Here is a 181,436-nt window from a genome sequence, read left to right on the forward strand (position 1 = left end):
CTGCCCAAGCACTTGCGCGGGTCGTTGACCTGGGACCAAGGAGCGGAGATGGCGTTGCACAAGTCGTCCGCGATGGCCACCGACATGGACGTGTACTTCTGTGACCCGCACAGTCCTTGGCAGCGCGGAAGCAACGAGAACACCAACGGGCTCCTGCGCCAGTACTTCCCCAAAGGCACCGATCTGAGCCTCCACAGCCCCGAAGACCTCGAGCTCGTCGCGCAACGGTTGAATGGCCGACCACGCAAAACGCTCGACTGGGCGAACCCAGCCGAGCGTTTGCGTGATCTACTACCGGCCTAGACCATCAGGTGTTGCGAGGACCGCAAGAATCCACCAGATCGCGGGGCCCTCTCGTCGTGCGGGAGTGGCCGTGCGTGGAACGACGGAGGGCCTCACGCGGTGCGTGCGGCCCTCCTGGATGCGGCTCGGCGGCTCACTTGAAGTAGCTGACGTAGTAGACGCCGCGGTTCTGGTGCCAGGAGCCGTCGAGCTTCTCCTTGCGGATGCCCAGGCTCGGGTTCACGGCATGGACCATGTAGCCGTCGCCCACGTACATGGCGACGTGGCCGCCGGAGTTGGAGACGATCAGGTCGCCGGGCTGCAGCGTGGCGCGGGAGACACGGCGAGGGGCCTGCTGGCCCTGGGCGCCGGCCGTACGCGGGGCGTTCGTGACACCGCCGGCCTTCATCGCGGCCAGCGTGAGGCCGGAGCAGTCGAAGCCACGGGGGCCGTTGCCGCCCCACACGTAGGGGCCGCCCACCTTGCTGTTGGCGAAGACGACGGCCTTCGCGCGGCTGCTCGAGACCGGAGGCGTCGTGGGCTTGACGGTCGGCTTCGTCGTGGGACGGGATCCGGCCGGAGCCTTCAGCGCCGCCCAGGTCTTCGGGCCGACGAATCCGTCGACGACCAAACCCTTATCGCCTTGGAACTTGCGGACGGCCTTGTTCGTGGCCGGGCCGAAGTAGCCGTCCTCGACGAGCACTTTCTGGCCGGCGTGAGCATTGATCAGGCACTGGACCGCCTTGACGTTGGACGAGTACCGTCCCTGGTTGAACTTCTGCGACAGCGTGGCTGTCGACGAGACGGTGCAGCCGTTGAACGTCGAGGCGGCGTTCGACACGCCGATACCGACTCCGGTCAACGCGACGGCGGTGGCGGCGACGGCACCGGCGACCTTGAGGCGCAGGGACGACATTGGTGGCTCCTAGTGCTCTTGAGCCGCGGCACCGCGCCGCGGACACCGTCAACGTAGGCCCGCACCAGGCGCCTCGACGACCTCGCCGGGGGTGGAATCTTCCTTCTCGGGAGGCCGGAAATTTCCATCCCGCTAGGGCTTTCACCGGTCGGTCAGTTGGCCCTAGCGTCGAGGTCCTCACCCACCGGGACCCAGAGGAGCCACCGTGAAGACCAAGATCGCCGCTCTCGTCCTGGCCGGAGCCACCGCCGTCACCGGCCTCGGCCTGACCACCATCCAGCAGTCCGACGCCGCCGTCGTGCAGGGCTGCACCGTCAACCAGACGCCCACCATCAGCAAGGGTCGCAACAACAACCCGCGTGAGGCCGTGAAGGCCGCCCAGTGCCTGCTCAACGCGAAGGCGTCCGCCAAGCTCGTCGTCGACGGCTCGTTCGGGACCAAGACCGACTCCGCAGTCCGCGCCTTCCAGCGCTCCAAAGGCCTCGTCGCCGATGGCATCGTCGGACCCAAGACGTGGGCTGCGCTGAAGGCGAACCCCACGACCCCGACCACTCCACCCGGCGACGTCTCCGCCGAGCGTCAGGCCGTCCTGCGCCGTGCGGCCACGTGGCTGACCGCCAAGAACGGCAAGCCGGTTCCCTATAGCCAGTCGCGCTACCACCAGGGTTACCGCACCGACTGTTCGGGGTTCGCCTCGATGGCGCTTCAGCTGGGCAAGCCGGGCTTGAACACCGTCGGTCTCGCGTCGTCCAGCGTCACCCACCGCATCAACATGTTGGACCTCAGGCCGGGCGACTTGGTGATCGACGCCAAGGGCTCGAACGTCACCCGCCACGTGGTGATCTTCGAGAAGTGGACCGACTCGAGCAAGACGGCCTACTGGGCGTACGAGCAGGCCGGCGACGGCGGCACGAAGCACCGCGTCCGCACCTACGGACTGAAGGCCGACGAATACGACGCGTACCGCCCGAACAAGCTGAAGGGCTGAGCCCGGGAATGCAGTAGGGGGCGGGACACCACAAGGTGTCCCGCCCCCTCAGGCATGTTCGAGGTCTGCGCGGAGATCAGGCGTAGCGCACGACCTTGTTGACCGGCATGGAGCCCACCGGAACGACCGAGACGGGCTTGCCCGGACGCGAGGAGTGGACGATCTTGCCGTCGCCGATGTAGAGGCCGACGTGCGAGGCGCCGGAGTAATAGACGACGATGTCGCCGGGCTGGGCCTGCGCCAGCGAGACCGTGCGGCCGCCCGAGGCCTGGGCCTGCGACGTGCGCGGGATCGAGATGCCGGCGGCGCGGTAGGCGGCCATGGTCAGGCCGGAGCAGTCGTAGGACGACGGACCGGTGGCCCCGTAGCCGTAGGGCTTGCCCTGCTGGGCGAGGGCGAACGAGACGGCCTTGCCTGCGACGCCGGACGCGGGGGCCGCTGCGGGAGCAGCGGCCGGGGCGGCAGCGCCACGGGAGGCGTTGGCCTTGCCGCCCTGGAGCGCGGTCCAGGTCAGGGTGGCGGCGGTGCCCGTCGCGGGCACGCCGTTGGCCTTCTGATAGCGGATGAGCGCCGAGCGCGTCATCGTCCCGAAGTAGCCGGTGGCCGGGACGGAGTAACCGGCCTTGGTCAGCGAACGCTGAAGGCGCTTGACGTCGCCGCTCCGCTTGCCCATCTTCAGGGTGGGCTGCGAGCCGGCCGCGCACTTGGCGACGGTCGAGCAGCTGGGCGCGGCCTCAGCGGTGCCAGCAGTGGCAACGGCGAAGGAGCCGGCCAGCGCCACGGTTGCGGCGGCGGCTGCGGAGTTCTTGAAGATCTTGCGCATGTCTGGGAATCCCCTTGGTTGACTCGTGGACCCCCGGACGGGGATCTCGTAGCTTTCGGACTTGCAGCCGGCTTCTCGCGACCGGCGACGGTGACGTTACGTCGCTGTGATCTGTTAAGTCAACTCTCAGGTTTCATATTCTTCTCACAGGTTGCCGTCCGGTAGGGCTGTCACCCCGGGGCGGCGTGAGAGGGGATGAGAGAGTCGTCTCGGGTCCAGCGCGGGACCACCTCGCATGCGGACCGAGTTCGCGTGCGGACGATTTGGTGCGCATGCGGTGGTCGCGTACAGTTGTCCGAGCCGAAGACCGCTGGTGGTCGGGAAACCGACCTCAAATCTCGTGCGAGAGCCCGCGCAGGTGTTGCGAAGTGACAGAGCGATGCTCTGCTGCCCCGTGCCTCCTGTGTGGTTTGTCGCAGGGAACGGCACCGGGGCTTTTCTGTTTCCCCTGCCCGACGGTCAGAGGTGAGCCACCCGCTCGGGTGGCGTACCAGGAGAAGTTGGGAAGGAGACCCGCATGGCGAGGCCGGACAAGGCAGCTGCGGTCGCCGAGCTGAAGGAGAAGTTCTCCAGCTCGCAGGCCGCCGTTCTGACCGAGTACCGCGGCCTTACCGTGGCTCAGCTCAAGGAATTGCGCCGGAGCCTCGGTCAGGACGCCACGTATGCCGTGACGAAGAACACTCTGACCCTGATCGCTGCGAAGGAGGCCGGGATCGATGGGCTGGACGACCAGCTCACCGGGCCGACCGCCATCGCATTCATCGACGGCGATGTCGCCGCCGTTGCGAAGGGTCTGAAGAACTTCAGCAAGGACAACCCGCTTCTGGTCATCAAGGGTGGCGTCATGGAGGGCAACGTCCTCGACGCCGAAGGGGTCAAGGCTCTGGCCGACCTCGAGTCCCGTGAGGTGCTACTGGCCAAGCTGGCCGGCGGCATGAAGGCGAACCTCAACAAGGCCGCCTACGTCTTCGCTGCTCCGGCCTCCAAGCTCGCGCGTGCCCTCGGCGCGCTCGAGAAGGCCGCGCAGGAGGATCCCTCGAAGATCGGTGGCGCTGGCGCCGCCTCCCAGAAGCAGGACGACAACACCGAGGCAGCGCCCGCTGCGGAGGACAACACCGAATCCGCAGCCGACGCGGCTGACGAGAAGTAAGAAAGGACGCCCAACATGGCGAAGCTCAGCAACGACGAGCTCCTTGAGGCCTTCAAGGAGATGACCCTGATCGAGCTCTCCGAGTTCGTGAAGCTGTTCGAGGAGACCTTCGACGTCACCGCCGCCGCCCCGGTCGCCGTGGCCGCCGCTGGCGCCCCGGCCGCTGCCGCTGGTGGCGACGACGCCGCTGCCGACGCCGGCTCGGACGAGGTCGACGTCATCCTCGAGTCCGCTGGTGACAAGAAGATCCAGGTCATCAAGGAGGTCCGTGGCCTCACGTCCCTCGGCCTGAAGGAAGCCAAGGAGCTCGTCGAGTCTGCTCCGAAGGCCATCCTCGAGAAGGTCAAGAAGGAAGACGCCGAGAAGGCCAAGGAGGCCCTCGAGGGCGCCGGCGCCACCGTTACCCTCAAGTGATCTGCGCGGCCGCGGCCGCATGAATCACCTCGCGAAGGCGGGTCCCCACACGGGGCCCGCCTTCGTCATTTCCGTGCCGGTTCGGGCGGTGAACAACCCTCGTGGCGGGTCGGGACATGTGCGTCGCGTACCCACGGCTCGGTCGATCAGACCGCCGGGTTCAGCGCCAGCCGGCGTACCCTCCGGGCAGTTCTACGTCGTCGGCGTACGGCGTGCGGGTGAAGCAGAAGCTCGCGATGTCGAGGTGGCTGATCGACCCGTCCGCGCGACGCACGACCTGTAGCGGCTCGCCGCGGTAGTAGCCGTCGAGGCCGACCCAGGAATCCGGACCCGTGCGCCGAAACGAGGCGCCCCGGCCCTGGCCGGGCTCGCCGAGCACGAACAGCTCGCCCTCCATGCGCCCGGACGAGACGCTTGGTCCCCAGTGCCAGGGCCCGGTCAACTCGAGGTCGTCGACCGACCCCGCGGCCGACCACGGCGTGGGCGCCACCGGCTCGGCGTCGAGCCGGTCGAGCACCTGGTCGACCAAGGGCTGCAGCACCGCGCTGGTGGAGTTGGTCAGCACGACGACGCCGTCACCGGTCCCGAGGTCGGTACGCAGGCCAGCGATGAAACCGGGCATCGACCCACCGTGCCCGGCGCTGCGGCGTCCCGCGTCGTTGAACAACTGCCAGCCGAGCCCGTGGGCCGCGGTCCACGGCTGGCCGGGCACGTCGGTCACCGCGAGCGGCTCCAGCATCTCGGCGAGCGTGCCTGCGGCCAGGAGGCCGCCCGTGTCGCCCCCGAGGAAGGCGGCCCACCGGGCGAGGTCGGAGACGGTGGTCCACAGCTGGCCGGCTGGCGCCATGGCACCCGCGTCGTGCTCCGGCTCGGCGAGCAGCACGTCGGCGAAGGGATGGACGGCCAGGCCGTGCGCGGCGCCCGCCTGCGGTCGCTCAGTCGTGCAGGTCATCCCCAGCGGCGTCAGGAGCTCGTCGAGGACCACGTCGAACCAACGCGCGTCGTGGACCTGCTCCAGGAGCCGCCCCAGCGCGGCGTACGCCACGTTGGAGTAGTGGTGGCCGCGCCCGGCGCGCAGGCGCGGTGTGACCTCGGTGGCGAGGGTCTCCCAGTCGACGCCCGGGGAGCGCTCCCACCAGGGAGCCGGCGTCTCGGCGCGCACGCCGCCGTTGTGGCTGAGCAGCTGGGCCACTGTCACGTCGCCGATGCCGGTCCCGGTCACGTGGTCGCCGAAGCGGTCGGAGAGGTCGAGGCGTCCGACGTCGCGAAGCCGCATGACACACACGGCGATGAAGGACTTGGTGATCGAGCCCATCCGGTACTGGGTCGTGGGGCCCGCCGGCGGCCCGTACGCGCGCCCGTCGACCGTGCCGACCGATCCCTGCCACGCGAGCAGACCGCCGCGTACGACGCCCGCCGAGACCGACGGGAGGCGTAGGTCGGCCTGGGTCCGGGCCAGGTCGAGGTCGAGCAGGTGACGGGTCTGGGTGGTCAGCACCCGCAGCACGTTAGTGGGTGAGGTGGCGTCGTGCGGGGTCGGAGCCGAGCGGGAACGCGTCGAGCCGGGTGAGGTCCTGGTCCGGGTCATGCGCCGTGGGGCACCTCGATCCCGTACGCGCGGGCGGCCTCGGGGTCGTCGACGTCGGCGGCGATGCGCTCCTCCATGTCGACCAGACACACATCCAGGCCGTCGACGAGCCGGCGTACGGACACGTCGCGGGTCTCGCCGAGACGCTCGATGGCGGCGACCAGCGACTCGCGCCGATACAGGGCGAGCAGGTTCTGGCGTACGCCCTCGTCGTCGAGCGCCGCGTACGCATCGTGGCTACCGGCATCGTCGGCCGCCTCGAGGAGGCGAGCCACGGCGGTGGGGGCCTCAGGGTAGTCGACGGCCAGCAGGAGGACCCAGGGCGCCGGGTCACCGAGGGAGGCGAGGTCCTCGAGGCCGCGGTCGATGCCGGCGACGGGGCCGCCGAAGGGCGGGTCCTCCAGGACGCGGCGCAGGTCGGCCGGGGCATCGGGCGCGACGACAACCGTGTGGGTCGCACGGGCGCAGGCGTCCACCGCCCGCTCCAGGAGCGTCTTGGCACCGTACGCCAGGGTCGCCTTGTCGGCGCCCATCCGTCGGGACCGTCCGCCGGCGAGGATTACTGCGTCGAATTGGGTGATCGGCACGCAGCGACGATAGCGTCCGACGGTCGCCCGCGTCCCCGATCGGACGAGCGATTTGACCGTTCCACCGTCGCGGTGAACTGCACGGGCTCTTGCTCGTCGTAGGTCTAGATCCATCGCAAGTGCTGGCGTCAGAGCGGCTTCACCCTGTTCCTGTTGGGCATCTCCCTGACGGTCCGGCGTTTCGCCACGCGCCCGGGCGCCCGTCGGCACGTGCCCGCGGGGGATTGGAGCCGTGGCGCGCCGGGCCGCGTACTTGCTGTTGGTCCCGGCCTAGGTATTCTTCTCGCGAGTGGTTGACGTCTGCGGGTCCGGTGCCCCGACTTGACCGCTCGGCTCTGCCATGCGCCCGGCGACTTTACAAGTGGTGCCCATCCGAGTATTGTGGGTGTTTGCCCACGCTCATTGTCGACCCTTCGCCCAGCATTGCTTGACAGGGGTCGTTCAGCATGCACAGAACGCCTGCGAGTTCTCGGAAGGACCAAACTGTTGGCCGCCTCGCGCAATGCCTCTAACCTCATCTCCCCTGCGGGTCGTATCTCGTTCGCGAAGATCCACGAGCCCATGGAGGTCCCCGACCTCCTCGATCTCCAGGTCGACTCGTTCGACTGGCTGATCGGCAACCAGACCTGGCAGGACCGCGTCGCTGCCGCGCTCGACGAGGGCCGCACGGACGTGAACACCAAGTCGGGTCTCGAGGAGATCTTCGAGGAGATCTCCCCGATCGAGGACTTCTCCGAGACGATGTCGCTGTCGTTCCGCGACCACCGCTTCGAGGATCCGAAGTTCAGCGTCGACGAGTGCAAGGACCGCGACGTGACATACGCGGCCCCCCTGTTCGTCACCGCCGAGTTCATGAACAACGACACCGGTGAGATCAAGTCCCAGACGGTCTTCATGGGTGACTTCCCCCTGATGACCGACAAGGGCACCTTCGTCATCAACGGCACCGAGCGCGTCGTCGTCTCCCAGCTGGTCCGCTCCCCGGGCGTCTACTTCGAGCAGACGCCCGACAAGACGTCCGACAAGGACATCTTCACCTGCAAGATCATCCCCTCCCGCGGTGCGTGGCTCGAGTTTGAGGTCGACAAGCGCGACATCGTCGGCGTTCGCCTCGACCGCAAGCGCAAGCAGAACGTCACCGTGCTGCTCAAGGCGCTGGGCTGGACCGACGAGCAGATCCTCGAGGAGTTCGGCGACTACGAGTCGATGCGCCTGACGCTCGAGAAGGACTCGACGACCGGCCAGGATGACGCCCTGCTCGACATCTACCGCAAGCTCCGCCCGGGCGAGCCGCCGACGCGTGAGGCCGCCCAGCAGCTGCTGGAGAACTACTACTTCAACCCCAAGCGCTACGACCTGGCCAAGGTCGGTCGCTACAAGATCAACAAGAAGTTGGGCCTGACCGAGGCGTTCGACCAGCAGGTGCTGACCGTCGACGACATCGTCGCCGCGATCCGCTTCGTCGTCGCCCTCCACGAGGGCAAGGAGACGCTGCCCAACCCGTCCGGCGGCGACGACATCATCGTCGAAGAGGACGACATCGACCACTTCGGCAACCGTCGCCTGCGTACTGTCGGTGAGCTCATCCAGAACCAGCTGCGCACCGGCCTGGGCCGCATGGAGCGCGTCGTTCGCGACCGCATGACGACTCAGGACATCGAGGCGATCACGCCCCAGACGCTGATCAACATCCGCCCGGTCGTCGCGGCGCTCAAGGAGTTCTTCGGAACCTCCCAGCTGTCGCAGTTCATGGACCAGAACAACCCGCTGGCGGGCCTGACCCACAAGCGCCGCCTGTCGGCGCTGGGCCCCGGCGGTCTGTCCCGTGACCGCGCCGGCATGGAGGTCCGTGACGTCCACCCGTCACACTACGGCCGCATGTGCCCCATCGAGACCCCTGAAGGCCCGAACATCGGCCTGATCGGCTCGCTGGCTTCGTTCGCCCGCGTCAACGCGTTCGGCTTCATCGAGACGCCCTACCGCCGCGTCGTCGACGGTGTCGTGACCGATCAGATCGACTACCTCACGGCCGACGAGGAGGACCGCTACGTGGTCGCCCAGGCCAACGCCATCCTGAACGAGGACGGTTCGTTCGCCGAGGAGCGCGTCCTGGTCCGCAAGCGTCACGGCGACGTCGACACGATCCCGCGCTCCGAGGTGCAATACATGGACGTCTCGCCGCGCCAGATGGTGTCGGTCGCGACGGCCCTGATCCCGTTCCTCGAGCACGACGATGCGTCGCGAGCACTCATGGGCGCGAACATGCAGCGCCAGGCCGTGCCGCTCATCCGCTCCGACCGACCGTTCGTCGGCACCGGCATGGAATACCGCGCTGCCGTAGACGGTGGCGAGGTCACCGTCGCCCAGAAGGGCGGCGTCGTGTCGTCCGTCTCGGCCGACCTCATTGAGATCGCCTGCGACGACGCGACCTACCAGACCTACCGCCTGCAGAAGTTCAAGCGCTCCAACGCCGGCACCTGCATCAACCAGCGCCCGCTGGTCGCCGCCGGTGACCGCGTGGAGCCGGGCACCCCGCTGGCCGACGGTCCCGCGACCGACAACGGCGAGATGGCCCTGGGCCGCAACCTGCTCGTCGCGTTCATGCCGTGGGAGGGCCACAACTACGAGGACGCGATCATCCTGTCGCAGCGCCTCGTCCAGGACGACGTCCTCACCTCGATCCACATCGAGGAGCACGAGGTCGACGCCCGTGACACCAAGCTGGGCGCCGAGGAGATCACCCGCGACATCCCCAACGTGTCCGAGGAGATGCTGGCCAACCTCGACGAGCGCGGCATCATCCGCATCGGCGCCGAGGTCGGGACGGGCGACATCCTGGTCGGCAAGGTCACGCCCAAGGGCGAGACCGAGCTCACCCCCGAGGAGCGCCTGCTGCGCGCGATCTTCGGCGAGAAGGCCCGCGAGGTCCGCGACACCTCGATGAAGGTGCCCCACGGCGAGTCCGGCACGGTCATCGGCGTACGCGTCTTCGACCGCGAGGAGGGCGACGAGCTCGCCCCCGGTGTCAACCAGTTGGTCCGCGTCTACGTGGCCCAGAAGCGCAAGATCTCCGACGGCGACAAGTTGGCCGGCCGCCACGGCAACAAGGGCGTCATCTCGAAGATCCTGCCGGTGGAGGACATGCCGTTCCTCGAGGACGGCACGCCGGTCGACGTCGTGCTTAACCCGCTCGGCGTGCCCTCGCGCATGAACATCGGCCAAGTCATGGAGCTCCACCTCGGGTGGATCGCCAAGACCGGTTGGGACGTCACCGAGGTCGACGAGCCCTGGGCCCACCGTCTCGTCGAGAACGGTCTGGGTATGGTCGAGGCCGACCAGCGTCTCGCGACGCCGGTGTTCGACGGCGCGACCGAGACCGAGCTCGGCGGCCTGCTCGAGCACGGCCTGCCGACCCGCGACGGCATGAAGCTCGTCGACGGCTCCGGCAAGGCGCGCCTGTTCGACGGCCGTTCCGGTGAGCCGTACCCCGAGCCGATCGGTGTGGGCTACATGTACATCCTCAAGCTCCACCACCTGGTCGACGACAAGATCCACGCCCGCTCGACCGGCCCGTACTCCATGATCACCCAGCAGCCGCTCGGAGGTAAGGCACAGTTCGGCGGCCAGCGCTTCGGCGAGATGGAGGTGTGGGCCCTCGAGGCCTACGGCGCCGCCTGGGCGCTCCAGGAACTGCTGACGATCAAGTCCGACGACGTCCAGGGCCGCGTGAAGGTCTACGAGGCCATCGTCAAGGGCGAGAACATCCCCGAGCCGGGCATCCCGGAGTCGTTCAAGGTTCTCGTCAAGGAGATGAAGTCGCTCTGCCTGAACGTCGAGGTGCTGTCGTCCGACGGCACGATCGTCGAGCTGCGCGAGAGCGACGAGGACAACTTCCGCGCGTCGGAGGAATTCGGCATCGACCTCTCCCGCCGTCCGGGCGAGGGCTTCGCCGGAGTCGAAGAAGTCTGAGCAGGTGCGCCGGGCGTACGCCACACGCGTACGCCGGGTGCCGCTCGGTCCTCACCACACCCTGAACTCACTGGCTGACGCCTGAAGGAAAGAGAAACCAACGTGCTCGACGTGAACTTCTTCGACGAACTGCGCATCGGACTTGCGACCGCGGACGAGATCCGCGAGTGGTCCCACGGCGAGGTCAAGAAGCCCGAGACGATCAACTACCGCACGCTCAAGCCGGAGCGTGACGGCCTGTTCTGCGAGAAGATCTTCGGCCCCACCCGCGACTGGGAGTGCTACTGCGGCAAATACAAGCGCGTGCGCTTCAAGGGCATCATCTGCGAGCGCTGTGGCGTCGAGGTGACCCGCTCCGGCGTCCGTCGCGAGCGCATGGGCCACATCGAGCTCGCCGCCCCCGTGACGCACATCTGGTACTTCAAGGGCGTCCCGTCGCGCCTGGGCTACCTGCTCGACATCGCCCCGAAGGACCTCGAGAAGGTCATCTACTTCGCGGCCTACATGATCACCTCGGTCGACGAGGAGGCTCGTCACCGCGATCTGCCGTCGCTGGAGGCCAAGGTCGAGGCCGAGCGTCAGCAGCGAGAGAAGCAGCGCGACGCCGACGTCGAGAACCGCGCCAAGAAGATGGAGGAGGACCTGGCCGCCCTCGAGGCCGAGGGTGCCAAGGCCGACGCCAAGAACAAGGTCAAGACCGCCGGCGAGAAGGAGCTCAAGCAGCTCCGCGACCGCGCCCAGCGAGAGCTCGACCGTCTCGACGCCGTCTGGTCGCGGTTCAAGTCGCTCAAGGTCCAGGACCTCGAGGGCGACGAGATCCTCTACCGCGCCATGAAGGAGCGCTTCGGGAAGTACTTCGAGGGCTCCATGGGCGCCGCGGCGATCCAGAAGCGCCTCGAGACGTTCGACCTGAAGGCCGAGGCCGAGTCGCTGCGCGACACGATCCGGAACGGCAAGGGCCAGCGCAAGACTCGAGCGCTCAAGCGCCTCAAGGTCGTCTCGGCGTTCCTGGCGACCAACAACTCGCCGGCCGGTATGGTCCTCGACTGCGTCCCCGTGATCCCGCCGGACCTGCGTCCGATGGTCCAGCTCGACGGTGGCCGCTTCGCGACCTCCGACCTCAACGACCTGTACCGCCGCGTCATCAACCGCAACAACCGCCTCAAGCGCCTGCTCGACCTCGGGGCCCCCGAGATCATCGTGAACAACGAGAAGCGCATGCTGCAGGAGGCCGTCGACTCGCTGTTCGACAACGGTCGTCGCGGTCGTCCCGTCACGGGCCCTGGCAACCGCCCTCTCAAGTCGATCTCCGACATGCTCAAGGGCAAGCAGGGCCGCTTCCGCCAGAACCTGCTCGGCAAGCGCGTCGACTACTCGGGCCGTTCGGTCATCGTCGTCGGCCCCCAGCTGAAGCTCCACCAGTGCGGCCTGCCGAAGGCCATGGCGCTCGAGCTGTTCAAGCCGTTCGTGATGAAGCGTCTCGACGACCTGAACCACGCCCAGAACATCAAGTCGGCCAAGCGCATGGTCGAGCGTCAGCGCCCGGTCGTGTGGGACGTCCTCGAAGAGGTCATCTCCGAGCACCCGGTGCTGCTCAACCGCGCACCCACGCTGCACCGCCTCGGCATCCAGGCCTTCGAGCCGCAGCTGATCGAGGGCAAGGCCATCCAGATCCACCCGCTCGTCTGCACGGCGTTCAACGCCGACTTCGACGGTGACCAGATGGCCGTCCACCTGCCGCTGTCCGCCGAGGCCCAGGCCGAGGCGCGCATCCTCATGCTGTCGACGAACAACATCCTCAAGCCGGCCGACGGTCGCCCCGTCACCATGCCGACCCAGGACATGATCATCGGCCACTACTTCCTGACCCAGCAGCGCGACGACCTGCCCGGTGCCGGTCGTGCGTTCGCCTCGATCGCCGAGGCGACCATGGCGTTCGACCGCAAGGAGCTCGGCATCGGTGCGCCGATCAGGCTCCGCCTGCGTGACATCGTTCCGCCGTCGGGTCATGAGCCGCGCGCCGACGGAACGATCATGCTCGAGACCACGCTCGGTCGGGCGCTGTTCAACGAGGCACTGCCCGCCGACTACCCGTTCGTCAACAACGAGGTCGGCAAGAAGCAGCTCGGTGTCATCATCAACGACCTCGCCGAGCGCTACCCGAAGGTCGAGGTGGCCCAGGCGCTCGACAACCTGAAGGAGCTCGGCTTCCGCTGGGCCACCCGTTCGGGCGTCACGGTCTCGCTGTCCGACGTCATGACGCCGTCCGACAAGCCCCAGATCCTCGAGGCGTACGAGACCCGTTCGGCCAAGATCGACAAGCAGTACGAGCGCGGCCTCATCACCGAGGACGAGCGTCGTCAGGAGCTGATCGAGATCTGGACCGACGCGACCGCGGTGCTCACCGACGCGATGGAGAAGAACTTCACGCGCACCAACCCCATCTTCATGATGGTCAACTCGGGTGCGCGAGGAAACATGACCCAGATGCGTCAGATCGCCGCCATGCGTGGCCTCGTGGCCAACCCGAAGGGCGAGATCATCCCGCGTCCGATCAAGTCCAACTTCCGTGAGGGCCTGACCGTTCTCGAGTACTTCATCTCGACCCACGGTGGCCGAAAGGGCCAGGCCGACACCGCTCTGCGCACGGCCGACTCGGGTTACCTGACCCGTCGTCTCGTCGACGTGTCGCAGGACGTCATCATCCGCGAGGAGGACTGCGGCACCGAGCGTGGCCTGAACAAGACCATCGCCGTTGACGTGAACGGCAAGCTCGTCGCCGACGAGAACGTCGAGACCGCGGTCTACGCGCGCACCCTGGCCACCGACATCACCGACGACAAGGGCGAGGTCCTCATCCCCGCCGGTGTTGACCTCGGTGACGTCAACATCGCGATGCTCATCAACTCGGGCATCACGAAGGTCAAGGTTCGCTCCGTCCTCACCTGCGAGGCCATGACCGGCACCTGCGCCATGTGCTACGGCCGCTCGCTGGCCACCGGCAAGCTCGTCGATGTCGGCGAGGCCGTCGGCATCGTCGCCGCCCAGTCGATTGGTGAGCCCGGCACCCAGCTCACGATGCGTACCTTCCACACCGGTGGTGTGGCCGGTGACGACATCACGCAGGGTCTTCCGCGTGTGGTCGAGCTCTTCGAGGCTCGCCAGCCCAAGGGCAAGGCCCCGATCGCCGAGGTCGCCGGCCGCATCCGCATCGACGAGGGCGAGCGCTCGCGCAAGGTCTTCCTGGTGCCCGACGACGGCTCCGAGGAGATGGAGGTCGTCATCGGCCGCCGTGCGCGCCTCGAGGTCGAGGACGGCGAGTCGGTCGGCGTGGGCCAGCAGCTCACCGCCGGTACGCCCGACCCGCAGGACGTGCTCCGCATCCTGGGTGTCCGCAAGGTGCAGGAGCACCTCGTGGCGGAGGTCCAGAAGGTGTACCGCACGCAGGGTGCCGCGATCCACGAGAAGCACATCGAGATCATCATCCGCCAGATGCTGCGCCGCATCACTGTCATCGAGTCCGGTGACACCACGATGCTGCCCGGCGACTGGGCCGACCGCACCGCGTACGAGGCGGAGAATCGCCGCGTCGTCGCCGAGGGTGGCCAGCCCGCCTCCGGCCGTCCGGTGTTGATGGGCATCACGAAGGCCTCGCTGGCCACCGAGTCGTGGCTCTCGGCCGCCTCCTTCCAGGAGACGACCAAGGTCCTCACCGATGCCGCGATCCACGGCAAGTCCGACTCGCTGGTCGGTCTGAAGGAGAACGTCATCCTCGGCAAGCTGATCCCCGCCGGCACCGGCCTCGACCGCTACCGCAACGTGCGCGTCGAGCCGACGGCGGACGCCAAGGCGGCGGCGTACTCGATGACCTACGACCCGTACGACTACGACTTCGGTCAGGGTTCGGGTGCGGCGGTCCCGCTCGAGGACTTCGACCTAGGCGACTTCCGGTAGTCCCATCCCGCGCGCAGGGTGCTGAGCTCCCTGCCGTCAGCGCAGGCGATGCAGCCCCGCGGCAGCCAGGACCCCTGGTCCTGCACCTGTCGCGGGGCTTCTCCGTTCCCTCCTGGCCCACACCAGGCCGAAAACTTCAAGACAGGCTGGCGACCGCCTGTCTTGGAGTGCCGTGGAGTTCCCGGCCGTTGAGGTGGTGGGGACAGGTTCGCCGAATCTCTTTCCACCGGGGCTACTGGCGAGTAATATGTCGGCCACATCACCGTCGAAAGGCCCGTCCATGCCCCGAATGATCTTCGAAGAAGAGCACGAAGACTTCCGCTCGTCCGTACGCGAGTTCGTCGACCGCAGCCTGATGCCGCGCGCCGACGAGATGATCGCGGCCCACGAGGTGCCGCGCGACCTGTGGCTCAAGGCCGGCGAGCAGGGCTTCTTCGGTCTGTGCATCCCCGAGGAGTACGGCGGCGCGGGCATCGACGACTACCGCTTCAACGCCGCGGCCGCCGAGGAGTTCGCCCGCTGTAGCGCCGCGATCAACTCGTGCTTCGGCATCCACTCCGACATCACCGCCCCCTACCTCGTCCACCTGGGCACCGAGGAGCAGAAGAAGAAGTGGCTCCCGGGCGTCGCGTCGGGTGAGAAGATCCTCGCCATCGGCATGACCGAGCCCTCGGGCGGCTCCGACCTCGCGGCGCTCAAGACGACCGCCACGAAGGACGGCGACGGCTGGCTCCTCAACGGCTCCAAGACCTTCATCACCAACGGTCACCAGTGCGACCTCGCGGTGGTGGCGGCGCGGACCGATCCCGAGAAGGGCGCCAAGGGCATCTCCCTGTTCGTCGTCGAGACCGGCATGGAGGGCTACTCGAAGGGCTCGAAGCTCGACAAGGTCGGCCAGGTCGAGTCGGCCACGACCGAGCTGTTCTTCGACAACGTGCGCCTGACCGAGGAGCACCTCCTCGGCCCGCTGAACATGGGCTTCATCGAGATGATGAAGCACCTGCCGCAGGAGCGCATCGGCTCCGCCGTCGCCAACACCGCCCACGCCGGCTGGATCCTGGCCGAGACGATCGAGTACGCCAAGGAGCGCAAGGCCTTCGGCATGGCCATCGGCTCGATGCAGCACAACAAGTTCAAGATCGCCGAGCTGCAGACGCGCCTCGAGGTGACCCAGGCGTACGTCGACCAGTGCGTCATGGCCCACGCGCAGGGCAAGCTGTCGACCGCCGACGCGTCCAAGGCCAAGTGGTGGTCGTCGCAGGTCCAGGGCGACATCCTCGACGAGTGCGTCCAGCTGCACGGCGGCTACGGCTTCATGAATGAGTACCGCGTAGCCCGTGCCTGGCGCGACGCCCGCGTGACGCGTATCTGGGCCGGCTCGAACGAGATCATGAAGGAGCTCATCGGCCGGAGCCTCGGGCTGTGACGGTGAAGAAGCAGAAGGAGAGCCTCCACGTCCCCCCGCAGGTCCTCAAGTGGGGCCTGCGGGCGTGGCCGCCCTTCCTCGGCGCGGGCGTGTGGGTGAAGGAGATCTCGCCGGACTGGTCGTACGCCCGCGTCGAGCTCGCCCACAACCCGCTGGTCGCCAACGCCAACCGCACCGCGTTCGGCGGCTCGCTGCAGTCGATGACCGACCCGTTCTTCTGCCTGCTTCTCATGGGCCGGCTGGGGCGCGACTACAACGTGTGGGACACCTCGGCGGAGATCCGCTTCGTCAAGCCGGGGCGTACGCGCATGCACGCCCACATCGTTGTGCCCGATGCCGTCGTGGAGAAGGTCCGACAGGAGACGGCCGACGGCTCGAAGTCGCTGACGTGGTTCGACGTGGACATCCTCGACGCCCACGACGAGCCCGTCGCCCACGTGCGCCGCGAGGTCTACGTGCGGCGCAAGAAGGGCCGCTGAGTCAGTCGGTGGGGTCGTGCTGGCGCGCGGGCGGCGGAGGCGCGAGCAGGGGAGCGGCCAGCACCAGCCCGCCGAGGGTGCCTGCGACGCGCTGCACGCCACGTGCGGCCTGGCTGGAGATGGCCGGCGCCGAGGTGATCACGATCGAACCACCGCCCGCCAGCAGCGGCATCCAGATCTCCAACGCGTGCCGCGAGTGGACCTCGTCCCCCTTGGACTCGATCGCGTCCAGCTCGCGGCCGGTAGCCCGACTCCAGCTCCTCTGCTTCGTAGTCGTGACCGGAGGACTTGGTGGCGGCGTCGCGTACAGGGCCCAGGCCACCAGTTCACCCAGCGCGGGCGAGAGGACCCAGACGGCGAGCACGCCGAAGGCGAGGTGCCAGGTGGTGTCAGGCCCAAGGATCCCGGTGCGCTTCGGCGTGAGCCCGGGCGGCGCTGTCACGCTTGTCCGAGATTTGGTTGTGTACGACCATGAGAGTCCAGCCCCTCCGACGAAAGGGCCCCTAGACATGTCCCGCATCCTGATGATCCTCACCTCGCACGACCAGCTGGGCGACACCGGCCGCAAGACCGGGTTCTGGCTCGAGGAGTTCGCCTCGCCCTACTACGTCTTCACCGACGCCGGCCACGAGGTCACCCTCGCCTCGCCCCGCGGCGGCCAGCCGCCCATCGACCCGACGAGCTCGCAGCCGGAGATGCAGACCGAGGCCACCCGCCGGTTCGACCAGGACGAGGAGGCCAAGGCCGCCCTGGCCGACACCACGCCCCTGGCGCAGGTGGACGTGGACGGGTTCGACGCCGTCTTCTACCCGGGCGGTCACGGCCCGCTGTGGGATCTGGTGGCCGACGCCGACTCCACGCGGATCATCCTCGACAGCGACGCGGCCGGGCGCCCGCTCGGCCTCGTCTGCCACGCGCCCGGGATCCTGCACCCGATCACCGCCGCCGACGGCACCCCGTTCGTGCGCGGCCGTCAGGTCGCCGGGTTCACCAACGGTGAGGAGGACGCCGCCCAGCTGACGGACGTCGTCCCGTTCCTCGTCGAGGACTCGCTCGTCGCCGCCGGCGCGGACTACCGCAAGGGCCCGGACGGGGAGAGCTTCGTGGTCACGGACGGCACTCTGGTGACCGGCCAGAACCCGGCCTCCTCCGCCGACGCCGCCCATCGCGTCCTCGACCTGCTCGCGCGCTGATCCCTGCCGAGCCCGCCGCCCCGACCCCGAGGAGACCATCATGAGCACACCCACCCGCACGCGCGCGATCCACCTCGCCTCCCGCCCCCACGGCGCCCCGACGCCGGAGAACTTCCGCCTCACGGAGGTCGAGCTTTCCGAGCTCGCCGAGGGCCAGGTCCTCGTGCGCAACACCGTGATGTCCGTGGACCCGTACATGCGCGGCCGCATGAACGACGTCGAGTCCTACGTGCCCCCGTTCCAGCTCGACGCCCCCCTCGACGGCGGCGCGGTGGGCACCGTGATCGCATCGCGCCACGCGGACGTGCCGGAGGGCACGTCCGTGCTCCACGGCCTCGGCTGGCGCGAGCACGCCGTCCTCGACGGCGACACCGTCCAGGCCGTGGACACGTCCCAGTTCTCGGACAGCACCTATCTGGGCGTGCTGGGCATGACGGGCCTGACCGCCTACACCGGCCTCGTGCACGTGGCCGAGATGCAGGAGGGCGACGCCGTGTTCATCTCGGGCGCCGCGGGAGCCGTCGGCTCGGTCGCCGGCCAGATCGCCCGCCTGCTGGGCGCCTCGCGCGTGATCGGCTCGGCGGGCACGCAGGAGAAGGTGGCGCGGGTGAAGGAGCTGGGCTTCGACGCCGCGTTTGACTACCACGACGGCTCGCCCACCGATCTGCTGGCCGAGGCGGCGCCGGAGGGCATCGACGTCTACTTCGACAACGTGGGCGGCGACCACCTCGAGGCCGCCATCGCCGCGATGCGGGTCGACGGCCGCGTGGCGATGTGCGGCGCGATCGCCCAATACAACTCGACGCAGCCGCCGGCCGCCCCGCGCAACCTCGCCCTGGCAATCGGCAAGCGCCTGACCCTGCGCGGCTTCGTCCTGCAGAAGTACGCGGCGCAGGTCCGCCCCGAGTTCCTCGGGCGCGTGGCCCCTTGGGTCGCCGCCGGGAAGATCCAGTGGGACGAGACCGTCCGGGAGGGTCTGGAGAACGCACCCCAGGCGTTCATCGACCTGCTCGAGGGCGCCAACACAGGGAAGATGATCGTCCGACTGTGACGAGCGACGGCGCACTCGGGGGCGGCATGGCCACCTTCCGGCATCAGGGCCTGACCTTCGACGTCCGCGACGGCGGACCGGCCGAGGGGAAGGTGGTCCTGCTGCTGCACGGCTTCCCGCAGGACGCCACGTCCTGGAGGTACGTCGAGCCGCTGCTGCACGCGGCGGGGCTGCGCACCCTCGCACCGGACCAGCGCGGCTACTCCCCGGCGGCCGCTCCGCGGGCGACGGCGGCCTACCGCCTCCCGGCGCTCGTGGGGGACGCCGTCGCGCTGGCGGACGCGGCGGGGGCGCGGCGCGTCCACGTCGTCGGCCATGACTGGGGCGGCGCCGTCGCCTGGGCGCTGGCCACCGCCCGCCCCGAGCGCGTCGCGTCCTTGACCGTCCTGTCCACGCCGCACCCGGCCGCCCTGGCCCGCGCCCTCCGTGGCCCGGACCAACTGCGCCGCAGCTGGTACATCGCCGCCTTCCAGGCGCCGGCCCTCCCCGAACGAATCCTCTCGCGAAGGCTGGGCTCCCTGCTGCAGCGGGGGCAGGTCCCCGGGGCGGAGCACTACGCCCGCCGGTTCTCCACCCCGCAGAGCCTGCGTGGCCCGGTGAACTGGTATCGCGCGAACCCGGATCTGGTGACCACCACGCGCAGCGCACCCGTGTCGGTCCCCACCACGTACCTGTGGGGCACCCGGGACGCAGCTCTGGGGCCGCGGGCCGCCGAGCTCACGGCGGGGCAGGTGGCGGGGGAGTACCGGTTCGTGGCGCTCGACGCGGACCATTGGCTGCCCGAGCGTGAGGCTGACGCCGTCGCCCGGGCGATCTTGGACCGAGTGCTCTGACCCGCGCTCAGCGCGCGAGCCGCTCGCGGCGTCTCAGCGCGGTGAGCATCACGTGGTAGTGCGGGGTAGGTGATGCCGAGGCGGGACGGTCGGCGCGGCATCCATGGAAGGGATTCCAGTGGCCGCTGGAGCGCGACTTGGTTGCGCGCGACCTGACCTGGTGGCAGGCTGGAACCGACTCTTCCCGCACGGGTCGGGCGGATGAAAGGACCTCTCATGGAGACCATCTACACCGCCGAGGCGCTCAGCACCGGCGCCGGCCGCAACGGCCATGTCCGCACCACCGATGGGCGGGTCGACCTCGACCTCGCCGTGCCCACCGAGATGGGGGGCTCCGGCCAGGGCGCCAACCCCGAGCAGCTGTTCGCCGCCGGCTACGCCGCGTGCTTCCACTCGGCCCTCCAGATGGTCGCCCGCGACTCCCGTGCCGACATCACCGACTCCTCCGTCGGCGCGCGCGTGGGCATGGGGCGCCAGGGAGAGGGCTTCGGCCTGGAGGTCACCCTCGAGGTCGTGTTGCCCCACGTCCCCGCGGACCAGGCCCGCGCCCTCATGGAGCAGGCGCATCAGGTGTGCCCCTATTCGAACGCCACCCGGGGCAATATCGACGTCGTCCTTGAGCTCGGGGAGTCATGATGACGAAGCGCCGGCAGTCCGTCCCCCTCTCCCAGACCGCCGCCCGCCTCGGTCTGGGCGGGTTCATGACCGCCGCGGGGCTGTCCCATCTCACCGTGGCGCGCCGTGAGTTCCGCGCTCAGGTGCCCTCGTGGGTCCCGCTCCCGGCGGACCTCGTGGTGCTCGGATCCGGCGTGGCCGAGATCGGCCTCGGGGTCGCTCTGCTGGCGCTCCCCAGGCAGCGCCACCTGACCGGCACCGCCCTGGCGGCGTTCTACACCGCGATCTACCCCGGGAACATCGGGCAGTACGCCGAGCGTAAGGATGGCTTCGGGCTGGACACGGACGGCCGTCGTCTGGCGCGGCTGTTCGGCCAGCCCGCCCTCATCGCGGCCGCCCTGTGGGCCGCGGGAATCCCCGAGCGAGAGCAGGGCGGGCACCGCTGAAGCCGGTGTGACGTCACCCGGCCGCGAGTCGCGGCCCGTTCCGCAGGGCCTCCACGACCAGCCGCAGGCGATCGGGAGGCGACCTCACCCAGAGCGCGGCGGGTGGAACGCGGGTCGTGGCGCCCATACAGGCCAGCGCCGCACGTCCGGCGACGCGATGGGGCCCGCGTGGGCTACACCTGGGTCGCATCGGTGAACGTGGGCGGCGTCGACAGGGCCCTCCTCGGGCTTCGGCTTCGGGATTCGCCGTCAGGTTACTCCTGTTCGTCGACGAGTCGACCCAGCAGCCGGGCCAGCTCGGTCCGCTCTGTCGCGTTGAGGCGCGCGAAGTATGCCTCCATGGCGGCCTCGCGCTCGCCCTCGATCTCGCCGAGGACGCGACGCCCCTCGGCGGTCGCGTCGACGAGAGTGGCGCGCCGGTCCTCGGGGTGGGGTCGGCGCTCGACGAGGCCGCGGGTGACCAGCCCGTCGATCACGTCGGTCGCCGAGCGGGGCGCGATGCGCAGGCGCTCGGCGACGTCGGAGGGGCGGGCCGAGTCGAGCTCGACGACGGTGCGCAGCGCGCGCAGCTGGTGGGGGTTGAGCCCGTGCGGCTCGGCGGTGGCGCGCGTCATTCGGCGCAGCGTGCTCGAGAGGCGGCGTACGAGGTCGCCGAGGTCGTCCATGGAATGGATCGTACAGATGCTCTGTTAGCCTCATTGTGAGGCTGCCTCAATAAGCGCGACCTCGAGAAAGGAGCTCCCATGAGTGAGTTCATGACGATGGCGGGTGGCGGCGGCGCCCGAGGTCCCCAGAGGGTCGACCCGGCAGACCGCGCCCAGCTCGCCGAGTCCCCCGTACGCGCAGGGCGCATCCTCCGCCTGTTCAACGGCCACTGGCTGGCCGTCACCGTGGTCATGGTGCTGATCGTCGTCTCGTCGGTCGTCTCTTTGGCCCAGCCGTTCTTGGTGCGTGCCGTCATCGACGACGCGCTGCCCCACCAGAACACCCGCCTGCTGCTGTGGTGCGTCGCCGGCATGATCGGCATCGCCGTCGCCACTTCGGTGCTCGGCGTGCTCCAGACCTGGCTGTCGACCTCCATCGGCCAGCAGGTCATGCACCGCCTGCGTACGCAGGTCTTCGACCACCTCCAGAAGCAGTCAATGGCGTTCTTCACTCGCGAGCGCACCGGCGAGGTCCAGTCGCGCCTGACCAACGACATCGCCGGCATGCAGAACGTCGTCACCTCGACGGCGACCTCGATCGCCTCCAACCTGACCACCGCCGTCGGCACCGCGATCGCCATGGCCGCGCTGAGTTGGCGGCTGTCGCTGCTGTCGCTCGTCGTGCTGCCGCCGGCCATCTGGATCACCCGCCGAGTCGCCCTGATGCGCCGCGACAAGAGCTCTGCGTTGGCCCGCCTCCGCTCCACGCTGCAGTCGCAGATCGAGGAGCGCCTGTCGGTCTCCGGTGCGCTGCTGGTCAAGACGCTCGGTGCGTCCGAGCGGGTCTCCGACGACTTCGAGAAGGCCTCGGCCGATATCGCCCGCCTCGAGGTCGCCTCCCAGCTGGCCGGCCGCTGGCGCATGGCCACGATGACCATCATCTTCGCGACCATCCCCGCGCTGATCTACCTCGCCGCGGGCTTCCCCGCCACCTCCGGCGGCATGACCATCGGCACCTTGGTGGCCTTCAGCGCCTTGCAGGCCTCGATCTTCCGGCCGGTCCTCGGCCTACTGTCGGTCGGTGTGCAGTGGATCAGCTCGATGGCGGTCTTCAGTCGCATCTTCGGCTACCTCGACCTGCCGATCGACGTCCCCGCCCCCGCCTTCCCTGTGGCGGTCGACCACGACGCCGTACGCGGCCGAGTGGCCTTCGAGGGCGTCTCGTTCGCCTACCCGGGCTCCGACACCCAGGTCCTCACCGGCATCGACCTCGAGGTCCCGGCGGGCACTTCGCTCGCGCTCGTCGGAGAGACCGGATCGGGCAAGACGACACTCGCGTCGCTGGTGTCGCGTCTCTACGACCCGGCCGTCGGCCGCGTGACCATCGACGGCATGGACCTGCGCGACCTCGCGCCGACCGACCTCGCCCGCATCGTCGGTGTCGTCTCGCAGGACCCCTACCTCGTCCACGCCTCCATCCGCGACAACCTGCTGCTGGCCAGGCCCGACGCGACCGAGGAAGACCTGTGGCGCGCGCTCGACGCCGCCCAGATCGACGAGCTCGTCGCCTCGCTGCCCGCCGGCCTCGACACGGTCGTCGGCTCGCGCGGCCACCGGTTCTCCGGCGGCGAGAAGCAGCGCCTGGCCATCGCCCGCACGCTGCTGCGTGACCCGCGCGTACTTGTCATGGACGAGGCCACAAGCGCGCTCGACAACGACACCGAGCGCGAGCTCCAGGACGCGCTCGACCGGCTCGTCGTGGGCCGCACGACCATCACCATCGCCCACCGGCTGTCGACCATCGAGGACGCTGACAACATCGTTGTGCTCGATCACGGCCACATCGCCGAGCAGGGCACCCACGACGCGCTCATGGCCCGCGGCGGCCGGTACGCCGGGCTCGCCGGCCGCCTCGAGCAGCCTGTGGGCTGGGCCTAGGCACCCGTGAACCCGTGCTGGCGCCACGCCTCGTAGACGGCGATCGACGCGGCGTTGGCGAGGTTCAGCGACCGACGCCCGGCGAGCATCGGGATGCGCACGCGGGCGGTGAGGCGCGGATCGGACATGACCTCCTCGGTCAGGCCCGTCGGCTCGGGGCCGAACAGCAGCACGTCGCCCGGCTCGTACGCGATGTCGGTGTGCGCCAGCTCCGCGTGCGCGGTGAAGGCGAACACGCGCGCGGGCAGCAGCTCCGCGTACGCGTCCTCCAGCGACTCGTGCGCGGTGAAGCTGGCCAGCTCGTGGTAGTCGAGGCCCGCCCGCTTCAGCCGTGCATCGGTCAGCTCGAAGCCCAGTGGACCCGCCAGGTGCAAAGGAGCGCCGGTGACGGCAGCGAGCCGGATGGCGTTGCCGGAGTTCTGGGGGATGCGCGGCTCGTGGAACAGGATGCGGACGGGACAGGCCATGGGGGCGATTCTCCCACCCTCACGCAGGCGCGTGCTCCCGCGCGCTCACGTACGCCCGCGGCGTCCCGTCGACCGGGTCGACGAACTCGAGCCGACGCGCGATGAGCTCCAGCGGCGTCGAGAAGTCGTCGACGTCGTCGGGCAGCACGTCCGGGTAGAGCGGGTCGCCGACGATCCCGATGCCGAGCGCCGACAGGTGCAGCCGCAACTGGTGGGTCTTCCCGGTGTGCGGTGCCAGCCGGTAGTGCGCGTGGTCGCCGCGGCGCTCGACGAGCTCGATCAGCGTCTCGGAGTTCGGCGGCAGTTCCTCGACCTCGTACGCCCTCAGCTCGCCGCGCTTCTTCACGATGTGTGACCGTCGCACGTGCGGCAGCTCGAGGTCGTCGCGGAACCCGGCAAGCGCCGAATACTCCTTGTTGACGAGCCGGTTCTCGAACAGCCCCTGGTACGCCGACCGCCACGCCGGCCCCGTCGTGAGCAGCAGCACCCCGGCGGTCAGCCGGTCGAGCCGGTGCGCCGGCACCAGGTTGGGCAGGTCGAGGGCGGCGCGGAGGCGTACGACGACAGTCTCGGTGATGTGGCGCCCCCGCGGGATGGTCGCCATGAAGTGGGGCTTGTCGACGACGACGATCCGCTCGTCGCGGTACAGCACCGGCACGTCGAACGGCACCGGCGGCTCCTCGCGCAGGACGCGGTGGAACCAGACGAAGGTGTGCGGTCGGTACGCGGCGTCCGGCTCCCATGGGATGCCCTGCGCGTCGACGAACTCGCCTGCGGCGAGCATGCGGTCGATCTCGGTCGGGGGCACCGGGCGGATGCGGTCGACGAGGAAGTCGCGCATCGTCGCCCATGCCCTCGGTTCGGCGCCTCGATCGGGCGTACGCACCCATGCGGCGTCCAGGCCGTGACGCCGGGGCAGGGGAGAGCGAGGGGGCACCGGCCCACCGTACGCGGGTCAGACCCGCGCGCGCTCGAGGTTGTCGAGGATGTCGGCAACGGTCTCGTCGGGGGTCTGGGCCGACGAGTCGAGCCAGTAGCCCACGCGTGCGGTCTCGGAACGCAGGGCGTGGTCCATCGCGCCGGGTGAGAAGTAGACGTAACCGGCCTTCTGGCGCTGCTCCTCGCGCCACTCCAGCGCCGACAAGCTGGGCGACAGCACGACCAGGAACCGTTCGGGGTTCTTGATGCGGTCGATGAAGCGCGGCAGCTCGGCCCCGACGATCACGTCCTGGACGATGGAGTCGAAGCCGGCAGCCGCGTAGGTGTCGGCGGCCTGGGCGGCGAGGTCGTAGCGGAGGTGGAGCTGGGCGACGGCCTCAGGGGTCGGGTGGGGGGTCCATTCGGCGCGTCCGTTGACGACCATCCGTCGGAATGCGGCACCGCGCACGTGCACGGAACGGTCCAGCTGGTGGGCGAGCAATTCGGCGACGGTGGACTTGCCGGCGGCCATGGCGCCGGTGATCACGATGACGCGTCCGGGCTTGGTGATGTCATCGGGCTCGGGGGAGGGGTCCACGGTGGACATTCTGGTAGACCGTGATGAACTGGGGGTTAACCCCCTCATCTCCCGCCTCGTCCGACGAAACGAAAGGCCCCACTATGAAGATCGCCGTCGCCGCCGACCACGCCGGTTTCAACCTCAAGATCGAGATCTCCGCCTACCTCGCCGAGCTCGGCCACGAGGTGGTCGATGCGGGCACGAACGCCCCCGAGCGCACCGACTACCCGATCTGGGGCTCGCGCGCGGCACGTCTGGTCGTCTCGGGCGAATGCGAGCGCGCCATCATCATGTGCGGCTCCGGCATCGGCATCTCGATCGCGGCGAACAAGGTCCACGGGGCCCGGTGCGTCGTGTGTACCGAGCCCTACTCCGCCGAGATGGCCCGCCGCCACAACAATGCCAACATGCTCGCCATGGGTGAGCGCTTCGTGGGCGTCGACATGGCCAAGGCCATCGTCGACGCGTTCCTCGGCGCCGAGTTCGAGGGCGGCCGTCACGAGGGCCGCGTCGACCTGTTCGCGAAGATCGAGCAGGGCGAGGAGATCTGACGCGGTCCCCCTGTGGCCCACGGGCTTCAGGGGAGCGTCACGTGGCGCTCTGAGAGCTCGTCGACGCTGTTGACGCCCAGCAGCTGCATGGTGCGTACCGTCTCGGCCCGCAGAATGTCCAGGGCCCGGCGTACGCCCAGGTGGCCGCCGGCCATGAGGCCGTAGAGGTACGCGCGCCCGATCCATGCCGCGTCGGCGCCGAGGGCGATGGCCGCGACGACGTCCGTGCCGGACATGATGCCGCCGTCGATGAAGATCTCGGCGTCGGCGTACTTCTGGCGCACCTCGGGCAGCAGGCGCAGCGGCGGGCGCCCGCGGCCGATCTGGCGGCCACCGTGGTTGGACACGATGATCGCGTCGGCGCCGGCGTCGAACGCGCGGCCGGCGTCCTCGACGCACTGGATGCCCTTGACGACCATCTTCCCCGGCCATACCGAGCGCAGCCAGGCGACGTCTTCCCAGGTCACGCTCGGGTCGAACATGGCGTTGATCATGTCGGCGACGGTGCCCTCCCAGCTGCCGAGGGACGCGAATTCCAGCGGCGGGGTGGTCAGCAGGTTGGCCCACCAGGACGGATACATGGCCATGTCGGCGAACGTCTTGAGCGTGAGCCGCGGTGGGATGGTCAGTCCGTTGTGGACGTCGCGCAGGCGGTTGCCGGCCACGGCGGTGTCGACGGTGATCACCAGCGCGCCGTAGCCGGCGGCCTTCGCCCGCTCGACCAGCTCGGTGCTCGCGGCGCGGTCGTTCCACACGTAGAGCTGGAACCAGTGGGGGGTGTCGGGGCACAGCGCCGCCACGTCCTCCAGGGGAGTGGTGCCCATGGTCGACAGCGTGTAGGGCAACCGGGCACGGTTGGCTTCGAAGGCGACGCCGACCTCGCCCTCGTGGTGCATCATCCGCGTGAAGCCCGTGGGACCGAGGACGAGCGGCAGCGAGGACGGCTCGCCGAGGATGGTGGTCGACGGGTCGGCGGCGGCGATGTCGCGCAGCACCTCGCCGTGCAGCTCGATCGAGCCCCACAGGTCGCGCGAGCGCGTCAGCGACGACTCGTCGTCGGCGGCCCCGTCGGTATAGTCGAACACCGAGCGGGGCGTACGCCGCTTCGCCATCAGGCGCAGGTCGGCCACGGTGGCCGCGCGTCGGAGCCGGTTCTCGGTGCCGAGCGCGGGCGGCGCGAACCCTAGCAGGGGAGCGACGTCGCGCCAGCGGGGGAGCTGCCTGCGGACGCCGGGATAGGTTGGTTCCTCCTGTCGGGAGGTCATGGGGCGAGACTACTCTGCGGTCACGGCGTGGCGGCTTGCGCCAGCGGTGAAAAGCGCGTTTTGACCGATGCCGTCACCACCGGTAGCCTTGTCCCTTGTGTTCGGCCTGTCCGAGCCTTCGTACGCGCCCAGCGTGCCGTGAGGATCCCTCCCGCGGCTTGAGGGAGCGGACAGAACTTCTGCAGAGTCTTCCTGCCTGAGCGTGTCCTCGGCGGCGGGCCTGCAGCCCATAGCAGTTGATCCAGATGCCGCCCCGGCTCGCCGGGGCATCAACGGAAAGAGATACCAGCCGGTGCCCACTATCCAGCAGCTGGTCCGCAAGGGCCGGACCGACAAGGTCAGCAAGAACAAGACGCCCGCGCTCAAGGGCTCGCCCCAGCGTCGTGGTGTCTGCACGCGTGTCTACACGACCACCCCGAAGAAGCCGAACTCGGCGCTCCGCAAGGTCGCTCGCGTGAAGCTGTCGTCGGGCATCGAGGTCACCGCCTACATCCCGGGCGTCGGTCACAACCTGCAGGAGCACTCGATGGTCCTCGTCCGCGGTGGCCGCGTGAAGGACCTCCCGGGCGTCCGCTACAAGATCATCCGCGGCTCGCTCGACACCCAGGGTGTCAAGAACCGCAAGCAGGCTCGCAGCCGCTACGGCGCGAAGAAGGAGAAGTAATGCCTCGCAAGGGTCCCGCGCCGAAGCGCCCCATGCCCGCAGACCCGGTCTACGGCTCGCCGCTGGTCTCCCAGCTCGTGTCGAAGATCCTGCTCGACGGCAAGAAGACCGTCGCCCAGAACATCGTCTATACCGCCCTCGAGGGCACGCGCGCCAAGACCGGCGTCGATCCGGTGCAGACCCTCAAGCGCGCGCTCGACAACGTCAAGCCGTCACTCGAGGTCAAGTCCCGTCGTGTCGGTGGCGCCACCTACCAGGTGCCGGTCGAGGTCAAGCCGGGTCGTCAGATCACGCTGGCCATGCGCTGGCTGGTCATGTTCTCGCGCCAGCGTCGTGAGAAGACGATGGCCGAGCGCCTCATGAACGAGATCCTTGACGCCTCCAACGGCCTGGGCGCCGCTGTGAAGCGCCGCGAGGACACCCACAAGATGGCCGAGGCCAACAAGGCTTTCGCCCACTACCGCTGGTGATCCTTCCCACCATCTCCTGACCAAGGGGCCCGGTCCCGCCGATTCGTGCGGACCGGGCCTTTCGGCCATACTTGGCCGAGAACTCCGCAATCACACAGATAAGAGGAACCCTTCCGTGGCTGTCGACATCGAGACCGACCTGGGCAAGGTCCGCAACATTGGCATCATGGCCCACATTGACGCGGGCAAGACCACCACCACCGAGCGCATCCTGTTCTACACCGGCATCAATTACAAGATCGGTGACACCCATGAGGGCACGGCCACCATGGACTGGATGGAGCAGGAGCAGGAGCGCGGCATCACGATCACGTCGGCTGCGACGACCTGCCACTGGAAGGATCACCAGATCAACATCATCGACACCCCCGGGCACGTCGACTTCACCGTCGAGGTGGAGCGTTCGCTCCGCGTGCTCGACGGTGCTGTCGCGGTGTTCGACGGTGTCGCCGGTGTCGAGCCCCAGTCGATGACGGTGTGGCGCCAGGCCGACAAGTACCACGTGCCGCGCATCTGCTTCATCAACAAGCTCGACCGCACGGGTGCCTCGTTCGACCACTGCGTCAACACGATCGTCGAGCGTCTGAAGGCCACGCCGTTGGTCATGCAGCTGCCGATCGGAGCCGAGTCCGACTTCATCGGCGTCGTCGACCTCGTCGCGATGCGCGCGCTTGTGTGGCGCGGCGAGACGAAGCTCGGTGAGGACTACGAGGTCGAGGAGATCCCGGCCGACATGAAGGACGAGGCCGAGGCTGCCCACGCCAAGCTCATCGAGCAGCTGGCCGACTTCGACGACGAACTGGCCATGAAGTTCCTCGAGGGTGAGGAGATCAGCGCCGAGGAGATCCAGCACGCCGTGCGTGCCGCCATCCTCTCGACGAAGGTCACCGCCGTCTTCTGTGGCACCGCCTTCAAGAACAAGGGTGTCCAGCCGCTGCTCGACGCGGTCATCGCCTATCTCCCGGCGCCGATCGACGTCCCCGCCATCGAGGGCTTCAAGCCGGGTCACCCCGACGAGAAGATCGAGAAGCACGCCGACGCTTCCGAGCCGCTGGCTGCCCTCGCCTTCAAGATCGCCGCCGATCCCCACCTGGGCAAGCTGACCTATGTGCGTGTCTACTCCGGCGTCCTCGAGGCGGGCACCTCGGTGCTCAACTCGGTGACCGGCAAGAAGGAGCGCATCGGCAAGGTCTACCAGATGCACGCCAACAAGCGTGAGGAGATCAACTCGGTGGGTGCCGGCCAGATCGTGGCGGTCATGGGTCTGAAGCAGACGACCACCGGCGAGACCCTGTGTGACCCGAGCTCGCCCGTCGTGCTCGAGTCGATGGACTTCCCCGCCCCGGTCATCGAGCAGGCCATCGAGCCGAAGACGAAGTCCGACCAGGAGAAGCTGTCGACGGCCATCCAGCGCCTCGCCGAGGAGGACCCGACCTTCCGCGTCCACACCGACGAGGAGACCGGTCAGACGATCATCGCCGGCATGGGCGAGCTCCACCTCGAGGTTCTCATCGACCGCATGAAGCGCGAGTTCAAGGTCGAAGCCAACATCGGCAAGCCCCAGGTCGCCTACCGCGAGACTCTCCGCCGTCCGGTGGAGAAGGTGGAATACACCCACAAGAAGCAGTCGGGTGGTTCGGGCCAGTTCGCGAAGGTCATCATCAACCTGGAGCCCCAGGAGCCGGGCTCGGGTTACGAGTTCGTCAACGCCGTCACCGGTGGTCGCGTGCCCAAGGAATACATCCCGGCCGTCGATCAGGGCATCCAGGAGGCCATGACGACCGGTGTGCTCGCCGGCTACGCCGTCGAGGACATCAAGGTCACCCTGACCGACGGCGCCTACCACGACGTCGACTCCTCGGAGCTCGCGTTCAAGATCGCCGGCCTGAACGTGTTCAAGGAGGCCGCGCGCAAGGCCGACCCGGCTCTCCTCGAGCCGATGATGAAGGTCGAGGTCACCACGCCGAACGACTTCCTCGGCACCGTGATCGGCGACATCAACTCGCGTCGTGGCCAGATGCAGGGCACGCGTGAGGAGCATGGCAACCAAGTCGTCGAGGCGCTCGTCCCGCTGTCGGAGATGTTCGGCTACGTGGGTGACCTGCGTTCGAAGACGTCGGGCCAGGCCTCCTACTCGATGGAGTTCGACTCCTACGCCGAGTGCCCCAAGACGGTCTCCGACGAGATCATCCAGAAGGCCCGCGGCGAGTGATCCCGCTCGGCTGAGCCCCAGATGGCCGGCCCCCGCGTTCGCGGGGGTCGGCCATTTGACTATGCGGCCCCGGTGCACAAGACTTGGTCGGGTCGCCCTCAGGTGCGCTGCTGCAGTGTGCTCAGGGGCCCCGACCGGTCCGATTCGGACCACCTAACCAGACGAATGTCGCGCAAACCCGCGGGGCATTAACCCAAGAAGGAGCCCAAGTGGCAAAGGCCAAGTTCGAGCGGACCAAGCCGCACGCCAACATCGGCACCATCGGGCACATCGACCACGGCAAGACCACTCTGACCGCGGCGATCTCGAAGGTGCTCCACGACAAGTTCCCGGATCTCAACGAGGCCACGCCTTTCGACAAGGTCGACAAGGCCCCCGAGGAGCGCCAGCGCGGCATCACCATCTCGATCTCGCACATCGAGTACCAGACGGAGAAGCGTCACTACGCTCACGTCGACTGCCCGGGTCACGCAGACTACGTCAAGAACATGATCACCGGTGCGGCCCAGATGGACGGCGCCATCCTCGTGGTCGCCGCCACCGACGGCCCCATGCCGCAGACCCGCGAGCACGTGCTGCTCGCCCGCCAGGTCGGCGTGCCCTCGATCGTCGTCGCGCTGAACAAGTGCGACATGGTCGACGACGAGGAGCTCATCGAGCTGGTCGAGATGGAGGTCCGCGAGCTCCTGTCCGACAACGAGTTCGACGGCGACGACTGCCCCGTCGTCCGCGTTGCCGCCTTCCCCGCCCTGCAGGGCGAGGAGAAGTGGGCCGACTCCATCATGGAGCTCATGGACGCAGTTGACGAGTACATCCCGCAGCCGGAGCGCGAGACGGACAAGCCGTTCCTCATGCCCGTCGAGGACGTCTTCACGATCACCGGTCGTGGCACCGTCATCACCGGCCGCATCGAGCGCGGTGTCGTCAAGGTCAACGAGACCGTCGACATCATCGGCATCCGCGAGGAGAAGCAGACGACGACCGTCACCGGCGTCGAGATGTTCCGCAAGCTCCTCGACGAGGGCCAGGCTGGCGAGAACGTCGGTCTGCTCCTCCGCGGCACCAAGAAGGAGGACGTCGAGCGTGGCATGTGTGTCATCAAGCCGGGTTCGACCACGCCGCACACCGAGTTCGAGGCTCGCGTCTACATCCTGAACAAGGACGAGGGCGGCCGTCACAAGCCGTTCTTCTCGAACTACTCGCCGCAGTTCTACTTCCGCACCACCGACGTCACCGGCACCATCGTCCTCCCCGAGGGCACCGAGATGGTCATGCCCGGCGACAACACCGACATGACGGTCAAGCTGATCCAGCCGATCGCCATGGAGGAGGAGCTGAAGTTCGCCATCCGTGAGGGTGGCCGCACGGTCGGCGCCGGTCGCGTCACCAAGATCCTCAAGTGATCTGACGCTACACAGCCCTGGAAGGCCCCGCACCTCGGTGCGGGGCCCTTCTTCTGTCCTGCCCCGCTGCTCTCCGAGCGGCGCCAGCGAGACGAGGAAGGGCGCGAGACGAGGAGCCCTTGCTTCCGTGCCCACCTGCGCTCCCGCGTACGCACTCCGCTCCCTGCGTGGGGGGAGCACAGCGCGCCACGGGGAGCGCGGTCGCAGTGTGTGTCGTGGCGCTCCCTCACGTGCACCGTGCTCCTTGCACGGACAGAGCGGGGGTGCCTCTCGGGCAGCGCAGCGGCGACGCTCAGCGGGTGCAGGCCTCCGGGAGCTCGTCCACCGGGGCGACGACGACGTCGTCGAGCTTCCAGTCGACGGCGCGTACGACTGATCCCGCCTCGTCGAGCTGGGCGAGGGTGACCTCGCCGCCGCGGGGGACGACGAACACCTCGGTGTGGAAGACGTGCCCCTCGTCGCGCATGCGCAGGCCGACGTCGGCGACCCAGCCCAGACCGCGGACGGCGTCGAGGACGTCCTGGATCACCGGATGGGGCTTGGAGTCGTCGTAGGTGAGGGCCCGGCCGTCGGTGAGACCGTGGATGGCCGCGCGCAGGTTCTGCAGGCCGTCCTTGACCACCGAGCTGCCGATCAGGACGGCCACCACGGAGTCGGCCCACCACAGGCCCAGGCCGATGCCGAGGACGCCGAGGATGGCTCCGGAGGCGGTCAGCCAGTCGTCGGAGTTCATGGCCGAGTCGGCGTACAGCACCTTGTCGTGCAGCTTCTCGGCGAGCTTCTTCTTCATCCGTCCGATGATCACGTTCGGTACGCCGGTGTAGACGAGCACAACGATCATGGGCCAGCCCTGCCACACCGTGTGCCCGAACAGGTTCATCGTGCCGATGGTGGGGTGCTCGGCGCTGATCAGGGTCATCGCGGAGTCGCCGACGACGAACAGGCCCATCGTGAGCAGCGCGACCGACGAGGCGAGATGGGCGGTGCCGATGGCACGGTGGTAGCCGTAGGGGTTGGCCGTGTTGGGGCGGCGCCGGATGAAGTGGGCCGCGACGAGGAACGACAGCGGGGGCAGGATCGACAGCAGGTCCTCGATCCAGGCGGCCTTCATCGCCTGGGAGCTGCCCATGACGAGGACCACGAGGACGACGGCGCTGACGACGTAGAACAGCGAGACGACCTGCAGGCGCTTGGCCTTCTTCAGCGCCTCGGCCTGCTCGTCGGGGAGCGAGGTGTTGCCCCAGGTGGTGGTCATCGTGTCTTCCCCATCTCCTGGTCGAGGTGGCGCTCGAGCTCGCTGAGCAGGTGGTTCTCGCCGAGCGGGACCGCCATGATGTGCTTCTTCTTCTTGCCCTGCTCGTCCTTGGCCTTGGTGTAGGAACGCGTCTTGGCCACCTTCGACTTCGTCCAAGGGTTGTCGTCGGTGATCCCGCCGACCATGACGTCGATCTGCTGCTCCTCCAGCTTGGTGACCAGGGGCTCCTCGCCGGCGACGACGACCTCGACGCGTGCGCCCTGCTTCTCGGCGAAACGGCGCACGAGGTCGACCTCGCTGCCGCCACCTTCCGGGGTCGTCCACGGGGGATTGGGGGAGACGCCCAGCCGCAGCACCTTCTCGGTGCGGATGCGGTCGAGGGTGTTGTCCGGGTCGGAGGGGATGGTGGAGCACGCCCCGAGTGACGCGACCACGACCATCGCCACCGTCGCTGAGACGATCCTGTTCATGCGAGCAGCTCCTTGAGTCGGCGGGCGTTGCGTACTGCGTGCCCGGCTGCCGATGCGTGCCATGTCCTTCTCCTTGCTGCCGCGCATAATCTAGTCTTGTCGATATATCTTCGACTATTGACATGAGGAGGATCGCGTGAAAGCTGTCACCTGGCAGGGCAAGAACCACGTCGAGGTCTCGGAGGTGCCCGACCCGGTCATCCAGGAGCCCACGGATGCCATCGTCCGCGTCACCTCCACCGCCATCTGCGGCTCGGACCTCCACCTGTACGGGCCTCTGGCGCCGTTCCTCGACAAGGGGGACATCCTCGGTCACGAGTGCATGGGCATCGTCGAGCAGGTCGGCCCGGACGTGACCAACTTCGCCGAGGGCGACCGTGTCGTGGTGCCGTTCAACATCTCCTGCGGCCACTGCTGGATGTGCCGGCGCGGCCTGCAGTCCCAGTGCGAGACCACCCAGGTGACCCAGCAAGAGTGCGGCGCGGCCCTTCTGGGCTACACACGGCTCTACGGCTCGGTCCCCGGCGGCCAGGCCGAGCTCGTCCGCGTCCCGCAGGCCCAGTATGGGCCGGTCGTCGTCCCCCACGAAGGGCCTGACGAGCGCTACCTCTACCTGTCGGACATCCTGCCGACGGCCTGGCAGGGCGTCACGTACGCGGGCGGTGGTGAGTGCGAAAGCTTGGTCGTGGTCGGTCTCGGCCCGGTGGGGCAGCTCGCCGCCCGCTGTGCGCGCCTGCAGGGGGTCGAGCGTGTCATCGGCATCGACCTCGTGCCCGAGCGCCTCGCCGAGGCGCGGGCGCACGGGATCGAGACGATCGACCTCGCCCAGGTGAAGGACCCCGTCGCGGCGGTCCTGGACCTGACGGCCGGCCGCGGTGCCGACGGTGTCGTCGATGCGGTGGGCATGGAGGCCCACGGCAGCCCCGTCGCCAGCGGCCTGACCGGAGCGGTCTCGAGCCTCCCCGCCCCTGTCGGCCGCCTGATCGCGAAGAACGCCGGTGTCGATCGGCTCTCGGCGCTCCACCTGTCGCTGCAGCTGGCGCGTCGCGGTGGCACGGTCTCGCTGTCGGGCGTCTACGCCGGGGCCGCCAGTCCGATGCCGCTGATGCAGATGTTCGACCGGCAGGTCACGCTGCGCATGGGACAGGCCAACGTCCGCCGCTGGACCGACGAGCTCCTCGAGATCGTCCGTGAGGGCAACGACCTCCTCGACGTCGAGAACCTGGCGACCCACCGGGCGCCGCTGGAGCAGGCACCCGAGATGTACGAGCGGTTCCGTGACAAGGCCGACGGCTGCATCAAGGTCGTGCTCCAGCCCGGCGACTCAGGTGCACGTAACTGACGTCACCGTCGTGGTCCCGGCACACGACGAGGAGGACTGGCTGCCGGCGTGCCTCGACGCCCTGCGCGAGGCGATCCTCGTGGCGCGCACGGTGGTCGAGGTCGTCGTCGTGCTCGACGCGTGCGGCGACCGCACGGCGGCGCTGGTCCCCTCCTGGGTGCGCCCGGTCTCCATCGACCGGCGCAACGTCGGTGCTGCGCGGGCCGCCGGGTTCGCCGCCGCCCGCCGCACACCGGGGACCTGGTTCGCCACGACCGACGCCGACACGCTCGTCCCGGTCGACTGGTTGGGCGCCCAGCTCGCGTCCGCGGCCGATCATGACGTGTACGCGGGGACGGTCAGGGTCGCCGACTGGCGGATGCGTACGCGGGGCAGCGCGGAGGCGCACGACGCCGCCTACTCGCGCCGCGACGGGCACCCGCACGTCCATGGCGCGAGCCTGGGGATCTCCGCTGAGGCTTACGATCGTCTGGGCGGGTTCCGGGCGCTGCCGGTCCATGAGGACGTCGACCTCGTACGGCGCGCTGAGGCCGCCGGGCTGCGCATCCACCGCTCCGCGGCGGCGGTCGTCACGACCTCGGCCCGCGTGTCCCACCGGGCGCCGGGTGGCTTCTCGGCGACGCTGGACGCACTGGGCCGGACCGCGGGGACGAGGAGATGATCCATGGACGACATTGCCGCCAGCGTACGGGCGCAGCTCGGTGACCCGTTGCCACTGCCCGGGCGCGGGGCCACCGTCGAACGGTGGCGCGCCCTGCGCGCCGGAGCTGCCCGCGACGTCGTCGTCGGGCGCCTTGTCGAGGCCCACTGGGACGCCGACGCGATCCTCGCCGACCTTGATCGACAACGTGTACGCCCCGGTGAGTGGTGGGGTGTGTGGGCCGCCGAGCCGCCGCAGCCACGGGTGGTCGCCGACGGCGAGCACGGCACGGTGCGGCTCGCGGGGGCCAAGCCATGGTGCTCCGGCGCTGGCTGGTGCACCCACGCCCTGCTGACGGTGCGGTCGACCGACGACCGTCGCCTCCTCGTCGCCGTCGACCTCGACCAGCCCGGCGTGACCGTCGAGGCGGGTCCGTGGCACAACGCCGGCATGGCGGCCAGCCGCACCTGGACGGTTCACCTCGACGACGTCGTGGGCGAGGTCGTGGGCACGGGGGAGGACTACCTGGGCCGTCCGGGGTTCTGGCACGGCGGTGCCGGCGTGGCCGCCTGCTGGTTGGGCGGTGCCGACGCGGTGGCGCGTACGCTGCGTGGCCGCGTCCGTGACGACCATTCCCGTGCCCACCTGGGGGCGGTCGACGCCGCTCTGGAAGGGGCACGATGGGCCTTCGACGCCGCTGGCGCCGAGCTCGACGCCGCCGCCGGCGAAACGGTGGAGGCAGCACGGGTCCGGGCGCTGCGCCTGCGGGCGCTCGCGGAGGCGGCAGCCACGGCCACCCTCGACCACGTCGGCCGTGCCCTCGGCGCGTCGACTCTGTGCCTCGACGAGGGCCACGCGCGGGCCGTCGCCGACCTGACCGTCTACGTCCGCCAGAGTCACGCCGAGCGTGACCTCGCCGCGCTGGGCGGCCTCCTCGAGGAGGAACGATGAACATGTCCGAAGCCGATCGCCCGCTCGGGACCGAAGTCGATCGCCCCCTCGGCTCCAACGCCGACCGGCTCGGCGTCGTCGCCGAGACCGCCGACCGGGGCACCCCGGCCGAGTCGTGGGCACCGTACCTCTCCGCACGTCCAGCCCTCGACCTCGACCTCCTCGTGCCACCCGCGTGCTCGCGCGTGCTCGTCGTCGCGCCTCACCCTGACGACGAGGTCCTCGGCGTGGGCGCCCTTGCCGCACGGCTGGTCTCCCGCGTTGAGGTCGTCGTGCTGGCGGTCACCGACGGCACCGCCGCGTACCCCTCGCTCGACCCAGGGGAGCTCGCCGCCACACGCATCCGCGAGTCGGAGGCCGCCTGTGCGGTGCTGGGGATCCCCGAGCCGCTCCGCCTCCGGCTGCCCGACGGGGACGTCGGCGTCCACGAGGACACCCTCGTTGCGTGCCTCGCCGACGTGTTGACGCCGACCACGCTGTGCCTGGCGACGTGGCGCGGCGACGGCCACCCCGACCACGAGGCGACGGGCCGCGCCGCCGCCCGCGCGTGCGCCGACATGGGCGTGCCGCTGGCGGAATACCCGGTCTGGGCGTGGCACTGGGCCCGGCCCGACGACGACTCCCTCCCTCTCGATCGCGCCGCCGCTATCGCGCTCACCCCCGACGAGGTGGCCCGCAAGTCCGAGGCTGTGCGCTGCTACACCAGCCAGATCAGCTCGCCCGCCGAGGGGATCGAACCCGTGCTGCCATCGTTCGTCCTCGAGCGCCTCGTGACTGACCGCGAGGTCCTGTTCCTGTGAGGCGCGAGCACTTCGAGGCGATGTACGCCGCCTCCAACGACCCCTGGGGGTTCGAGTCGCGCTGGTATGAGGAGCGCAAGCGCGCGATCACCCTCGCCTCCCTGCCACGGCGTCGCTACCGCAGCGGTCTCGAGCCGGGCTGCTCCATCGGCGTGCTCACCGAACTGCTCGCGGCGCGCTGCGACCGGTTGGTTGCCTGCGACGTCGTCGAGGCGGCGGTGGAGCGTACGCGCCGGCGCGTGGCCGGGCTGCCCGTCGACGTACGCCGCTGGGCGCTCGGCGACCCTTGGCCGGACGAGGCGTACGACCTTGTCGTGCTCAGCGAGGTCGCGTACTACCTGGAGGCGGACGCTCTGCGCGACGCGGCGGCGGACGCCGCGGCCCACCTGACCGGAGACGGCCACCTGGTGGCCGTTCACTGGCGGCACCCGGTGGCGGAACACCCGCTGGGCGGTGACGAGGCCGACGCGCTCGTCCGGGCGGGATCGGGTCTCGCCGTGGTCGCCGACCACGTCGAGACCGACTTCCGCCTCAGCGTGCTGGCCCACGTGCCGCGCTCGGTCGCCGATCAGGAGGGCCTGGTCGGCTGAGAGCTCAGGTGCGCTCGCGCCCGTGCCTGAGCTTCTTGCCCTCCCTCTCCTCGACGGTCTTCGGCAGGGTCGCCGCGTAGTCGGGGACCTCGTGCTGGAGCTGCCGGTCGGGGCGCTGGTAGCCGGTCGACGGCGGCCGCTTCGGGAACTCGATCTCGGGCACCGGCACGTCCTCGTAGGGGATCGAGTCGAGCAGGTGCTTGATCATGTTGATGCGGGCGCGGCGCTTGTCCTCCGACTCGACCACGTTCCACGGCGCCTCGGGGATGTCGGTGTGCACGAGCATCTCGTCCTTCGCGCGCGAGTAGTCCTCCCAGCGGGTCAGCGACTCGAGGTCGGTGGGGGAGAGCTTCCAGCGGCGCATGGGGTCGGTCAGCCGCGAGCGGAAGCGCTTCTCCTGCTCCTTGTCCGACACCGAGAACCAGTACTTGCGCAGCAGGATGCCGTCCTCGATGAGCAGGCGCTCGAAGATCGGCGTCTGGTGGAGGAAGCGGTGGTACTCGGCCTGGGTGCAGTAGCCCATGACCTTCTCGACGCCCGCGCGGTTGTACCAGGACCGGTCGAACAGCACGATCTCGCCGACCGCGGGCAGGTGCTCGACGTAGCGCTGGAAGTACCACTGCGTCTGCTGCCGGTCGGTCGGCGCGGGGAGCGCGACGATCTTGGCCACGCGCGGGTTGAGGTATTCGGTGACGCGCTTGATCGCGCCGCCCTTGCCGGCGGCGTCGCGGCCCTCGAAGACCACCACGACGCGCTGGCCCGTGGCCTTCACCCACTCCTGCATCTTGACCAGCTCGGCCTGCAGGCGCAGGAGCTCGGCCTCGTAGACGCCCTTGTCGAGTCGCTTCGTCTTCCCCATCCGGCGATCGTACGCCGGCTCAGCCCCGCGGCGGCTGGGTGATGCGGATCTGGTTGCCGAACGGGTCGCGCAGGGCCATGTCGGTGCCGTACTCGCGCTCCATGGGCTCCTGGGTGATCTCGGCGCCGCGCTCGGTGAGGGTGGCGTACGCGGCGTGGACGTCGTCGGTCTGCAGCACGACCCACGTGGTGGCGCCGCGGGCGGTGAGCTCGACGACCTGCTCGGCGGTGGCGGGGTCCAGCGACGGCGCGCCCGGCCGCTGCAGGATGATCTCGCGCTCGGGGTGGCCCGGCAGGCTGATCGTGAGCCAGCGCATGACGCCGAGGTCGGCGTCGGTGTGGACCTCGAACCCGAGCACCTCGGTGTAGAACCGCAGGGCGGCGTCCTGGTCGGAGACGAACAGGGGCGTGATGGCGATGTTGGTGAACATGGCCACCACGCTACGGGCCGGTCGCCGCGCCCGCTTCTCCGAAATCGGCGTCCGCGGACCCGGCGGCCGGCCCGGCGTGGGCCGCCGGCCGGCCCGCCGCCATGACCCAGCACCCCGGCGCCGGCGGGAGCGGCCCCAGCGCGCGGTGGGCGGTCGGCGTACGCCCCATCAGGCGGCCGAAGGTGCGGGTGAACGTGCCGACCGAGCCGTAGCCGACGGCGTACGCGATGTCGGTGACCGGCCGGTCGGTCGTGCGCAGCAGCACCGCGGCGCGCTCGATCCGGCGCCGGTAGAGGTACTGGTGGGGCGTCTCGCCGAACGTGGCGGCGAACGCGCGCAGGAACTGGCTCGGCGAGAGGTGGACCACCGCCGCCAGCGCCGGCAGGTCGAGCGGCTCGGCGTAGCGGCGGTCCATCACGTCACGGGCCCGGAGCAGGGCCCGCGTCCGCGCCACGTCGGCCACGTCAGTCCCGCACGAGCAGCGCCACCGGCAGCCGGTCGAGCACGTCGGCTACGCGCACGCGACCGGAGTGGCGTACGCCGGTGAGCACGTCGGTGCAGGGCGGGAGGTCGATCATGGTCTCGCGCCAACCTCCCTCGGTCGCCAGCGTGTACGGCAGGCGCGTGGCAAGCGTGATCGCCCCGCCGCGGTCGAACGCCACCAGGTGCTCGGCCGCCCCGCCCTCGGCGCGCAGCGGCGCGTACGTGGTGAACAGCTCGGGGCGGTCGCGGCGCAGGCGCAACGCTTTCGTGACGACCCACAGCTTCGCGGCTCCCGTGCCTTCGACGTGGGGGGGCTCGTCGCGCGCGAGGATGGCGCGGCGCGCGGCGAAGTCGACCGGTCGACGGTTGTCGGGGTCGACGAGCGAGTCCTCCCACAGCTCGGTGCCCTGATAGACGTCGGGCACGCCGGGCATCGTCAGCTGGACGAGCTTCTGGGCCAGCGAGTTCGACCAGCCCGGTTGTTCGATCAGGGACAGGAAGCGCTCGACGTGATCGTTGAGCACCTCGTCGTCGTACACCGCGTCGACCAGCCCGTGCACCGCGGACTCGAAGTCGGCGTCGGGGTCGTTCCAGGTGGTGCCGTCGGCGGCTTCGCGGGCGGCCTTCTCGGCGTACGCGTGGAGGCGCTCGCGCTCGACGAGGCCCGCGCCGACGACGTTCTGGGCGAGGAAGTAGACGAACGCGCGGTTCGGAACATCGCGACCGTGGGCGAGGAAGTCGGCGGCGAGCTCGGCCCAGTGGTCGCCGACCTCGCTCAGGACGGCGAGGCGGGCGCGGACGTCCTCGCCGCGCTTGGTGTCGTGGGTCGACAACGAGGTCATCGACCGGGGCTGGGTGGCCTGGCGCCGCTCCTGCTCGGCGTGGAAGCCGTCGAGGGTCTGGCCGAACGCGGCTGGGTTGCCGCCGACCTCGTTGAGCCCGACGAACCGCGCGTAGCGGTAGTAGGCCGTGTCCTCCACACCCTTGGCCATGACGGCGCCGGAGAACTGCTGGAAGCGGCGCGCGACCTCGTTGTATCGGTCCGACAGCACCGGCACGAGCGCGTCGAGCGCGGCGGCCAGCTCGGGCCTCTCCGCCCGGGCGGCGTCGGCCGCGGCCTGCAGATGCTCGACCCCGTCGGGCACGTAGGAGCGGTAGACCTCCATGTGGGCGGCCAGCTCGGTGATCGCCTCTCGCGCACCGTCGACCGGCTCGGGCAGAAGCGCCACGAGGCGACCCAGCTCGGCCGGCAGCAGCACGGTCGCGGCCATGCGCTTGCCCCGCAGGATATGTTCGGCGAGGTCGCCCTTGTCGCCGGTCAACTCGCGGTAGAGCCGGGTGAAGCGCTCCTCGGCGCGCGGGTCGACCATGAGCCGGCCGATCTCGTTCATCGCGTCGTAGCCCGTCGTGCCCTCCACCGGCCAGTCGTGGGGGAGCACCTCCCCGTGCTCGAGGATCTTCTCGGCGACGATCCATTGCTCGGGTGCCTTCTCGCGCAGGCGCTGCAGGTAGGCGCCCGGATCGACCAGGCCGTCCGGGTGGTCGATCCGCAGGCCCTCGATGTGGTCCTCGTTGACCCAGCGCAGCACCCGCTCGTGGGTCGCGTCGAACACGGCCTCGTCCTCGACGCGTACGCCGGCGAGCGTCGTCACGGCGAAGAAGCGGCGGTAGTTCAGCTGGGCGGCGCCTTCGCGCCACGGGGCGAGGCGGTAGTGCTGGCGGGCGAGCACGTCGCTGACGGAGTCGCCGTCGGCGTACGTCCCCTCGGCGACCGGGAAGCGGTGCTCGTGGTAGCGGACCTCGGGACCTTCGTCGCCGTCGGCGAGGACGACGTTCTCGATGTCGTCGCCCAGCACCGGGACCAGCACGGGCTCGCGGGTCCAGTCGATGTCGAACCAGCCCGCGTACGCGGAGTCGCGCCCCTTCGCCAGCACGTCCCACCACGCGGGGTTCTGCTCGGGCACGGAGATGCCGAGGTGGTTCGGCACGATGTCGACCACGATCTTGAGCCCGCGTTCGCGCGCCGCGTGGACCAGCGCCTGCCAGCCCTCCTCGCCGCCGCGCGTCGGGTCGATCCTAGTGGGATCGGTGGTGTCGTAGCCGTGGTCGGAGTCGGTCGTCGCGGTCAGCAGCGGCGACAGGTAGTAGGCGTCGGCGCCCAGCTCGGCCAGATAGTCGGCGAGGTCGGCCGCGTCCTGCAGCGTCAGCGAGGGGCGGATCTGGAATCGATAGGTCGAGAGGGGCGTCTGCACGGGCCCACCCTAGCGACTGCGCGAACCACCTCGAGGGGCAGGATATAGCCGGGCAGATCACCCATCTTTCCCTACCGCCTACCTGCAGAGGATGGCCGACGGCACCGTCGAGCAGCCCAACCCCTTCACCGGGTCGCAGGTGTGGACCGTGCCCGGTCGCGGCAACCGGCCGGGCCCACGTGCTGAAGGGCGTACGCCAGCGCGCACTCGCCGCCGGCCACGACGCCTCGTTCGACCATCTCCACAAGCAGTTGGTCGCGATCGACGACCGCGGCTTCAAAAACGAGACGAGCCGTAGCGGCTGCGCCAGCACCCCAACCTGGCGCCGAGAACGACCACGCGATCCTCTTCGTCGGCTTCGGCCACCGCTACCCCACGGTGTCGACGCTCGCGAGGTCCGAGGGCGGCACGAAACCGCGCCCTGCGCTGACGCGCGGGCGTCGGCCCGCGTGCCGAATCAGCAGAAAGTTGCCCCCCAGACGCCCTGGAACGGCGCGCTGAGCAGCATTATTCGCAGATTCAGCACGCCCACCGAGCCCCTGCTCAGCTCCCGAGGAGCTCGTCGACGTAGCACCACCGCCAGGACTCGCCCGGCTCGACCGAGCGCATGACCGGGTGGCCGGTCTCCTCGAAGTGGCGGGTGGCGTGGTGGCCCTCCGAGGAGTCGCAGCAGCCGACGTGCCCGCACACGAGGCACATGCGCAGGTGCACCGGCGCGGTGCCCTCGCGCTCGCAGCCGCTGCACACCGGACCGTCGCCGTCCGGTGCGTGCGTGAACGGCGTCTCGGCGAGGTGGTCGCAGGGCGACTCGGGGAGGGCCGGCTCGAGCGGCGACCCGACGACCTGTGCGGCGCGCTCGTCGACGCGTACGAGCATCGACTCCTCCATGTCGAGGGCGACGAGCACGTGGGCCAGCACCTCTTGGTCGACCTCGCCCCCGCCCCGCATCCGCAGCACGGCCGCACGTTCGGCCTCGAGCGCGGTCAGGCGCAGGCGACGGTACGCGTCCGACGGGGTGTCGACCTCGTCGGCCGTGCGTCCCAGCCGTTCCCAGGCGGCGTTGACGCGGTTCTCGTAGGTCTCGGTGAGCCGGTCGAGGACGGCCTGGTCGTTCGGCCCGGCGGCACGCTCGGCCGCAACGAGCCCCTCACGCATGGCCGTCTGCAGCACCGTGGCCTCCTGAAGGGCGTCCTCGCGCGGGTCGGGGCCGCGCACGCCCAGGTGCCTGGCGAGCGCGGGCAGGGTGAGGCCCTGGAGGATGAGCGTGCCCAGCGTGGTGACCAGCGCGACGAGCACGAGCGTCGCCCGCAGGGGCGTCGAGAGCGGGAGGGTGAGGGCGGCGGCCAACGTGACCACGCCGCGCATGCCGGCCCACGAGACCACCGCGGACTCCTGCCACGACAGGTGCGGCTCGCGCCCACGCCGCCTGTCAGGCACCAGCCACAGCCGGCTCACGGTCATCCAGGCCACACGAAGCACGATGACCGTCAGGAGGGTCGCCCCGCAGGCCAGCGCCAGCCGGGCCGGGGACGACTCGGCCATGCCCTCGGCGAAGATGCGACGCACCTGCAGGCCGATCATGAGGAACACCGAGTTCTCGAGCAGGAACTGCACCGTCGCCCAGTTGAGGCGCTGGGACATGCGGGCCTGGGCGGTCTGGTGGGTCTGGCTGGCGTGTCCGACGAGCAGGCCGGCCACCACCACGGCCAAAACGCCCGACGCGTGCATTTCCTCGGCGGGGACGTACGCGACGAACGGCACGAGAAAGCTCAGGACGGTCGTCACGAGCGGGTCCTCGATGCGCTTGAACACGAGCGTGCCGACCTTGGCGACGACGACGCCGACCAGCACCGCGACGAGCACGGCCTTCGCGAAGTCGAGTCCGACGGCCACGACGGTCACGGGGGCCGCGAGGGCCGCCACGGCCGTACGCAGCGACACCAGCGCGGTGGCGTCGTTGACCAGCGACTCGCCCTCCAGGATGGTCACGACCCGGCGGGGGAGCCCGATCTGACGCGCGACGGCCGTCGCGGCGACGGCATCCGGTGGTGCGACGACCGCGCCGAGGGCGAACGCCGCGGCGAATGGCACGTCGAGGACCCGCCACAGTACGAGGCCCACGCCGAGGGCAGTGAACAGCACCAGACCGACCGACAGCCAGCCGATCGCGGAGATGTTCTCGCGGAAGTCCACCAACGACGTGTTGACCGCTGCGGCATACAGCAGGGGAGGCAGGATGCCGACCAGCACGAGCTCGGGGGAGAGGTGAGGTTCGTGGACGAAGGGCACGTAGGACCCGATAACGCCCAGTAGGAGCAGGAGCAGGGGGCCCTGCACGCGCAGGCGCTGGGCGAGGACCGTGCCGGCCATGACGGTGACGGCGAACACGGTGAGCTGGATGACGATCTCCACGGTCACATTCTCCCGGCTGGACACCCCAGGGGGCGAACGACGCCGGATTTGGTCTCGTCGGCGATGTCTGTCAAGATAGTCAGGTTGCTCCGGCGGGTCGCCGGGGTGCAGCCATGGAAACAGGGCATTTGATAACTGGACAGAAGTGACCTTCCCCCTCCAGAACCCTGCCGTGCGTTGCGCCGAACCGTGAGACCCGGCCGGGTGAGTGTCACTTCAGCCAGACAGTGAAAGTGGAGCACAGTGCTGCTCCGCACGCGTCCAGCAGGTGCGACACGCCCGACCGCGTGGGTCGGAGCAATGCATGAACTGGCGGCTCACCAGAGCCATCCGGACCAGCAGGGACGAGAGAAGGACGAACTGTGGCGGGACAAAAGATCCGCATCAGGCTCAAGGCCTATGACCACGAGGTCATCGATTCGTCGGCGCGCAAGATCGTCGACACGGTGACGCGTACGGGTGCCAAGGTCGCCGGCCCGGTGCCGCTGCCGACCGAGAAGAACGTGTTCTGTGTGATCCGTTCGCCCCACAAGTACAAGGACAGCCGCGAGCACTTCGAGATGCGTACGCACAAGCGGCTCATCGACATCATCGATCCCACCCCGAAGACCGTCGACTCGCTCATGCGTCTCGACCTGCCGGCGGGCGTGGATATCGAGATCAAGCTCTGAGGGACGTGATCTGACATGAGCACCACCGTTGAACGCAACGTCAAGGGCATCCTGGGCACCAAGCTCGGCATGACCCAGCTGTGGGACGACAACAACAAGGTCGTCCCCGTCACCGTGATCCAGGCTGGCCCCTGTGTCGTCACGCAGGTCCGTACGCCCGAAGCCGACGGCTACAACGCCGTCCAGCTCGGCTTCGGCGCCGTCAAGGCCAAGAAGGTCACCAAGCCGTCCGCTGGCCATTTCGAGAAGGCCGGCGTGACCCCCCGCAAGCATCTCGTCGAGCTGCGCACCGCCGATGCCTCGTCCTACGAGCTCGGCCAGGAGCTGAACGCCGACGTGTTCGAGGCCGGCAACGTCGTCGACGTCACCGGTGTCAGCAGGGGCAAGGGCACCGCCGGTGTCATGAAGCGCCACGGCTTCCACGGCCTGCGCGCCTCCCACGGTGTCCACCGCAAGCACCGCTCGCCGGGCTCCATCGGCGGCTGCGCGACCCCCGGTCGCGTCTTCAAGGGCCTGCGCATGGCTGGCCGCATGGGAGTCGACAAGGTGACCGTGCAGAACCTCGAGATCCACTCGGTCGACACCGAGCGCGGCCTCATCCTCGTCAAGGGTGCGGTCCCCGGCGTCAAGGGCGGCCTGGTCGTCCTGCGTACCGCTTCGAAGAAGGGTGAGAAGGCATGAGCGACCTCAGCATCGACGTCCTCGACGCCGAGGGCAAGAAGGCCGGCACCGCCGACCTGCCGGCCGACCTGTTCGGCCTCGAGCCGAATGTGCCGCTGATCCACCAGGTCGTCGTGGCCCAGCTGGCTGCGGCCCGCCAGGGCACCCACGACACCAAGGGTCGTGGCGAGGTCTCCGGCGGCGGCAAGAAGCCGTGGCGGCAGAAGGGCACCGGTCGCGCCCGGCAGGGCTCGACGCGTGCCCCGCAGTGGGTCGGTGGTGGTACTGTCCACGGCCCCACCCCGCGTGGCTACGCCCAGAAGACCCCCAAGAAGATGATCGCCGCCGCCCTCCGCGGTGCGCTGTCCGACCGCGCCCGCGACGGCCGCCTATACGTGGTCAAGTCGCTGGTCGAGGGTGGCGCACCCTCCACCAAGGCCGCCCTCGCCGCACTGGCCGCGGTCACCAAGACCGACAAGGTCCTGGTGGTGCTCGGTCGTGACGAGGACGTCGCCTGGCTGTCGCTGCGCAACGCCGCGAACATCCACGCGCTGGCCGTCGACCAGCTCAACGCCTACGACGTGCTCGTCGCCGACGAGGTCGTCTTCACCCAGGCCGCCCTCGACGCGTTCGTCGCCGGCCCGGCCAAGGGTAAGTCGGTCAAGGCCGTCGGCGTCTCCGAGGACACCTCGGAGCCGACCAACGCCGACCTCGCCGCTGCCGCCGAGGCCGAGGACCAGAAGGACTACGGCAAGGGCTCATTCCGGGGCGCCAAGCCGCCGAAGGGCTTCGACATCAAGGGCAACGAGGACTCGATGAAGTTCCACACGCCCGAGTCGCAGTGGTACGACACCACCATCGCCGAGGTCTGGTTCGACAGCGAGGAGTCGGCCGAGGCTGCCGGCTTCACCAACGTCATGAAGGGCAAGGAGTCCAAGTGAGCGACGCACTCAAGATCCGCGACCACCGCGACGTCCTGCTCGCGCCCGTGGTCTCCGAGAAGAGCTACGGCCTGATCGACCAGAACATGTACACGTTCCTGGTCGCGCCGGACGCCAACAAGACCGAGATCAAGATCGCCGTAGAGACGGTCTTCGGGGTCAAGGTCACCGCCGTCAACACGATCAACCGCAGCGGCAAGAAGCGCCGCACGCGCGCCGGCTGGGGCAAGCGTCCCGACACCAAGCGTGCCATCGTGACCGTTGCCGACGGCCAGCGCATCGACATCTTCGCCGGCTCGGCCAGCTGACCGGGAAGCTGAGAGGAAGAAGCCATGGGTATTCGTAAGTACAAGCCGACAACGCCGGGCCGTCGCGGTTCGTCCGTTGCCGACTTCGTCGAGGTGACCCGGTCGACGCCGGAGAAGTCGCTCCTCGCTCCGAAGAGCAAGACCGGCGGTCGCAACAACACCGGTCGCATCACCACCCGTCACATCGGCGGTGGACACAAGCAGGCCTACCGCATCGTCGACTTCAAGCGCTACGACAAGGATGGCGTCCCGGCCAAGGTCGCTCACATCGAGTACGACCCGAACCGCACCGCCCGCGTCGCGCTGCTCCATTACGCCGACGGTGAGAAGCGCTACATCATCGCCCCGCACAACCTGACGCAGGGCGCCGTGGTCGAGGCCGGCGAGGGCGCCGACATCAAGCCGGGCAACAACCTGGCGCTGCGCAACATCCCGGTCGGTACGACGGTCCACTGCGTGGAGCTCCGCCCCGGTGGCGGCGCCAAGCTCGGCCGTTCGGCTGGCGCGGCGATCCAGCTGGTCGCCCGTGAGGGCAAGATGGCGACGCTGCGCATGCCCTCGGGCGAGATGCGCATGGTCGACGTCCGCTGCCGCGCCACGGTCGGCGAGGTCGGCAACGCCGAGCAGTCGAACATCAACTGGGGCAAGGCCGGCCGCTCGCGCTGGAAGGGCAAGCGCCCGACCGTCCGCGGCGTCGTCATGAACCCGATCGACCACCCGCACGGTGGTGGCGAGGGTCGCACCTCCGGTGGCCGTCACCCGGTCTCCCCGTGGGGCAAGCCCGAGGGTCGCACCCGGGACAAGAACAAGGCGAGCAATCGTCTCATCGTCCGTCGCCGCAAGTCCGGCAAGAAGCGCTGAGCAGGAGTCTGAGATATGCCACGCAGCCTGAAGAAGGGTCCCTTCGTCGATGACCACCTCCTGAAGAAGGTGGAGGTCCAGGCGGAGAAGGGTTCGAAGAACGCCGTGATCAAGACCTGGTCGCGCCGCTCGATGATCATCCCCGAGATGATCGGCATGACGATCGCGGTGCACGACGGCCGCAAGCACGTGCCGGTGTTCGTCACCGACTCCATGGTCGGTCACAAGCTGGGCGAGTTCGCGCCCACGCGTACGTTCAAGGGTCACGTCAAGGACGACCGCAAGTCGAAGCGCGGCCGCTGAGCCAGCGTGAGGGATAGGAACAGAATCTGATGAGCATCGAAGAGAAGGCACGGCCCAGCCGCCGCGCCGCACTGCTCGGGGATCGTCCTGGCTCGTACGCCATCGCGCGTCACGTCCGGATGTCCCCCACCAAGGTGCGCCGTGTCGTGGACATCGTCCGCGGCATGGACGTCAACGAGGCCCTGACGGTGCTGAAGTTCGCACCGCAGGCCGCCGCGGAGCCCGTCTACAAGGTCGTCGCCAGCGCCGCCGCGAACGCGGAGAACACCGACTCGCTGCGTGCCGACGACCTCTACATCTCCCAGGCGTTCGTGGACGAGGGTGTGACCATGCGTCGCATCCGCGCCCGCGCCAAGGGCTCCGCGTCGCGCATCCTCAAGCGCGGCAGCCACATCACCGTGGTCGTCGAGCCCCGAGAGGCCCGTGAGAACACGCCGAAGAAGGCCAACAAGGCCGCGAACGAGACCGAGAAGGAGGCCTGAGATGGGTCAGAAGATCAACCCGCACGGCTTCCGCCTCGGGATCACGACCGACCACAAGACCCGTTGGTTCGCCGAGAAGAATTACAAGGAGATGGTGGGCGAGGACGTCAAGATCCGTGACTTCCTCACGTCCAACCTCGAGCGCGCCGGCATCTCGTCGGTCGAGATCGAGCGTCGCTCCGAGCGCGTGACCATCTTCCTGTACGCCGCCCGCCCGGGCATCGTCATCGGCCGCAACGGCGCCGAGGCGGAGCGTGTGCGCGGCGAGCTCGAGAAGCTCACCGGCAAGCAGGTCCAGCTGAATATCCTCGAGGTCAAGAACCCCGAGATCGATGCCCAGCTGGTGGCCCAGGGCGTCGCCGAGCAGCTCGGTCAGCGTGTCGCCTTCCGTCGCGCCATGCGCAAGGCCCAGCAGTCGGCCATGCGCGCCGGCGCCAAGGGCATCCGCATCAAGTGCTCCGGCCGTCTCGGCGGTGCCGAGATGTCGCGCTCGGAGTTCTACCGCGAGGGTCAGGTGCCGCTGCACACCCTGCGCGCCGACATCGACTACGGCTTCTACGAGGCGCGTACGACGTTCGGGCGCATCGGCGTGAAGGTCTGGATCTACAAGGGCGACGTCTCGGGTACGCGTGCTGAGCGCGCAGCCCAGAAGGCCGCTCGCAACAACGCCCCGGGTGGCCGTGGTGGCCGTCCCCAGCGCGGTGGCCGTCCCGGCCGCGGTGACCGTCCGGAGCGCGGCGGCCGCCGTCGTGCCGAGGGCGCCGAGGGCGCGAACAACGACGCAGCCGCGCAGGCTGCTCCCGCTACCGAGACCGCAGGAGCCTGATCATGCTGGTACCTCGTCGAGTCAAGTACCGCAAGCAGCACCACCCCAAGCGCACCGGCATGTCCAAGGGTGGCAACCAGCTCGCTTTCGGTGAGTACGGCATCCAGGCCCTCGAGGCCGCCTACGTGACGAACCGTCAGATCGAGTCCGCTCGTATCGCCATGACCCGTCACATCAAGCGTGGTGGCAAGGTGTGGATCAACATCTACCCCGACCGCCCGTTGACCAAGAAGCCCGCCGAGACCCGAATGGGTTCCGGCAAGGGCTCGCCCGAGTGGTGGGTCGCCAACGTCAAGCCCGGACGCGTCATGTTCGAGCTCTCCGGCGTCCCCGAGGAGGTGGCTCGCGAGGCCATGCGCCTCGCGATCCACAAGCTCCCCATGAAGGCCCGCTTCATCAAGCGCGAAGGTGGTGACCAGTGATGGCGAAGACTCTTGTTGCCGCCGAGCTCCGCGGCCTGTCGCGCGACGAGCTGAACAAGAAGGTTGTCGAGCTGAAGGAGGAGCTGTTCTCGCTCCGCTTCCAGGCGGCCACCGGCCAGCTCGAGTCGCACGGTCGGCTGCGCGCCGTCCGCAAGGACATCGCCCGCATCTACACCGTGCTCCAGGAGCGCAACCTGGGCATCGTGGACGAGCCTGATGTCGACCAGCCCGAGACGAAGAAGAAGGCGTGATCATGGCTGAGAACACCACCGAGAAGACCACCGAGTCGACCGAGCGCACCTCGGCCCGCAAGGTTCGCGAGGGCATGGTCGTGTCCGACAAGATGGACAAGACCATCGTCGTCGCTGTCGAGGACCGCGTGAAGCACCGCCTCTACGGCAAGGTCATGACCAAGACCGTGCGCCTCAAGGCCCACGACGACAACAACGAGGCCGGCCAGGGCGACCGCGTGCGCATCATGGAGACGCGCCCGCTGTCGCGCACCAAGCGCTGGCGTCTGCTCGAGATCGTCGAGAAGGCCAAGTGAGCCTCACCGGCTGACCGTTTGCGAAGGGTCGCTCCCCGAGGGGGAGCGGCCCTTCGCTTTAAGGCCGGTTGCGGACCGGTGCGACCCGGTGGGTCAGGCGTGCGCTCGGCCCAGGCGACCAGTTCGCCCGGACCGCCGCCGCGAGGGCCGAGCAGAGTCGGGCGTTCAGTTCGGTCGTGCTGGCACGCTACGCGCCGGGTGAGCGGTGTATGGCAAAGACCCAACCGGCGGTCGCTCCTCGGGGCCGTTCACTCGGGAGAGTTGCGGGTGAACGGGCGGTCTGGCCCGGTCACGGGAGGTCGTGCATGATCGTGATCAGCCGACATGTGGTGTTACTGAAATCGAGGTGCAGGTGACCCTGGTCGAGGGTGAACCTGTGCCACGGCCCGTGGTCGCCGTGCCCCGAGGCTTCGGGAGTGCCGAGGAGGGTGAGGGCCTGCTCCTGGGTGAAGTCGATGGGGAGACCCTCGATGAGCGGGCGCTCCCATGTGCCAAGCTCGGGGTCGTCGGGGTCGGTGGTTCGATGGAAGAAGACGGTGGTCAGGACCGCACCTTCGTAGAGGAACTCGACGCCTTCGCCGTTGAAGGACCAGTAGGTCTCCCCGTCGGCCATGGTTTCGGGGACGAAGGCTGTTCCCACCTCGTCGACGGCATCCAAGATCGCGTCGTCGCCCTCGGACCTGCCCAGGACCTTGGTGAAGGCGGTGATCGGACCGTTCAGGCCGCTCATATCCCCTGCTTCCTGTTTCGTTCGCGGATTTTTTCCAGCGTAGCGTTGATGCGCTCTTCGGAGTGTCCGTTCTCCCGCATTGTCTGCCGCATTTGGGCGAGATCGCGTTCTTGTGCTGCGTTGAGGTCCTTCGCGTCGTTCGCGATCTGTTCCGGGGTGTTCTTGTTCTTGTAGGTTCGGCTTTTCGCGTGGTCCGCGTCGCGGACCGCGATCGTGGTGCCCTCCTGCTCGATGCGACGAGCCTCGGCCTTGGTCAGCTTGCGGCCCAGACGGTCCTCCTCGGCCTTCTTGAGTGCAGCCGCTGAAGGGATGTGGTCGTGCTGCATCTTGTCGTGGGGACGCGCGCGGTTGTTCAGGCCTCGGTAGGAGTCGACCTCGAACTCCCTGACGCCCTTCTTGTTGTATTTCAGCTTGGGGTTGATCTGCTTCGCGATGCCTTTCGCGAGTCGCGTGGGTTTTGCCATCAGCCGACTCCGTTCAGCACGCGGTCGACCACGACGTTGATCGCGGCGTCGATGGCCCACTTGACGCCCTGGCGTACGACGAGGGCGCCGGGGCCGGAGGCGAGGCTGACTGCCAGGATCGCGAGCTGGGCGATGACCGCGAGTTTCATGGTGACGACGATCCCGGAGCAGACCGAGCAGCAGGTGGAGGCGATGTCACAGGCCTCCTTGAAGCTGCCGAGGGCGTCGGCGTTGTTGTCGGGATCATTCATCCGGGCCATGAAGGCGTCGATCCCCGTGCCCTCGTTCTGGCCGTGGACGTGCCTGATCGCGGCGTTCACCTCACCCTGGGAGGACAGCGCGGAGGCGCCCAGCGCCGTGAACTCACCGGCCCATTGCGTGAGCACGTCCTCGTTCGTCGCGGGCCAGTCGTACCCGATGTATTCGAGGGCGGTCCGCAGCCAGTCGGGGAGCGTCATCGCCATGTCACATCATCTCCTTGGCAATGTGTGTGTTGGCGATCTCGACATCGGCGTACGCCTTGCCCGTTCGTGACAGGCCGGCCCCTTCGATGGACAGTCCCTCCGAGATGCCGTCAACGGTTTCCTGCAGGGCCTCGAACATCGACGGCACGACGATCGCGAATGCGGTGTCGGCCAGCGTGCCTCCGTTGTTGCAGCCGAGCTGGTCGACGCTCATGCCGCCCAGGGCGCCCGATGCCGCGCCGCGAAATCCTTCGGCGGCGTCGGCGAACCCCCGTCCAGCCTTCGTCCACGACGCGGGCGCGATCCGTTCGTTGGTCATGCCCGACGCATCCTCTCGCTCAAGTTGTCCATCGCTCGACCAAAGGCCGCGTGGAACTCGCCCGAGAAGCCCAGCAGCTCCCGGTGGACATCATTCATGTCGCCTGCGGCGGCCCGGGCCTCCTCGAGCTCGGCCTTCAGGTATCCACCCAGCACCGTGTTCACCGCCTCGGTGACGGTTGTCTCGATCTGTTCCAGCGTGGCGACCTGGGCCCAGGCCAGCTCGATCCGAATCGAGGACACCCGGTAGTCGCGGATCGTGACGTGGACCCGCTCGTCGGGGTCGCTACCGGACAGCTCGCGCTCCGAGGACAACTCGAAGAGCTCGGGGCGGGTGGGGTTCGCGTCGGCCCAGGCCGCGGTACGCTCCACCAGTTGGTCGTACAGGTCCGGCATCGTGGGCCCCTGGCCCGAGGACTCGAATCTCGACATGTGCGCCTCCTCGTGAAAAAGCGTACATCTTGAGGGTCAGGGACAGGTGCGCTCACGAACGCGAGCGGGCGTCGATTTCCGCCCTGTGGTGTCGAGGCCTCGGATTTCGCCACCGGGCGTACGCGATGTACGCTGTTCAGGTTGCCCAGCGTCGAGCCCGGGGTGAGTCATGCCCGGGGACCTTCGCTGTGCAGCCGACACCAATGTCCGTTCCACCAGGCCCGCCCGCACAGACCTGGACCCAAGAGCCAGTGCAACACGGTGTCGGGAACCGGTGAGACAAACAGGAGAACTCAATGATCCAGCAGGAGTCGCGACTCAAGGTCGCCGACAACACTGGTGCCAAGGAAATCCTTTGCATCCGTGTTCTCGGTGGTTCCGGTCGTCGCTACGCGGGTATCGGTGACACCATCGTCGCCACCGTCAAGGACGCGATCCCCGGTGGCAACGTCAAGAAGGGCGACGTGGTCAAGGCCGTCGTCGTCCGCACCGTCAAGGAGCGCCGTCGTGCCGACGGCTCTTACATCAAGTTCGACGAGAACGCCGCCGTCATCCTCAAGAACGACGGCGAGCCGCGCGGCACGCGCATCTTCGGCCCGGTCGGCCGCGAGCTGCGCGAGAAGAAGTTCATGCGCATCGTCTCGCTCGCCCCGGAGGTGATCTGACATGGCGAACAACCTTCATGTGAAGAAGGGTGATCGTGTCATGGTCATCGCGGGCAAGGACAAGGGCACCGTGGGGGAGATCCTCTCGGTCGACCCCCAGGCCCAGCGCGTCGTCGTCGAGGGTGTGAACATCGTCAAGCGCCACAGGCGCGAGCAGCCGACCCCGACGGGCAAGACCGAGGGCGGCATCATCTCGGCCGAGGCCCCGATCCACGCGTCCAACGTCCAGCTTGTCGTGAAGGTCGACGGCAAGGAGGTCGTCACCCGTGTCGGCTTCAAGCGCGAGGAAGTCACCAAGCGCCGCCCGGACGGCACCGAATACAAGGCGGAGCGCTCTGTGCGTATCGCCCGCAAGACCGGGAAGGAGATCTGATGACCGAGACGATCGAGGCCTCGGAGCAGAAGACCAGGGGCCAGAACGTGCCCCGAGAGCTCCCGCGTCTGAAGAAGCACTACCGCGAGGCCATCAAGCCGGAGCTGCAGCAGGAGTTCGGCTACGCGAACCCCATGCAGGTCCCCGGTCTGGTGAAGATCGTGGTGAACATGGGTGTCGGCGACGCCGCGCGTGACTCGAAGGTCATCGACGGTGCCATCAAGGACCTGACGGCCATCACCGGCCAGAAGCCCTCAGTCACCAAGGCCCGCAAGTCGATCGCCCAGTTCAAGTTGCGTGAGGGCCAGCCCATCGGCTGCCACGTCACGCTGCGCGGCGACCGCATGTGGGAGTTCGCCGACCGTCTGCTGACGCTCGCCCTCCCGCGTATCCGTGACTTCCGTGGCCTCAACGCCCACCAGTTCGACGGCAAGGGCAACTACACCTTCGGCCTCACCGAGCAGGTCATGTTCCACGAGATCGACCAGGACAAGATCGATCGCGTGCGCGGCATGGACATCACCTTCGTGACGACGGCCACCAATGACGAGGAGGGCCGCGCTCTGCTGAAGCACCTCGGCTTCCCGTTCAACGACAACCCGAAGCCGGCGAAGGCCAAGGCCAAGGGCCCGGCGTACGCACGGAAGAAGAAGTGAGATAACCGATGGCAAAGACAGCTCTGAAGGTCAAGCAGTCCCGCAAGCCGAAGTTCGCCGTGCGCGGTTACACCCGTTGCCAAAGGTGCGGCCGTCCCAAGGCCGTCTTCCGCAAGTTCGGCCTGTGCCGAGTCTGCCTCCGCGAGATGGCTCACGCCGGTCAGCTGCCCGGTGTGACCAAGTCCTCTTGGTGACCTGTTCTTCCTAAATTTCATTCAACCCGCAGAAGGTCCCCCGGGAGACTCCGTGTTGCCCGGGTGTGAAACCACTGCGAGAAAGAGGCTTTCACGCCATGACGATGACTGATCCCATCGCAGACATGCTGACGCGTCTGCGTAACGCCAACCAGGCGTTCCACGACTCGACCTCCATGCCGCATTCGAAGATCAAGGCGGGCATCGCCGAGATTCTCAAGCAGGAGGGCTACATCACCGATTTCGAGGTCACCGAGCCCGCCGAGGGTGAGGTCGGCAAGACCTTGAAGATCACACTGAAGTACGGCCAGAACCGTGAGCGTTCGATTGCCGGCGTACGCCGCATCTCGAAGCCCGGCCTGCGCGTGTACGCCAAGTCCAACGAGCTCCCCAAGGTGCTCGGCGGTCTCGGCATCGCCATCATCTCGACCTCTCAGGGCCTCCTGACTGATCGTGATGCCAATTCCAAGAGCGTTGGCGGGGAAGTCCTCGCCTACGTCTGGTGATCCGAAGCTAGACGAGAGGAGACACACAATGTCCCGCATTGGCAAGATGCCGATCGCAGTCCCGTCCGGTGTCGAGATCACCATTGATGGACAGGACGTGCAGGTCAAGGGCCCCAAGGGCCAGCTGACCCACACCGTTCCCTCCCCGATCACGGTCGCCAAGGCCGAGTCGGGCGAAATCGAGGTCTCGCGCCCCAACGACGAGCGACAGTCGCGTTCGCTCCACGGCCTGACCCGTACGCTCATCGCCAACATGGTGACCGGCGTGACCGAGGGCTACGAGAAGAAGCTCGAGATCGTGGGCGTGGGCTACCGCGTCATCGCGAAGGGTCCGACCCAGCTCGAGTTCAACCTGGGCTTTTCCCACCCGGTGAACATCCAGGCGCCCGAGGGCATCACGTTCGCCGTCGAGGGCCCGACCAAGTTCTCGGTCCAGGGCATCGACAAGCAGGCCGTGGGCGAGGTTGCGGCCAACATCCGCAAGATCCGCAAGCCGGAGCCCTACAAGGGCAAGGGCGTGCGCTACGCCGGCGAGCACGTGCGCCGCAAGGTCGGAAAGGCTGGTAAGTGATCATGGGTATCGCACTGTCCAACAACAAGGGCATGGCCGCGAAGTCGGCCTCGCGCATCCGTCGCCAGGTCCGCGGCCGCAAGAAGATCTTAGGCTCGGCCGAGCGTCCGCGCCTGGTCGTCTCGCGCTCGGCGAAGCACGTCTTCGCCCAGGTCATCGACGATTACCGCGGTGTGACGCTGGCGTCCGCCTCCACCATGGAGGCCGACCTGCGTTCCTTCGACGGCGACAAGTCGGAGAAGGCGAAGAAGGTTGGTGGCCTGATCGCGGATCGCGCGAAGCAGGCCGGCATCGAGAGCGTGGTCTTCGACCGCGCTGGCAACAAGTACCACGGTCGCATCGCGGCGCTGGCTGACGGCGCACGCGAGGGCGGTCTGGACTTCTGACAACGACGGAAACGAGGAGATAGCGATGAGCAACACCGCTACCCAGGGCACCCAGGGCCGAGGCCAGCAGGGTGGCCGAGGCAACGGCGAGCGTCGCGGCCGCGATGACCGTCGGGGCCAGCAGCGCGAAGAGAAGAGCATGTACATCGAGCGCGTGGTTGACATCAACCGCGTCGCGAAGGTCGTGAAGGGCGGTCGACGCTTCAGCTTCACCGCTCTGGTCGTCGTCGGTGACGGCGAGGGCATGGTCGGCGTCGGCTACGGCAAGGCCAAGGAGGTTCCGGCCGCGATCGCCAAGGGCGTCGAGGAGGCGAAGAAGCACTTCTTCCGCGTCCCCCGCGTCCAGGGCACCATTCCCCACCCCGTCCAGGGTGAGAAGGCTGCCGGCGTCGTGATGCTGCGTCCGGCTTCGCCCGGTACCGGCGTCATCGCGGGCGGCTCCTGCCGCGCCGTCCTCGAGTGCGCCGGCATCCACGACGTGCTCGCCAAGTCGCTGGGCTCGCCCAACGCGATCAACGTGGTGCACGCGACCGTGGCCGCGCTGCAGGGTCTCGAGGAGCCTGCAGCCGTCGCCAAGCGTCGTGGCAAGGCCGTCGAGGACGTCGTCCCCGCCGCCCTGCTCCGCGCCTACAACGCCAAGCCGGAAGAGGAGGCCAACTGATGGCTCGTCTCAAGGTGACGCAGACCCGGTCCGAGATCGGCTGCAAGCAGAACCAGCGCGACACCCTGCGTACGATCGGCCTCAAGCGCATCGGCGATGTGGCCGTCAAGGAAGACCGTCCCGAGATCCGCGGGATGCTCAAGACTGTGACTCACCTGATCAGCGTCGAGGAGGTCGACTGACATGGCACTGAAGGTCCATCACCTTCGCCCCGCCCCGGGCGCCAAGACCGCCAAGACCCGCGTGGGTCGCGGTGAGGGCTCCAAGGGCAAGACCGCCGGCCGCGGCACCAAGGGCACCGGCGCTCGCAAGAACACCCCCGAGAACTTCGAGGGTGGCCAGATGCCGATGCACATGCGTGTGCCGAAGCTTCGTGGTTTCAAGAACCCGTTCCGCACGGAATACCAGGTCGTGAACCTGGCCAAGCTGAACGAGCTGTTCCCCGAGGGTGGCAAGGTCGAGGTCGACGACCTCGTCTCCAAGGGCGCCGTGCGCGCCGGTCACCCGGTGAAGGTCCTCGGTAACGGTGAGCTCACCGTCGCCGTCCAGGTGTCCGCCGACAAGTTCTCGGCGTCCGCCAAGGAGAAGATCGAGAAGGCGGGCGGCTCGGCCACCGAGCTCTGATCCACCCAACGCGCGAGGCGGTCCCGGGAAACCGGGGCCGCCTCGTGTTCGTTCGCGGGCTTTTCCGCCCCTCGCCGTTTTCGGTTTCTGGGCCCCTGGTTGCTACGCTGCCCGGGTTGCCATCAGAGCGACACGTGCTCGCACGCCCGTCGATGTTCCATGTCTCAGGAGAGGGCCCGGTGCTTTCCGCCTTCGCAAACGCGTTCAAGACCCCTGATCTTCGCAGGAAGATCATGTTCACGCTGATGATCCTCGTCGTCTTCCGGATCGGCTCGATCATCCCTGTGCCGAACGTCAATATCCAGCAGGTCGACGTCTGTCGCAAGATGATGGCCTCGGGCGAGCAGGCCGGCCTGTACTCGCTGGTCAACCTGTTCTCCGGCGGCGCGCTTCTCCAGCTGGCCATCTTCGCGCTGGGCATCATGCCCTACATCACCGCGTCGATCATCCTGCAGCTGCTCACCGTCGTGATCCCGCGCCTCGAGACGCTCAAGAAGGAGGGGGCCGCCGGCCAGCAGGTCATCACCCAGTACACGCGCTACCTGACGCTCGTGCTGGCCGTGCTCAACTCGACGGCGTTCGTGACGCTCGCGGTCAACGACCAGCTCTTCCGTGGCTGCACCGGCATCGTCTACTCCAAGGACATTTTCCCGATCGTCGTCATGATCCTCACCATGGTCGCCGGCACCGCCGTCGTGATGTGGCTCGGCGAGCTCGTTACCGAGCGCGGCTTGGGCAACGGCATGTCTGTCATGATCTTCACCCAGATCGCCGCGACCTTCCCGACCGCCCTGTGGTCCATCAAGACCACGAAGGGCTGGGTGCCGTTCCTGCTCGTGCTCGGCATCGGCCTCCTCGTCATGGCTGGCGTCATCTTCATGGAGCTCGGCCAGCGCCGCATACCGGTCCAGTACGCCAAGCGCATGGTCGGCCGCCGCATGTTCGGCGGCACGACGACCTACATCCCGCTGAAGGTCAACCAGGCCGGTGTCATTCCAGTGATCTTCGCGTCGTCGATGCTCTACCTGCCCGCCCTGTACGCCCAGTTCCGTCCGAACGACAAGGCCTCTAGCTGGATCCAGCAGCACTTCGTGAAGGGCGACCACCCGCTGTACATGATCGTGTTCTTCCTGATGATCGTGTTCTTCGCCTACTTCTACGTCGCCATCACGTTCGACCCGGTAGAGGTGGCCGACAACATGAAGAAGTACGGCGGCTTCATCCCTGGCGTACGCGCCGGTCGGCCCACCGAGAAATACCTGGGCTTCGTCCTGTCGCGCCTCACGCTCCCTGGCTCGCTGTACCTGGGTCTGATCGCGCTCATCCCGTCAATCGCGTTCATCCTGCTGCAGGCCAACCAGAACTTCCCGTTCGGTGGCACGTCGCTCCTCATCATCGTGGGCGTCGGTCTCGACACGGTGAAACAGATCGAGTCCAAGCTCCAGCAGCGCAACTATGAAGGGTTCCTCCGCTGATGCGTCTTCTCATCATGGGTCCGCCCGGTGCCGGCAAGGGCACGCAGGCCAAGGGCATAGCCGACCGCTACTCCATCCCGGCAATCTCGACCGGTGATATCTTCCGGGCCATCTCGAAGGCCGACGAGTCGACCGCCTCACCGCTGGCCCTCGAGGTCAAGCAGATCATGAGTTCCGGTGGTTACGTCTCCGACGAGATCACCAACCGCATCGTCGCCGAGCGTCTCGCCCAGGACGACGCCTCGAACGGTTTCCTGCTCGACGGCTACCCGCGTACCGCCGGCCAGGTCGACGCTCTCGACGCCATCCTCGACGAGGCGGGCCAGAAGCTCGACGCCGTCATCTCGATCGAGGCCGACCAGAACGAGCTCGTCACGCGCCTGCTGAAGCGCGCCGAGATCGACGGGCGTGACGACGACGACGAGGAGACCATCCGCAAGCGCCAGCAGGTGTATGCGGAGCAGACCGCCGACCTGCTGAAGGTGTACGCCGATCGCGGCCTGCTCGTCGCCGTCGACGGCCTCGGCGAGGTCGACGAGGTCTCCGAGCGCATCGCCTCGGCCCTCGAGTCCCACCTCGGCCGTTGATCCTCGGCCGGGGTCGGGGGATCGAGATCAAGACCCCCGACCAGATCAAGGTCATGCGCCGCGCCGGCCTGGTCGTCGAGCGCGCGCTGACCGCGTCCTGCGCCGCAGTGCGCCCCGGTGTGACCACCCGTGAGGTGAACGCGGTCGCCGAGGACATCATCCGCTCCGCCGGCGCGACCCCGTCGTTCCTCGACTACGGCGCGGACGCGCGGGGCGAGGGCGGCTTCCCCGGCGTCGTGTGCATCTCGGTCAACGAGGAGATCGTCCACGGTGTCCCGGGCGACCGCGTGATCGCCGAGGGTGACCTCGTCTCGATCGACTGCGGCGCCATCGTCGACGGGTGGCACGGCGACTCGGCGCGTACGGTGTTCGCGGGGGCGGCCTGTGCCGAGGCCCAGCGGCTGTCCGACGTGACGCGCGAGGGGCTCTGGCGGGGAATCGCGGCGGCACGCCTCGGCGGCCGGGTCGGTGACATCGGTGCGGCCATCGACGACTACGTGACCGGCCAGGACCATGCCTACGGCATCGTGGAGGAGTACGTCGGCCACGGCATCGGCTCGGCCATGCACCAGCCGCCGGACGTCCCGAACTACCGGGTGAACGGGCGTACGCCGAAGATCGTCGAGGGCATGTGCCTGGCCGTTGAACCGATGCTGACGGTCGGGGCCCCCGACAACGCCACACTCGACGACGAGTGGACCGTCGTGACCCGTGACGGCTCGCTGGCCTGCCACTGGGAACACTCCATGACGGTCACCAAGCACGGCCTGTGGGTCCTGACCGCCGAGGACGGTGGCGAGTCCGAGCTGACCGCGCGCGGTCTTCCCTTCGGCCCGCTGTCGGACTGACCCCGGTTCTCGCGCGGAGACCCGTGGGGGTGGCGAGGGGATGCCCTCTACACTCGAGGCGTGAGCAACCTGCCGATCTCGTCCAAGTACCGCAGCCGTCCCAACGACCCCGTCCCCGACGCGGAGCGCAACGATCTCAGCGCGCGGTTGAACGACGCCTTCACGAAGGGCTCGATCGGTCAGGACCAGTACGACCAGATGCTCGATCGTGTCTTCGACGCGAAGAATCTCGGCGAGCTCGCCCCGGTCGTCGAGCTCCTCGGCAAGCCGTCGACACACGACACCCCCGCGCTCGTGCAGCAGGCCCCCCAGGGCCGGCCAGGGGAGCTCGCCGAGGGCGTCAAACCCAGCCTCCCCGCCACGACGATGGTCGTCGCCGGCGTCGTCGGTCTTGGCGTGGTGGCGATCCTGCTGCTTCTGATGCTCGCCCTGTTCTGAGCGTGGGAGGGCGCGGCGGTGATCGACCAGTCGGCGTCGGTCGGCCCGTGCCGGGCGGTGGCGAGCGATAGGATGGCCTCGTGGTTCAGGAGGTCATCAGTCAGCAGAAGATCATGGATCACGTCCGACGTCTCCAGGACGAGCACCCGCCGATCACCCTCGACTCCGTCGACCGCACCGTCAAGCGCCCGGACCTGGTCCGGCAGCGCTACAGCCACGTCCTCGACTACCTGGCCCGCGTCGAGCTGGAGGTCGACCGCAACGTCCTCGAGCTTCTGGTGCTCCTGCCCGACCCGGAGGAAGTCGACCGCTACTTCTACGAAGATGTCTGGCAGCCCCAGGAGATCCAGCACGGCCTGATCCTCGACCGCGCCTCGCAGGACATCGGCCTGCCCCCCTCGGAGCCGATGCTCGAGATCCAGATGTCCATGAAGTTCCTCGGCGCGCTGTCCCACCTCCGCCCGATCCAGGACGTCACCCGACTCATGTACTACCTGACGGGGGCCTCCACCGAGCGGCAGGCGACCCTGGCCTACAACACCTTCGCCAAGGGCCTGCGCGAGATGGGGGAGGAGGCGATGGCCCACACCATCGTCGAGCCCATCAAACGTCAGGAACCCGGTCACTTCGCCTTCTACTCGATGTCGGCGACATCGCTGGTCCACAGCGGCCTGCTGAAGCCCTGGCAGATGTGGCTCACGCGTCAGCTGCGCGACTTCTCCTACGAGCTCGTGGGCATCAACCACGTCAAGGAATACCAGGCCGACATGGGTGGCGTGATGGTCGAGCTCGGCCTCGATGAGGGGCTGGAGGCGTACGCCCGGGAGATCGGTCGGCTCGAGGCGCGCGTGCTGTGGGCGAACCGCAACGGCATGGAGTTCCCGCCGTACTTCCTCACGTCGATGCGCGAGTCGGTGGAGATGTACCGCGAGCGCGGGTTCAACGCCCGGTTGCAGCGCAGCCCGACGATCTCGGGCTGAGGCTGCGCGTCCCGCGGGCGTTCCGCGTCTCGCTGGCGCTCGGCCGGAAACCAGTCGCTCGGAGTGGAGCCCGCCATCGCACAGGATTTGGGCAACGTCAAGCAAGTGGCGTAGAGTGTCACGTCGGTCACCCATGCCGGTTGATCTATGCATCCAGACGTCCCCGAACCACGGACAGATTGAGAGTACATGTCGAAGAAAGAGGGCTTCCTCGAGATGGAGGGCACTGTCGTCGAGGCGCTGCCCAACGCGATGTTCCGCGTTGAGCTTGCCAACGGCCACAAGGTGCTTGCCCAGATCAGTGGCAAGATGCGGCAGCACTACATCCGCATCCTTCCCGCCGACCGCGTGGTCGTCGAGATCTCTGCATACGACCTGAACCGCGGACGCATCGTCTACCGCCACAAGTGATCACAGTCCGGCCCCTCCCGTCCGGGAAGGGTCAATCACCCATCACAGGTACGCCGTCCGGCGTGCCTTCAATCAGAAAGTTGCTCGCATGAAGGTCAAGCCGAGCGTCAAGAAGATGTGCGACAAGTGCAAGGTGATCCGCCGCCATGGTCGCGTGATGGTGATCTGCGACAACCCGCGCCACAAGCAGCGCCAGGGCTGAGCATCTGGCACTGCGGAGCGGACGGCCCGCAGAGCACCCGTCTTGACAACTGAACACTGCACACAGGTGATGCCAATCCCAGGCAGCCAGGACCTGTCCTGAAGTCTGGGGCTCACGCCCGGTCGGAGGCCGGGCCCGGCTCAGAAACTCCGGACGCATCACGCCACACACCTCCGCGGAACGTGGAACCACGTCATTGGAAACGACGCCACGACCGGATCCGAAGGGACACTGCCTGATGGCACGCCTCATCGGTGTCGACCTCCCGCGCGACAAGCGCCTCGAGGTCGCACTCACCTACATCTTCGGCGTGGGTCGCACCCGCGCCCTGGAGACCCTGGAAGCCACCGGAATCTCCGGTGACCTCCGCGTACACGAGCTCACCGACGACCACCTCGTCGCGCTGCGTGACCACATCGAAGCCAACTACCAGACCGAGGGTGACCTCCGTCGCGAGGTGGCTGCCGACATCCGCCGCAAGATCGAGATCGGCTCCTACCAGGGCCGTCGTCACCGCGCCGGCCTCCCCGTGCACGGCCAGCGCACGCGCACCAACGCGCGTCAGCGCAAGGGCAAGCGCAAGGCCGTCGCCGGCAAGAAGAAGAAGTGACCCCGGTCGCTTCCGCGTACGCGTGATCCAGTAACTCTTCAGGAGAATCCAAGAACTTATGGCTACAGCAGGCCGCAACACCGGCGCCAAGAAGGTGCGCCGCAAGGAGAAGAAGAACGTGGTGGCCGGACAGGCCCACATCAAGTCCACGTTCAACAACACGATCATCTCGATCACCGACCCGACCGGGCACGTCATCTCGTGGGCCTCGGCCGGCACCGTGGGCTTCAAGGGCTCGCGCAAGTCGACGCCGTTCGCCGCCCAGATGGCTGCGGAGGCCGCCGGCCGCCGCGCCATGGAGCACGGCATGAAGAAGGTCGACGTGTTCGTCAAGGGTCCCGGCTCCGGCCGTGAGACCGCCATCCGCTCGCTGACCGCGATCGGGCTCGAGGTCAACGCGATCGCCGACGTGACCCCGGTCCCGCACAACGGTTGCCGTCCGCCCAAGCGCCGTCGCGTCTGAGACCGAGAAGGAGAATCTGAGAAATGGCTCGCTACACCGGTCCCATGACCAAGAAGTCGCGTCGTCTGGGCTCTGACCTGGTCGGCAACGACAAGGCCTTCGAGCGCCGCCCGTACCCGCCCGGCGTGCACGGCCGCGGCCGCACGAAGGACTCTGAGTATGCGCTGCAGCTCCGCGAGAAGCAGAAGGCGCGTTTCACCTACGGCGTCCTCGAGAAGCAGTTCCGTCGTTACTACGCCGAGGCCCACCGCGTCCCCGGCAAGACCGGCGACATGCTGCTGCAGATCCTCGAGTCGCGTCTCGACAACGTGATCTACCGCGCCGGCTTCGCGTCGACCCGCCGCCAGGCGCGTCAGCTCGTCGTGCACGGTCACTTCCTGGTCAACGGCCAGAAGGTGAACATCCCGTCCTACCGCGTCTCCGCCCACGACGTCATCGACGTCAAGGAGAAGTCACTGAACCTCCACCCGCTGGTCGTGGCTCGTGAGACCCACGGCGAGCGCGAGGTCCCGGCGTGGATGGACGCACGTCCGAACCAGATGCGGATCCTCATCCACTCGCTGCCGACGCGCCAGCAGATCACGATCGACGTCCAGGAACAGCTGATCGTCGAGCTCTACTCCAAGTGATCATCCGTACGCCCGGCCACAGGGCTGTCCTGTGGCCGGGCGTACGCGCGGTCCCGGCGCCCGCCGGGACCGAGGCTTGATTCGCACCCTCATATAGCGGTCGGTGCGGAAAGGAACACCACATGCTCATCGCCCAGCGCCCGTCCCTCTCCGAAGAGGTCATCGACGACAACCGCTCGCGGTTCGTCATCGAGCCCCTGGAGCCGGGCTTCGGCTACACCCTCGGCAACTCGCTGCGTCGCACGCTGCTCTCGTCCATCCCGGGCGCGGCCGTGACCAGCATCAAGATCGACGGCAACCTCCACGAGTTCTCGACCCTCGAGGGCGTCGTCGAGGACGTCACCGAGATCATCCTCAACCTCAAGGGCCTCGTCGTCTCCTCCGAGGAGGACGAGCCTGTGGTCATGTACCTGCGCAAGGCCGGTGCCGGTGCCGTGACGGCCGCCGACATCGCCCCGCCCGCGGGTGTCGAGGTCCACAACCCCGAGCTGCACATCGCCACGCTGAACGACAACGGCAAGCTCGAGATGGAGCTCGTCGTCGAGCGCGGCCGCGGCTACGTGTCGGCCAGCCAGAACAAGTCCGGCGAGAACGAGATCGGCCGCATCCCGGTCGACTCGATCTACTCCCCGGTGCTGAAGGTGACCTACAAGGTCGAGGCGACCCGTGTCGAGCAGCGCACCGACTTCGACCGCCTCGTGGTCGACGTCGAGACCAAGCCGGCGATCCGCCCGCGCGACGCTGTCGCGTCGGCCGGCCGCACCCTGGTCGAGCTGTTCAGCCTCGCCCGTGAGCTGAACGTCGAGGCCGAGGGCATCGAGATCGGCCCGTCGCCCGTCGACGAGCAGCTCGCTGCCGATCTGGCCCTGCCGGTCGAGGACCTCAACCTCACGGTCCGGTCCTACAACTGCCTCAAGCGCGAGGGCATCCACACGGTGAGCGAGCTGGTCTCGCGCTCCGAGCAGGACCTGCTCGACATCCGCAACTTCGGCTCCAAGTCGATCGACGAGGTCAAGCTGAAGCTGCACGAGATGGGTCTGTCGCTGAAGGACTCCGCTCCCGGCTTCGACCCGATGTCGGCCATCGGGCGCTACGACGAGGGTGAGGACGACGGCGACGCCGACTTCGCCGAGACCGAGCAGTACTGAGCACCCCTGATTCCCCGGGCGTGCTCGGCACGCTCACAACTTCTGGAGATTAGACATGCCCAAGCCCACGAAGGGTCCCCGCCTCGGCGGCACGCCGGCCCATGAGCGGATCATCCTCGACAACCTGGCCTCCCAGCTGTTCGAGCACGGCCGGATCACGACGACCGAGACGAAGGCCAAGCGCGTCCGTCCGCTCGCCGAGAAGCTGATCACCAAGGCCAAGCGCGGTGACCTGCACGCCCGTCGCCTGGCCGCCACTCACATCCGTGACAAGGGCGTCCTGCACGTCCTGTTCACCGAGATCGCTCCGGCTGTGGCCGAGCGCGACGGTGGCTACACCCGCATCACCAAGATCGGCCCCCGCAAGGGTGACAACGCTCCGATGGCGATCATCGAGCTCGTGACCGAGCCCGTCGCCAAGAAGCCCGCCAAGGCCGCCGCCGAGCCGGCCGCCGCCGCGGCCGCCCCGGCCAAGGCCGAGGAGAAGGCCGATGAGCAGCCCTACGGCGAAGAGTCCTACAAGGGCGACAACCCGCCCGCTGGCTTCGACATCAAGGGCAACGAGGACTCGATGAAGTTCCACACGCCCGAGTCGCAGTGGTACGACCAGACGGTCGCCGAGGTCTGGTTCGCCAACGAGGCCGCCGCTGAGAAGGCCGGCTTCGTCAACGCCGTCGCCACCAAGGACGCCGACGTCGAGGTCGACGCCGTCGCCGCGGCCGACAGCGACGAGAAGAAGGCCGACAAGGACGCCTGAGCTCCGCGTACGCCCTGTGAGGTGCCCGTCCCGGTTTCGGGGCGGGCACTGTCGCGTCCGGGCCTGTGAGATGTGCCTCAGACCGCTGTGGCCTGACGGGGCAGGGATTGGGGTCCGTCGGGTGATCAGTGTGAAGGTGCTTCTGGAGCGGATTCCACTTCCGCGGCTGGACCCGCTCGTCGGCATGCCCCACGAGCGCTTCCCCGCCAAGGGGGCCATGACGGTCACCGACCCCGAGTTCTTCCTGTTCGCCGACACCGGCGTACGCAAGGGCAGCAGCTGCCCGGCCTGCTGGGCGTAGAGGTGGACCGCGCCTACCCGATCGCCGGGATGCCGGGGAGGAACCTGCGCTCGGTGGCCCACTCGCCCGTGCAGTGCGGCGCGCACGGCGCAGCCGGACAGGTGATGGTCGGGCCCCGTAGGCTGGGGCCATGGCCGCTGCCCTGAGGATCGCCCAGCTCGCGAATTTCGTGGGCCCCGTCTCGGGAGGCATGCGTCAGGCGATCGACCAGCTCGGCCACGGCTACATCGCGGCCGGGCACGAGCGGATCCTCGTCGTGCCGGGGGAGAGGGACCACTACGCCGAGACCGAGGACGGCATCGTCGTCCAGGTCGAGTCTCCGCATCTGCCCAACTCGGCGTATCGCATGATCGCCCAGCCGTGGCGAGCGCTCGCGGTGCTCGACCGGTTCCGCCCCACGACGGTCGAGGTCTCCGACAAGTGGACGCTGTCACCGGTCGCGCGTTGGGCCCACAAGCGTGGGATCGGGTCGGTGCTGTTCAGCCACGAGCGGCTCGACGGCATGCTCAAGGGTTGGCTTCGCCGCCAGTTCGGCGTCGAGACGGCTGTCGGGGCACTGAACCGCCGGCTCGCACAGTCGTTCGACGCGGTGGTCGTCACCAGCCAGTACGCGGCCGACGAGTTCGTCAACACCGGCGCCTACCTCGTACGCGTCCCTCTGGGCGTCGACCTCACCACGTTCCATCCCTCCAAGGGGCATCCGAACGACGACGGCCTGACGAAGCTCTGCTATGTGGGGCGTCTGTCCCGCGAGAAGAGCCCCCACCTGGCGGTCTCGGCCGCGGTCGAGGCCCACCGTCGCGGGGTGCCGGTCCGTCTCGACGTGTACGGCGACGGCCCCGACACCCAGGAGCTCCGCGACATCGCCGGAGCCGCACCGGTGGTCTTCCACGGCTACCTCTCCGGCCGCGACGAGGTCGCCCGCGCCTTCGCCCGGTCCGACATCAGCCTGTCAGTCAGCCCCAACGAGACGTTCGGCCTGGCCGTCCTCGAGGCACTGGCCTGCGGCACGCCGGTCGTGACGTCCAACCGCGGGGGCGCGCGCGAGCTCGTCGACGCCTCCTGCGGGGAGTGGGGCTCGCCCGACGACCACGGCATCGCCGACGCCATCGAACGCATGGCGGCGCGTGGGGCCGAGCCGACACGGGCGGCGGCCCGCGCCCGCGCCGAGACGTACGACTGGAACCGCAGCGTACGGCTCATGCTCGACCTGCACGCGCGGCTCGCGGCCGAGGTGCCGTACCGGGCCATCTGGAGCGACCGCCTGCGCGGCCGCTACGAACGACTGAGGGGGGAACAGTGAGGATCGGCAGGGTCGCCGCGGTCGCGGTGGGAATGGTGGCCGTCGCGGCGGCGCCCATGGTGGCGCTCGCGCCACGGCCCGTGCGTACCTCGCCCGACGGCGTACGCACCATCGACGACGCGGTCGCCGCGTGCCGGGCGACGGGGCTCGAGGGCTGGGAGCTGGTCGAGCACGCCCAGCACTTGGTGTTCCGCAAGTTCGCGCGATATTCGATCCTCAACGTGTGGGAGACGCCTGCGACGGCGTTCCGCAACGGGCGCGGCTACTGCAACCAGTACAACTCGGCGCTCGCCACGATCCTCGAGCGGCTGGGCTTCCAGACCGAGCGCGTCTTCGCGACCCGCGTACGCCTCGACGACAACCCGTGGTGGCGCATGGGCCACTCGTGGGTGCGGGTGACCATCGACGGGCGCACGCTCGACGTGTGCGCCAGCCTCGCCGACAACCGGCCTGGCCACGTCAAGTTCATCCCCGTCTCCGAGGTGCTCCCGTTCCGGTCGTTCACCTACTGGAACACCAACAACGGCATGATCGCCTTCACCGCGTTCGAGGCCTGGAAGTCCATCGTCACCCGCCAGCCGCTGCCGCGCTGGGTCTACCGCCCGTTCGGGGAGCGAGTACGCGAGATCGACTGACCCCTGTCTCCGTACCCTTCAGATGAGCGAAGGGAGCGCCCCATGAAAGACCTGCGGTCGAAGTTCTGGATCATCACAGCCACGGTGACGATGGCCGTCCTGCTGGTGTGCCTGCTCGTCGACCTCCTCATGCGCCACTATCTGGGCTTCGCCGCCGACTGGTGGCTCCTGCGCGTTCCGATGTCGATCGGCCTGGGGGCGCTGGTGGCGTGGCGCTGGGTGGAGCACCGGTCGCCGTCCAAGCGCTGAGCCCACGGCGTCGATCAACCCCAGAAACGAGGATCCCCGGCACCGCGGACCGTGAGGTCCGCGGCACCGGGGCTCGTTCCGCCGGTGACCGGGTGGGTCAGACCAGCTTGGCCTGCTGGGCGGCGGTGAAGCGCTCGGCGGCGTCGGCCCAGTTGGCGACATTCCACCAGGCCTTCACGTAGTCGGGCTTCACGTTCTTGTACTGCAGGTAGAAGGCGTGCTCCCACATGTCGAGCTGGAGGACCGGGACCTGGCCCTCGGGCACCTGGGTCTGCTGGTCGTACATCTGGAAGACGTTGAGGCGCTTGCCGAGCACGTCGTAGGCCAGGACGGCCCAGCCGGAGCCCTGGATGCCCGTGGCAGCAGCGGTGAAGTGCTTCTGGAAGCCCTCGAACGAGCCGAAGAACTCGTCGATGGCCGAGGCCAGCTCGCCGGTCGGCTCGCCGCCGCCCTCGGGGGAGAGGTTCTTCCAGAAGATCGAGTGGTTGACGTGGCCGCCGAGGTTGAAGGCCAGGTCCTTGGTGTACTGGTTGACGTTCGCCAGATCACCGTTGGCGCGCGCCTCCTCGAGCTTCTCCAGCGCCGTGTTGGCGCCCTTGACATAGGTCGCATGGTGCTTGCTGTGGTGCAGCTCCATGATCTCGGGGGCGATGTGCGGGGCGAGCGCGCCGTAGTCGTAGCCGAGCTCGGGAAGTTCGTACGTCATGAGTACTCCTCGTGATCTGTTCGAGATTTTCTCGTTGTAGGCGAGTCTAGGAGGCGCTGTCTCCGCGCCTGCACCCACCCGTCTTCGGGGACAACCTCGTCTGGGGTGCCGGCATTCCCGCGGGTCGCGGAAAGTCCGCTGCCAGAACGGCACGGCGGGGCGTACCGAACCGGTACGCCCCGCCGTGGTGGTGTCACTTGTCGCCGGTCAGGCCCTTTGCGGCGTCCTTGACCTTCTCGCCGGCCTGCTTGAGGTTGGCGGCACCCTGGTCGCCCTTGCCCTCGGCCTCGAGGCGCTCGTTGTCCGTTGCCTTGCCGAGGCCTTCCTTCAGCTTGCCGGTGGTGTCCTGGGCCTGGTTGTCCATCTTGTCGCCGATACCCATGTGCACTCCTTTGGTCTGAGGCGTGGTTGCCTTGGCGATAGACCGTACGCCAGCTCGCGACCGGACGGAAGAGGGGGGGGCTCAGGAGCGGCGTACCTCCAGGACGCGGAATCCCTTCGCCGAGGCGGTGCGCACGCAGGCGTAACCCTGGTCGACCAGCCAGCGCTGCAGCGAGTCGGCGCCGAGGTTCTTGCCGACGACCAGCCGGGCGACACCGTCGGGGGCGAGCCGCGGCAGCCACGTGAGCAGCAGCTGGTGCAGGGCCTCCTTGCCGATGCGGATGGGCGGGTTCGACCAGATCTCGTCGTACGCCACGTCGGCCTCGACGGCGTCGGGCGTCAGGGCGCGTACGCGGCCGGCGAGACCGAGCGCGCCGGCGTTGTCGGTGACCAGCCGCAGGGCGCGCTCGTTGACATCGACCGCGTCGACGACCGCCTCCGGGCAGTGGTCGGCGAGCACGAGGGCGATGGGACCCCAGCCGCACCCGAGGTCGAGGATGCGACGGGCGCCGGCGGGGGGCTCGTTCTCGCGCAGCAGCACCGCGGTGCCGAGGTCGAGCCCGTCGTAGGAGAACACACCGTTGGCGGTGGTCACCTCGTAGTCGGTGTCCCACGCCCGGATGCGGATCGTGCGCCGCTTCTCGGGGCCCTCGGGCGTGGTGAAGTAGTGGTCGGCGGTCGTCACTCGAGCTCCCCCTCGGCACGCATGTTGCGGGCCTGGGCCGCGCGGGCGGCCAGCTCGTCGTCGGCCGGATAGCCGACCTCCTCGAGGCACAGGCCCTCGGGTGCCATCACGGGGATCGACGGGTGACGGGCCCCGTGGGCCATGACCTCGGCCAGCCAGGCCTCGTCGCGGTGGCCGCGGCCGATCTCGGTCATCGCCCCCATGAGGGAGCGCACCATGGAGTGGCAGAACGCGTCAGCCCGCACAGTGAACTCGATGGTCCCCTCGGGTCTGCGCTCGGCGTGCAGCTCGGTGAGGGTGCGGATCGTCGTCGCGCCCTCGCGCCGCTTGCAGAACGGGGCGAAGTCGCGCAGGCCGACGAGCATCGCGCCGGCCCGGTTCATCGCCTCGACGTCGAGGGGACCGCGTACGCGGACGACGTGGCCGCGCAGCAGCGGATCGGGAGCCGTGGTGTCGCAGATGCGGTACGCGTACCGCCGCCAGATCGCGGAGAACCGTGCGTCGAAGCCCTCGGGGGCGACGCGAACGTCGCCGACCACCACGTCGGTCGGCAGCACGCGCGACAGCCGGTGGCGCAGCACCTCCGGCTCGAGCCCGTCGTGCACGTCGAGGTGGCACACCTGCCCGCGCGCGTGGACCCCGGCGTCGGTGCGCCCGGCGCACACGAGCGAAACCGGCGCGGACAGGCGCAGGACCTGCGGGATCCACTCCTCGAGGACGCCCTGCACGGTGCGCAGCCCGGGCTGGACCGCCCAGCCCGAGAACCCCGCTCCGTCGTACGCGACGGCGAGCCGCCAGCGCGCCGTCATGAGCGCACCCCGTAGGTGAGGTCGAAGACCGCGCGTCCGGCGTCGAGCCCGCGCTGCTCGTACTTGGTGACGGGACGGGCAACCATGCGGGGCGCGTACCCGTCGTGGAGGTTCACCAGCCGCGGGTGGTCGTCGAGGACCTCGCGGCAGTGCTCGGCGTACTCCTCCCAGTCGGTGGCGATGTGCCAGGTCCCGCCCGGGGCCAACCGGCACGCGACCAGGTCGCCGAGCTCGGCGGAGACCAGGCGGCGCTTGGCATGGCGCGCCTTGTGCCAGGGGTCGGGGAAGAACGTCCAGACCTCGGCGACCTGACCGGGGGAGAAGAGGGTACGCAGGCCCTCGACGCCGTCGGCGTCGACCAGGCGCACGTTGGTCAACCCCCGGGCGCGGCACTTGATGATCGTGGAGGCCATCGCGGGCAGGAACACCTCGAAGGCGACGTGGTCGCGGTCGCGCCTGTCGTCGGCCATGACGCCGAGCGCGTCACCGGTGCCGCAGCCGATCTCGACCACCAGCGGCGCCGTGCGGCCGAAGACGGCTGGCCAGTCGACGTGAGCCTCGGGCGCGATCGACGTGGTCGTCTCGCGCCGGGGGACCTCGACGAGCCAGTCGGCGCGCTCGGCCCAGGCCTTCTCCTGGGACTGGTTCATGCGGGTGGACCGGCGTACGAACGAGACGACCTCGCGGTGCACACGGGCGGGACGTTCGGGCTGATCCATGGGGCAAGAGTCTAGAGCGCCTGGCGTAGATCTCCCCGCGCACCGCGGGGACGAGGTCCGCGGCGACCAGCAGCTTGACCCGCCATAGAACGCTCGGGTAGCCGAGAGGACCGTTCTCGTACCCGGTCGAGCCGTCGTGGCGGACCATCGTGGGCCGCACGGGCGGTCGGGGGAGTGATCCTCCTCACCGCCCGGGCGTGGGCGTGGTCGGTCCGTGGTCCAATGGGGGAGGACCAGTGCGCACGAACGGAGCCCATCATGAAGACCCTGCTCAACCTCATCTGGCTCATCACCGGCGGCATCTGGCTGTCGCTGAGCTATTTCCTCTTCGGCATCGTCGCCTGCATCTTCATCGTCACGATCCCGGCCGGTGTCGCGTCGTTGCGCATGGCCAGCTATGCGCTGTGGCCCTTCGGTCGCACGGTCGTGCTCAAGAAGCAGGCCGGTATGGGGTCCGCGGTGATGAACGTGATCTGGTTCGCGGTCGCCGGCCTGTGGATCGCCGCGACCCACGTGACGACGGCCATCGCCCAGGCCGTGACGATCATCGGGATCCCGCTGGCGATCGCCAACATCAAGATGATCCCCATCACGTGCTTCCCCTTCGGCAAGGATGTAATTTCGCAGGGTGAGCAAACGACAGGGCAAGCGCTCTTCAGCATCTGAACAGGTCGCGATCTATTGCCGCATCTCCAAGGCCCCCAAGGGTCCCAAGGTCACTGACGACGACGCCTCAGACTCGGTGGAACGTCAGCGTGCCGCCTGCCTGAAGCGTGCCAAGGTCGAGAAGTGGGCGGTCATAGAGACCTACGTGGACGACGACATTTCGGCGTCCACCAAAAGCAAGAAGCCACGTCCGGCCTATGCCCGCATGCTGGCCGACGCTGAGGCGGGCAAGTTCGGTCGCATCCTGGCCTACTCAAATTCACGCCTGACCCGCCGCCCGTTGGAGCTTGAAGCGCTGATCGGGCTGCACGACCGAACCGGCGTCATCGTGTCCACAGTCGTTTCCGGGGATGACAACCTGAGCACCGCAGATGGGCGTATGGTCGCCAGGATCAAGGCATCCGTTGACGCTGCCGAGGCTGAGCGCATCTCGGAGCGGGTCAAGGCACAACAGGCACAGATGCGGGCTGCCGGGCGCTACCAGACACGGCGGGCGTTCGGATGGGAGAAGGCCCCCAAGGGCGAGGCTGACCCACCTCACCAGGCAGAATTCGAACTCCTGCAACAGGCCATTAAGGACGCCACGAATCGGGTGTCGCTCACGTCGATTGTGCGGGCGTGGAACGACGCCGGGGTGACCACGGTGACCGGCGTGCCCTGGACGATTCCGAAGCTGCGCAAGGTCCTCATGCGTCCACGCAACGCCGGGCTGGTCGAGCACCAGGGGCAGATCATCCCTGACGTGACGGGTGTGTGGGAGCCGGTGTGCACGCGGGAGGAGTGGGAAGCCCTGTGCGGCGTTCTGAGCGACGCTCGGCGCACCACCAACACCGGACCCACCCCGACGACGCTGCTGTCTGGAATCGCCCGCTGTGGCGTCTGTGGGAGCTCTCTGCATCGCTCGGGAGGCAAGAAGGCTGAGGGGCCCACCTACCGATGCACGTCATCCAACCGGGCACCCGGGCTGAACCGTTGCTACAACTCGATCAATATTGAGCTGGTCGACTGGTGGGTGGTGCGGGTGCTCCTGGCCGGTGTGCTCTCAGGCAGATTCACAGCCCCCCAAGGTCCCGACGACGACACCCGCCGGAAGCTGACTGAGGTGCGGGCCAAGCGCGGTGAAGTGGGGGAGCGCATGGCTGCACTACAGGGGCAGCTGTCGAAGGCTGAGATTCCGCTTCAGCCGCTTCTGAAGGCGATTGCCGACCTTCAGAAGCAGTACGACGCCCTGTCCGCCGAGGTGGTCTGGCTGGAAGGTGCAGACCCCGCCGCTGACCTGTTCGGGCGCGTGTTCAAGTTGGATGAACACGCCGGCGAGACCGTGCGCGAGCAATTGGGGGCCGCTGTGAAGGACGCTCAGGCCATCCGCTCGGCGTGGGACGGCTTGGAGCTGGGGCAGCAACGGGCCCTGCTGAGGGCTCTGGTGGACGTGGAGGTGGTGTCCAGTCAGAAAAACAAAGTCAAGGGTACGGCTCGCGTCCTGGTCACGCCTCGCAAGACTGAATAGCTGGCCGATACATCTTTTTGTAGGGCATCTCCTTTTGTCCTAGGCCGGAACCCGCCCACCGTTTGGTTGCCTCCTATCGGTGGGCGGGTTCTTTATGCGCCAAGGGGTGTACACAGTGTGTACACCCCTTCTCTGATGCCCCCAGGAAGCCCTACGCACCGTTCTGAGGGCTCAGAGCCCCCGCCGGGAGGAAGGACACCCGGAAGGGACTCTCAGGCTCTCAGAAAAGAACCTAGGGACTTACAGGCCGTTCTCACGCTTGTACGCCACGATTTTCTCCTTGATCTCTTCGGCCGTGTAGCCATAGACAGTCCAGTCGAGGGATTTCTCACCCCCATACTCCGGTGACGTGATTCCCGTGAAAGTCACCTTCACAAGCGGACCCGTTGCTACCACCCCGCCGTCAGCCCTTTTGGCGGTGCACTCAAACACAGAAGTGTTGCCGAACTCGTCCATCAGGACGCGCATGTCTTGCACTTGATTCTCATTGGCCCATTCAATCGACTCCGTCCAGCCTTCGACCTCTACCCTTGAAACAATATTTCCTGAAGACACTGTGGCCTCCCTTCTATTTGGTGTATTCCAACGGGATCGCTGGAACGCGAGAATCATATCAGATGGCGCGCCCATTTGCCACATTCCAGCGCATCATAAAAATGGCGCCCGTGGACATTTTGTACGCGCCTCTCAGTCGCCTACCTTGGCGTATTTATGTCCCCACCGTTCAAAGGGTGTGGGCTCCGGGAGCGGCCGGGGTTCCCAGTCGTCCACCCCCAGTACCTTTTCAAGCCACAGGTCGCCCTCTGTGGGCTCATCAGCGGCGCGGGTAGGGATGGGGTCGGGGGCAGGCTGTGCGGACTTCGGGATGCCGTGAGCGACCCCCCACGCCTTCGCCTCGGCAATCTCGGCATCGGTGAGGTCGAGTGCGCTTGCTGCCTGTTTGATCCGTGGGAGCGAGGTGGCGCTACGGTCCAGTTCTGCGGCCATCTGGCCGTCCGGGTAGCCGGCATCCATCATGGCCTTGGCGCGTAGCAGAGTCAGGTTGTCGCGAGCCTTGAGCCCAGCTCGCGCCTTCGCCGCGTTCTCCCGCTTCGCCTTGACCTGGGCAGGGGTGTTGGCCGCACCCCCGCGCCGGTGGAAGTCGTCAACGTAGTAGTGGCCCCCAAGACCGTGAGAGTCCTGCCATTGCTTCAGTGATTGGAGCGTCCACAGGATGGGCTCACGGTCGGGGTCTAGGAACATCTCTCCATTGACTTCCCAGCCGGCCACATCGGGGACGGTCTGGCACACCGTCAATCCATACTGACGGGTGAAGTTCGAGACCATCATCTCAAAAAGGTTCTGTGCCCTCTTTGTCTGTGGGACCACGGGCACCGGGTCAGGCAGCATCCACGCGAAATAAACAAAATTGTCAGCATCAACAACCTTGAACGTCGGGGTCGGCATCTCCTCAGCGTGCTTCACCCGCTCCATGTCTTCGGCCCACAACACCAACCCACACAAGGAACCCTCACGCCCAACCTTCAACAGGCCAGAGTCATCCTCACAGGGACCCTCGGTGAACAAGTCCAACACTTCCACCTCAAGGTTCACCGGGTCTGCCCACACCACATTCTGCCAATCTTCCCATTCGGGGACCTCTCGCATCAGTTTTTTTCCCTTCATTTATTGCCTCCTTTAAGCCTCCTTAGACCGGCCGCTTTGACCCGTCTTGGTTGATACTTCATTATACCACATTCCCGAGTGTCGAAATCAATCTCAAGCCCAATCCAAAACCCAAGCAAAAACCTAAGCTCAAGCTCAAGCAAAAACCCAAGCTCAAGCTCAAACGGGAACCCAAACTTAAACTCAAACACTGTTATTGTTTGCATAGGGAGTATCGAACTTCAGATGGCGACCACGAACGGAGCGAAGCGGAGTGAGTCACCGACCCACTGAAGAAAATCTGAGCCATGAGCTAGCCGAAGAGCGCCTGGGCCTGGACTCCCATGAGTGAGCGCTAGCGAGCGAGTCCGCCCCTAGGGATGAGCCCTAGAGTCCTGGGCCCTAGGCTGGATTCCTTCCCGAGCTAGGTACTCACCGGCTGGGCTTCGCCCTATGGGTGGCTACCTACAAGGGTGAACATCCCCCCTGAGCTCTGAACCTAGTCAGCGAGCGCCTACCCGCCGACCCTTGGCCTAGCGCAGCGACAAGGTTTCTCCGCCGCGCATCTACCGTTTGGTAGGTACCGATCGGCTGGCACTTCAAAAAAACGGAAGAGGCTGAGGCAAGCGCATTTTTATAAACATCCAAACCGTTTGCGAAATGCTCCGCTTTCAACTATTCTGGACCCATGGTTCAAAGAAACCCTAAAGGAAAGGAAAACTACTATGGATGACAGCGATTCAAAGCGGGAAAGCCGAGCGCGTCGGGAGGCTAGGCGACAGGGTCTTAACGTGCGAAAGAGTCGTGCAAGAAACCCGGCGATCAATCCCTACTATGGGCTCTACTGGCTTGTTGACGATTCGAACTGCGTCGTAGTCGGGCACAGTTTCGGTGTCACGCTGGACGAACTCGAAGCCGCACTGGCTGAGGAGTAATGCAGCGACGGAGACTGGCGGTCACCCCCTCGGGTGGTCGCCATTTTTCGTGTTCTTTGACATGAACTGTGCCGCCTTGGTCGATACCTCCATTTGAAAGAGAGAAGGAGGCCTGGCACACATGATTAGAAATACCTTGACCCACCGGTGCACGGTCCTTAGGCGCACAGAGACCGTGGTTGATGGCTCGCCTGAGTGGGAAGTGAAAGAGGTCGCCACCAACGTCCCCTGCCTGCTGGATATGACCGGGCTGGCCCAGGACCCTACGTGGTCGCCCGAGCAAGCCGTGGATGCTAAGGGCACCGGCAAAATCTATTTCGGCCCTGAGGCCGATGTGCGTTCGGGGGATGTGGTCGTGGTGACTAGGCCAGTTGATGGCGGGACCTTCAATATTTTGTTGAGTGCCCCTCGTGTCTTCGACGCCCGCAGCATGCATCACCTGGTCTTCATGGTTGGGCAAGCAAAGTGAAGTCACCTTGCCTCTCCTGTGGGGAGCTCACAGACAATAAGGGTCGCCAGGGCGCCTTGTGTGCCGCGTGCAAGCCTGTGGGCCATCAAACCTATAGAGCCCCAACGCCAGCCCCCAGGAAGCACAAAACAGGCCACCAGACGAGCGAGTGGACCCGCCTAAGCGCGAGGGCCAGGCACATGCAACCGTGGTGCTCTGATTGCGGTTCACGCGACAATCTGAATGCTGATCACATGCCCTCAGCGTGGCACAAGTTCTATTCTGGAATGCCCATCTCGTTAGCCGACGTAGAGGTCGTCTGCTCGGATTGCAATATTGCCCGCGGCTCTAGCCGACCAGGCACCAAGCGCTACCAGGAATGGCTAGAGGACAACCGGATTGAGCCCTTACCTCACCTAGTGAATATTCAAAGCAGGGCCAAAGAATATGTCACGGATGAGATGAGCCCTGAGCGGCCAGCGCCAGAATATATCAACCATGAGTTGCCTGGGGATATACCCCCTAGTCAAAGGGGGTTTGACGCCCGGGGGGTAAGCGTCCAGGCCTATTACACTCATTCGGCTATTCACCTACTGGACCCCGATATTCAGCCATGTTTGGGGGGTATGTCACATGATGGGTAATCCGACGGTCTATCAGCATAAGCCGGGTCCACGCAGGCAGGCGATTATGGACCCCTTGGACGTTTCCATGCTGCCTGAGAAGCGTGATTATCGACGGGTCATTGCGTTCATTGAGGCCTTTCTTGTGGACTTTCAGACGGGCAGGCCCATCAATCTCAAGCCTTTTCAGAAACAAATCTTGCGTAACCTGTACCCTGCCCGGGGCGAGGCTCCACGGATGGGCTTGCTGAGCCTGCCCCGTGGTCAAGGAAAATCGTTTTTGGCGGGGATGCTCGCGTGCTATCACCTCTTTGCCGATCAACTGAATCCTCAGGTGCTCATTGCTGCCTCTAGTGAGGTCCAGGCACGTCGTATTGTTTTCAAGAATCTTGTCTTGTTTGTTGAGGGCAACCCTGAGCTGTCCAAGCGTGCGCGTATCGGTGCGGGGTCTGTTGAGGTGCCCTTCAATGCGGGCCTGGCCATTGCCCTGGCAGCGACCGAGGATGCGCTACAGGGCTGGGCCCAAACATTCTGTGTGGTGGATGAGCTCCATGTGTGCACGGCCCAGGTGTGGGAATCGTTGGTGGCCGGCTCTCTAAAGCGTGAAGAGAGTCTGACGCTCGCCATCAGCACCCCGAGCCGCAATCCGGATTCTGTGATGAAAACTCTTGTGGACTCGGCACGTGAGAAGCCTGACCCGATGTTCTATTTCAAGGAATTCACGTCTGACCCGTCTCATAAGCCCTTGTGTGAGTGCTGCATCAAATCGGCTCGCCCGCTGACCCACAACCGCAAGAACGAACTGCGGGGGCTTGGGTCGATGTTGGCGAAGATGCCCGAGGGCGAGTTCCGCCGGCTCCAGCTAGGCCAGTGGGACACACAACAGGCGGAACAGTGGGTGCCTGCTGAGGCGTGGGACGCACTGCGGGTTGACCGGCGGATCGACTCTCAGGCGGAAGTGATCGTCGCCTTCGATGGGTCCTTCTCCGGGGACTACTCCGCTCTTGTGGCGGTGAGCATTGAGCCCATCCCGCATGGCCAGGTCTTGGGGGTGTGGAAGCCCCAGCAGGAAGGGGGTCGGGTGCCCATCTCTGAGGTCGAACAGGCCATCCGGGCAGCCTGCAACAGGTTCAGCGTGAAAGAGGTCGTGGCAGACCCCTACAGGTGGTCTAGGTCGTTGGAAATCCTTTCTGGGGAAGGGATTCCAGTTGTTGAGTTCCCGAACACGGCCAGTCGGATGGCACCGGCTACTGCGGGGCTGACTGCCGCCATCGCTGAGGGTCAAATCTGCCATGACGGGGATACAGAACTACGCGCCCATGTGCTGAACGCCCGGACCCGTGAGTCCGACCGGGGAACGATGCTCACCAAGGCGACAAAGAAATCAAAAATCGACTGTGTTGCCGCGCTTCTCATGGCTCATGCGCGCGTCACACATTATCTGAACAAGAAGGATGAGCCGGTGAGGAATGGGGTTTATTCGTGGTAGATATCTTGGAAAAGTTGCATCAGAAGATTGAGGCGGGGACGGTCAGGCGATGGCAGGCCGACCAATACTATGAGGGAAGGCAGGCTATTTCCTTCCTGAAGCCCGAGGATGCCAAGGCATTGGGTGACCGGCTACGTACCCTGAATGTGAACTATTGCCGCCTTCAGGTGGAATCCATTGTGGAACGTCTGAGAATAGATTCCTTCGCCGGTGATGGTCAGCCCATCCCCGCCATGGTTGACGCCTGGGCGAGGTGTGGGTTCGAAGAACAGCACCAGACCCTGTTTCGTGAGGCCTTGGTGCATGGGACGGCCTTTGTCATCGTGTGGGCCGACGCTCAGGGCCGGGCAACCCTCAGCGTGGAGTCATCCGCTGAGGTGGCTGTCATCTCAGACCCCCTCACTGGTGAGCCAACGGCTGCGGTCAAGCGCTGGCAGGACGGGGACCTGGGCCGGTGTGTGCTGTTCACCGCCGACAGCATCCGCGAGTACCACGTCAAATGCCCGGCTGGGGGTGTTCTCCCTAGTCAGGGCTGGGAACTGGAGGACTCGCGCCCCAACCCCCTTCAGGTGGTCCCTGTCGTGCCTTTCGTGAACCGCTCACGCCTGCTGGACCAAGACGGCAGCCCTGAGTTCGACAGCATCGTTGACCTGCAAGACGCCCTGGTGAAGTTGCTCACTGACCTCATGGTGTCCAGCGAGTACGGCTCTCGTCCGCGTCGTTGGGCTACTGGTCTCACGGTGAAGGTAGACGCCGAGGGGAACGCCGTGAACCCCTTCTCCGAGGGCCCTAACCGCGTGTGGCAGAACGAACACCCCGAAGGCAAGTTCGGTCAGTTCCCAAGCGCTGACCTTGGGGGCTACCAATCGTCGGTTGAGCAGATTCTGAAACTCATCTCGGCTGCCAGTGGTCTACCGGCGCACTACATGGCCATCTCGAACACCCCGCTATCCGCTGACAGCATCCGGGCGGCTGAATCCTCCCTGGTCGCCCGCGTGGAAGCGAAGCAGACGGCCTTTGCCCGGTCATGGTTGCGGGTGGTGTCTCTCGTCCTGGCCGTTGAGGGCCTACCGGCCCCCGCTGACGTGGATATCCAGTGGCGTGACCCTGCCAGCCGCACCCTCGCCCAGGCTGCCGATGCTGCGGTGAAGCTCCACGCTGAGCGAGTCATCACCACAGACGCAGCACGTCGTCTCACAGGCTTCTCCCAAGCCGAGATTGACGCCATGAACCGTGAACAAGCCCGCGCTGATGTGGACGCCCTGCTCTTTGCCCAGATGAGACAGCCTTCTACAACCCCCCAAGGGGTTTCAGCGGCCTCAGGCGCCTCTGTGAGCGCCGGGGATGAGACGTCATGATCCAACTACCCCTCCTGCTTCTTGAAGCGCTTGTAGAGGCCGCTATCGCCTTGATTCGTGCGCTGGTCCGCGCCACCAAACCCGGCCCTGAGCGTCACGCGAAAGTCTTCATGGCGGTCCTGAGCACCCTTGAGCGTGCCTCCCTAGTCGGCGCCTGGTCGATCCACCGTGGCGCCGATGGCCTCACAGACGAGCACATCGAAGCCCTGGGCGAGGTCTTCACCAACTTCATTGATGCCCACCCCGAAGATTTCGAAACAGCCGTGGAAGGTTTCGTCGCCAATGAGGTCCACGCCATTGCCGCTGAATATTTCCAGAAAACCGCACTAGAGAACGGGCACTTGGTATGGGAATGGCAAGCAAGTCAGGGCGGCTGCGGAAAATGCGCTGAACGTGACGGGCAGCGCTATTCCATGGAACACCCCTTCAAAATCCGTCACTTTGGGTGTAAATGCGCCCCCGTCATCATCAAAAGACAAGGAGAGATTGCAAATGACTGAAGAGAATCTAGAACAGAACCTAGAAGAAGCACCGGCTGAGCCCAAGACATTCGACGCCGACTATGTGCGCGAGCTGCGCGCTGAGGCGGCTGAGCATCGCACCCGAGCCAAGGACCTGGAAAGCCGGCTCTCGGAACGTGAGGCCGCCTTGTGGCGCGAGCGGGTCAAGGCCACCGGCATCCTGCGCGACCCCAGCGCGATGGACCCCGACCCGGATGCTCTGGACAACGAAGAGGCGTTCTTTGCACTGGTACAGGAATTCGCCCGGGCCCATCCCGAGCATGCTGCGGTCACCGGCAGGGTCGGCCAGGGTCTCCATAGCGGCACCGAAGAGCGGGCCAGCCTGTCGGCCTTGCTGGGCCGTCTCTGACGAAACTTCTTGTGGCGGGGTGTTCCCGCCATCCTGCGGCACAGCCTGAGGATTGTTGCCAGTTCAGATAAGGCCCCCATCACATTCCGAGCCCGTGATGGGGGCTTTGTCGTGCCCAAGAAAATATTCAGTCACCGATACACCCTGTGAAGACGGCTTGATGCCCGATTCCTGGGGGTGGGCCGGGTGCCTGACTTCCAAAACTCTCATTTCACACGACTTTTGGAGGTTAGGCAATGACTATCAAAACTACCGAGATTCAAGAACTTATTCAAAAGAACATTGCATCGCTTCTGGTGCAGCCCCTCGAAGAGGCCAGTTCATTCCTTGCATCGGGTGTGCGCATTTTCGACACCGCCACCCCGATTTCCATTCCCGCGCTCACCGGTGGGTTCTCGCCGGGCTGGGTGGGCGAGTCCGAAGAGATTCCCGAGGAGACCGAAGACCCGTTCGGTGCGGTCTCTCTCCTGCCCTCAACGATGAAGTCGGTCAAGAGCCTTGTCCGTATCAGCAACGAGGCGCTGCGGCAGTCGAGCCAAGCCCTAGACGGTGTGATCAGCGCACGGCTTGTCACTGACACCGCCCGCGTAGTGGATGCTCAGGCGTGGGGCGACCAGGGCGACGGCGTCACACTCCCCAAGGGTGTGTTGCACGCCGACAACGTAAGGAAGATGCTGTCGATCGCTGCGGGTGACAAGGCGCTCACACTCGATCACATGCACGATGCGCTAGGGGCTGCGATGGGCGGGGACGTACCGCTGACCGGTCTTCGGTGGGTCATGCGCCCGGAAACCCTTACTGCATTGAGAAAAGTCAAGGACACCTCAGGCAAGTACGTCGTCACCCCCGATGTGACCCAAGCCTCTGGCGTCGTCCTCCTGGGCGTGCCGGTCACCGTCACCAAGCGCCTGCCAGCCGGTCACGTCCTGTTGATGAACCCCTCTAGTTGGGCAGTGGCTCGGGACCTGAACCCAACCGCCAAGGTCCTCACGGAGCGTTACGCCGAGTTCGATGAAATCGGCATCCGCGTTGTCTCCCGCTACGACTGGGGCGTGCTTCAGGATGACGCCAACGTGCTCATCAGTGGGCTGGTCTGATGGCACCTACGCCAACCGTGGATGACCTTGTCGAGTTTTTGGGGTGGGGGACGCCTGACCCCGAGCTCGCGGGCCAGATGGAGAGTCACCTTCACTGGGCTAGCGCGATGGTCGCGGTCTACCTACAGATGCGCCAGGTCCCCGAGGTGTGGCCCCCGGGTGTCGATCGGGTGATCCTCAGCCTTGCCGGTCGGAGCGCCAGCAACCCCACCGGTGACCAGATGCGCCAGGCCGGGTCTGTGGTCAGCCGGCCCGGGCAGCCCGAGTTTACCCTGGCTGAACACCTACTTTTGGACGCCTACCGGACAACCGCCGGGTAGGACACAACCCCCCTGCCAGGCGGTCAGGAGTCAGCCCCTCATCCCTCTGAACATCGGGGATGGGGGCTGTTCTTCATTGATGGGGCGTGTTTCCCCTAGTCAGGGCCCGGTTTGAGTCGGGTCTGTTGTATTGATTGCTTCCCGTTCGGCAAGGACATCGTCGACTCCAAGCACGTGCCCGCCGGCTCGGTGCCCCTGATCTCCATCTGATCACCCGTACCGAAATCCGGCGCCCGGCGTGCGAGCGCGCGCCTCAGGGAATAACCTGATCCAGAACCGGTTCCACGGCAGCGATGCCGAAACCCTAGGAGAGATATGACGAACGACGACGTTGCGGTGCTCCAGCACGGTGAGCACAAGGTCGAGCTCGCGGTGACGCAGGCGACCGAGGGCAACTCGGGCTACGGCATCAGCCAGCTCATGAAGGTCACCGGCAACACGACCCTCGACCCGGGCTTCACCAACACGGCGAGCTGCAAGTCGGCCATCACCTTCATCGACGGTGACAAGGGCATCCTTCGCTACCGCGGCTACCCGATCGAGCAGCTGGCCGAGAAGTCGACCTTCCTCGAGGTGGCCTGGCTCCTCATCTACGGCGAGCTGCCGACCGAGCAGGAGCTCGACGACTTCGCCGACCGGATCAACCACAAGTCGGTCCTCGACGAGCGCATGCGCGACCTGTTCCGCTGCTTCCCGCGTCGCTCCCACCCCATGGCCGTCCTCGCGTCCGGCGTGAACGCCATGGCCGCGTTCAACGCCGACGTGCTGTCTGTCAAGGACCCGGAGCAGATCGAGAAGGCGACCGTCCGCCTCATGGGCCAGTTTCCGACGCTGGCGGCGTACGCCCACAAGAACTCGATCGGCGAGCCGTTCCTCTACCCGCAGTCGAAGCTCTCGTACGTCGAGAACTTTCTGCGCCTGTCGTTCGGCAACGTGACCGAGGACTACGAGCTCGATCCCGCCGTCGTGCGCGCATTCGAGACGCTGTTCATCCTCCACGCCGACCACGAGCAGAACTGCTCGACCTCGACGGTCCGTCTCGTCGGCTCGTCCGAGGCGAACATGTACGCATCGGTCGCCTCCGGCGTCAACGCCCTGTCGGGCCCGCTGCACGGCGGCGCCAACCAGGCCGTCCTCGAGATGCTCATGCAGATCAAGAACGAGGGCATGGACGTCCCGACGTTCGTCTCGAAGGTCAAGGACAAGCAGTCCGGTGTGAAGCTCATGGGCTTCGGCCACCGCGTCTACAAGAACTTCGACCCCCGTGCCGTGATCATCAAGAAGCATGCCGACGAGATCCTCAACCAGACCGGCAAGTCCAACGAGTTGCTCGACCTGGCCAAGCAGCTCGAGGAGGTCGCGCTGAAGGATCCGTACTTCGCCGAGCGCAAGCTCTACCCGAACGTCGACTTCTACACGGGCCTGATCTACGAGGCGATGGGCTTCCCCGCCTCCTACTTCACCGCTCTGTTCGCCCTGGGCCGCCTGCCCGGCTGGATCGCCCAGTGGCGCGAGCAGATGGCCGACCCGCAGGGCAAGATCGGGCGTCCGCGCCAGGTCTACATCGGCGAGACCGAGCGCGACTACCCCGCCAAGTGAGCCAGCCGCACACGACGACGGAGGGCCGTCCCACCTCGGGTGGGGCGGCCCTTCGCCTTTCGCGGGTCAGTCGGGCAGCGTCACGGACAGCGCCGCGGCCACGTTGCGGGCGGTACGCGTGAGGGAGTCGGCCGCGCCGGCCAGCACGTCCTCCAGCGGCGCCACGCGGTCGACGCAGGCGATGACTGCGGTGAAGCCCTCGGCGTACAGCTCCTCGACGTCGTCGCCAAGGCTGCCCGCGATCGCGACGACGGGCACGCCGTGACGGCGGGCCACCTGGGCCACGCCCCACGGGGTCTTGCCGAACCGGGTCTGGCCGTCCATGCGCCCCTCACCGGTGATCACCAGGTCGGCGCGGGCGACCGCGGCCTCGAGGCCGGTGTGGTCGACGACGATGTCGATCCCGCGGCGCAGCTCGGCCCCGGTGAAGGCGAGCAGACCGGCGCCCAGCCCGCCGGCCGCGCCGGCGCCGGGCACGTCGGTGACGTCGCGACCCACGTCGGCGCGTACCCGTTCCCCGAAGGTGGCCAGCGCCGCGTCCAGTTCGCGTACGCACTGCTCGTCCGCGCCCTTCTGCGGACCGTAGACCGCCGACGCGCCCTCCGGGCCGCACAGCCGGTTGGTCACGTCGCAGGCGACCTCGACCTCGAGATCGGCCAGGCGGGGGTCGGCCGCGGAGGTGTCGATGCGGGCGAGGCGTGCCAGCGCCGCACCACCGGGTGGGAGCTCGTTCCCGTCGGCGTCGAGGAGGCGTACGCCCAGGGCCTGCGCCAGCCCGGCACCCGCGTCGTTGGTGGCCGAACCGCCCAGGCCGATGACGACGCGGCGCGCGCCGGCGTCGAGAGCGGCGCGCACGAGCTCTCCCGTCCCGAAGGTCGATGCGGACCGCGGGTCCCGCAGCCCCGGACGCACGAGGTGGAGCCCCGAGGCCTCGGCCATCTCGACGACCGCCGTCCGGCCGTCGCCCAGAGTTCCCCACAGCGCGTCCACCGGGTCGCCGAGGGGTCCGCGTACGCGGGTGGTGTGGGTACGCCCACCCGTGGCATCGACCAGCGAGCGGACCGTCCCCTCGCCGCCGTCGGCCATCGGCACGTGGGTGCAGACCACGTCGGGCCAAACCTGGCGCAGGCCCCTCTCCAGCGCGGCGCAGACCTCGAGGGCGGTGAGCGACTCCTTGAACGAGTCCGGAGCGAGCACGATCTCCATGGGTAGAGCGTAGGTGGGCTCCTCGTCTTGCTGGCGCTCGCTCGCAGACCGGGATGGGGAGGGCGCTCGCTCGAAGGCCGGGTCGCAGGGTGCCTCGGGATCGGATTTGGTCGCGGCCGGGGCGTGGGCGTAGAGTCATCCCCTGTTGCGCTCGATCGCAAACGGGAGTCGGTCTCCGCGGACCGCTCCGACTGGCCGAGACACGCCTTCGGGCGAGGGGTCTCGAGAAGCGGACGCTGGATCTCCGGCGCCTTTCTCGTGGCGCCGTCGAGGAACGGATCGGGTGCCGCCGCCTGTCCAGCATCTACCGAAGAAGGTTTGCGTGTCCACGTACAGCCCCAAGCCCGGCGAGATCGAGCGCAAGTGGGTCGTCATCGACGCCCAGGACGTCGTTCTCGGTCGCCTCGCCGTGGCTGCCGCCACTCTCCTGCGCGGCAAGCACAAGCCCACCTATGCCCCGCACGTCGACGGTGGTGACTTCGTCGTCATCATCAACGCGTCGAAGATCTCCCTGTCCGGCAAGAAGGGCACCGACAAGATGGCCTACCGCCACTCGGGTCGCCCGGGCGGCCTCAAGGCCACCCCCTACGGCGAGCTCCTCGAGAAGGATCCCCGCCGCGCCGTCGAGCTGGCCGTCTGGGGCATGCTGCCCAAGAACCGCCTGAGCCGTCAGCTGATGAAGAAGCTCAAGGTCTATGCCGGCCCGGAGCATCCGCACGCTGCCCAGAAGCCTGAGCAGTACCAGATCACCCAGATCGACCAGGTCGCCACGACCTCGGCCAAGTGAAGCCCGGAGATCACGAGAACATGTCTGAGCACGTAGAAGAGACCGAGAACCTCGAGGTCGACAACGCCTCCTTCACCGAGGGTGACCGCGAGATCGCGTACCGCTCCGAGACCGGCGCCACCGGCCCCGGCCAGGCCGAGCCCACCGCTCGCCCCGCCGTCGTCGCCCCCGGCATGGCCACGGGTCGCCGCAAGCAGGCCGTCGCCCGCGTCCGCATCGTCCCCGGCTCCGGCCACTGGAAGGTGAACGGCCGCACGCTGGAGGACTACTTCCCGAACAAGGTCCACCAGCAGGTCGCTTCCGAGCCGTTCGCCACCGCCGGTGTCGAGGGTTCGTACGACGTCATCGCCCGCATCCACGGCGGCGGCATCGCCGGCCAGGCCGGTGCGCTGCGCCTGGGCATCGCCCGTGCGCTCAACGGTGTCGACGCCGAGGCCTCGCGCCCCGCGCTGAAGAAGGCCGGCATGCTGACCCGCGACGCCCGCGTCAAGGAACGCAAGAAGGCTGGTCTCAAGAAGGCCCGCAAGGCTCCTCAGTACAGCAAGCGCTGATCCTGCCGTGGCGCGCCTCTTCGGGACGGACGGGGTCCGCGGTCAGGCCAACATGGACCTGACCGCGGAGCTCGCCCTGGAACTGTCGGTCGCCGCAGCCCATGTGCTCGGCGAGGCCGGAGCGTTCTCCGGCAACAGGCCCGTCGCTCTAGTGGGTCGCGACCCACGCGCGTCGGGCGAGTTCCTCGAGGCTGCTGTCGTGGCTGGTCTGGCCAGCGCCGGCGTGGACGTGATCCGCGTCGGCGTCGTGCCGACCCCCGGTGTGGCCTACCTCGTCGGCGCGACGGGGGCCGACCTCGGCGTCATGCTGTCGGCGAGCCACAACCCGATGCCCGACAACGGCATCAAGTTCTTCGCGCGCGGCGGTGCCAAGCTCGATGACGCCGTGGAGGACCTCATCGAGCAGCGCATGGGTGAGGAGTGGGAACGCCCGGTTGGCGCGTCCGTCGGCCGGGTGCGCGACGACGTCGCGCTGGTCGACGAATACGTGGGCCACCTCTGCTCCAGCCTCGGCGACACCCGGCTCGACGGCATCACCGTCGTGGTCGACTGCGCCAACGGCGCCGCCCACCACACGGCCGTGGCCGCCTTCGAGCGCTGTGGCGCGAAGGTCGTCGCCATCCACGCCGATCCCGACGGGACCAACATCAACGACGCCTGCGGTTCGACCCACATGAGCGACCTCCAGAAGGCCGTCGTCGACCACGGCGCCGACCTGGGCATCGCCCTCGACGGAGACGCCGACCGCTGTCTGGCGGTCGACGCCGACGGCGAGCTCGTCGACGGCGACCAGGTGCTGGCCGTGCTCGCCCTCGACCTCAAGGACCAGGGCAAGCTCGTCGGCGACACCGTCGTGGCGACGGTCATGTCGAACCTCGGCTTCGTCAACGCGATGCGCGACCACGACATCAAGGTCGACCAGACCAAGGTCGGCGACCGCTACGTGCTGGAGTCTATGCGTGACAACGGCTTCACCCTGGGCGGCGAGCAGTCGGGCCACGTGGTCATGAGCGAGTTCGCGACCACCGGTGACGGCGTGCTGACTGGTCTGCACCTCATGGGGCGCATGGCCGCGACGGGGCGCTCGCTCGCCGAGCTCGCCGGCGTCATGCGGCGTCTCCCGCAGGTGCTTATCAACGTCCGCGACGTCGACAAGGCCCGTGCGGCCCTCGAGCCGCAGATCATGCAGTCCGTCGCCCAGGAGCAGCAGGCGCTCGGCACCACGGGTCGTGTCCTGCTGCGACCGTCGGGCACCGAGCCCGTCGTACGCGTGATGGTCGAGGCCGCGACCCAGGACGGTGCCCAGGAGGTCGCTGAACGGCTCGCCGAGGTCGTCAAGCGGCACGCCAGCCTCTGAACCGAACCACAGGCACCGGGCCCCGGATCCATCACGGATCCGGGGCCCGAGTGCTTGAGGGATCGGTCAGGTCCTGTGGGCTGGTCAGATCTTGCGGATCCGTACCCACTTCACCTCGTGGTTCTCGCCCTTGCGCAGGATCGCCGTGGCGCGGCCGCGCGTGGGCCGGATGTTCGCGGCCAGGTTGGGGCCGTTGATCGTGTCCCAGATGTGGGTGGCGGTCTCGCACGCCTGCTCGTCGCTGAGCCCCGCGTACTTCTGGAAATAGGAGCGCGGGTCGCGGAACGCCGTCTCGCGCAGCGACATGAACCGGGTCAGGTACCAGCGGCGGATGTCGGCGTCGGACGCGTCGACATAGACCGAGAAGTCGAAGAAGTCGCTCAGCGCGAGGCCCGTCGTGCCGTCGGCGCGGGGGCGGGCGGGCTGGAGGACGTTCAGGCCCTCGACGATGAGGATGTCGGGCTGGTTCACCACGATCTCCTCACCGGGGATGATGTCGTAGGTCATGTGGGAGTAGACCGGGGCTGTGACCTGCGGCTTGCCCGACTTCACATCCATGACGAACCGCTGCAGCGCCCGGCGATCGTAGGACTCGGGGAAACCCTTGCGCTGGAGGATGCCGCGGCGCTCCAGCTCGGCGTTGGGCAGCAGGAAGCCATCGGTGGTGACGAGCTCGACGTGCGGGTGCTCGGGCCAGCGGGACAGCAGCGCCTGCAGCAGGCGGGCCGTGGTCGACTTGCCCACAGCGACCGACCCGGCCACGCCGATCACGAACGGCGTGCGCCGTGTCGTGAGCTGCAGGAACCGGTTCGACGAGCGGAACAGCTCGCCCGTGTAGTGGTGGTAGAGGCTCAACAGGCGGGTCAGGGGGAGGTAGACGTCAGCCACCTCCGCCAGGTCGATGGGGTCCCCCGTGCCACGCAGCTCATCGAGGAGCTCCTGGTCGATCGGTTGGTCCATCTGGCTGGCCATCGCGGCCCAGTCGGCGCGGCTGCGCTCGACGTAGGGGCCGCCTGTCTCAGCTGCGGTCTCGGAGGACATGCGGGACATTCTGCCGTAGCCGACGGCGGCCGGTACTGTTTCTCCCATGTGCGGAATCGTGGGATATGTCGGCAATCGCTCGGCCAAGGACGTCGTCGTCGACGGTCTTCGCCGCCTCGAATACCGGGGCTACGACTCCGCGGGTGTCGCCGTCGTCGTCGGTGAGGGCGCCGAGCGACGCGTCGAGTCGGCCAAGCGTGCGGGCAAGCTCACCAACCTCGAGGAGGCCCTGGCCGAGTCGCCGTTGACCGAGTCGGGCACCGGCATCGGCCACACGCGCTGGGCCACCCACGGCGCGCCCAACGACACCAACGCCCACCCGCACGTGTCGCAGTCGGGCCGAATCGCGCTGGTCCACAACGGCATCATCGAGAACTTCGCCGCGCTGCGCGACGAGCTCGACGGCGTGACGTTCGCGTCCGAGACCGACACCGAGGTGGCCGCCCAGCTGCTCGGCCGCGAGGTCGACAAGGGGGCCGACCTGGCCGATGCCATGCGTACGGTCTGCAAGCGCCTCCAGGGTGCGTTCACGCTCGTCGCCGTCGACGCCCACCAGCCCGGGCGTGTCGTCGCCGCCCGCCGCAACTCCCCGCTCGTGCTCGGTGTGGGCGAGGGCGAGAACTTCGTGGGGTCCGACGTCGCCGCGTTCATCGAATACACGCGCGACGCCGTCGAGCTCGGTCAGGACCAGATGGTCGAGATCACCGCCGACGGCTGGACGGTCACCGACTTCGACGGGAACATCGCCGACGTCAAGCCCTACTACGTCGACTGGGACACCTCGGCCGCCCAGAAGGACGGCTACGACTGGTTCATGCGCAAAGAGATCTTCGAGCAGCCGAAGGCGATCGCCGACACGCTGCTCGGCCGCCATGACGCGAAGGGGCGCCTGACTCTCGACGAGATCCGCATCGCGCCCGAAGAGTTGCGCGGCATCGACAAGATCATCATCATCGGCTGCGGCACTGCCCACTACGCCGGCCTGGTCGCGAAGTACGCCATCGAGCACTGGACGCGTACGCCCTGCGAGGTCGAGCTGGCCTCGGAGTTCCGCTACCGCGACCCGATCGTCGGCCCGGGCACGCTGGTCGTCGCCATCTCCCAGTCGGGCGAGACCGCCGACACCCTCATGGCGATCCGCCACGCGAAGGATCAGGGGTCCAAGGTCCTCGCGATCTGCAACACCAACGGGTCGACGATCCCGCGCGAGTCGGACGCGGTGATCTACACCCACGCCGGCCCCGAGATCGGCGTGGCCTCCACCAAGGGCTTCCTGACCCAGGTGCTCGCGTGCTACCTGCTCGGTCTCTACCTCGCCCAGGTCAAGAACACGAAGTTCGGCGACGAGATCGCCTCGGTGATGGCCGAGCTCGAGCGCGTGCCCGGGTTGATCCAGGAGGTCCTCGACGACCTCGATCCCGTCATGCAGCTCGCGGGTCGGCTCAAGGACCAGAAGGCCGTGCTCTTCCTCGGCCGCCACGTGGGCTTCCCCGTCGCCCTCGAGGGTGCGCTGAAGCTCAAGGAGCTGGCCTACATCCACGCCGAGGGGTTCGCCGCCGGCGAACTGAAGCACGGCCCGATCGCGCTGATCGAGGAGGGCCTGCCGGTGTTCGTGATCGTGCCCCCGCGTGGCCGCGACATGCTCCACGACAAGGTCGTGTCCAACATCCAGGAGATCCGTGCCCGCGGTGCGCGGACCATCGTCCTCGCCGAGGCCGACGACGACGTGGTGGCTCCGTACGCCGACCTGCTGCTCGGCCTGCCGAAGGTATCCACGCTGCTCCAGCCGCTGCTGGCCGCCGTGCCGCTGCAGGTGTTCGCCTGCGAGCTGGCGACCCAGATGGGCCACGACGTCGACCAGCCGCGCAACCTGGCCAAGTCGGTCACGGTCGAGTGATCCCACGTCGGGCCCGCCCCGCTCCTCGTCTCGCTGGCGCTCGCTGGGAGAGCGGTGGGGTGGCGGCTCGCCCGGAGGGGGGAGGTCACCGATGATCGTCGGGATCGGCGTCGACGTCTGCGACGTCGCGCGGTTCGCGGCGGCGTGCGAGCGACGTCCCGGGTTCGCCCGCCGCTGGTTGACCGATGCCGAGGCCGACCGGCCCGTGGAGGGCCAGGCAGCGCGGTACGCCGCCAAGGAGGCGCTCGCCAAGGCCCTGCGCGTCGAGCAGGCGCTGGGCTGGCACGACGCCGAGGTCGCCGTCGACGATCACGGCCGCCCGTCGTTCGTCACCCGCGGCACGGTCGCGGCGCGCATGGCCGACCTCGGGGTCACCACGGTGCACCTGTCGCTGTCCCACGACGCGGGTGTCGCCACGGCCTTCGTCGTGTGCGAGGCCGCTGGTCTTAGAGTGGACGGGTGAAGTTCGCGTACTCGATCGATCAGGTCCGGCTGGCCGAGGAACGGGCGCTGGTCGACGACGACGGCGAGCTGATGCAGCGAGCCGCCTCAGGCCTGGCGTGGGCCGTGCGCCGCGTCCTGCGGGAGCGCACCGGCGGCCACCGGGGCCGACAGGTCGTCCTGCTGGTCGGCCCGGGCAACAACGGCGGTGACACCCTGTACGCCGGCGTGCGCCTGCTGCGCGCCGGGGTGCGCGTACGCGCCTGGTGCCAGTCCGACCGCTTCCACGCCCGCGCCGCCAAGGCGTTCCAGGATGCCGGCGGCACCTGGATCGGCCGCGTGCGCGACCTGCTGCCGGCCCTCGAACGCGTCGACGCGGTCGTCGACGGCATCTACGGCATCGGCGGGCGAGCCGGGCTCGAGGGCGACCTGGTCACGATCGCACAGCGGGCCGCGGGCTCACCCGCCGCGCTGGTCGCCTGCGACGTGCCGTCGGGCGTCGACGCCGACACCGGCCGGGGCGACGGCTTCGTCGCCGACCTGACCGTCACGTTCGGTGGCCTCAAGCCCTGCCACGTCACCCATCCGGGGCTCGGATCGTGCGGCCGCGTCGAGCTGGTCGACATCGGCCTCGTGCTCGACGACGAGCCGCTGCTGGCCGTCTGGGAGCCGTTCGACGTAGCCGACGTCTGGCCGTGGCCCGACGCGACCAGCGACAAGTACTCGCGCGGTGTCGTCGGGATCGACGCCGGGTCGCCGCGCTACCCCGGTGCTGCCGTCCTCGCCACCGGGGGAGCGGTGCACGCCGGCGCCGGCATGGTCCGCTTCCTCGGTGCCGGGACCGTCGCCGACCGGGTCGTCGACCACTTCCCGAACGTCGTGCTCGGCACCGGCCGCTGCCAGGCCCACCTGGCTGGCTCGGGCTGGGGTGACCGCCGCGACGCGCGCGACCGCATCGAGTCGCTGCTGGCGACCAACGTGCCGTGCGTCGTCGACGCCGACGGCCTGACCCACCTGCCGCCCCGTCTCCACCGCGCGCTGCTCACCCCGCACGCGGGTGAGCTGGCCCGCCTGCTCGGCGTCGAGCGTGCCGCGGTGGAGGCCGAGCCGATCATCCACGTGCGCCGCGCCGCCGACGACCTGGGCGCCACCGTCCTGCTCAAGGGTGCGACGCAGTATGTGGCGGCGCCCGGCCGTCGAAGCGTCGCCGTGGCCGTCCACGGTCCGGCCTGGACGGCCCAGGCGGGGTCCGGAGACACGCTCGCCGGGGTCTGTGCCACGCTCCTGGCGGCCGGCCTGCCCGCGTACGAGGCCGCCATGGCCGCCGCGTCGGTGCAGGCGATGACCGCGGCCCGCCACCCGGGCCCGCGGTCCCCGCAGGAGCTCGCCGTCCTCATGCCCGACACCATCGCCGCGCTCGACCCGCTCGGGCGCATCCCCTCACCCGCCGACAGGACCCGCCCGTGACCATCAGCGACGTCTCGACCACCAGCGCGCGCATCCACCTCGACCGCTTCGTGGCGAACGTGCGGGCCGTCCAGGCGCACGTGGCCCCCACCGAGGTGATGGTCGTGGTGAAGGCCGACGCGTACGGGCACGGCATGGTCGCCTGCGCTCGCGCGGCGCGCGAGGCCGGGGTGGGCTGGCTCGGCGTCGCCACGGTCGGGGAGGCGCTCGCGCTCCGCGAGTCCGGTGACCGGGGCCGCCTCATGGCCTGGATGTTCGGCGAGGACACCGACCTCGCCGAGCCCGTCGCCGCCGATGTCGACCTCGGCATCCACCGGGTCGAGCACGTCGGCCGCGTCGCGGCCGCCGCGGCCACCGCAGGGCGCACCGCCCGCGTCCACCTCAAGATCGATACCGGCCTGTGCCGCAACGGCGCCACGCCCGAGCAGTGGGACGAGCTCTGCCTCGCCGCGCTGGAGGCCGAACGCGCGGGTGCCCTCGAGGTCGTGGGCGTGTGGACCCACCTCGCGTCGTCCGACGACCTGTCCCTGCCCGCCACCGCGCGCCAGCTCGACGTTTTCGACACCGCGTACGCGCGGGCGCGCGAGCTGGGCCTGAAGCCCCCCATCCGCCACGTCGCCAACTCGGCCGCCGCGCTGCAGGTGCCGCGGGCGCGCTACGAGATGGTGCGGCTCGGCGTGGCCGCGTACGGCATCGACCCGGCCGACGGCGACATCGCCCGACGACAGGGTGTCGAGCTGCAGCCGGTCATGGAGCTGCGGGCCCAGCTGGTGAACGTCAAGGACGTCCCGGCGGGTGCCGAGGTGTCCTACGGCGGCACCTGGACCGCACCCACCGCGACCCGCCTCGGGCTGGTCCCGCTGGGCTATGCCGACGGCATCCCGCGCCACGCGTCCGGCACGGCCCAGATGCTCGTCGGCGGGCGCGTCGTGCCGCTTCGTGGCCGAGTATGCATGGACCAGATGATCGTCGAGCTCGGCCCGGACGCCGCCGACGTCCCGGGCGACGAGGTCTGCCTGTTCGGTGCCCCCGGAGCCCCCCGCGCCGAGGAGTGGGCCCGCTGGAGCGACACGATCGGCTACGAGGTCGTCACCCGCATCGGTCCCCGCGTCCCCCGCGTCCATCTGTCCGCCACGTCCCACGAGGAGTCCCGACCATGAGCCGTCGCCGCAGGCCGAACCCGTCGAAGATCGCGCAGGGGCTCGGGGTCGTGGGTGGGGTGACGGCCCTCGCCGCGGGTGCGGCGGCGGGCGGCCTCGAGATCGAGCGACGTCGCATGCTGCGGCGCCATCCCGAACCCCTGGAGATCGGCGGGCACCCGTTCTTCTCCCTGCGCGGGTCCGGGCCCGATGTGGTGACGCCCGACGGGGTCGGCCTCCATGTCGAGGTCGACGAGTTCGACGAGTACGCCCCGATCGGGGCGGTCGAGCCGGGCCTGACGGTGGTGCTGGTCCACGGCTACGTGCTGTCGATGCACTGCTGGCACTACCAGCGGGCCTACCTGCGCGGCCGCCACAAGATCGTCCTCTACGACCAGCGCTCCCACGGGCGCTCGGGCCGCTCGTCGAGCACGCTGTCGCGGGTCTCCCAGCTGTCGAAGGACCTGTTGCAGGTGCTGGAGGCCACGACAGAGGCCGACGAGCCGGTCGTGCTGATCGGCCACTCGATGGGCGGCATGACGATCCAACAGCTGGCGATCGACCGGCCGGACCTGTTCGGCACCAAGGTCATGGGCGTCGGGCTCGTCGCCACGTCGTCGGGCGGCCTGTCGCAGCACTCGATCGTCCCGGGCATCCCCGGTTCGGTGTTCTCCCGCATCGCGCCCGGCCTGCTCGGCATCATGAACCGCGCCCCCGGCATGGTCGAGCGGTCACGCCGCGCCACGATGGACCTCGGTTTCGTGGCCACCAAGAACATGTCGTACGGGTCCGACGTGCCAGCCTCCTACGTCGACTTCATGTCGCAGATGGTCGCAGAGACGCCCATGGAGGTGATCGCCGACTTCTACCCGGGGTTCGCCGAGTTCGACGGTGAGGCTGCGTTCGACACGCTCGCCCGTGTCGAGACGAGCGTCGTCGGTGGCGAGGAGGACGTGATCCTGCCGGTGCAGCACGTCGAGAGGATCATCGAGCTTCTGCCCGGCGCCGAGACGTTGGTGCTGCCCGATTCCGGCCACATGGGCATCATCGAGCACCACGGCCAGATCAACGAGCACCTCCAGCGGCTCATCGACCGCGCGGCGCGACATCTCGCATGAACCCGGCCGGAGGATGGGCTGATGCCGTCCATGGCCGCGCTCGACGGCCCGTTACGTCGTCGCCGAGTCGCGCAGCCGCTTGAGAGCGTGGCCCGCGGCCCCTGCAGGAGACGTTCCATCTGTACGTCGACGATGAGGGCGTGCTGTGCACCGACCACGTACTCGACCTGTGGGGCGCGCGGGTGCTCCAGGTGCACTACCGCCTGACGCGGGTCTGAGCTCCTCGTCCCGTTGGCCTTCGTCGTCCCGCTGCGTTCTCGTCTCGCACCGCGGCCGGGGCGAGGCGAGGTCAGAGGTCCAGGCTGGCCTTGGCGCGCTCGACGGCCGTGGGCCAGTCGGGCGACTGCACGCGGTGGGCGGCCAGCGCCGACGACAGCGTGCAGCCGGTTCCGCGGGTGCTCGTGCCGCGGACCCACGGCGCGCGGAACTCGTGGGTGCCGTCGGGGCCGGCGAGCACGTCGACGGCCTCGGGCAGCCCGGCGAGGTGGCCGCCCTTCAGCAGCACCAGCGGGGCACCCAGCTCGTCGCGCAGGCGCTGGGCCTGGGCGTACATCTCCTCCAGCGACGTCGCCTCCGGCGCGCCGAGCAGTACGCCCGCCTCGGGCAGGTTCGGCGTGATGATCGATGCCAGCGGCACCAGACGGCGCATCGCCGCGGTCGCGTCCTCGTCGAGCAGGCGCGCTCCGGACGTCGAGACCATCACGGGGTCGACCACGCGCGGGACATCGGCCAGCGGCACACGCGAGAACCAGTCGATGACGACCTCGACCAGGGGAGCGGCGGCGAGCATGCCGACCTTCACCGCGTCGACCCGGCAGTCGTCGAGGAGCGTACGCAGCTGTTCGTCGACGAACTCCGGTGGGACGGCGTGCACGCCAGTGACACGGCCGGGGCTCTGGGCCGTCAGTGCGGTGATCACGGCACACCCCCAAGCACCGGCCTGCTCGAACGTCCGCAGGTCGCGGACGATCCCCGCCCCGCCGGACGGGTCGTTGCCAGCGATGGTGAGGGCCACCGGCTGCTGCGGGCGCGGGGAGGGGCTCGGCTTCACGCTCATGGGCGGCAGCCTAGTCACGCGAGGGCCCGCACTACGGATCCGGGGTTTGCGCGGGGGCGCGCGGGGGCGTACGTTGGCGCATACCCACGCGGGGGTCCTCGGCAGAGGGCTGAGATCGGGCTGTTGCCGCCCGGACCGTTCGAACCTGTCCGGCTCATACCGGCGAAGGAAGATGAGGAGCATCCACTCATGTCTGAGATCCATCCCCAGCACCGCCTCGACCACGTCACCGAGGGCGACGTCAGCGTGCCCGTGACGGCCATCTCGCTGGCCGACTCGCCCGACGGCACGCCCAACGCCGACGTGCACGTCTACCGCACGTCCGGCCCGGGGTCCGACCCCGAGGTCGGACTGCCGGCGTTCCGCGCGCAGTGGATCGTCGACCGGGGCGATGTCGAGACCTACGAGGGTCGCGAACGCAACCTGCTCGACGACGGCCGCTCCGCGGTACGCCGCGGCGAGGCATCCCTGGCCTGGAAAGGCGAGCGACGCCAGCCGTTGCGCTCGATCGAGGGACGCCGCGTCACCCAGATGCACTACGCGCGCCAGGGCATCATCACCCCCGAGATGCGCTTCGTGGCCCTGCGCGAGAACGTCGCCGTCGAGCTCGTCCGCAGCGAGGTCGCCGCCGGCCGCGCGATCATCCCCGCCAACATCAACCACCCCGAGTCGGAGCCGATGATCATCGGCCGCCGCTTCCTGACCAAGGTCAACGCCAACATCGGCAACTCGGCGGTCACCTCGTCAATCGCCGAGGAGGTCGAGAAACTGACGTGGGCGACCCGCTGGGGTGCCGACACGGTCATGGACCTCTCGACCGGTGACGACATCCACACCACCCGCGAGTGGATCCTGCGCAACTCGCCCGTCCCGATCGGCACGGTGCCGATCTATCAGGCGCTGGAGAAGGTCGACGGCCAGGCCGAGAAGCTGACGTGGGAGATCTTCCGCGACACCGTCATCGAGCAGGCCGAGCAGGGCGTCGACTACATGACGATCCACGCCGGTGTATTGCTGCGCTACGTGCCACTGACCGCCAACCGCGTCACCGGCATCGTCTCCCGCGGCGGCTCGATCATGGCCGGCTGGTGCCTCGCCCACCACAAGGAGTCTTTCCTCTACGAGAACTTCGACGAGCTGTGCGAGATCTTCGCCCGCTACGACATCGCGTTCTCGCTGGGTGACGGCCTGCGTCCGGGCTCGGTCGCCGACGCCAACGACGAGGCCCAGCTGTCGGAGCTGCGTACGCTGGCCGAGCTCACGCAGCGCGCCTGGGCGTACGACGTGCAGGTCATGGTGGAGGGCCCCGGTCACGTGCCGCTCGACCTGGTGGAGGAGAACGTACGCCTCCAGCAGGACTGGTGCCACGGCGCGCCGTTCTACACGCTCGGCCCGCTCGTCACCGACATCGCGCCCGGCTACGACCACATCACCTCGGCGATCGGTGCGGCGGTGATCGCCCAGCACGGCACGGCGATGCTCTGCTACGTCACGCCCAAGGAGCATCTGGGGCTGCCGAACCGCGACGACGTCAAGACGGGCGTGATCACCTACAAGATCGCCGCCCACGCCGCCGACGTCGCCAAGGGCCACCCGGGCGCGCGGGTCCGCGACGACGCCCTGTCGAAGGCCCGTTTCGAGTTCCGCTGGCACGACCAGTTCGCGCTGTCGCTCGACCCGGACACCGCCATCGCCTACCACGACGAGACCCTGCCCGCCGAGCCGGCCAAGACCGCCCACTTCTGCTCGATGTGCGGCCCGAAGTTCTGCTCGATGCGCATCTCGCAGGACATCCGGGACCAGTACGCCGACTCACAGCTCGCCAAGGAGATGGAGGCCAAGTCGAAGCAGTTCGTGGAGCTGGGCTCCAGCGTGTACCTGGACGCGCAGACCGCACGTGACGGTGGCGACGCCGTCCAGGCGGGTCGGTGAGCGGGACTCCTCGTCCTGGCCGCCAGCCGCCTGGCTCGGAGATCGAAGAACAGGTGGGTGAGAGGCTCGGGCGAGCGCTGCCCGAGGAGGGACGGGCCGCGCTCCGCGGTGGCGTGGTCGGCAATTTCGTCGACCAGCTCCACATCTTCCTCCCGCTGCTGGCGCTCGCGCCGGCGCTGAAGACGGTGGCGGGTGGGCACGCCACCGCGATGACCGGGGCTCTGGTCGTCATGGCGATGCTGCTCGGGCGTCCCGTCGGCGGCATCGTGTTCGGCCGGTTCGCCGACCACCTCGGGCGTACAAGGACCACCACCATGGCCATCGCCGGCACCGCCGCCTGCACGCTCGGCATCGCCGCCGTGCCCACGCACGAGGTGATCGGGCCGGCCGCGATCGTGATCGTGCTGCTGCTGCGTTTCCTGGGCGGGATCTTCATCGCCGGGGAATACTCGGCGGCCATCCCTCTGGCGATGGAGTGGTCGCGGCCCCGGCGCCGCGGCCTGTTCTCGGGCCTGATCATGGCGATGGCTCCGTGGGCGCAGGCGACGATTGCGTTCGCCAGCGCGGCGCTGCTCAACGGTCTCGGCCCCACCGCGTACGCGGCGTGGGGCTGGCGCCTGTGTTTCGTCGCGGGTGGCTGCGCGTCGCTGGCGATGCTCGTCTACTACCGCACCCACGTCGCCGACGCGCCGCTGCCGCTGGCGGCGCCGAAGGGGGATAGGCCCCGGCTGGTCGACCTGCTGGCCGGGCCGTACGCCAGCGCGTTCTGGCAGATGTTCGGCCTGATGACCGGCCTGTGGTTCCTCACCAACATGACGGTCATGGTCCTGACCGCGCGCCTCGGCAGCGATGCCGGCCTGTCCCCGGCGACGGTCTCGACCGTCATCGGGGCGGCTGCGATCGGGCAGGCGGTCGTGATGTCGCTGACCGGTCACCTGTCGACGGCGACGGGGCGCCGCCGGTTCTTCGTGGGCTGGGGCCTGCTCGCCGCCGTCGCCGGACCGGTGCTGTGGTGGCTGGCAACTGCCCGCATCCTGCCGGTGTGGCTGGTCGCTGCGGCCGCGATCGGGACGCAGGTCGTCACGGTGACCGCCTACGGACCCATCGGGGCGTACCTGTCGGAGCGTTTCCCGGCGGCGATCCGCTCGACGGGCTACGGGACCGCGTACAGCCTGTCGATCGTCGTGCCCGCGCTCTACCCGTACTACCTGCCTGCGCTCGAGGCGGTCGCCGGGCGCACGGGGGCAGTCCTCGCGTTGATCGTGCTGGGCGGCCTGCTGGTGGCCGCGTGCGGGGCGATGGGCCCCGCGCTGCGACCGGCCGAGCTCGACCACGACGTCGAGACCATCGCCGAGGCGGTCGGGCGTGCCTGAGCCGATCGGGCACGATGGTGCGGTGGATGATGTTCTGGGAGCCGTACGCGATCGCCGCCCGCTGGTGCACTGCCTGACGGCGGCGGTCTCGATGAACTTCGTCGCCGACGCCCTGCTCGCGGCCGGGGCCCGACCGATGATGACCGAGACGCTCGAGGAGGCGCCCGTCGTCGTCGGCGCCGCGCAGGCGCTGCTGGTGAACCTCGGCACGCTCAGCACCGACGGCATGACCGGCATCCCGGCGACGGTCCGCGCGGCGCGCGAGCGCGGCCTGCCGTGGGTCCTGGACCCCGCTGCCGTCGGCCTGCCGCCGGTGCGCACGGCGATGGCGCGTGAGCTGCTGGCGTCGGGTCCGAGCGTCGTGCGCGGGAACGCGTCGGAGATCCTGGTCCTCGCCGACGACGGCCGCGGTGGCAGCGGGCCAGACGCCACGGACTCCGTGGAGGCCGCCGAGGCCGGGGCGCGATGCCTGGCCGAGCGGCATGGCTGCGTGGTCGCGGTATCGGGACCGACCGACCTCGTGGTCGCCCCAGGGCGCCCCACGGCCACGCTCATCGGTGGTGAGCCCATGCTCACCCGGGTCACGGGCACAGGCTGCGCCCTCGGTGCGCTCGTGGCGGCGTGCTGCGCTGTGGCCGAGCCGGAGGTAGCGGCGCGTACCGCCTCGGCATGGATGAGCCGGGCAGCCGAGCGGGCCGCGGCACGGGCCTCAGGACCGGGGTCGTTCAAGATCGAGCTGCTGGACGCGCTGGCGGGCCTGCAGGACCTGACCGACGACGTGGGGGAGCGATGAGCCTGGACCTGCGGTGCTACGTGATCACGTCCGGGACGGGGCGTACGACCGTCGAGAAGGCGGCCGCCGCGGCGGCTGCGGGTGCGGGGGTGGTCCAGGTCCGCGCGAAGGATGTGGGCGTACGCGACCTCATGGCGCTGTGCGGGCAGGTCCGCGATGCCGTCCGCACAGCTAACCCCGCCACGCGCGTCGTCGTCGACGACCGGGCCGACGTGGCGTACGCGGTGGGCCTCGACGGCGTCCATCTGGGCCAGGACGACCTGCCCGTCGCCGACGCCCGCCGCATGCTGGGTCCGGACGCGACCATCGGGCTCACCACCGGCACGCTGGCGCTCGCCGAGGCGGCACGCGAGGTGGGGGACCTGATCGACTACGTCGGCGCGGGACCGTTCCGGCCGACGCCGACGAAGGACTCGGGGCGGCCGCCGCTGGGGCTGGCGGGCTATCCGCCGATCGTGGCGGCCAGCCCGGTGCCGGTGGTGGCGATCGGTGACGTGCAGGTCGACGACGTCGCCGACCTCGCGGCGACCGGTGTCGCGGGCGTGGTGATGGTGCGTGCCGTCATGGGTGCCGACGACCCGGGCGAGGTGGTCACGCGGGCGATGGCCGAGTGGGAGCGCGCTCTGCGCAGCTGATCAGGCGACGCGGGATCGCTCGTTCGCGACGACCTCGATGGCCTCGACGTAGTAGTCGACCAGGCGCTCGCACATGAACGACCAGGTGCGGTGCTCGACGGCGTCGCGGGCCCGCAGCGAGAACTGATGGCGCTTGTAGTCGTCACCCAGCAGGTCGCGCACGTGGCCGCGCATCGACGCGAGGTCGCCCGGCGCGTACAGCCAGCCGGTGTGGGAGGAGTCGATGAGGTCGATGGGGCCGCCGCGAGCCGGCGCGATGGCAGGCACGCCGGAGGCGAGGGCCTCCTGGATCGACTGGCAGAACGTCTCCATCTCGCCGGGGTGGACGAAGACGTCCATCGACGCGAGCGCGCGGGGGAGGTCGTCGCCGGTGAGCTGGCCGAGGAACGTCGCGTGGGGCAGGAAGGCCTCCAGCTCGTGGCGTCGCGGCCCGTCACCCACCACGACCGTGCGTGTGCCGGGCAGGTCGGCGAGGGCCTGGAGGTCTTCGACGCGCTTCTCGAAGGCGAGGCGGCCGACGTAGCCGATGAGCTTCTCGCCGTTGGGGGCGAGCTCGGCGCGCAGCGATTCGTCGCGTTTGGCAGGGTCGAAGCGGACCGAGTCGACGCCGCGGCCCCACAGGCCGACGCGCTGCACGCCGACGGAGACGAGCTGCTGGCGGGCGAAGGTCGAGGGCGCGAGCGTCATCGTCGCGAGCTGGTGGACGTTGCGCACCCACTTCCACAGCAGCGGCTCGGCTTGGGGGAAGCCGTACGCCTTGGCGTACGTCGGGATCTCGGTCTGGTAGATCGCGACCGTCGGGATGTTCATCGACCGTGCGGCCTGGAGGGCGCGCTCACCGATGGAGAACGGGGCGGCGACGTGGACGATGTCGGGGCGGAAGTCGGCGAACGTGCGCTCGAAGCGCCACTGTGGCTGGGTGCCCACCCGCACCTGTGCATAGCCGGGGAGGGCCAGCGAGGGCACGCCCACGACGGGGAACCCCTCGTACTCGCGCGGCGCCTGGCCGGCATGAGAGGGGGCGATCACCAGCGCCTCGTGCCCCTCCGCCCGGAGGTGCTCGAGGACCCGCAGCACGGAGTGGGTGACTCCGTTGACCTGCGGCAGGAACGATTCGGTGACAATGGCAACCCGCACGCCTACAACGTACGCGCTGAGGTGACGCGAGCCCCAACCCATGGTGAACGTGTACGCGAACTCGAGGTGACGAGATGGCGACGAACCGGGCAGGCGGAGCCACGATTTCGGGAGGGCCGTGACCCAGTGGTAAGGTGTGTGAGTTGACCGCGCGGCTGACTGAGCAACTGGTGACTCCACACGGCTCAGGCAGTGCGATCCCGGCTGCAAGACCGCAGACCGGAACATGAGGCCAACCCGCCGAGGCGGGCGCCCGAGGTTCGTCTTCCGCCACCACCTTCTCTGACCCGCCGACGCGCGGTGTCCTCCGGGCTGGCCGCTGACGCACCTGACCAGCGGACCCCTGAGTCCAGAAGTGAGTGCACCATGTCCAAACGACCCACCACACCCATGCGAAGCAAGCTGAAGGCCGGCGGCAAGAAAAAGTCCGCCCCGAAGTCCTTCAAGGCCGACGGTACCCCCAAGAAGCGCTGGAGCCCGGCGGAGCGCGCCGAACGCGGCCACAGCCCGCGCCGCGGCGGCGGCCAGCCCCGCTCGTTCGGCCGACGGGACGACCGCTCGTCCAACGAGCGTTCCTTCGACCGTCGTGACGACCGCTCGTCCAACGAGCGTTCCTACGACCGTCGCGACGACCGCTCGTCCAACGAGCGTTCCTACGACCGTCGCGACGACCGCGGGGCCCGCAACACCGATCGTGGCGGCCGCAACTTCCCCAGCACTCGCGGCGACCGCGGTTTCAACCGTGACGACCGCGGTGACCGCGGTTTCCGGCGCGACGACCGCGCGAGCCGCGACGACCGTCGCGGCGGCCACAACCGGGACGAGCGGGGCTACAACCGGGACGACCGCGGCTACAACCGGGACGACCGCGGTTACAACCGGGACGATCGCCGTCAGAGGCGTGACTTCAAGCGCGACGACCGGTTCGAGGACCGTGGCGCAGGCAAGCCCTACGCGGCGCGTCCGGCCCACACGGCGCCCCGTCCCGACCGCGCCGGTGCGCGCCCCGAGCCCAAGGAGCTCCGCCGATCCTTCCGTGACGACGAGCGCGACCACAAGCGCGACGACCGTGGTTTCAACCGCGAGGACCGTGGTGCGAAGCGTGAGTTCAACCGTGACGATCGTGGTTTCAACCGTGACGACCGTGGTTTCAACCGTAACGACCGTGGCCCGAAGCGTGAGTTCAACCGCGACGACCGTGGCCCGAAGCGTGAGTTCAACCGCGACGACCGCCGCGACAACGACGCCAACGACGCCGACCAGATGAGCTGGGCCGAGGCAGAGGCCATCGAGGTGGACGAGTCGACCGTCTCCGACGACGCCGGTTTCGCCGAGCTCGGCTTGCCCAAGTCGCTGGTGGGTGCGCTCGACCAGCAGGGCATCACCTCGCCGTTCCCGATCCAGGCGGCGACGATCCCCGACGCGCTGACCGGTCGCGACGTGCTCGGCCGTGGCCAGACCGGCTCGGGCAAGACCCTGGGCTTCGGCCTCCCGCTGCTGGCCCGCCTGTCCGCGAACGGCCCGGGCCAGGGCGCCGGCCGCGCCCCGCGCGCCGTCATCCTCGTGCCGACCCGCGAGCTGGCCCTCCAGGTCGCCGACGTGGTCTCGCCGCTGGCCAAGGTGGTCGGCCTCTCAGTCACGTTGATCTGCGGTGGCATGGCCTTCGGCCCCCAGCTCAAGGCGTTCGACCGCGGCGTCGACGTCGTCGTCGCCACGCCCGGTCGCCTCATCGACCTGATGGAGCAGGGTGCTGCGAACCTCTCCGAGGTCGAGATCACCGTGCTCGACGAGGCCGACCACATGGCCGATCTGGGCTTCCTGCCCGCCGTCACCACGATCCTCGACGCGGTGCCGGCCGAGGGCCAGCGCCTGCTGTTTTCCGCCACGCTCGACCGCGGCATCGACCGGATCGTCAAGCAGTACCTGCACGACCCCGTCATCCATGAGGTCGACTCCGACCGCGCGTCGGTCGAGACGATGGAGCACCGCGTGCTCCACGTCCTGCCCCACGACAAGAACGCCATGACAGCCGCCATCGCCAACCGCGAGGGCCGCACCGTGGTGTTCGTGCGTACGCAACGCGGTGCCGACCGCATCGCCGGCCAGCTCCGCGACGCCGGTGTGATGGCCGGCGCGCTGCACGGCGGCCTGACCCAGGGTGCCCGCGCCCGCATCCTCAACGCGTTCAAGGAGGGCACCGTCCCCGTCCTCGTCGCCACCGACGTCGCCGCCCGCGGCATCCACGTCGACGAGGTCTCGCTGGTGCTCCAGGTCGACCCGCCCATGGGCCCGAAGGACTACCTGCACCGTGCCGGGCGTACCGCCCGCGCCGGCGGCACCGGCGTCGTCGCGTCCATTGTCCTGCCCCACCAGCGCCGCGAGATGCAGCGCCTGACCAAGCAGGCCGGTGTTGCCGCCGACCCGATCGAGATCCGTCCCAGCGATGACCGCCTGTTCGACCTCACCGGCGCGCGTACGCCGGAGGCCGAGGCGATCTCCGAGGCCGAGTACGCCGCGGTCATCGCCCCGCCGAAGCCCCAGCGCAAGGCCCGCCCGCAGGGTGGCCGCGGTGGGAAGTGGGAGGACCGCAAGGGTTACGGCAAGCGCGGTGGCGGCTTCAATCGTGGACAGGGCCGACGCCCCCGCGACTGATCGGGTGTGATGGACCGGTGAACGAACAACCGCACGACGACGAGGCCCTCCCCGTCGAGCCGAGCCTGCCCGTCGAGCTGAGCCTGGTCGAGGTCGCCGACGCCGAGGGCGCCGTGGAGGTCATCCACGCCGCCTTCGGCGCCCGCGCCCAGGTCGACCCGCCGCCGCCGGCGCTGTCGGAGACTCCCGAGTCGCTGGCGGCCGAGATCGCTCGCGGCTCCGGCGTGCTGGCGCGGGTCGACGGCCGGCCCGCCGGCGTGATCCTGCTCCAGCGCACCGACGAGCGGGGTGTGGTCACGCTCCAGCGCGTCTCGGTCCACCCGTCCTACCAGCGCCACGGCGTGGGCGCGGCCATGGTCGCCGCCGTCCAGCAGGTGGCCGCCGACGACGGCTTCGCCGTCGCCGAGTTGTTCGCCCGCAAGGAATTCCCCCAGGTCGTCGCGTGGTGGGAGCGTCAGGGCTACGTCCGCGTACGCGAGGTCGAGCACGGCTTCTGGCTGCGCCGCCCGCTGCCGGTCGTCGCCGACGCACCGACCCGCGAGGCCATGCACGACCTCGGCGAGCGCCTCGCCGGCGTGCTGCGCGCCGGTGACGTCGTCATCGCCTCCGGCGACCTGGGTGCGGGCAAGACCACCCTCACCCAGGGCATCGGGCGCGGTCTCGGCGTCGAGGGCCCGGTCATCTCGCCGACGTTCGTGCTGTCGCGCGTCCACCGCTCGCAGGGCGACGGTCCCGACCTGGTCCACGTCGACGCGTACCGTCTCGGCTCGACCGACGAACTGGAGGACATCGGACTCGCCGACACGCTCGACCGCTCCGTCACGCTGGTCGAGTGGGGCAACGGGCTGGCCGAGGGCCTGTCCGACAGTCATCTCGCCATCGACATCCGCCGCAGCGACGTCGAGGGCGACGAAGAGCGTCGGGTCTACCTCACAGGCACCGGACCGCGCTGGGACCGCGACATCCTCGCCGCGCTCGGCACCGACCCGTCATGATCACCAGGGAGCACGCATGAGCCTCGTCATCGGCATCGACACCTCCGCCGACGTACGCGTCGGCGTCGCCCGCGACGGCCAGGTAGTCGCGCGTCGCGAGGTCGCCGACACCCGTCAGCACGTCGAGGCGCTCGCTTCGCTGATCCACGACGCCGTCGCGGAGGCGGGCTCCCCCGACGACCTCTCGCTGGTGTGCGTCGGGCTGGGGCCAGGACCGTTCACCGGCCTGCGCGTCGGCATCGTCGCCGCTCAGGTGCTCGCGTCCGTACGCCACGTACCCCTGCACGGCGTCTGCTCGCTCGACGTGATGGCCCGCGCCCACGCCGACGGGTCCGGCGAGTTCGTCGTGGCCTCGGACGCGCGCCGCAAGGAGCTCTACTGGTCGCGCCACGACGCCGCCGGCGTACGCCTCGGCGACCCGCAGATCAGCCCGCCAACGGACCTTCCGGACCTGCCCGTGGTGGGCCCGGGCGTGGCCGCGTACGCTGACGTGCTCGGCGACCGCGCGACTGCCGGGCCCGGGTTCGTCGACGCGGGGCTGATGGCCGCGCTCGCGACCGACCTGCCATCGGTGGGCACCGAGCCGCTGTACCTGCGACGCCCCGACGCGGAGGTCTCCACCAAGCGCAAGTCCACCCTCGTGACGCCGCCGGTGCGCGTACGCCGGCCCCGGGCGTGACTCGCTCGGAGCGCGGTGCCCGCGACGTCAGGCGGGCGACGGTCGAGGACCTGCCGGCGATCGTCGGGCTGGAGCCTGACGGGTTCTCGCCAAAGGAGCGCTGGAGCGAGGCGGCGTGGCGCGGCGAGCTCGAGGCCGACAACCGTGTCGTGCTCGTCGCCGGTGATCCCGTCGCCGGGGTCATCACCGTGCAGCACGTCGGTGGTGTCGCCGACCTGAACCGCATCGTCGTGGCCACCGACAGCCGCGGCCGCGGGATCGGCCGGACGCTCGCCGAGACCGGCGTACGCGCCGCCCGCGACGTGGGGTGCGACGAGATGTTGCTCGAGGTGCGGCACGACAACGCGCCCGCCCTCGCCCTGTACACCGCGCTCGGGTTCGCCGAGATCGCGTGTCGGGCCGACTACTACGGTCCGGGTCTGGACGCGGTGATCCTGCGCCTCGACCTGGATCACGAAGACAGCGAAGGAGACGACGATGAGTGAACCCCTGATCCTCGGCATCGAGACCTCGTGCGACGAGACCGGGGTCGGCATCGTCCGTGGTCACGAGCTGCTGGCACACGAGGTCGCATCGTCGGTCGACGAGCACGTACGCTTCGGCGGCGTCGTCCCCGAGATCGCCTCGCGCGCCCACCTTCAGGCCATGGTGCCGACCCTCGAGCGTGCCGTCGCGGCCGCCGACGTCGACCTGTCCGAGCTCGACGGCATCGCCGTCACCGCCGGTCCCGGCCTGATGGGCGCGCTGGTCGTCGGCATCTCGGCGGCGAAGACCCTGGCGTACGCGACCGGCAAGCCGCTCTACGGCGTGAACCACCTCGCCGGCCACGTCGCGGTCGACCTGCTCGACCACGGCCCGCTGCCCACGCCCTCGATGGCACTGCTCGTCTCGGGCGGGCACACGTCGCTGCTGCGCGTCGACGACATCGCCACCTCCATCACCGAGGTCGGCTCGACGATCGACGACGCGGCGGGTGAGGCGTACGACAAGGTGGCGCGCGTGCTCGGACTGGCGTACCCGGGTGGTCCGGTGATCGACCGCGCCGCCGCCGACGGCGATCCGAACGCCATCCGCTTCCCGCGCGGCCTCACGGCGCGCCACGACCTCGAACGGCACCGCTTCGACTTCTCGTTCTCGGGGCTCAAGACCGCCGTCGCGCGCTGGGTCGAGACACGGGAGCGGGCCGGCGAGGAGATCCCCGTCGCCGACGTGTGCGCGTCCTTCCAGGAGGCGGTGTGTGACGTGCTCACCGCGAAGACGGTCGACGCGTGCCGCCATTTCGGCATCGACTCGCTGCTCATCGGCGGCGGCGTTGCCGCGAACTCGCGCCTGCGATCGCTGCTCGAGGAGCGCGCCGCCGAGCACGGCATCACGCTGCGCCGCCCGCGCCCGGGCCTGTGCACCGACAACGGCGCGATGATCGCTGCGCTCGGTGCGCAGGTCGTCCGTGCCGGCGGTCAGCCGTCGGGGCTGGGCTTCGGTGCCGACTCCGGGCTGCCGGTCTCGCGCATCCTCGTCTGACCGGACACAGCGGACGCACTGCTCGCGGTTGAGAAGCTCATCCTCGAGACCGACGCGGCGGTCCTCGTGCTCCACGAGCGCGTCATCCAGGGCGGCCAGAAGGATGTCGTCGACGCCGCGTACGACCCCCGCGAACGCTCGCGGTGGCCGCGTCCGTGGTCGACATGTCGGTCTTCGGGGTCCGGCGATCTGTGGTTGAGTGTGCGCAGAAGGAGGATGCCCATGGAGCCGGAGCTGGCGCGGACCCTGGTCTCGGCGACCGGTCGTGCAGTTCTGGAGATGGCGTCCCAGCAGGACGACCCGACCTCGATGGCGGCGGCGACGGCTCTGCGCAAGGACTTCCCGCCCGACCTGGCGGCCGCGGCGCTCTCGCAGACGCAGCTGCGGCGGAGGGCCACGGCGAAGTTCGGCAGCCTCGCGTCCTCGCTGTACTTCACCCCGGCGGGGCTCGAGCAGGCCACGCGCCCGGACGTCGCCCGCTGGCGGGCCGAGGCGCTCGCGGCCACGGGCGTGACGAAGGTCGTTGACCTGGGCTGCGGGATCGGCACTGACGCGATGGCCTTCGTGGCCGCGGGGCTGGAGGTGCGCGCCGTCGAGCTCGACGAGACCACCGCAGTCCTCGCCGCGGCCAACCTCGGGCGGCTCGTCGAGTGCGCCGACGCCGAGGAGGTCACGCTGGCCGACGACGAGGCCGCCTACTGCGACCCCGCCCGCCGCAGCGACCGCGGACGCCTGTGGCGCACGGAAGACTTCACCCCGGGCTGGGACTTCGTCCTCTCGCTCCTCGAGCGTGACGCCGGGGCCTGCATCAAGCTCGGTCCCGCACTGCCGCACCGCATGGTGCCCGCGGGCGTGGGCGCCCGCTGGGTCAGCCACCACGGCGATGTCGTCGAGGTCTCGCTGTGGGCGCGCGGGTTCAAGGGCATGGGTGCGGTCCTCCTCCCGGAGGGCGTCGAGATCGTCGCCCCCTCCGCGGCGCCCGGCGGCGGCACCGCCGGCGGCTGGGCCCGCTCCGAGCTGGTCGGCGGCACGCGCGCCGGCGACGTCGGTGGCCCCGCGCTGGTCGCCGACCGGCCCGGTGCCTACGTCTTCGAGCCCGACGGTGCGGTCATCCGCTGCGGCGCCGTCGACGCCCTCGCCGCCGAGTTCAACCTGGCCCGGCTCGCGCCCGACATCGCCTACTTGACCGGGGACCGGCCCGTCGATATCCCCTTCCTGACCCGGTTCTCGGTCCGCGAGGTCCTGCCCTACAAGGAGAGGGCGCTGCGCCGCTGGGTGACCGACGGCAAGGTGGGCACCCTGGAGATCAAGAAGCGTGGGATCGACGTCGACCCGGCAGCGCTCCGCAAGCGCCTGCGCCCCAAGGGGCCGGGCAGTGCCACGCTGATCCTGTCGCCAGGCCCCGCCGGGGCGTACGCCATCGTGGCCGACCGAGGGACGCCCACGGCTCCCGCTAGGCTCGGGGCGACACCGAGGAGTGAGTGATGGACCTTCCCGACACCATGCGCGCCAGCGTGCTCCACGACGTCCGCGAGCTGCGCGTCGACGAGCGCCCCGTGCCCGCTCCCGGCCCGCAAGAGGTGCTCGTCCGGGTCGCCTCGGTCGTGGTGAGCATGTCCGACGTGGCCTACTACAGCGCCGGACGCAACCGCGAGATGACGCTCGACGGCCCGCTGGTGCTGGGACGGGCCGCCTCCGGCACGGTCGCCGCCGTCGGAGACGGCGTCGACGAGGCCCGGGTGGGGGAGCGGGTCGCCCTGGAGCCCACCCTGTCGTGCCGGCGCTGCCAAAGCTGTCGCAGCGGCGACTACAACCTCTGCGAAGACCTGCGCCTGCTGGCGACCCCCTCGGTCGACGGGGCGCTCCGCGAATACATGACGCTGCCCGCCGAGCTGGCGCATCCCGTCGGCGACCTCGACCTGGACGCCGCCGCGATGATCGAGCCCATGTCCGTGGCGGTCGCGGCGCTCCGCAAGGCCGGCATCGGTGCGGGCTCGTCGCTGCTGATCACCGGGGCGGGCCCCATCGGCCTCATCACCGTTGCCGTCGCGAAGGCCATCGGCGCGACGCGCATCGTCGTCACCGACCTCCACGAGGGCCGGCTCGAGCACGCGGCGGCCCTCGGCGCCACCGCGGTCGTCAACACGTCCGACCCGTCAAACCAGATCCCCGAGCCCGCGTACGACGCCTTCATCGAGTGCTCCGGGTCGCCCGCCGCCATCCGCCGTGGCTTCCCGGCGGTGCGCCCGGCCGGCCGCGTCGTCCTGGTAGGCATGGGCCCCGAGTCGCTATCGGTGCCGGTACGCCTGCTCCACACCCGCGAGCTGGTCGTCACCGGCACCTATCGGTATGCCAATACGTTCCCCACCGCCATCGCGATGGCTCGCGCGGGGCTGGTCGACCTCTCGGGCTTCGTCACCCACCGCTTTGGGCTCGAGCGGGTCGCCGACGCCCTGGCCTCCACGCGCGACCACGCCACGTTGAAGGCCGTCATCCACCCCGGCGAGTAGGCCTCCCGACGACGAGGGGGCCGGGGACAGCGTCCCCGACCCCCTCGCTCAGGAGCCTCGCCACCAGGAGCGATGATCAGCTCTTGGCCTGGCCCTTCTTCAGCTTCTCGATGTAGTCGGGGTTCTGCTCGAGCCACTTCGCGACCGCGGCGTCATGGTCCTTGCCGTCGAAGTGGTCCTTGCCCATCATCAGGTTCTCGAGGTCGGCGAGCTGCTTGTCGTCGAGCGCGAGGTTCTTCACGATCTGTGCGGCGTGCGGGTTCTCCTCGGCGAACTTCTTGTGTGCGGCGTTGTTGATGACCTCCGTGCCGCCCATCGAGCCCTTCGGGTCCTCCAGGTCGCGCATCGGGTAGGCGCTGTAGGCCCAGTGCGGACGCCACAGGGTCACGGCGACGTTCTCGTTGGCCTTGGTGGCCTTGTCGACCTGGGCGAGCATCGCCGGCGTCGACGAGATGACGTAGTCCATCTTGTCGAGGCCGTACGCCGGGATCGCCTTCTCCTTGGTGGTCTTCGTCAGGCCGGCACCCGGCTCGATGCCGTAGAGCTTGTTGCCGTACTGGTCGCCCATCTTGGCCAGGTCTTCGATGGCCTTGGCCGGTGACGTGTCGTTGACGGCGATGGTCAGCTTGGCGTTGTCGTACCAGCAGCCGAGGTGGGTGTACTTGTCGCCGAACTGCTCGAGGTACTGGGGATGGGTGACCGGCATCCACACGTCGGTGATGATGTCGATGTCACCCTTGGACATGCCGGCGAAACCGGGAGCCGCCTCGAAGGCCGAAACCGTGACCTTGTAACCGTCCTTCTCAAGGACGGCCTTGAGCAGGTGGGCCGACGCGAATGACTCGTCCCAACCGTTGAAGGCTGCGAGCTTGATCTCCTTCTTCTTGTCCTCGCCGGTGCCCTGGACGCTCGAGACATCCTTGGCGTCCTTGCCCACCTTGCACTCGCCGTACGTCTTGGCGTAGTCGCTGGTCCCGGAGGAGTTGCCGCCCGTGGTGCTGCCGCCGGAGGTGTTGCCACCTCCGGAGTTGGACGCACCACAGCCGGAGAGGGCGAGGGCGCCGGCTGCCAGGGTGGCGCCGAGGGACAGGAACTTGTTCTTCATCGTGCTTCCTTTCGGCTGGGTGTTCAGTCGTGAGAGGGAGCCGCTGTGGCACCCGCGGTGGTCTTCGCCACCGTGGTCTTGTCGGAGGGGCCGTCGTTGGAGGGGGCGTCGTTGGAGGGGGCGTCGTCGGTGGCGTCCGCCTCGGTCGCCGGGCGGATGCGGAGTCGTCGACGCCTTCGGTCGCCGGATGCGAGCGAGGACGTGATGCGGTCGAGGAAGACGGCGATGATGACGACTGCGAGACCCGCGTCGAAGCCGAGCGCTGTGTCGAGCCGGGCCAAAGCGCCGGTCACGTCGCCGCCCAGGCCACCGGCGCCGGCCATGCCGGCGATGACGACCATCGACAGCGCCAGCATGATGACCTGGTTGACACCGGCCATGATCGTGGGCATAGCCACCGGCAGCTGGATCCGCGTCAGGATGCGGCCCGGGGTGTCACCGAACGCCTGACCTGCTTCGACCAGCTCCTTGTCGACCTGACGGATGGCCAGCTCCGTGAGGCGTACGCCCGGGGGCATCGAGAAGATGAGCGTGGCGATGGCGCCCGGGGTCGGGCCGACGCTGAAGATGGTGATGGTGGGCACGAGGTAGACCATGGCCGGCAACGTCTGCATCAGGTCGAGGATCGGTTTGAGGATCTTCGACACCACGTCGGACTTGGCGGCGAGGATCCCCAGGGGGACCGAGATCACCAGTGCCGCGGCCACGGCCAGCACGACCAGCGAGATGGTCTGCATGGAGTGGTTCCACAGGTCGACGCCGCGGATCATGTAGAAGCCGATCGCGGTGAAGAGGGCCAGCCGCCACGAGGACGCCCACCAGGCGATGGCAGCCAGCACGAGGATGACGACCCAGTACGGGGGAGCGGACAACAGGGCCGAGAATCCTTCGTGGAGGAAGACCAGGCTGGTCTGGATGGCATCGAAGAGGCCACCGAGATGGTCGGTGAGCCAGTCGATGCCGTCGGCGATCGCCTCGCCGATGGGGAAGGACGGGTTCAACGGGTCGAAGTTCACTGGGCGGCCTCCTTGTCGTCATCGGCTACCGCTTCGGACGCGGGGCCCTGCCCGGCGTCCGCGCGGGGGGCGGGGTGGTCGTTCCCGGCGACGGCATCGAGCAGCCGGTCCCGGCTCAGCAGGCCGACCAGGGCACCGTTGCGGTCGAGGACGACCAGCGGCTCGGCCTGGCGGGCGGACTGGGCGAACAGGCGGCTCAGGGGCGTGAAGCGGTGGACGGCCGGGTTCTCCTGCGCGACGGCGGCGGCGACGGTGCCGGCGGTCTGCTCGAGCGTTGATCGGATCACCGCACCGAGCACCGTGCGTCCGCTGACCACGGTGCCGGCGGTGTGGCCGCGGCGGTCGAGCTCGGCGACGGCCTCGGCGGCGGGGGTGTCCGGTGCGAAGACCGGTGCGGTGGTGTCGGCCACCATGTTGGCGGTCAGGACCCGGCTGCGGTCGACGTCTGCTGTGAAGCGGGCGACGTAGTTGTCGGCCGGGGCGTTGAGGATCTGGTCGGCGGTGCCGATCTGGACGACCCGCCCCTGGCGCATGATCGCGATCCGGTCACCAAGACGCATCGCCTCGTTGAGGTCGTGCGTGATGAAGACGATGGTCTTGCCCAACTCCTCCTGGAGGCCGAGCAGCTGTTCCTGCAGGTCGGCGCGGATCAGCGGATCGAGCGCCGAGAACGCCTCGTCCATGAGCAGGATGTCGGTCTCCGCGGCGAGCGCGCGGGCGAGGCCGACGCGCTGCTGCATGCCGCCCGAGAGCTCGTGGGGGTGCTTCTGGCCGACCTGGGAGAGTCCCACGCGCTCGAGCCACCGTCGGGCCCGCGAGGTGCGTTCGTCCTTGTCGACCCCGCGGATCTCCAGCGGGTAGGCCACGTTCGACTCGACGGTGCGGTTGGGCAGCAGCGCGAAGTGCTGGAAGACCATGGAGATGTCGTCACGGCGGACACGGCGCAACTCCTCGGCGCTGGCCTCGGTGATGTTGGTGCCGTTGACGTGGACCGAGCCCGAGGTGGGGCGGTTCAGGCCGTTGAGCATCCGGATGAGCGTCGACTTGCCCGAGCCCGACAACCCCATGACCACGAAGGTCTCGCCGCGGCGCACGTCGAAGGTGGCGTCGATGACCGCCGCGGTGCCGTCACCTCCGCCGGGGTCGAAGGTCCCCTCGGCGATGTGCTTCGCGGCATGCGACTCCTTGCCGAACACCTTGTAGAGGTGTTCGGCGCGGATGGCAGGGAGCTCGTCGGAGGCCCCTGCGGTGGGCGTCGATCCATCGTCGGATGGCTTGGCCACGTTGTTCCTTCCTTGGTGACGTTGCAGCTGGCCGCCGTCACTCCCCAACCGCACCGCAGGGGCGCCGGCTGCGGGGTCCCGGGGCCGGCCCACGCATCGGTGCCTGGGTCAGATCCGTTCCACCCTAGGCCGATGAACGGGTCGGGCATGGGGGCCAAGCCCCGGTCGAGGCGGAGAGGTACCGGGGGGTATTGCGAGATGGCTAGGGGTTTCGGCGGCTCATACCGTTATGAAGGCGTTACCCGTGGGAGGCGCTAGGGGTGTTTTCGGCGCCAGAGCCGTCTGGCACTCGGCTTGTCCGAGTGCCAACATCGCGCTAGATTTCGGTTAGCACTCTCCGCTGGAGTGTGCCAAACCTGGGACGGCACCCGCGACGACGCCCCGGGCCTTGAACCGATTGACACCCAGAACATGAAAGGGGCCTGACGTGGCAACCACGATCAAGCCGCTCGAGGACCGCGTCCTCGTTCAGCCGCTCGAGGCCGAGCAGACCACCGCTTCCGGTCTGGTCATCCCGGACACCGCCAAGGAGAAGCCGCAGGAGGGCAAGGTCCTCTCGACCGGCCCCGGTCGCGTCGACGACTCCGGCAAGCGCATCCCGATGGACGTCGCCGAGGGCGACGTCGTCATCTTCTCCAAGTACGGCGGCACCGAGGTCAAGTACGACGGCCAGGAGTACCTGCTCCTGAACGCCCGCGACATTCTCGCCGTCGTCTCCAAGTGACGCTCCGGCAACTTCCACGCACTAAGGAGCACTGACCCAGATGCCCAAGATCCTTCAGTTCGACGAGGAGGCGCGCCGCTCGCTCGAGCGTGGCGTCGACACCCTCGCCAACACCGTCAAGGTGACGCTCGGCCCGAAGGGCCGCTACGTCGTCCTCGACAAGAAGTGGGGCGCGCCGACCATCACCAACGACGGCGTGACCGTCGCCCGTGAGGTCGAGCTCGACGATCCCTACGAGAACCTCGGCGCCCAGCTCGCCAAGGAGGTCGCCACCAAGACCAACGACGTCGCCGGCGACGGCACGACGACGGCCACGGTGCTGGCCCAGGCCCTGGTCCACGAGGGCCTGCGCGCCGTTGCCTCGGGTGCGAACCCCGTCGGCCTCAAGCGCGGCATCGAGGCGGCCGTCAAGGCAGTCGAGGAGCGCCTGCACGCCAACGCCCGTGAGGTCCAGTCGACCGACGACATGGCCAAGGTCGCCACCATCTCCTCGCGCGACGAGGAGATCGGCAAGCTCATCGCCGACGCGTTCGACAAGGTCGGCAAGGACGGCGTCATCACCGTCGACGAGTCCCAGACCTTCGGCACCGAGCTCGAGTTCACCGAGGGCATGCAGTTCGACAAGGGTTACCTGTCGCCCTACATGGTGACCGACACCGAGCGCATGGAGGCCGTGCTCGAGAACCCCTACATCCTGATCCACAGCGGCAAGATCTCGTCGATGAACGACCTGCTGCCGCTGCTCGAGAAGGTCATCGGGGCCAACGGCACGCTGTTCATCGTCGCCGAGGACGTCGAGGGCGAGGCCCTGTCGACCCTGGTTGTGAACAAGATCCGCGGCACCTTCACCTCCGTCGCCGTCAAGGCGCCCGCGTTCGGTGACCGCCGCAAGGCCATGCTCGAGGACATCGCCATCCTCACCGGCGGAGAGGTCGTCGCCGCCGAGGTCGGCCTCAAGCTCGACCAGGTCGGTCTCGAGTCGCTCGGCCGCGCCCGTCGCATCGTCGTCGACAAGGACAGCACCACGATCGTCGACGGCGCCGGCAAGTCCGACGAGGTCGAGGGCCGCGTGGCACAGCTGCGCGCCGAGATCGAGCGCACCGACTCCGACTGGGATCGCGAGAAGCTCCAGGAGCGCGTCGCGAAGCTCGCTGGCGGCGTCTGCGTCATCAAGGTCGGCGCGGCCACCGAGGTGGAGCTCAAGGAGAAGAAGCACCGCATCGAGGACGCCGTCTCGGCCACCCGTGCGGCCATCGAGGAGGGCATCGTAGCCGGCGGCGGCTCCGCCCTCATCCATGCCGCGAAGGTGCTCGAGGACAACCTCGGGCTCGAGGGTGACGAGAAGGCCGGCGTGCAGATCGTCGCCCGCTCGGTCGCCGAGCCGCTGCGCTGGATCGCCGAGAACGGCGGCAAGCAGGGCTACGTCGTCACCTCGAAGGTCGCCGAGATGGAGCCGGGCCACGGCTACAACGGCAAGACCGACGCGTACGTCAACCTCATCGAGGACGGCGTCATCGACCCGGTGAAGGTGACGCGTTCCGCGCTCGCCAACGCCGCCTCGATCGCCGCCTTGCTGCTCACGACCGAGACCCTGGTCGTCGAGAAGCCCGAGGACGACGAGGACGAGGACGGTCACCAGCACTGATCCTGCGCCCCGCGCACGACACCGGGTCCCCGGCCGCTCCAGGCGGCCGGGGACCTGTGCGTTTCTGGGCTAGCATGCCGTGGTGCCGAACAGAGAGGACACGATGACCAGTACCGAGGACCGCACCTCGTTGTGGCGCACACCGGGCGTCCTCTCCGGGATGATCGGCATGCTGCTGCTCGCCATCGCCGTGATGACCCCCGGGTTCACGCCCGCGAGGGGCCTCAATCAGATCCCCGGCATGTCGTTGGTGCGTGGCGTGCTCAAGAGCGGGTTCGGCCACGTGTTCATCGCCCTCGGCGTGATCCTCCTCTTCCGGGCCTGGCTGCTCCTGCGCCCGGCCCGCGCACCCCACGTCAACCACGCGCTGGTCCTCGCTCTGTGGGCGATCCCGGCGCTGCTCGCCCCGCCGATCTTCTCCACCGACGCCTTCCTGTACGCCGACCAGGGCTGGACGATGCACCTCGGGAAGAACCCCTACGAGGTCGGCCTCAGCCGCTCCGGTGGTCCGTTCGCCGTCAACGTCCACCCCGTGTGGCAGGGAACCACGGCGGTCTACCCGCCGCTCGCCCTCGAGGTGCAACACCTCGTCGCCTGGCTGACCGGGTTCAACGGGCTCATCTCCGTCATCGCCATGCGCATCCCCGCGCTGCTCGCCGTCGCCATCATCGCGTGGGCCGTGCCGAGGTTCGCACGCGACCTGGGCGTCGACCCGACCGTTGCCTCGTGGTTCGCCGTCCTCAACCCGCTCATGCTGATCCACTTCGTCGGTGGCATGCACAACGACGCCTGGATGCTCGCGCTCGTGCTGCTCGCCGCCTGGCTCGCCGTGCGGTACGGAAACCGCGCGCTCGTCCCCGCCGCGATCCTCGTGGGCCTCGGTGCCGGTTTCAAGCAGCCCGGCATCCTCGCGGCCATCGCGATCGGGCTGCTGCCCGTGCGTACGCGGCTGAAGGACATGACCCTCGGCAAGCGGTTTGTCACCATGCTCGTCCAGTGCGCCGCGTCCGTCGCGATCGCCTGCGCCACGTTCGCCGCGCTCACCTGGGTTACCGGGCTGGGCTACGGCTGGATCGAGGCCACCAAGATCCACGAGCGCACCTGGGGCATGTCGCCGGCCAGCGTCGTCGAGCAGGTCGTCTACCCGACGCTGCTCAAGCTCGGCATGGAGCCCATCCAGTACGGCCTGCTCCCGCAGTTCACCCGCGTCTTCACCGGCCTCAGCCTGCTGTTCTGCGCCTACCTCGCCTGGCGCTACTTCTTCGCCGACAAGGTCTTCCCCCGGCGCGTACGCCACCACTCGACCGGCGAGGCCCGCATCCCCACCGACTGGGACGACCACCCGCTGCGCTGGATGGCCTGGGCGTTCGCCGCCATCGGCCTCGGGGGCGCCGGCTTCCACGCCTGGTACCTGATGTGGGGCGGGCTCTACCTCGGCATGCTGCGCTACAGCGACCCGGTCTTCCGCCTCATCATCGCCGGAATGATCATGTTCCTCACCGTCGAGTCCGGCGTCGAGTACTTCTCGTTGCGGCCGCTGCCGGGCTACCTGCTCGGCGCAGCGCTCGGCTGGATGTTCTGGACGAGCACGCCCGGCCTGCGCATCAACCGCCCCGGCACCCGGGGCGCGTACGACACCGCGACCGGGCACGTCCGCGGCTGACCCGCGGGACCGCGGGGCGTCCGTCCCGCGCGGTAGCATGATCCCTTGAGCCCAGCCACCGCGCCGGGCGGTCCACTTCGGCGAAAGGTTCCCGTGTCCGAGCTGACTCCCGCTGGCGTACCCCCCATGTTCGAGGCCCTCGGCCTCACCTTCGACGACGTCCTGCTCCAGCCCAACGAGTCCGACGTCATCCCATCGGCGTGCGACACGTCCTCGCGGGTGTCGAAGAACATCTCCGTACGCATCCCGCTGTTGTCCTCGGCCATGGACACCGTCACCGAGCAGCGCATGGCCATCGCCATGGCTCGCGAGGGCGGACTCGGCATCATGCACCGCAACATGCCGATCGAGGAGCAAGCCTCGCAGGTCGATCAGGTGAAGCGCTCCGAATCGGGCATGATCGACCAGCCCATCACCGTCACCCCCGAGGCGACGATCGGCCAGGTCGACGAGATGTGCGGCCACTTCCGCATCTCGGGCGTGCCCGTCGTCGACGACGACATGAAGCTGCTGGGCATCGTCACCAACCGTGACATGCGCTTCGAGACCGATCCCGATCGCCTCGTGCGCGACGTCATGACCAAGATGCCGCTGGTCACCGGCAAGGTCGGCATCTCCGGCGACGACGCCATGAAGCTGCTCGCCGAGAACAAGATCGAGAAGCTCCCGCTCGTCGACGACGAGGGCCGCCTCAAGGGCCTCATCACGCTGAAGGACTTCGTCAAGCGCGACAAATACCCGATGGCGTCCAAGGACTCCCACGGCCGTCTGCGCGTCGGCGCGGCCATCGGCTTCTTCGGTGACTCGTGGGAGCGCGCCATGGCCCTCGTCGAGGCCGGTGTCGACTGCCTCGTGGTCGACACCGCCCACGGTCACTCCCAGGGCGTCACGGACATGGTCCGCCGCCTCAAGAAGGAGACCGCCGACAAGGAGGTCGACATCATCGGAGGCAACGTCGCCACGTACGCCGGGGCCAAGGCCCTGTGCGAGGCCGGTGTCGACGGCGTCAAGGTCGGCGTCGGACCCGGCTCGATCTGCACCACGCGCGTGGTCGCCGGCGTCGGCGTACCCCAGATCACCGCCATCCACAACGCCGCCCGCGCCTGCAAGCAGTACGGCGTACCCGTGATCGGCGACGGCGGACTGCAGTACTCGGGCGACATCGCCAAGGCCCTCGTCGCGGGCGCCGACACCGTCATGCTCGGCTCGCTGCTGGCCGGTTGCGAGGAGTCGCCCGGCGAGCTCGCCTTCATCAACGGCAAACAGTACAAGACCTACCGCGGCATGGGATCGCTCGGCGCCATGGCCGCCCGCGGCCGTAAGGCCTCCTACTCCAAGGACCGCTATTTCCAGGGCGACGTCACCTCCGACGACAAGCTCGTCCCCGAGGGCATCGAGGGCCAGGTGCCCTACCGCGGCCCGCTCGCGGCCGTGGCCTACCAGCTCGTCGGCGGCCTGCGGCAGTCGATGTTCTACACGGGCGCCTCGACCATCCCCCAGCTGCAGGAGCGCGGCTCCTTCGTGCGCATCACCTCCGCCGGCCTGCGCGAGTCCCACCCCCACGACATCCAGATGACCGTCGAGGCCCCCAACTACACCAACCACCAGTCGTGACGTCTCGGGCGTGAGCGCGCCCGGGGGACCACAAGGGGACCGCTCCTGAAGGGAATGAACATGTACGAGATCGGCCGTTCCAAGAAGGCCCAGCGCGCCTTCTCGCTCGACGACATCACCATCGTGCCCACGCGCCGCACCCGCGGCCCCGAGGAGGTGTCGCTCAAGTGGAAGATCGACGCCGTCGAGTTCGAGTTCCCGATGGTCGCCGCCCCCATGGACTCGGTCATGTCACCCGAGACGGCCATCACCGTCGGCCGCCTGGGCGGCCTCGGCGTCCTCAACCTCGAAGGCCTGTGGACGCGCTACGAGGACCCCCAGCCGCTGTTCGACGAGCTCGCCCGCATCGACGACCAGGTCGAAGCCACCCGCCGCATGCAGCAGCTGTACGCCGAGCCCATCAAGGCCGAGCTCATCACCGCCCGCATGAAACAGATCCGCGACGCCGGCGTACCCGCGGCCGGCTCCCTGTCGCCCCAGAACACGGCCGAGTTCGCCAAGACCCTCGAGGCCGCCGGACCCGACTTCTTCGTCATCCGCGGCACCACCGTCTCCGCCGAGCACGTCTCCACCGTGCGTGAACCCCTCAACCTGAAGGAGTTCATCCACACCCTCGACGTGCCCGTCATCGTCGGCGGCTGCGCCACCTACCAGGCCGGTCTCCACCTCATGCGCGCCGGCGCCGCCGGTGTCCTCGTCGGCTTCGGCGGCGGCGCCGCCCACACCACCCAGGACGTCCTCGGCATCTCCGTCCCCATGGCCACCGCCATCGCCGACGTCGCCGAGGCCCGCCGCGACTACATGGACGAGTCCGGCGGCCGCTACGTCCACGTCATCGCCGACGGCGCCGTGGGTCGTTCCGGCCACATCGCCCGCGCCATCGCCTGCGGCGCCGACGCCGTCATGGTCGGCTCGCCCCTCGCTCGCGCCACCGAGGCCCCCGGCCAGGGCTGGCACTGGGGTGCCGAGGCCTGGCACGCCGAGCTGCCCCGCGGCGAGCGCGTACCCTTCGGTCAGATCGGCACCCTCGAGGAGATCTTCACCGGCCCCTCGTCCGTCGCCGACGGCACCATGAACCTCGTCGGCGCCCTGCGCCGCACCCTCGCCACCACCGGTTACACCGAGGTCAAGCAGTTCCAGCGCGTGGAGATCGTCGTCTCGAGCTAGCTGGCCCCGGCTCGCGGGCGGTCGCGCGCGAGGGTCCCCTGTCGTCGTCGCAATCGTCCAACCCCCGCGGCGGCTCAAGCACTGTGTTGCGTGGGCCGCCGCAGGGGTTCTCCTTTGTGTTCCTTACGACGGGGGCGCCTCGATTCCGAGGCTCGGAGGGGAGTCCGCTCCCATTGCTCTCAGGGGGGCGCCGATCCACCTAGCGTCTGGCTGACCATTCTTCGTGAGGGAGGGTCAGTGACCCGGACGCACCAGCGTCTCGAAGCCGAACGCGTACGTCTCCAGACGCGTCGCGTACGCGGTCCCCAGCGCGGTCGCCGGTGTCAGCACGCCACCGGGCCCCGGTTCGTCGAGGAGCGTACGCGTGGCCTCGGCGAGCATGATGGCCGTGCCGTCATAACCGGGGTCGACCTCCGCCGAGACACGGGACCGGACCAGCGCACCGGTCGTGGTGGTCGACACGACCTCCATCGTGAAGGCGCCCCGTTCTCGCGCACGCTCCGACGGGCCGTCGCCCGGCGCGGGCAGAACCCGGTCCAGCACGCTGCGCGTGGGCCCGAACGTCAGGCCGGCGGTTGCGGCGGGCACCATGCCGGCCAACGAGACCGCGCGCGCGAACGCGCCCCGCCCGCGCCCGGTGTCGTGGAGCTCGCGATACTTGAACCCGGGGCCGTAGCGCAGGTTCATCAGCGCGTTGCTGCGGTGGACGATCTGGCGGTTGTAGGGGCCCATGAAGAAGGGCGCGCTCCAGCGGTCGCCCGTGCGCGACACGACGACCTCCGGCTCCGGAACCTCCGGCGCATCGGCCCGGACGGGGGAGAGCGCGTACGGGTCGGCGGTGAGCCGGGCGGCGCGCTCCGACGAGGTCGCGGCGTCGACCTGACCCTTCAGCGAGGCGATCGTGCCACCGGAGATGCCGCCCCGCAGCCGACGCACGAACAACGTGGTGTCGGTGAGCTTGCCCTCGTCGGCGTCCTCCGCGGCGTCCGCGGCGAGCAAGCACGCCAGCTCCGACGGCACCGAGTCGAAGCCGCACGAGTGCACGATGCGCGCCCCCGAGACCTGCGCGGCGTCGTGGAACAGGTCGATCGAGTCGCGGACGAACAGCACCTCACCGGTGAGGTCGACGTAGTCGGTGCCCGCCGCGACGCACGCGCCGACCAGCGGGAGACCCACCTCCGCGTACGGGCCGACGGTGGAGGCGACCACCCGCGAGGTCCTCGCCATCGCGTCGAGCGACGCCACGTCACCGCTGTCGGCGACGAGGACGGGCCAGTCGACGCCCAGCTCGGCGCGGACGCTGTCGACACGCTCCCTGGAGCGTCCAGCGAGCCCGACGCGCAGGCGGGGGGCGTGGCGGACGAGGTGGGCTGCGGTGAGACGACCGACGAAGCCGGTGCAGCCGAACAGGACGAGGTCGAGGTCGCGCGTGGACATGGCACCAGTCGACCACGCGATCCTGACATCCGGATTCCGGGGGTGGGTACACACGGTGAATTGCGTAGAGTGCCCGCCATGACCGACCACGAGGTGACCGCCGAGCTCGAGCGCCTGCGCGGCAGCATCGACAACATGGACGCCGCCCTGCTGCACCTGCTCGCCGAGCGGTTCAAGATCACCCAGCGCGTCGGACACCTCAAGGCCGAGCACGGCCTGCCGCCCGCCGACCCCGAGCGCGAGCAGCGCCAGATCGCGCGGCTGCGTGCGCTGGCCGACGAGTCTCACCTCGACCCGGAGTTCGCCGAGAAATTCCTGACGTTCATCGTCTCCGAGGTCGTCCGCCACCACGAACAGATCGCCCGCGAGAAGAACGCCTGACGCGGTCAGGTCAGGCGAGCCAGGGCCGCAGCTGTCTCGATGGCCAGTGTGTCTGGGAAGGCGTCGAGCGGTCGCTGGTGGATCACGACCTCGTCGGCCAGCTCCCAGCAGGGGTCCTCGGTGAGCCTGTCGAGGACTTGCTCCGGCGAGCCGAGCGCCATGGCGCCGCTGGAGATCCACCTCCCGGTGGTCCACCCGTGCGGGAGTCGGCCAGATCGAACCGATTCTTCGACGTGACGGGCCACGACGGCGACCAGGGCCGGGGCGTGGGGGTTCATGGTCAGTGCCGGACGCGATAGCGCCACACGTGGTTGCACACTGAGGTCTCGGTAGCGCCGGATGAGGTCCGCCGTTCGCCGGTCCTCGGCCTGGGGGCCGTCAGGGGGTGTCCGCCGCCGCCCGGCGATGAGTCCCAGCCCGGCCCTGGCAGCGGCCTCTGCGCCCTCTTCGCTGGTCGTGGCGACCCAGAGCCTAGACAGGAGTCCGTCGGGAGCTGGGACGAGGGGTGGACCACCCGCGCGGGGGGCCAACGCTGTAGTCAGCGTGGCCAGGTTTCGGGCGAACGCTGTGTGCCGCTCGTCGTGGACGATCCCGTGAGCGGCGCTGGCCTGCGGGTTGGATCCCAATCCGAGCCCGAGCTGGAGCCGGCCGTCGGTGAGCGCGTTGACCACGGCCACGGTGCGAGCCAGGGCCAGCGGTTCGGCGAGGGGCAGTGTGACTGCGGCGGTTCCCAGGTGGATGTTTGTGGTGACCTGTGCCGCCGCGGCGATCACAGGCAGCGGGTCTGGCAGGAAGCCGCCTTGGGCGCCGAAGTGGTGCTCGGCGTACCAGATCGCGTCCAGCCCGCCCTGTTCGGCGGCCACGGCGACGTCGACGGCCCTCTGGACGGCGACTGCGCCCGGGTCCTGGTCCTGGTCAAGGATCTCATCGGGGACGCCCGTGGTGTGCGTCAGCACCGCCCACCTCATCGGACCACGACCATCGGGCTCTGGTCTTCGGGATGCGGGACGACGGTCACGGGCACCTGATAGACCTCCTCGAGCTGTTCGCGGACGAAGACGTCTGCTGGGGGGCCGAACGCCACGACGCGACCGTCGGCCATCAGGCAGATCTGGTCGCAGTACCGTGCGGCGATGTTCAGGTCGTGCAGGGCCACCAGACAGCTCGTCCCGAGCGCGCCCAACAGGTGCATCAACGCATGCTGGTGGTGCAGGTCGAGGTGATTGAGTGGCTCGTCCAGCACCAGGAGCGAAGGCTGTGCCGCGATCGCCTGTGCGATGAAGACCCGTTGGCGCTCTCCGCCCGAGAGATGGTCGAGGGGGCGGTCTTTCAGTGCGGACAGGTCCACCGTTTCGAGGGCTGCCGTCACGATGGCGAAGTCCAAGGCGCTGTCGCGGTCGAAAGGCCGCTTGTGGGCGGTGCGACCCTGCAGGACGACATCGAACACGGTCAGGGGAAAATCGGTCTGGGAGTCCTGCACGACGACGCCGACCCGCTGGGCGACCCAGCGGATGCCGTGAGCGGCCAGGTCGTCTCCACCGAGCTGGATGCGTCCCGCGGCGGGTCTGACGGCGCGAAAGACCGACCGGAGAAGGGTCGACTTGCCACAGCCGTTGGGCCCCACCAGCCCCACGATCTCTCCGGAACCGACCACTAGGTCCACGCCGTGGACGATCCGTGTCCCACCGAGCTCGACGGCGACCCCGTCGATGACGAGTCGAGTCATCGCGCTCCCGCCCGGTGGCGCACCAGCAGGACGAACGCCGGCCCACCGACGAGGGAGGTGATGATTCCGACGGGGAGCTCGACCGGGATCCACGCGGTTCGTGCCACGAGGTCGGTAGCCACGAGGAACGCGGCTCCCAGGACGGCCGCCAGGGGGAGCGTGCGCCGGTGGTCAGCCCCCACCAGAAGGCGCGCGGCGTGCGGCATCATCAGCCCGACGAACGACACGACGCCCGAGACCGACACGATGACCGCCGTCACCAGCGCGCACAGCGCCACCATGACCGCCCGGAACCGTCGGGCGTCCAGCCCCAGCGAGGTCGCGGCATCCTCATCCATGATGGCGAGGTTCAGAAGCCGCGAGAGAGGCACCAGAACGGCCAGGCAGGCCGTCACGAGCACCAGGGGGGCCGCGACGTCCGACCAAGTCGTGCCGCCGAAGCCGCCGAGCGTCCACTGCAACACCTGACCGGCCAGCGTCGGGTCGGGCGAGGTGAGCACGACCAGACTGGTCGTCGCGGACAGGATGGCCGAGACGGCGACCCCACACAGGATGAGCCGGGAGGCGCCTCCGTGTCCTCGGCCGGCGACCAGCGTGACGACACCCACCGCGAAGACCGCGCCGAGCAGCGCGCCGGTGTTGAGGAGGGCCATGCTGACCGCCCCGACCGACGACAGGCGCAGCACGAGCACCGCACCCGTCGCTGCACCCGACGAGACGCCGAGGATGCCGGGGTCTGCGAGCGGGTTCCGGAGCACTGCCTGGATGACCGTGCCGACGGTGGCGAGGCCGGCGCCCGCCAGGGCGGCGAGGAGGACGCGGGGCAATCTGGCGTCAGCGATGATGAGGTCTTGGCTACGTGTCCATGCCGGTGCGACGCACGAGTCGCCACAGACGCGATGGCTGAGAATCTTCACCACGGTCACGGGGTCGACCCGCACCGACCCCCACAGGAGTCCGGCCATCGCCAGCAAGGCCATCACGACCACCGCCAGCGCCAGCCATCCCGCGAACGCAGTCCGGGGGGCCCGGATCATGTCCGCAGTCGTCTCGGCGGCCGGCGTACGCAGGAGTTCGACGGCGCCGCGCTGGTCGTGGGTCAGCCACGTCATGAGGCAGGGTGGAACTGCTTGGCCATGTGCTCGATCCCGTCGATCGAGTATGGACCCGGCTGGAGCTGGGAGAGGGTCAGCGTGGCGAACCTGTTGTCCTTGATCGCCGTCGTCTGCGAGATCACGGGGACGCCCTTCAGCGCCTCGATCTTGCTGGCCACCGAGGGCGACTGGTATTGGGGCGTGGTGCCCTCCTCGCGCACGAGGATGATGTCGGGGTTGCGCTCGGCCACCTGCTCCCAGGAGACGCTCATCCACCGCTCGTTCACGTCGGCGAAGACGTTCTCGCCGCCGGCTGCCCTGATCAGCGCGGTTGCCATGCTGTTCCTGCCGGTGGTGGCTGCCTTGTCCGTGCCAGACGCATAGAGGAACACCTTGACCGGGCGCTGCGAGCCCACCCGCGTGCGCACGGCTTCGACACGTTCGCGGAGGGATGTCACGCTGACCCGGGCGCGGTCTTCGACCCGGAACACCTTGCCCATCGTCTCGATCTCGGAGTAGATGTCATCGACCTTGACGGCGCCCTTCGCGCAACCCTCTGGTGTCAGGTGTGACTTCACCCCCGAGTCCCGCAGCTGTTCGCGCGTGTGGCCCGTCTTGGGGCTGAAGCCGTCGGGATAGCCGGAGTAGACGAAGTCAGGCTGCACGGCGATGAGCTGCTCCATCGTCGGCTGTTCGGTCGACAGGACGGGGATCTTCGCGTACGCCTCGGAGTACTTGGGGGCGATCTCGCGGCCCCTCATGTAGGCCGTGCCCACCATTCGGTCCCCCAGCCCGAGCTCGAGGAGGGTCTCTGTCGCGTTGGAGGTGAGCGCGACGGTACGCGCCGGCGGAGAGGGGAAGTCGGTGCTCATGCCGCAGCTTTCGACCGTGATGGGGGCGTTGTCAGCTGGTGCGGGGGCTGTCGGGCTTTGGACTGCCTGCCCGCAGCCCGTGACAAGCAGGGCCAGGGTGAGCGCTGCGGCGCCCGGACATCGGCGGAGATGCATGGTTGCTCCTTGTCAGGTCTCAGGGAGACCTGGGTGCAAGCACACAGTGCCTCCCCTTCCTCGAGGGGATGGAACGATGCCCGTGCAGCAGGCGACCGGACTCGCTCGTGGGAGCTCTACCGTTGCGGGACAGTGCCGGGATCTCACCGGACTTCGCTGTGCAGGGGCGGCCGTGGGGCCGAGCGAAGGCTAGCACGCCGTGCGCGGGTCCCCTCAGACGGCGGGACTGCAGATGACCGCTCACAGCGGCGGTTGGCAGTGCGGACACCAGTAGGAGTGTCGCTCCTGACCGAGGGGGCCGAACTCCTCGTGGGCGATGGGGGTGCCGCAGCGTGGGCAAGGGCGGCCCGTCCGTTCGAACACCGCCCGTCGGGTCTGGCCGTCGACGTTGGCCGCGATCAGCCGTTGTGCGCGGACGACCAGCCGGCGCAGCCTCCCGGGGGTGAGGGTGCCGACCGGCGTACGCGGGTGGATGCCCTGCAGGAAAAGGGGTTCTGCGCGATAGATGGTGCCCAGCCCGGCGAGGTTGCGCTGGTCCAGCAGTGCCTCGCCGATGGTGCGCTCCGGCCGGGCGCCGAGCCGGCGCACGGCCTCGTCGGTATCCCAGTCGGGGCCGAGCAGATCGGGGCCGAGGTGACCGACGAGGTCGTCCTCGCGCGCGGTGGCCACGACGGCGACGTCGTGGATGCGCAGGCCGAACGCGGCCTCGGTGTCGTTGGCGAGCAGGACGCGGACCTCGTGGGCAGGGCCGGGTGGTCGGGTGCCGGTGGCGACGACCTTCCACGCGCCGTCCATGCGCATGTGGGTGTGGAGCGTGCGCCCGTCGTCCAGCCTGATCAGCTGGTGCTTGCCGCGCGGGACCACCTCGGTGACGGTCGCACCGGCCAGGTCGAGGGTGGCGTACGCGGGCACGCGCAACTCACCACGACGAAGGCGCCGCCCGGCCAGCGCCGCGTGGAGGCGGCGGCAGGCTCGGACGACGGCATCACCTTCGGGCACGGGGCCCAGTCAACCAGAGCATCGGGAAGCGGCGGGGCTCAGATCATCCACTCCGGCTCGAACATCATCGGCGCGCGCTCGAGCACGCGCCCGGGGACACCCACGACCGTCGCGGCTGCGGGGACGTCCTTGGTGACGACGGCGTTGGCGCCGATGCGGGCACCCTGGCCGACGGTGATCGGCCCGAGGATGCGGGCGCCAGCGCCGACCTTCACTCCGTCCTCCAGCGTGGGGTGGCGCTTGACCTTCTGGAGGGTCACGCCGCCCAGGTTCACGCCGTTGTAGAGCATGCAGTCGTCACCGATGACCGCCGTCTCGCCGATGACGACGCCCATGCCGTGGTCGATGAAGAACCGGCGGCCGATCGTGGCGCCGGGGTGGATCTCGATGCCGGTCAGCGCACGGTTCACGTGCGAGAGCAGGCGGGCCGACAGGTGGGCGCCGTCGGTCCACAGCGCATGGGCGACGCGGTGCATCCAAACTGCGTGCAGGCCCGGGTAGGCCAGCAGCAGCTCCGCGGTGGACCGCGCCGCGGGGTCGTTGGTGCGGGCGTTCTCTAGATCCTCGGCGAAGCGGTCCCGCACGCCCTGAAGGGTGGCGGGGGACAGCAGCGCGGTGAAACGGGAGAGCTCGGGCGTGCCCATCGTCAGCCGGCCAGGCCCTCGAACAGGATGGTCGAGACGTAGCGCTCGCCGAAGTCGGGCAGCACCACGACGACGCGCTTGCCGGCGTTCTCGGGGCGCTGCGCGACCTCCACTGCGGCGGCGAGGGCGGCACCCGAGGAGATGCCGACGAGGATTCCCTCCTCGGTGGCGGAGCGACGCGCGTAGTCGACGGCGGTGGCGGCGTCGACGGGCAGGACCTCGTCGATGACGTCCCGGTCGAGGATCTCGGGAATGAAGTTGGCGCCGATACCCTGGATCTTGTGGGGGCCGGCCTGGCCACCCGACAGCAGCGGGGACTCCTTCGGCTCGACCGCGACGATCTTCACGTCGGGGTTCTTCTGCTTCAGCACCTGGCCGACGCCGGTGATCGTGCCGCCGGTGCCGACGCCCGCGACGAAGATGTCGACCTGGCCGTCGGTGTCGGCCCAGATCTCCTCGGCCGTCGTGCGGCGGTGGATCTCGGCGTTGGCCTCGTTGGCGAACTGACGGGCGAGGATCGCGTTGTCCTCCGATGCGAGCTCCTCGGCCTTCGCGACGGCGCCCCTCATGCCGTCCGCGCCCGGGGTGAGGTGGAGCTCGGCGCCGTACGCGCGCAGCAGCGCCTTGCGCTCGTTCGACATGGTCTCGGGCATGGCGAGCTTGACCTTGTAGCCGCGTGCGGCACCGACCAGAGCCAGGGCGATGCCGGTGTTGCCGGAAGTGCCCTCGACGATGGTGCCGCCGGGCTTCAACTCACCCGAGCGTTCGGCGGCGTCCACGATCGCGACGCCGATGCGGTCCTTGACGGAGCTGGCAGGGTTGTAGAACTCCAACTTCGCCACGACTTCGGCGTGTGAGTCCTTCGTCACCCTGTTGAGACGGACGAGAGGCGTGCGGCCGACGAGTTCGGTGATGTTGTTCGAGATGCTCATGTCCTATTAACAGCACCTATGGCCCCATTATTCCAAATCCGCGGGGACGGGTCTCACTTCTTGGGACCACCACGTGCGGCGCGACTTGAGCGGCTTGGGAGACTGGGGGGCGACGCCACCCCCCGAGCCCCTGGAGCCCCGTCGCATGCGCCGATCCTCCTCGCCTCGCCCGAGCCCGGGTGTGATCCTGCGTACGCGGACGCTCGTCGCACTCCTCCTCGGGCTGTCCCTCGTGGTCACCTCGTGCACCGGCGGTGCGGACAGGCCGCCCCCACCGCCCGGGACCGACGGGCTCGTCGCCTCCGACTGGTGGGCCGCCCGCCAGAAGGACTACCTCCATCGCGTCACCGAACGCGTCGACCCCACCTCCCTCGACTCGATCGTCGCCGCGCTCGCCCGCCAGCAGGCCGAGCCGGCGTACGCCTTCGACCCGCGGCGCGTCACCGAGGCCGGGCTGCGCCCGGTCCTGGACAAGATCGACGGCCATCGCGACACCAGCGACTTCGACCAGATGCGCCTGTGGCTGGCCTGGCATGCCGGACGCGACCGCCTTGATCCCGCCACCCGCGCCGCTTTGGAGAGGCGCATCCTCGACTACCGCTACTGGTACACCGACCCGCTGCCCGACGGGGTGGTCGACCACAAGTGGTTCTGGTCGGAGAACCACCGCATCATCGCCCACACGCTCGAATACCTGGCCGGGCGCGAGCTGCCCGACGCGACGTTCACCATCACCGCTGAGCCGGGCCGCGTCCACGCGCAGCGCGGCCGCGAGCGGATCATCCGCTGGCTCGACGAGAAGGCCCGCTGGGGCATGTCGGAGTGGCAGTCCGACGTCTACTACGCCGAGGACCTCCAGCCCCTGCTGATGCTGGCCGAGCACGCCGAACCGGCCATCGCCGACCGGGCCATGGCGATGCTCGACATGCTCGCCCTCGACCTCGCCGTCAACCAGCTCGACGGCAACCTCGGCGTCTCCCACGGCCGCTCCTACATGAAGAACAAGGCGCGGGCCTCGACGCAGGGCGTCCACGACCTCCTCCACCTCGCGTACGGCACCAGCCCGGAGGGTTACTCCGACCGCACCGACTTCGCCGCAGTGCTGCTCGCCTCCGCGACGCGCTACCGCATCCCCGAGGCCATCCGCCGCGTCGCCGTGGACCCCGCCCCGTTCACCGGCCGCCAGCGCACCGGCGTGCCGATCGACCCGCAGGAGCCGTTCGGGCTCGCCGTGCCGCCGCCCGGCACCTCCTACACCGATCCAGAGGCGCTGGAGTTCTGGTGGGACCGCGGCGCCATGACTGCCTGGCAGGTCGTGCCGCTGTCGATGCGCGCCATCGAGGAGCACCGGCTGTGGACGACCGACCTGTTCGCGCCGCTGGCGCGCGTCATCGGCCCCGAGCGGAAACTCGACCCGCGTGCGGCGCAGTACGCGGCGTACGCGCTGGGTTGCCAGGTCAATCAAGGCCTCCTCGCGCGGGCCGACACGGTCGTCCACCGACGTGCCGACGCCATGCTGTCCAGCGTGCAGGACTACCGCCCCGGTTGCTTCGGTCGCCAGTACCACGCGTGGCAGGCGACTCTCGGGTCCGATGCCGTCGTGTTCACGACCCACCCCGGCACCGCCGACACCGGCACGTGGGCCGACGGCGACCTCTACTGGAACGGCGCAGTGACGATGCCGCGGACGGCCCAGTCGAACGGCGCCCTGATCGCGATCTATTCGCCCGCCTACCGCGGCGGCACCGGGGAGGACGCGAACTTCCTGCCGATGACCCACGCGTACTTCCCGACCGAGAGGTTCGACGAGGTCCGCCAGCACGGTCACTGGGTGTTCGGGCGCAAGGGCGACGGCTACGTCGCCCTGTGGTCCCACCGCGACGCCCAGTTCGCCGAGCCGGGCCCCAACCCGGCCGGGCTCGGGAGTCGCTATGACCTCGTCGCCGACGGCGGCCCCGACAACGTCTGGATCAGCGAGGTCGGTGACCGCGCACGGTGGGGATCGTTCGACGCATTCGTCGACGCCCATCGGGCCGCCCGCGTCGAGGTCGCCGCGGCGCCCCCGGTGGGCAAGGACGCCTCGCCCGGCTTCTCGGTGCGCTACGAGTCACCGACCGAGAAAGAGATGCGCTTCGGCACCGTGGACGGTTTCTCCGTCGACGGACGGGTCGTCGACCAGCATCCTGCGGGACGCATGGCCAACCCGTACGCGACCGTCGCCGAGGCGGACCCGGTGTGGACCGTGGCCGGCGGCGACCTGCGCTGGCGCTTCGACCTGGCCACGGGGCGCCGCGGCCCGGCCTGATCCCGCCACCCGCTCAGGCCTCCAGCGCGGGCTGGGCCACGACCATCGCCAGCGAGCCCGCCACGGCCAGTGCCAGCCCCCAGCGCGGCCGCCCCAGCGCGGCCACGCCGCCCCCGGTCGCCACCATGAGCACGGACGCCGCCGCCACGCGCGGCCACAGGACGAGCCGGCGGTCGGCGTCTGGTGAGAACCAGGTGGCCCACATCGCGATCCCGCCCACCAGCGCGATGGCAGCCGTGAGGGCGCCCACCGCGGGATGGACCCCGCGGCCGAGTCGCCATCCCACGTACGCCAGTCCCGCCCCGAACCCCAGCTCGGCGAGAAAGGCCCAGGTGCCGAGCACCCACTGCAGCGGAGTCATCGGGCCACCTCGAGTCGGAAGACCGGGTGGGCGCCCGGGTCGGGCGGCGCGTCCATGAAGGACGCGACCTGCCACCCCCAGCGGCGCCGGTAGCGCTCCAGCACCGGCCCGCGGTCGTCCACGGGGAGCTCGGTGGCGGTGTACGTCGTGCCTGCGAGGCGACAGGTGCCGTCGGCGCGCAGGTTGCGGACCCACTGCGTCTGGCCGCGCGGTGCGACGATGTGGTGGGCACCCTCGTGGACCATCGGGTTCACCACCGTGCCGCGCCACCGCCCGGTCCGACGGCCGCGTACCTCCAGCCAGCGCGCGCCGAACAGAGGTACGCCCCGGCGGACCAGCGCGCCGACCAGCTCGTTGAGACGACGTTCGAAGCGATTCATGTGTTCCTTCCCCAAATCCGAGAGCGATGCTCTCTGATTTCGAGAGTGGACGATCGGCGTGGAAAAATCAAGAGCGGTGCTCTCTGTTGTGTGCGGCGATCTCGTCGATGACCATGGGAAGGTGCCCACACCACGCCAGATCGCCCACGCCGAGACGCTCGACCGCATCCTGCGGCTGGGCCGCGACCAGCTCGCCGTGGTCGGCCCACAGAACCTGTCGCTGCGCGCGATCGCGCGCGAACTCGGGGTCTCCTCGTCCGCGGTCTACCGCTATGTGGCGAGTCGCGACGAGCTGCTGACACGCCTGATCACGGCGGCGTACGACGCGCTGGGGGAGCACGTCGAGAAGGCCGACCGCAGCGCCCGGCGGTCCGACCACCTGACCCGCTGGCGCAAGTCCTGCCACGCCGTACGCACCTGGGCCGCCGCCCACCCGCACGAGTGGGCGTTGGTCTACGGCTCGCCCGTGCCCGACTACGCCGCCCCCCAGGAGACCCTCGAGCCGGCCGCCCGCGCGGCCCGCGTCCTCGTGGGGATCGCCGTCGATGCCGGTGGCCGCGCCGGGGGCCCCGAGCCGACCGGCGCCCTGCGTACCCAGCTCGAGACCGTCGCCGCAGACTTCGGCGCCGACCTCGACCTCGTGACCATGGGCGCGCTCGTCGATGCCTGGACCCACCTGTTCGGCGTCGTGTCGCTCGAACGGTTCGGCCACCTCGTCGGCACCGTCGACCCGACCGACGCCTACTTCAGCCGGCTCGTCGACGACCTCGCCGTGCGCGTGGGCATCGCCTGAAGGCGATCCAGGCGCCGGGCGCCCGGGATCGGTCTGCGCGCCTGTGCTTCGAGCGAACCCCTTCTCCAGTAGTCCGAGAGAGCGTAGCGAGACGAGGAGCCCCGTAAGACGCGAGCGCCCCCGTGACCGCTTGCGCGGCACGGGGGCGAAGGCAGGTGCTGTCGATCAGACGTCGAAGTTGACGCCCTGCGCCAACGGGAGCTCGCCGGAGTAGTTGATCGTGTTCGTCGCACGGCGCATGTATGCCTGCCACGCGTCGGACCCGGACTCGCGGCCGCCTCCGGTCTCCTTCTCGCCACCGAACGCGCCGCCGATCTCGGCCCCGGAGGTGCCGATGTTGACGTTGGCGATGCCGCAGTCGGAGCCCTCGGCGGACACGAAGAGCTCGGCCTCGGCCATGTCGGAGGTGAAGATCGACGACGACAGGCCCTGCGGCACGTCGTTGTTGATCGCGATGGCCTCACGGACCTCGCCCGAGTAGGTGAGGATGTAGGTCACCGGGGCGAAGGTCTCCGAGCGCACGATGTCGGTCTGGCCCGGCATGCGGATCAGCGCAGGCTCGACGTAGTAGGCGTTCGGGGCCTCGTCGGCCAGACGCCGCGAGCCGCCGACGACGAGCTCGCCGCCCTGCTCCAGCGCCGACTTCACGGCGTTCTCGTAGCCGGCGAACGACTTGTCGTTGATCAGCGGGCCGACGAGGGTGCCCTCGGTGCGCGGGTCACCGATCGGGAGCTTCTCGAAAACCGTCTTCAGGCGCGAAACCAGTTCGTCGACGATCGACTCGTGGGCGATGACGCGACGCATCGTGGTGCAGCGCTGGCCCGCGGTGCCGGCGGCGGCGAACACGATGCCGCGGACGGCCAGGTCGAGGTCGGCCGAGGGGGCGACGATCGCCGCGTTGTTGCCACCGAGCTCCAGCAGCGAGCGGCCGAAGCGGTCTGCGACGCGAGGGCCGACGGCCTTGCCCATGCGGGTCGAGCCGGTGGCCGACAGCAGCGCGACGTCCGGGTGGTCGACGAGGGCCTCGCCCACGTCGGCGGCACCGATGACGACCTGCGACAGCCCGGCGGGGGCACCGCAGTCGGCCAGCGCGCGCTGCATGAGCGCGTTGGTGGCCAGTGCGCACATCGGCGCTGCCTCCGACGGCTTCCAGATGACGGGGTCGCCACAGACGACCGCGAGGGCGGTGTTCCACGACCAGACGGCCACGGGGAAGTTGAACGCCGAGATGACGCCGACGACGCCCAGCGGGTGCCAGGTCTCCATCAGGCGATGGCCGGGGCGCTCCGAGACCATCGTCTTGCCGTACAGCTGGCGCGACAGGCCGACGGCGAACTCGCAGATGTCGATCATCTCCTGAACCTCGCCGAGGGCCTCGGAGGTGATCTTGCCGACCTCGATCGAGACGAGCTCGCCCAGGTCCTCCTTGTGCTCGGTGAGGAGCTCACCCAGGCGCTTGACGACGGCGCCGCGCACCGGGGCGGGGACTGTGCGCCACTGCAGGAAGGCTTCCTTGGCGGTGGCGACCATGCCGTCGACGTCGACGGCCGTGTTCCAGCGCACGGAGTGGGCGACCTCGCCGTTGATTGGCGAGAGGACGTCCTGGTCGCCCTGGACGGCGGCCCAGTCGACGCCACAGCGCTCGGCGGCGGCCTTGGCGCGGCCGGCGAGGTCCTCGGCGGTGGGAATGGCGGAATCGGTCACGTTCTTCAACTTTCGTTTCAGGTGGGACTGGGGATTAGACGATGTTGAACTCAGGACGCAGGCCGCTGTCGGCGAAACGGGCCGCCGACATGCCGGAGACGTCCACGAAGGGCTGCTGGTCAAGGTACAGATCACGCATGACCTCGCCGCAGGCCGGTCCCTGCAGGAAGCCGTGACCGGAGAACCCGGTGCAGTAGAGGAAGCGGGAGACGCCCTCGGCCTCACCGATCAGCGCGTTGTGGTCGGGGGTGTTCTCGTAGAGACCCGCCCACCCGGACGCGAAGCCGACATCGGCCAGCGACGGGATGCGACGCTCCATGGCCTCGGCCAGCTCCTCGAGCCAGTCGTCGGTCTGGGAGATCGAGAAGCCGGGCTCCTGCTCGGAGTACGACATGCCGAGCAGCAGGCCAGGGCCCTCGTTGTGGAAATAGAGGGTGGTGGCCTGGTCGATCGTGAACGGCGTGTCGACGGGCAGGCCCGGGATGGGCTCGGTGATGAGGATCTGGCGCTTCAGCGGCTCCACGGGCAGGTTGACCCCGACCCAGTCACCGACCTGCTTCGACCAGGCGCCGGCGGTGCAGATGACGGTCTCGGTCTCGATGCGGCCACCCTCGGTCTCGACAGCACGGATCTGGCCGTCGACGACGTCGATGCCGGTCACCCTGCAGTTGTTGACCAGCGTCGCCCCGGCCTTGCGGGCGGCGCGGACGTAACCGCCGACCACCGACTCGGGCGTGCAGTGGCCGTCCCGCGGCGTCCAGGCGGCGGCGACGAGGCCGTCGGTGGAGATGTACGGCGACCGCTTCTTCGCCTCCTCGACGGAGATGATGCGGCTCTCGAGACCGAGGTTGGTCTGCAGCTCCGCGTTGCGCTCGAACTTCACGAGCGCCTCGTCGTTGTCGAGGCAGAACAGGTAGCCGACCTGGTGGAGGTCGATGTCCTGGTCGAACTTCTGCTGGAAGTTCTCGAACGTCTCGAGGCTGCGGGCGCCGAGCTGGATGTTCACCTCGTCAGAGAACTGGGCGCGTACGCCACCGGCGGCACGGCAGGTCGAGGCCCCGCCGAAGTCGGCGGCCTCGAGCAGCACGACGTCGGTGATGCCGTGCGTCGCGAGCTCGTACGCCGTGGCGACGCCCATGACGCCGCCGCCGACGACGACGACGCTCGCGGAGGAGGGGAGGTTGGGCATGTGCGGATCCTTGGGGTCGGGGGAGATCAGCGGGTGATCGTGGACATGCCGAGACGCTCGGCGGCCGCGGCGAGGGAGGCCTCGGACTGGGCGGCGTACAGGGTCTCGGGGGCGACGATCTCGCGGCCGATGACCGAGGACAGCCAGTCCATGTCGCGGTCGGTGGCCTGCTGCGAATCGTCCTTCGAGCCGTGGCTGGTCAGGTTGGAGTTGAAGATGCCGGCGGCGGAGCGCGGCAGGAAGTCCTCGTAGACGATGGGCTCGGCGGTGACCCATTCCTCGGCAATCAGCGTCTTGAGATCGGACGACTCCGGCTTGCCCTGCCTGTCCTCGGCGACGGCGTAGGCGAAGTACGCCAGGCCCTGCTCGTGGAGTTCTGCCTCCGTGCGCGGGCACATCTCGCGCCACACGGCGCGGGCGATGTCGACGCGTACGCCACCCTCGGTCTCGGCGAGGCGCCGGTCGGTCTCGGCGACCATCTGGTCGAACAGCTCGCGGCCCTTCGGGGTGAGCGCGATGCCGCGCTGCTCGACCTCGCCGAAGCGTACGCGGAGCTGGCCGGTGGAGACGGTGCCGTCGGCCTCGCGGAAGGCGCGGTCCTCGGCGAGGGCGCGAAATGAGGTCTGGCGGAGCAGGAGGTCGGGGCCCTCCCAGTCCGGCGGGCCCTGGATCTCGGAGATCATCTCGATGCCGAGGGCCTGCATCGACGTGTACAGGTCGTCGATGTCGAGCACGCGCGGGGTGAGGTGGTTGATGTGGGTCGACGTGATGCCACCGATGTCGGCCGCGACGCCGGAGACGGCGGCGAGCTCCTCGTACCAGGCCCGGTCGACGGGTTCGGTGCCGAGCTCGAAGGCCTCTCCGGCGAGCTGCAGGAAGCGGTCGGCGTCAGCCTCCTCGAGGCCGCCCTGCTCCGACGCCTTGTCGGCGAGCCCGAGCAGCTCGGGGACGAACAGCTGGCGGGCGCCGAGGAAGTCGAGCAGGCGACGCTCCTGGTCCTCGGTGAAGAAGCGGCGGTCCTGCGGCACGAGCATGGAGGTGAACACGCGGAACGGGTTCTTCGCGAGCTCGTCGGCGTCGTGCGGACGGTAGGCCGTCGAGACGACGGGGATCGGCTGCGGCTGCGCGTCGCGCAGGTCGTAGAAGCCTGTGGGGTACATGCCGAACGCGCCGAACACGCGGGCGACCTGCGACATCTCCTCGGGCGAGCCGACGCGGATGGCGCCGTGGCGCTCGGCGGTGACGCGCTCGATCGAACCGAGGCGCTCGGCGTCGTGGCCCTCGCGCTCCATGACGCGCCGGTTCACCTGGGTGGAGACGTCCACGAGCGTGTTGTACGCGGGCACCTCCCCGCCGTAGAGCTCGGCGAGACGCACGGCGAATCGTGCGCGAAGCTGCCAGGTGGGCACGAGGGACATCGTTCACTCCATGGGGATGCGGTTCGGGCGAGACACCGGCTTTGGTGTGGGTCGCAATTGCGCTCAAGCATCGCCACCGGTCGGGGCCCGGCGCCAGACCTGCAGGGAGCCGGAGTGTTGGCGTGCCATAAGCAACCCTTGTGCTGTGATCCGGCCGTGCGCTGGCATGCTGTCCGGCATGGTCAACGACGCTCTCATCCTGTCCTCCGACGACATCACGAGCCTCTTCACCCCGGAGGTCGCGCTGGAGTCCCAGCGCCGCGCCTTCGCCGAGCTCGGCCACGGCCGGGCCCAGCTCCCCGCCCGCCTGCTCATCGACGGCCGGGAGGAGTCGACGGCGTTCTGCTACGCCGCTCGCACGAACCCAGACGGCGCCGCGGTCTCGAAGTTCGGCTCGGTCAACCCGGCCAACGCCGACCGGGGCCTGCCGACGATCTCGGCCCTCGTCGTCGTCCTCGACCCGGTGACCGGTCGCCCTGCCGCCGTGATGGACGGCACGCTGGTGACGACGCTGCGCACGGCGGCGGCCTCGGCCGTGGCGATCGACGCGCTCGCCGGTGACGGCCCGGTCGCGATCGTGGGGTCGGGGGTCCAGGCCCGAGCCCACCTGACGTCGCTGCCGCTGGTGCGGCCGGACGCCGAGTACCGCATCACCTCGCTCGACCTCGACGCCGCCCGCCGGCTCGCCGACGGGGCGGACCGCCCGGTCGAGGTGTTCGAGACCGTTCAGGACGCCGTGGAGGGCGCGGCGGTCGTCCTCACCGCCACGACGAGCCCGAAGCCGCTGCTCGAGGCCAGCTGGATCTCTCCCGGAGCGGTGGTCATGAGCATCGGATCGTTCGCCGCCGACCGCCACGAGGTCGGCCAGGACCTCGTCAAGCGCGCCGACCTCGTGGTCGTCGACCACGTCGAGACGTGTCTCGAGCACGCCGGCCCGGTGGTGGAGGCCGTACGCACCGGCCTGCTGCAGCCCTGCGACCTCGTCGCGCTTGGCGACGTCGCCGTCGGCAACCGCGGTCGCGCGTCGGCCGACGAGATCGTCTACGTCAACTCCGTGGGCATCGGCGTGCAGGACGCCGCCGCGGCGGAGATGATCGTGGGCGAGGCCCGCCGTCTCGGGCTGGGCTCGCCGCTGGCCCTCTGACGGAGGCGGGTGCCCCTGCGGTCAGGCAGCCGCGGGGGCGTTCACGCCCGGGATGGTCTCGGCCAGCCCCCGGGCCGTCTCCTGCAGGCCGCGGATTGCCGTGGGCACAGCAGGGTTGATGCCCTTGCGGCGATGGACGACCTCGATGTGACGGTAGAGGCGCTCGGACATCTTCTTGGCGACGACGCCGGCGCCGGCGTGGTAGCCCAGCGAGGGAGTGAGCGCGATGCCGAGGTCGGCGGCGACGAGCCCGCGGATCACCGCGTAGTTGTTGGAACGGTAGTCGACCTTCGGCTCGAACCGGTAGCGCGCCGCCAGCACGCCCAGGCACTGGGTGCCGTCGGCGGCATCGGAGGTGTTGATCCACATGTGATCGGCCAGGTCCCCGATGTCGACCACCGTCGCCGCCGCCAACGGGTTCGTCTCGGCCACAAGCACGACGAGCTCGTCTTCGAGCAGGGGAGTGGTCACCAGCGAGCGCGGCCACGTGCGCGGCACCATGTCGTAGCGGTAGACCAGCCCCAGGTCGAGCTCGCCGTCCTCGACGAGCGGGACGATCTCGTGGGGCTCGCCCTCGTCGAGATGGAGCGCCAGGTTGGGGAACAGCTCGCGACGGCTCGACAACCACTGGGGGAGCATCCACTCCGAGACGCTGGGGAAGCTGCCCACGCGCAGCTTGCCGACGGTGCCCTCGACGACGGCCGCCACGTCGTTGTCGAGACGCTCGAGGTCGGCGAGGACCTCGCGCGCCTGGTCGGCCAGGGCGTGGGCGGCGGGGGTCGCGCGTACGCTGTGGGCCTCCCGGTCGAATAGGGTGAGTCTGGTGGCCCGCTCGAGCGCGGCCATCTGTTGGGACACCGCGGATCCGGTGTAGCCGAGCTGGCGGGCCGCGTCGGCGAAAGAACCCGTGCGCAGCACAGCCATCAGGGTGCGCAGGTGCAGCGGATTCAACACGCCCCCGAGTTTAGCGTTAGCGATGCTGTCGGCAGGTCCATATTCGCTGACCCTCGACGTCCTTCCGCCTACACCCTGTGCTGGTGCAGTCTGACACCTCAGCAGCGGCGGAGTGCGCCGCACGTCCCAGCGATCGAAGGACGCCAATGGAGTCGAATACCCGCGAGGTAGCCATCAAGCTCGAGCAGGTGGCGAAGAGCTTCGGTGACCACCATGTGCTGACCGACGTCTCGATGAGCGTCAGGGAGGGCGAGGTGTGCGCCATGGTCGGCCCGTCCGGTGCAGGCAAGTCCACCCTGCTGCGGTGCATCAACCTGCTCGAGCGCCCCGACCACGGAACGATCACCGTCGGGGGCCACACAATCGACACCGAGCGGAAGTTCAACGCCAAGGAACTCGCCGCCCTGCGCCGCGAGGTCGGCATGGTGTTCCAGCACTTCAACCTCTTCCCGCACCTCAACGTGCTGCGCAACATCTCCCTGCCGCAGGAGCGTGTCCTCAAGCGCTCCCGCAAGGACGCCGACGAGCGCTCGATGAAGCTGCTCGAGCGGGTCGGCCTGGCCGACAAGGCCCAGCAGTACCCCGGCCGCTGCTCCGGCGGCCAGCAGCAGCGCATCGCCATCGCCCGCGCGCTCGCGCTCGACCCGAAGGTCATGCTGTTCGACGAGCCGACCTCGGCGCTCGACCCCGAGTACGGCCTCGAGGTCCTCGGCGTCATGCGCGAGCTCGCCGCCGAGGGCATGACCATGGTCGTCGTCACCCATGAGATGCAGTTCGCCCGCGACGTGTCCGACCACCTCGTGGTCATGGCCGACGGCGGGATCATCGAGGAGGGTGACCCGAAGGCCATCTTCGCCGATCCCTCACACCCGCGGACGCGCAAGTTCCTCGGCGCGGTCCTGGATCGCTGAGGCCACCATGGACCTGTTCCTCACGCTCTTGCAGGGCGTCCCCATGACGCTCCTGCTCACGTTCGGCGCGCTGGCCATCGGTGCGGTGCTCGGCATCCCGCTGGTGCTGATGCGCCGCTCGCACATCCTCGTCGTGCGCTTCATCGCCCGCGCGATCATCGAGATCTCCCGTGGCATCCCGCCGATCGTGTGGTTGTTCATCATCTTCTACGGCGTCGGCGGCTCGTTCCCCGATCTCGAGCCGCTCCCTGCGGCACTGGGCGGCCTCGGCGTCATCGCCGGTGGCTACATGGCCGAGATCTACCGCGGTGGCTGGATGGCTGTCGGCGCGGGTCAGGACGAGGCGGCGGCCGCGCTCGGCATGAGCCGCGTGCGTACGCTCGCGGACGTCATCGGTCCCCAGGTGTTCCGCGTCTCCATCCCCGCGGCGGCGACGTACGGGATCGGACTGCTGAAGGACTCCTCGGTGGCCTACACCATCGGTGTCACCGAGATCATGTACTTCGCCAACGAGCAGTCGAAGGCCTCCGCGGACGCGCTCACCCCGTTCCTCGTGGCGGCGCTGGTCTACATCATCATGACGGTCCCCTGCGCCTGGGGCTCTCGCGCCCTCGACGCCAAGCTGCGGAAGGCGGTCAACCGATGATCGACTCCATCGCTCCTTTCATCCCGAACCTCATCGGCGGCCTGTGGGTCTCGCTGAAGCTCACGGCCGCGACGCTCGCCATGGGCCTGCCACTCGGCCTGCTCCTGGCCCTGCTGTCCGCGTCGCCGTGGCGGGTGGTCCGCTGGCTCGTCGTCGCGCTGGTCGAGATCGGTCGTGGTACGCCGATGCTCGTCGTCCTGCAGATCTTCTACTTCGGCCTCCCCGCGTTCGGCGTGACCCTCACGTCGTTCCTGGCCGCGGCCCTCGCGCTGGCGCTGACGACCGCCGCGTATACCTCGGAGATCCTCCGTGGCGCGCTGCTGTCGGTGAACCAGGGCACCATCGAGGCCGCCATGGCCATGGGCATGAATGAGGCCGACCGCCTCCGCGACGTCATCCTCCCGCAGGCGCTCCGCGTGGCCCTGCCGGCTCTGATCGGCTTCTCGATCCTCATGTTCCAGGGCACGTCGCTGGCGTACACCATCGCTTTGCCCGAGCTGCTGAGCCAGGCCTACTCGGCCGGCTCGTCCACCTTCCGTTACCTGGCGATCCTGTCGATCGCCGGCCTGATGTATGCGGTCATCACGATCCCTATGAGCCTGATCACCGACCGCCTCGAGAAGCGCATGTCGCGCTTTGCCGCCTGACCCACCGCACCATCGCACCAACACCGTTCCTAAGGAGAACACCATGAAGATGCGCCGGATCGCTGCCGCCGCAGTCGCGCTCGTCACTGCCACGACGGTCTCCGCCTGTGGTGGCGGTGGGCAGTCTGCCACCACCGACAAGAACTGCACGCCGAAGCACCAGTTCGACACCGTCAAGAAGGGCCAGCTGACGGTCTCCTTCTACGACCTCCCGCCGTTCACCAAGGCCGAGGGCAAGAAGATCACGGGTGTCGACGGCGAGATCCTCGATGAGATCGCCAAGATGGAGTGCCTGACGATTGCCCCGCAGCCGCTCGCCGCGGCCGCCGTGATCCCCGCCGTCCAGGCCGGTCGCGCCGACATCGCCGCCGCCGACTGGTACCGCACCAAGTCGCGCAACGAGATCGTGACGCTGTCCGACCCGATGTACCTCGACCAGATGGCGATCATCTCCAAGGACGGCACGAAGTCCGTCCAGGCGCTCAAGGGCAAGAAGGTCGGCACGGTCGACGGCTACATGTGGGTCGAGGACATGAAGAAGCTCCTCGGTGACGATCTCAAGGTCTACCCGTCGACCCTGAACATGAACCAGGACCTCAAAGCCGGCCGCATCGAGATCGGCATCGACTCCTACGGCTCGGGCGTCTTCAACAACCCCGACCTCAAGGTCGAGGTCGTCGAGAAGGACCCGACGATCGCCGGCACGCTCGACGCCGCGCAGGCCTCGTTCCCGATGCCGAAGGGCAAGGACGCCTTGGCCAAGGCCATCAACGAGGACATCGCCGAGCTCCACAAGAACGGCAAGATCAAGGAGATCCTCGTCAAGCACAAGCTCGACGCCTCCGCCGCCGACGTGGGCGAGCCGCGCCTCCTCTGATCCACAGACGTCTCTGACCGGTTCAGCCGATCGGGTGGTCCCCCCGTGGGGCCACTCGATCGGTGTTTTTGAAGGGACGGTTTCCGAGCGGGCGATTTCCAATCGGGTCTTCCGTGGGGCGGGCGGTTCTGCCACGCTGGCGCCCATGGACGCTGACGTCATCGTGATCGGATCGGGCCTCTCAGGCCTGGTCGCCGCCACCACCGCCGCCGGGCGCGGACTGTCGGTGATCGTGCTCGACGCCGAGGGGCCGCAGTCGGTCGGCGGCCAGGCGCACTGGTCGTTCGGCGGGCTGTTCCTCGTCGACTCGCCCGAGCAGCGGCGCCTCGGCGTACGCGACTCGCGCGAGCTGGCGCTGGCCGACTGGCTGGGCTCAGCGGGCTTCGACCGGGACGAGGACGTGTGGGGCCGGCGCTGGGCCGAGGCGTACGTCGACTTCGCCGCGGGCGAGAAGCGTGCCTGGCTGTCAAAGAAAGGCGTGCGGTTCTTCCCGCTGGTCCAGTGGGCCGAACGCGGCGGCCACCTGTCACCCGGCCACGGCAACTCTGTGCCGCGGTTCCACATCACGTGGGGGACCGGGCCCGGCCTGGTGCAGCCGTTCGCCACCGAGGCCCGCGAGTCGCGGCTGGTGGACCTGCGCTTCCGCCACTACGTCGACCACCTGGAGGTGTCGAACTCCGGTGTCTCGGTGAGCGGGCGGACGCTCGCGCCCGACCACGCCGAGCGGGGCCGGCCGACGAACCGCGACGCGGTCGGGGAGTTCACCGTGGCCGCCCCGAACGTCGTCATCGCCTCGGGCGGCATCGGCGGCAACCTCGATCTGGTGCGCGAGCTGTGGCCGGCCGCGTACGGATCGCTGCCGCCGCGCGACGACCTCGTCCAGGGGGTGCCTGACTACGTGGACGGCTCGATGCTCGGCGTCGGCGAGGCGGCCGGCGGCCACATCGTGAACCGTGACCGCATGTGGCACTACCCCGAGGGCATCCGCAACCACTCGCCGCTGTGGTCGCAGCACGGCGTCCGCATCCTGCCTGCGCCGTCGTCGCTGTGGCTCGACGCCGACGGCCACCGCCTGCCCGCCCCGAACTTCCCGGGCTTCGATGCCTTGGGCACCCTGCGGGAGATCTCTGCGCGCGGCCACGCGTACTCGTGGTTCGTGCTCGATGAGGAGACCATCGCGAAGGAGTTCGCGCTGTCCGGCTCGGAGCAGAACGCCGACCTGACCGGCAGGGACGTACGCCTGCTGTCGCAGCGCCTGCGCCCGGGGCCCACCAAGGAGGTGCAGGCGTTCGTCGACGCCGGCATCGACATCGTCGTCGCCGACACCGTCGCCGAGCTCGCGGGGCGGATGAACGGGCTCGTCGGCACCGACCGCATCGACGCCGACGCGCTGCTGGCGACCATCAGCGAGCGCGATGGACAGGTGGCATCAGGTCTCGGCAAGGACCCGCAGGTCGTGGCCACGCGCGCGGCGCGCTCGTACGCGGTGGACCGCCTGATGCGCGTCGTGCCGCCCCACCGGCTCACCCAAGCCGACGGCTCCGGGCGCCACGGCTCGGGCGGCCGGCTGATCGCCGCGCGCCTGCACGTGCTCACGCGCAAGACCCTCGGCGGGTTCTGGACCGACCTGGACGCCCGCGTGCTGGACGCGGCGGGCGACCCCGTTCCGGGTCTGTACGCGGTGGGCGAGGCCGCGGGCTTCGGCGGCGGTGGGGTCCACGGCTGGCGGGCCCTGGAGGGCACGTTCCTCGGCGGGTGCCTCCACTCGGGCCTGCGCGCCGGCCGCGCCCTCTAGCTCGCCCCACCGCAACAACAGGCCGAAAACTCCTCAACAGGCGATGCAAGGCCTGTTGAGCAGTTTTCGGCCTGTGGTGCGTGGGCCGGGGCACGACGCACCAACGACGAGCTCGCGGGATGCACGACGCGCCACTGGCGGCCCTTCGCGCGGCCGACGTCCCAGACGCGGAGGGCCGGGGGAACGGCCCATCAGGGACAGACGCGTCCGCGCCTCACTCCCACTCGATGGTGCCAGGCGGCTTCGACGTGACGTCGAGCACGACGCGGTTGACCTCGCGTACCTCGTTGGTGATGCGCGTGGAGATTCTCTCCAGCAACTCGTACGGAAGGCGGCTCCAGTCGGCGGTCATGGCATCCTCCGACGAGACGGGGCGCAGCACGACGGGGTGGCCGTAGGTGCGGCCGTCGCCCTGGACGCCGACCGAGCGCACGTCGGCGAGCAGCACCACGGGGAACTGCCAGACGTCGCGGTCGAGGCCGGCGGCGGTGAGCTCGGCGCGGGCGATGGCGTCGGCCTCGCGCAGCAGATCGAGGCGGTCGCGCGTGACCTCGCCGATGATGCGGATGGCTAGGCCGGGGCCGGGGAAGGGCTGGCGCCAGACCATGACGGCGGGCAGTCCCAGCTCGGTGCCGACGGCGCGTACCTCGTCCTTGAACAGCGTGCGCAGCGGCTCGATCAGCTCGAACTGCAGGTCGTCGGGCAGGCCGCCGACGTTGTGGTGGGACTTGATGTTGGCCGCGCCCTCGCCGCCGCCGGACTCGACGACGTCGGGGTAGAGCGTGCCCTGCACGAGGAAGTCGATGCCGTGGTCGTCGGCAATCTCGCGGGCCGCGGCCTCGAAGGTCCGGATGAACTCGCGGCCGATGATCTTGCGCTTGGTCTCGGGGTCGGTCACGCCGGCGAGGTGGCCCAGGAACTGGTCGGAGACCTCCTTGACGACGAGGTCCACGCCGGTGGCCGCGACGTAGTCCTTCTCGACCTGCTCGGCCTCGCCCTTGCGCAGCAGACCGTGGTCGACGAACACGCAGGTCAGCTGGTCGCCGATGGCGCGCTGGACGAGCGCCGCGGCCACGGCGGAGTCGACTCCGCCGGACAGCGCGCACAGGACGCGCTTGTCGCCGACGCGCTCGCGGATGGCGCGGACGGAGTCCTCGACGATGTTGTGGGCGTTCCAGTCGGGGCGTACGCCGGCGATGTCGAACAGGAAGTGGCGCAGGACGTCCTGACCGCGCTCGGAGTGGTTGACCTCCGGGTGCCACTGGACGCCGGCGAGGCGGCGCTGGGCGTCCTCGAACGCGGCGACGGGCGCGCCGGGGGTGGACGCCAAGCAGGTGAAGCCCTCGGGGGCCTGCGACACCGAGTCGCCGTGGGACATCCAGATCGACATCTCGGTAGGGAGGTCGGCGAGCAGCGTGCCGGGCTCGGAGACGGTGGTCTGCGTACGCCCGAACTCGCTGAGGCCCGTCTGCTGGACGGTGCCGCCCAGTGCGGCCGCCATGGCCTGGAACCCGTAGCAGATGCCGAAGACGGGTACGCCGGCCGCGAAGAGCGCCGGGTCCACCTGCGGTGCGCCGTCGGCGTACACCGAGGAGGGGCCGCCGGACAGGATCACCGCGGCGGGCTTTTTCGCCAGGATCTGGTCGACGCTCGCCGACGACGGCATGATCTCGGAGTAGACGTCGGCCTCGCGCACGCGGCGCGCGATCAGCTGCGCGTACTGAGCCCCGAAGTCGATGACGACCACGCGGTCGTGGTCGGCCACGACGTCCTGAGCGATCTGCTGGTTCTCGGACATGAGCCGAAGTCTAGAGGGAAATCGCAGGTGACCACGCAGCGAGCGGAGCGGCTGGCGGTGATCTTCTCGTCTCCCTGGCTTTCGCTCGTCTCCCTGGCTTTCGCTCGTCTCGCTGGCGTCCGATCGGAAACCACTTGCTCGGAACAACTCGCTCGGAAAGCGGGTGTGGGTGTCGGGCGCATCGTCTCGCTGTGTCTGGGTCGGAGAATGGGAGCGAGCACGCAGTGGACCCCCCGGCGAGCGTCATGCGACGCGCCCCCGTCGTCGGGAGCACCAAGACGAAGCCCCGCGACAGCTCACGCAACCAGGAGCGTGGGCCGCCGCGGGGCTTCGACGACTGCGACGACGACTGCGACGACGACAGGGGACCGTCGTGCGCGAGCCGGGACTACCGCAGGTCGTCGCTGTTTGGCATGCCCGTGCTGTTGCCGTACGGGTCGGTGGGGTTGGGGTTGACCGGCGGCTGCTGGGTCTTGGTGGTGCGGTAGTCCTTCACTGCCTGGTCGGCCTGGTTGAACAGCTCCTGGGCGTACACCTTGCCGTCGTCAGCAGGCATGACGAGCCAGGCGATGATGTAGACCAACGGGCCGACGCCGGTGAACAGGACGGCGAGTGCGGTCAGCAGGCGGATCAGGCTGACGTCGGTGCCGGTGTAGGCGGCGACGCCGCCGCACACACCGCCCAGGATCTTGTCGGTGGAGCTGCGGGTGAACTTCTTGTCCATGATGGTTCTCCTTGGTGGGTGTGGGTCGGTCAGTTCTCGCGTCCGCGGGACAGGGCGAGGCCTGCACCGCCGATGACGATCAGTGACACGGGGAGCGCGGCCTTGAACCATGCTCCGGACATGTCTCCGCCGAACGTCACGAACAACGCTCCGGCGGCGATGAGGACGAACAGGAGGCCGGTGACGAGTCCTGTGACGTCGGGCTTGTGGTGGGTGTTCATCGGGTCACCTCGATCTCTCCCATCTCGACGCTGAGGTCGAGCTCCAGGACGGGGCCGGTGCCGGGGACGACGACGGTGTCCTTGCCGTCGAAGCCGCTGAAGTGTCCCGCGTCGAGGACCTTGGCGCTGCCGGCGTCGACCTGGTAAGTGACGCGGACGGGCATGTTCTCGGGGACGCGTACGTGGATCTGGCCGGCGTCGACGGCCACGCGGAGCTTGCGGTTCTCGGTGAGCTGCAGCTGGCTGAGGTCGACGTCGACGGAGCCAACGTCGCGGGAGATGCGTCCCGGGAGGGCGTCAGGGGTGGTGACGGTGACCGCGTACTCCCGGTTCGAGGAGCCGTGGGGCGCGGGGGCGCCGAACGCGCCGGCGCTGAGCACCGCGAGGACGACACCGAGGGCGATCATGCCGCGCGGCCGGCCGAGCCAGGTGCCGGCGATGAGGACGAGGCCGACGACGAGGAGCCCAGCTGCGGGGTAGGCGGCGAACGGGACGTCGTACCGCATGCCGGCGAGGGCGACGCCAGCCATGGCGAGGCCGGTCAGGGCGAGGCCGGTCCACGACAGGGATGCGTTGCGGCGGCGCCGGGGGCGGCGCTCGACGACGGTCGCGCCGGTGGGGGCGGGCTGGCTGTAGATGCCGCCCGGGTCGGGCACGGAGGCGAGGAAGGCGTCCATCGAGTAGCCGGGATGGTGGGTGTACGCGGGTGAGTGTGCGGTGGCGCCGCTGCGCAGGTCGACGCCTTCGCTCGGACGCTCGCCCGGCTGTTCGGTGGCGGGGCCCATGGGGGCTGCGGGGCCGGGGCGCGTGGGCCAGGCCCGCGGGTCGGGCTGCGTGGTCTGCTGGTGTCGGAGGTGCTCGTGGACGCGTTGCTGCCAGGCGGCGGCCTGTCGGGTGAACTCGGTGTCGGCGGCGAAGGGGGCGCTGATCTGTCCGGTGAGCGCCGCCTTGTTCTCGCGGCGCTCCTCGGCGGCCCGGCGCGGACGGTAGAGGCCGAAATACCAGACGGCGAGGACGACGATGGCGGGCGTGACACCGAACGGCAGGACGGTCGACAGGAGGGCCGCGCTCAGCAGGCAGGTGGCGACGAGCGCGCCGATCTTCAGCGGCTGCGGCCACCCGCGCCAGCCCGGCAGCGCCGAGTCGAGCACCGCCCGGTCGCCGTCCGCGGCCGGCAGCGTGAGCCAGAGCGCCGCGTACAGGACGAGGCCGACGCCACCGCTGAGCCCGAGCACGACGAACACGGCGCGGATGATGAGGGGGTCGACCCGCCACGCGACAGCGAGCGCGTCGCAGACGCCGGCCACCTTTGAGGTGGCGGCGGGGCTGCGGCGCAGCGTGGTGAGGTCCATGGCATCCATCGTGCTCGACGTCGGGGGCGTCCGCCATCGGGGGAGGCCCTGATTCCGCCCCCATCAGGGGCGGGTCGGGGGAGTCCCTACTGGTCGTGCGCCCCTGCACGTGTGAGGCTTGGAGGACGATGGCGGCCACCGATCCCGAAGTGCCCGAACGCCTGGACCACCCCGAGGGGGACGTCCCGGTGGGCGCAGGCGTGCCCGCGACCCGCGAGCCGGGTGATGTTCTCGAGCGGCTGCGCGCGACGCGTGAGCCGCAGGGTGCCTGGCTGGGTGGTGTGTGCACGGGACTCGCGGCCCACCTGGGCGCCCCGGTGCTGGTGCTCCGCATCGGGTTCGTGGCGCTTGGCTGCGTCCAGCTGATCGGGCTCATCGCGTACGCGGCGCTCTGGCTCGCGCTCCCGCCGGCTCCGAAGGCGGAGGTGGCACCCGGGCTGGAGTCGGCGTCGCGGTCGAACTTGCGCACCACGACCAGTGGCCGCCGACGTGCCGCCGACGTCGGCACCGTCTTGGCGCTCGGCATGATGGCGGCCGGCCTGTTCGCGCTCGCCCAGTTCAGCGGACTGGGTGTCTCGCAGGCGTTCCTGTGGCCGGTTGCGTTCGCGTTCGCCGGCGTCGCGCTGGTCTGGCGTACGGCCGACACGGCGGGGGAGCGGCGCGAGAAGGTCGACGGGCCCGCCTGGTTGGCGCCGTTCGTGGCGCGGGGACGCGTGCTCACGATCGCCCGCATGGTGCTCGGCATGGCGCTGGTGGGGGCTGCGGTCTCGATGGTGATCGCGTCACAGGCGGGCGTCGAGGAGCTGCCGCGCGTCCTGGGCATGACGGGGCTGGCGCTGGCGGGCATCGGTCTGGTCGTGGCCCCGTGGGCGTACCGGTCGCGTCAGGCGCTGCAGGTCGCCCGCGAGGACAAGGTACGCGCCGACGAGCGCGCCGACATGGCTGCCCACCTGCACGACTCGGTACTGCAGACGCTGGCCCTGATCCAGCGGCAGTCGACCGATGCGAAGGCCGTGGCCACGCTGGCGCGCCGGCAGGAACGCGAGCTGCGCACGTGGCTGTACGGCGACGTCATCAAGGAGGAGACGTTCAAGGCGGCGCTCACGGCGGCGGCTGCCGACGTCGAGGACGAGCGTGACGTGCCGATCGAGGTCGTGTGCGTCGGTGACGGGCCGATGGACGAGAAGGCGGAGGCGACGGTGCGTGCCGCGCGCGAGGCGATGGTCAACGCCGCGAAGCACTCCGGGGCCCCGCGGATCTCGGTGTACGCCGAGGTGGACGACGACCGGATCGAGGTCTTCGTGAAGGATCGCGGCAAGGGCTTCGACATGGCGGACATCGCGGATGATCGAATGGGGGTCAAGGGGTCGATCCTGGGGCGAATGGAGCGCCATGGCGGCAGCGCCCGGATCAGGTCGGCCCCAGCAGACGGCACCGAGGTGAGACTGGAGATGGAACGATGAGCGACATGGATCAGCCGAGTGGGCTCGGTCAGGGCGGTTCGGCGACGTCACCGGTGGGTGGTGCGCCCACCGACTCGACCAAGCGCCTGCGGGTGGTGGTCGTCGACGACCACGCCATGTTCCGCGCCGGCGTCAAGCACGAGATCGGCCGGGTCGTCGACGTGGTCGGCGAGGGCGAGGACGTCGACACGGCTGTGCGGGCGATCGCCGAGGTGAAGCCAGACGTGGTGCTGCTCGACGTGCACATGCCCGGCGGTGGCGGTGTGGAGGTACTCAAGCAGGTCCACGCGAAAGACCCGGAGGTAAGGTTCCTCGCGCTGTCGGTGTCCGACGCGGCGGAGGACGTGATCGGGGTGATCCGGGCCGGCGCGCGCGGCTACGTCACGAAATCGATCTCGTCGGAGGAGCTCATCGATGCCATCCGGCGTGTGTCGGAGGGCGACGCGGTGTTCTCGCCGCGGTTGGCCGGGTTCGTCCTCGACGCCTTCTCCGGCGCCATCGACGTGGCCTCGGTCGACGAGGACCTCGACAAGCTGTCGAACCGCGAGCGAGAGGTGCTGCGGCTGATCGCCCGCGGCTACTCCTACAAGGAGATCGCCCGGGAGCTGTTCATCTCGATCAAAACCGTCGAGACCCACGTGTCGTCGGTGCTGCGCAAGCTCCAGCTGTCGAACCGCCACCAGCTGACCCGTTGGGCGACCGATCGCAAGCTGGTCTGATCGTCGACGACGAAGAACCGCCCCGCACGAGAGTGCGGGGCGGTTCTGCTCGCTTGTTGCGGGGGATCTCAGACGACGTCAGGCGCGGGTGCGGCCCTTCACGACGAAGCCATAGATGACGAGGACGAGCAGGGCGCCGATGACCGAGGTCAGGAGGCCAGCGACGCTGAAGACGTCGGAGTAGGAGACGTTGAACAGGAGTCCACCGAGGAAGCCGCCCAGGAGGGCACCGATGACGCCGAGGACGATGGTGGCCAGAATGCCACCACCCTGCTTGCCGGGGAGGATCGCCTTGGCGATCGCGCCGCCGATGAGGCCGATGACAATGTACGCAATGATGGTTCCCATGTGAACCAAGGTAGCGCCGATCACACCGGGAACCATCGAATTATCGACATTCTCAGTCAAGCCTTGGTGAAGTCTCAGTGCGTGCGTGGTCGAAGTGCCCCCCACTGGGCCGATTCTGAGAGGCCGCTCATTCAGAGCAGCGGTCTGAGCGGCTTGAGGACGCCCTCGGAGAACTTCATCATCCAGTGGCGCGACGTCCACTCGGCCAACGTGAGCTCGCGGCAGTTCGTCAGGTCGAGCTCGAAGACCTCGGCCATCTTCTCGGCCATGTCGGAGTCGGTGATGTCGAGGTTGATTTCGTAGTTGCCGGCGAGCGACAGCCGGTCGAGGTTCGCCGTCCCGACGGTCGTCCAGGCGTCGTCGACCAGCGCGGTCTTCGAGTGGACCATCGCTCCCTGGTAGAGGAACAGGCGTACGCCCCCGGCCAGCAGCTCGCGGTAGCCGCCACGCGAGACCCAGTCGGCCACGATGTGGTTGGAGCGCTCGGGGACGATGATGCGGACGTCGACGCCGCGGCGAGCGGCCTGAACCAGCGCGCGGGTGAGGTCCTCGTCGGGGATGAGGTACGCGTGGGTCAGCCAGATGCGATCGGTGGCGCGGTCGATGGCCTCGAGATACATGTAGCGGATGGGGAAGACGCCCAGCTTGGGGACGTTGCGCTGCACCTTGATGCGGCTGAAGAAGTCGCGGCGGCGGCCGTCGGTGAGGACGGGGCGGCGCGGCGAGGGGCGCAGGTTCCAGTAGTCGATGAACGCGTTGTCGAGCTCGGCCACGGCGTCACCGTCGATGCGGACGTGGGTGTCGCGCCAGTCGGTCGCATACAGAGTGCCGATGTTGTAGCCGCCGATGAACCCGATGTCGCCGTCGATGGTAAGGAGCTTGCGGTGGTTGCGGCCCCAGTTGCGGGGATGCCACCAGTCCCAGACCATGTCGATCAGCGGGTGGCGCAGGATCTTCACGTCGGGATGGAACCGGTAGAACTTGGGCGGGACGACCAGGTTGGCGAACTCGTCCCACACCAGGTAGACCGCGACGCCGCGTTCTGCGGCCTCGTTGAGCGCGCGCCGGAAGGCCCGGCCGGTGGCGTCGCCCTTCCAGATGTAGGTCTCGAGGAAGATCCGCTCCTGGGCCCCCTCGATGGCCTCGAGCATCGCGTCGAAGACGTCTTGGCCGTAGGTGTAGACGACCACGTCGGTGCCCCCCGCGCGTACGGGCGTGGGGTCTGCCTTGGGGAAGACGACGGGAGAGCGGTCCTGCTTGCGGCGGTGGTCGGCGACGAACAGGCCGGCCAGGGTCAGGGCCTGCAGCCCGAGGACGGCCAGGACTGCACGACGGACCCACGTGCGCACGTGACGGAACCACATGGCCCAGAGTCTATGTGCCTGCGCACCGTGCGTCGCCGGGTTTCGTCGGTGGCAACGCATAGGCTGGTCCAGCCATGACGACGAACGATCTCGATGCACTTTTCCCCCTCGATCCGCCCACTGCGGCGCCCGCGCCGCAGGCCGAAGAGGCGCACCCGAAGAACAAGGGCGTCGACCTGCTCGAGGGCCTGAACGAGCCCCAGCGGGAGGCGGTCGTCCACCGGGGCTCACCGGTGCTCGTGGTCGCGGGCGCCGGGTCCGGCAAGACGCGAGTGCTGACGCGCCGCATCGCCCATCTGGTCAAGGAACGCGGCGTCCATCCGGGCTCGATCCTGGCGATCACGTTCACCAACAAGGCGGCCGCCGAGATGCGCTACCGCGTCTCCGAGATCGTCGGCAACCGCGCGAAGATGATGTGGGTCTCGACCTTCCACTCGGCCTGCGTACGCATCCTGCGCGCCGAGATCCACCGTTTCGGCTACGCGCGGACGTTCTCGATCTACGACGACACCGACGCCAAGCGGCTGATGCAGATGGTGTGCAGCGACCTCGGCCTCGACTCGAAGCGCTTCCCCGTTCGCGGCGTCATGAACTGGGTGTCCAACGCCAAGAACGACCTCGTCGACCACGAGTCGCTCGGCTCACGCATCACCAACGGCAACGACGAGGTGTACGCGGAGGCCTACGGCGAATACCAGCGCCGTCTGCGCGCGGCGAACGCGCTCGACTTCGACGATCTGATCATGCTGACGGTCCACCTGCTGCAGGCCTTCCCCGACGTCCGGGAGCAGTACCGTCGCCGCTTCCGTCACGTGCTGGTCGACGAATACCAGGACACCAACCATGCCCAGTACGCGCTGATCCGCGAGTTGTGCGGCGCCGAGGTCGGCGACCCGTCCATCAAGGGTGTCGAGCCGCCCGAGCTGATGGTCGTCGGCGACTCCGACCAGTCGATCTACGCGTTCCGCGGGGCGACGATCCGCAACATTCTCGACTTCGAGTCCGACTTCCCCGGGGCCCGCACGATCCTGCTGGAGCAGAACTATCGCTCGACCCAGACGATCCTCAGCGCCGCCAACGCGGTTATCGGCCACAACGAGGGGCGGCCGTCCAAGAATCTGTGGTCAGACGCCGGTGACGGCGCGATGATCACCGGCTACGTGGCCGACACCGATCGTGACGAGGCCCAGTGGGTGGCCACCGAGATCGACCGGCTCGTCGACGCGGGCGACACGACGTACGGCGACGTGGCGGTCTTCTATCGGACGAACGCCCAGTCGCGCACGTTCGAAGAGGTCTTCATCCGCACGGGCATGCCCTACAAGGTCGTGGGCGGAGTGCGCTTCTACGAGCGCAAGGAGATCCGGGACCTCATCGCCTACCTGCGGGCCATCGCCAACCGCGCCGACGACGTGTCCGTTCGCCGCATCCTGAACGTGCCCAAGCGGGGGATCGGCGACCGGGCCGAGGCGGTCGTCGAGTCGCTGGCCCAGCGTGATCGCATCCCGTTCGCCGATGCGTTGCGGCGCGTCGAGGGAGCCGGGCTCGCCACCCGCTCCGAGAAGCAGATCAAGGGCTTCGTCGAGATGATGGACGCCCATGAGGCGATGGTGCGCGAGGGTGTCGCGGCCGACGAGATCGTGGTCTCGATCCTGGCGGCGTCGGGCTACCTCGACGAGTTGAAGGGCTCCAGCGACCCGCAGGACCAGACCCGGCTCGAGAACCTCGCGGAGTTCGTCGCCGTCGCCGAGGAGTTCGTCGCTCAGGCGGCGGTGGTGGAGGCCGGGAACGACGAGGTCGACGAGGAAGGTCGCCTGATCGGCGCGCCCGAGCCGGACCCGTCGCTGACGGCCTTTTTGGAGCGCATCGCGCTCGTCGCCGACTCCGACCAGATCCCCGACACCCCCGAGGGGGAGGAGGCGGGCGTGGTCACGCTGATGACGCTCCACACGGCCAAGGGCCTGGAGTTCGACACGGTCTTCCTCACCGGGCTGGAGGACGGCGTCTTCCCCCACATGCGGGCGCTCGGCGACAAGGCTGAGCTCGAGGAGGAGCGGCGGCTGGCGTACGTCGGGGTGACGCGCGCCCGCAAGAAGCTGCACCTGTCGCGGGCGGTGACCCGGGCCGCGTGGGGAGCGCCCCAGCACAACCCGGCGAGCCGCTTCCTCGACGAGATCCCGGCCCGGTTGCTCGACTGGCAGCGGCTGGAGTCGGCGACGACCCAGTGGCGCAACACGTCCGCAACGTCGTCGTGGGGTGGCGGGCGCCCCCGCAGCGGCACCGCGGACTTCGCCCAGACCGTCGGTTTCGGCTCGAAGCGCGAGAAGCGGGAGATCCCGTCGCTCGCCCCTGGCGAGCGCGTGCTCCACTCGAGCTTCGGCATGGGCACCGTCGTCGCCGTCAGCGGAACCGGCGATGCCACCAAGGCCGATGTCGACTTCGGCTCGGTGGGTGTGAAGCGTCTGGCGCTCAAGTTTGCGCCGCTCGAGAAGCTCTGACCTGACCGACGGGTCCCGGAGGCGCGTCGGGCGGCCGACGCCATCGCGTCGACCGCCCGAGCAGTCAGAGGGCGGGGTGACTCAGAGGCGAACTCCCTGGGCCATCATCCAGCGGTAGGGGTCGTCGGACGTGTAGGGGTTCGACGTCTGACCGCCGGCGGGGTAGTGCTCCATGTGGAGGTGGGGGCCGAAGGTGCGTCCGGTCATGCCGACCGAGCCGACCTGCTGGCCTGCGGCGACCTGCTGGCCGGGGCGCACGGTGGCGCCGGACATGTGGGCGTACAGCGTGTAGGTGCCGTCGCCGTGGCGGATGATCACGTGGTTGCCGGCCCAGCCGCCCGCGTTGGGGGAGACGACGACGCCACCGGAGACGGCGACGATGGTTGTGCCGATGGGGGCAGCGAGATCGATGCCCGTGTGGTAGCGGGACCAGGAGCCGACGGCGCCCCAGCCCGCACCACGGACGTAGGAGGCCATGGGCTTGACCGCGCCGGCACCTCCGGGAACCGGCATCGGCATCGGGACGGCGGCGGGAGCGGCGGCAGGGGCCGGGGCCGGGAGGGCGCCCGACTTGATGAGCTCTTCGGTCTTGCGCTTCTCCTCGGCGAGGCGGGCCTGCTCGCGCTTGGCGGCCTCACGGGTGTTGTTGAGCTCCTTGGCGCGGGCGTCGGAGACGGCGAGGCCGGAGGTCTCGTCGGCCTTCTGGTTGGAGCGCTCGAGAGTGGCGCCACGCTCGGCGGCCTTCTGGGAGGCGACGGCGCGGTCGATCTCGGCACGCACCGCGTTGCGGCTGGAGCTGTCGGCGGCGACGCGGTTGAACGCGTCGAGCTCGCCGGTGGTCTCGGTGGCGTCGCGGTTGACCTCGGGGTCGACCGCGGCCTCCTGGGCCTGGGGGGTTACGGGCTCGGGGACGGCTTGGGTGCTGTCGGCCGTACCGGTAGAGGAGGTGGTGGTCTGGTTCGACGTCTCGACCGACTGGGCGGCGGCGCTGAGGGTGATCGAGCCGACGAGTCCGAGGCCGAGTGCGGAGACCGCGGTGGCGGCCAGCGCGTGCTTGACGAGGGTGGTCGGGGTGTCGTCGGTGTGGGTGGGGCCGACGGGGGCGAACGCGCGGCGGGGCCCATGGTGGGCAGCGCGCCGAGCCTGCTTGATTGCCATGCCTTCTCCTGCTCAGGGGCGCCCCGGGGTGGCGCCTCCAGAGGACCTTAGCCCTTTCTAAGAATCTTTCACAAATCCTGTGCCCACTCGTGTGACGAATGAGGTGAATGAGGCTGAAGTGACCGCGCTCGGGCGTGGCGAACGCCATGTGGACAAGAAAAACGGGCTGTGCCGCCGCGTCGGGGGAGGAGTTCTCAGGTGATCCATCCTGAGACGAACATGCTGAGGATGCGGCGAGGGCAGTGCCGCACTGGTGCGACACTGCCCTCGCCGGATAGGTCAGATGGGTCAGAGGCGTACGCCTTGGCGCAGCATCCATGCGTAGGGGTCGTCGGTCACGTAGGGGTTGCCCACGACGCCCTGCGGGTAGTGCTCGAAGTGTAGATGGGGGCCGAACGTGCGGCCTGTCATGCCCACGGCGCCGATCTGCTGGCCGGCAGTCACTGTCTGGCCCGGGCGGACGAGGGCGCTGTTCATGTGGGCGTACAGGGTGGCCGAGCCGTCGGCGTGCTTGATGACGACGTGGTTGCCGGCCCAGCCGCCACCGTTGGGGCTGAGCACGATGCCGCCGGCGGCCGCGCGGATCGGAGTGCCGATCGGGGCGGGGAGGTCCTGGCCCGTGTGGTAGCGCGACCACGCGCCGACCGCGCCCCAACGGGCGCCCAGCGAGTAGGAGCCCGGCGCCATCGGCGAGGCGGCCTGGCCGCTCACGCCCGGCGCGCCCGGCGCGGGAGCCGGTGCGGCGGCGGGGGCCGCGGCAGGCAGGGCCGCGGCAGGCAGGTTCGAGCTGGCGTCGGGGGCGGGCTGCGCACTCTGGGTCTGGGCGGCCTTGAGGGCCTCCTCGGCCTTGCGCTTCTCCTCGGCCAGGCGGGCCTGCTCGCGCTTGGTCGCCTCGGCGGTGTTGACCAGGTTGGTCGAGCGGGCGTCCTGAACGGCCCGGCCCGACTCCTCGGTCTGCTGCTCCTCGGACTCGGCCAGAGTGGCGCCGCGCTCGCGGGCCTTCTGGTCGGCGACGGCACGGTCGATCTCGGCGCGCACCGCGTTGCGGGAGGTGGAGTCGGCCGACGAGCGGTCGAAGGCGTCGAGCTCGCCGTTGGCGTCGGACTGGCTGTCGCGGTTGGTCTCGACCGGCGACTCGTTCTGCTGGGCGGGTGCCGGCGGCTGCGCCTGGGCCTGCGTGGTGTCGGGGGCGCCCTGGCCCGCGACCGCGGCGGGGGAGGTCTGGGTCGACTGGGCGGCGGCCGTCAGGGCCACTGTGGCAGCCAGACCGAGGCCCAGCGACGAGATCGCGAGGGCGGCGAGGCTCTGGCGTACCAGCGAGGGGAGGTGGTCGTCGGCGCGATCAGCGTTCGGGGAGAGAACCTGGGTCGGGTCGATCGTTGCGGCTCGGCGGGGACCGCGAGCATTGCGGAACGAACGGGTAGTCACTGGGTGTGTCTCCTGACGACAGACAGCATTGGGACAGGGCCACCGGGCGGGCCCTCGACCACTCAAAGGTAACGCTCGGGTAACCGTCGAACAAGGTCGACGGGCCGGATTTCTGAAAATCTCTCAGGTGGCCCTTGCTGCGCCGGGGTTCGCGCCGGTTCGTGTGCCGAAGATCACTGCGGCAACTTCCGGCTGCCCGCTCCTGCGTACGAGTTCCGGGGGGTGCGCACGCCACGGCCGAGGATCTGTAGTGTGAGACTCGTGGATAACAACGCCCCGATTCGAGTGGTCGTCGCCAAGCCTGGTCTTGACGGACACGACCGCGGCGCCAAGGTCGTCGCCCGTGCTCTTCGTGACGCGGGCATGGAGGTCATCTATACCGGCCTCCACCAGACCCCCGAGCAGATCGTCAAGACAGCCATCGCGGAGGACGCGGACGCCATCGGCATGTCCATCCTCTCCGGTGCCCACATGACCCTGTTCGCCAAGGTCCTCGAGCTGCTGAAGTCCGAGGACGCCAGTGACATCGTCGTCTTCGGCGGCGGCATCATCCCCGAGGACGACCGACGGCCGTTGGTCGACCTCGGTGTCGCGCACGTCTTCACCCCCGGCGCGACCATGGCCGAGATCGTCGACTGGGTGCGCGCCAACGTCAAGCACGCCGCCTGATCCGTGCAACGGCACGATTTCGCCCTCGACCACCAGTAGCGCTAAAAACTGAAGCAAGGAAGTCGGGGGAGTGCCCCCGGCGCAACCCAATGCCGCCCAAGGGCGGAAGAACACGGATGGAGCCGTCGTGGATCTCTACGAATACCAGGCGCGCGACCTCTTCGAGTCGCACGGGGTGCCCGTTCTGCGGGGCATCACGATCGACAAGGCGGAGGACGCCCAGAAGGCTGCCGAGGAGCTCGGCACGCCTGTCGTCGTCGTCAAGGCGCAGGTGAAGACCGGTGGCCGCGGCAAGGCTGGCGGCGTCAAGATCGCCAAGAGCCCCGAAGAGGCAGCGGAGAAGGCCGGCGAGATCCTCGGCATGGACATCAAGGGCCACACGGTCAACAAGGTCATGCTCGCCGAGGGAGCCGACATCGCCGAGGAGTACTACTTCTCCCTGCTGCTCGACCGTGCCAACCGCAGCTACCTCGCCATGTGCTCCAAAGAGGGCGGCATGGACATCGAGCAGCTCGCCGTCGAGCGCCCCGAGGCCCTGGCCAAGGTCGAGGTCGACCCGGTCGTCGGCATCGACGACGCCAAGGCGATGGAGATCGTCCAGGCCGCGGGCTTCGATGAGGCCGACCAGAAGAAGATCGCCGACGTGCTCGTCGTTCTGGGCAAGGTCTACCAGGAGGAGGACGCCACGCTCGTCGAGGTGAACCCGCTGGTCAAGACCGGGGCAGGTGACATCGTCGCCCTCGACGGCAAGGTCTCGCTCGACAACAACGCGCGTTTCCGCCATGCCGAGCACGAGGCCCTCGAGGACCACTCGACCACCGATCCGCTCGAGATCAAGGCCCAGCAGCTCGACCTCAACTACGTGAAGCTCGACGGCAACGTCGGCATCATCGGCAACGGCGCCGGCTTGGTCATGTCGACGCTCGACGTCGTCGCGTACGCCGGCGAGGAGTTCCCTGGCTCGCCCAAGCCCGCCAACTTCCTTGACATCGGCGGCGGCGCCAACGCCGAGGTCATGGCCAACGGCCTCGACGTCATTCTGGGTGACGAGCAGGTGAAGTCGGTCTTCGTCAACGTCTTCGGTGGCATCACCGCGTGCGACGCCGTCGCCAACGGCATCGTCCAAGCCTACGACATCCTCAAGAGCAAGGGCGCCGAGCCGAAGCCGCTCGTAGTACGCCTCGACGGCAACAACGCCGAGCTTGGCCGCAAGATCCTCGACGACGCCCAGCTCCCGCTGCTCGAGCGTGTCGACACCATGGACGGGGCCGCGCGCCGCGTCGCCGAGCTCGCCTCCCAGGCGAAGTGAAAGGACGAGAACAATGGCAATCTTCCTGAATTCTGATTCCAAGGTCATCGTCCAGGGCATGACCGGCTCCGAGGGCATGAAGCACACGCACCGCATGCTCAAGTCGGGCACGAACGTCGTGGGCGGCGTGAACCCGAAGAAGGCCGGCCAGGAGGTCGAGTTCGAGGGCGGTGTGAAGGTCCCCGTCTTCGGCACCGTCGCCGAGGCCATGAAGGAGACCGGTGCGAACGTGTCCGTCGCCTTCGTGCCGGCCAAGTTCACCAAGGCCGCCGTCGTCGAGTCGATCGAGGCCGAGATGCCGCTGGTCGTCTGCATCACCGAGGGTGTCGCCGTCAAGGACACCGCCGAGTTCTACACGATGACCAAGGGCACCAAGACCCGTCTCATCGGCCCGAACTGCCCCGGCCTCATCTCCCCGGAGCAGTCCAACGCCGGCATCATCCCGGCCGACATCGCACCGAAGAAGGGGCGCATCGGCCTCGTCTCGAAGTCCGGCACGCTGACTTATCAGATGATGTACGAGCTGCGCGACTTCGGCTTCTCCACCGCCGTCGGCATCGGTGGCGATCCCGTTATCGGCACCACGCACATCGACTGCCTTCAGGCCTTCCAGGACGACCCGGAGACCGACGCGATCGTGATGATCGGCGAGATCGGCGGCGACGCCGAGGAGCGTGCGGCCGACTTCATCAAGGCCAATGTGACCAAGCCGGTCGTCGGCTACGTCGCCGGCTTCACGGCCCCCGAGGGCAAGACGATGGGCCACGCCGGCGCCATTGTCTCCGGCTCCTCGGGCACGGCTGCCGCGAAGAAGGAGGCCCTCGAGGCCGCCGGCGTCAAGGTCGGCAAGACGCCGTCCGAGACCGCCGCCCTGATGCGCGAGATCATGCAGGGCCTCGGCCAGTGAGCTGAACCGTTTCCCCGCGCGAGAGCGTCCACCCATGGGGGTGGGCGCTCTCGCCGTTTCCTGACCCGCTAACGTCGATCGCCCCGCAACCGACGGAAGGAAGCACATGAGCTTCATGGACAAGGCGAAGGATCTCGCCGGTCAGCATCCCGACCAGGCGCGGCAGGGCATCGACAAGGTCGAGGACGCCGTGGACGCGAAGACCGGTGGCAAGTACGCCGCCCGGATCGAGCAGGCCGGTGACGCCCTGAAGCACCAGTTGGGTGTCGACGATCAGCCCGCCCAGACGCCTGCGGAGGCGCCCGTGTCTGTCGAGGAGCCCCCAGCAGACCAGCTCTGACCACGGGCCGACGAGCCGCAGCCCATGGGGTTGCGGCTCGTCGTGCGTCCGGTGCCGGGCAGCTCAGGCGGGGCGTACGCGGAGGTCGTGCTGCGTACGCCCGATCGCGACGGTGACGAACGTGGCCACGGCGCACAGGCCCGCCCCGCCCACCCAGGCGAGCGTGTAGCTGCCGTGCACGGCACGCAGCCAGCCGGCGCCGAGGGCGGCGGCCGCCGCTCCGATCTGATGGGCCGCGAAGACCCACCCGAAGACGATGGTGGCGTCCTTGCCGAAGGCCCGCGCGCACAGCATCGAGGTGGGTGGCACCGTCGCCACCCAGTCGAGGCCGTAGAAGACGATGAAGAACCACATGCTCGGGCGTACGCTCGCATCGAGCAGGCTGGGCAGGGCGACCAGTGCGATCCCGCGCCCGAAGTAGTAGGCGGCGAGCAGCCACTTGGGGTCGAGCCGGTCCGACAGCCAGCCGGAGGCGACGGTGCCGATGATGTCGAAGATCCCCACGAGCGCCAGCAGCCCGGCGGCGACAGTCGTGGGCATCCCGTGGTCGTGCGCGCCGGGGATGAAGTGGGTCCCGACGAGACCGTTGGTCGTCGCGCCGCACACCGCGAAACCGATGGCGAGATACCAGAACGTGGGGTAGCGCATCGCCGCCACGAGGACACGCACGGTGCGTGCGGCGGCTGCCGTGGCAGCCCCGGGGGCGTGGGAGACACGCACGGGCACCACGGGTACGCCCGGTGGCGTGCCGTAGGGCGTGACGCCGAGCGCCGCTGGGGACTCGTGGAGGAAGAGCCTGACGAGCGGGATGACGGCCAGGGCGAAGCCGGTGACGACCCAGGTCGCGTACGTCCAGTCGATGTGGTCGACGGTCCAGGCCACCAGTGGCAGGATCAGCAGTTGCCCGGCGGCGCTGCCCGAGGTCAGGACCCCCATGACCAGGCCGCGGTTCCTGAGGAACCACGCGTTGACCACGGTCGCCGCGAACACCAGCGCCATGGAGCCCGTGCCGAGCCCGATCAGCACGCCCCACGTGGCGACCATGTGCCACGGCCGCGTCGCGAGCGTCGACAGGCCGGCCCCGCCTCCGATGAGCAGGAGCGCGAGGGTCACGACGTTGCGTACGCCGAACCGTTCCATGAGCGAGGCGGCGAAGGGCGCGGTCAGCCCGAACAGCAGCAGGTTGACCGCGATGGCTGTCGAGAGGACCGTCCGGTCGAAGCCGAGGGACTGCTCGACGGGCACCATGAGGGCGCTTGGGGCGGCACGGAAACCCGCCGCGGCCACCAGTGCCAGAAAGGCCACGGCGGTGACGGTCCAGGCGGGATGCCACCGACGGGTCCGGGTCATGACGCGATCATGGCACGGCGCGAACCCGGGGGAGCGGCTTCTCAGCAGTGGGACGTCAGCGGGCTTGGGTGGCCCGCTCACCTGCACGCAGCGAGATCGAGATCCACTGGTCGTCGGTGAAGTCGAACGTGTCGCTCGGGTTGGATCGCAGGTAGATGACCTTCTGGCCCACCGAGAGCACGGCCACGCGGTATTTCGACGTGCGGTTGGCGTCGACCTTCACGTTCACCGTGTACCAGCGGCCCTTGATCGGCATCCCACCCGCACCCGGGGTCTCGATGGCACGCCGGCCCGCGTTGTCGGCGAGCTTGGCGACCAGCGTGCGCTGCTCACAGCTCTCGATGGACTGCATGACGCGGTCGGCGAGGGCGTTGGCGTCGTTGCCCGCGTTCATGGCCAGGACCACCTCGTCGATGCCGAACGCGGTGGGCGCCTTCGGGTCGTTCTTCAGCAGGTAGGTGCGCTGCTGACGGGTGGTGGCGCCGGCGGTGGTGTTGAAGTCGATGGACTCGCAGCCGGAGCCGTCCTGGACGTCGATGCGGGACGCCACGGCGTTGCCGTGCCACGTGCCCTGGCCTACGGTCACGCGCGGGATGTCACCCGCCGCGAGGAAGCCGGGCTGGTCGCCACCGGGCGGCGGGACGCTCCAACGGACCTCGAAGTCGGGCGAGGTGCACAGGCCGACCGCGGCCGAGCACTGGCGATTGACAATCTGGGCGAGGGCCTTGCCGAGCCCCTGCTCGTCGGCGGGCTGGCCGAACCGGGCGACGTCGACGACGTCGACGACTCGACCGGTGCGCGCCATGATGATCGTGTGGTATTCGGAGGACTGCTCGAGCAGGACGACACGGACGCCGAGGGCCTGGTTGCCGAGGCCACGGATCTGGATGCCGCGCTCGACGAACAGCGGTGAGCCCACGCAGCCACCCAGCTCGTTGGCCTTGAAGTTGAAGACCTGGGCGGCCTCCTCGGGCGAGCTGTACGCGTCGGCGCGGTGGAGCGCCTGCGTCTTGTCGTTGCCGGAGGCGGTCAGCGTGCGGATGAACGTCGACTGGGGGATCGGCTGACCGGTCGCCTGGGGGCCGATGCACGCCGCTCCGGGCGATTGCTCGGTCGCGCTGTTCTGGGTGAGGGTCGTCGTCCAGGTGCGACCGGGATCGATCTGCTTGGCCTGACCGTCGGTCATGAGCATGCCCTCGGTCAGCACGGGTCCCGGCGAGACGCCCGGGATGGCCGTCGGGGTGGCACCCGCCTGGGGCGTCTTCTGTCCGCGATCCCACACGACGTAGGACGCGATGACCACGATCACCGCGAGCATCGCGATGGCGGCGATGGTCAGCGAGGCGGTGTTGCGGCGCTGGACGGCGCGACGCCCCACGGGGGTCTTCTGGCGGTTGAAGATCGAGGCTCGGCCGGCGGCGCGACGCCCGGCGGGTTCGTCGTCGTTCTTCCGCGGGCGGAAGCGACGGCGGGGCGGCTCGTCATCCTCGAGCTCGGCGAAGGGGTTGTGGGGGCGCTCGGGCTCACCGGCAGTGCCCTCGCTCGTGGCCGACGCGGCGGCGCCCGCGCCGGCCGCGGCTGCCCCTGCCACGGCGTCACCCGCACCGGGACGGGAGTCCTTGGTGGGCTCGCTGCGCGGCGCACGCGGCAGGACCACCGTCGCGTCGTTGGATGCCGGCGCGCTGAAGTCCGGGCCCTTGACGTGGTCCGGCTTCTTCGCGGTCTCGCCCGTCTTGCTGGTCTCCGGTGACTTGCTGGTCTCGGCGGCCTTGCCAGCCTCTGTGGTCTTCGGCGCGGGGGTCTTCGAGGTTTCAGGGGCCTTCGCGGAGTTCGAGGCCTTCACGGTCTTGGGCCCGGTCTGCGGCGGGGCCGCCGAGGGCGCGCCCGGACGCGGGGCAGCGGGCGTGGTGGCTGCACCCGTGTCGGCTGCAGCCGCGGAAGCGGCTCCGGCAGTGCGAGACGGAGCGGCGGTCGATTTTCCCGGCTGGGTCGAGGTGGATTGAGCCTTCGGGGAGGTCGAGTCCTCGCCGGAGCTCGCGCTCGACGCAGCGGGTCGCGAGCTGGCGGCCGTACGCGGGGTGGCCACCTCGGACGTGCCGGCGACGGCCTTCGGAGCGTTGGGATCAGGCCGCCCCTGAGGGACACGGGGGGTGTCGGCCTGGCCGGTCGGGCGCAGCGGGGTCGGTTTGATCCCGCCGACCGCGCGAGGCTCGGCCGGGGCCGGAGTGTCGGGCTTGGGTACGGGCGTGGTCGTTGGCTCGGGTCGGCCGCGGTCCTTGCGGCGGCGGGACATCCAGCTCGCCGCAGCGCCCACGGCGGCGATCGCCCCGGTCGCAGGTCCGCTGGAGCGTCGGTCGGAGTGGGGCTCGGGCTTGTCGTCCCCGGCGGCAGGGCGCGGCTCGCGCCGGATGACGGACGTGCGGGCCGTGTCCGGCTCGGTAGAGTCGTCGGGCTTCGTCCCGGAGGCGGGTGGCTCGGACCGGTCCGGGCTCGCGCCCTTCGGCTGTGGGGTGGGCGTCTGCGGGGTGGGCGGCTTCGCCGTGCCGGACGTCTGTGCCTGCTCCTTCGTGCCCGAGGGGCCCTTCGTGCTGGCGGGTCCCGTCGTGTTGGTCGGCCACTTCGCGCTCGCGGGCGGCGTCGTGGTGCTGGGCGCGGCCGCAGACGTATGCGAAGACCCCCCGGTCGTGGGGGCGTCGTCGGGGAGCAGGATGCCTCGCTTGGGGCGCACGCTCTCCGGCGTCTCTGGGATCTCCGGCCCGTCGTCGTGAGGGGTCAGCGCGGCTGCCCGTCGCGGGCGGGGATCCCTTGTGTTGTCGCCGGTCAAGCTCGCTCCTCCCTGCTGCTCTTGGTCCATCAATTGCTCACAGGTGATCAAACTTTACCCGGTAATGGCGTGTCAGGGCGATTCGGTCCGCTCAGTGCGAAACCATATACCGGGTCATGCCACGTCTCCTGCCGCACCGCCGAGGTGCCTCCGACCTGATGCTGAGAGTGCGTTCGACGGACGACTCAGACTCGTCCGTCCGCTCGTCGACGGCCTCTCCAGAGCCCTCGCTGCCGTGGTTCGTGACGTCCATGCTCGCGGGCGTCGGCGGGGCCCTGGGCGGCTGGTGCATCGTCGCCGGGGTGGTCGTCGTCGGATGGCTCCTGGCCCAGACGGGTGCGCTCGGTTCGGCACTGGCTGCGGCCACGCAGATCTGGCTGCTGACCAACGGGGGCGGCCTCGTCCTCGACGGCCAGCGCATCACTCTGGTCCCGCTCGGCCTGACCGCGCTCCTGTCGCTGCTGTTGAGCGGACTCGTGCAGGGGGCCGCCCGTCAGGCGGTGGTCGCCGACGAGGCCCTCGGGCTCGATCTCGACCACACGGATCGCGGCCGGATCGCCCGCAACGTCGCGCTCGTCGCCGGCGGCGCGTACGCCGTGTGCGTCACCCTCGCCGCGACGATCGTCGGCACCTCCAACCAAGGGGCGCGGGCACTTGTCGGCTCGGTCGTCATCGGCCTGCTCGTGTCGTGGCTGTCGGCGTGCAGGGGGACGGCCTACCGCGTCAGCGAGGACCTGCCCCCCTGGGCCGCGCCCCTGCTCGGTGCCTTGCGGGCCGGGGTCCTGTGCGTGGTCGGCGGTGGGGCGGCCGCGCTGGCCGTGACACTCTGGCTCAAGCGGGCGCAGGTCGCCGAGCTGTACGCGGCCGTCGCACCGGACCCCGTCTCCGGCGGCGCGTTCACGCTGCTCCAGCTGTGCTACCTGCCGAACCTGGTGATGTGGGGGGCCTCCTACGTCCTGGGTGCCGGCTTCGGGCTGGGGGAGGGCTCGATCGTGTCGCCCGCGAACACCGACCTGGGGCTGATCCCCGGTATCCCCGTCCTCGGCGCGCTGCCGGTGGAGGGATCGGGCTCGTGGCTGACGCTCGCCTGGATGGCTGTCGGCGTGGTCGCGGGGGCGCTGGCCGCCGCGGTCGTCGTGAGGCGCCGCTCGCGCGCCCGCTTCGACGAGACGGCCGTGGTGGGTGGCCTCGCCGGCCTGCTGGTCGCCGTCGTTGTCCTCCTGCTGGCGCTCGTCACCCGCGGCGACCTCGGCGACGGACGTCTGGTCGGTCTCGGCCCGCGCCTTCCCGAGCTCGCCATGCTGGGCGGCTCGGTCATGGGGCTCTCGGGTCTGGCAGTCGGGCTCGTGCTGGGGATCTTCCGCCGGCCCGGCGCCGAGGACCAGCCCCAGGAGCAGTCGGTCGAGGACCAGACGACCGAGGCAGGGGCCGGCTCCGACGAGCTGGTCGAGACAGACCCAGAGAACGGGGCGAGCGCCACGGAGGAGGCCGACGAGGCCGACGAGTCGACCAGAGAGGTCGTGAACGGCCCGGTCGACGAGCCGACGTGCCTTGTGGTGGAGTCGGTGGAGCCCACACGCCGAGTCTCCGCCCGCGGGCCTGCTGAGGCCCGGCCCGCCGAGGTTGAGCCCGCGGGGAACGAGACCGTCGGGGTCGACTCTGCCGGGGACGAACCTGCCGAGGGTGAACCCGCCGAGGACGAGCCGACTCGGCCGGTCGACGCCGGCCCCCGGCTCGACGACGAGCCCACGATCCAGGTCGACGAGCCCACGATCCAGGTCGACGAGCCCACCGTCCGGGTGGACGAACCGCAGATCGACGGTGGGCGTGACGACGAACGGGGCGACGGCCGTCCCCGGCGTCGCGGCCTGGGCCGCCTGTGGCGTCGCTGACGGTTGCGCCGGACTTTTCTTTCCGTCCCTCCGCGACGACTAGAGTCCCCCTCGTGGCCTATCGACTCGTCGTCCTACTGTCCGGCTCGGGCACCCTCTTCCAGCACCTGGTCGACGCCGTCGCCGACGGCTCGTGTGACGCGGAGGTCGTCGCCGTCGGCTCCGACCGGGCCGATGCCTACGGGCTGGAACGCGCACGTGCTGCAGGCATCCCGACCTTCACCCACCCGTACGTCAAGGGCTCCGACCGCGCGGCGTGGGACGTGGCGCTCACCGACCTGGTGGCCGCGTACGAGCCCGACCTGGTCGTCAGCGCCGGCCTCATGAAGCTGGTCGGACGGGCCTTCCTCGCCCGCTTCGGCGGCCGCATGATCAACACGCACCCCGCGCTCCTGCCCAGTTTCCCCGGCATGCACGGCGCCCGCGACGCGCTCGCGTACGGGGTGAAGGTGACCGGCGCGACCGTCTTCCAGGTCGACGAGGGCGTCGACACCGGCACGATCCTCGCCCAGGCCGCCGTCCCCGTCCTCGACGACGACACCGAGGAGACCCTGCACGAACGCATCAAGGTCGAGGAGCGTCGACTCCTCGTCGAGACGATCAACGACCTCGCCGCACGAGAGAAGGAAACCCATGAGTGAGAACGACCGCCAGCCCATCAAGCGCGCGCTGGTCTCCGTCTACGACAAGACCGGCCTTGAGGACCTGGGCCGCGCTCTGAGCGTTGCCGGCGTCGAGGTGGTCTCGACCGGTTCGACCGCCAAGCGCCTGGCTGATGCCGGCGTCGACGTGACGCCCGTCGACCATCTCACCGGCTTCCCCGAGTGCCTCGACGGGCGCGTGAAGACCCTCCACCCGAAGGTCCACGCCGGCATCCTCGCCGACCGCCGCCTCGAGTCCCACCGCAGCCAGCTCGACGAGCTCGGCGTCGCGCCGTTCGACCTCGTGGTGGTGAACCTCTACCCGTTCAGCGAGACCGTCGCCTCCGGCGCGTCGACCGACGAGTGCATCGAACAGATCGACATCGGCGGCCCGACGATGGTCCGCGCCGCCGCCAAGAACCACCCGAGCGTCGCGATCGTCACCTCGCCCGACCAGTACGCCGAGCTCACGCAGGCTCTCACCGACGGCGGCACCACGCTCGAGCAGCGCCGCGCGCTCGCCACGGCGGCGTTCCGCCACACGGCCTCCTACGACGTCGCCGTCGCCACGTGGATGGGTTCCGAGGTCGCCGCGGAGGAGGGTGCCCCGGCATGGACCGGCGCCACCTGGACCAAGGTCGCCGACCTGCGCTACGGCGAGAACTCCCACCAGAAGGCGTCGCTGTACCGCGACACCGCCGGTGGCGGCCTGGCCGGTGCCGAGCAGCTCCACGGCAAGGACATGTCCTACAACAACTACACCGACACCGACGCCGCACGCCGCGCCGCGTACGACTTCGACACCCCCGCGGTCGCGATCATCAAGCACGCCAACCCGTGCGGGATCGCCACGGCCGAGCGCATCGAGGACGCGTACGCCAAGGCCCACGCGTGCGACCCGGTCTCCGCGTTCGGCGGCGTGATCGCCTCCAACCGTGAGGTGACGAAGGAGATGGCCGAGGCCGTCAGCCAGGTGTTCACCGAGGTGATCGTCGCCCCGTCGTACGCCGAGGGCGCGGTCGAGGCGCTGCAGGCGAAGAAGAACATCCGCATCCTCGTGTGCCCGGACGACGAGGCCCGGCCCGCCACCGAGATCAAGCCGATCTCCGGTGGTGTGCTCGTTCAGGACGTCGACCGCTTCCAGGCCCAGGGCGACGACCCGGCCCACTGGGAGCTCGCCACGGGTGAGGCGGCCGACGAGGCCACGCTCGCCGACCTCGCCTTCGCGTGGCGCGCCTGCCGCGCGGTGAAGTCGAACGCGATCCTGCTCGCGTCCGATGGCGCGTCGGTCGGCGTCGGGATGGGTCAGGTCAACCGCGTCGACTCCTGCCGCCTCGCCGTCGAGCGCGCCGGCGACCGGGTGCGGGGCTCGGTGGCCGCGTCCGACGCGTTCTTCCCGTTCGCCGACGGCCCGCAGGTGCTCATCGACGCCGGCGTGAAGGCCATCGTGCAGCCCGGCGGCTCTGTGCGCGACGAGGAGACCATCGAGGCCTGCAAGGCGGCCGGCGTCACCATGTATCTGACGAAGACGCGCCACTTCTTCCACTGATCTGTGGTTCGCCCGGTCTGTGGTTCGTCTGGTCCGTGGTTCCGCTGATCAGCTCTCGGGCTGATCAGCGCTGGGCGAGGCTCAGTCGTGGTGGGGGAACCACACCTCCAGCTGGTGCTGCCACGGTTCGAACCGCATGCCGACCCAGCCGAGGTTGGTGAGCTGGGGCATCGCCATCACCAACAGCACGCTCAGCACGAACGGCACCGGGCGTTCACGCAGCGCCCGCAGCATGTCGGGCGTCGCCCAGATGATGGCCCGGACGAGCAGCGGGAAGGCAAGCAGGCCGAGGACGCGTGAGTGGTCGAGCACGACGAACAGCGAGACCAGCACGATCACGACCAGCGCGGTCGTCAGCGGCAGCGCACGCAGCACTCCGGCCGCCGAAGGTGCCCCGCGCACCGTGCGTGCACGTCCCATGGTCAGCGGAACCGCCGGGGCAAGGGCGACCACGACGAAGGGGATCGCGTTCAGCGCGACGCCGAGAAGCAGCCACCACCCGTACGCCTCCAGCCGTGCCGCCCTGTCGTCAAGCCCGGGATACCAGGCGCTGACGAGCGCGCGATTGGCCAGCCAGCCGATGGTCGCGCCCAGCGGCACCCACAGCGGCGGGATCCAGCGTGCGGCGCCGCGCCGGCCAGTCTCCATCCCCTGCCCGCGGGGGCCGTGGAAGGTCATCATCCCGAGGACCATCGCGTACGCGGCGATGAGCGTGACGCTCGGATGGCTCAGTGCCGCGAGGATCACTGGCACCAGCGACCAGGCCCGGTCGTACCAGAGCGCTGCGGCGAGGAGGAACGCCAACAGGTAGAGGTCTGGCTTCCCCATCCAGGGGAGGAAGACCTTGACGACCTGGCCCACGGTGACGACCAGGACGGCTTGGAACGGGGTGAGCCTGCCCGTGGCGACGCCGGCCAGCGCCACCGATCCCGAACATCGCCATCCCGACGAGGGTGAAGCGGAGGATGACCTGGCCCGGGCTCAGCCCGGGGGCGAGCAGCAGACCGCCGATGGTGTTGGTCAGCACGCCTTCGAGCTCGAACTGGAAGTCGGGCGGCACGTCTGTCCACGGGGCCTGCCCGACAGCCACCCGATACTTGTCGAGCGCGTTGGGCCACCAGGTCGCCCCGGTGAACAGGAACTGTGCCAGCCCCGCCACCGCCATGAGGGCAGCCGCTCGAAGGCAGGCGACCAGCTTGCCTGGCCGAGGACCGGAGCGTCCGCCGGTGAGGGGAGGGTGCGCTGACATGCGGTAATTCCACCACGAACCGCCTTGGAACCGACGGTATCTGCCGTCGTGGCGTCGGCGCGTCTTGGCCGAGCTGGTCGGGCGGCGGGAACCGGGTACGAGGCGGGTGCGTGGGCAGCGTCTCGTGGCAGAATGGGGCGTCCGCACGCGACCCAAGGAGCCCTCAATGACCGCACAGAAGCTCGACGGCAAGGCCTGCGCGGCCGCGATCAAGGAAGAGCTGCGGGCCCGGGTGGAGCGACTGAAGGAACAGGGCGTCGCGCCCGGCCTGGGCACCGTCCTCGTGGGTGACGACCCGGGGTCCCACATCTACGTCGGTGGCAAGCACCGCGACTGCGAGCAGGTCGGCATCGCCTCGATCCGCGTCGACCTGCCGGCCGACACCTCCGCCGACCAGCTCCGCGAGGAGCTCCAGAGGCTCAACGCCGACGACGCGTGCACCGGCTACATCGTCCAGCTGCCGCTGCCGGCCCACCTCGACGAGCACGAGGCGCTGGCCCTCATCGACCCCGACAAGGACGCCGACGGGCTCGCCCCCATGAGTCTGGGCAAGCTCGTCCTCGGCGAGCCCGGACCGCTGCCGTGCACCCCGCGCGGCATCGTCGAGCTGCTGCGCCGCAACGGCGTCGAGCTCGCCGGCGCGGAGGTCTGCGTGGTGGGCCGCGGCACCACCGTCGGGCGCCCGCTCGGCCTGCTGCTGACGCGTCGTTCCGAGAACTCCACGGTCACGCTGTGCCACACGGGCACGCGGGATCTGGCCAAGCACACGCGCGAGGCCGACATCGTCGTGGCCGCCGCCGGCGTGCCCGGCATGATCACCGCCGAGATGATCAAGCCCGGCGCGGCACTGGTCGACGTGGGCATCACCCGCAACAACGAGGGCAAGCAGGTCGGCGACTTCCACGAGTCGGTCTGGGACGTCGCGTCGTGGGTCACCCCCAACCCTGGTGGCGTCGGGCCGATGACCCGCGCGATGCTGCTCGAGAACGTCGTCGAGCGCGCCGAGCAGCTGGCCGGCCTTCGGGGCTGAACGTGCCCCTGCGCGACAAGGCGTTCAAGACCGCCGCGAGTGCCCGTGCCCGGTCGATGAACCAGTGGCCGCTCCTGGCCGTCATCGCCGGCGAGCTGGTGGGGCTCGTGCTCGTGTGGATCGGTCACTGGCGGTGGGGGGCCATGGTCATGGGCGCGTGCCTGTGCGTCGGCGCCGTGCTGAGGCTCGTGCTGCCGCGACGGGTGGCGGGACTGCTCCAGGTGCGCGGCCAGATCTTCGACATCGTCACCCTCGTCGGCGCCGGCTCGCTGATGATGCTGCTGGCGGTGGTGATCCCGCCGCAGTCATGACGGGCCTCAGCCCGACAGCACCATGAGCACGATGACGACGAGCCACAGGCTGCCGAAGGCGCCGGTGGCGATGCCGCCGATCGCGAGCCCCTCGCCCTCGTAGACGTCGGGCTCGGCCTTCACCTGGCGCGTGCCCGCGATGCCGAGCCCGATGGCGACCGGGCCGGTGATGAACGCGAAGACCGACAGGACCCCGAGCACGAGCGCGGCCATCGCGTAGGGGCTGCTGCGGCGCAGGCGCATCGGCACGACCATGGGTGCGCCAGGCCACTGCGGGTATGCGCCGGGCCAGGCCTGAGGGGGTGCGGGGAAGGCCTGCTGGGGCGGCATCGCCGGGCCCACCGCCCCCGACTGCCCCTCGAGCGCAGGGGGCGTGGCCTGCGGCCACGGGGCGGCCCCGGGAGGGGCCGCTGCAGGGCGCTCGCTGGGCAGGGGTGCAGCCGGCGCGTCGAATCCGCCGAAATCCGCGCCGAGTCCGTCCTCCGGCCGTGATCCCTCGCGGCTGAAGGGACTGGGTGCCCCATGCATCGTCGTGCCCATCCTCGGTAGTCCTTCCACTCGAGACTAGGTGATGACGGGGAGAGACGAGTTCTGGTTCCCCACCCTTGCCTCGGTGATACCCCGGGGGGTATATATTGGGATATGTCCGAATCCCCGCGTACCCACGTCGTCGTCGGCGGTGTCGCCGGCGGCATGTCCGCCGCCACCCGCCTGCGACGCCTCGCCGAGCATGACCGCATCGTGGTCGTGGAGCGCTCCGGCCACGTCAGTTTCACCAACTGTGGCCTGCCCTACTACGCCGGTGGAGTGATCGCCGAGCGTGACGCCCTGCTCCTGCAGACACCCGAGTCCCTCGCCGCCCGGTTCGGCATCAAGGTGCGCGTCCTGACCGAGGTGGTCGCGGCCGACACCGACGCGAAGACGGTCACCGTCCGCGGGCCGGAGGGGGAGGAGACGCTGGCGTACGACACTCTGCTGCTGTCGCCGGGCGCCACCCCCGTCCGCCCGCCGATCGACGGGTTGGACCGCGCACTGGCGGTCCGTGACGTCGAATCCATCGACGCCGTTGTCGCGGCGCTGCCCGAGGCGGGCGCCAGCGCCGTCGTCATTGGCGGCGGCTTCATCGGCATCGAGATGGCAGAGAACCTCGTCGAACGCGGCCTGCGCGTGACCCTCGTCGAGGCCCAGGACCAAGTCATGGCGCCGCTGGACGTCGAGATGGCCGGGCAGGTCCACGACCACCTGCGAGCCCACGGCATCGACCTGCGACTCGGCGCGAAGCTCACCGCGGTCACCCCCGACGCCGTCCGTGTGGGTGAGGAGGAGGTTCCCGCCGGGCTCGTCATCGCGGCCTTCGGCGTACGTCCCGACACCGCTCTTGCCGCCGACATGGGTCTCGAGCTCGCGGACTCCGGCGCCATCGTGGTGGACGAGCTGATGCGTACCTCGGCCGCGGATGTGTACGCCGTCGGCGACGCCGTGCAGAAGCGCGACGCGCAGACGGGCGAGGCGACGCTGGTGCCGCTCGCCAACACCGCCAACCTCCAGGGCCGTCTGGTCGCCGACGTCGTGCTGGGCCGCGACGTCACGATTCGCCCCGTCTGGGGCACCGCGATCGTCGGCGTCTTCGGACTGGCCATCGCGACCACGGGGTGGAACGAGAAACGCCTGCAGGAGGCGGGACGGGCGTACCGGGCCATTCACGCCTTCCCCGTCAACCACGCCGGCTACTACCCGGGCGCGGCCGGGCTGGCGATGAAGCTGCTCGTCGACCCGGAGAGCGACGCCATCCTCGGTGCGCAGGTCATCGGCACCGACGGCGCCGACAAGCGCATCGACGTCATCGCCACGGCCATGCAGGCCGGGCTGAAGGCCTCCGACCTGGCCGAGCTCGAGCTGGCGTACTCGCCGCAGTACGGGTCGGCCAAGGACCCGGTCAACATGCTCGGCTGGATCAACCGCAACATCGCCGAGGGCCTGGTCGAGACCGTCCAGTGGCACGAGCTCGCCGACCGCATGGCCGCGGGAGCCCACCTGGTCGACGTCCGGACGCAGGGCGAGTTCGACGACGGCGCGATCCCGGGAGCCACGCTCATCCCCGTCGACGAGCTGCGCGACCGCCTTGACGAGCTGCCTGACGGCGACCTGGTCGTCCACTGCGCCGTGGGACTCCGTGGCTACCTCGCCGCCCGCCTGCTGTCCCAGCACGGCCGCCGCGTCGCCAACCTCGACGGCGGCTATCGCACCTGGTCGGCGAGCCCGGCCGGTCGTTTTGTTAAGGGGCACTGATGAAGGTCGATCCTGAGTCGCTCAAGCCCGCCGTCAACCGGCTCAAGCGCGCCCGCGGCCAGCTCGACGCCGTCATCCGGATGGTGGAGGAGGGCGCCGAGTGCGACCAGGTCATCACCCAGGTCGCCGCGGTGTCGACGGCGATCGACCGCGCCGGCTTCGCGATCATCGCCGACACCCTCCAGCAGTGCCTGCGCGACCCCGACTCCGCCGTCGACGTCGCCAAGCTCGAGAAGCTCTTCCTGTCCCTCGCCTGACCCGCACACCACCACCAGAGGAGAACCACATGTGTCATCCCGTCACCTGCCGCATCTGCCAGAAGACCACCTGGGCAGGCTGCGGCCAGCACGTCGCATCGGTGAAGGCCGGTGTGCCCGCCGGCCAGTGGTGCGACGGCCGGCACACCCCTGAGGAGAAGGCGGCCGCGAAGCCGTCGGGCGGTCTGCTGAGCCGCATCCTCGGGCGCTGAGCCCGCGTACGCCGGCGGCCCCGCCCCACGGAGGGGACGGGGCCGCTGTGGCACCCGGAGTCGAGCGCGTCAGGGTGTACGGCTCAGATGAGGCCGAGCTCCTTGACGGTGTCGCGCTCCTCGGCGAGCTCGGCGACCGACGCGTCGATCTTGGCGCGGGAGAAGTCGTTGACCTCGAGGCCCTGGACGATCTCGTACTTGCCGTCCTTCACGGTGCACGGGAACGAGGAGATCAGGCCCTCCGGGACGCCGTAGGAGCCGTCGGACGGCACCGACATGGAGACCCAGTCGCCCTCGGGGGTGCCCAGGACCCAGTCGCGCATGTGATCGACCGTCGCCGAGGCGGCCGAGGCGGCCGACGAGGCGCCACGGGCCTCGATGATGGCGGCGCCGCGCTTGGCGACCGTCGGGATGAAGGTGTTCTCGAGCCACTCCTGATCGTTGACCTTCTCGGCGGCGTTCTCGCCGTTGACCTTGGCGTTGAACAGGTCGGGGTACTGGGTGGCCGAGTGGTTGCCCCAGATCGTCATGTTCGTGATGTCGTTGACGGTGCAGCCGAGCTTCTCCGCCAGCTGCGACAGCGCGCGGTTGTGGTCGAGACGCGTCAGGGCGTTGAAGCGCTCGTTGGGGATGTCGGGGGCGTTGTTCATCGCGATGAGCGCGTTGGTGTTGGCCGGGTTGCCGGTCACCAAGACGCGGATGTCGTCTGCGGCGTTGTCGTTGAGCGCCCTGCCCTGCGGGGCGAAGATGCCGCCGTTGTCCTTGAGCAGGTCGCCGCGCTCCATGCCCTTGCCGCGCGGCTTGGCGCCGACGAGGAGGGCGATGTTGACGCCGTCGAACACCTTGTTGGCGTCGTCTCCGGTCACGATGTTGTTCAGCAGCGGGAAGGCCGCGTCGTTCAGCTCCATGCAGACACCCTCGAGGGCCTTCAGCGCCGGGGTGATCTCGAGCAGGTGGAGGTCGACCGGCTGGTCCTTGCCGAGCAGGTCACCGGAGGCGATGCGGAACAGCAGGCTGTAGCAGATCTGACCGGCGGCGCCGGTGACGGCTACCTTCACAGGGGTCTTCGTCATGGGATGTCTCCTAGATTGTCTCGACGTCGAGCGACGTCTCCGAAACTATCAGCGCGTCCTGCGGCCCGCGCGGGCGGAGGGCGTGATGCGGGTCACCGGCTCCCTGCGCAAGGGCGCCCGGACGCGAGGAGGGGGCGTACGCGCGCCCGCGTACCGCCCCCTCGTCGTGGGACCGGATCAGTGCGAGATGGCCTCGCCGGCGCCGGCGCCGGTCAGCGAGCGCACCTCCATCTCGGCGGAGACGGCGGAGTTGTCCTCCTTGCTGAGGATCGAGCCCAGCCAGCCCAGGAAGAAGCCGACCGGGACGGAGACCAGGGCCGGGTTGTCAAGCGGGAACCAGGCGAAGTCCATGTTCGGCAGCATGGCGCCCTTGTTGCCGGACACGGCCGGGGAGAACAGGATCAGCACCAGGGCGGTGACGAGGCCGCCGTAGATCGACCACACCGAGCCCTGCGTCTTGAACCCCTTCCAGTACAGCGAGTAGAGGATCGACGGGAGGTTCGCCGAGGCGGCGATGGCGAAGGCCAACGACACCAGGAAGGCGATGTTCTGGGACTTGGCCGCGATGCCGCCGACGATCGACAGTGCACCGATGACGAGCACGGTCCAGCGCGCGACCTTGACCTCGACAGCGGGATCGGCGTTGCCGTCCTTCATGACGTTGTTGTAGATGTCGTGGGCGAACGAGGCGGAGGCGGTGATGGCCAGGCCGGCGACGACGGCGAGGATCGTCGCGAATGCGACGCCCGCGATGAGGGCCAGCAGCAGCGTGCCGCCGAGCTCGAACGCCAGGGCCGCCGCGGCCGCGTTGGCCTTGCCGGGCATCTGGTCGATGTTCTCCTTGCCGACGAGTGCGGCGGCGCCGTAGCCCAGGATCATCGTCATCAGGTAGAACGCGCCGATCAGGCCGATGGCCCACGTCACCGAGCGGCGGGCCTCCTTGGCGGTCGGCACGGTGTAGAAGCGCATCAGCACGTGCGGCAGGCCGGCCGCGCCGAGCACGAGGGCGATCGACAGCGAGATGAACCCGAGCTTGTTGGAGCCGTACTTGCCCATCGGCTCGAGCAGCCCCTCGCCGGTCCCCGGCTTCACCGAGTTCACGTGGTCGATGGCCGCCTGAACCATCGTCGACAGGTTGAACCCGTGCAGGGCGAGCACCCACACCGACATGACGAGCACGCCAGACACCAGCAGGATGGCCTTGATCATCTGCACCCAGGTCGTGCCCTTCATGCCGCCGATGAGGACGTACGCGATCATCAGCACTCCCACGAGCGCGATGACGACGTTCTGCATCGTGTCGTCCTTGATGCCGAGCAGCAGGGCCACGAGGCCACCGGCGCCGGCCATCTGGGCGAGCAGGTAGAAGAACGACACGAGCAGGGTCGAGATGGCCGCGGCCATGCGTACGGGCTTCTGCTTCATGCGGAACGACAGCACGTCGGCCATCGTGTACTTGCCGGTATTGCGCAGCGGCTCGGCGACCAGCAGGAGTGCGACGAGCCACGCGACGAGGAAGCCGATGGAGTAGAGCAGACCGTCGTAGCCGTAGTAGGCGACGGCGCCGACGATCCCGAGGAACGAGGCCGCCGACAGGTAGTCGCCGGCGATGGCCAGACCGTTTTGGCGGCCGTCGAACTGGGCGCCGCCGGTGTAGAACTCGGATGCCTGCTTCTTGCCACCCGTCGAGACGCGGATGACGATGAACATCGTCACGACCACGAAGGCCGCGAAGATGGCGATGTTGACGATCGGGTTGCCCAGATCCTTACCGGCCATGGGGGTCATCGGGGCCCCTCCAGCTGGGCCTTGAGGCGGGTGGCGATCGGGTCGAGGTTCTTGTTGGCGTGGCGGATGTAGAGCCATGTCAGCAGGAACGTGGTGACGAACTGCAGCACGCCGAGCAGCAGGCCGATGGTGATGGCGGAACCGCCCAGGCGGGTGGCCATGAAGTCCTCCGCGTACGTCGAGAGGAGGACGTACGCGAAGTACCAGACCAGAAACGCCAGGGTCATCGGGAAGGCGAAGCCGCGGAACTTGCGGCGGAGCTCGGCGAACTCGGGCGACTCGGCGACGGCGGCGAAGTCCTCCGGGGCAGGGTCGTAGCGGTGCGCGCCGGAGGGGGACGCCTCGGACAGGGCAGGCAGGGGGTTGTGGTGGGACGGGAGGTGCCGCTCCGCGTCATACTGGTGATCGCGGTCCTCCGGGTGGTCGCCTCGTGGGCGGGGTGTGGTCGACATGGCGCTCCTTTGCGTCGTCGGATGCCTCCACGATCGCAGTCGGTACGCGGGCGATGGAATCGTTTTGCCCAATTCGTGACCTTACCCGCAAGTAGGTGTCTCAGCGCCCTTCCCCGGGACCTCGCGCGTCGGGGAGGGCGCCGTGTGCAGCGGCACGATGCAGTACGGGAGGAGGTGCTGGACGACGGGTCCGATGCCGACCGCGTACAGGATCGTGCCCAGGCCGACGCCGCCGCCGAGGAGCCACCCGATCGCGAGGACCGTCACCTCGATGCCGGTGCGCACCAGTCGCAGTGACCAGCCCGTACGTCCCGCTATGCCAGTCATCAGGCCATCGCGCGGTCCGGGGCCGAGCTGGGCGCCGATGTAGAGCGCACCCGCCAGCCCGTTCAGGAGCACGCCGCCGACCGACATCTCGAGGAAGCGGACGAAGAGGTCGTCCGAGGCGGGGACGAGGGCCAGGGTGATGTCGGTGGCCACACCGATCCACACGGCGTTGGCGACGGTCCCGAGGCCGGGCCACTGGCGCAGCGGGATCCACAGCAGCAGGACCAGCACGCCCACGAGCACGATGATCGTCCCGATCGACAGCGGCACGTGGTGGGAGACGCCGACGTGGAAGACGTCCCACGGGTCGAGTCCGAGCGCCCCGCGGATCATCAGCGCCATCGAGGCGCCGTAGAGGGACAGACCCACGAACAGCTGGACGAGCCGGCGAGGGAGGCGACCGGCGCGCAGCTGCTGCAGCGGGGTCAGGGACGCGAGCTGGCGCGGGTGCTGGGGCATGCGCCCCATCCTCGGGTACGCCGACCGCGCACGGGGCACGTCTCGTAGGGCGGCGTCAACGGAAGATGATCGTGCGGTGACCGTCGAGCAGCACGCGGTGCTCGGCGAACAGCTTCACCGCGGCGGTGAGCGTGCGCGACTCCTCGTCCTGGCCGATCGCCATGAGCTGCTTCGGCGACTTGCTGTGGTCGACTCGCACGACGTTCTGCTCGATGATCGGGCCCTCGTCGAGGTCGCTGGTGACGAAGTGTGCGGTCGCGCCGATGAGCTTCACGCCACGGGCGTGGGCCTGGCGGTAGGGGTTCGCGCCCTTGAAGCCGGGCAGGAAGGAGTGGTGGATGTTGATCGCGCGGCCGGCGAGGAACTCGCACAGCTCCGGGCTCAGGATCTGCATGTAGCGGGCCAGCACCACCAGCTCGATGTCGTGCTCGTCGACGACCTCGCGCACGCGGTCCTCGAACAGGGCCTTCGTCTCGGGCAGCACGGCGTGGTGCTCGAACGGGACCCCGTAGAAGTCGGCCATCGGGTGGAGGTCGGGATGGTTGGCCATGACCAGCGGGATCTCGACCGGCAGCCAGCCCGAGCGCTGGCGACCGAGCAGGTCGTTGAGGCAGTGCGAGGCACGGGAGGCCAGCACGAGCGTCCGGATGCGACGTCCGGCGACGTCGAGGCGCCACTCCGCCCCGAACTCGGCCACGACCGGCTCGAGGGCGGAACGCATGCTCGCCCAGTCGGTGTCGGCCTCGACCTCGATGCGCATGAAGAAGCGTCCGGTGTCGGAGGAGAACTGCTGCGACTCGGTGATGTTCCCGCCCGCGGTCACGAGCGCGCCGGATACGGCGTGGACGATGCCGGGACGGTCGGCGCAGGCAAGGGTGACGACCCAGGAACGGGTCGAAGGGGTCGCATCTTCTAAGGTCACCCACGGGACCTTACCGGCTCGGCTTGGCGCGAGGCCCGCAGTGGTGTGGAATCGGGCCATGACGAACCAGCCGCCGTCCAGCTGGGGCTCCTCGCCCCAGGGTCCGCAGAACGCCCCCTGGGTCCGCAGCCCGGGTCGGCGTACGGCCAACCATCCGCGGGCTGCCAGCCGCACCCGCACCCAAGGAGTTCGGCGCGTGCGTGGAGGCCGCGGCGAAGAAGTAGGGCCGACACCGGTCGTGGCCACCCCTGACAGGCAGTCCCCGAGCACGAAGGAACCCCTCATGAAATCGAAGTACCTCGCCGTCGCCGGCGTCGCCCTGCTGGCCCTGACGGCCTGTGGTGGCGGCACGTCCACGCCCACCACCACCCAGGGTGCCACCCAGGCGCCGAAGGAGGAGGCCGTCGAGAAGGCCCCCGCGGCCAACCCCAACGACATGGTCATCACCGGCAACACCGCGGGCATGAACTTCGAGGTCGTCTCGGACGCCGACAAGGAGAAGTCGTTGCAGGCGGGCCAGGGCATGATCAAGAACGCCAAGATCGAGCCGGCCGAGTGCAAGCAGCTCTACGACATGTCGGCCTCGATGGGCGACACCGGCGCAGGGTTGGCCACGGCGACCAGCGGGCAGACCGCCTACGTCGCGGGTGTGTCCAAGGCCATGAACTCGACCAAGCAGGCGAAGGCCGTCGCCCAGAAGTGCGGCAACATCACCATCGACATGGGCGGCATGAAGGTGGCCGCCAAGTCGACCGTCACCGACAAGAACGTGCCCGGGGCGAAGGAGGTCATCCTCCAGACGGTGTCCACCGAGGTCGCGGGACAGAGTGCGAAGACGCTGACGATGGCCGGGATCGTGCGCGGCACCTACGTCTCGGCGATCAGCATGGGTGGCCAGCCCGACGAGGCGAAGCTCGCCGAGGTGTTCAAGGCCCAGGCCGACAAGGTCACGCAGGCGAAGTGAACCGAGAGATCGGCCCGTCGGACGTCGTCCGGCGGGCCTTCTTCGTTCCTGGCGTCAGGCGCCGGGGATCTTCATCTCGCCGACCTTGGCGCCGAGCTCGTCGAACACCTCGATCGTCGAGTCGCCTCGGGGCAGGTCGTAGACGACGAACCCCCTGACCGTCTCCTGCGGTCGCAGGACCTTCGTGGCCAGCACGGGCTGGTTGCCGTCCTTGCCGAAGACCGGGTTGAGCGACGGGCCGCCCTGCTGGATCGCGCGGATGTTGGCGGGCAGCAGCATGGGCTCGCCGTCCAGGGCGCTGACCTCCAGGTCGAGCACCAGGTAGTCGTAGGTGGCGTCGACAGACTTCTCGCCGAAACCAGTCTTCTGCCACGAGTAGGTCACCGCATGGACGAGCATCGAACCGCCGACCGCCTTGACGGTCACCTCCGGCCCGGGGGCCGTGCGCCGGTCCTCCGTGGGCGTGGGCTGGGGGGTCGGGGTACGCAGGGCGCGGCTGGGAGGCGCGTACGACACGGTGGGCGCCGTCGGGATGCTCGTGGGACGGCCCTCCACGGTGACCCCGTTGCCGCAGCCGGCGAGTGCGAGCGACAGCGCGCAGGCGAGCACGGCAGCGGTGGGGCGAGAGATCACCTGTCCGTTGTACCTCACCGGCGCCGAACGGTCCCCGTGGCGCGCGGGTGCAGTGGTGATCGCCCCGCCGCGTCGCCGACGACGACGCGACGGGGACCGGGTGGGCGAGTCAGCGACGCGCGGCAGGACGGTTCCCGCGAGCAAGCCGGCGAGATCGAACGCCACGATGCCGGGCTCGGTGCCGCAGGTGTTGGCCAGGTCGCCGCTGGCGCCCGGGCCGATCGGTGCCGCTGCCGGGTCGTCGGGGTGGCTGGGGCCGTCGAGGTGGTGAGCTCCTGTGCAGAGGGCCGTCCAACTCTAGAAAACAAATGGAACCACTATCAATGTGTTGTCCTGGTCCACCGTAATTGCAGGACGCCGCGGCACAGGGCCGCGGCGTCCGGTCGTGCGTCAGCGCTGGGAGCGGCGGTATCCCGCAGCGAACGCGTCGGACTCCGTGCGGAAGCACTCCTCAGGGTCGGTGCGGCTGTAGAAGCTGCCACTGGGGACGTGGTAGATCCACCCGTTGTCGCCCCGGTTGCCCTTGATGGGAGCCTCCACCGGGCAGTCCCATGTGCCGGGGATCTTCGGGAGCGGGCCGCCGGGTCCGCCGCCCTGGTTGGCCGGCGGCCAGGTGAGGAACCCGCGCTGGAAGTTCTGCTGCCAGCCCCCGGGGATGGGGAACTCGGCGCCCACAGGGTATCCCAAGAAGCTGTTCTCGTAGCCACGCTGGGCGTACAGGTCGAGCAGCGCGCCCCAGACGGGCTGGGCGCCCGTGGTGGGGGACCAGTAGAGGAGTCCGTGCTGGAAGGACTGGACGC

The 181,436-nt window shown here is 69.0% G+C and carries 188 protein-coding genes, 1 pseudogene and 1 riboswitch; of the genes and pseudogenes, 120 read left to right on the plus strand and 69 right to left on the minus strand.

Annotation, left to right across the window (positions count from 1 at the left end; translation table 11 throughout):
• A partial coding sequence (locus ACYVGD_RS11770) for an IS30 family transposase (protein WP_460743844.1) occupies positions 1 to 303 on the plus strand: 303 nt, incomplete at its 5' end.
• A gap of 133 nt (positions 304 to 436) precedes the next feature.
• On the opposite strand, the gene ACYVGD_RS11775 is transcribed toward ACYVGD_RS11770, so the two are convergent.
• On the minus strand, positions 437 to 1,198 hold the full coding sequence (locus tag ACYVGD_RS11775) for a C40 family peptidase (protein ID WP_460743846.1): 762 nt from the start codon (positions 1,196 to 1,198) through the stop codon (positions 437 to 439).
• Between the two features lie 205 nt (positions 1,199 to 1,403).
• Between ACYVGD_RS11775 and ACYVGD_RS11780 the strand changes: the two genes are divergently transcribed.
• The gene (locus ACYVGD_RS11780) at positions 1,404 to 2,186 is read left to right on the plus strand and encodes a peptidoglycan-binding protein (protein WP_460743848.1); all 783 of its coding nucleotides are present in this window, start codon (positions 1,404 to 1,406) and stop codon (positions 2,184 to 2,186) included.
• 76 nt (positions 2,187 to 2,262) lie between these two features.
• Here the strand turns inward: ACYVGD_RS11780 and ACYVGD_RS11785 are convergent, their stop codons facing one another.
• Positions 2,263 to 3,009 (minus strand): C40 family peptidase, encoded by a 747-nt coding sequence (locus ACYVGD_RS11785; RefSeq protein WP_460743850.1) that lies wholly within the window; start codon positions 3,007 to 3,009, stop codon positions 2,263 to 2,265.
• Between the two features lie 517 nt (positions 3,010 to 3,526).
• Between ACYVGD_RS11785 and rplJ the strand changes: the two genes are divergently transcribed.
• Together rplJ and rplL are read left to right on the plus strand one after the other, a co-directional pair.
• The gene (gene rplJ / locus ACYVGD_RS11790) at positions 3,527 to 4,159 is read left to right on the plus strand and encodes a 50S ribosomal protein L10 (RefSeq protein WP_460743852.1); all 633 of its coding nucleotides are present in this window, start codon (positions 3,527 to 3,529) and stop codon (positions 4,157 to 4,159) included.
• Between the two features lie 15 nt (positions 4,160 to 4,174).
• Entirely contained in the window at positions 4,175 to 4,573 is a 399-nt protein-coding gene (gene rplL, locus ACYVGD_RS11795; protein ID WP_460743853.1) for a 50S ribosomal protein L7/L12, read from the plus strand.
• A gap of 160 nt (positions 4,574 to 4,733) precedes the next feature.
• Here the strand turns inward: rplL and ACYVGD_RS11800 are convergent, their stop codons facing one another.
• Together ACYVGD_RS11800 and mobA are read right to left on the minus strand one after the other, a co-directional pair.
• The gene (locus tag ACYVGD_RS11800) at positions 4,734 to 6,161 is read right to left on the minus strand and encodes a serine hydrolase domain-containing protein (RefSeq protein WP_460743854.1); all 1,428 of its coding nucleotides are present in this window, start codon (positions 6,159 to 6,161) and stop codon (positions 4,734 to 4,736) included.
• Positions 6,158 to 6,748, minus strand: coding sequence for a molybdenum cofactor guanylyltransferase (mobA, locus tag ACYVGD_RS11805; protein WP_460743855.1), 591 nt, complete (start codon positions 6,746 to 6,748; stop codon positions 6,158 to 6,160). The genes ACYVGD_RS11800 and mobA overlap by 4 nt, the downstream gene beginning before the upstream one ends.
• 486 nt (positions 6,749 to 7,234) lie before the next feature.
• Here mobA and rpoB point away from each other — a divergent pair, with 486 nt between their 5' ends.
• From rpoB to ACYVGD_RS11825, 4 genes are all read left to right on the plus strand, one after another.
• Positions 7,235 to 10,717 carry a DNA-directed RNA polymerase subunit beta gene (gene rpoB / locus ACYVGD_RS11810; protein WP_460743856.1) on the plus strand — a complete coding sequence of 1,161 codons (3,483 nt, stop codon included), beginning with the start codon at positions 7,235 to 7,237 and terminating at the stop codon, positions 10,715 to 10,717.
• A 102-nt stretch (positions 10,718 to 10,819) separates the two neighbouring features.
• Positions 10,820 to 14,671 (plus strand): DNA-directed RNA polymerase subunit beta', encoded by a 3,852-nt coding sequence (locus ACYVGD_RS11815; protein WP_460743857.1) that lies wholly within the window; start codon positions 10,820 to 10,822, stop codon positions 14,669 to 14,671.
• A 280-nt stretch (positions 14,672 to 14,951) separates the two neighbouring features.
• Entirely contained in the window at positions 14,952 to 16,097 is a 1,146-nt protein-coding gene (locus ACYVGD_RS11820; RefSeq protein ID WP_460743858.1) for an acyl-CoA dehydrogenase family protein, read from the plus strand.
• Complete coding sequence (locus ACYVGD_RS11825) at positions 16,094 to 16,576, plus strand: DUF4442 domain-containing protein (RefSeq protein ID WP_460743859.1); 483 nt, start codon at positions 16,094 to 16,096, stop codon at positions 16,574 to 16,576. Before ACYVGD_RS11820 ends, ACYVGD_RS11825 begins: the two co-directional genes overlap by 4 nt.
• A gap of 1 nt (position 16,577) precedes the next feature.
• Here the strand turns inward: ACYVGD_RS11825 and ACYVGD_RS11830 are convergent, their stop codons facing one another.
• A complete protein-coding gene (locus tag ACYVGD_RS11830) occupies positions 16,578 to 17,018 on the minus strand; it encodes a hypothetical protein (RefSeq protein WP_460743860.1) in 441 nt (146 codons plus the stop codon).
• A gap of 67 nt (positions 17,019 to 17,085) precedes the next feature.
• Between ACYVGD_RS11830 and ACYVGD_RS11835 the strand changes: the two genes are divergently transcribed.
• The 5 genes from ACYVGD_RS11835 to ACYVGD_RS11855 all read left to right on the plus strand — a co-directional run bounded on the left by ACYVGD_RS11835 (position 17,086) and on the right by ACYVGD_RS11855 (position 20,714).
• Positions 17,086 to 17,769: a type 1 glutamine amidotransferase domain-containing protein gene (locus tag ACYVGD_RS11835; RefSeq protein WP_460743861.1), complete on the plus strand. Its 684-nt coding sequence runs from the start codon at positions 17,086 to 17,088 to the stop codon at positions 17,767 to 17,769.
• 40 nt (positions 17,770 to 17,809) lie between these two features.
• Positions 17,810 to 18,820: an NADP-dependent oxidoreductase gene (locus ACYVGD_RS11840; RefSeq protein ID WP_460743863.1), complete on the plus strand. Its 1,011-nt coding sequence runs from the start codon at positions 17,810 to 17,812 to the stop codon at positions 18,818 to 18,820.
• Positions 18,817 to 19,653, plus strand: a complete 837-nt coding sequence (locus tag ACYVGD_RS11845; RefSeq protein WP_460743864.1) for an alpha/beta fold hydrolase — start codon at positions 18,817 to 18,819, stop codon at positions 19,651 to 19,653. Before ACYVGD_RS11840 ends, ACYVGD_RS11845 begins: the two co-directional genes overlap by 4 nt.
• A 216-nt stretch (positions 19,654 to 19,869) precedes the next feature.
• Positions 19,870 to 20,289 carry an organic hydroperoxide resistance protein gene (locus ACYVGD_RS11850; protein WP_460743865.1) on the plus strand — a complete coding sequence of 140 codons (420 nt, stop codon included), beginning with the start codon at positions 19,870 to 19,872 and terminating at the stop codon, positions 20,287 to 20,289.
• Complete coding sequence (locus ACYVGD_RS11855) at positions 20,289 to 20,714, plus strand: DoxX family protein (protein WP_460743866.1); 426 nt, start codon at positions 20,289 to 20,291, stop codon at positions 20,712 to 20,714. Before ACYVGD_RS11850 ends, ACYVGD_RS11855 begins: the two co-directional genes overlap by 1 nt.
• Positions 20,715 to 20,968: 254 nt before the next feature.
• Here the strand turns inward: ACYVGD_RS11855 and ACYVGD_RS11860 are convergent, their stop codons facing one another.
• The gene (locus ACYVGD_RS11860; RefSeq protein ID WP_460743868.1) at positions 20,969 to 21,379 is read right to left on the minus strand and encodes a MarR family winged helix-turn-helix transcriptional regulator; all 411 of its coding nucleotides are present in this window, start codon (positions 21,377 to 21,379) and stop codon (positions 20,969 to 20,971) included.
• A 78-nt stretch (positions 21,380 to 21,457) separates the two neighbouring features.
• Between ACYVGD_RS11860 and ACYVGD_RS11865 the strand changes: the two genes are divergently transcribed.
• On the plus strand, positions 21,458 to 23,296 hold the full coding sequence (locus tag ACYVGD_RS11865; protein WP_460743869.1) for an ABC transporter ATP-binding protein: 1,839 nt from the start codon (positions 21,458 to 21,460) through the stop codon (positions 23,294 to 23,296).
• Here the strand turns inward: ACYVGD_RS11865 and ACYVGD_RS11870 are convergent.
• The 3 genes from ACYVGD_RS11870 to ACYVGD_RS11880 form a co-directional block, all read right to left on the minus strand.
• Complete coding sequence (locus ACYVGD_RS11870; RefSeq protein WP_460743870.1) at positions 23,293 to 23,763, minus strand: tRNA (cytidine(34)-2'-O)-methyltransferase; 471 nt, start codon at positions 23,761 to 23,763, stop codon at positions 23,293 to 23,295. The genes ACYVGD_RS11865 and ACYVGD_RS11870 overlap by 4 nt on opposite strands.
• A 19-nt stretch (positions 23,764 to 23,782) precedes the next feature.
• Positions 23,783 to 24,604, minus strand: a complete 822-nt coding sequence (locus ACYVGD_RS11875; RefSeq protein ID WP_460744092.1) for a pseudouridine synthase — start codon at positions 24,602 to 24,604, stop codon at positions 23,783 to 23,785.
• Between the two features lie 114 nt (positions 24,605 to 24,718).
• Positions 24,719 to 25,279 carry an AAA family ATPase gene (locus ACYVGD_RS11880; protein ID WP_460743871.1) on the minus strand — a complete coding sequence of 187 codons (561 nt, stop codon included), beginning with the start codon at positions 25,277 to 25,279 and terminating at the stop codon, positions 24,719 to 24,721.
• An 83-nt stretch (positions 25,280 to 25,362) separates the two neighbouring features.
• Between ACYVGD_RS11880 and rpiB the strand changes: the two genes are divergently transcribed.
• Complete coding sequence (gene rpiB, locus ACYVGD_RS11885; RefSeq protein WP_460743872.1) at positions 25,363 to 25,812, plus strand: ribose 5-phosphate isomerase B; 450 nt, start codon at positions 25,363 to 25,365, stop codon at positions 25,810 to 25,812.
• A gap of 26 nt (positions 25,813 to 25,838) precedes the next feature.
• On the opposite strand, the gene ACYVGD_RS11890 is transcribed toward rpiB, so the two are convergent.
• Positions 25,839 to 27,077 carry an alpha-hydroxy acid oxidase gene (locus ACYVGD_RS11890; protein ID WP_460743873.1) on the minus strand — a complete coding sequence of 413 codons (1,239 nt, stop codon included), beginning with the start codon at positions 27,075 to 27,077 and terminating at the stop codon, positions 25,839 to 25,841.
• Between the two features lie 292 nt (positions 27,078 to 27,369).
• Here ACYVGD_RS11890 and rpsL point away from each other — a divergent pair, with 292 nt between their 5' ends.
• From rpsL to tuf, 4 genes are all read left to right on the plus strand, one after another.
• Complete coding sequence (rpsL, locus tag ACYVGD_RS11895; protein WP_460743874.1) at positions 27,370 to 27,741, plus strand: 30S ribosomal protein S12; 372 nt, start codon at positions 27,370 to 27,372, stop codon at positions 27,739 to 27,741.
• Positions 27,741 to 28,211, plus strand: coding sequence for a 30S ribosomal protein S7 (gene rpsG / locus ACYVGD_RS11900; protein WP_460743875.1), 471 nt, complete (start codon positions 27,741 to 27,743; stop codon positions 28,209 to 28,211). The genes rpsL and rpsG overlap by 1 nt, the downstream gene beginning before the upstream one ends.
• A gap of 166 nt (positions 28,212 to 28,377) precedes the next feature.
• The gene (gene fusA / locus ACYVGD_RS11905; RefSeq protein ID WP_460744094.1) at positions 28,378 to 30,423 is read left to right on the plus strand and encodes an elongation factor G; all 2,046 of its coding nucleotides are present in this window, start codon (positions 28,378 to 28,380) and stop codon (positions 30,421 to 30,423) included.
• Between the two features lie 209 nt (positions 30,424 to 30,632).
• A complete protein-coding gene (gene tuf, locus ACYVGD_RS11910) occupies positions 30,633 to 31,826 on the plus strand; it encodes an elongation factor Tu (RefSeq protein ID WP_460743876.1) in 1,194 nt (397 codons plus the stop codon).
• 292 nt (positions 31,827 to 32,118) lie between these two features.
• Here the strand turns inward: tuf and ACYVGD_RS11915 are convergent, their stop codons facing one another.
• On the minus strand, positions 32,119 to 33,081 hold the full coding sequence (locus ACYVGD_RS11915) for a cation transporter (protein WP_460743877.1): 963 nt from the start codon (positions 33,079 to 33,081) through the stop codon (positions 32,119 to 32,121).
• Positions 33,078 to 33,551, minus strand: coding sequence for a transporter substrate-binding domain-containing protein (locus ACYVGD_RS11920; protein ID WP_460743879.1), 474 nt, complete (start codon positions 33,549 to 33,551; stop codon positions 33,078 to 33,080). The genes ACYVGD_RS11915 and ACYVGD_RS11920 overlap by 4 nt, the downstream gene beginning before the upstream one ends.
• Positions 33,552 to 33,687: 136 nt before the next feature.
• Between ACYVGD_RS11920 and ACYVGD_RS11925 the strand changes: the two genes are divergently transcribed.
• From ACYVGD_RS11925 to ACYVGD_RS11945, 5 genes are read left to right on the plus strand one after another with little or no spacing between them, the layout of a single operon-like run.
• Positions 33,688 to 34,893, plus strand: a complete 1,206-nt coding sequence (locus tag ACYVGD_RS11925; protein ID WP_460743880.1) for a zinc-dependent alcohol dehydrogenase — start codon at positions 33,688 to 33,690, stop codon at positions 34,891 to 34,893.
• Positions 34,880 to 35,554, plus strand: a complete 675-nt coding sequence (locus tag ACYVGD_RS11930; protein WP_460743881.1) for a glycosyltransferase family 2 protein — start codon at positions 34,880 to 34,882, stop codon at positions 35,552 to 35,554. Before ACYVGD_RS11925 ends, ACYVGD_RS11930 begins: the two co-directional genes overlap by 14 nt.
• Before the next feature lie 3 nt (positions 35,555 to 35,557).
• A complete protein-coding gene (locus ACYVGD_RS11935) occupies positions 35,558 to 36,484 on the plus strand; it encodes an acyl-CoA dehydrogenase family protein (RefSeq protein WP_460743882.1) in 927 nt (308 codons plus the stop codon).
• Positions 36,481 to 37,284 (plus strand): PIG-L deacetylase family protein, encoded by an 804-nt coding sequence (locus tag ACYVGD_RS11940; RefSeq protein ID WP_460743883.1) that lies wholly within the window; start codon positions 36,481 to 36,483, stop codon positions 37,282 to 37,284. The genes ACYVGD_RS11935 and ACYVGD_RS11940 overlap by 4 nt, the downstream gene beginning before the upstream one ends.
• A complete protein-coding gene (locus ACYVGD_RS11945; RefSeq protein WP_460743884.1) occupies positions 37,281 to 37,874 on the plus strand; it encodes an SAM-dependent methyltransferase in 594 nt (197 codons plus the stop codon). The genes ACYVGD_RS11940 and ACYVGD_RS11945 overlap by 4 nt, the downstream gene beginning before the upstream one ends.
• 4 nt (positions 37,875 to 37,878) lie before the next feature.
• Here the strand turns inward: ACYVGD_RS11945 and ppk2 are convergent, their stop codons facing one another.
• The 4 genes from ppk2 to treY are packed head-to-tail and all read right to left on the minus strand — an operon-like array spanning position 37,879 to position 41,898.
• Positions 37,879 to 38,733: a polyphosphate kinase 2 gene (gene ppk2, locus ACYVGD_RS11950; RefSeq protein ID WP_460743885.1), complete on the minus strand. Its 855-nt coding sequence runs from the start codon at positions 38,731 to 38,733 to the stop codon at positions 37,879 to 37,881.
• A 19-nt stretch (positions 38,734 to 38,752) separates the two neighbouring features.
• The gene (locus ACYVGD_RS11955; RefSeq protein WP_460743886.1) at positions 38,753 to 39,163 is read right to left on the minus strand and encodes a VOC family protein; all 411 of its coding nucleotides are present in this window, start codon (positions 39,161 to 39,163) and stop codon (positions 38,753 to 38,755) included.
• A gap of 10 nt (positions 39,164 to 39,173) precedes the next feature.
• Positions 39,174 to 39,626, minus strand: coding sequence for a helix-turn-helix domain-containing protein (locus ACYVGD_RS11960; RefSeq protein WP_460743887.1), 453 nt, complete (start codon positions 39,624 to 39,626; stop codon positions 39,174 to 39,176).
• 1 nt (position 39,627) lies between these two features.
• Positions 39,628 to 41,898, minus strand: a complete 2,271-nt coding sequence (gene treY / locus ACYVGD_RS11965) for a malto-oligosyltrehalose synthase (protein WP_460743888.1) — start codon at positions 41,896 to 41,898, stop codon at positions 39,628 to 39,630.
• Positions 41,899 to 41,989: 91 nt separating this feature from the next.
• Between treY and ACYVGD_RS11970 the strand changes: the two genes are divergently transcribed.
• Entirely contained in the window at positions 41,990 to 42,196 is a 207-nt protein-coding gene (locus tag ACYVGD_RS11970) for a DUF4921 family protein (RefSeq protein ID WP_460743889.1), read from the plus strand.
• Between the two features lie 245 nt (positions 42,197 to 42,441).
• Here the strand turns inward: ACYVGD_RS11970 and ACYVGD_RS11975 are convergent, their stop codons facing one another.
• Positions 42,442 to 44,310: a Na+/H+ antiporter gene (locus tag ACYVGD_RS11975; RefSeq protein WP_460743890.1), complete on the minus strand. Its 1,869-nt coding sequence runs from the start codon at positions 44,308 to 44,310 to the stop codon at positions 42,442 to 42,444.
• 362 nt (positions 44,311 to 44,672) lie between these two features.
• On the opposite strand from ACYVGD_RS11975, the gene rpsJ reads away from it, so the two are divergent.
• Genes rpsJ through rpsQ form a run of 11 tightly spaced genes read left to right on the plus strand, consistent with a single transcriptional unit; the run spans position 44,673 to position 50,331 of the window.
• The gene (rpsJ, locus tag ACYVGD_RS11980; protein ID WP_012923688.1) at positions 44,673 to 44,981 is read left to right on the plus strand and encodes a 30S ribosomal protein S10; all 309 of its coding nucleotides are present in this window, start codon (positions 44,673 to 44,675) and stop codon (positions 44,979 to 44,981) included.
• A 15-nt stretch (positions 44,982 to 44,996) separates the two neighbouring features.
• Positions 44,997 to 45,662, plus strand: a complete 666-nt coding sequence (gene rplC / locus ACYVGD_RS11985) for a 50S ribosomal protein L3 (protein WP_460743891.1) — start codon at positions 44,997 to 44,999, stop codon at positions 45,660 to 45,662.
• On the plus strand, positions 45,659 to 46,582 hold the full coding sequence (gene rplD / locus ACYVGD_RS11990; protein WP_460743892.1) for a 50S ribosomal protein L4, sunset domain variant: 924 nt from the start codon (positions 45,659 to 45,661) through the stop codon (positions 46,580 to 46,582). The genes rplC and rplD overlap by 4 nt, the downstream gene beginning before the upstream one ends.
• Positions 46,579 to 46,890, plus strand: coding sequence for a 50S ribosomal protein L23 (gene rplW, locus ACYVGD_RS11995; RefSeq protein ID WP_460743893.1), 312 nt, complete (start codon positions 46,579 to 46,581; stop codon positions 46,888 to 46,890). Before rplD ends, rplW begins: the two co-directional genes overlap by 4 nt.
• A gap of 24 nt (positions 46,891 to 46,914) precedes the next feature.
• Complete coding sequence (rplB, locus tag ACYVGD_RS12000; RefSeq protein ID WP_460743894.1) at positions 46,915 to 47,751, plus strand: 50S ribosomal protein L2; 837 nt, start codon at positions 46,915 to 46,917, stop codon at positions 47,749 to 47,751.
• A 15-nt stretch (positions 47,752 to 47,766) separates the two neighbouring features.
• On the plus strand, positions 47,767 to 48,054 hold the full coding sequence (gene rpsS, locus ACYVGD_RS12005) for a 30S ribosomal protein S19 (RefSeq protein ID WP_460743895.1): 288 nt from the start codon (positions 47,767 to 47,769) through the stop codon (positions 48,052 to 48,054).
• Between the two features lie 35 nt (positions 48,055 to 48,089).
• Entirely contained in the window at positions 48,090 to 48,536 is a 447-nt protein-coding gene (gene rplV, locus ACYVGD_RS12010) for a 50S ribosomal protein L22 (protein WP_460744095.1), read from the plus strand.
• A 1-nt stretch (position 48,537) separates the two neighbouring features.
• A complete protein-coding gene (rpsC, locus tag ACYVGD_RS12015; protein WP_460743896.1) occupies positions 48,538 to 49,362 on the plus strand; it encodes a 30S ribosomal protein S3 in 825 nt (274 codons plus the stop codon).
• 2 nt (positions 49,363 to 49,364) lie between these two features.
• Positions 49,365 to 49,784, plus strand: a complete 420-nt coding sequence (gene rplP, locus ACYVGD_RS12020) for a 50S ribosomal protein L16 (RefSeq protein WP_460743897.1) — start codon at positions 49,365 to 49,367, stop codon at positions 49,782 to 49,784.
• Positions 49,784 to 50,035: a 50S ribosomal protein L29 gene (rpmC, locus tag ACYVGD_RS12025; RefSeq protein ID WP_460743898.1), complete on the plus strand. Its 252-nt coding sequence runs from the start codon at positions 49,784 to 49,786 to the stop codon at positions 50,033 to 50,035. The genes rplP and rpmC overlap by 1 nt, the downstream gene beginning before the upstream one ends.
• A gap of 2 nt (positions 50,036 to 50,037) precedes the next feature.
• Positions 50,038 to 50,331: a 30S ribosomal protein S17 gene (gene rpsQ / locus ACYVGD_RS12030; RefSeq protein WP_460743899.1), complete on the plus strand. Its 294-nt coding sequence runs from the start codon at positions 50,038 to 50,040 to the stop codon at positions 50,329 to 50,331.
• A gap of 289 nt (positions 50,332 to 50,620) precedes the next feature.
• On the opposite strand, the gene ACYVGD_RS12035 is transcribed toward rpsQ, so the two are convergent.
• From ACYVGD_RS12035 to ACYVGD_RS12055, 5 genes are read right to left on the minus strand one after another with little or no spacing between them, the layout of a single operon-like run.
• Positions 50,621 to 51,061, minus strand: a complete 441-nt coding sequence (locus tag ACYVGD_RS12035; protein ID WP_460743900.1) for a hypothetical protein — start codon at positions 51,059 to 51,061, stop codon at positions 50,621 to 50,623.
• Positions 51,058 to 51,525 (minus strand): hypothetical protein, encoded by a 468-nt coding sequence (locus ACYVGD_RS12040; RefSeq protein ID WP_460743901.1) that lies wholly within the window; start codon positions 51,523 to 51,525, stop codon positions 51,058 to 51,060. Before ACYVGD_RS12040 ends, ACYVGD_RS12035 begins: the two co-directional genes overlap by 4 nt.
• Positions 51,525 to 51,989, minus strand: coding sequence for a WXG100-like domain-containing protein (locus ACYVGD_RS12045; protein WP_460743902.1), 465 nt, complete (start codon positions 51,987 to 51,989; stop codon positions 51,525 to 51,527). Before ACYVGD_RS12045 ends, ACYVGD_RS12040 begins: the two co-directional genes overlap by 1 nt.
• Position 51,990: 1 nt before the next feature.
• Complete coding sequence (locus ACYVGD_RS12050; protein ID WP_460743903.1) at positions 51,991 to 52,308, minus strand: hypothetical protein; 318 nt, start codon at positions 52,306 to 52,308, stop codon at positions 51,991 to 51,993.
• The gene (locus ACYVGD_RS12055; protein ID WP_460743904.1) at positions 52,305 to 52,739 is read right to left on the minus strand and encodes a hypothetical protein; all 435 of its coding nucleotides are present in this window, start codon (positions 52,737 to 52,739) and stop codon (positions 52,305 to 52,307) included. The genes ACYVGD_RS12050 and ACYVGD_RS12055 overlap by 4 nt, the downstream gene beginning before the upstream one ends.
• A gap of 296 nt (positions 52,740 to 53,035) precedes the next feature.
• Between ACYVGD_RS12055 and rplN the strand changes: the two genes are divergently transcribed.
• The 26 genes from rplN (at position 53,036) to ACYVGD_RS12185 (ending at position 68,411) form a co-directional block, all read left to right on the plus strand.
• Positions 53,036 to 53,404, plus strand: coding sequence for a 50S ribosomal protein L14 (gene rplN / locus ACYVGD_RS12060; RefSeq protein WP_460743905.1), 369 nt, complete (start codon positions 53,036 to 53,038; stop codon positions 53,402 to 53,404).
• A 1-nt stretch (position 53,405) separates the two neighbouring features.
• On the plus strand, positions 53,406 to 53,777 hold the full coding sequence (rplX, locus tag ACYVGD_RS12065) for a 50S ribosomal protein L24 (protein WP_460743906.1): 372 nt from the start codon (positions 53,406 to 53,408) through the stop codon (positions 53,775 to 53,777).
• Positions 53,777 to 54,433: a 50S ribosomal protein L5 gene (rplE, locus tag ACYVGD_RS12070; protein WP_460743907.1), complete on the plus strand. Its 657-nt coding sequence runs from the start codon at positions 53,777 to 53,779 to the stop codon at positions 54,431 to 54,433. The genes rplX and rplE overlap by 1 nt, the downstream gene beginning before the upstream one ends.
• Before the next feature lie 8 nt (positions 54,434 to 54,441).
• Complete coding sequence (locus ACYVGD_RS12075; protein WP_460743908.1) at positions 54,442 to 54,627, plus strand: type Z 30S ribosomal protein S14; 186 nt, start codon at positions 54,442 to 54,444, stop codon at positions 54,625 to 54,627.
• A 98-nt stretch (positions 54,628 to 54,725) separates the two neighbouring features.
• A complete protein-coding gene (gene rpsH, locus ACYVGD_RS12080; protein ID WP_460743909.1) occupies positions 54,726 to 55,133 on the plus strand; it encodes a 30S ribosomal protein S8 in 408 nt (135 codons plus the stop codon).
• Positions 55,134 to 55,161: 28 nt separating this feature from the next.
• On the plus strand, positions 55,162 to 55,704 hold the full coding sequence (rplF, locus tag ACYVGD_RS12085) for a 50S ribosomal protein L6 (protein WP_460743910.1): 543 nt from the start codon (positions 55,162 to 55,164) through the stop codon (positions 55,702 to 55,704).
• A gap of 2 nt (positions 55,705 to 55,706) precedes the next feature.
• On the plus strand, positions 55,707 to 56,090 hold the full coding sequence (rplR, locus tag ACYVGD_RS12090) for a 50S ribosomal protein L18 (protein ID WP_460743911.1): 384 nt from the start codon (positions 55,707 to 55,709) through the stop codon (positions 56,088 to 56,090).
• 25 nt (positions 56,091 to 56,115) lie between these two features.
• Positions 56,116 to 56,751 (plus strand): 30S ribosomal protein S5, encoded by a 636-nt coding sequence (gene rpsE / locus ACYVGD_RS12095; protein ID WP_460743912.1) that lies wholly within the window; start codon positions 56,116 to 56,118, stop codon positions 56,749 to 56,751.
• The gene (rpmD, locus tag ACYVGD_RS12100) at positions 56,751 to 56,933 is read left to right on the plus strand and encodes a 50S ribosomal protein L30 (protein WP_460743913.1); all 183 of its coding nucleotides are present in this window, start codon (positions 56,751 to 56,753) and stop codon (positions 56,931 to 56,933) included. Before rpsE ends, rpmD begins: the two co-directional genes overlap by 1 nt.
• A gap of 1 nt (position 56,934) precedes the next feature.
• The gene (gene rplO, locus ACYVGD_RS12105; protein WP_460743914.1) at positions 56,935 to 57,375 is read left to right on the plus strand and encodes a 50S ribosomal protein L15; all 441 of its coding nucleotides are present in this window, start codon (positions 56,935 to 56,937) and stop codon (positions 57,373 to 57,375) included.
• 179 nt (positions 57,376 to 57,554) lie between these two features.
• Complete coding sequence (secY, locus tag ACYVGD_RS12110; RefSeq protein WP_460743915.1) at positions 57,555 to 58,850, plus strand: preprotein translocase subunit SecY; 1,296 nt, start codon at positions 57,555 to 57,557, stop codon at positions 58,848 to 58,850.
• Entirely contained in the window at positions 58,850 to 59,437 is a 588-nt protein-coding gene (locus ACYVGD_RS12115; RefSeq protein WP_460743917.1) for an adenylate kinase, read from the plus strand. The genes secY and ACYVGD_RS12115 overlap by 1 nt, the downstream gene beginning before the upstream one ends.
• Complete coding sequence (map, locus tag ACYVGD_RS12120) at positions 59,437 to 60,285, plus strand: type I methionyl aminopeptidase (protein WP_460744097.1); 849 nt, start codon at positions 59,437 to 59,439, stop codon at positions 60,283 to 60,285. Before ACYVGD_RS12115 ends, map begins: the two co-directional genes overlap by 1 nt.
• A 60-nt stretch (positions 60,286 to 60,345) precedes the next feature.
• On the plus strand, positions 60,346 to 60,723 hold the full coding sequence (locus ACYVGD_RS12125) for a DUF1707 SHOCT-like domain-containing protein (protein WP_460743918.1): 378 nt from the start codon (positions 60,346 to 60,348) through the stop codon (positions 60,721 to 60,723).
• Between the two features lie 80 nt (positions 60,724 to 60,803).
• The gene (locus tag ACYVGD_RS12130) at positions 60,804 to 61,703 is read left to right on the plus strand and encodes a GTP-binding protein LepA (RefSeq protein ID WP_460743920.1); all 900 of its coding nucleotides are present in this window, start codon (positions 60,804 to 60,806) and stop codon (positions 61,701 to 61,703) included.
• 189 nt (positions 61,704 to 61,892) lie between these two features.
• Positions 61,893 to 62,114: a translation initiation factor IF-1 gene (gene infA, locus ACYVGD_RS12135; protein ID WP_460743921.1), complete on the plus strand. Its 222-nt coding sequence runs from the start codon at positions 61,893 to 61,895 to the stop codon at positions 62,112 to 62,114.
• Between the two features lie 88 nt (positions 62,115 to 62,202).
• Positions 62,203 to 62,316, plus strand: coding sequence for a 50S ribosomal protein L36 (gene rpmJ / locus ACYVGD_RS12140; protein WP_094363093.1), 114 nt, complete (start codon positions 62,203 to 62,205; stop codon positions 62,314 to 62,316).
• 238 nt (positions 62,317 to 62,554) lie between these two features.
• Complete coding sequence (rpsM, locus tag ACYVGD_RS12145; protein ID WP_460743922.1) at positions 62,555 to 62,926, plus strand: 30S ribosomal protein S13; 372 nt, start codon at positions 62,555 to 62,557, stop codon at positions 62,924 to 62,926.
• Between the two features lie 58 nt (positions 62,927 to 62,984).
• Positions 62,985 to 63,389, plus strand: coding sequence for a 30S ribosomal protein S11 (gene rpsK, locus ACYVGD_RS12150; RefSeq protein WP_460743924.1), 405 nt, complete (start codon positions 62,985 to 62,987; stop codon positions 63,387 to 63,389).
• A 23-nt stretch (positions 63,390 to 63,412) separates the two neighbouring features.
• Positions 63,413 to 64,018 carry a 30S ribosomal protein S4 gene (gene rpsD, locus ACYVGD_RS12155; RefSeq protein WP_460743926.1) on the plus strand — a complete coding sequence of 202 codons (606 nt, stop codon included), beginning with the start codon at positions 63,413 to 63,415 and terminating at the stop codon, positions 64,016 to 64,018.
• A gap of 122 nt (positions 64,019 to 64,140) precedes the next feature.
• Positions 64,141 to 65,166 carry a DNA-directed RNA polymerase subunit alpha gene (locus ACYVGD_RS12160; RefSeq protein ID WP_460743928.1) on the plus strand — a complete coding sequence of 342 codons (1,026 nt, stop codon included), beginning with the start codon at positions 64,141 to 64,143 and terminating at the stop codon, positions 65,164 to 65,166.
• 55 nt (positions 65,167 to 65,221) lie between these two features.
• Entirely contained in the window at positions 65,222 to 65,923 is a 702-nt protein-coding gene (gene rplQ, locus ACYVGD_RS12165) for a 50S ribosomal protein L17, sunset domain variant (RefSeq protein ID WP_460743930.1), read from the plus strand.
• A 130-nt stretch (positions 65,924 to 66,053) separates the two neighbouring features.
• Positions 66,054 to 66,224 (plus strand): hypothetical protein, encoded by a 171-nt coding sequence (locus tag ACYVGD_RS12170; RefSeq protein WP_460743932.1) that lies wholly within the window; start codon positions 66,054 to 66,056, stop codon positions 66,222 to 66,224.
• Between the two features lie 130 nt (positions 66,225 to 66,354).
• Positions 66,355 to 67,527, plus strand: a complete 1,173-nt coding sequence (locus ACYVGD_RS12175) for a glycosyltransferase (protein ID WP_460743934.1) — start codon at positions 66,355 to 66,357, stop codon at positions 67,525 to 67,527.
• Positions 67,524 to 68,162, plus strand: coding sequence for an arylamine N-acetyltransferase (locus ACYVGD_RS12180; RefSeq protein ID WP_460743936.1), 639 nt, complete (start codon positions 67,524 to 67,526; stop codon positions 68,160 to 68,162). The genes ACYVGD_RS12175 and ACYVGD_RS12180 overlap by 4 nt, the downstream gene beginning before the upstream one ends.
• 42 nt (positions 68,163 to 68,204) lie before the next feature.
• Entirely contained in the window at positions 68,205 to 68,411 is a 207-nt protein-coding gene (locus tag ACYVGD_RS12185) for a hypothetical protein (RefSeq protein WP_460743938.1), read from the plus strand.
• Positions 68,412 to 68,508: 97 nt separating this feature from the next.
• Here ACYVGD_RS12185 and ACYVGD_RS12190 read toward each other — a convergent pair whose 3' ends face one another.
• The 5 genes from ACYVGD_RS12190 to trmB form a co-directional block, all read right to left on the minus strand.
• The gene (locus ACYVGD_RS12190) at positions 68,509 to 69,117 is read right to left on the minus strand and encodes a superoxide dismutase (protein WP_460743940.1); all 609 of its coding nucleotides are present in this window, start codon (positions 69,115 to 69,117) and stop codon (positions 68,509 to 68,511) included.
• Between the two features lie 193 nt (positions 69,118 to 69,310).
• On the minus strand, positions 69,311 to 69,499 hold the full coding sequence (locus ACYVGD_RS12195) for a CsbD family protein (protein ID WP_460743942.1): 189 nt from the start codon (positions 69,497 to 69,499) through the stop codon (positions 69,311 to 69,313).
• An 81-nt stretch (positions 69,500 to 69,580) separates the two neighbouring features.
• A complete protein-coding gene (locus ACYVGD_RS12200) occupies positions 69,581 to 70,183 on the minus strand; it encodes a class I SAM-dependent methyltransferase (protein WP_460743944.1) in 603 nt (200 codons plus the stop codon).
• On the minus strand, positions 70,180 to 70,992 hold the full coding sequence (gene truA, locus ACYVGD_RS12205) for a tRNA pseudouridine(38-40) synthase TruA (protein WP_460743946.1): 813 nt from the start codon (positions 70,990 to 70,992) through the stop codon (positions 70,180 to 70,182). Before truA ends, ACYVGD_RS12200 begins: the two co-directional genes overlap by 4 nt.
• Entirely contained in the window at positions 70,989 to 71,711 is a 723-nt protein-coding gene (gene trmB, locus ACYVGD_RS12210) for a tRNA (guanosine(46)-N7)-methyltransferase TrmB (RefSeq protein ID WP_460743948.1), read from the minus strand. Before trmB ends, truA begins: the two co-directional genes overlap by 4 nt.
• A gap of 258 nt (positions 71,712 to 71,969) precedes the next feature.
• Here trmB and ACYVGD_RS12215 point away from each other — a divergent pair, with 258 nt between their 5' ends.
• Both ACYVGD_RS12215 and ACYVGD_RS12220 read left to right on the plus strand, forming a co-directional pair.
• The gene (locus ACYVGD_RS12215; protein WP_460743950.1) at positions 71,970 to 72,377 is read left to right on the plus strand and encodes a YccF domain-containing protein; all 408 of its coding nucleotides are present in this window, start codon (positions 71,970 to 71,972) and stop codon (positions 72,375 to 72,377) included.
• A complete protein-coding gene (locus ACYVGD_RS12220; protein WP_460743952.1) occupies positions 72,340 to 73,884 on the plus strand; it encodes a recombinase family protein in 1,545 nt (514 codons plus the stop codon). The genes ACYVGD_RS12215 and ACYVGD_RS12220 overlap by 38 nt, the downstream gene beginning before the upstream one ends.
• Positions 73,885 to 74,124: 240 nt before the next feature.
• Here ACYVGD_RS12220 and ACYVGD_RS12225 read toward each other — a convergent pair whose 3' ends face one another.
• A complete protein-coding gene (locus tag ACYVGD_RS12225; protein WP_460743954.1) occupies positions 74,125 to 74,523 on the minus strand; it encodes a hypothetical protein in 399 nt (132 codons plus the stop codon).
• 48 nt (positions 74,524 to 74,571) lie between these two features.
• The gene (locus ACYVGD_RS12230) at positions 74,572 to 75,549 is read right to left on the minus strand and encodes a hypothetical protein (protein WP_460743956.1); all 978 of its coding nucleotides are present in this window, start codon (positions 75,547 to 75,549) and stop codon (positions 74,572 to 74,574) included.
• Positions 75,550 to 76,638: 1,089 nt separating this feature from the next.
• Between ACYVGD_RS12230 and ACYVGD_RS12235 the strand changes: the two genes are divergently transcribed.
• The 7 genes from ACYVGD_RS12235 (at position 76,639) to ACYVGD_RS12265 (ending at position 84,267) form a co-directional block, all read left to right on the plus strand.
• Positions 76,639 to 76,932 carry a hypothetical protein gene (locus ACYVGD_RS12235; protein ID WP_460743958.1) on the plus strand — a complete coding sequence of 98 codons (294 nt, stop codon included), beginning with the start codon at positions 76,639 to 76,641 and terminating at the stop codon, positions 76,930 to 76,932.
• Positions 76,933 to 77,610: 678 nt separating this feature from the next.
• Positions 77,611 to 79,023, plus strand: a complete 1,413-nt coding sequence (locus ACYVGD_RS12240) for a terminase large subunit domain-containing protein (protein ID WP_460743960.1) — start codon at positions 77,611 to 77,613, stop codon at positions 79,021 to 79,023.
• Positions 79,024 to 79,037: 14 nt separating this feature from the next.
• A complete protein-coding gene (locus ACYVGD_RS12245) occupies positions 79,038 to 80,381 on the plus strand; it encodes a phage portal protein (RefSeq protein WP_460743962.1) in 1,344 nt (447 codons plus the stop codon).
• On the plus strand, positions 80,378 to 80,881 hold the full coding sequence (locus ACYVGD_RS12250) for a hypothetical protein (RefSeq protein WP_460743964.1): 504 nt from the start codon (positions 80,378 to 80,380) through the stop codon (positions 80,879 to 80,881). The genes ACYVGD_RS12245 and ACYVGD_RS12250 overlap by 4 nt, the downstream gene beginning before the upstream one ends.
• A complete protein-coding gene (locus ACYVGD_RS12255; RefSeq protein WP_460743966.1) occupies positions 80,874 to 81,251 on the plus strand; it encodes a hypothetical protein in 378 nt (125 codons plus the stop codon). The genes ACYVGD_RS12250 and ACYVGD_RS12255 overlap by 8 nt, the downstream gene beginning before the upstream one ends.
• A gap of 236 nt (positions 81,252 to 81,487) precedes the next feature.
• A complete protein-coding gene (locus tag ACYVGD_RS12260) occupies positions 81,488 to 82,348 on the plus strand; it encodes a phage major capsid protein (RefSeq protein WP_460743967.1) in 861 nt (286 codons plus the stop codon).
• A gap of 635 nt (positions 82,349 to 82,983) precedes the next feature.
• On the plus strand, positions 82,984 to 84,267 hold the full coding sequence (locus ACYVGD_RS12265; RefSeq protein ID WP_460743968.1) for a citrate synthase: 1,284 nt from the start codon (positions 82,984 to 82,986) through the stop codon (positions 84,265 to 84,267).
• 66 nt (positions 84,268 to 84,333) lie between these two features.
• Here the strand turns inward: ACYVGD_RS12265 and ACYVGD_RS12270 are convergent, their stop codons facing one another.
• Positions 84,334 to 85,473 carry a glycerate kinase gene (locus tag ACYVGD_RS12270; RefSeq protein WP_460743969.1) on the minus strand — a complete coding sequence of 380 codons (1,140 nt, stop codon included), beginning with the start codon at positions 85,471 to 85,473 and terminating at the stop codon, positions 84,334 to 84,336.
• Positions 85,474 to 85,795: 322 nt separating this feature from the next.
• Between ACYVGD_RS12270 and rplM the strand changes: the two genes are divergently transcribed.
• The 3 genes from rplM to glmM are packed head-to-tail and all read left to right on the plus strand — an operon-like array spanning position 85,796 to position 88,168.
• Entirely contained in the window at positions 85,796 to 86,260 is a 465-nt protein-coding gene (rplM, locus tag ACYVGD_RS12275; protein WP_460743970.1) for a 50S ribosomal protein L13, read from the plus strand.
• Between the two features lie 20 nt (positions 86,261 to 86,280).
• Positions 86,281 to 86,811: a 30S ribosomal protein S9 gene (gene rpsI, locus ACYVGD_RS12280; protein WP_460743972.1), complete on the plus strand. Its 531-nt coding sequence runs from the start codon at positions 86,281 to 86,283 to the stop codon at positions 86,809 to 86,811.
• Between the two features lie 7 nt (positions 86,812 to 86,818).
• On the plus strand, positions 86,819 to 88,168 hold the full coding sequence (glmM, locus tag ACYVGD_RS12285) for a phosphoglucosamine mutase (protein ID WP_460743973.1): 1,350 nt from the start codon (positions 86,819 to 86,821) through the stop codon (positions 88,166 to 88,168).
• A gap of 84 nt (positions 88,169 to 88,252) precedes the next feature.
• On the opposite strand, the gene coaA is transcribed toward glmM, so the two are convergent.
• Positions 88,253 to 89,209: a type I pantothenate kinase gene (gene coaA, locus ACYVGD_RS12290; protein ID WP_460743974.1), complete on the minus strand. Its 957-nt coding sequence runs from the start codon at positions 89,207 to 89,209 to the stop codon at positions 88,253 to 88,255.
• A gap of 46 nt (positions 89,210 to 89,255) precedes the next feature.
• Between coaA and glmS the strand changes: the two genes are divergently transcribed.
• The 5 genes from glmS (at position 89,256) to ACYVGD_RS12315 (ending at position 95,271) form a co-directional block, all read left to right on the plus strand.
• The gene (gene glmS, locus ACYVGD_RS12295) at positions 89,256 to 91,106 is read left to right on the plus strand and encodes a glutamine--fructose-6-phosphate transaminase (isomerizing) (RefSeq protein WP_460743976.1); all 1,851 of its coding nucleotides are present in this window, start codon (positions 89,256 to 89,258) and stop codon (positions 91,104 to 91,106) included.
• 91 nt (positions 91,107 to 91,197) lie between these two features.
• Complete coding sequence (locus tag ACYVGD_RS12300; protein ID WP_460743978.1) at positions 91,198 to 91,569, plus strand: holo-ACP synthase; 372 nt, start codon at positions 91,198 to 91,200, stop codon at positions 91,567 to 91,569.
• Entirely contained in the window at positions 91,566 to 93,014 is a 1,449-nt protein-coding gene (locus ACYVGD_RS12305) for an NAD(P)H-hydrate epimerase (protein WP_460743979.1), read from the plus strand. Before ACYVGD_RS12300 ends, ACYVGD_RS12305 begins: the two co-directional genes overlap by 4 nt.
• Positions 93,011 to 94,174, plus strand: a complete 1,164-nt coding sequence (gene alr, locus ACYVGD_RS12310; protein ID WP_460743981.1) for an alanine racemase — start codon at positions 93,011 to 93,013, stop codon at positions 94,172 to 94,174. Before ACYVGD_RS12305 ends, alr begins: the two co-directional genes overlap by 4 nt.
• The gene (locus tag ACYVGD_RS12315; RefSeq protein ID WP_460743983.1) at positions 94,171 to 95,271 is read left to right on the plus strand and encodes an alpha/beta fold hydrolase; all 1,101 of its coding nucleotides are present in this window, start codon (positions 94,171 to 94,173) and stop codon (positions 95,269 to 95,271) included. The genes alr and ACYVGD_RS12315 overlap by 4 nt, the downstream gene beginning before the upstream one ends.
• Before the next feature lie 289 nt (positions 95,272 to 95,560).
• Here the strand turns inward: ACYVGD_RS12315 and thiD are convergent, their stop codons facing one another.
• Entirely contained in the window at positions 95,561 to 96,328 is a 768-nt protein-coding gene (gene thiD, locus ACYVGD_RS12320; protein ID WP_460743985.1) for a bifunctional hydroxymethylpyrimidine kinase/phosphomethylpyrimidine kinase, read from the minus strand.
• 78 nt (positions 96,329 to 96,406) lie between these two features.
• Positions 96,407 to 96,517: riboswitch (TPP riboswitch) on the plus strand.
• On the opposite strand from thiD, the gene thiC reads away from it, so the two are divergent.
• From thiC to ACYVGD_RS12340, 4 genes are read left to right on the plus strand one after another with little or no spacing between them, the layout of a single operon-like run.
• A complete protein-coding gene (gene thiC, locus ACYVGD_RS12325) occupies positions 96,518 to 98,260 on the plus strand; it encodes a phosphomethylpyrimidine synthase ThiC (RefSeq protein WP_460743987.1) in 1,743 nt (580 codons plus the stop codon).
• Between the two features lie 53 nt (positions 98,261 to 98,313).
• Positions 98,314 to 99,633, plus strand: a complete 1,320-nt coding sequence (locus tag ACYVGD_RS12330) for an MFS transporter (protein WP_460743989.1) — start codon at positions 98,314 to 98,316, stop codon at positions 99,631 to 99,633.
• Between the two features lie 22 nt (positions 99,634 to 99,655).
• Complete coding sequence (thiM, locus tag ACYVGD_RS12335) at positions 99,656 to 100,426, plus strand: hydroxyethylthiazole kinase (RefSeq protein WP_460743991.1); 771 nt, start codon at positions 99,656 to 99,658, stop codon at positions 100,424 to 100,426.
• Positions 100,423 to 101,061: a thiamine phosphate synthase gene (locus ACYVGD_RS12340; RefSeq protein WP_460743993.1), complete on the plus strand. Its 639-nt coding sequence runs from the start codon at positions 100,423 to 100,425 to the stop codon at positions 101,059 to 101,061. The genes thiM and ACYVGD_RS12340 overlap by 4 nt, the downstream gene beginning before the upstream one ends.
• Here the strand turns inward: ACYVGD_RS12340 and ACYVGD_RS12345 are convergent, their stop codons facing one another.
• Positions 101,062 to 102,198 (minus strand): glycosyltransferase family 4 protein, encoded by a 1,137-nt coding sequence (locus tag ACYVGD_RS12345; protein ID WP_460743995.1) that lies wholly within the window; start codon positions 102,196 to 102,198, stop codon positions 101,062 to 101,064.
• Between the two features lie 390 nt (positions 102,199 to 102,588).
• Here ACYVGD_RS12345 and ACYVGD_RS12350 point away from each other — a divergent pair, with 390 nt between their 5' ends.
• From ACYVGD_RS12350 to ACYVGD_RS12380, 7 genes are all read left to right on the plus strand, one after another.
• Entirely contained in the window at positions 102,589 to 104,850 is a 2,262-nt protein-coding gene (locus ACYVGD_RS12350) for a DEAD/DEAH box helicase (RefSeq protein ID WP_460743997.1), read from the plus strand.
• A gap of 17 nt (positions 104,851 to 104,867) precedes the next feature.
• Complete coding sequence (gene tsaE / locus ACYVGD_RS12355) at positions 104,868 to 105,845, plus strand: tRNA (adenosine(37)-N6)-threonylcarbamoyltransferase complex ATPase subunit type 1 TsaE (protein ID WP_460743999.1); 978 nt, start codon at positions 104,868 to 104,870, stop codon at positions 105,843 to 105,845.
• Between the two features lie 16 nt (positions 105,846 to 105,861).
• On the plus strand, positions 105,862 to 106,524 hold the full coding sequence (gene tsaB / locus ACYVGD_RS12360; RefSeq protein WP_460744001.1) for a tRNA (adenosine(37)-N6)-threonylcarbamoyltransferase complex dimerization subunit type 1 TsaB: 663 nt from the start codon (positions 105,862 to 105,864) through the stop codon (positions 106,522 to 106,524).
• A complete protein-coding gene (locus ACYVGD_RS12365) occupies positions 106,521 to 107,009 on the plus strand; it encodes a GNAT family N-acetyltransferase (protein WP_460744003.1) in 489 nt (162 codons plus the stop codon). Before tsaB ends, ACYVGD_RS12365 begins: the two co-directional genes overlap by 4 nt.
• Entirely contained in the window at positions 107,002 to 108,045 is a 1,044-nt protein-coding gene (tsaD, locus tag ACYVGD_RS12370; protein ID WP_460744005.1) for a tRNA (adenosine(37)-N6)-threonylcarbamoyltransferase complex transferase subunit TsaD, read from the plus strand. Before ACYVGD_RS12365 ends, tsaD begins: the two co-directional genes overlap by 8 nt.
• Positions 108,046 to 108,267: 222 nt before the next feature.
• On the plus strand, positions 108,268 to 109,530 hold the full coding sequence (locus ACYVGD_RS12375; RefSeq protein ID WP_460744007.1) for a class I SAM-dependent methyltransferase: 1,263 nt from the start codon (positions 108,268 to 108,270) through the stop codon (positions 109,528 to 109,530).
• Complete coding sequence (locus ACYVGD_RS12380) at positions 109,530 to 110,555, plus strand: zinc-binding dehydrogenase (protein WP_460744009.1); 1,026 nt, start codon at positions 109,530 to 109,532, stop codon at positions 110,553 to 110,555. Before ACYVGD_RS12375 ends, ACYVGD_RS12380 begins: the two co-directional genes overlap by 1 nt.
• Before the next feature lie 76 nt (positions 110,556 to 110,631).
• On the opposite strand, the gene ACYVGD_RS12385 is transcribed toward ACYVGD_RS12380, so the two are convergent.
• From ACYVGD_RS12385 to ACYVGD_RS12395, 3 genes and pseudogenes are all read right to left on the minus strand, one after another.
• Positions 110,632 to 111,660 (minus strand): glycine betaine ABC transporter substrate-binding protein, encoded by a 1,029-nt coding sequence (locus ACYVGD_RS12385; protein ID WP_460744011.1) that lies wholly within the window; start codon positions 111,658 to 111,660, stop codon positions 110,632 to 110,634.
• A gap of 185 nt (positions 111,661 to 111,845) precedes the next feature.
• Positions 111,846 to 112,676, minus strand: a pseudogene (locus ACYVGD_RS12390) (ABC transporter permease); the annotation flags it as partial.
• Complete coding sequence (locus tag ACYVGD_RS12395; protein ID WP_460744013.1) at positions 112,673 to 113,959, minus strand: quaternary amine ABC transporter ATP-binding protein; 1,287 nt, start codon at positions 113,957 to 113,959, stop codon at positions 112,673 to 112,675. The pseudogene ACYVGD_RS12390 and the gene ACYVGD_RS12395, both read right to left, overlap by 4 nt.
• 427 nt (positions 113,960 to 114,386) lie before the next feature.
• Between ACYVGD_RS12395 and groES the strand changes: the two genes are divergently transcribed.
• The 5 genes from groES to ACYVGD_RS12420 all read left to right on the plus strand — a co-directional run bounded on the left by groES (position 114,387) and on the right by ACYVGD_RS12420 (position 120,772).
• On the plus strand, positions 114,387 to 114,683 hold the full coding sequence (gene groES / locus ACYVGD_RS12400) for a co-chaperone GroES (RefSeq protein WP_460744015.1): 297 nt from the start codon (positions 114,387 to 114,389) through the stop codon (positions 114,681 to 114,683).
• Between the two features lie 40 nt (positions 114,684 to 114,723).
• A complete protein-coding gene (gene groL / locus ACYVGD_RS12405) occupies positions 114,724 to 116,328 on the plus strand; it encodes a chaperonin GroEL (protein ID WP_460744017.1) in 1,605 nt (534 codons plus the stop codon).
• A gap of 103 nt (positions 116,329 to 116,431) precedes the next feature.
• A complete protein-coding gene (gene mptB / locus ACYVGD_RS12410; RefSeq protein WP_460744019.1) occupies positions 116,432 to 117,991 on the plus strand; it encodes a polyprenol phosphomannose-dependent alpha 1,6 mannosyltransferase MptB in 1,560 nt (519 codons plus the stop codon).
• A 126-nt stretch (positions 117,992 to 118,117) separates the two neighbouring features.
• On the plus strand, positions 118,118 to 119,605 hold the full coding sequence (gene guaB / locus ACYVGD_RS12415; protein ID WP_460744099.1) for an IMP dehydrogenase: 1,488 nt from the start codon (positions 118,118 to 118,120) through the stop codon (positions 119,603 to 119,605).
• A 60-nt stretch (positions 119,606 to 119,665) separates the two neighbouring features.
• Positions 119,666 to 120,772, plus strand: a complete 1,107-nt coding sequence (locus tag ACYVGD_RS12420; protein ID WP_460744021.1) for a GuaB3 family IMP dehydrogenase-related protein — start codon at positions 119,666 to 119,668, stop codon at positions 120,770 to 120,772.
• 234 nt (positions 120,773 to 121,006) lie between these two features.
• Here the strand turns inward: ACYVGD_RS12420 and ACYVGD_RS12425 are convergent, their stop codons facing one another.
• Positions 121,007 to 122,209 (minus strand): saccharopine dehydrogenase family protein, encoded by a 1,203-nt coding sequence (locus ACYVGD_RS12425; RefSeq protein ID WP_460744022.1) that lies wholly within the window; start codon positions 122,207 to 122,209, stop codon positions 121,007 to 121,009.
• 78 nt (positions 122,210 to 122,287) lie between these two features.
• Between ACYVGD_RS12425 and ACYVGD_RS12430 the strand changes: the two genes are divergently transcribed.
• Positions 122,288 to 122,590 carry a chorismate mutase gene (locus tag ACYVGD_RS12430; RefSeq protein WP_460744023.1) on the plus strand — a complete coding sequence of 101 codons (303 nt, stop codon included), beginning with the start codon at positions 122,288 to 122,290 and terminating at the stop codon, positions 122,588 to 122,590.
• 5 nt (positions 122,591 to 122,595) lie between these two features.
• Here the strand turns inward: ACYVGD_RS12430 and ACYVGD_RS12435 are convergent, their stop codons facing one another.
• The 7 genes from ACYVGD_RS12435 to cysK all read right to left on the minus strand — a co-directional run bounded on the left by ACYVGD_RS12435 (position 122,596) and on the right by cysK (position 128,992).
• Positions 122,596 to 123,546: an LLM class flavin-dependent oxidoreductase gene (locus ACYVGD_RS12435; RefSeq protein ID WP_460744025.1), complete on the minus strand. Its 951-nt coding sequence runs from the start codon at positions 123,544 to 123,546 to the stop codon at positions 122,596 to 122,598.
• Positions 123,547 to 123,554: 8 nt separating this feature from the next.
• The gene (locus ACYVGD_RS12440; protein WP_460744027.1) at positions 123,555 to 124,316 is read right to left on the minus strand and encodes an ABC transporter ATP-binding protein; all 762 of its coding nucleotides are present in this window, start codon (positions 124,314 to 124,316) and stop codon (positions 123,555 to 123,557) included.
• A complete protein-coding gene (locus ACYVGD_RS12445) occupies positions 124,313 to 125,428 on the minus strand; it encodes a FecCD family ABC transporter permease (RefSeq protein ID WP_460744028.1) in 1,116 nt (371 codons plus the stop codon). The genes ACYVGD_RS12440 and ACYVGD_RS12445 overlap by 4 nt, the downstream gene beginning before the upstream one ends.
• On the minus strand, positions 125,425 to 126,282 hold the full coding sequence (locus ACYVGD_RS12450; protein ID WP_460744029.1) for an ABC transporter substrate-binding protein: 858 nt from the start codon (positions 126,280 to 126,282) through the stop codon (positions 125,425 to 125,427). Before ACYVGD_RS12450 ends, ACYVGD_RS12445 begins: the two co-directional genes overlap by 4 nt.
• Positions 126,283 to 126,657: 375 nt before the next feature.
• Positions 126,658 to 127,416 carry a DNA-formamidopyrimidine glycosylase family protein gene (locus ACYVGD_RS12455; RefSeq protein ID WP_460744030.1) on the minus strand — a complete coding sequence of 253 codons (759 nt, stop codon included), beginning with the start codon at positions 127,414 to 127,416 and terminating at the stop codon, positions 126,658 to 126,660.
• Between the two features lie 38 nt (positions 127,417 to 127,454).
• Positions 127,455 to 128,060, minus strand: coding sequence for a serine O-acetyltransferase EpsC (epsC, locus tag ACYVGD_RS12460; RefSeq protein ID WP_460744031.1), 606 nt, complete (start codon positions 128,058 to 128,060; stop codon positions 127,455 to 127,457).
• 2 nt (positions 128,061 to 128,062) lie between these two features.
• Complete coding sequence (cysK, locus tag ACYVGD_RS12465; RefSeq protein WP_460744032.1) at positions 128,063 to 128,992, minus strand: cysteine synthase A; 930 nt, start codon at positions 128,990 to 128,992, stop codon at positions 128,063 to 128,065.
• A gap of 145 nt (positions 128,993 to 129,137) precedes the next feature.
• Between cysK and ACYVGD_RS12470 the strand changes: the two genes are divergently transcribed.
• The gene (locus tag ACYVGD_RS12470; protein ID WP_460744033.1) at positions 129,138 to 131,297 is read left to right on the plus strand and encodes a hypothetical protein; all 2,160 of its coding nucleotides are present in this window, start codon (positions 129,138 to 129,140) and stop codon (positions 131,295 to 131,297) included.
• A 13-nt stretch (positions 131,298 to 131,310) separates the two neighbouring features.
• Here the strand turns inward: ACYVGD_RS12470 and ACYVGD_RS12475 are convergent, their stop codons facing one another.
• Together ACYVGD_RS12475 and ACYVGD_RS12480 are read right to left on the minus strand one after the other, a co-directional pair.
• On the minus strand, positions 131,311 to 131,658 hold the full coding sequence (locus ACYVGD_RS12475; protein WP_460744034.1) for a DUF2568 domain-containing protein: 348 nt from the start codon (positions 131,656 to 131,658) through the stop codon (positions 131,311 to 131,313).
• Positions 131,655 to 132,038, minus strand: a complete 384-nt coding sequence (locus ACYVGD_RS12480; protein WP_460744035.1) for a nitroreductase/quinone reductase family protein — start codon at positions 132,036 to 132,038, stop codon at positions 131,655 to 131,657. The genes ACYVGD_RS12475 and ACYVGD_RS12480 overlap by 4 nt, the downstream gene beginning before the upstream one ends.
• A gap of 121 nt (positions 132,039 to 132,159) precedes the next feature.
• Between ACYVGD_RS12480 and ACYVGD_RS12485 the strand changes: the two genes are divergently transcribed.
• The gene (locus ACYVGD_RS12485) at positions 132,160 to 132,831 is read left to right on the plus strand and encodes a TetR/AcrR family transcriptional regulator (RefSeq protein ID WP_460744036.1); all 672 of its coding nucleotides are present in this window, start codon (positions 132,160 to 132,162) and stop codon (positions 132,829 to 132,831) included.
• 165 nt (positions 132,832 to 132,996) lie between these two features.
• On the opposite strand, the gene amaB is transcribed toward ACYVGD_RS12485, so the two are convergent.
• From amaB to hglS, 3 genes are read right to left on the minus strand one after another with little or no spacing between them, the layout of a single operon-like run.
• Positions 132,997 to 134,535 carry an L-piperidine-6-carboxylate dehydrogenase gene (gene amaB / locus ACYVGD_RS12490; RefSeq protein ID WP_460744037.1) on the minus strand — a complete coding sequence of 513 codons (1,539 nt, stop codon included), beginning with the start codon at positions 134,533 to 134,535 and terminating at the stop codon, positions 132,997 to 132,999.
• A gap of 34 nt (positions 134,536 to 134,569) precedes the next feature.
• Positions 134,570 to 135,724 (minus strand): NAD(P)/FAD-dependent oxidoreductase, encoded by a 1,155-nt coding sequence (locus ACYVGD_RS12495; RefSeq protein ID WP_460744038.1) that lies wholly within the window; start codon positions 135,722 to 135,724, stop codon positions 134,570 to 134,572.
• Between the two features lie 26 nt (positions 135,725 to 135,750).
• The gene (gene hglS, locus ACYVGD_RS12500; protein WP_460744039.1) at positions 135,751 to 137,142 is read right to left on the minus strand and encodes a 2-oxoadipate dioxygenase/decarboxylase; all 1,392 of its coding nucleotides are present in this window, start codon (positions 137,140 to 137,142) and stop codon (positions 135,751 to 135,753) included.
• A 178-nt stretch (positions 137,143 to 137,320) separates the two neighbouring features.
• Here hglS and ACYVGD_RS12505 point away from each other — a divergent pair, with 178 nt between their 5' ends.
• On the plus strand, positions 137,321 to 138,286 hold the full coding sequence (locus tag ACYVGD_RS12505; RefSeq protein ID WP_460744040.1) for an ornithine cyclodeaminase family protein: 966 nt from the start codon (positions 137,321 to 137,323) through the stop codon (positions 138,284 to 138,286).
• Between the two features lie 21 nt (positions 138,287 to 138,307).
• On the opposite strand, the gene ACYVGD_RS12510 is transcribed toward ACYVGD_RS12505, so the two are convergent.
• Complete coding sequence (locus ACYVGD_RS12510; protein WP_460744041.1) at positions 138,308 to 139,240, minus strand: LysR family transcriptional regulator; 933 nt, start codon at positions 139,238 to 139,240, stop codon at positions 138,308 to 138,310.
• A 146-nt stretch (positions 139,241 to 139,386) separates the two neighbouring features.
• On the opposite strand from ACYVGD_RS12510, the gene ACYVGD_RS12515 reads away from it, so the two are divergent.
• From ACYVGD_RS12515 to ACYVGD_RS12535, 5 genes are all read left to right on the plus strand, one after another.
• Positions 139,387 to 140,151, plus strand: coding sequence for an amino acid ABC transporter ATP-binding protein (locus tag ACYVGD_RS12515; protein ID WP_460744042.1), 765 nt, complete (start codon positions 139,387 to 139,389; stop codon positions 140,149 to 140,151).
• 7 nt (positions 140,152 to 140,158) lie between these two features.
• Positions 140,159 to 140,797 (plus strand): amino acid ABC transporter permease, encoded by a 639-nt coding sequence (locus ACYVGD_RS12520; protein WP_460744043.1) that lies wholly within the window; start codon positions 140,159 to 140,161, stop codon positions 140,795 to 140,797.
• A complete protein-coding gene (locus tag ACYVGD_RS12525; protein WP_460744044.1) occupies positions 140,794 to 141,444 on the plus strand; it encodes an amino acid ABC transporter permease in 651 nt (216 codons plus the stop codon). The genes ACYVGD_RS12520 and ACYVGD_RS12525 overlap by 4 nt, the downstream gene beginning before the upstream one ends.
• Before the next feature lie 43 nt (positions 141,445 to 141,487).
• Positions 141,488 to 142,321 (plus strand): substrate-binding periplasmic protein, encoded by an 834-nt coding sequence (locus tag ACYVGD_RS12530; protein WP_460744045.1) that lies wholly within the window; start codon positions 141,488 to 141,490, stop codon positions 142,319 to 142,321.
• Positions 142,322 to 142,466: 145 nt separating this feature from the next.
• On the plus strand, positions 142,467 to 144,116 hold the full coding sequence (locus ACYVGD_RS12535; RefSeq protein WP_460744046.1) for an FAD-binding dehydrogenase: 1,650 nt from the start codon (positions 142,467 to 142,469) through the stop codon (positions 144,114 to 144,116).
• Positions 144,117 to 144,330: 214 nt separating this feature from the next.
• Here ACYVGD_RS12535 and guaA read toward each other — a convergent pair whose 3' ends face one another.
• From guaA to ACYVGD_RS12555, 4 genes are all read right to left on the minus strand, one after another.
• The gene (guaA, locus tag ACYVGD_RS12540; protein WP_460744047.1) at positions 144,331 to 145,914 is read right to left on the minus strand and encodes a glutamine-hydrolyzing GMP synthase; all 1,584 of its coding nucleotides are present in this window, start codon (positions 145,912 to 145,914) and stop codon (positions 144,331 to 144,333) included.
• 388 nt (positions 145,915 to 146,302) lie between these two features.
• Entirely contained in the window at positions 146,303 to 146,638 is a 336-nt protein-coding gene (locus tag ACYVGD_RS12545) for a PspC domain-containing protein (RefSeq protein WP_460744048.1), read from the minus strand.
• Positions 146,639 to 146,667: 29 nt separating this feature from the next.
• Positions 146,668 to 146,859, minus strand: coding sequence for a hypothetical protein (locus ACYVGD_RS12550; protein ID WP_460744049.1), 192 nt, complete (start codon positions 146,857 to 146,859; stop codon positions 146,668 to 146,670).
• Positions 146,856 to 148,211: a PspC domain-containing protein gene (locus tag ACYVGD_RS12555; protein WP_460744050.1), complete on the minus strand. Its 1,356-nt coding sequence runs from the start codon at positions 148,209 to 148,211 to the stop codon at positions 146,856 to 146,858. Before ACYVGD_RS12555 ends, ACYVGD_RS12550 begins: the two co-directional genes overlap by 4 nt.
• A gap of 128 nt (positions 148,212 to 148,339) precedes the next feature.
• Between ACYVGD_RS12555 and ACYVGD_RS12560 the strand changes: the two genes are divergently transcribed.
• A complete protein-coding gene (locus ACYVGD_RS12560; protein WP_460744051.1) occupies positions 148,340 to 149,674 on the plus strand; it encodes an ATP-binding protein in 1,335 nt (444 codons plus the stop codon).
• A 5-nt stretch (positions 149,675 to 149,679) separates the two neighbouring features.
• Positions 149,680 to 150,393 (plus strand): response regulator, encoded by a 714-nt coding sequence (locus ACYVGD_RS12565; RefSeq protein WP_460744052.1) that lies wholly within the window; start codon positions 149,680 to 149,682, stop codon positions 150,391 to 150,393.
• A gap of 78 nt (positions 150,394 to 150,471) precedes the next feature.
• Here the strand turns inward: ACYVGD_RS12565 and ACYVGD_RS12570 are convergent, their stop codons facing one another.
• Positions 150,472 to 150,741, minus strand: coding sequence for a GlsB/YeaQ/YmgE family stress response membrane protein (locus ACYVGD_RS12570; RefSeq protein ID WP_460744053.1), 270 nt, complete (start codon positions 150,739 to 150,741; stop codon positions 150,472 to 150,474).
• Between the two features lie 131 nt (positions 150,742 to 150,872).
• The gene (locus ACYVGD_RS12575) at positions 150,873 to 152,105 is read right to left on the minus strand and encodes a phospholipase D-like domain-containing protein (RefSeq protein ID WP_460744054.1); all 1,233 of its coding nucleotides are present in this window, start codon (positions 152,103 to 152,105) and stop codon (positions 150,873 to 150,875) included.
• 74 nt (positions 152,106 to 152,179) lie between these two features.
• On the opposite strand from ACYVGD_RS12575, the gene pcrA reads away from it, so the two are divergent.
• Positions 152,180 to 154,603, plus strand: coding sequence for a DNA helicase PcrA (gene pcrA / locus ACYVGD_RS12580; protein WP_460744055.1), 2,424 nt, complete (start codon positions 152,180 to 152,182; stop codon positions 154,601 to 154,603).
• 81 nt (positions 154,604 to 154,684) lie between these two features.
• Here the strand turns inward: pcrA and ACYVGD_RS12585 are convergent, their stop codons facing one another.
• Both ACYVGD_RS12585 and ACYVGD_RS12590 read right to left on the minus strand, forming a co-directional pair.
• A complete protein-coding gene (locus ACYVGD_RS12585; protein ID WP_460744056.1) occupies positions 154,685 to 155,761 on the minus strand; it encodes a M23 family metallopeptidase in 1,077 nt (358 codons plus the stop codon).
• Between the two features lie 288 nt (positions 155,762 to 156,049).
• Entirely contained in the window at positions 156,050 to 157,189 is a 1,140-nt protein-coding gene (locus tag ACYVGD_RS12590) for a M23 family metallopeptidase (RefSeq protein ID WP_460744057.1), read from the minus strand.
• A 252-nt stretch (positions 157,190 to 157,441) separates the two neighbouring features.
• On the opposite strand from ACYVGD_RS12590, the gene ACYVGD_RS12595 reads away from it, so the two are divergent.
• The 4 genes from ACYVGD_RS12595 to ACYVGD_RS12610 all read left to right on the plus strand — a co-directional run bounded on the left by ACYVGD_RS12595 (position 157,442) and on the right by ACYVGD_RS12610 (position 160,414).
• Positions 157,442 to 157,858: a cobalamin B12-binding domain-containing protein gene (locus ACYVGD_RS12595; RefSeq protein WP_460744059.1), complete on the plus strand. Its 417-nt coding sequence runs from the start codon at positions 157,442 to 157,444 to the stop codon at positions 157,856 to 157,858.
• Positions 157,859 to 157,985: 127 nt separating this feature from the next.
• Positions 157,986 to 159,167, plus strand: a complete 1,182-nt coding sequence (gene sucC / locus ACYVGD_RS12600) for an ADP-forming succinate--CoA ligase subunit beta (RefSeq protein ID WP_460744060.1) — start codon at positions 157,986 to 157,988, stop codon at positions 159,165 to 159,167.
• A 13-nt stretch (positions 159,168 to 159,180) separates the two neighbouring features.
• Complete coding sequence (sucD, locus tag ACYVGD_RS12605; RefSeq protein WP_460744061.1) at positions 159,181 to 160,074, plus strand: succinate--CoA ligase subunit alpha; 894 nt, start codon at positions 159,181 to 159,183, stop codon at positions 160,072 to 160,074.
• Between the two features lie 106 nt (positions 160,075 to 160,180).
• On the plus strand, positions 160,181 to 160,414 hold the full coding sequence (locus ACYVGD_RS12610) for an antitoxin (protein WP_460744062.1): 234 nt from the start codon (positions 160,181 to 160,183) through the stop codon (positions 160,412 to 160,414).
• A 63-nt stretch (positions 160,415 to 160,477) separates the two neighbouring features.
• Here the strand turns inward: ACYVGD_RS12610 and ACYVGD_RS12615 are convergent, their stop codons facing one another.
• Both ACYVGD_RS12615 and ACYVGD_RS12620 read right to left on the minus strand, forming a co-directional pair.
• Positions 160,478 to 161,764: an MFS transporter gene (locus ACYVGD_RS12615; protein ID WP_460744063.1), complete on the minus strand. Its 1,287-nt coding sequence runs from the start codon at positions 161,762 to 161,764 to the stop codon at positions 160,478 to 160,480.
• 55 nt (positions 161,765 to 161,819) lie between these two features.
• Positions 161,820 to 164,588 carry a hypothetical protein gene (locus ACYVGD_RS12620; RefSeq protein WP_460744064.1) on the minus strand — a complete coding sequence of 923 codons (2,769 nt, stop codon included), beginning with the start codon at positions 164,586 to 164,588 and terminating at the stop codon, positions 161,820 to 161,822.
• A 167-nt stretch (positions 164,589 to 164,755) separates the two neighbouring features.
• Here ACYVGD_RS12620 and ACYVGD_RS12625 point away from each other — a divergent pair, with 167 nt between their 5' ends.
• Genes ACYVGD_RS12625 through purH form a run of 3 tightly spaced genes read left to right on the plus strand, consistent with a single transcriptional unit; the run spans position 164,756 to position 168,670 of the window.
• Entirely contained in the window at positions 164,756 to 166,480 is a 1,725-nt protein-coding gene (locus ACYVGD_RS12625) for a cell division protein PerM (protein ID WP_460744065.1), read from the plus strand.
• A gap of 53 nt (positions 166,481 to 166,533) precedes the next feature.
• Positions 166,534 to 167,121 (plus strand): phosphoribosylglycinamide formyltransferase, encoded by a 588-nt coding sequence (gene purN, locus ACYVGD_RS12630; protein ID WP_460744066.1) that lies wholly within the window; start codon positions 166,534 to 166,536, stop codon positions 167,119 to 167,121.
• Complete coding sequence (gene purH, locus ACYVGD_RS12635) at positions 167,114 to 168,670, plus strand: bifunctional phosphoribosylaminoimidazolecarboxamide formyltransferase/IMP cyclohydrolase (protein WP_460744068.1); 1,557 nt, start codon at positions 167,114 to 167,116, stop codon at positions 168,668 to 168,670. Before purN ends, purH begins: the two co-directional genes overlap by 8 nt.
• A gap of 81 nt (positions 168,671 to 168,751) precedes the next feature.
• Here the strand turns inward: purH and ACYVGD_RS12640 are convergent, their stop codons facing one another.
• Complete coding sequence (locus ACYVGD_RS12640; protein ID WP_460744069.1) at positions 168,752 to 169,594, minus strand: hypothetical protein; 843 nt, start codon at positions 169,592 to 169,594, stop codon at positions 168,752 to 168,754.
• A 491-nt stretch (positions 169,595 to 170,085) separates the two neighbouring features.
• On the opposite strand from ACYVGD_RS12640, the gene ACYVGD_RS12645 reads away from it, so the two are divergent.
• Both ACYVGD_RS12645 and ACYVGD_RS12650 read left to right on the plus strand, forming a co-directional pair.
• Positions 170,086 to 170,949, plus strand: coding sequence for a bifunctional methylenetetrahydrofolate dehydrogenase/methenyltetrahydrofolate cyclohydrolase (locus tag ACYVGD_RS12645; protein WP_460744070.1), 864 nt, complete (start codon positions 170,086 to 170,088; stop codon positions 170,947 to 170,949).
• Between the two features lie 2 nt (positions 170,950 to 170,951).
• Positions 170,952 to 171,260 (plus strand): DUF3017 domain-containing protein, encoded by a 309-nt coding sequence (locus tag ACYVGD_RS12650; RefSeq protein WP_460744071.1) that lies wholly within the window; start codon positions 170,952 to 170,954, stop codon positions 171,258 to 171,260.
• A 6-nt stretch (positions 171,261 to 171,266) separates the two neighbouring features.
• On the opposite strand, the gene ACYVGD_RS12655 is transcribed toward ACYVGD_RS12650, so the two are convergent.
• Entirely contained in the window at positions 171,267 to 171,590 is a 324-nt protein-coding gene (locus tag ACYVGD_RS12655; protein ID WP_460744072.1) for a DUF4190 domain-containing protein, read from the minus strand.
• 312 nt (positions 171,591 to 171,902) lie between these two features.
• Here ACYVGD_RS12655 and ACYVGD_RS12660 point away from each other — a divergent pair, with 312 nt between their 5' ends.
• Genes ACYVGD_RS12660 through ACYVGD_RS12670 form a run of 3 tightly spaced genes read left to right on the plus strand, consistent with a single transcriptional unit; the run spans position 171,903 to position 174,018 of the window.
• Positions 171,903 to 173,549 carry an FAD-dependent oxidoreductase gene (locus tag ACYVGD_RS12660; protein ID WP_460744073.1) on the plus strand — a complete coding sequence of 549 codons (1,647 nt, stop codon included), beginning with the start codon at positions 171,903 to 171,905 and terminating at the stop codon, positions 173,547 to 173,549.
• Positions 173,549 to 173,806, plus strand: a complete 258-nt coding sequence (locus ACYVGD_RS12665; RefSeq protein WP_460744074.1) for a metal-sensitive transcriptional regulator — start codon at positions 173,549 to 173,551, stop codon at positions 173,804 to 173,806. Before ACYVGD_RS12660 ends, ACYVGD_RS12665 begins: the two co-directional genes overlap by 1 nt.
• 29 nt (positions 173,807 to 173,835) lie before the next feature.
• On the plus strand, positions 173,836 to 174,018 hold the full coding sequence (locus ACYVGD_RS12670; RefSeq protein WP_460744075.1) for a hypothetical protein: 183 nt from the start codon (positions 173,836 to 173,838) through the stop codon (positions 174,016 to 174,018).
• Positions 174,019 to 174,101: 83 nt separating this feature from the next.
• On the opposite strand, the gene ACYVGD_RS12675 is transcribed toward ACYVGD_RS12670, so the two are convergent.
• The 5 genes from ACYVGD_RS12675 to purU all read right to left on the minus strand — a co-directional run bounded on the left by ACYVGD_RS12675 (position 174,102) and on the right by purU (position 179,039).
• On the minus strand, positions 174,102 to 175,091 hold the full coding sequence (locus tag ACYVGD_RS12675; RefSeq protein ID WP_460744076.1) for a malate dehydrogenase: 990 nt from the start codon (positions 175,089 to 175,091) through the stop codon (positions 174,102 to 174,104).
• 177 nt (positions 175,092 to 175,268) lie between these two features.
• Complete coding sequence (locus tag ACYVGD_RS12680; protein ID WP_460744078.1) at positions 175,269 to 176,879, minus strand: solute symporter family protein; 1,611 nt, start codon at positions 176,877 to 176,879, stop codon at positions 175,269 to 175,271.
• Positions 176,876 to 177,331, minus strand: coding sequence for a DUF485 domain-containing protein (locus tag ACYVGD_RS12685; RefSeq protein WP_460744080.1), 456 nt, complete (start codon positions 177,329 to 177,331; stop codon positions 176,876 to 176,878). The genes ACYVGD_RS12680 and ACYVGD_RS12685 overlap by 4 nt, the downstream gene beginning before the upstream one ends.
• 81 nt (positions 177,332 to 177,412) lie before the next feature.
• Positions 177,413 to 178,117 (minus strand): membrane protein YczE, encoded by a 705-nt coding sequence (gene yczE, locus ACYVGD_RS12690; protein WP_460744082.1) that lies wholly within the window; start codon positions 178,115 to 178,117, stop codon positions 177,413 to 177,415.
• Positions 178,118 to 178,172: 55 nt separating this feature from the next.
• Positions 178,173 to 179,039, minus strand: coding sequence for a formyltetrahydrofolate deformylase (purU, locus tag ACYVGD_RS12695; protein ID WP_460744084.1), 867 nt, complete (start codon positions 179,037 to 179,039; stop codon positions 178,173 to 178,175).
• A gap of 283 nt (positions 179,040 to 179,322) precedes the next feature.
• Between purU and ACYVGD_RS12700 the strand changes: the two genes are divergently transcribed.
• Positions 179,323 to 180,003: a hypothetical protein gene (locus ACYVGD_RS12700; protein ID WP_460744086.1), complete on the plus strand. Its 681-nt coding sequence runs from the start codon at positions 179,323 to 179,325 to the stop codon at positions 180,001 to 180,003.
• A gap of 54 nt (positions 180,004 to 180,057) precedes the next feature.
• Here ACYVGD_RS12700 and ACYVGD_RS12705 read toward each other — a convergent pair whose 3' ends face one another.
• Together ACYVGD_RS12705 and ACYVGD_RS12710 are read right to left on the minus strand one after the other, a co-directional pair.
• Positions 180,058 to 180,636 (minus strand): hypothetical protein, encoded by a 579-nt coding sequence (locus ACYVGD_RS12705; protein WP_460744088.1) that lies wholly within the window; start codon positions 180,634 to 180,636, stop codon positions 180,058 to 180,060.
• Positions 180,637 to 181,026: 390 nt separating this feature from the next.
• The coding region (locus ACYVGD_RS12710) for an LGFP repeat-containing protein (protein ID WP_460744090.1) at positions 181,027 to 181,436 on the minus strand (410 nt) is incomplete at its 5' end.

Source organism: Mariniluteicoccus endophyticus, from assembly GCF_054780035.1.

Coding starts and splice junctions, on each gene's coding strand:
- ACYVGD_RS12215 (WP_460743950.1), top strand. CDS start 71,970: ATGAAGACCCTGCTCAACCTCATCTGGCTCATCACCGGCGGCATCTGG.
- ACYVGD_RS11890 (WP_460743873.1), bottom strand. CDS start 27,077: ATGACCTCCCGACAGGAGGAACCAACCTATCCCGGCGTCCGCAGGCAG.
- ACYVGD_RS12610 (WP_460744062.1), top strand. CDS start 160,181: ATGAGCTTCATGGACAAGGCGAAGGATCTCGCCGGTCAGCATCCCGAC.
- ACYVGD_RS12340 (WP_460743993.1), top strand. CDS start 100,423: ATGAGCCTGGACCTGCGGTGCTACGTGATCACGTCCGGGACGGGGCGT.
- ACYVGD_RS12555 (WP_460744050.1), bottom strand. CDS start 148,211: ATGGACCTCACCACGCTGCGCCGCAGCCCCGCCGCCACCTCAAAGGTG.
- ACYVGD_RS12420 (WP_460744021.1), top strand. CDS start 119,666: ATGTACGAGATCGGCCGTTCCAAGAAGGCCCAGCGCGCCTTCTCGCTC.
- rpmC (WP_460743898.1), top strand. CDS start 49,784: ATGGCGAAGACTCTTGTTGCCGCCGAGCTCCGCGGCCTGTCGCGCGAC.
- sucD (WP_460744061.1), top strand. CDS start 159,181: ATGGCAATCTTCCTGAATTCTGATTCCAAGGTCATCGTCCAGGGCATG.
- tsaD (WP_460744005.1), top strand. CDS start 107,002: ATGAGTGAACCCCTGATCCTCGGCATCGAGACCTCGTGCGACGAGACC.
- rplB (WP_460743894.1), top strand. CDS start 46,915: ATGGGTATTCGTAAGTACAAGCCGACAACGCCGGGCCGTCGCGGTTCG.
- ACYVGD_RS11940 (WP_460743883.1), top strand. CDS start 36,481: ATGAACATGTCCGAAGCCGATCGCCCGCTCGGGACCGAAGTCGATCGC.
- ACYVGD_RS12535 (WP_460744046.1), top strand. CDS start 142,467: ATGGACGCTGACGTCATCGTGATCGGATCGGGCCTCTCAGGCCTGGTC.
- mptB (WP_460744019.1), top strand. CDS start 116,432: ATGACCAGTACCGAGGACCGCACCTCGTTGTGGCGCACACCGGGCGTC.
- ACYVGD_RS12660 (WP_460744073.1), top strand. CDS start 171,903: ATGTCCGAATCCCCGCGTACCCACGTCGTCGTCGGCGGTGTCGCCGGC.
- ACYVGD_RS12300 (WP_460743978.1), top strand. CDS start 91,198: ATGATCGTCGGGATCGGCGTCGACGTCTGCGACGTCGCGCGGTTCGCG.
- ACYVGD_RS12495 (WP_460744038.1), bottom strand. CDS start 135,724: ATGCCCAACCTCCCCTCCTCCGCGAGCGTCGTCGTCGTCGGCGGCGGC.
- ACYVGD_RS12615 (WP_460744063.1), bottom strand. CDS start 161,764: ATGACCCGGACCCGTCGGTGGCATCCCGCCTGGACCGTCACCGCCGTG.
- ACYVGD_RS12385 (WP_460744011.1), bottom strand. CDS start 111,660: ATGAAGAACAAGTTCCTGTCCCTCGGCGCCACCCTGGCAGCCGGCGCC.
- ACYVGD_RS12505 (WP_460744040.1), top strand. CDS start 137,321: ATGGTCAACGACGCTCTCATCCTGTCCTCCGACGACATCACGAGCCTC.
- ACYVGD_RS12645 (WP_460744070.1), top strand. CDS start 170,086: ATGACCGCACAGAAGCTCGACGGCAAGGCCTGCGCGGCCGCGATCAAG.
- ACYVGD_RS12265 (WP_460743968.1), top strand. CDS start 82,984: ATGACGAACGACGACGTTGCGGTGCTCCAGCACGGTGAGCACAAGGTC.
- ACYVGD_RS12525 (WP_460744044.1), top strand. CDS start 140,794: ATGATCGACTCCATCGCTCCTTTCATCCCGAACCTCATCGGCGGCCTG.
- rpsC (WP_460743896.1), top strand. CDS start 48,538: ATGGGTCAGAAGATCAACCCGCACGGCTTCCGCCTCGGGATCACGACC.
- ACYVGD_RS12685 (WP_460744080.1), bottom strand. CDS start 177,331: ATGTCGACCACACCCCGCCCACGAGGCGACCACCCGGAGGACCGCGAT.
- rplL (WP_460743853.1), top strand. CDS start 4,175: ATGGCGAAGCTCAGCAACGACGAGCTCCTTGAGGCCTTCAAGGAGATG.
- ACYVGD_RS12700 (WP_460744086.1), top strand. CDS start 179,323: ATGAAATCGAAGTACCTCGCCGTCGCCGGCGTCGCCCTGCTGGCCCTG.
- ACYVGD_RS12035 (WP_460743900.1), bottom strand. CDS start 51,061: ATGAGCGGCCTGAACGGTCCGATCACCGCCTTCACCAAGGTCCTGGGC.
- ACYVGD_RS12260 (WP_460743967.1), top strand. CDS start 81,488: ATGACTATCAAAACTACCGAGATTCAAGAACTTATTCAAAAGAACATT.
- ACYVGD_RS12255 (WP_460743966.1), top strand. CDS start 80,874: ATGACTGAAGAGAATCTAGAACAGAACCTAGAAGAAGCACCGGCTGAG.
- rplO (WP_460743914.1), top strand. CDS start 56,935: ATGGCACTGAAGGTCCATCACCTTCGCCCCGCCCCGGGCGCCAAGACC.
- rplE (WP_460743907.1), top strand. CDS start 53,777: ATGACCGAGACGATCGAGGCCTCGGAGCAGAAGACCAGGGGCCAGAAC.
- ACYVGD_RS12425 (WP_460744022.1), bottom strand. CDS start 122,209: ATGTCCACGCGCGACCTCGACCTCGTCCTGTTCGGCTGCACCGGCTTC.
- ACYVGD_RS12530 (WP_460744045.1), top strand. CDS start 141,488: ATGAAGATGCGCCGGATCGCTGCCGCCGCAGTCGCGCTCGTCACTGCC.
- ACYVGD_RS12675 (WP_460744076.1), bottom strand. CDS start 175,091: ATGACGAAGACCCCTGTGAAGGTAGCCGTCACCGGCGCCGCCGGTCAG.
- pcrA (WP_460744055.1), top strand. CDS start 152,180: ATGACGACGAACGATCTCGATGCACTTTTCCCCCTCGATCCGCCCACT.
- tsaB (WP_460744001.1), top strand. CDS start 105,862: ATGAGCCTCGTCATCGGCATCGACACCTCCGCCGACGTACGCGTCGGC.
- ACYVGD_RS12445 (WP_460744028.1), bottom strand. CDS start 125,428: ATGACGTGGCTGACCCACGACCAGCGCGGCGCCGTCGAACTCCTGCGT.
- ACYVGD_RS11915 (WP_460743877.1), bottom strand. CDS start 33,081: ATGACCACCACCTGGGGCAACACCTCGCTCCCCGACGAGCAGGCCGAG.
- groL (WP_460744017.1), top strand. CDS start 114,724: ATGCCCAAGATCCTTCAGTTCGACGAGGAGGCGCGCCGCTCGCTCGAG.
- ACYVGD_RS12565 (WP_460744052.1), top strand. CDS start 149,680: ATGGATCAGCCGAGTGGGCTCGGTCAGGGCGGTTCGGCGACGTCACCG.
- ACYVGD_RS12050 (WP_460743903.1), bottom strand. CDS start 52,308: ATGACCAACGAACGGATCGCGCCCGCGTCGTGGACGAAGGCTGGACGG.
- ACYVGD_RS12040 (WP_460743901.1), bottom strand. CDS start 51,525: ATGGCAAAACCCACGCGACTCGCGAAAGGCATCGCGAAGCAGATCAAC.
- rplC (WP_460743891.1), top strand. CDS start 44,997: ATGAGCACCACCGTTGAACGCAACGTCAAGGGCATCCTGGGCACCAAG.
- ACYVGD_RS11820 (WP_460743858.1), top strand. CDS start 14,952: ATGCCCCGAATGATCTTCGAAGAAGAGCACGAAGACTTCCGCTCGTCC.
- ACYVGD_RS11920 (WP_460743879.1), bottom strand. CDS start 33,551: ATGAACAGGATCGTCTCAGCGACGGTGGCGATGGTCGTGGTCGCGTCA.
- purH (WP_460744068.1), top strand. CDS start 167,114: ATGAGTGAGAACGACCGCCAGCCCATCAAGCGCGCGCTGGTCTCCGTC.
- ACYVGD_RS11935 (WP_460743882.1), top strand. CDS start 35,558: ATGGACGACATTGCCGCCAGCGTACGGGCGCAGCTCGGTGACCCGTTG.
- rpsM (WP_460743922.1), top strand. CDS start 62,555: ATGGCACGCCTCATCGGTGTCGACCTCCCGCGCGACAAGCGCCTCGAG.
- ACYVGD_RS11970 (WP_460743889.1), top strand. CDS start 41,990: ATGGCCGACGGCACCGTCGAGCAGCCCAACCCCTTCACCGGGTCGCAG.
- ACYVGD_RS12450 (WP_460744029.1), bottom strand. CDS start 126,282: ATGAGCACCGACTTCCCCTCTCCGCCGGCGCGTACCGTCGCGCTCACC.
- rpiB (WP_460743872.1), top strand. CDS start 25,363: ATGAAGATCGCCGTCGCCGCCGACCACGCCGGTTTCAACCTCAAGATC.
- rpsK (WP_460743924.1), top strand. CDS start 62,985: ATGGCTACAGCAGGCCGCAACACCGGCGCCAAGAAGGTGCGCCGCAAG.
- ACYVGD_RS11955 (WP_460743886.1), bottom strand. CDS start 39,163: ATGTTCACCAACATCGCCATCACGCCCCTGTTCGTCTCCGACCAGGAC.
- rpmD (WP_460743913.1), top strand. CDS start 56,751: ATGGCTCGTCTCAAGGTGACGCAGACCCGGTCCGAGATCGGCTGCAAG.
- guaB (WP_460744099.1), top strand. CDS start 118,118: ATGTTCGAGGCCCTCGGCCTCACCTTCGACGACGTCCTGCTCCAGCCC.
- ACYVGD_RS11870 (WP_460743870.1), bottom strand. CDS start 23,763: ATGGCCTGTCCCGTCCGCATCCTGTTCCACGAGCCGCGCATCCCCCAG.
- ACYVGD_RS11865 (WP_460743869.1), top strand. CDS start 21,458: ATGAGTGAGTTCATGACGATGGCGGGTGGCGGCGGCGCCCGAGGTCCC.
- ACYVGD_RS12515 (WP_460744042.1), top strand. CDS start 139,387: ATGGAGTCGAATACCCGCGAGGTAGCCATCAAGCTCGAGCAGGTGGCG.
- ACYVGD_RS12160 (WP_460743928.1), top strand. CDS start 64,141: ATGCTCATCGCCCAGCGCCCGTCCCTCTCCGAAGAGGTCATCGACGAC.
- thiC (WP_460743987.1), top strand. CDS start 96,518: ATGTCTGAGATCCATCCCCAGCACCGCCTCGACCACGTCACCGAGGGC.
- ACYVGD_RS12430 (WP_460744023.1), top strand. CDS start 122,288: ATGACCGACCACGAGGTGACCGCCGAGCTCGAGCGCCTGCGCGGCAGC.
- ACYVGD_RS12250 (WP_460743964.1), top strand. CDS start 80,378: ATGATCCAACTACCCCTCCTGCTTCTTGAAGCGCTTGTAGAGGCCGCT.
- fusA (WP_460744094.1), top strand. CDS start 28,378: ATGGCCCACATTGACGCGGGCAAGACCACCACCACCGAGCGCATCCTG.
- ACYVGD_RS12570 (WP_460744053.1), bottom strand. CDS start 150,741: ATGGGAACCATCATTGCGTACATTGTCATCGGCCTCATCGGCGGCGCG.
- rpsS (WP_460743895.1), top strand. CDS start 47,767: ATGCCACGCAGCCTGAAGAAGGGTCCCTTCGTCGATGACCACCTCCTG.
- epsC (WP_460744031.1), bottom strand. CDS start 128,060: ATGGGCACGCCCGAGCTCTCCCGTTTCACCGCGCTGCTGTCCCCCGCC.
- rpmJ (WP_094363093.1), top strand. CDS start 62,203: ATGAAGGTCAAGCCGAGCGTCAAGAAGATGTGCGACAAGTGCAAGGTG.
- ACYVGD_RS12225 (WP_460743954.1), bottom strand. CDS start 74,523: ATGTGGCAAATGGGCGCGCCATCTGATATGATTCTCGCGTTCCAGCGA.
- ACYVGD_RS12270 (WP_460743969.1), bottom strand. CDS start 85,473: ATGGAGATCGTGCTCGCTCCGGACTCGTTCAAGGAGTCGCTCACCGCC.
- glmS (WP_460743976.1), top strand. CDS start 89,256: ATGTGCGGAATCGTGGGATATGTCGGCAATCGCTCGGCCAAGGACGTC.
- rplQ (WP_460743930.1), top strand. CDS start 65,222: ATGCCCAAGCCCACGAAGGGTCCCCGCCTCGGCGGCACGCCGGCCCAT.
- ACYVGD_RS12480 (WP_460744035.1), bottom strand. CDS start 132,038: ATGAATCGCTTCGAACGTCGTCTCAACGAGCTGGTCGGCGCGCTGGTC.
- ACYVGD_RS12075 (WP_460743908.1), top strand. CDS start 54,442: ATGGCAAAGACAGCTCTGAAGGTCAAGCAGTCCCGCAAGCCGAAGTTC.
- ACYVGD_RS12585 (WP_460744056.1), bottom strand. CDS start 155,761: ATGGCAATCAAGCAGGCTCGGCGCGCTGCCCACCATGGGCCCCGCCGC.
- ACYVGD_RS12550 (WP_460744049.1), bottom strand. CDS start 146,859: ATGAACACCCACCACAAGCCCGACGTCACAGGACTCGTCACCGGCCTC.
- ACYVGD_RS11835 (WP_460743861.1), top strand. CDS start 17,086: ATGTCCCGCATCCTGATGATCCTCACCTCGCACGACCAGCTGGGCGAC.
- cysK (WP_460744032.1), bottom strand. CDS start 128,992: ATGAGCATCTCGAACAACATCACCGAACTCGTCGGCCGCACGCCTCTC.
- rpsQ (WP_460743899.1), top strand. CDS start 50,038: ATGGCTGAGAACACCACCGAGAAGACCACCGAGTCGACCGAGCGCACC.
- hglS (WP_460744039.1), bottom strand. CDS start 137,142: ATGTCCCTCGTGCCCACCTGGCAGCTTCGCGCACGATTCGCCGTGCGT.
- rpsI (WP_460743972.1), top strand. CDS start 86,281: ATGTCTGAGCACGTAGAAGAGACCGAGAACCTCGAGGTCGACAACGCC.
- infA (WP_460743921.1), top strand. CDS start 61,893: ATGTCGAAGAAAGAGGGCTTCCTCGAGATGGAGGGCACTGTCGTCGAG.
- ACYVGD_RS12575 (WP_460744054.1), bottom strand. CDS start 152,105: ATGTGGTTCCGTCACGTGCGCACGTGGGTCCGTCGTGCAGTCCTGGCC.
- ACYVGD_RS12175 (WP_460743934.1), top strand. CDS start 66,355: ATGGCCGCTGCCCTGAGGATCGCCCAGCTCGCGAATTTCGTGGGCCCC.
- ACYVGD_RS12195 (WP_460743942.1), bottom strand. CDS start 69,499: ATGGGTATCGGCGACAAGATGGACAACCAGGCCCAGGACACCACCGGC.
- ACYVGD_RS12665 (WP_460744074.1), top strand. CDS start 173,549: ATGAAGGTCGATCCTGAGTCGCTCAAGCCCGCCGTCAACCGGCTCAAG.
- rplD (WP_460743892.1), top strand. CDS start 45,659: ATGAGCGACCTCAGCATCGACGTCCTCGACGCCGAGGGCAAGAAGGCC.
- ACYVGD_RS12680 (WP_460744078.1), bottom strand. CDS start 176,879: ATGACCCCCATGGCCGGTAAGGATCTGGGCAACCCGATCGTCAACATC.
- ACYVGD_RS12315 (WP_460743983.1), top strand. CDS start 94,171: ATGAGCCGTCGCCGCAGGCCGAACCCGTCGAAGATCGCGCAGGGGCTC.
- ACYVGD_RS12440 (WP_460744027.1), bottom strand. CDS start 124,316: ATGACTCGACTCGTCATCGACGGGGTCGCCGTCGAGCTCGGTGGGACA.
- rplP (WP_460743897.1), top strand. CDS start 49,365: ATGCTGGTACCTCGTCGAGTCAAGTACCGCAAGCAGCACCACCCCAAG.
- rplN (WP_460743905.1), top strand. CDS start 53,036: ATGATCCAGCAGGAGTCGCGACTCAAGGTCGCCGACAACACTGGTGCC.
- ACYVGD_RS11850 (WP_460743865.1), top strand. CDS start 19,870: ATGGAGACCATCTACACCGCCGAGGCGCTCAGCACCGGCGCCGGCCGC.
- ACYVGD_RS12350 (WP_460743997.1), top strand. CDS start 102,589: ATGCGAAGCAAGCTGAAGGCCGGCGGCAAGAAAAAGTCCGCCCCGAAG.
- rpsG (WP_460743875.1), top strand. CDS start 27,741: ATGCCTCGCAAGGGTCCCGCGCCGAAGCGCCCCATGCCCGCAGACCCG.
- ACYVGD_RS11860 (WP_460743868.1), bottom strand. CDS start 21,379: ATGGACGACCTCGGCGACCTCGTACGCCGCCTCTCGAGCACGCTGCGC.
- ACYVGD_RS11840 (WP_460743863.1), top strand. CDS start 17,810: ATGAGCACACCCACCCGCACGCGCGCGATCCACCTCGCCTCCCGCCCC.
- coaA (WP_460743974.1), bottom strand. CDS start 89,209: ATGTCCTCCGAGACCGCAGCTGAGACAGGCGGCCCCTACGTCGAGCGC.
- rpsE (WP_460743912.1), top strand. CDS start 56,116: ATGAGCAACACCGCTACCCAGGGCACCCAGGGCCGAGGCCAGCAGGGT.
- ACYVGD_RS11785 (WP_460743850.1), bottom strand. CDS start 3,009: ATGCGCAAGATCTTCAAGAACTCCGCAGCCGCCGCCGCAACCGTGGCG.
- ACYVGD_RS11875 (WP_460744092.1), bottom strand. CDS start 24,604: ATGCGCGACTTCCTCGTCGACCGCATCCGCCCGGTGCCCCCGACCGAG.
- ACYVGD_RS12520 (WP_460744043.1), top strand. CDS start 140,159: ATGGACCTGTTCCTCACGCTCTTGCAGGGCGTCCCCATGACGCTCCTG.
- rpsD (WP_460743926.1), top strand. CDS start 63,413: ATGGCTCGCTACACCGGTCCCATGACCAAGAAGTCGCGTCGTCTGGGC.
- yczE (WP_460744082.1), bottom strand. CDS start 178,117: ATGCCCCAGCACCCGCGCCAGCTCGCGTCCCTGACCCCGCTGCAGCAG.
- ACYVGD_RS11855 (WP_460743866.1), top strand. CDS start 20,289: ATGACGAAGCGCCGGCAGTCCGTCCCCCTCTCCCAGACCGCCGCCCGC.
- ACYVGD_RS12375 (WP_460744007.1), top strand. CDS start 108,268: ATGGAGCCGGAGCTGGCGCGGACCCTGGTCTCGGCGACCGGTCGTGCA.
- ACYVGD_RS12115 (WP_460743917.1), top strand. CDS start 58,850: ATGCGTCTTCTCATCATGGGTCCGCCCGGTGCCGGCAAGGGCACGCAG.
- rplJ (WP_460743852.1), top strand. CDS start 3,527: ATGGCGAGGCCGGACAAGGCAGCTGCGGTCGCCGAGCTGAAGGAGAAG.
- truA (WP_460743946.1), bottom strand. CDS start 70,992: ATGACGGCGCGCTGGCGGCTCGCCGTCGCGTACGACGGAGCGGGGTTC.
- rplF (WP_460743910.1), top strand. CDS start 55,162: ATGTCCCGCATTGGCAAGATGCCGATCGCAGTCCCGTCCGGTGTCGAG.
- ACYVGD_RS12045 (WP_460743902.1), bottom strand. CDS start 51,989: ATGGCGATGACGCTCCCCGACTGGCTGCGGACCGCCCTCGAATACATC.
- ACYVGD_RS12185 (WP_460743938.1), top strand. CDS start 68,205: ATGAAAGACCTGCGGTCGAAGTTCTGGATCATCACAGCCACGGTGACG.
- ACYVGD_RS12470 (WP_460744033.1), top strand. CDS start 129,138: ATGCGCCGATCCTCCTCGCCTCGCCCGAGCCCGGGTGTGATCCTGCGT.
- trmB (WP_460743948.1), bottom strand. CDS start 71,711: ATGGATCAGCCCGAACGTCCCGCCCGTGTGCACCGCGAGGTCGTCTCG.
- rplR (WP_460743911.1), top strand. CDS start 55,707: ATGGGTATCGCACTGTCCAACAACAAGGGCATGGCCGCGAAGTCGGCC.
- guaA (WP_460744047.1), bottom strand. CDS start 145,914: ATGTCCGAGAACCAGCAGATCGCTCAGGACGTCGTGGCCGACCACGAC.
- ACYVGD_RS12475 (WP_460744034.1), bottom strand. CDS start 131,658: ATGACTCCGCTGCAGTGGGTGCTCGGCACCTGGGCCTTTCTCGCCGAG.
- rplX (WP_460743906.1), top strand. CDS start 53,406: ATGGCGAACAACCTTCATGTGAAGAAGGGTGATCGTGTCATGGTCATC.
- ACYVGD_RS12545 (WP_460744048.1), bottom strand. CDS start 146,638: ATGGACAAGAAGTTCACCCGCAGCTCCACCGACAAGATCCTGGGCGGT.
- ppk2 (WP_460743885.1), bottom strand. CDS start 38,733: ATGGGGAAGACGAAGCGACTCGACAAGGGCGTCTACGAGGCCGAGCTC.
- ACYVGD_RS12655 (WP_460744072.1), bottom strand. CDS start 171,590: ATGCCGCCCCAGCAGGCCTTCCCCGCACCCCCTCAGGCCTGGCCCGGC.
- ACYVGD_RS12230 (WP_460743956.1), bottom strand. CDS start 75,549: ATGAAGGGAAAAAAACTGATGCGAGAGGTCCCCGAATGGGAAGATTGG.
- ACYVGD_RS12670 (WP_460744075.1), top strand. CDS start 173,836: ATGTGTCATCCCGTCACCTGCCGCATCTGCCAGAAGACCACCTGGGCA.
- ACYVGD_RS12560 (WP_460744051.1), top strand. CDS start 148,340: ATGGCGGCCACCGATCCCGAAGTGCCCGAACGCCTGGACCACCCCGAG.
- ACYVGD_RS11775 (WP_460743846.1), bottom strand. CDS start 1,198: ATGTCGTCCCTGCGCCTCAAGGTCGCCGGTGCCGTCGCCGCCACCGCC.
- ACYVGD_RS12190 (WP_460743940.1), bottom strand. CDS start 69,117: ATGACGTACGAACTTCCCGAGCTCGGCTACGACTACGGCGCGCTCGCC.
- thiD (WP_460743985.1), bottom strand. CDS start 96,328: ATGAGCGTGAAGCCGAGCCCCTCCCCGCGCCCGCAGCAGCCGGTGGCC.
- ACYVGD_RS11800 (WP_460743854.1), bottom strand. CDS start 6,161: ATGACCCGGACCAGGACCTCACCCGGCTCGACGCGTTCCCGCTCGGCT.
- ACYVGD_RS12380 (WP_460744009.1), top strand. CDS start 109,530: ATGGACCTTCCCGACACCATGCGCGCCAGCGTGCTCCACGACGTCCGC.
- rpsH (WP_460743909.1), top strand. CDS start 54,726: ATGACGATGACTGATCCCATCGCAGACATGCTGACGCGTCTGCGTAAC.
- ACYVGD_RS12055 (WP_460743904.1), bottom strand. CDS start 52,739: ATGTCGAGATTCGAGTCCTCGGGCCAGGGGCCCACGATGCCGGACCTG.